Origin of the sequence: Kangiella sp. TOML190 (assembly GCF_023706045.1) — a bacterium.
Classification (GTDB): domain Bacteria; phylum Pseudomonadota; class Gammaproteobacteria; order Enterobacterales; family Kangiellaceae; genus Kangiella.
On record NZ_BQYL01000001.1, the window covers coordinates 518,701 to 749,386 of the forward strand.

The window sequence follows — 230,686 nt, forward strand, 5'->3', positions numbered from 1 at the left end:
ACCGTATCCATGCCTTGATCTTGCAACGAATAAGCACGGATCTTATTGGTTAAGCCAATGCCGCGACCTTCTTGGCGTAAATAAAGCAAAACCCCAACACCCGCTTCGGCAATTTTTTGCAGCGCCGCATTCAGCTGAAAACCACAGTCACAGCGCAAACTAAAAAGCGCATCGCCAGTTAAACACTCCGAATGGATCCGAGTTAAGACCGCCTCGGCTTGTTGCCATTGTCCCAGAGTCAAAGCCACATGCTCTTTACCATCGCCCAGATCGAGCGCGTGGATGGTAAAATCCGCGTAAGGGGTGGGGAGCTTGGCTTGCAAGCGACTATTGTCCGTCATCAATTGGTTAAATCTTTGGTTGCTCAAACTTTAATGGCGTTATTTTACACTAGCGTTAGCAAAGTATCAGTAAAAGTATCCGCCAAAGCTTGGCTAATTCTCAATAAAATCAGCAACATCGCGCCAAAATTGCGGCCAATCGTCTGGAATATCATTGTGCCCGCCCGAATACACCTTATGTTTGGCATCTTTGGCCACTGCTAATAATTTACCCAACGAGGCAAAAGGCACGATTTTGTCCTTATCGCCATGAATGAGATACGACTTGCCATTAAACTTAGCCAGCTGAGTAAGGTTATCGAAAGGATCTTTAATCAAAAAAGGCGGTAGCCAGCGCTCTTTGGCCAAATCCTTAACGCTGGAATAAGTGGACATTAGTACCAGTCGGCGCGGTTGGTTCGATTCACCCGAATCAGTATCAATCGCACCGTCAAATAACGACAGAATGGCGCCACCGCCCATAGAGCGGCCGATCAAAGTGATATTGTTTGGATCAAGTTGCGGCTGCTGAAAAATCCAGCGATAAGCAATCGCCATGCATTCTTTGATCGACTGATAGCTGGGCTTGCCTTGCGAGCGGCCATAACCGGGATATTCCACTAACACCACCGCGAAACCGCGGTTACGCATAAAGTCCATGCTTGGCGCCCAAGAGTCCATAATATTACCATTGCCATGAGCCAACATAATCACCGGCGCTGGCAGCTCCGCGGGCTTTAAGCTCGGCAGGTAAGCAATTTCAAATATCCCTTGGGAAAACTGCAATTCAATCAATTCGCCGCCAGAATCTTTAATTAACTGTTCGTTAGCCGGTGGCAGTTCGTGCAGCGGAAACAGGAGTTTTCTTTGCAATAGATAAAATATGCTGGTGTAGACGGCATAACCAAAAGCCAACAAAGCAACCAGTATTATTAATGACTTCATATTCGCAGAATGTTCCCTAATTGTTATTCGCTATGATTCTTAGAGTGCTCAAACCTACTTACCTAAAGCTACCCACTTAAACAACCACAGCGGTTGCGTCGCAAAGCATTATTGGTAGAATTTAACTCTAATGGCGACTATCGCATATTTAACGCGCATTAGAAAAGCCTTTGTTGGTTGCAAAGAGGAAACCCTATGTCACACATTTGTATGGTCACGGATATTGAAGACGGCCAAGCCAAGGCTTATCCGCACCCCAACCCTAATCAAGAGCGCACCCTAATTGTGGTTCGCCGTGGCTTGGAAGTGTACGGCTATATTAATCGCTGTCCGCATGCCGGAACCGATCTCAATTGGCAAGAAGATCAGTTTATGACCGACGACGAGGCCTATCTGATGTGCTTTACTCATGGCGCCCTATTCGAGCCAGAAACCGGTAATTGTGTCGCAGGGCCTTGCGCTGGGGCGCGTTTGTCTGACGTTAAGTTGGAAGTCGAAAACGGCAAGGTGTTTGTAGCCGAATAGCGCTTTTCATCAATCTCTGCCCTACTCATCCTTTTCACGGAGCGAATTCATGAACAAATTATTACTGGCTAAAATTGCCCTAACCCTAGCCATTATCGCTATCGTTATTAGCTACACCGTTTATAACTTGAGCAAAACGCCCACCAGTTCAGCGCCGCCAGTGGTGGTTAAAGCAAAGGCTGCCACAAAAACTAAAGCGGAAAAACCGGTACTTTCAAGCCAAGCTAAAAACCAACAGCAAACATCAGAAGCTAATGAACCGCAGGAAATTCAGTCGCAAGAAATCAAAAAAGCTAAACCCAATCGCTTTGGGCAAAACAGTGACAAAGTCTTAGCAGATTTCAAGTCTGAGCCAGTACTGGATGCCAGCTGGGCCTATACTCAAGAGCAACTACTGTATAATTTAATTACGCAAGAGATTTACCCAAACGAAGGCATTAAAGTTGCTGATGAATTAACAGTAGAATGTAAATCCGAGACCTGCCTCGTATCCACCAAACTGGAATCCTTTGAGCAAGTGGAGAAGTTTTATGGCGCCCTGATTGGGTATGGACAAAACAAAGGTTATGAATTTGCCCCTGTGAAAATGAGCCCTGAAGAAACGATTTTTTCCGTTTATCCGCCGAAGCCATAAGTTAATAGGCTCCGGCTTTCGCAGGAGTTTCTGATCTCAAAAAATAAATTATGAAATTCTCATCCCCGCTGCTAGCAGCAACTCTAATCAAGCGCTACAAACGTTTTCTAGCGGATGTTCGCCATGCTCAACTGGGCGAATTTACTGTTCATTGTCCTAATACCGGCTCCATGAAAAACTGCTGGTCGGAGGGCGATAGGGTTTATTTGCTCGACTCGCAAAACCCTAAGCGCAAATACCAATACACTTGGATTTCCAGCCATATTAAAGCGACTGACTCTCAAGATCAGCATTGGTTATGTCTCAACACTCATCTAGCCAATCCAATCGTGGTGGAAGGGATTAACAATGGAGTAATCGAAGAGCTACAAAGCTACTCGTCGATCCAACAAGAAATAAAATATGGCGAGGAAAATAGCCGCATAGATTTGTTACTCACCGCTAATAACAAACCCGACTGTTATGTAGAAATTAAAACCGTGACCCTGCTTGAAGCAACGGTTGACGGCAAAGCGCTGGATCAAGGTCATGGTTTTTTCCCCGATGCAGTGTCTACTCGCGGGCAAAAGCATTTACGCGAGCTTACCACCCTGGCTCAAGCAGGCCATCGAGCAGTTTTGTTGTTTTTAGTGCAGCATTCGGGCATCAAATCGGTCAGTCCCGCCGCCCATATCGATCCTCAATATGCCCAATTATTAGGCCAAGCGCTTGATGCTGGGGTTGAAATCCTTTGCTACCGCACCCATATCAGCCCCGCAGAAATAATTCTGCAAGATTCATTGCCATTTATTTTTAAATAAATCAATGATTTAGGACATGAAGCGGTAAATTTGTCGATTTTTTCGAAAATAGCGCTTTTCAATTGTCATTGAGAGGGATAATATCCCTGTTTGCTATTTTAAGTCTTGCCCGCAACAGAGGCGACAATAACTAGCCAGAAGTGACTGTTTTACCATTTTTATGGAGCATTGATTAGATGCCAAGAAAAAAAGCTGCAACTAATGCAACCCTAGAAAAACTAGGAATTAAGCCTTACTCCGAGAAAAAAGGCGAAGATTACATGAACGATGCTCAGTATGAGCACTTTCGTACCATTTTAGACACTTGGAAAAAGCAATTGATGGAAGAAGTGGATCGCACTGTGCATCACATGCAAGATGAAGCGGCCAACTTCCCTGATCCAGTGGATCGCGCTTCCCAAGAAGAAGAATTTTCTTTAGAGCTGCGCACTCGTGATCGCGAACGCAAGTTGCTCAAGAAAATCACCCAATCGATCATCAAAATTGATGATGAAGAATACGGTTTCTGCGAATCTTGCGGTATCGAGATCGGTATTCGCCGTCTAGAAGCGCGTCCAACTGCAGAAATGTGTATCGACTGCAAAACCCTTGACGAAATTAAAGAGCGTCAATACGGTTAATTCCAAAGCGAACCCAAAGGCCAATGACTCCAAGTAAACCCGTTATTGGCCGCTTCGCGCCCTCGCCTTCTGGCCCACTCCATTTTGGCTCGCTCATCGCTGCCGTTGGTTCCTATCTAATTGCTAAAGCCAATGGCGGAAAATGGTTAGTGCGGATTGAAGATATAGATCCGCCGCGCGAAGTTGCTGGCGCTGCCGATCAGATTTTACGCCAGCTAGAAGCCTTTGGCTTTGAATGGGATGGCGAAGTGCTTTACCAAAGCACTCGGCTCGACCGCTATGAAGAAATCCTTAACGATTTAAAACTGCAAGATCTGGTTTATGCCTGTGATTGCACTCGTAAACAAATCTTTGCTCAGCGAGAAGATCGAATCTATACCAATGTTTGCGCTGATAAGAATTTAGCAGCGACTAAAATTGATGATGTGGCATGGCGAATGCGTCATGGAAAAGCTGATTACTCTTTTAATGATGGTATTCAAGGCCATTGCCAATTTGATCAATCCATTTACGACGAAGATTTTATTATCAAACGCAAAGATGGCCTTATAGCCTATCAATTAGCGGTAGTAGTCGATGATATTGACCAAGGGATTAACCAAATCGTCCGTGGTCTAGATATTCTTGATTCAACACCGCGTCAATTAAGGCTATATGAAGCTTTAAAGGCAACACCACCTGACTATTATCATCTGCCATTAGCATTGGATAAAAACGGCGATAAACTTTGCAAACAGCATGGTGCAAAAGCTATAGAAGCTGAAAATGCTAGTGAGCTATTGATTAAGGCGTTAGAGTTTTTGGGGTATGGTGTTGAAGCGTGCTCACAGGATTCTATCCCTCAAGAAATATTACTAAATGCTATACCAAGAGTTTAACTAAAAGTTTGAATATAAGGAGAGTGAGTTGAGTTATTCTTACTACGTTTATGCACTAAAAGATCCTAGAACAAACCCAGCACAGATATTTTATATTGGCAAAGGCACTGGTAGCCGCTCATCTGATCACATTACACAAATAGATAACACTCAAAAAGGAATGTTTATACAAGAAATTTTAAATGAAGGTCATCAAGTTATAATCTCAACATTAGTGAATAACTTAACTGAGAGCCAAGCTCTAAAGATTGAGTCAGAGTTGATAGCAAGTTTTGGCACAGTCAATACAGGTGGTTGCTTATATAATACTGTTATCCCTAAAGGGCTAGACCGTAAAATCCAAAAAAATATAAATGTACCTAACGGCATATTGGAAAAAGCCCAAATAGGACTAAATCTTTTAAAAGACAGTATAGAAGAGCTTTCAAAAACCAACCCTACAGGTATTACCAATTCAGATGCAGCACACTACTTAGGTTTGCAAAGTGATAATGAAGGCAAACAAAAAGATTATTTGACTTATAGTATCCTAGGAATACTATTAAAAGAAAATCGAGTGATTAGTATTAAAAAAGGTAACAAAAGAAAGTATCAGCATATAAGTCATCATAATTAATAATCAAGCAAGGCATTATTTCCATTCCCAAGCATGCTATTATTCGACGCATATCTCAAAATTTACTTTAAATGACTAATCCAAACCAAAGTATTATCCCACGCGATCAGCATAGCGTTTCTCGCGATTTTATTAGCGACAATGCGCTGAAGGTTTTGTATCGCCTGCATAAAGGTGGCTATCAAGCCTTTTTAGTGGGCGGCGGTGTGCGTGATATTTTGTTGGGTTTGCGACCAAAAGATTTCGATATTGCAACCGATGCGACGCCAGAGCAGGTAAAAAAACTATTTCGTAACTGCCGCATTATTGGCCGTCGTTTTCGCTTGGCCCATATTTTGTATGGTCGCGATATTATCGAAGTTGCCACTTTCCGCGCCCATTGTGACGATAATATTGAACAAGGTGCCGATGGCATGATAGTGCGGGATAATGTGTATGGCACTGTTGAAGAAGACGCCATTCGTCGCGACTTCACGGTTAATGCGCTCTACTACAATATTGCCGACTTTAGTATCCACGATTATTGCGGCGGCCTTGCGGATTTGGAAAAGCGGCAATTGAAAATGATTGGCGATCCTGTCGAGCGTTATCGAGAAGATCCGGTGCGCATGCTAAGAGCGGTTCGTTTAGGTTGTAAATTAAACCTGACTATCGAGCAACAAACTGCTAAACCGATTGCCGAATTAGCTCAGCTTTTAGAAGGCGTTCCAGCGGCGCGCTTGTGGGAAGAATATAAAAAAATGTTCCTCTCTGGCAAAGGCCAGCGCACTTTTAACCAGCTTAAGCATTTCGGCTTGCTGCCCTATTTATTTCCGCAAACCAGCAAAGCTATGGCAGAAAACGATGACTTTGCCGAATTGGTCACCATTGCTTTAGAAAATACCGACAGCCGTCTACGCGACGATAAAACCGTCAATCCAGCTTTTTTACAAGCTGTAATGCTATGGCAACCGCTACTCGATAAAACCGAAAAGCTGGTCGCAAAAGGCATGGGCTTTAACGATGCTTTTTACAAAAGTATGAATCCGGTAATTAACCAGCAAAGCCAAACGGTTTCGGTGATGCGCCGCTATGCTGGAGTCATTCAAGATATATGGGCGCTGCAAATTCGCCTGAAAACCAATTATGGTAAGCGAGTTTGGAGCCTTTTGGAACATCCGCGTTTTCGCGCCGCCTATGATTTTTTGTTGTTGCGAGCCGAAATCGACCCAAGCCACCAGCGACTGGCAGATTGGTGGACCGAGTTTCAGGAAGCCAGCCGCGAGCAGCGTCTAAAAATGCTGGCAAAAAGTAAGTCAAAAGGCTCGAAACGCCGTCCGCGCAAACGCAAAAGTCGAGCAAATCATTAATGGCAAGCGACATGCATATCGCTTATATCGGACTTGGCTCTAATCTTGATAACCCCATCCAACAAGTCACAAGGGCTTTATTGGAACTCGATCAACTTAGCAATTCTTATTTGTTGGCTTATTCCAGCTTGTATCAATCTAAAGCCATGACTTTGGATGATCATTCTGCGGACCTTGATGAGCTGCAACTGGATTATATTAATGCAGTCGCTAAATTAGCGACTGCGCTAGAACCCTTGCAATTACTGGATATGCTGCAAGCTATTGAAAATGCACATGAAAGGGTCCGTAAAAAACGTTGGGGCGCACGCACATTAGATTTGGATATCTTGCTCTACGATCATACAATCATCACTAGTGACGAGTCTGACAACCGATTGATAGTGCCACATTATGGGCTGCCAGCACGTGATTTTGTATTGTTACCTTTGGCTGAAATCAGTCCTAATTTGGTATTGCCCGACGGTAGCGAGCTAGCGGCGCTTATACACAATTGTGAGCAGTCGTATTTAAAACAACTCGATTTACAACAATTAGATTAACCGGAGACTATTGGTGAGCGCAGATCATCAAAACTCAAATCAAGCTAACCCAATTCCACACCGCTTTATCGCAGTCGAGGGGCCTATCGGCGTGGGAAAAACCACGCTGGCAAAAAAACTGGCGGAAGTGTTAGGTAGTGAACTGATTTTAGAACAAGCTGAAGAAAATCCTTTTTTAGAACGGTTTTATCAAGATCCCAAAACTGGGGCACTGCCAACTCAGCTGTACTTTTTATTCCAACGAGTGCGCCAGTTGCAAGAGGTGCGCCAGTCGGATATGTTCAGCCCAGTTCGAGTGGCTGATTATCTGATTGAAAAAGATCGCTTGTTCGCCCGCTCGACGCTCGACGCTGACGAGTTGCGATTATACGAGCAGGTGTATGATAATTTAACCATCGATTCGCCGAAACCGGATCTCACTATTTACCTGCAAGCTTCTGTTGATGTTCTCAACAACCGTATTCGCAAACGCGGTCGCACCATTGAATCGCCAATCACTAAAGATTATTTGAAAAAGATCTGCGATGCCTATACTGATTTCTTTTACTATTACGATGAATCGCCATTACTTATCGTCAATGCTTCAGGCTTGGACTTGGTGGAAAATGAAAACGATTTTAGTTTATTGTTAGAGCAGATCGCGAAAACTACTCGTGGTAAAAACTACTTTAATCCGCATCCGGCTTAAAGCACTGCTCAGTTTTTTTTTGGAAACAAATTTATGAAAAAGATCACCATTAGCCATCTTGAAAAACTAAAAAAACAAGGTGAAAAATTTTCTTGTCTCACGGCTTATGACGCTACCTTTTCGGAGGTGATCTCCGAGGCAGGGGTTGAGATGATTCTGGTTGGCGATTCACTAGGCAATGTTATTCAAGGCCAAGAAACTACGGTTCCCGTGACCCTAGAAGATATGGAGTACCATATTGCTTGCGTGGCTAATGCCAGCCCAAATTGCTTGATTATGGGCGATTTGCCTTACATGACCTATTCCACGCCGGAACAGGCTTACGATACCGCTGCGGCGATTATGCAGGCAGGCGCGCAAATGGTAAAACTCGAAGGTGGTGAGTGGCTTTACGCAACCATTGCCGGCCTAACCGAGCGAGGTATCCCAGTCTGTGCTCATTTAGGTTTAACCCCTCAGTCAGTTGATGCCTTAGGCGGTTTTAAGGTGCAAGGGCGCGATGATAAAACCGCCTCGAAAATGTTGCTGGATGCCAAGGCGTTACAAAAAGCTGGCGCTCGCATGTTAGTGCTCGAATGTGTGCCGAGCAAGCTGGCAAAACTAATTAGTGAGTCCTTAAGCATTCCGGTTATGGGGATTGGCGCTGGGGTTGATGTGGACGGTCAGGTGCTGGTGCTACACGATATGCTCGGCATTTCACCTTTTCAGGTGAAATTTGTGCGCAACTTTATGGCCGAAGCTAATGGCTCAATTCAAGATGCCATTGCCTTGTATCATAACGAAGTTAAAGAGCAGAATTTTCCAGCAGAAGAGCATAGTTTCGAGTAAGTTTTTATACCCTCATTGCGAGAAATTTGCGACCAACCAATCAGCTTACTAAGATTGCCGCGCTCATGCTTCGCTCGCAATGACTGAGAAACAATATGATTATTGTAAACACCATCAAAGAGCTACAAACTGAATTAACTAGCCACCGGCAGGATGGCAAGCGAATTGGTTTTGTGCCGACCATGGGAAATCTGCACCAAGGTCATCTCAGCTTGGTGGAAGTGGCAAAAAGGCATTCTGATATTGTAGTAGTCAGTTTATTCGTCAACCCCACCCAGTTTGGCCCAAACGAAGATTTTGACTCTTATCCAAGAACGCTGGATGCCGATTGTGATAAACTTAAAAACCAAGGTACTGATATCGTATTTGCTCCAGCTACCGACGAAGTCTATCCCAAGTGGCCTAACATCACTTCGGTGCATGTAGCCAAACTCGGCAAAAACCATTGTGGGGCTTCGCGTCCAGGGCATTTTGATGGTGTCACCACCGTTGTTTCAAAGCTGTTTAATATGGTCCGTCCTGATTGCGCGGTGTTTGGTGAAAAAGATTTCCAACAAATTAGCATTATTCGGCGCATGGTTTCCGATCTCAACTTCCCGCTTGACATTATCGGTGCGCCAATCGTACGCGAAGCCAATGGTTTAGCCATGAGCTCGCGCAATGGCTATTTATCTACCGAAGAAAAAGATCACGCCAGCAACATCTATAAAACCCTATTATGGGCAAAGTCTGAGATTGAAAACGGTCGCCACGATTTTCGTCAATTAGAAACCGAAGCCAAGCAAAGACTAACCGAGTTAGGCTTTGTACCCGATTATTTTAATATCGCCAACCAAGAAACTTTAGCGCTGGCGCAAGAGCAGGATTCACAGCTGGTTATTTTATTGGCTGCTTTTATGGGAAAAGTGCGTTTGATTGATAATATAAAAATTAAGTAAGGAGAAATATGCCAAGACGGTTAACCACCACCCCAAAAGCAACCCATCAAACTTTAAAAAATGTATCTTATGAAAGTAGAGTCATCAGTTGGCTGATGCATTCCACAAACTGTAACCTTTAAAGATTACTGAAATTCAATTATCCTGACTCAACAGAATTCGTTATGAGGTCTTTAATGTCTGCAAGTAAAACCTATCCAATTCGCACCATTCCAGCACATAAGCCGCACATTGATGAAGAAACTTATCAGCGGATGTATCAACAATCCATCGAGAATCCGGAGCGTTTTTGGACTCGCATGGCGAATGAGTTTGTGGAATGGTTTGAACCTTGGCATACGCTCTCGGATATTGATTATCACAAAGCTAAAATTAAATGGTTCGAAGGCGCCAAGCTTAATGTGAGTTACAACTGTATTGATCGTCATTTAACTGATAAAGCCGAACAAACGGCCATTATTTGGGAAGGCGATGAACCTGATCAGCAAAAATATATTTCCTATCAAGAACTTCACGATGAAGTTTGTCGTTTCGCTAACGCCTTAAAATCTCTTGGGGTTACAAAAGGCGATCGGGTGTGTATATATATGCCGATGATCCCCGAAGTAGCTTATGCCATGTTAGCTTGCGCGCGCATTGGCGCTGTTCATTCGGTGGTCTTTGGCGGTTTTTCGCCTGAAGCTTTAAAAACCCGAATTTTGGACAGTGATTGCCAAGTGATCATCACGGCCGACGAAGGTATTCGCGGTGGCAAGAAAATTCCTTTAAAAGCTAATACCGACCAAGCACTTGAAGACTGCCCCAACGTACATACGGTGATGGTAGTGAAGCACACCAATAAAACTACCAGCTGGTTTGGTAATCGGGATGTGGATTATAACCAGCTTAGACTGGAAATGGAGACTGATTGCCCGCCGGAAATTATGGATGCCGAAGATCCCTTATTTATTCTCTATACTTCTGGCTCTACCGGTAAGCCCAAAGGTGTCTTACACACTTCTGGCGGTTATATTTTATATGCTGCCATGACCCATAAATACGTGTTTGATTATCATGAAGGCGATATTTATTGGTGTACCGCGGATGCCGGTTGGATCACCGGCCACTCCTATATTTTTTATGGCCCACTTGCCAATGGCGCTACAACGCTAATGTTCGAAGGTGTGCCCAATTATCCTAATGCTTCGCGTTTTTGGGATGTCGTGGATAAACATAAGGTTAATATTTTTTATACCGCGCCAACCGCTATTCGCGCTTTAATGGCGCTCGGCGATGAGCCAGTAAAATCGACTTCGCGCCAGTCCTTGCGCGTTTTGGGAACCGTTGGCGAGCCGATTAATCCTGAAGCTTGGGAGTGGTACGATAAAGTGGTAGGCGAGCAGCGTTGTCCGATTGTCGATACTTGGTGGCAAACCGAAACCGGTGGTATTTTAATCTCACCGTTACCGGGCGCAACGCCACTTAAGCCAGGGTCAGCAACCAAACCGTTTTTTGGGGTGCAACCTGCGATCTTGGATAAAGACGGTAAAGAGGTACTTGACGACGAGCATGGCGAAGCCAGCGGTAGTTTAGTGATGAAAGTCTCTTGGCCCGGGCAAATGCGTGGAGTTTATGGTGATCAGCAGCGCTTCTTCGACACCTATTTCTCGCAGTTTGCAGGCTACTATTTTACAGGCGATGGCGCGCGCCGTGATGCCGATGGTTTTTACTGGATCACTGGCCGCATGGATGATGTGCTGAATGTTTCTGGGCATCGCCTCGGCACTGCCGAGATCGAAAGTGCTTTAGTGTTGCATCCGGCAGTGGCCGAAGCCGCCGTTGTCGGTTATCCGCACGAGATCAAAGGCCAAGGGATCTATGCTTATGTCACCCCCATGACGGGCACAACAATGTCTGATGAGCTTATGGCGGAATTAATTGCGTATGTTGCTAAAGAAATTGGCCCTATTGCTAAGCCCGATAAAATTCAATGGGCGCCTGGTTTGCCAAAGACCCGTTCAGGCAAAATTATGCGGCGTATTCTACGCAAGATTGCCGAGAACGAATTGGAGAATCTAGGCGATACCTCGACTCTTGCGGAACCGTCGGTAGTTGAAGAATTAATTACTAATCGACTCTAGTTTAATCTAGGAAACAGCTTGAACGCGAAGCTGGGCTTTGTCTAACCAGTCTTGATTTACCACAAAGCCCCGCATCACTTCTATTCCATCTTTTACGGCTACAATTTTTTGTAAGCTAAAACCCTCAAAATCGAACGCCACTGGCAAGAGTTCATTAAGATCAGCATTGGATACTTCGGCTAACCAATAAAAACGCGGCAATTGATACCAATGGTAATCGGTCGACTCTATTAATTGGGATAAGTCTGTATATTCGATCCAAAAGCCTTTCAGGTGTTGTTCATTTACTTGTTTCGGATAGCAAAAACTTTGCTCGACAAAGCTTGTCCATGGATAAAATAAGCGGCCTCGTGTTAACAGCCGTTTTTCATTCACGATAATACCTTTACCCGACAACCAGGGTTTAACTGCAGGCTGCTCCGACAGTTGCAACTGATGCTGAAACAATCGTTGATATTTATTATCAAAGCGATCTTTTAGATTAGGGCCAACCCAATCTGATAGCGAAGATCCTATGCCAATGTTTAAATAAAACTTTACCGCAAGCTCGCAATGAATAATTTGATTTTGATATTTGATAATAGAATCGAACTCACCAAGGGTTTGTTTATCAATAATAATTTGTAGGTTTTGCTCGAGGCTTTCAATGCTTGAACTGGTCGTTAACAAATTAAACCAGAGTTGTTCAAAATAAATGCCGAGTCGATGGGTCTTTTCAAATTCAAAGTTACGCTTAGCGATTAATAGATCCAGCAAGGGTTGCACGCTGCTAGTCGCATCTAAGGCTAATAATTCAGGGCTATCAAGTAACCATTGTTGATCGGCGTGAAATCGCATTATTAATTTTCTAAGAAAATTTTATCCTAACAAAAAAAGCCACCTTAATCATGGTGGCTATAAAGTTAATTTCACGTGGAAATTAATGGGTAGTATTTTGCTAACTCAGTGGCGCTAGCCAGTTTTATCGCTGTTGCGGTATTCTTTTTTAAGGGCGCGCATTTTTTGGCGTTTTTCCCTCTTATGGGCCTTCATTTCATCAAGCTTTACTCGCTGCTCATCGGTCAAGATGGCACGGAACTCTTTCCCAGCGGCATGTTTTTGCGCTAGCTTATCCGCTTTCAGGTCTGCTTCTTGTTGTAATAGACTTCTTAGACGACCTTGATCTAAAACCTCTTGCTGCATCACTTCACGGATTTGCTTATTTAGATCAGCCATCCGCGCTTTGTTCGCTTGCAGCTGTGCCTTGCGCTGCCCTTTATTGGCAGCAACTTGCGCTTTTTGCTCCTCGGTTAACTCAAGCTTTTTATAAAGATGCTCTTTGTGATGCATCTTTTTATGGTGTTTATGCATAGGACCAGCAACCGCACTCATAGACATAGCACCAGCAGATGCTAATAGTGCTGCTGCAATCGATACTTTTCTAAGTTTATTCATAAGGGACTCCATTAATAACTAGGTATCTTAATAACAAGATATTGTGCACTAAGCGACTTCTAACCTAGTGGACATTATTCCACTCAAAGAAATCACTTATCGTTTGGTATGATTTACTATACCCAGTTCTGTCTTACAGTGGGTAAAGTTTCAGTAAAAGTCCTGTAAATGTCGCTGACTAATCTTTACATTCAGCCGGTGCGTTTATGCTGTAAATTCATGATATTATTGATTTAGTTATGATTATTTTTACGTTATGGAAGTTTTATGGCTCGATTATTGTTAGCCGATGATGACATTGAACTTTGTCAGCTACTTAGCGAATATTTAGGCAACGAAGGCTTCGGCATTGAGCTAGCCCATGATGGCGCCAGCGCTGCTAAATTAATTTTGAATCAAGAATTTGACCTGATGGTACTGGACGTAATGTTACCGAACCTGAACGGTTTTGAAGTGCTTAAAGAAGTACGCAAAGAATCTCAGATCCCGATTTTAATGCTCACCGCCCGTGGCGATGAAATTGACCGGATTGTAGGGTTAGAGCTTGGCGCCGACGATTATATTGGCAAACCCTGCAATCCGCGCGAACTGACAGCCCGAATTCGTTCCATTTTACGGCGCACTGAAAATATTTATCAGGCTAAAAATAAAAAACTTGAATCGATCCATATCGCCGATGTTTATATCAACCCGGCGGCACGCGAAGTGTTACAAGATAATGCCACCGTCAAGCTCACCGCAACTGAGTTTGACATTTTATATCTATTGATGTCGCAAGCTGGACAACTGGTGGATCGCGATCAACTGTCCGAATCTTGCCTTGGCCGTAAGCTAGAGCCTTATGATCGCAGCATTGATATGCACATCAGTAATCTTCGCCGCAAACTGGGAACCGATGACAAAGGTGATGAGCGGATTAAAACAGTTCGAGGAGTTGGCTACCAATATGTTGCCCTCGATTCGTAGGTTAGCGCGCCCCAACCTATTCTGGAAAATCTTTTTGTGGTTTTGGTTAGCCACCTTAATCGTGTTGGCAAGTCTGGTATTTCTGTATAGTTTTACCGAGCAAGACAGTCGTCAAGTTCCCATTGAGCGGAAAGAGCTTATCGAGCTGAGAAAAACCGCCATCATGATCCAACAAAAACGCCTGCTTGATGAATACCAAGACTTGATGCTACTGCAACCTAAAAAAGCGTTAAAACTGCTAGAAAATACCTTCATTCTAGATAAATACGGCAAAGATTTATTCGAGCGAGATGTCCCCGAAGCTATTTACAAACTGCGTGCTTTTAATAAAAGAACTCATAAGATCGCGGCAGTAGTGAATAACAATATTAGTTATTATGGTCCCGAGGTTGTATACAATCGCGGAAAGCACTACCAATTGTATTTGAGCAAAAAAAGCCAACAACATTTTTACAGCGTACTGGCCTATATCTATCACTCCACCTCGATCTGGAACATTCTCGCCACGCTAGTTATTAGCGCCTTGGTCTGTTTTGGCCTTGCTTGGTACCTCACCAAACCAATCCATCAATTACAAAAAGCTACTCGTGATTTTGCTTCTGGAAATTTACGAGCAAGAGCTAAAAACTTTATCGGCAAAAGGCATGATGAGTTTGCTGATTTAGGCGAAGACTTTGATCGAATGGCTGATAAAATTGATCAAATGATACACTCGCAAAAACGCCTGTTAAGCGATGTGTCGCACGAGTTGCGCTCACCGCTAACCCGCATGCAGATCGCTTCTGGATTAGCCTTAAATAAAGCCACCGACGATAATCGTAAACATTTAGAGCGGATCGAACTGGAAATTGAGCGACTGGATGACATGATTGGCGAACTGCTGCAAGTAGCGGCTTTAGAACGTGGTCATTATTATGAAGAAAAATCCAGCTTTGTTCTAAATAATTTGATTTACGTACTTGTTCAAGATGCCCAATTTGAAGCCAACGCTAACGCTAAAGGAGTGATTTTCAATGCCAATGAAGACATTGAATTTTACGGCTATTATGGGCTAATCGCGCGGGCGGTGGAAAATATTTTACGCAATGCCATTCGTCATACGGAAAAAAATACTCAGGTTACGGTAAACCTGAGCCAAAATGGAAATGCGATTGACATTACCATTCAAGATCAAGGTCCTGGTGTTAACGGACTGCATATCGATAAAATTTTCGAACCTTTCTATCGACCAACTGAAGCCCGCGAACGAACTTCTGGTGGTACCGGTTTAGGGTTGGCCATTGCCAAACGAGGGATTGAAGCGAATGGAGGAAAGATCTTAGCCATTAATGGTACCGAGTGCGGCCTGGATAAAGGCTTGAAAGTTACCATTGTTCTTCCCAAATCGAACTAGCAGCCAAGTCTGCCGCTAATCAATTTTGGCAAATAGCAACATAATCGCTAGACCGATTAAGAATGCGCCTAGAATACGATCGATCCAATAGCCGTAATTGGCGAAAAAGCCACGAACTTTTTGCTGGCTTAACAGAAAAGATAAGCTCACAAACCAAGCCGCAGTCGCAAACGCCATCCAGATCCCGTACACCAGCTGAATCTTGATTGGAGTGCTAGTACTGATGATGCTGGTAAATAAAGAAAAGAAAAATAAAGTTGCTTTAGGGTTAAGTACATTGGTCATGAAACCTTGGCGAAATGCTTTAGACAGTGGCATTTGTTGCTGGCTAGGCTTATCATTTTGTTTAGAATTTGGGGACGATTTTTGCGCTCGAATCGCTTGCAAACCGATATAACCTAAATACAAAGCACCAGCGATCTTGATGCTGGTAAACAACCATGGAGTACTTTTGATCAAGGCACCAACGCCAACTAAGGCAATCGCCACGTGTACCAAAATAGCCAAGCCAATCCCTATACTCGTGACTATGGCCGGACGACGACCAAAAATTAAACTTTGCCGCATTACAATTGCAAAATCAGGACCGGGGCTAGCCACTGCCAACAAATGAGCCGAAGCAATCAGCAAAAACTCTTGCCAATAATTATCAAATAGGCTTTGAATTAACTCCACCATTAGCTGATCACCTGCCAGATTTTCTGACTAAGCTCAAGCATCAAGGGGCCATACCGAGTTTGGGTCAAAAAGACAATCACACCCAGCAATAATACCGGCATAAGCGCAAACACCAACTTTCGCCGACTTGCCAATACAGTTGATGCTTGTCTTGCGCGGTAAGCATCAATTAAAAAACGCCCCATTAGCCATATCGCCGAAGCGATGGCAACCACGCAACCAAGCAAAATCCATATTTCTTGCTTCTCAAAAGTCAAAGCGGCTCCAACCACTACTCCAGGCATCAAATAGACCGGCGCCCAAATTAGGGTCGCTAGCACCACCGCGCTAATAAAGCGTTTAAAAACCATATCAAGCAAACCAGCAATCAGCGATATTACTGCACGGATAGGGCCAATAAATTGACCAATAAGGATACTCGCAAAGCCATGACGTTTAACAAAACTTTCGGCATTATCCAGCAACTTTTGATGCCGACCCACCCAAGCACTTTGGTGCAGTCTGTCCTTAAAGTAAAAGCCCACGCCATAGGATACCAGCTGACCCAATACCGCTCCTGAAAAACTTGAAAGCGCCATTAACCAAAAATTTAAGTGGCCATTACCAATAAGAGTGCCTACCCCAACCAATAAAAGCCAGCCAGGAACCGCTAAACCAATAATCGCCAAGGACTCAAGAAAAGCAATAGCAAACACCGCCAAGCCTGCCCAATAAGGGTTAGCGGAAATCCAGTCTAAGAGGTTTGAGACAAATTGTTCCATGGCCGCATCATGAACAAAATTATTGTTAATGTCGAGTATTTCCTAAAGCGGACGATTAAATCATTCTTGCCAAATTTTTAGCAGTCGTTTATCGTGCTAAACATTAGAAAACTCGAGAAAATAGCGATGAGTGACCAATATAAAACCATTATCCAACAGCGCCAACCGCAAGAAGTGGAAATCTTTCAAAATATCCACCCAAACGTTGAGCCGCCAAAGCTTGATGCCAATCAACTTAATGCCAACCAAGCGGTCAACGACTACCGTTCTTCAGGAGAGTTGATTCGTAGTCTCGCCAATACCATACGCCTATGGCGACAAAACACTCCAGCCGATGCACAACCGGCGATTACGGCTATTTTGTCCGGCGGTATGCAAATTAGCGTCACTCGCCTGGCCCAAGAATCTTTTCACGGAATACGCATAGAAGGCCACGTTGGCGGCAATCCTTGCATGCTACTGACCCACCAATCGAATGTGCAATTGCTGTGCTATATTGAAAAAATAGCGGAAGAAGTTCCAGAAAGAACTATTGGCTTTATCGTCGATGGAAAGGAAACCCAAGAATAACCTGCGGTTGAGCCGAATTTAGTTTCCTTAAATGCTTTACTCTAAATGGCTTGCTGTAAATCCAAACTCAGCAAGCTATCGTTTAATTCATCATTCAGCAACATAACGTTAACATCACAGGGCTCGGCCAAATTCTGCAACTGCTGCTCGATCTCCTGCGCGTCTACCGCAAACTCGCTGCAAACTGAAACTTGAGCGGTAAATTGCTCCCTGCCTTTTGCATCACGCTGCGTCTGCTGTTTCAAGGATTCAATGACCAAGCGGTTTTGATTCAACAGCTGTAACATTTTCAACTGAAACTGCGATTGCTGACGCCCCCAAATTTCAAAATCAAACCGCAACCTCTGGCTTTGCCCGTCCGCCTGCGGCTGAATAATATGGTGCACCTGATAATGGCAATAGTCGCTTTCTAAGCTTTTGATACAAGCAATAAAAGGTTGCACATACATTTGCTTGAGAGCGATATGAAATACCCCTGAAAAGTGTTTTCCCACTCGGCTAAAACTTTTACTCAAGAACTCGCCCTTAAAGCGATAAAGAATCTCAGCAAGAGTTAACACAATCGGTTCTTGCTCTTTACCTTGAACGGTGACCACGATCTGCTTGTCTTGCGGCTCTTTTTGCCCATCAGCATTAAGCCCGACTGCCACCTTTTCAGCAGTTTTTGTCAGAGGATCCTTCGCTCGGCGGCCATCATCTTGATTGTCTTGTTTGCCCATCAAGTGCTTTTGTTTCATTATTATTACCACATATTGGGTTATCCACCTGTCAAAACTACAAGACTTATGGTTATTTTTCAACCAATTCTGTTAGCTTTTCTGTAAATTTGCTAACAATTGTCAAACTTTTGCTAACTGATTGTTTCTATTGCTGATTATCGCTAGACTAAAATAATAGCCACAATGACCGGAGTTTGTATGAACCGTTTTTTGTTAGTCGCTTTTATTGCCAGCCTAGTATCGGCCTGCGCTACCTCGCCGACTGGCCGCAGTCAGGTAATTCTGTACCCTGAGTCGCAAATGAACCAAATGGGTTCGGCCGCCTTTACTTCGATGAAGAAAAGCCAAAAAGTCGATACCGATGCTCGAAACAACCAATACGTCAATTGTATCGTTGATGCGCTTATTCCAGTGTTAATTGAAGAAGCACCAGCAACTAAAAATCTTAATTGGGAAACCAATGTGTTTGTGGACGATACGCCTAACGCTTTTGCCTTGCCCGGTGGCAAAGTAGGAGTACATACAGGCGTGTTCAAGGTCGCCACTAATGCCGACCAGTTAGCTTCGGTGATTGGTCATGAAATAGGTCACGTCTGGGCGCGTCACGGTAACGAGCGTGTCTCACAAAACACCTTAGCGCAAACAGGAATGCAGCTGGCTGCTATCGCGGCAGGCGAACCCACCGCCGAAAAGCAACAGCTGTTAGGATTGCTAGGGATGGGAGCACAAGTGGGTGTTTTATTACCTTTTAGTCGCCAACACGAAACCGAAGCCGATCAAATTGGGCAAAAACTTATGGCCAGAGCTGGCTTTGATCCCCGAGCAAGCGTAGTGGTTTGGCAAAACATGTCCAAATTAGGCGGTAAAAAACCTCCAGAATTTTTATCGACTCACCCAGCGAACCAAACCCGCATTAACCAGTTAAATGCGCGGATGCCAGAGTCCCTTAAACTTTATCAACAAGCTAGAGCACAAGGCAAAAGACCTAATTGCAAACGCTAGCCCTATAGTATTAACTTACAAAAAAGCCGAGCAATTGCTCGGCTTTTTTGGGATTCGTCTGCCATAAACTCTATTGAGACAGCGCGACCAAATAACCATCGCGTTCATAAAAAGATTCGATATACAGCTCAGTAAAATCATCCACAACCGACTTGTTCACCTCATCTAAACTCAACATATTGTCGCGCCATTTACACAACTTTTTAAAATCTTCCAAGGAGTCCTCGCCAGTTTCATCAGCTAACATTTGACTGCGCATTAAAAACGGCGCAAAGGCGGAATCGACTAGACTAAACGAGTCGCCTGCAAAAAAACCTTGATCGCCTACTTGATGTTCAAGATGCGCTAGCTTTTTAGCTAGGTCAGCTTGAATTTGGCGGAAAGTTTGCTCACGACGCGCTTGTGTTAACTGATGCTGAGCATTATTTAAACTACTACTAAACTCTATCCAAGCCCGATATTGAGCTTTCAATAAAGGATCTTGTGGTAATAGAGGAGCGCCATTGGTTTCGTCCAAATATTCATTGATTACTGCCGACTCAAACAACACCTCTTCGCCAACCCGCATTAATGGCACCTTACCCAATGGAGAAATTTTCAAAAACCACTCTGGCTTTTTCGCCAAGTCAATATATTCAATGGTGTAATCAATTTTTTTATGCAACAAGGTAATTACTGAGCGTTGTACAAATGGACAAAGCTTAAAACTAACTAGTATGGGTTGATCAATTTTGCTCATAATTTCCTGGGCGATAGCCAATTTTTAACTAATGTAAATCTAATATTGGATAATTGCAACTTAGGCCGTCAGCAAACTTAGAAAATCATTTTAATCGGCTATAAAAAAAAGCGGCTTACGCCGCTTCAGTATTGATTAGTGCTGATGGCCGCCTTCACCATGCACATGACCATGAGCTAACTCTTCATCACTCGCAGCACGAATTTCTTTTACCGTTACATCGAAGACCAATTCAATACCAGCCAATGGATGATTGCCATCAACCGTCACTTGTTCGCCTTCAACTTTAGTTACGGTTATCAGCTGTGGACCATTCGGAGATTCGGCATGAAACTGCATACCAGCTTCAATTTTATCCACACCCTGAAATGCTGATACAGGCACTTCTTTAACGAACTCTTCATTACGTTGGCCGTAGGCATCTTCTGGTGCAACGGTCACTTGCAACTGCTCACCAACGCTTTTACCCAGCAACGCCGACTCTAAACCAGGAATGATATTCTGGAAGCCACATAAAAAAGCCAAAGGTTCGTTACCTTCGGAAGTGTCCACCAACTGGCCTTCCGCGGTAGTCACGGTGTAATCAATTAAAGCCACGTTATTTTTTTCGATCTGCATATTTGCCTCGTTTGGTTAAGTTTAAAAGCTTAATAAAGCGCTTGGTTACTCTTAACTAAACGCACAACAATAAAGCCATCAGTTGTTTTTTATTTTTTAAGAGGCTGTAACCTCTAATCTACCTATAGTCTAGAAAACCGATAAATTTAAACATTAAGATTTTTCCAACTATGGTGCTACTTGGTAGCCAAAATATAAACCGCAAAGAAGGATTTTTATTCGAGTAGGCGACCAAAAATTTTATTAGGCAAGGAGCGTATATAAATACATGACCAACTAATCAAATTTTTAGCAAAACAATGGAATAAAAAGGCCTTTTTAGGATATTTTTTTCCCAGCAGCTTGCTGATCCGCATGGTACGAGGACCGCACCATAGGCCCACTAGCCACATTCGTAAAGCCTAACTCTTCCGCAATTCGGCCTAGCTCATCAAACTCTTTTGGCGGCATAAAACGCATCACCGGATGATGATACTTACTCGGCTGTAAATACTGACCCAATGTCAACATATCCACCCCGTGCGCGCGTAAATCTTTCATCACTTCGATAATTTCTTCATTGGTTTCACCCAAGCCAATCATTAAACCCGATTTGGTTGGAATTCCAGGATAGCGCTCTTTAAATTGCTTAAGTAGATCCAGCGACCATTGATAATCCGCGCCGGGTCGTGCTTGCTTATAGAGTCTCGGCACGGTTTCTAAATTGTGGTTAAACACATCTGGCAGACCATCGACCATCAGATCCAAAGCTTTTTCCATACGCCCCCGAAAATCAGGTACCAACACTTCGATTTTCAGCTCTGGATTTTGCTCACGCGCAACTCGTACGCACTCGGTAATATGAGCCGAACCACCATCACGCAAATCATCACGATCCACAGAGGTGATCACCACATATTTTAAACCCATGGATTTAACCGAATCGGCCAAGTTTTGCGGCTCTTCCGGATCAAGCGGCAAAGGACGACCATGTGCCACGTCACAAAACGGGCAACGGCGAGTACAAATGTCGCCCATAATCATAAAAGTGGCAGTGCCGTGACCAAAACACTCTGGCAGGTTTGGACAAGAGGCTTCTTCGCATACCGTGTGTAACTTATTGTTACGCAACATATCTTTGATTTTGGTAATTTGATTACCGTTTGGCAGCCGCACTCGGATCCAGTCCGGTTTACGCGGCATTTCTTCGGTCGGAACGATTTTAATTGGGATCCGCGCCATCTTATCTTCGGCACGCATTTTCTGACCAGGAATGACTTTACCCGTCACTCGTCCTTTCTTCACTTGTTCGGACATGCAATTCTCTTTAGGCTTGGGCCGCTGCTAATGATGGCAAACCGGCGCTTTCAAGGCGCTTAGTATACCCTAATTTGTCACACAATTGATCGATCAGATCCGGCTTAATCCGCTCAAGATCCTCTGGTCCACCCTTGCTGGCGATCTGGGTCATGACCATATCTTGGTAGCCGCAAGGATTGATTCGGGCAAATGGCTCTAGATCCATATTGACATTAAGCGCTAGGCCGTGAAAGGACTTACCTTTACGAATGCGCAAACCTAGGGAGCAGATTTTCTCACCATCGGTATAAACGCCTGGCGCATCGGCTCTTGGCGCAGCTTCGATACCGTATTTAGCCAACATATCGACAATCGCATTTTCTATTCCTGAAACCAGATCCCTTGGCCCCATATTCTTGCGACGTAAATCAATCATAAAATAAGCCACTTGCTGGCCTGGGCCGTGATACGTCACTTGACCGCCACGATCGACCTGAACCACCGGAATATCGCCCGGAAATAAAACGTGCTCAGCCTTACCAGCTTGACCTTGAGTAAAAACCGGATCATGCTCCACCAGCCAAATTTCATCGCCAGTTTCCGCATCGCGATTATCAGTATAAGCCTGCATGGCCTTCCATACGGGCACATAATCTTGTCGTCCCAATTCACGGATAACAACGGTATTTTCTATCGACATAAGCTTTCTCTTAACGGTTTTACCGACTACTGCAACGCAACTAGAGCGTCATTTTTACCCCATCAACGGTAAAAACGTCTTTATACAAAGCATCTACCTGCTCTTTATTTTCAACTCGAATGTTAAAAGATAAAGAAACGTAGTTACCATTGCGACTAAGTTGCGAGCTAGGCGAATAATCGTTAGGCGCATGACGATTGACCACTTCGGCCACTTCCATATCGATCCCTTCGCGATTCACTGCCATCACTTTAAAGCAAATGTCCGCGGGGAATTGCCATAACTCGTCTCTGTCGTAATTTTGATCCATAAGGGTCACCTAACTTTTATTACTATTACCAATTACTATCAGCAATCACTATCATTTAGTTAACCAGAGTAACTGGCTAGCCGTTATAGGTTACCGATTTTTTGCTAACTCAAAGGATTAAACCCTTGATATAAATCATTTTTTAGCTGCTGGTAAGCCTCAAACAGCTGTTGCCAAACAGGTCCAGCTCGACCAGTCCCAATATTAACATCATTTAACTCAACCACAGGGCGGATTTCCTTATTCGTGCTGGTTAACCAAATTTCATCTGCCGTTGCCAGCTCTGATTCAGAAATTAACCGCTCTTGGGTACTAAAACCCAATTCCTTGGCTAACCATAATACAAACTCGCGGGTTACGCCTGCTAGAATCTCAGCATCTAAGGGTGGCGTGATGATCTGCTGACCTTTCACCATAAACAGATTACTGGCGGTAGCTTCAACCGCATAACCATTTCGCACTAATATGGTGTCATCCTTACCATTTTCAAGCGCTTCTTGCAGCAGCAGACAATTGGCTAACAAGCTGGTGGATTTAATGTCACAACGATGCCAACGAATATCAGTTCGAGTGATAGCGGTTACTGCGACTACGGCCGCCAAATCCTTTATATTGGCTTGTAACTGAATCTCAGGCAGCGGCGTGACCATAGCCAAAATAGTTGGCTTTGGGCTTTGCGTTAATAGGTGTTGTCGCACGGGATCGACGCCACGAGTTACTTGTAAATACAAGGTGGCATTGACTAATTCGTTAGCTTCTAATAATCGCAAGGCGATCTGTTGCCAATTCGCTAAAGATATAGATAAGGGCAAATGGATCGCGGCTAAACTTTGGTTCAACCTACTAATGTGCTGTTCAAAGCGAAAGTACTGTCCGTTATAAGCCGGAATAACTTCATAAACGCCATCGGCAAATAAAAAGCCCCGATCCATTACTGAGATCTGGGCTTGTTTACTATCAAGGTATTCGTCGTTTAGGTAAACTATCGACATATCATGTTATTCACTAATGACGCTTTAGAACCACAGCTTAACCGAGTCCCACATACGACCGAAAAAACCAGCTTCTTGCACCGCTTCGAGCGCGACCATTGGCATTTTCTTAACGACTTTGCCATTGACCTTAAAGGTCACTTCACCAACCTTCTGCCCTTTTGCGATCGGCGCAATCAACTCAGGAGTCAACACATAGTTAGCCTTTAAATTAGCTTTATCACTTTTAAGTAAGCTAATGGTGGCATCTTCGGCTAAACCTGCCGCAAACTCGTTTTCCTCACCTTTCCATACCCGAACTTTTTTTAGCGTTTTACCGCCCTCAAAAGGCGTGACATTGGTGTAAAAACGGAAACCATAATTTAGCAGTTTACGGCTTTCACTGGTTCGTTTGGCATTGGAATCCGTACCCATAACCACTGCAATTAAGCGAGTTTCATCATTAACTGCTGAAGAGACCAAACAGTAGCCCGCCTCTTCGGTGTGGCCAGTTTTCAAACCATCGACTTGCAAACCTTGGTCTTTGAGCAAGTCGTTACGGTTTTGCTGAGTAATACCGTTATAACGGTACTCTCGTTCAGAATACAGCGCATAGTCCGCCGGAAAATCCTCGATTAAGGCGCGTGATAAGACAGCAAGATCCTTAGCCGTAGTCAGGTGTCCCTCATCGGGCAGACCGGTACTGTTTTCATAATGAGTCGATTTCATGCCCAAACGTTTCGCATGAACATTCATCAGTTCAGCAAAAGCATCTTCCGTGCCAGCGATATGCTCAGCCATGGCAATGCTGGCATCATTACCGGATTGAATCACAATCCCTTTCAATAAATCATCGACCAAAACGTATTTGTTAACTTCGACAAACATCAAAGAAGAACCTTTAAGCTTAGGGTTTTGCGCCCAAGCATTTTCGCTAATCAAGACCTTGTCATCGCTCTTTATAGCGCCTTTTTCTAATTCATCGGAGATAATGTAACTGGTCATGATTTTGGTGAGGCTGGCCGGCGGCAAGGGTTCGTCTGCATTGTTTTGCACCAACACCTGCCCCGTTTCATAGTCCATCAACAAAAAAGACTTGGCTTCAATATTCGGTAAGGCGGGAGAGGCCGCCATTAAAGGTGAACTGACTAGTAAAGCACTAAAAATAGCAACACCAGTAACCGCTAAAAAAGAGCCTAGGTTTTCTTTCATAGTACGATTTAATTTGGTACGAATGGACATAAATTTCTCGATTATTCTGTCACTAATTTAGGGGTTGAACCTAAATCGTATTGACGCAATTGTTGTAAAATGGATTCCGCCGTTGAGCCATCGCCCAATGGACCAATTCTCACTCGATTTAGAGTCATTCCCTGCGAATTTTTAAATGGTGTTACTTTGATCGGTTGCTGAAAAAACTCGCGCAATCTCGCTGCTAAGGTATCGGCTCGTAGCGCATCGCTAAAAGCACCCACCTGAACAAACAATCCTGGAGTCGAATTTTGCTCTTTAATCGGCGGGATCACCAATTCGCCACGCTCATAAGTCGCGCCAACGCCAGTCGAGCGCGGTGAAGCTAATACTTGCACTTCCACTCGAGCAGTGCCTTTATCGTCATAACCCAATTTTTTCGCCGCAGCGTAAGACAAATCAATCAAGCGGTTTTTAACAAAAGGCCCACGATCATTGACTTTGACCACCACCGTTTTACCCGTATCAATATTGGTTACTCGCGCATAGCTCGGTAAAGGCAAGGTTTTATGGGCGGCAGTGAACTGATACATGTCATAAATTTCGCCCGACGAGGTACGGCGGCCATGAAACTTTTTACCGTACCAACTGGCGACACCCACATCGATATAACCGTCTGCGGAATCTAACACATGATAAACCTTACCATCTTGCTCATAATAAGGCGGATTACCGTAGCGGCTTTTATTTTCTACCCTTGGTTTAGGCTCTCTTGGCGTTTTATTGCTAAACGAACGATCCGAGTCGCTTGGCGCCGAGTCAGGAATACTTCGATCTAATGGCTCTTGGCTACCTGGACTTTGAATGTCGGTGGTCGCGCAAGCCGATAGCAAACTCACAGCAAAAATTAAGTAGAGCTTTTTCATGATTTAACCTTGGCTGTTTTGTCTTGGTTAGCGGTCTCTAGGCTTTGCTCATAAGCCGCTTTAATTTCTTGGCTTAACTGATGAACCGCCATAGCATACATGGGGCTGCGATTATAACGGGTTATGACATAAAAGTTGTGAAATCCAACCCAATTATCGACTCCATCTTTTTGCTTAAAATGATAAATTCCGGCTTTTTGATCGCGACTAGGTACGCTGGTAAATTCTATTTGAGCAACTTTAAGGGTATCCACATCAAACTTGGGTTTAAGCTGATCATTGTGAAATTGACTCGAAAGGTTTGGTTCTAAGTTCGGCAAAAATTCCGCCACCGGTTCATCCATAAGCCACTTATGTAATTTAAAATAATTAGCAACGCTACCGATAGCATCGACAGGATTTTCGAACAAATTTATCTGCTCGTCGCCATCAAAATCTACCGCATAATGGCGATAAGACGTTGGAATAAATTGTCCCATCCCCATAGCGCCAGCATAAGAGCCTTTATGTTTAGCCAGATCCCAGCCCTGCTCTCTAGCCAACAAGAAATACTGTTCTAATTCACCTGCGAAAAACTTGGCGCGTTTAGGATAATGGAAAGCTAAAGTGCTAATGGCATCAATGACAGGGAAGCTGCCTTGAATACGACCATAGAAAGTTTCTACGCCTATAATCGCTACTATCACTTCAGCGGGCACCTGAAACTCCTGTTCCGCTCTTTGCAGAGTATCTTGGTGCTCTTGCCAGAACTCGACCCCTTTATTAATACGTTTCTGACCCAAAAATATAGGTCGGTATTGATACCAATCTTTTCCTTCGGCTGGACGACTCATGGCATCGAGGATAGCCTGACGTTTTTCTGCTTGCTGCAAGGCTAGCGCCACATAGTCTTCGGTGAAACCGTGTTTTTGTGCCATAAAAGAGGCAAAATCTTTGGCGTTGGTCGGAGCCTTGTCAGCCACAGCCTTATCAGCGGCAACCGCTGAAGCAGTTACTAGACTTGAAATTAAAGCAAAAGAGAAAAGATGTTTTATCACTGTTGTTTCCTTATCGGGAATGTAAACGTCGGTGGGTACGAATAGACATTAAGATACCAAAACCTACCAGCAAGGTCACCATCGAAGTACCGCCATAACTGACTAGCGGTAATGGTAAACCAACCACTGGCAATAAGCCGCTAACCATGCCTATATTGACAAATAAATATACAAAAAACGTTAAAGTAATCGCCGCCCCAAGCAAGCGGCTAAAGGTATCCTGCGCCTGTAGGCTGATCTGCAAACCGCGCACAATAACCAATAAATAAAGCACCAATAACAGTATCACGCCCATCAAACCAAATTCTTCGCCTAACACTGCGAAGATAAAATCGGTATGCCGCTCGGGCAAAAATTCCAATTGGGATTGGGTTCCATTAAGCCAACCTTTGCCAGTAACCCCGCCGGAGCCAATGGCGATTTGCGATTGGATAATATGATAACCAGCGCCGAGCGGATCACGCTCCGGATCTAAAAAGGTCAGCACTCGACCTTTTTGGTACTCTTTCATCCCAAAAAACCACATAAGTGGCGCTATCACCAGCAGCGCAAGCGCCGCAGCGGTTACATAACGCCAACGAATACCTGCAAAAAAGATAACAAACAAACCCGACGAAGCAATTAAAATCGAAGTACCTAAATCCGGTTGTAGCATAATCATAATGGTTGGTATCAAGACCAAAATCAATCCCATCAAAAGCTGCTTAAAACTCGGCGGTAGCGGTTTTTCCGCAAAATACCAGGCAACCATCACCGGCATCGCCAACTTCATAATTTCCGAAGGCTGAAAGCGGATCCCGATATTAATCCAGCGTTGAGCACCTTTGCTTGATTCTCCAAACAATAGTACCGACAACAAAAATGCAAGCCCAACCACAAACAGCAGTGGCGACCAAAATTTTAGGATCCGAGGCGGAATTTGCGCCACCACAAACATCACACCACAGCCAAAACCAAGCCGCACCAACTGGCGCTTGACTAAACCCAAGTCTTCGCCACCCGCACTGTAGATCACCATCAACCCAAAGCTCATCAAAAACAATAAGCTGATTAACAAGGGCGTATCAATATGCAGACGCCACAACAGACTTCGTCCTGCTTTGTGAGTATTGCTAACGCCATGTTGACCTAAGGGCTTAATCATTTAGCTTGCTCCGACTTATCGGCAACAGCCAATTGCGCCCGTTCTTTATTCAGATCCAAATAAAACTCCATAAGCTGCCGCGCAATTGGGGCGGCATTACCACCGCCACCGCCAGCATTTTCCATCACCACTGCGATGGCAATTTGTGGCTGCTCATAAGGCGCATACCCTACAAAAAGCGCATTGTCTCGATACTTATCTTCCACACTCTCCGCATCATAAGTTTCATCTTGAGCGATACTCTTAACCTGTCCAGTACCGGTTTTCCCGGCTGCGGTAAAGTCGGCGCCATCAAATGCTGTCTTAGCAGTACCATAAGGCGGCTTGGTGACCTCATGCATTGCTTCTTTAATAATATCCAACCAATGACCATCGCCCGCCTCGATTTGCTCGTGCGCCATCACCGGCACATTCGCGTCAAGCTTGCTGCCCTCAGCAAAATTTTTGACCAACTGTAAGTTAAACCGAATACCATCGTTGGCTAATACCGCAATTGAATTGGCAAGCTGTAGCGGAGTAGCCGTCCAAAAACCCTGACCAATCCCGATATTGACTGTATCGCCCATATACCAGGGCTCTTTACGCATTTCTTTTTTCCATGCTCGCGACGGCATAATGCCAATTTTTTCTTCCACAATATCAATACCAGTTTTCTCGCCAAAGCCAAACTGTCGCATACCTTCACTAATTTTGTTGATGCCAATTCGGACTGATAAATCATAGAAAAAGGTGTCACAAGATTGCACGATGGAATCAAACACATCCATAGTGGCGGCGTGCCCCCATGGTTTCCAATCGCGGTAACGGTGATCATTATTGGGCAACGAAAACCAACCCGGATCGCGCACTCGAGTTTTCTCCGTAATCACCCCTTGTTGCAAGCCAACCCAAGCCAGATGCGGCTTAATGGTCGAAGCTGGGGCATAAGTCCCCTGCACCGCACGATTGTAAAGTGGTCGATCTTTGGACTGGATCAAAGCCGAATAATCACTCGACGATATCCCCCCCGTGAATAAATTCGGATCATAAGCAGGCTGGCTAACTAGCGCTAAAACTCCGCCCGTAGCGGGATCGACAGCCACCACCGCGCCTCTAACTTTTGACTCTTTTAAGGTTTGATAGGCTTTTTGCTGGAGGCGATAATCCATGTGCAAATATAGGTTCTTGCCCGCCACTGGTTCTGTTCGTTCTAGCACCCGAACAATACGTCCACGCACATCCGTTTCTACTTTTTCTTCACCCACTTGCCCATGCAGTATAGCTTCATAAAAACGCTCCAAGCCTAACTTGCCCATTTTATTTGTAGCAGCGTAATTTTTAACCTGAGAAAAATCTTGGCTCTCTTGTGCTTTTGCTTGCATCTTATCCACATCGTCTTTAGTGATCGCAGCCATTCGGCCAATAGCATGCACCAACTCTTCGCCGTGTGGATAATAGCGCTCTAAACGTGCCTCAATCGAGACCCCTGGAAATTGATGTCGATTAACCGCAAACAATGCCACCTGCTGTTCGGTTAACTTACTCTTAATGGGATAAGACTTATATTTAGAGCGGAACTTGATCTGCTCTTTAAATTCATCCAGCTGTTTTTTATCAATATCCAATAACTGACTCAAGCGCTCTAAAGTCGACTCCATATTTTTTCGACCCACGGTATTGGGAGTCACTTCAAGAGTAAAAATCGAGCGATTCTCAGCAAGTAAAATACCATTACGATCGAAGATTAAACCGCGGATTGGCGCCACAGGCCTGACTTGTATTCGGTTGTTTTCGGATTGAGTTTGATAGGTTTCGTAGTTAATCACTTGCAGTTTAAATTGCCGAAACAACAAGACCAGCAACAAGCCCACTACGATAATTAAAGCGATAACCGAGCGCGCATAAAATACGGAAATTTCACGGCCATAATCTTTTATCGCTTGCTTTTTATACATGCTCTCTTACTAAACGTCTTATTCGCGATGATAGGGATGATTCACGGTAACCGACCAAGCCCGATACAAACTCTCGGCAATCACTACTCTTACCAAAGGATGTGGAAAAGTTAAGGCTGACAATGACCACTTCTGATTAGCCCTTTGCAAACACTCAGATGATAGACCTTCTGGCCCGCCCACCAAAAGAACAATACTGGGATGATGTTGTTGCCAATGTTCGATCTGCTTGGCTAAATCAGGGGTGCTCCAGCTCTTGCCTAAAACGTCTAACGCTACCACCCAGTCACTGCTCGAAATCTTGTCAAGAATGGCTTTGCCTTCTTGCTGTTTAATCTTTTCCAGATCCGAATTCTTGCTTCTTTTGGCAGCAGTAACCTCGACAAGTTCCAATTTAAAATCACGTGGGAATCGTTTGGCGTACTCATGATAACCGGCTTCTACCCAAGCAGGCATTTTCTGACCTACCGTAATTAAACGAAGCTGCATATAACTAGAAGGGATTAGTGGGAGTTACTGGCACTTTGCTCGTGCAAATCATGTCGCTCATGCCACTTGGGATCCCACAATTTTTCCAATTGATAGAAGTCGCGGGTTTGCGGCAACATAATGTGCGCAACCACATCACCGAGATCTACCAAGACCCATTCCGCCACATCATCACCTTCGATACCTAGCGGTTGTAAACCCTGATCTTTTACCGCTCGGATGAGGTTATGAGCGATAGATTTTACATGACGATTGGAGGTTCCGCTGCAGATCACCATTAGATCAGTAATCGAGCTGGTGGCTTTAACATCAAGAATCTTAATATCTTTGGCTTTCAGTTCTTCCAGTTGGTCAATAACCAACTCTTTTAATTGCGCTGTTTGCATTCGTTACTTAACTTAACTCTTTGTTTTCGGTTTCACGGCCTTTCGGTTGGCTTTTGCAACTGACTTTCGCGGTATAAACCATGGGTTTCAATATAAGACAGTATAACATCTGGCACTAAAAAACGTGGTGATTTTCCGCACTTTATTTGCTTTCGAATATAAGTCGATGAAATATCCAATTGTGGCATCTGGTAAAAGCCAATCTTGCCATGGCTAAAGTCGCTAATCTGCTTAAAATCCTTTACAGCGCTGGCCAGATACAGATCGGCAACCGCGCCTTGCGTCGGCAGTTCACTCGAAGGACGCCCAATCACTAAAATATTCGTGAGTTGCAACAATTGCTGCCATTGATACCAGCTATCGAGCTTGGCAAAAGCATCCGTACCCATTAAAAACACCAAGCTGGCATCAGCGCCAATTTCCGTACGGATCTGCTCAAGCGTGACCACGCTGTAGCTCGGCGCTTCTCGTTTAAGCTCGCGGCTATCGATCGCTAGTTCAGGAATAGGCTCCAGCACCAACTGCAGCATTTCAATACGCTGCTGCGGCGTGGCGGCAGGTTCAATCCGATGAGGTGGATAAGCTGCTGGTAATAGACTAATTCGTGCCTGCGGAAATTGATTAAGCATTTCTTGCGCCATTCGCAAATGACCAAAATGCACCGGATCGAAGGTGCCGCCTAAAATGATGTGTAAATCTGATTTCGCCATCTCTATCTAATATCTATAGCCCAAGGGATTTTTTCATATCCGCCATCGACTGGACTTTACCACTGGAAGCCTTATCCGCCGGACGACTCTGCTGGCGACGAGATGCTGCCCGAAAAGGATTGCTTCCCGCGATTAAACTGATCACGTAAGCCAACTCTAACCAAACGTCGCCATCGGCTTGGCCTTTAACCGATTTATCGATAAAGCTTAAGCGTTGCAGTAGGGCATACCATTTCTTCTTGCTACCCTTAGTAAACGCCGCCTGCATAATTTTTTGCCGCTTAGCCCACAGCCGTGCGCCTTGCATGACTTGCTGCATACTAGCGCCAGCTTCAACCTGTTCAGCCCAGCCCGCGAGTAGCTGACACTCACGCGTTAGCTGATTTACCAGAGGTAAAGGATAAACCCCTTCGGCTTGCAAACTATTGAGCATCCGCAAAGCGCGAGGGGCCTGCCCTAGCAAGCAAGCATCGGATAATTCGTAAATGGAAAAACGGGCGTTTTGACCAACAAAAGCTTGGATATTATCACTGGTGACTTGATGTCCATTGGCTAACAAGGCCAACATATTGAGATCCTGGTGCGCCGCTAACAAGTTACCTTCCGAGCGTTCGATCAGTGCCTGAATAGCACTTTGATCGAGTTTGACTCCGGCTTGACGCGCTCGAGCTTGCAGCCAACCAGCCATTCTTTCAGCAGGTATTGGCCAAACCTCAACCACTAAACCGGCTTTTTCAATTGCTTTATACCAGCCAGATCGTTTTTCATTAGCAAGCTTGGGCGCAACCAACAATAAGACATCTTGCGAGCCAGACTCGATAAATTCTTGAATGTATTCACCAAAGGCTTTTTTAATCGACTTTTCAAAACGCCACTCGAGTAGTCGTGATTCGGCAAATAACGACATGGTGCCAGCTTGTTCGGTTAGTGGATTACGATTACCAGATTCTTCAATGATTTGCCGCTCTATGATCCCTTGCGATTTTACAAAATGACGAATTTTATCAGCAGCTTCGATCTTTTGGAAAGGCTCGTCGCCAGCGACCAAATAGACAGGCTTAAGGCCTTTTAAGTTTTGTTCCAGCTGCTCTAAATATATTTTCAAAGGTTACTCATTGCTGCTAATCATCGATACCAAACAAAAACTATTGCGTTTTAGCTATTTGTAGCAGCAAACGACTGATCACTTGTTGCTGCATATCTAGAATCAAACGACGTTTTTCCACTTCCTGCCCCGTTTCCAGGTTTCGGTTAAAAGCATACTCGCGACGACTCGACAAACTTTGTAGGGGCGCTAAATCCGACTCATAGTTCTGATTCTTGGCTGCCAGTCGATAATCCAAGGTAAATATCAACTCCACCTCACTGGCACGTCCTTGACTGTCGCGCGCCACCACTCGTTCATCGACCTGATAGCCCACAACCGCCAGTTGTAGATCGGCCGCTGCAGCATCTTTAACCCACTGACCACCCTGAGTTTCTAGGCGTTGAGTCAAGGCACGTTCAAAGTCTTCATTAGGGGTCTGTGTTAATAGCCAAACTTTGGTCTGGTGCAAATCAAACCCGCTGCCACGCAGATGGAAGCCACAAGCAGCAAGCATGGTGCTTGTAAGCAACAAAAAACTCAAAGCCCATTTCTTTGTCGTCATTTACCCTAAGATCCTTAACATGCCTAGATTGTTAGTTAGCTACAATATTAACCAATTTACCCGGAACTACAATCACCTTACGCACGGTTTGTCCTTCCGTAAAATTTTTAATCTTGTCATCATTTAGCGCTAACTGCTCCACCTCGTCTTTAGTCGCAGAAGCCGCCACCGTTATCTTGGCGCGCACTTTGCCATTGACCTGCACCACGATCAGTTTCTCATCTTGCACCATGGCCGCTTTATCCGGCACAGGCCAAGTCGCGTTGACCACATCCGTAGTATGGCCTAATGCGGTCCATAATTCCGAACAAATATGCGGCGTGATCGGCGACAGTAATAGCACTGCAGCTTCCAGCGCTTCCTGTAATACCGCTCGATCTTGCGCGCTGGACTCTTCAGCTTTAGCCGCCTGATTGAGCAATTCCATCACCGCGGCAATCGCCGTATTAAAAGTATAGCGGCGCTCATAATCGTCAGAAACTTTAGCAATGGTTTCGTGGGTCTTACGGCGCAAAGCTTTTTGCTCGCCATTCAAACTAGCAACCTCTATCGCCGAAACCGCACCTTTTTGGATATGACTATGAACCAGCTTCCACAAACGGCGCAGGAACTTTAACGAACCTTCTACCGCCGAGTCTTGCCATTCCAAGGTTTGATCCGGTGGTGAAGCAAACATGGTGTAAAGACGCATGGTATCAGCACCGTATTTATCCACCATCGATTGGGGATCGATGCCGTTATTTTTCGACTTGGACATTTTGGTCATGCCAGCATGAATCACCTCTCGACCGCTAGCATCGACCGCTTTGCTCACCGCTCCCTTATCGTCACGCTCAAGGATTTCAACCTCAAGTGGCGAAACCCACTGACGAGCACCCTTTGCATCTACATAATAAAAAGCATCGGCCAACACCATACCCTGACATAATAGCTTTTTCGCCGGCTCATCAGAATTAACAAACCCCGCATCGCGCAGCAATTTATGGAAGAAACGGAAATACATCAAATGCATGGTGGCGTGTTCGATCCCGCCAATATACTGATCCACCGGCAGCCAATAATTGGCGCGCTCGGGATCTAAAATACCTTCATCAAAATCAGGGCAGCAATAACGCGCGTAATACCAGCTCGACTCCATAAAGGTATCGAAAGTATCAGTTTCACGAATTCCTTCGAGGCCGTTAACTTGAGTTTTTTGCCATTCTTTATCGGCAATCAAAGGGCTGGTCACACCGTCCATCTTGACATCTTCCGGCAACCTTACTGGTAGCTGGTCGTCTGGCGCCGGCACTACTGAACCATCTTCCAAATTAACCATCGGGATCGGAGCGCCCCAATAGCGTTGGCGCGACACGCCCCAATCTCTAAGCCGGTAATTGACGGTCTTATTGCCCTTATTCTCGACTGATAGTTTTTGTGCAATAGCCTCGAAAGCCTCAGCAAACGCCATACCATCAAACTCGGCAGAGTTAAATAACAACCCTTTTTCCACATAAGCTTGTTGCGAAATATTCAATTCTGAACCATCGGCAGGCTTAATCACCGGCTTAATATCAATCTTATATTTAGTGGCAAATTCATAATCGCGCTGATCGTGCGCTGGCACAGCCATCACGGCGCCAGTGCCGTAATCCATTAACACAAAGTTCGCCACCCACACCGAAACCGGCTCGCCAGTGAGCGGATGGGTTACCGTTAACCCCGTATCCATGCCTTTCTTTTCCATGGTCGCCATTTCCGCTTCGGAAACCTTGCTATTGCGGCACTCGTCAACAAAGTCTTGCAACTTAAGGTTATTTTCAGCAGCCAAAGTTGCTAACGGATGCGCCGCAGCCACCGCCACATAAGTCACTCCAAATAAAGTATCTGGGCGGGTGGTATAGACCCGAAGCTTATCCTCAGCATAACCATCAATAGCAACCGCAAAATCCAGTTCAACCCCTTCGGAGCGGCCAATCCAATTTTTCTGCATGGTTTTAACCATCTCAGGCCAACCATCCAGCGTCTCTAAATCATTTAGCAGCTCTTCGGCATAAGCGGTAATTTTTATAAACCACTGCGGAATTTCTTTTTGTTCCACTGGCGTATCGCAGCGCCAGCAAGCACCATCCACCACCTGCTCATTAGCCAGAACCGTTTCATCGTTAGGACACCAATTAACCGACGAAGTCTTTTTATAAACCAAACCTTTTTCATACAACTTGGTAAAAAACCACTGCTCCCAGCGATAATATTCTGGAGTACAAGTCGCCAGCTCCCGATCCCAATCGTAAGCAAAACCCAGCATTTGCAGCTGACCTTTCATGTATTCGATATTTTCGTAGGTCCAAGGTGCTGGCGATGCATTATTCTTCACCGCCGCATTTTCCGCCGGCAAACCAAAAGCATCCCAACCAATTGGCTGCATCACATTTTTGCCTCGCATACGCTGAAAGCGAGAAATCACATCACCAATGGTGTAGTTACGCACATGCCCCATATGCAAACGGCCACTCGGATAGGGAAACATACTTAAGCAGTAGTATTTTTCCTTATTCGCATCTTCAATCGCTTTAAAGGTTTTATTTTTAGCCCAATTGGCTTGGACTTTGGCTTCAATCTCAGCCGGCTGATAATGTTCTTCTATGTGCATTTGCTTAAAAATCAATGAGTTAACTAGCGCAAAGAATGATAGATCACACCAGTTTAAAGTTCAAAATATAAGCGGCAAGGATACCTTAGCTGGTCGCCCACAACAACCTAAAATCAAGGCACTCGGGGATTTAACGCGGCCTTGATCGCAGGAAAGAGTTAAGGCCTAACGTCAGAACTAAAATCAAACAAATCACGGCCAAAGGCCAGTAACCAAACTGACCAAAAATAGTGTACCTTTGGGTCAAAGGCATTAGCCCTGCTAACTCGGTGGTAACAAAGCGTGGCTCTTGATCGATGACTTGTCCATAATGATTAATCAAAGCCGTGATACCGTTATTGGTGCCGCGAATAACGGGCAAACCATTTTCAATCGCCCGCATTTGTGCCATTTGGAAATGCTGCAAAGGACCCCAAGAAGTACCAAACCAAGTATCGTTGCTGATGGTCAAAATCGCTTTCGGCTTCGCCTTGCCACCAGCAGTTTCAGACTTACTGGAAAGCCGCTGGATCAGGTTAGAAAAGGCAATTTCGTAACAAATCGCTGGTATAAGATAGGCTTTGTCAGTTTCAAAACCGCTTTGCTTAGCGTCACCCGGAGTAAAGCTCGACATGGGCAGGTCGAAAAAATCGATCAGGCCGCGAAATAGCGATTGCATCGGCACATATTCGCCAAAAGGTACCAGCTGTTGCTTACGGTAATCCACCTGCTGTTGACCGAGCATTTTGATCCCCGCGTAATAGATCTGGCTAGCTTCAGGATCGGGCCGTAGCGGAATCCCCGTAATAAAAGTTGAACCAGATTCTTGGGCTTTTGTACTCAAATCGTCAAGCAAGAAATCTACCTGACTGTCCATCGCTGGGATCGCTGCTTCCGGCCAAACGACTAGATCAGCGCCCCAATAATTTTCCGTTTGTTGCAAAAGGCCGTTAACGATTGGAGCAAAATACTCGGGATTCCATTTTTGATGTTGATCGGTATTTGGCTGCACTAGCGCCACAGTTAAAGCGCCTTTTTGCTCAATTTTGCCGCTAATGCCCCACCAAGACAGCCCCAGCCCAATCACTGCGTAAACGATAAAGCCCAACATAGCGGCGGAGTTTATCCGGCGATTGGCGAGCGCTTCGGCTAATAAAATCGCTAAGGGTACTAAATATAGCGTCAGACCGTGCACCCCTAGCAAAGAGCCGATACCAGCAAAGGCTTGTCCAGTCTGGCTATAGCCCACAAATAGCCAAGGAAAAGAAATGAAGCTGTAGCTTTGAAACAGATCCAGCGCTAACCATAACAGGCTGAAAGCGATAAGCTGGCCGCTCAAGGAAAACTTAGCGCCAAAACGCCGATGGGCCCAAGCTAAAAAAGCGAACAGTAGCGATAGAATGGCGATAAATAAGAGGGTTAGAAACACCGCTAATGGCGGCGACGCATTGCCAAAAGTATTGATTGAAACGTACACCCAAGAAATGCCAACCCCAAACAGGCCAAAACCGTAACAAAAACCAATTTTAGCAGCGCAGCGCGAGGCCTGTTGTTTTAGCAGCAGCCAAAAAGCAGCGATCGAAATTAACGCTAAAAACCACCAATTAAGCGGCGCAAAAGCCAATGGATAGAGTGCACCCGCGATTAAGGCACCCAAGTATCGCCACCAGCTGGATTGTGAGCTTTGCTTCATCAAAGGATTAGGTTTTATTCTTGCGGTTCAAGCGCTTTAACTTTGAGTAAGTGGATCCGTCGTTCGTCAGCATTTACCACCGTGAATTGATAATTCCCCATGGTAATACTTTCGCCTCGTTGCGGCATATGACCAAATTGATTCACCACCAAGCCACCGATAGTATCGAACTCTTCATCGGAGAACTTTGCAGCCAACTCTTCGTTAAAATCTTCGATTTCGGTTTGCGCCTTAACCATAAAGTCGCCATTGGTATGCGGTTTAATGTTGCCTTCGTCTTCATCAATATCAAACTCATCTTCAATGTCACCCACGATCTGCTCCAAGACATCCTCAATCGTGACCAAACCTGAGACGCCGCCATATTCATCAACCACGATCGCCATATGATTACGGTTTAAGCGAAACTCTTTTAACAACACGTCCAGTCTTTTACTCTCTGGCACTATCACTGCTGGTCGCAAAATATCTTTAATATCAAATACTTGCTTTTCGGATTCGGATAAATTGACGCTGTTTTCGGCAGCGTACACCAGCAACTCTTTGGCTAACATAATGCCTTCAATATCGTCGCGGTCTTCGCCAAATACCGGATAACGCGAGTGTTTGGTTTCAGCCACCATCGGTAAAATTTCATTCAGCTTGGCATCTTCATGGATCGCGCTCATCTGTGAGCGCGGCACCATAATGTCACGAACCTGCATTTCGGCTACTTGCAACACCCCTTCCATCATGGAAAGCGAATCATCTTTAATGAGTTGGTCTTCTCGAGCGCTGCGTAACACTTCGACCAGATCTTGACGATCTTGCGGTTCGGATTGGAAAATTTGTGTGATTTTGTGAAAAAAGTTTCTCGACGGAGGTTTATCGTCGTTCATGGAAAGTTATTTTTTTGCCTCTATAAATGGTAAATAATTCATGTTTAAACACTAAAAGCGGGATCTATCTAAACCACTTCATAAGGATTTGCGATCCCCAAACTGTCTAGGGTCTCTATTTCCAGAGACTCCATCTGTTGCGCCTCTGTTTCCGTTATATGATCGTAGCCCAATAAATGCAAGCTACCGTGTATCAGCATATGCGCCCAATGCTCAAGAGCCTCTTTATTTTGCGCTTTAGCTTCTTTTTCAACTACTTGCGCGCAAATCACCAGATCACCTAATATCGAAAGCGCCATCGACTCCATACCAGGCATCGGCTCGAAAGGAAAAGACAATACATTAGTCGCTTTATCCTTGCCGCGATAGGCTAAATTGAGCTGCTGACTTTCCGCTTCATCAACAATCCTCACGGTAACTTCCAAAGGATAGTTTTGATTTGCAGATTTATCGACTGATGCCTCTACAGTTTGCATCTGATGTCGCAAAGCCGTGCTCAACCAATGTTCGGCCTGCGCTTGAGAAGGGATCTCGGCAAGATCGGTAGCGACTTGATAATCTATCGCGACTAGCTCGGAGCTGCTCATGATGACTTCTTATCGGTATTAACGCCAGTCTTGGTATCAGTACCATTAGCGCCGCTTTGATGAGCATCGTCAGCATCTTTTTCAAAAGCTTCATAGGCCTGAACAATGCGTTGCACCACGGGATGGCGCACCACATCTTGCGATTGGAAAAAGGTGAAGCTGATAGAATCAACGTCTTTAAGGACATTGATCACATGGCGCAAGCCGGAGGCGCTGACCGCGTGGCAAATCCACTTGGGTAATGTCGCCCGTGATTACAGCTTTAGAATTAAAGCCGATACGCGTTAAAAACATCTTCATCTGCTCAGGAGTGGTGTTCTGACTTTCGTCTAAAATGACAAAAGCATCGTTTAGAGTACGACCGCGCATATAAGCTAGTGGCGCCACTTCGATCACGTTGCGCTCCATCAACTTAGCGACCTTATCAAAACCAAACATTTCGTATAAGGCATCGTACAAGGGGCGCAAATAAGGATCAACTTTTTGCGCTAAATCACCCGGCAGAAAACCCAAACGCTCGCCCGCTTCCACCGCCGGACGAGTTAATAAAATTCGTCTGACCTGCTGTTTTTCCCAAGCATCCACCGCGCTGGCAACCGCCAAATACGTTTTGCCCGTCCCCGCAGGGCCAATACCAAAGGAAATATCATGATGTTTAATCGCCTGAATATAATGCTTTTGGTTAGGGCTTCTGGGCTTGATCAAACCGCGCTTAGTTATCAATTTAACATCATCGCTGGCGGGCGTTGTCGCCAAAGCTTGCTCGGCCATCACCTCTTGAATCGCTAAATGCACATCGGCGCTGTCGAGATCTAAACTTTTCTTGGTTTGCTGATACAAAGATTCCATTGCCTGACGCGCAGCGCCAGCATTTTTGGCTTCACCAATCACCTGCACCTGATTCTCGCGCACATTAATCTCCACCCCGAGGCGACGCTCGAGATGTTTTAGGTGTTCATCCAAATAGCCCAGCAAAGCCGATAAACGGGCGTTATCGGCAGGCAAGAGATCGAATGATTGGGAACTTAATTCCGACATAGATACAATCCTAATTCCGTTTGCTACTAACGATTAGTACCAACACTAACCCCTAATAAATTTTACCATCGGCAATAAATTCACCGCGCAAAGAGTTAGGAAAAGCATCGCTAATATCCACTTCAACGAATTTGCCGATGACCGAATGCGGCGCCACGAAATTCACGATACGGTTATTTTCAGTACGCCCACGCAGCTCCATCGGATCTTTCTTCGAAGGCCCTTCCACCAAAACCGTTTGTCGAGTGCCGACCATATTACGGCTAATGGAAAATGCTTGTTGGTTGATGCGTTGTTGCAACAAACTCAAACGCTGCTTTTTCGTCTCTTCCGGCGTATCGTCGACTAGATCTGATGCTGGCGTACCAGGACGAGCGCTATAAATAAAGCTGAAAGAGTGATCGTAACCAATATCAGCAATCAAGTTCATGGTATCTTCAAAATCACCATCTGTTTCGCCAGGAAAGCCGATAATAAAATCTGAAGACATGGAAATATTGGGGCGAATTTTACGCAATTTGCGGATCTTCGACTTGTATTCCAACGCTGTATGGCCACGCTTCATCATGGCGAGCACTCGATCAGAACCCGATTGTACTGGCAAGTGTAAATGACTGACCAATTCAGGCACTTCGGCGTAAACGTCAATCAAGCGCTCAGAAAATTCCACCGGATGCGAGGTGGTATAACGAATTCGATCAATACCATCAATCGCCGCCACATAAGTGATTAATTCTGCTAAATCGGCTTTATGACCTTCATGCGTAATACCGCGATAGGCATTAACATTTTGGCCCAACAAATTAATTTCGCGAACCCCTTGTGCGGCCAATTGCGCACACTCTGCCAACACATCATCAAACGGACGGCTGACTTCTTCACCGCGGGTATAGGGTACTACGCAGAAAGAACAGTATTTGGAACACCCTTCCATCACCGAAACAAAAGCGGTTGGTCCTTCGGCGCGAGGCTCTGGCAAGCGATCAAATTTCTCGATTTCAGGGAAGCTGATATCCAGCACTACCTTTTTTTGACCTGAAGCTTGCTTGATCATTTCAGGTAAGCGATGCAAGGTTTGTGGCCCAAAAATAACGTCCACATAAGGCGCTCTTTGACGAATAACATTACCTTCTTGCGAAGCCACACAACCGCCAACACCGATAATCAGATCCGGTTTATCATTTTTAAGATTTTTCCACTGACCAAGTTGTGAAAACACTTTTTCTTGGGCTTTTTCACGGATCGAGCAGGTATTGAGCAAAATCACGTCGGCTTCTTCTGCCGACGCAGCCGCTTCAAGGCCATGGGTTTTGTTCAGCAGATCCGACATACGCGAAGAATCGTATTCGTTCATCTGACAACCCCAGGTTTTGATAAATAACTTTTTCGTTGCCGTTTCAGCCTGCGGGCTAACTAGTTGCTCACTCATGGATGGAAAACTAAATTCTTTAAAAAAGGGCGCGAATTATAGCTTAATCTGGCAAGGCTCGCCAGATAATCATGGTTATTTTTTAGCCACATTTTAACCGCCGACAAGCAAGACGCTTAGATTAGCGTTTTTTACGATTCTTCCATTTTTTGCGGATTTTAGCCTTCTGCTCTGGCGACAAAGATTGGAACCATTTATAGCGCTGCATCAAAATTTTTCTTTTAGAATCAGACATTTGTGAGAAACGTGTAAAGTTTTTCTTAATCGCCTGCTTTTTAGTAGGGGACAAATTATTCCAACGCTTAATCAATTTTTGGGTACGCTGGCGCTGCTCGGGCGACATACTGAGCCAATTATTAGCGCCTTTAAGCAACTTTTGTCGACGCTCACTATCCAGTTCACCCCAACGGTTCTCAAAAGGAGCTAATATTTTCTGTTGCTCAGCACTCAGTTGCTGCCAGTTTAGCTCTTCAAGCGCACTCAGCTGGAGACTAAACCCTAACAACAAGCATAAAACCAAACTTTTGATCTTCATCGGTCGTCTCCTTTGTCCGTAGCTTTATTCTCGTCTTGCGGTATCTCTTGTTCCAACCAAAATAACCATTGCTCCACTTTTTCTTGCTGCCTCTGTTGTTGGCTTTGGCTGAGTGGCTTTGGCTTGGTTTGCTTTTGCTTATTAGCTTGGGCATTTACCTTAAGCGGCGACTTGGTTGGCAAATCCATTTCTGATAGGAGTAATAAAAAGTCTTCATCCAACAAGGGCGGATGTTTCTCCTCAGAAGCTTTTGATTTCGGCTCTGATGTTTCTGTTGCTGCTAACATTAAGGGGAAACTCATGATCAATACACCTTTAATGAGTTTCCTGCTCAAGCCATTCATAAAACTCTAGCTCCTGATAAAATTCAATCTCGTCAGTCGCCATAATAATGGGGATCTCCTCAGGATTAAATGCTAAGGAAGTATCTGTAGACATTTTATTCCAATTCACACCGATAAATACCATGACAAAAGTCGCTGCTAAAGCGCTAGGAATGGCCAACTTGCGCCAATCAGAAATCGATTGATTGGCCTCTGCAGTATCCAGTACTTCTTGGCGCATCGACGCTAAACGCTGACGAACCTCGGGCGATACTTGTGCATCGGTCATAGACTCGCTCCGATACTGTTTTTCAACTTCCGATAACCATTTATCTTGTTTATCACTCATAATTTTCACCTAAAGATTTTAACAAAGAACTTTTCATCAAAAACTTGTTCAAGTTAAAACCTTCTCACCTAAAACACCTCTTAATTTTTGCATTGCTCGGGACAAATGAGTTTTCACCGTACCAGTGCTACAGCCCATAATATCCGCCGTTTCTTTCACATCTGCCTGTTCAATCATGCGCAATAAGAATACTTGCTGCTGCTTCAATGGCAGCTCATTCACAGCCAGCTGTAATTGCTGCATGGATTGGTTTATGCTCAATTTATTTTCTGGCTCCCAATCTTGGCGATCCGCACTAGCTTCTAGCAATGAATATTCTTGTTCGTTCGAATTCCGATTAAACACTGAGCCCATGATACTGCGCACTTTTTGCTTGCGATACCAATCGCGGATGCGGCTTTGTAATATCCGATAAAACAAAGGCTTCCATTGCTCACTGGGCTTATTTGCATACTTAGTCACTAGTTTCATCATACTATCTTGCACTATATCCAGAGCTTCTTCACGCTGCGAAGTCGCAGCATAAGCCATGCGATAGGCCGAAGCTTCAACGCTCGCTAAAAACCGGTCCAACTGTGCGCGATTCTTCAGCACGATTTACCTTACCCTATCCTTAACCTAGTGGTTATCTTGGTCATTATCTTTTAGCTTAGATTACTAATAGAACGTTCAAAGTCGCTCTTGGTTGACTTATCATTAACATTGTCCCATCACCACTGCCCAATCTAATTGAATAACACAAAACTTAGGCCAGCATAATAAAAACCATCAAAGCTTTCCGCTTTACTATGACCAACCAGTAACCGTAAATCCAGATATTGGTTTAGCGGAAATTGATAATTAAATTCCAATTGGTCATTGTTAATCCGATCAAAAGCAGATTGGTTTTGCTGATAATCCAAACTCACCGACTGCAAGCCTAAATCAAAACTATAACCAACTCTGACCCCCCTAGATTTATCCAGCACACTGTCGTCGGATGCAAAAATAAAACGGGTATAAAAATCGAAAGCCTCTGTCTCAATTAAGCGTCCTCGATAATCATAATTGTTCGCCTCAAGATTAATAAACCAGCGCTCATTAGGGAAAAAACTGGCAAAAATACCATAGCCAACGCCAGTAATATCTTCCTTAAAAGTCCGACCCGAAAAGTTAAAGTTAGCCACCTTAAACTCCAAATCACGATAAATCGCATTAACACCTAACTCATAACTATCCTGCTTCCAACTGGGACTAATCTTGAGATCGTGCGATTCAATGGTCTTATCGTCCGTCCAGCGGCTTACATCAAAACCCCACTGCCAATCGCCTAACTCCAGTTGATAGCCTGCACCATATTTTAACAAGTCTTCGGAAGTTTCATTGGCAAACGGATTCGGCTGGCTGATATCGATAGAAAGGATTTTGGTTCGGTGAAAATACACATCAAACCACGATTTCTCATCGGCCTGAAAGGTCATGGCAAACGACCAATCTTCAGCATCATCCTCATCTTTTTGATAACCAAACTCTAATAAAATTCCTGCTTTATCTTCTGCCACAAGCTGCACACAGAAAAGGCTAACCGCAAACCCCAACAATAATTTTGTCCAGTCGGACATAATAACTCCTTAATCAATAACACAAGGTGAATAGACTTGAGGCCTATTCACCTATTAATGTTTAATTATCTATCACGATTCTAATCGTTATTGGCGCCCAGTTTCACCACCATTTTTGCAATCTGATATTGGTTAGTATCTTCTTGGTAACCGCCATTGGCAAATAGCGCTTTGACCAAGTGCCCCTGATCCAGGCGCGCTTGCAAATCCGAAACAAAATTTTCGAATGAAGAATGTAGCGTTATATTGTCAGATTCTTTGATAGCGAATAAACCCAGTCCCGATGATTTAGGCAGCATTAACCAACCTTCTGCTAAATCATTCAAATCGGTAATAATACCGCCTCGACGCAAATAATGGCGCTCACCCAACTCTGGATTTAGCAAGTCTATTGCCATAGCGTTTGCATCCAGTTGACTAAAGGCTTGCGCAGAACCATCATCCAACCACGAGACTAACATTTTTGCCCCAGACTCAGTGTAATCGATCACGCTCGCAGCGTTAAAATCCACTGGCGCTGCCGCGAAATCATTAACGAAGCCTGTAACTCTTAGTGGCGCGTTAATCGAAGGGTTAGGCACCAAGTTACCCAGACCAACTTGATAAGCCATCGGATCCGCGTCTAAATCACTCGATTGACCAGTCCCGCTAAAATCAAACCTATCAGGATTGCGACGATCGATCACTTGTAAATCAAGCTCCAGCTCGCTGCCCAAATCTTGATTTAGAGTCCCCGCTATCGAAGTTAAGAGCAAACGCACGCTACCTTGGGTTGCATCCAACACTTGATTAGCATCAGAGTCTTCACTCTCTTCTAGAGCCTCGAATGTTCCTAGGACACTAACTCTTTGCCCGACAGAAACCGAAGCTTTAGTTAATTCTTCACTGTGCAAAAATTGCTTTTTATAATGAGTCTCATCACCAATTTTCACTGTCACTAACTCGTGAAAACCGACCTCGCCATCGGTTCTTACCAAAGTAACACCTTTTAAGGTTAATTCATCCGCCTCGCGCGCCATCACACTACCTAAAGCAGCGTCAAATTCACCACCCGGAACGCTTGAACCAGCATATACCTGCATCGCAGTAAATTTACCTGCGCTGCGGTCATAAGTGCCAAAAGCCACGGTCGCCGTACCTTGAGTTTGCTCAGCAAGCAAAGCTAATCCATCGCTACCCTGAAGCATCTCGCCGTTGATATCAAACAGGGTGTCATCATCCGTATGAATATTCACACCACCGAATTTTATCTCTTGTTGTATACGATGGTAAAAAGGTCTCAAAGCTATGCGATAGTAAGCATCGTCAGTATTGACACGCAGCATAGGTCCGCGAATACGAAAGTCCTTTGTCTCGAGCGGGTTGATTTCAGCGGTTAGCGTTGTCCCTAAAACCGCCTCTACCGGCACCGCTTGCAGATCCACCTCATGCGAGGCTTCCAAATTGAAATCAATCTCTAACATAGCCGGTACGCCCGGTACAATTCTTAATTGATCGCGGTTATCAAGGTTAATGGAAACCTCAACTTGATCGATAGGCTCACCAAGCGCATCCACTACCAGCGCCGTAGCGGCTTCGCCATCTTTTTCCACCTGCACATCTGCATCGCTGTAATCTAAAGTGACTAAAGCTTTGGTATAAATACCTTTGGGGATCGTGACCGCAGAAACCAGCTCGGATAATTCGGTATATTGAGCAAAATCCAACTGACTTGAGGCAGGCATTACATTCACCACAGTGCCATCCTGCTTAGTTAAGGTCATGGCTTTTAACTCAACCTGATAAGTTACAAAATCACCCTCTGCATCGGTCACATCAATTAGCAAGGTTCCACATTCATCATTGGTATTGTCTTCATCCGTAGTTTCACAAGCTTTACTCACTGGTGGCGGCGGCTCCGCCTCTGGGCTCGAGCTGCCTCCGCAAGCAGCCAGCAGTAGCAACATGCTTGCTATTAATAAAGACTTACCTCCGTTATTGGCTAAAGTCACCATAGCTTCCTCCAAGTTATCAATAATAATTAGACTCAAAGTAATAAACGTATTAACTCGCCATTGGTTGACTGGAAAAATGTAAAGCGACATTTTTTGGCCACATTTAGCCGCATTATTTCCAGATTCAAAACATCTAAAAGCCACAAGCCTTTGCTTAAATAACACTCAAGCAAAACAATTAGTCGCAATAAAGCGGCAGATTTATTACTTAAAAACCTTGGAGATTGTTATGAAGCTTTTACATCTATCAAAAAAATCCATTAGCAAAGTAGTCGCTTGTGCCATGCTGCCAGTTAACTTAATCGCTAACGTACAAGCAGCCGAAAAGCTTAAAATTGATGAGCTCGGCCACCTTGCCTATCAACAACAAGGACAAGCTAAAAAGAAAATTCCCGTTGCCACTAGCGTTGTCAGTCGTAGCCTTAATGGAAGAACTCAGGTTGAGGTAAGTCAAATCTTTACCCACTCGGGCGAGACCAATATTCAGGCGGAATACTTTTTCCCGATCCCAGAAGCCAGTCAACTAATCGACTTTCAAATTTCAAATGACTTGGAATTAACAGGCGATATGCCGCCAAAGTCGGTGATTTTAAAAAGCAATGATCAGGTCACCATTATGTACCAATTTATCACTGCTGAAGACAACAGCTATCACGCCAGTTTAATGGGCTTTCCTGCGGCCAGATCTCACGATAAGTCTCAAGATGAATCTCACGAACAGCTTCGCCAGAATCCGCTGGCCAATAAAATGATTGCTAGTCGCTGATTTAATTTTTTACGAGTTCCCCAAAACAAACACCACAAGGAAGTGGCGTTTTTGTTTACTCTCGGCCAGCGCATGACTCCTTAGGCTTTAACACAGTTTCGCTGATCTGGCTGTCTAAAGCTGGCTGGCCTGAGAGACCTATTTAAAACCTATGGCTTTTATTTTTAATCGCCAATTTCCCACCTAGAATTGCCGCCGGAACAATGGTTAATAGATTAACCACCATGAACCAGCCGGGATGCGGGATCATAAATATATTCACAATGGCTCCAAGCAATAAAATAGCACCACAAATAAGCGCCAAAGTCAGTTTATTGGCAGCAGCTATTTTGCTACTTAAAAAGCCTGCAACAAAAGCTCCTGTGATATGCGCGATCAAAACAGTCACTAGAGCACTTATAGGCAAGCCTTTAACGTAAGCCGCGAAGGCTTTTTTATCTTCTACACTCAAATTTTCCGGCCACGGAAAACGCGCCATATTTATCGACTCAATGCCCATAATCACCAAACCAGCAACCACCAAAGCGACAACTACAGCTAAAATTTGTTTACTCATACTTTCCCCCATTAAAAGCCTAACTATTTTTTCTTCACTTTCTTTTTATACAAACCGTGGAAAATAGCACGCCAAGTTTTGCCCCTATCCGTTGAAAGGCTCCAAACCTGCAATACCGCATCATCTTTAGCTGTCCAACTGATTCGATTCAATAAAGGGCCTTGCGGAGTGTAACTTTCCCCTTCTAATACCATAGCGCCATCTTTGAGTCCGCCATCCAGTTGTAGCAAGGTGCCGCTATTATCAACCCAAGTTTGATGCCAACTAGCCGTGGAAGTATCGTAAATATTGTAGCTATGACCGCGATTTTTACTGACGCCCGTCCAATTTTCTTGCAAAGCACAACCAGCTAAAATTTTCACGATACGATTCTCACCCACTTTTTTATTATCAATATCGAACACTTCCCAATCACCTATCCAGAAATCAAACTGGCGATACTCGTCGCTTGAACAAGGAATGGGGGTTGGCTCGGGCGGCGGTGCTTCTGATGCGCTAAGTTTTAACATTAATAGGCTGACAATCAGTACCCACAAAACGCTTATGTTCTTCACCTTCTATCTCCTATCCGTGAGGTTAGATTTAACCAACAAAACGAAGCTGGTTAGCGACTATCATCGCGATTTAAGCTACTTTTTGTCAAATCAAAAAAAGCTGGAAGCCTTTCAACTTCCAGCAAACCACTAGTATAGGAGTTACAACTAGTTAGGGGGTCTCTATTTCTTAATCTTTACGCGCCGCTTAGTTACTCGCTCGCCACGTGCGTTTACATGTTGGCGTTGTTGTTCTCGGTATTGTTTGCCATCAACTCTGTTATAACCACGATCACGTCCACGCCCAATGAGATTGCCATCAGCATCGGTAATCTTCTTACCACGTTGACGCTGAACATTACCTGCCGCATCGGTTCGAGTACGGCGGCGTTTCTCAGTACGATTACCATTATCATCAAACGAGACTCTTTGTTGTGCTCGCGCCTTTCTGCCATCAGCAGAATTGCGTGCCCGATCACGACCTTTTTTCATCAGATTACCATCGGCATCCGTCACTTTAAAAGCACGCCTTTTGCGCACATCGCCTTGCTCGTTGGTTTGTTTTTGCCGCTTGAGATCTAAAGTGTAACCATCGGCATTAGTCATGGATTTGCGCTGAGTTTGCTTAGAAGCAGCTTGAGCCACAGAACTTAAGGTAAGCAAACCTAATGCCATCGAAACTGCTAAAACTACTGTTACTTTTTTCATATTCCAACCTATTGATTAATGAGTTACCTTAAATAACGCATCAAGTTACAAACGGTTGACAGTAAAGTGTGGTTTTATAATTTTTTTGAAAACGAAGGGAAAGTAATAATGACAGAGCACAAAAAAGGGAGCCTAGGCTCCCTTTTTATTAATCATACTTTCTACAAAGAAATGATTATTCAGCAGGTGCTACTGCTGGCGCTTCTTCTTGAACCGGCTGTTCAATTAAAGCTTTCATGCTTAAGCGGATACGACCTTGGCGATCCACTTCTAACACTTTAACTTTAACCATATCGCCTTCTTTCAAATAGTCAGTAACTTTATTCACACGCTCGTGAGCGATTTGTGAAATATGCACCAGACCATCTTTACCCGGAGTCAACTGCACGAAAGCACCAAAGTCTGCTAGGCGAACTACTTTGCCTTCAAACTCCATGCCGGCAGTGATTTCCATGGTGATAAGTTCGATACGTTTAACCGCTTCGGCAGAACCTTCAGCATCGCTCGAAGCAACTTTTACCGTACCATCATCTTCAATTTCGATAGTAGCGCCAGTTTCTTCAGTCAAGGCACGAATGGTTGAACCACCTTTACCAATCACTTCAGAGATTTTATCTACTGGGATCTTAATGGTAGTAATACGCGGCGCGTGCTCAGAAATATCATCGCGCGGCTTATCAATCGCTTGGTTCATCACGCTCAAGATATGCAAACGGCCACCTTTGGCTTGATGCAAGGCTTGCTGCATGATTTCTTGGGTAATGCCGTCGATTTTGATGTCCATTTGCAGTGCAGTGATACCCGCTTCAGTACCAGCTACTTTAAAGTCCATATCGCCTAGGTGGTCTTCGTCACCCAAGATGTCAGAAAGCACGACAAATTTCTCGCCTTCTTTAACCAGCCCCATAGCGATACCCGCTACTGGCGCTTTCATTGGGACGCCCGCATCCATTAAGGCTAGGGAAGTACCGCAAACCGAAGCCATCGAGCTTGAGCCGTTTGATTCAGTAATTTCCGAAACCACACGGATAGTGTATGGGAATTCAGCAATGGTTGGCGCCATCGCCGCAACACCGCGTTTAGCTAACCGGCCATGACCAATTTCACGACGCTTTGGCGAGCCCATAAAGCCCGTTTCACCGACACAGTACGGCGGGAAGTTGTAGTGCAACATAAAGTGATCTTTTGATTCACCCATGATGCTGTCTTTGATCTGCGCGTCACGCTCAGTACCCAAAGTCGCTACCACTAAGGCTTGCGTTTCACCACGGGTAAAGATAGCGCTACCGTGAGTTCTTGGTAGCACACCAGTGCGAATATCAAGCGCTCGCACCATATCTGGCTCACGACCATCGATACGTGGGTTGCCGTTGATAATGCGCGAACGAACCACTTCTTTTTCGATTGAGTGGAACATGTCTTTAACATCATCCGCTGAAGGCTGGCCTTCTTCGTCGCCCGCTAACGCTGCCACTGCTGCGTCTGAGAGCTCATGGATTTTGGCATAACGATCCGCTTTTTCCGCGATTTGGTAGGCTTCTTCGATAGCGGCAAAAGAGTGACCTTTAACCGCTTCATAAAGCGCCATATCTTTTTCTGGAGCTGACCAGTCCCAAGCATCTTTTGCTGATTCAGCAGCAAACTCCTGAATCGCTTTAATGGCGCGCTTTGACTCTTCGTGACCATACATTACCGCGCCTAACATGACGTTTTCTGGTAATTCATCAGCTTCTGACTCAACCATCAAAACTGCATCGTTAGTGCCAGCCACCATTAAGTCCAATTTCGATTCTTTTAATTGGCTTACGGTTGGGTTTAGTACGTATTCGTCGTTGAGGTAGCCGACTTGCGCAGCGCCAACCGGACCAGCAAACGGAATTCCTGAAATCGCTAAAGCAGCAGAAGCACCCAACATCGAAATAACTTCGGTTGGAATGTCTTGGTTGATCGAAACGATAGTAATCACAACCTGAACTTCGTTAACAAATCCTTCAGGGAATAAAGGACGTAACGGACGGTCAATCAAACGCGCAATCAAGGTTTCTTCGTCAGCAGGACGACCTTCTCGCTTCAAGAATCCGCCAGGGATCTTACCCGCAGCGTAAGTTTTTTCTTGATAATTCACCGTTAACGGGAAGAAATCTTGTCCTTCCTTAGCTTCTTTTTTACCGGTGACCGCAACAAAAGCCGTAGTGCCTTCGCAATCGATCATTACCGCGCCACTCGCTTGACGAGCTACACGACCAGTTTCCATAGTGACGGTACGACCGCCGTATTCAAAAGATTTTTTAATATAATCCACAATAGTTACCTATATTATTTACTTCTCTTTCAGAACTCACATCGTCTGAAAGCTTTTACAAAAGCACCAAGATTAAATACATAATAAATGATGCCATAAACAAAAAAGGGGCTAGAAGCCCCTTTTAAGATTTTAGCGACGTAAACCTAACTTTTTAATCAAGTCTGCGTAGCGAGAATTATCTTTACGCTTTAGATAGTCCAACAATTTACGACGTTGGCTTACCATGCGTAACAAACCACGACGTGAGTGGTGGTCATGCTTGTGTGCTTTAAAGTGGCCTTGCAAATGGTTGATTTGCGCCGTCAATAAAGCAACTTGAACTTCCGGAGAACCGGTATCGCCTTCACCGCGACCGTGTTCTTTTACGATTTCAGCTTTCGCTTCTGCACTTAGTGACATATGTCTACTCCAATAGGTTTTTCTTAAAAATAAGAGTCTTGTATTTACTGATTGGCCGATCACTAATTCAGCCCATCAAATGAAGACGCGATTTTACCTGTGTTATGGGGCTATCACAAGCCCTAAACCCTTGAAAATGGCTCGATTAGGTCAATTTTCGATAAATTTATTGATTTACCACCCGCGGCGACTCAGTATTCAGCGAATCTGCAAGTTCTGGCATGATTTCAGGCTTATTTTGCGAGCTGATAAAGCACTCCCGAAGAAACTGTTCAAAACAAGATTCCGTCTCGGATAGCTTGCTGCGCAGGCGATGCCCACCAGCGAAAATGTGCAAGCTGGCCTTAGCCGACTTGGCAAAACTGATCACATTTTGTACCGGTACAATATCATCGTCCCAGCCGTGCACCACCGTGGTAGGGCACGCTAATTTTTCCACTTGTGCTTCAGCATAACCGTCTAAATAGAGCGCTGGCGAGATTAGGAAAATTCCCAGCGGATCGTGTGACAAGGCCGATACAGCCGACACATAACCGCCCATGCTGGTGCCAACCAGCACATAAGGACGCTGTAACTCATCCAAATATTGGTTAAGCTTGTTCACCCTTTCTTGGGTTGGCAGACGGCGATAGTCCAGCGACTCCACCTCATACCCCATACGAATGGCAATCTGTGAAAGCGACTTGATGCGACTGCTGTTAGGGCCAGTTACCTTACCGTGCGAAAAAATCACCAAAGGCTTATCATTGATTGCCAAGTTTACATCTGTAACTTCTTGCATAATCACTACCTAAATTTTATTATCTTTATTAAATTTTTTTATATTTCAATAAGATAACAAATTTGTGTTATCTAAAAATTAAGCTCATGGATTGCCCGCTGACGCTAGCTTTTTGAAACTAGATCTCTTGCTTTAAAAGACGACTGGGGGCAACCAAACCATCGTCATCAATTTTACCTACACCTAAAAACTGCTGCTCAGCTTCCATCAAACACACCATGCCTTCTGCTGGCGCATCAGAGACTTGCACCGCTTGGCCTTGTTTTAGGTAATAAGCTTCATTATCGGTCAATTCTAATATTGGCCAGTCGCTCAGCGCCTCTTCAATTGGCAGTAACAACTGATCCAGTTCTAATTTTAGGTCTTCGGATTTCATTTGGCGTAGCTGCTGCATGGATACCGTCTGTGCCAAGTCAAACCGACCGACCGCTGTTCGTTCCAACTCTAAAACGTGTGCGCCACAACCTAAAACCTCTCCTATATCTTCGACAAGATTCCTGATATAAGTTCCCTTAGAACAATGCACCGCCATTTCAACTTGATCGCCGTTAAAACTTAGTAATTCGCAGGAGTAAATACTTACTTTCCTTGCCTCTCTTTCCACCTCGATGCCTTGCCGCGCCAACTTATGCAAAGGCACACCCTGATGTTTTAAGGCTGAGTACATGGATGGGACCTGTTCGATAGTACCTTTAAATTGCTCCATCACAGTGACAAAGGCTTCCTTAGTAACCTCGACAGCACGAGTTTCAATCACCTCGCCTTCCCGATCAGCTGTAGTGGTTTTTTCACCCAACTTAGCAATCACTCGGTACTTTTTATCCGCATTCAGCAAAAACTGGGAAAACTTGGTGGCCTCACCAAAACAGATCGGCAAAACTCCGGTTGCAATCGGATCGAGCGAACCGGTATGACCCGCTTTAGCCGCAAAATACAAATATTTAACATCTTGCAGCGCCTTGTTCGAGGTTATATCGGTGGGTTTGTCTAATAATAAAATACCACTGATATCGCGACCGCGTTTACGACGTTTTGCCATTATGAAAAACTTCCTAAAACTTAAGAATCGGAATGATTCGCTTGATCAGAGGAAATCGCTTGCTCTATCAGAGAAGACATTTTCTGACCTTCAGAAATGGATTTATCGTAGAAAAAACGTAAAGCCGGAACACTGCGCATCCGGATCGATTTAGCGAGTTGGCTGCGTAAAAATCCAGCGGCATGACTTAACACTTCGATACCATCTTTGATTTCTTGCGCTGCTTCTTTGCCCAAGAAGGTCACAAAAACTTTCGCATTTTGTAGATCGCTGGACACCTCGACCGCCGAAACGGTCACGATGCCCAATCGCGGATCTTTCATTTCACGCTGCAAAAGTACCGCCAGATCACGCTGGATCTGGTCGCCCACTCTTGCCGCACGAGAATTAGTAGCCATCAATAAAATCCAATAATATCAGTTAATTAGCACAAGGCAGTTAGCATCAATTACAGACTACGCTGTACTTCAACCACCTCGAACACCTCGATTTGGTCGCCAACCTTTACGTCATTGTAATTCTTTACGCCGATACCACACTCCATACCATTTCGCACTTCGTTGACATCGTCTTTAAAGCGACGCAATGACTCCAGTTCGCCCTCGTAAATCACCACGCTATCACGCAAAACACGGATTGGATTATTACGCTTAATCACCCCTTCAACCACCATACAACCGGCAATTGCGCCCAGTTTTGGTGACTTAAAGACATCGCGCACTTCCGCCAAACCGATAATATCTTGACGGAATTCCGGCGCTAACATACCGCTCAAGGCCGCTTTAACTTCGTCAATGGCTTCATAAATAATGCTGTAATAGCGAATTTCAACGGCTTCCTGCTCAGCCGTTTTACGCGCCGCGCCATCGGCACGCACGTTAAAGCCGATAATAATCGCGTTTGAGGCCGCAGCCAGCGTCACGTCGGTTTCTTTAATACCGCCCACGCCCGAAGAAATCACCCGAACTTCTACCTCATCGTGCGCCAAATCGGTTAATGACTTGCTTAAGGCTTCGACCGAACCTTGTACGTCCGCTTTGATAATCACGTTAAGCTGCTGTGCTTCTTCGGAGTCGCCCATATTGGCGAACATATTCTCAAGCTTGGCTTTTTGTTGACGGGTCTGACGATCTTCACGCTCTTTTTTGCTCACGCTTAGCAGCAATTTCACGGGCGGTTTTCTCATCAGCAACCACGGTCGCTTCGTCGCCCGCCACTGGCACACCGGATAGACCTAAAATTTCCACCGGAATCGAAGGTCCGGCCACATCAATGGTTTCGCCATTTTCGTCCATCATGGCACGAACGCGACCATAGTGAGTACCAGCTAATAAAATATCGCCTTTTTGCAACTGACCTTTCTGTACCAAAATCGACGAAATAGCACCGCGGCCTTTGTCCAAGCGAGCTTCGATCACAAAGCCTTTCGCTGCGCCTTCATCAACCGCGGTAAGCTCAAGCACTTCTGCTTGCAACAAGATCGAATCCAATAATTCGTCAACACCTTGGCCGGTTTTCGCCGATACTGGCACAAACTGCACATCGCCACCCCAATCTTCTGGGATCACATCGTGTTGCGACAATTCGTTTTTCACGCGATCCGCGTCGGCATCTTCTTTATCGATCTTGTTCACTGCCACAATCATCGGCACACCCGACGCTTTGGCATGTTGAACCGCTTCGATAGTTTGTGGCATAACGCCATCGTCGGCCGCCACGATCAGAATAACAATATCGGTAACTTCCGCACCTCGCGCCCGCATCGCCGTAAAGGCAGCGTGACCTGGGGTATCTAAGAAAGTGACCATGCCCTTGTCCGTTTCAACGTGATATGCACCTATATGCTGGGTAATACCGCCAGCTTCGCCCGAAGCTACGTGACTAGCACGAATATAATCAAGCAACGAGGTTTTACCGTGATCAACGTGGCCCATAATAGTGACCACTGGCGCCCTCGGTTTGCCTTCACCTTCCGCCGAAAGCGCTTCAGATAAGGCTTTTTCCTCTTCCTCGTTCTCATTGATCATGACCGGAGTATGTCCCATTTCTTCCACAATCAAAGACGCCGTTTCTTGATCAATCGATTGATTAACCGTCGCCATAACGCCGACTTTCATCATCGCCTTCATCAATTCTGGCGCTTTCACCGTCATCGCTTTGGCAAGCTCGCCAACGGTAATGGTTTCGGGGATACGCACTTCGTGCACGATATCCGCAGTAGGTTTTTTAAATCCGTGTTGTTTCATAGCTGATGGTGCGTTATAGACTTTCTGTTCAATGACAACACCCTTCTTATTCGCTTCAGAAACGGCATTAGCCACTAAATCTGCATCAGATGTTTTCTTCTTACCTTTCTTCTTACGCTTCTTGCGATGACCGGATTTTTCTTCAAAATCGGCCAAAGACATAGGTTTTACTTTAGCATTCGGATCGGCTTTGACCACCGCTGGCTTGTCACTGGTTGATTTTTTCTTTTCTTCCAGTTGTTGCTCGATCTTCTTCTTGGCTTCTTCAGCGCGTTTAGCTTTCTCTTCATCAGTAAGCTTAGATTCTTCAATCTTTCTTTGCAGCTCTTCTTCCGCCTTTTTCTTGGCTTCTTCCGCTGCTTTTTCTTCGGCTACCTTTTTCGCTTCGACTTCTGCTTTTTTCTTAGCTTTGTCTGCCGCTTTTTGCTTGGCAGCCTCTTCGGCGCGCTGTTTGGCTGCTTCTTCGGCCTTCTTAATCGCTTCAGATTCAGCTTTTTGGCGCTCAGCTTCTTGTTGCTTACGCTCTTCTTCTTCCTGTGCTAGTTTAGCCAGCTCTTCTGCTGAACGCTTAACAAAGGTACGCTTTTTCTTCACCGCAACTTGAACCGATTTCTTCTTACCTTCGGCGCTAGTGACGCTTAATGTACTCTTTTGAGTACGGCGTAGTGTGATTTTTTGTGGCTTATTGGAACCATCTTCGCCGCCATGACTTTTTTGCAAATAAGCCAATAAAGTCTTTTTTTGCTCATCAGAGATAGAAGCACTTTCGTCTTTGACTTTAATGCCAGCCGCCGCCAATTGCTCCATCAACTTATCAACGGGAGTTTTAACGCTTTCTGCTAATTTTTTTACTGTAATATCGGACATTCAATTACCCCGCTTTTATTATTCTTGATCCTCGAACCAAGGCTTACGTGCGGTCATGATTAACTCTGCAGCACGTTCTTCATCTATATCTTCAATATCGACTAAATCGTCAATCGCCAGCTCAGCCAAGTCTTCCATCGTGATAATGCCTTTGCTCGCCAATACGAAAGCCAAATGGCGATCCATCCCTTCCATATTCAGCAAATCATCAGCAGGCTCAGATTTTTCTAACTTTTCTTCACTCGCAATCGCTTTAGTCAACAAAGCATCTTTGGCGCGACTTTTCAGCGCCTCGATCAAGCCTTCGTCGAAACCATCAATTTCTAACATTTCCGATACTGGTACATAAGCGACTTCTTCTAAAGTGGTGAAACCTTCCTGCACCAACATCTCTGCCAATTCTTCATCCACATCCAAATCTTTGACGAACGCTGCTAACACCGCATCCGAATCGGACTGATTTTTCTCGGCAAAATCTTCTTCAGTCATCACATTCAATTCCCAGCCAGTTAGCTCACTAGCTAAACGAATGTTTTGACCACTACGACCAATGGCTTGCGCCAACTGATCTTCTTGTACCGCGATATCCATGGATTGCTTGTCTTCATCAACCACTATCGACATCACTTCCGCTGGCGCCATAGCGTTAATCACAAATTGCGCCGGATTATCATCAAACAACACAATATCGATACGCTCGCCATTAAGCTCGCCGGTTACCGCTTGAACGCGCGCACCGCGCATCCCAACACAAGCACCAACGGGATCGATACGTTTGTCATTGGTTTTCACTGCGACTTTCGCACGCGAACCTGGATCCCGAGCAGCACCTTTAATTTCAATAACTTGCTCACCAATCTCTGGCACTTCGATACGGAATAACTCCACCAACATTTGCGGCTTAGTACGGCTCACAAACAACTGAGGACCACGATGCTCTTCGTTAATTTCATACAACAAACCACGCACTCGGTCTCCGGCTCGAACCGTTTCTCGCGGCATCATTTCTTCGCGCTTAATCACCGCTTCGGCGTTACTGCCTAAATCAAGGAAGATATAATCACGAGTGATTTTCTTTACTACACCAGTAATTAGCTCGCCTACTCGATGACGGAAGGCATCTACCGTTTTGGCGCGCTCAGCTTCACGTACTTTTTGTACAATCACTTGCTTAGCAGTTTGTGCGGCAATACGGCCAAACTCAATCGACTCAATTTGCTCTTCCACAAAATCGCCTAATTCAATTTCAGGCTCATCAAGTTGCGCCGCAGAAATCGTCATCTGCGCTAATGGCTCTTCCATCTCCGCATCATCTTCGACCACCTGCCAACGACGGAAAGTGTCGTACTCGCCGGTTTCACGGTCAATATCTACGCGCACATCAATATCAATGCCATGTTTTTTCTTAGTGGCAGTAGCCAAAGCCGCTTCTAATGCGCCGAAAATCACTTCCGGATTCACCTCTTTTTCGTTAGAAACTGCTTCTACTACTAACAAAATTTCTTTATTGCTCATAGCTATTAACCTTTATGGATTCCTCAATATCAAAATCTTAATTAAAAATTCACAACCAAATGGGCTTTTTCTACTTGCTGGCATAGGATCTGATAAGACTCACCATCCACCAATAAAGAAATCACCCCATTATCCACTTGCTCAATGGTGCCTTTAAATTTGCGGCGACCATTAACTGCAACGGATACTCTTAATTCCGCGCTTTCGCCCTGATAGCGGGCAAACTGCTCTTCAGTAAACAAAGGTCTGTCCATGCCCGGCGAGGAGACTTCTAGGTTGTAGTAACCTTGGATTGGATCTTCAAGATCCAAAACGCCGCTGACCTGATGACTCACCTCGGCACAATTATCCACATCGATACCATTTTCATGATCGATATAGACCCGCAGCACCGAATGTTTGCCTTGCGCCAAATATTCCAAACCCCAAAACTCGAAGCCAGTAGCCTCAACCGCAGGACGAATAATCTTTTCTAATTCAGCATTTCTAGCCATTCGTAAACTCTTTCTACAACCATCTTTTAAAACTAATAAACGCTTGATTTAAAAACAAAAAAAGGCCCTTAAGGCCCATCACAAATAGCGTTATATATGATGGGTCAATGACAATACTTTTAACCAAAGTTATCCACTGTCCCATAAAGATTTATTGCTTAACCCAATAAATCTTTAGTTTTGCTTAGAAAAAACAAAGCCCCTATAATAAGGGGCCTTGTTATTATAATCAGATAGCGTCAAAAAACAATCTTTTGAAACTTATCTTGGTTAATAGCTAAGCAATTCTATTAACCTTATATTTGGTAGCGGGGGCCAGATTTGAACTGACGACCTTCGGGTTATGAGCCCGACGAGCTACCAGGCTGCTCCACCCCGCATCGACGAAGTGCGATTATACGGATTTATTATCTCGTTACAAGTAAATTTTAGTGTATATCGAAAAATTGAGTTCCGTTATTTATCAGTCAGTTTCAAAGAACTTATAATAATTTCCGCCAAATAACTTACATCCTTACTATTTTTATACGAATAGTGCACAAATCTAGGGAACTCTGTACCAAGCTCTATAAAGCACTCATTAATAAAATCTCTAACTTTCAAGCAGCGGTGAGATAATTTGTTAATAATTCTTACCTTTTTGTATTCATCTTCTTTGTAACTTAGCAAAGGATGATTGCCTACATAGAGCGATAAAATATCAGTACCTTCGTTTTTGAAGAACAATAGGGAAAAATCCTCAATAGGATTTTTTATCTCCAAGGCAATATTTTCAGGGTATTTCACTTCTAATTTTGAATGCGGTATTTGATAGGTCACATTTGCCGTGTTCATCAAAAATATTATGAAAAGAGAAGGTCTCATGAGTGCTCCTTCCTAAATATACTGAAAGGCTTTTTGGCAGAAGTCGATTAGTTGTGCGGGGAATAAACCCAAGGCAATCACGGCGATACCAGTTAGGCCGAGGCCGAGACGCAGGCTGCGATCCGCTCGGATTGGGTTTTCCACTTCGGGCTTGTCGAAGAAGATAACTTTGACGACTTTAAGATAATAGAAGAGCCCGACAATTGACATTACTGCAGCGACAATGGCAAGCCATACGAAATTGCCATTATCTGAATTTAAGACCGCTTGAATCACTTCTAACTTTGCCCAAAAACCAATAAACGGCGGCAAGCCGGCCATGGATAAAAACAAGAAACTAATCAACAAGCCAGCCCAAGGGTTACGCGCACCAAGTCCTTTTAGATCATCAATCAATTGAATTTCTTGTTGTCCTTTTGCCATATAAATCAAGCAGCCAAAACCGCCCAGCGCAGTTAGCGCATAGGTCAAAATATAGAAAAGTGAAGCACTGTAACCTTGGCTATTACCAGCGATAAAGCCTAATAAAAAGTAACCAATATGGGCTATGGCAGAATAAGCCAAGAGTCGTTTGATATTAGTTTGCGCTAACGCCACTAAGTTGCCGACCAACATAGAAAGCACCGCTAAAATAATGAGTAAACTCTGCCAGTCCAACAAAGCGCCGGCAAAACCAAAAACCAATACTCGGATGGCTAAACCAAACACTGCAACTTTTGGCGCGGACGCTAGGAATACGGTAGTAGCCGTCGGCGCGCCATGGTAAACATCGGGCACCCACATCTGAAACGGTACTGCGCCAAACTTAAAGGCTATCCCTACAACGATAAAGACCAAGGCAAAGCGTAGGGTCAAGCTGGCTTCGTTTTCGGTCAAATAAGCGGCGATATCGGCGATATGAATATTGCCAGTGACGCCATAAACAAAAGAAATGCCGTAGAGTAAAAATCCGCTGGCAATGGCACCCATAACGAAATATTTTACTGCCGCTTCGGCGCTCATTTTCTCACGGCGGTTCATCGCTACCAGCGCATACAAACACAGCGACATTAACTCCAAACCTAGATATAAGCTTAATAAACTAGCACCGCTGACCAGCAACATCATACCCAGCAAGGCAAATAGGTGTAGCAAATAGTATTCACCTCGTAAAATTCGCCGTTGCAATATATAAGGGCGTGCAAAGACTAGCGAAATACTAGTTAATATCAGCATCGAAATTTTTAAGGTCGCTGATAAAGGATCGTGAATAAAATGGCGATGAAATAAAAAGTCTTGGCTAGTTGGGAACTGGAATAAAATGATGATCCCAGTAGCGATTAAAATTAATTGCGCCAACTTATAGCTTAAACGGCGATCAATGTCAGCCGAATAAACGTCGATTAAAAGCAGCACAGAAGCAGCGGTTAATAAAAATATCTCTGGCAATAAAGGCCAGAAGTTATGGCTAAAACCGATGCTGACATTCGGTAAAGCTTGTGAGACTAGCGCCAGTAGATTGAAATCCATTAGGGCGTTCCTCCTAACTTAGTTTGCGTCAGCGCAAGAAGCTGCTCTAAAGACGGTTGCATCATCTCAATTAACGGTTGCGGATAGATCCCCAATACTAAAATTAGGATCGCCAAGGTTAACAAAATGCCTTTTTCTCGCGAATTAACATCTTCGAGCCGTTCTATCGTATCGTTGAGCGGCTTGCCAAAAATAACTCGCTTATAAAGCCATAAACTGTAGGCAGCGCCTAAAATTAAAGTGGTTGCAGCGATCATGGCAATGCGCCAATCCGCTTGGAATGAGGATAAAATCACAAAGAACTCGCCAATAAAGCCCGAAGTGCCTGGCAAGCCAGCATTGGCCAAAACAAACAGCATCATCAAGGCGCCAAACATCGGCATACTGTTAATCACGCCACCATAATCAGCAATATTACGGCTATGCACTCGATCATATAAAACGCCAATCGAGAAAAACAATGCACCGGAAATTAGACCATGAGAAATCATTTGGATCATGGCGCCCTGAAGTGCCATCGAGCTGATACTCAAATCGGCTAGGCTGAAAATAACAAAGGTACCCAAAGTAACAAAGCCCATATGAGCAATCGATGAATAAGCGATTAGTTTTTTCATATCCTGCTGCGCCAAAGCGACAAAGCCGATATAGGCAATCGCAATTAAGGAGAGTAGGATTAAAACCCAAGCGTATTCATTAGCTGCATCAGGCGTTATTGGCAAAGCAAACCGCAAGAAACCATAACCGCCCATCTTAAGCATAATTGCCGCTAAAATGACCGAGCCACCCGTAGGTGCTTCCACGTGCGCATCGGGTAGCCAAGTATGCACTGGAACCATCGGGATTTTTACGGCAAACGCTGCCACGAAGGCAATAAAAATCCAAACCTGCTCTAACATGGAGAGCGGCATTTTTTGCAAATCAGCAATTTTAAAAGAGCCTGCTTCGGATCCCATATAGATCAGCGCCACTAACATGAAAATCGAGCCAAAGAAGGTAAATAAGAAAAATTTGATGGTGGCGTAAATTCGGTTAGGCCCACCCCAAACACCGATCATCAAAAACATCGGGATCAACATGGCTTCCCAGAACACATAAAACAGGATCGCATCTTGCGCAGCAAACACGCCGTTCATCAAGCCGGTCATCACCAAAGTGGCAGAAAAGTATTGAGCGCGTCTAAATTTAACACTTCCAATGGCGCCAATTACTACCAGCAAATTTATCAAAGCGGTAAGCGCGATTAGAGGCACTGCAATACCATCAACACCTAACGAATAGTGAATACCAAGCGAAGGGATCCAAGCGGTATGTTCGAGTAGTTCTGGCTGACCAGTATCTCCTTGAAATAAATACAGCAACACTAAGGTTAAGGCAATAATGACCACCGATAGCAAGATGCTGATCCGCTGACTCCAAACTAACAATTTATCGCCAGGACCAAACAACACCAAAAAGCCGCCAATCAAGGGCAACCAAATCAGTAAACTTAAAATTGGTATTTGCGTTAGCATTTAATTTTTATCTCAAGTTGTGGTCTATTGTCGTAAAAAAATGTAGCCAATAAAGCCTACCAATCCCACTAGCATCAGCAGGGCGTAATGATATAAATAACCCGTTTGTAGTTTGCGCGCCTTGGCCGCAAGCTTGGCAACCCCTCGCGCGCTACCATTAACTAAACCTTCATCAATCACGGCCTTGTCGCCATAACGCCATAGAAAATTACCTAAACGCAAGGAACCTTGGGCAAAGAATTTTTGGTTAAACTCATCGAAATAATATTTGTTCTGTAGAATTTTGCGGACTGGCAGTAAAACCTTACTGAGTAACTCGGCAATCTGTGGTTTCAACGCAAAGACCAGATAAGCAGTCGCCGCACCAATCAACAGCAGCCAGAAAACGGGGGTCACAAAACCGTGCAAGGCAAAAATCCAAGCATTGCCAAATATCTCGCGTAAGTGCGCCATGCTGTCATGCTCGCTAAGCACCATAATCGCATCGTCAAAATAGTCGCCAACCAGCATCGACTCGGCACTAACCCAACCGATAGTTAATGAAGGGATCGCCAATAAAATCAGCGGATAAGTAATGACCTTTGGCGATTCGTGCAGATGGCTCTGGGTTTCTTGATCCATTCTGGGCTGACCGTGGAATACCAAAATTAACATTCGGATACTGTATAAAGCGGTCACCACCACCCCAGCCATCACCGCAAAATAGGCAAAACCCGACCCCCAACCGTCGGCCTCGGCAACCGCCGAAATAATTGCATCTTTCGAGTAAAAGCCTGCGAAAAAGGGCGTTCCTATCAAGGCTAAAGTACCAATAACCGAAGTCCAATAGGTGATCGGCATGTATTTTTTGATGCCACCCATTTTGCGAATATCCTGCTGATGGTGCATAGCGACAATCACCGAGCCAGCTGCTAAAAAGAGTAACGCCTTAAAGAAAGCATGGGTAAAGAGGTGGAATACTGCCGCCGAATAAGCCGAGACACCTAACGCCACTACCATGTATCCTAACTGCGACAGGGTGGAATAAGCCACGATACGTTTGATGTCGTTTTGTACTATTCCCACTAGCCCCATAAAGAGCGCGGTAATAGCACCAATAATCGTTACCATCGCCAACGCTGTTTCAGAAAACTCAAATAGCGGCGACATTCTAGCAACCATAAATACCCCTGCAGTAACCATAGTTGCCGCATGGATCAGCGCCGAAATAGGCGTTGGACCTTCCATGGAATCGGGTAACCAGACGTGCAAAGGAACCTGTGCTGACTTACCCATAGCACCAATAAATAAACAAATACAAATAAAGCTGATCGCAGACCATTGCACCGAACCCCAAGCAGCAAAGGTTTTCTCCAACCCTACCGCTGCCAAAGCTGAAACTTCGGGCGCAGCAACCGAATCATGAATCGCTTTGGCCTGCTCCATTTTGTCAAAAACTGGCGCATAATCGAGGCTACCAAAAAGATACAAGACGCCGCCAATACCTAATAAAAACCCAAAATCACCCACGCGATTGACCAAGAAGGCTTTCATGTTGGCAAAAATTGCCGTCTCTTTTTTAAACCAAAAACCAATCAATAAATAGGACACAACCCCAACCGCTTCCCAACCAAAAAACAGTTGCAAGAAATTATTCGACAGCACCAACATCAACATCGAAAAAGTGAACAAGGAAATGTAGCTAAAAAACCGCTGATAGCCCTCATCGTCATGCATATAGCCAATGGAATAGACATGCACCATCAAGCTGACAAAGGTTACCACCAGTAGCATCACAGCACTTAAACTGTCGCTGAGGAAACCAATCTGAATGCTCAGTTGGCCAAAACTTGCCCACTCATACAACGTTTGATTAAGCGGCTCGGCATCGCCATAGAAATAGGACAAAAAGACTTTAAGAGATAGGACAAAAGACACCGCGACCAAACCAATGGTCAAGCGATGCGACCAAGTTTTACCAAGCTTTTTGCCAAATAAACCAGCTAAGATAGCGCCAATCAAAGGCGCAAAGGTGATAATCACTAGCTGATTAAAAATAGTCATTAGCCTTTTAGTTCCTCTAAGCTTTCAACGTCAATACTGCGATGGGTTCTAAACAGCACCACTAAAATCGCCAAACCAATGGCCGCTTCGGCCGCTGCTACGGTCAAGATGAAAAAGACAAAAATTTGCCCAGTGGCGTCGTCAAGGTAGCGGGCAAACGCAATAAAATTGGTATTAACCGCCAGCAACATCAATTCAATACACATCAAAAGCGTAATCACATTTTTGCGATTGATAACGATCCCAACCACACTAATGGCGAACAAGATAGCGCTCACAATTAAGTAGTGCGTTAAGCTCATGTTGCATCTCCCGAATCTTTTTCTGGCTCAGCCCTTAGCATTTCCGATTTCATCGCCACAATTTTTAAGCGCTCTTCTTTAAGCACCTTATGCTGCGCCGGAATCGACTGGCCCTTACGCTCGCGACGTCCGCGGAAAGTCAAACTAATCGCCGCGATAATCGCCACCAATAAAATTACGCCTGCAATTTCAAACGGATAAAAATATTCGCCGTAAAGCAATCGGCCAAGCTCTTCAACGTTGGAATAACCTTGCTCATGTTTTGCCGGTTCAGCGATGACTTCACTGCCAAACACTTGCGAGCGAACCACCCAATAAATTCCGCCAAACAATGCCAAACCAACCAACAAGCCCAATGGCAAATGCTTAGCAAAGCCCTGTTTTAGCGCAGCGAAATCCACATCCAACATCATCACCACGAATAGAAACAGCACCGTTACCGCGCCCACATAAACCAAGACGAGAGTAATGGCCAGAAATTCAGCTTCTAATAAAAGCCATAAGGCTGCTGTTGAGAAAAAAGTTAAAACCAAACACAATACTGCTTGCACCGAATTTTTTACCGTAATCACGCCAATTGCCGCAATAATGGTCAGCGCCGAAAAAAGTAAAAAACCATCGCTTCAATATTCAATTCGAATTACCTGCCCTTGCATTAGCGATATGCTGCATCTTCAATTTTATCTTCGGCGATCATAACTTCGTAGCGATCGCCAATGGCTAACAACTGCTCTTTAGTTAAAATATTGTCGCCACGTTTTTCAAAGTGATAATCAAAAATTCGCGTTTCCACAATCGAATCCACCGGACACGACTCTTCACAAAAGCCACAATAAATACACTTGAACATATCAATTTCGTAGCGAGTGGTACGCCGGGTACCATCCGACTCGCGCGGCCCCGCCTCAATGGTAATAGCCGCCGCCGGACACACCGCTTCACACAATTTACAGGCAATACAGCGCTCTTCACCATTGGGATAACGACGCAGGGCATGCAAACCACGAAAGCGCGGTGACTGGGGTGTTCTTTCTTCTGGAAATTGTACCGTTACTTTACGTTTAAACAGGTGTCGCCAAGTAAGCCACAGCCCCGCACGCAACTCGGTCAAAGCATAGGTTTTGAAGAAGTGCTTTATTTTATTCATGCTAGCACTCCGCTTATGAATCGCTGCGCAGCGGTAGTTATTTCGCTAATGTCCGCAGTTAGGTTACTAGTCACGCCCCGACCATCAAACCACCAGCCCCATTCAAACTTAATCCAAAAGGTTAAAACAATTAGCCAAATCACGGTCACCGGAATAAACACTTTCCAGCCGAGGCGCATGATCTGATCATAGCGATAACGCGGGAAAGTCGCCCGCAACCAAATCATCATAAACAAGAACCAAGCAGCTTTTAGCAATAACCACAAGGTTCCAGGCACCCAGTCGGTAGCTGCTTCTAAATAAGGAATACCTTGAAAGGGATTGAGCCAGCCGCCAAAGAAAAACAGCGCCGTTAACACAGAAATTAGAATCATATTGGCGTATTCGGCCAAGAAAAATAGCGCAAAGGCCATGCCGGCATATTCCACATGAAAACCGGCGACAATTTCCGACTCACCCTCAGGCACATCAAAAGGCGCGCGATTGGTTTCTGCTACCCCTGAGATCCAATAGATTGCCAAGATAGGAAACAGCGGGATCCAGAACCAATGCAGCAAACTACCACTTTGCGCTTCGACAATAGCGCCAAGATTCATACTGCCGCCAGCCATCAGCACTGCCACCAGCGCAAAACCCATAGCAATCTCATAGGACACAATTTGTGAAGCCGAACGCAACGAACCCAGCAAAGCGTAACGCGAATTGGAAGCCCAACCGGCGATAATCACCCCATAAACCCCGATTGAAGTCATCGCCAATAAATAAATTAAACCGGCATTGGTATCAGAAAGAACCAACTCCGCATCGAACGGCACCACCGCCCAAGCGGCAAAAGAAGGCGCGATAAATAACACTGGCGCCAATAAAAACAAGGCCTTGTTAGCCCCCGAAGGAACTATCACTTCTTTCATTAACAGCTTGACCACATCGGCGATAGGCTGCAACCAACCTTTAGGACCCACTCGATTTGGTCCCAAACGCATCTGCATATAACCGATCAATTTTCGCTCGGCATAGGTGGTATAAGCCACCGCTAAAATCAAAGGCAGCAAAATCATTAGGATTTTGCCGACAATCCAGAGGGTTTCAATCAACAATTGAGCAAAATCCATCAAGGCCCCCCGATAATGTTATGGAAAGGGCTGAGTGGCGGACGCTTCAGTTCTTCTTTGCCTTGTGCCATGACGGTTTGCTGCAAAGCAGGAGCACGTCGAACATAACAATCCGACTGATAAATATTGGCTGGTTCTGGACTAAAACCTGACTCGGCAAGTGTTTCAGGGCAATTCCAGCGAGACTTGATTTTATCGCCAACCGCTCCCATTCGGCCTTTAACTTCTTGTCGCACATCCGGCGCTGAAACATAGTCAAAATTCTTTAATTTCAATAGGTTGCCAAGCACTCTCAAGACCTTCCAAGCAGGCTTTGCCTGCCCAGGAGCATTAGCGCAAGCATTAAATTCTTGCCATAACCCATTAGCATTAACATAAGATCCGGCCGACTCTAAATAGGTCGCGATTGGCAATACCACGTCGGCATATTTGAAAGCTTCATCATCAGCAAAACTGGTTAAAGAAACCACAAAATCGGCATCTTTTGCCATCGCTACCGCCTGCTCAGCATAAACCGAATCTTTTCCTAATTCCGTTTTTAGCAACATTAGCGCTTTTTTACCGCTAGCAATCATTTGCTTTATGCTTTGGCCACCCTCTGCAACATCCGCGCCAGAAGGTCCGCGATGGGGAATTGCGCCAGCTAGATAAGCACCCGCACTATTGCCGCCGTGGGATAAGAAGCCGTAACTCGAGCCTGATAAAGCGGCGATGGCCTTAGCTAACTGTCGTAGTTGACTGGCTTGACTAAATTCCACCGCAGTCAAGCCGAGAAGCAAACTACTTTTTTCAGCATTTAGTAGCATTTTTGCTATTTTTTCATGCTTTTGACTAATTTTAGCCGATGATACCAGTTCTTGTAGCCCTTCAAACTTGGTCAGTTTGTCTTGGTTATGTTCCAGCTGCGCTAGATATTTGGCAATGGCCGCCAGTTGCATCACCCAATGATCAGGCTCGACTATCAATTCATGGCTCAACTTAAAGTTATTATAAATTTTTCTGGCGCTGATACTGGCAACTTGACCATACCGAGTAGCCTTACGGATCCGCAGCGCGGCCAGCGGCTGATCTTTGCGTAAGTTAGCCCCGATTAGTAAGCAGGCATCCAACTGCTCTAATTCAGAGAGCTCTATGCCCAATTGCGGGTAAAGCGATTCATGTTGTTGGCCGCTAAAATCGGTAACTCTTAACCGATGATCCACATTGTTCGAACCTAGCCCGCGCATAATTTTTTGCAGTAAATACAATTCTTCGGTGGTTGCTATCGGGCTGGCAAGGGCAGCCAACTGTTCAGCCCCTTGCGCTTCCTTGATCATATTCAGTTTACTGGCAGTTCGTTCCAACGCCGTTTCCCAGCCAGCTTCGATCCACTCGCCATTTTGCTTAATCATAGGCGATAGCAAGCGCTCACTTTTATTAGTCGCTTGATAAGCGTATCGATCCCGATCCGATAGCCACACTTCGTTAGTGGCTTCATTTTCTTTGGGTGCTAAACGAATAATCTCATTGCGCCGAGTATGAACGTGTAAGTTAGTGCCAATACAGTCGTGGGGCGCAATCGAATCGTATTGGATCATCTCCCAAGCACGCGCTTGATAGCGCGATGGCTTGGCGGTTAAAGCACCCACAGGGCAAAGATCGATAATGTTGCCGGACACTTCAGAATCCACCGACTTTTCGATAAAGGTGCTGATTTCCGTATGCTCGCCGCGCCCCACCGCACCCATTTCACGAATGCCAGCCACTTCGCGTCCAAAACGCACGCAACGAGTGCAATGAATACAGCGAGTCATTTCAGTTTCGATTAAGGGACCAATATCCTTATCTTCTACCACCCGCTTTCTTTCGGTAAAACGTGATACGTCTTTACCGCACTCCAAAGCCACATCCTGCAACTCGCACTCACCACCTTGATCACAAATCGGGCAGTCCAGAGGATGATTAATAAGCAAAAACTCCATCACCGATTTTTGCGCCTCTTTAGCCACCAGCGATTCGGTTTTAATGATCATGCCATCGGAAACTGGCGTGGCGCAGGCGGGCAACGGCTTTCTTTGGCCTTCCACTTCGACCAAACACATACGGCAATTGGCCGCCACCGAAAGCTTTTTTATGGTAACAAAAGCGTGGGATCTCATAGCCATGAGCGTCTGCCACTTCAATAATCATAGCGCCTTCTTCAGCTTCTACTTTTTGACCATTGATTTCGATGGTTAACATAAACTAACTCGCCTTTTTGATGCTTTTAGCAGTAATTTCGGGGATTTTAGCTTCAAATTCGCTTCTAAAGTGTTTAATAAAACTCTGTACTGGCATCGCCGCCGCATCCCCGAGCGCACAAATGGTACGGCCCATAATGTTGCCGGCGATCTCATCCAGCTTGTCTAAATCATCAAGCCGCCCTTTACCTTCGGCAATCCGATGAATCACCCGCGACATCCAGCCAGTGCCTTCGCGACAAGGCGTGCATTGGCCGCAAGATTCTTCGTAATAAAAATGGGCTATTCGTGCCAAAACCTTCACCATGTCGGTATCTTCATCAAACACCATCACTGCGCCAGAGCCGAGCATCGAGCCGGCTTTGCCGATGGCATCATAGTCCATGGTTAATTTCATCATGGTTTTAGCTGGTAAAATCGGTGCGCTGGAGCCGCCTGGGATCACCGCTTTAAGCTTTTTACCGTCTTTCATTCCGCCCGCCATTTCCAATAGTTCGGCAAACGGCGTGCCTAGGCCAATTTCGTAATTACCGGGTTTGTTCACATGCCCCGAAATCGAGAAAAGTTTAGTGCCGCCATTATTGGGAATACCCAAATCTAAAAACCACTGGCCACCTTTGTCCAAAATCACCGGCACCGAAGTAAAACTTTCCGTATTGTTGACGTTGGTGGGTTTACCAAAAACACCATAATTGGCTGGAAACGGTGGTTTAAATCGTGGCTGCCCTTTTTTACCTTCAAGCGATTCGATAAGCGCGGTTTCTTCGCCGCAAATATAAGCCCCAGCACCAATATGGCTGTAGAGATCAAAATCGACTCCCGAACCTAAAATATCCTTGCCTAACAAACCGGCAGCGTAAGCTTCTTCAAGCGCTTGCTCGAAGCGCTCAATCGGTTCATAAAACTCGCCGCGCATATAGTTATAACCAACGGTTGCGCCCATCACATAGCCGCCAATGGCCATGCCTTCGATTAACTGATGCGGGTTATAGCGCAAAATATCGCGATCTTTAAAAGTCCCTGGCTCGCCTTCGTCAGAATTACAGACTACATACTTTTGGCCATCCAAATGACGCGGCATAAAACTCCACTTTAAACCAGTCGGGAAGCCTGCCCCGCCGCGCCCGCGCAAACAAGACAGTTTTAACTCTTCAATAATTTCTTCGGGCGGCGTTTTTTCTTGTAGGATTTTTTTCCACACTTGATAACCGCCTGCCGACTGGTAAGTATCCAGCGTCCAAGGTTGATTCAAATGTAGCGTTCTAAAACAAACTTCGTTTGCCATTTAAGTTTCTCAATCCTAAGTTAATTCTTTCACCAGATGCGCCAACTTATTCACATCCAAGTTTTCATGGTACTGCTTGCCCACCTCGAGCATTGGTGCGCCACCGCAAGCGGCTAGGCACTCTACTTCTTTGAGCGTAATACGACCATCGGCAGTCGTTTCACCCGGTGCTATGCCCAGCTCATCTTTAAACCACTGTTTCAAATCGTCGCTGCCTGCCAACATACAAGAGATATTAGTACACAGCGATACCACATGCTTGCCTCGCGGCTCAAGCGAAAACATCGAATAAAAAGTCGCCACTTCGTAAGCCGCAATGTGCGGAATTTCCAAATAATCGGCCACCGCATCCATGGTGTCACGCGCCAAATACCCTAACTCATCTTGCGCGATGGAAAGCGCAGGAATGACAGCTGCCCGTTTCCGTTTAGCTGGGTACTTTTCGATCCAACTATTGATCTTGTCAATCGCTGGCGCCGATAAAAGTTGGGGTAAGTTCGCTTTGCTCATTGACGCCCTACCTATCGATCTCGCCAAAGACGATATCTTGCGTACCAATAATCGCCACCACGTCAGCCAGCATATGCCCTTTGACCATTTCATTCATTGCCGATAAATGGGCAAAACCAGGCGCACGAATTTTTAATCGGTAAGGTTTGTTGGCACCATCGGACACCAGGTAAATACCAAACTCACCTTTCGGGTGTTCGGTCGCCTGATAGACTTCGCCTTGCGGCACGCAATAGCCCTCAGTAAACAACTTAAAATGATGGATCAACGCTTCCATATCGTCCTTCATCGCCTCGCGACTCGGTGGCGCGACTTTATGATTATCCAGCATCACAGGGCCCGGATTGTCTCGCAGCCACTCAATACACTGGCGGATAATTCGATTGGACTGACGCATCTCTTCGACCCGCACCAAATAGCGATCGTAGCAATCGCCTTTAGAACCCACCGGAATATCAAATTCCAGTTCAGGATAGACTTCATAGGGCTGCTTTTTACGCAGATCCCATTCAATCCCTGAGCCGCGTAACATGGGCCCAGTTAAGCCCAATTGCAGCGCTCTGTCCGGCGAAACAATACCCACGCCAACGGTTCTTTGTTTCCAAATTCGGTTGTCGGTCAACAGGGTTTCGTATTCGTCCACTCGCTCGGGAAAGCTCTCGGTAAAATCCCACAAAAAATCCAGTAAAGAGCCTTGGCGATTTTGATTGAGCTCATCCACTTTTTTCTGGTTGGAAAACTTGGAAACCTGATACTGCGGCATTTTTTCTGGCAAATCTCGGTAAACTCCGCCAGGTCTAAAATAGGTCGCGTGCATACGCGCACCGGAAACCGCTTCGTAAGCATCCATTAAGCTTTCACGCTCGCGAAAAGCGTATAAAAATACGGTCATAGCGCCAATATCCAAACCGTGCGCTCCCAACCACATTAAATGATTTAAAATACGGGTAATTTCGGCGAACATGACGCGAATATACTGGGCACGCTTGGGCGGCGTGATTCCCATCAGTTTTTCAATCGCCAGCACATAAGCGTGCTCGTTGCACATCATGGAAACGTAGTCGAGCCGGTCCATATAGCCAATGGACTGATTAAAAGGTTTTGACTCGGCTAATTTTTCGGTCGCACGATGGAGTAATCCAATGTGCGGATCGGCGCGCACCACCGTTTCACCATCCATTTCCAAAATCAGGCGCAAGACACCATGCGCCGCTGGATGTTGCGGGCCAAAATTCACCGTATAGTTACGAATTTCAGCCATTGCTACCGTCCTTTTGGGCTTGCTTTAGCGACTCTTTCAAAGATTGGGGATCCGCCACGTAGATGGTCTCATCATTTTCACGAATCACTTTCGGTACTAGCACTCTTGGCTCAATCGAAACTGGTTCATAAACGCAGCGATTTTGTTTAGCATCAAAGCGCATCTCGACTTTGCCAATTAAGGGAAAGTCTTTTCTAAATGGATGTCCAACAAAGCCATAATCCGTTAACAAACGGCGCAGATCCGGATGGCCTTCAAATAAAATCCCAAATAAATCAAAGGCTTCCCGTTCAAACCAATCGACCCCATTCCAGATTTGAATGACTGAATCGATGGTAGGTCGCGACTCATTCACCAAACATTTCAGTCGCAAACGCTGGTTATTAACTAGGGATAATAAGTGGTAAACCACCGCAAAACGCTCGCGCTTCCATTGCGATTCTTGTTGCGACAAATCCTGCCGCCCACGGCTGAAACCCGAACCCGTAGCCTCATCAGTGGCCCACTCATCAAGTCCAAACTGCAAATAGTCCACCACCGTCAGATCGACCAATTGCTCAAACTGTAAACAGTCTTCGTCCCGTAGTTGTAAACACACTGGCAGCAGATCCTGCTTGCCAATTTCGATGGTCACTTCGCCAAAAGCCTGCTCGCAAGCAATTAACTTATCGCCAAAAACTTCACCTAATCGGTCAATCAAAGTTTTAGCCAAGCGCCACCTCACTTTTGTCATCGGTCTTTTTTGGACGACGCGAAATCACCGTGGAGCGCTTAATTTTATTTTGTAATTGGATAATGCCATACAGCAAAGCTTCCGCGGTTGGCGGACAGCCTGGCACATAAATATCCACTGGCACGATGCGATCACAACCGCGCACCACCGAATAGGAGTAATGATAGTAGCCGCCACCATTGGCACAGGAGCCCATAGAAATAACCCACTTTGGATCGGGCATCTGATCGTAAACTCGGCGTAACGCTGGGGCCATTTTATTAGTCAAGGTTCCGGCCACAATCATCACGTCCGATTGCCGCGGGCTAGGACGAAAGACAACCCCGAAGCGATCCAGGTCATAACGTGCCGCGCCAGCATGCATCATTTCCACCGCACAACATGCCAAGCCAAACGTCATCGGCCACATGGAACCGGTACGCGCCCAATCGAATAGCTCTTGCACACTGGTGGTAAAAAATCCGTCTTTATTGAGTTTGTCTTCAATGCCCATAACCGAAAGCGCTCCTACTCCCAATCCAAAGCGCCCTTGCGCCATTCGTAAGCAAAACCGACTAATAACAACAAGATAAAAACACCCATAGCGGCGATACCAAACCAACCGATTTCGTCGAATACCACAGCCCAAGGGAAGAGAAACGTGACTTCCAAATCGAAAATAATGAACAGAATTGCCACCAAATAAAACCGCACGTCAAATTTCATGCGCGAATCTTCGAAGGCATCGAAGCCACATTCAAAAGGCTTTTCTTTATCTTCGGAAGGGTTAGAAGGGCCTGCAAAATAACCAAAGATTAGCAGACCGCCGCCAAACAGCAGTCCTATCAGAACGAAAACCAGTATTGGTGCATATTCTGCAATCATACATCTATGGCCATCTTAAAAATGCGCGACCTAACTCCAAGAATTTATAGAATATTATTTTTAAATAACCTTACCAGCCATCCGGTATTTTGGCTAGTCCTTTTGCGCGGCGGTGATAGAAAGCGTCACTTTGGTCACAGTTTTCTAAGCATTTGATTTTTCTGATTTTATAATTAAGATGAAATGAATAGAGGGTATAATAATGAGTCTCATCGCAAAGTTATTTGCAAGGCAAAAAACAAGGAAAACGCCACTTCAAAAGCAGCGTCAAGGTGTACCAGTACACCAAGAAGTTGTTAAACGCAAAATCTCCAGCCATGAACTGCAGATCGGCATGACGGTTATCGACTTGGATCGCCCTTGGACCGATTTACCCTTTATTTTCCAAGAAGTGACTATTAGTACCGAAAAAGAACTCGATGTTTTTCGCCGCTACTGCCAGCACGTATACATTGATTACACCTCGCTAAAGCTCCATCGCGAACAACAAATCGCCAATTTGCGACAACAAATTCGCTATAAAATGGAAGCCAGCAGTGCCCGAAAAGTACAGAAAAGCCTGAAAAAAGAATTACCCAAAGCAAAAAAAGCTTTTGATAGCTCTAAGCACCACATTCAAGAAGTGATGCAGCAGGTACAAAAAGATGGCCACATAAATGTGGAGCAATCAAAAGTACTCGTATCGCAGTGTGTTAGCAGCATTTTGAGCAATCCCAGCGCCATGTTTTGGATGACCAAAATTAAAGACCAAGACGAATACACTGCCGAACACTGCCTGCGCGTCGGGATTCTAGCCATTACTTTTGGGCGCCATTTGCAGCTTTCTGAAGAAGAATTACACCTCTTAGGATTATGTGGCATGCTCCACGATGTGGGAAAAATGAAGATCCCCAATTCTATTTTAAATAAACAAAGCGCCTTGACCGAGCAAGAGTTTGATATCGTCAAGGAGCATGCGGTATTGGGCTATATATTCCTGAAAGAACACGGCGGTATTGATGAAGTAGTCTGCACCGCAGCTTATAACCACCACGAAAGCCTGGTTGGCGATGGTTATCCCCGTCAGCTAGATGCTGCTTATTTGAGCGTCTACGACAAGATTATTGCGATAGTTGATAGCTACGATGCGATGACGAGCGATCGTTGCTACCGCAAAGGAATGTCGCCGGAAAAAGCTACCGCTATTTTGTATAAAGAAGCCAATCATCGCTACGACAAATATTTGGTGAAAGAATTTATTAAAATGGTTGGCGTCTATCCTGTTGGCTCTTTAATTAAACTTAACAACGGTTTCTACGCGATTGTGTTATCGGTAAATCCGGATAGCAAATTGGCGCCAGTAGTAGAAATCATTGCAGACGAAAACAAAATACCACTCAAACGAAGAATTGCCTTCGATCTATCCAAGCAGAAAAAATATAAAGGACAAGTCTTAAAAATTGCCTCTAGTGTTTCTGACACCGAAATCGATCTTGAGGTCAGTAACTACATCGAGAAAGCTGTCGCTATCTAAAATAGCGTTCCGAGCAACTGTTCCCAGCAAATATGCTGAGCATTTGTTTTTCGAGCTTTATCCAGTATATGATTGAGTTAAAGCAGTCGCAGAATATCAACATTGAACCTTTAGCATGAATCAAGCCATAGCAAAAAAGCAGATAAAAATTCAGCAAGTTGATTTTCAACCGCCTTTTTGGGCAAAAAACTGCCATGTGCAATCACTATTAGGTACCGTTAAATTTCGTCGGCCCTTGTTGATCAAGAAAGCAAAAACCATGCTTGCAGCCAGTCGGGAAATTTTATTGGAAGCAGGCACCGATGAAACCGGAGCTGAAGTAAAGCTACAAAGTTTTTTCTCACCGCAGCCAGATCCTAAAACCACTACCGTGATTTTGATCCATGGTTGGGAAGGCAGCCACGAATCACTCTACTTGTTGTCCTCAGCCAATAGTCTCTATCAAGCTGGTTATCAAGTATTGCGATTAAACTTGCGGGATCATGGCAGCAGCCACCATCTTAATCGCGCACTGTTTCATTCCAATCGACTACACGAAGTGGTTAACGCCGTTCGCTTCGCCCAACAAAACTTGGAGTTTGACAATACTCACCTGATAGGTTTTTCGTTAGGCGGCAATTTTGCTACTCGAATCGCTGAGCAAGCCAATAGTAACCACATTCGGCTTAACAAAACCCTCGCCATTTGCCCAGCCATCAACCCAATGGATATTTTGCACCAACTGGAAAATGGCTTGAGCTTTTATCACGATTATTTTATCAAGAAATGGAAACGCTCTTTGCGCAAAAAGCAGCAACACTTTCCCGATTCTTACAACTTTGAACAGATCTATCCGATGAAATCCATGCGCCAAATGACGGAACATTTGCTACAACTGTTTGGCGACTATCAAAGTGCAGAAGAATACTTCAATGGCTACGCTCTAAGCGGTGAAAAACTGCAAAACTTGGACTCCGACGTGACCATTTTAATGAGTAAAGACGACCCGGTCATTAACTATCAAGACACCTTTAGCCTTACTCAAAATGAGTACCTACAAATTTATTCCAGTCAATATGGCGGTCACTGCGGGTTTATCAAAAATGCCAAACTTGAAAGCTGGGCCGATGATTTTATTTTGCAACAGTTAGCTTAACCATCAATTACAACACCTATCAACGCTAGCGTCCTTTAAGCTAGTGACCGCAGTCTAAAAGTACCGCTACCTAGTAGCCAGCGGGAGATGCTGGGTAATTTCCAGTGACGGTATAAATAATTTGTCCCCCATTGGGGAAAACACTGATGGTTTCGCTAATGGAGCCTGTGCCATTGGCATTTGGGCATAGCGCACCGCCAGAAGCGCTACAGTTCCAGCTAGCTCGGGCCATCGCAGTTGGCAAAGTATCCGTAACAACTAAGCCATCAACCGTATCAGGGCCATTGTTATCGACCCTAATAACATAGCTAAAGGCTGCGCCTGGGGTGTAGGTTGAAGTGCTGTCAGTTTTGGTGACACTCACATCAGCGACTCTCGCATCATTAAGATAAGTGCAGATCACATTGGTATCCGAAGCTGATGGAGTTAAAACTCCATCAGCAACGTCCGTATCGCCCGAACCTGTACAGCTCAAACTGCTATCATAAGTTCTACCATTAGCAGCTCCCAAAGTTTCGCTAATGGTATAGTCCACTCCAGAAATCACTTCGGTAGCGACTCCTGAGTCGATTTCCGCAGCCGCGTTAGCAGTAGAGTCTAAGTCATTAACGGTAATGGTTCCTCCGGAAACACTAACCGTAGCAGTATCATTTACTGCCGCGTCAACCCATTGTTTGCGTAGAGTTAGGTCGGTGGTAAAAATTGAAAAACCATCTAGACCATTGACAATACCTAGGGCGCCCGGTCTGTCGGTATCCGGATCTTCGCACTGCTCGTAAATCATAACGATAGAGCCAACACTATTAGCATTAACGCTAACAATTGCCTCCGGTGTTCCTGGCCCATTGTTAGAAGTCCCCTCGATAACAAAACTATTCGCTGGCGTCCCAGCGGATGGTGGAACTTCAGAAAAGGTAGTAGGGCCAGTGCCAGTGGCCACACTAAAACTACTTGCAGGCACCGGTAGGTTATTAATGTCAAAGGCGCGTATTTCAAGGCGATCACAAAATTCATTGGACGAACCTGCTGGGGTTTCTAAAACTCCGTTAACGTTACTATCGACATCCCTTAGTGTCATCGAAGGATTGTTGACCCCTAAAGGTAAGATGCCAGAACTAAATGTCCAAGTCAGTATCGCCTGCTGAGCATCCTGAGCCGCGATATTGACGTTGATTTCAGGGTCACCGTTGGGATTAGTCGCAAGGTAAGCCACAGCGCCGTTTACCGAGCCAGTAGTGGTATTCACTTGCAGTTGTACTGCTGTTGGCTCGCTAGAAACACTGCTATCAGCGTTTAAAAAGTTAGTAACATTTGTTCCAGTCCAGATATCCGTATCATCGATTGTTACTGTATAAGGCTCTTCGGTTTTAACTTGATTGGCCATCGTCAACAGCAAAGCAAAAGTGCCCAAACGCACAAAGCTCTTAGCTAGAGTACTGTTCATCTAAACCTCCTAGGAAGATCGATTTAAATAAAGGAAATTTATTGTTATAAATTTTGTTTTAGTTGTAGTCAGTGACGACTACTTTATTCAGTAATGTAAATTACAGAAATCAAAAAAATAGCAATACTTTTCGTCCTATAAAAGCTACCATTCATCTGAAAAGCGCTTATTTTAAGCTCTAAATCTAACTCATGGCACTCAGCGCTACGAAAGGACCGGTCTAATAAACGCAGCAAAGCCCATAAAAAAAGCACTATATAATAGTGCTTATTAAATTGGTGCTCGGAGTGGGACTTGAACCCACACGGCCATACAGCCACTACCCCCTCAAGATAGCGTGTCTACCAATTCCACCACCCGAGCGAAAAAGGTTGTTGCTTATTGATCGCCGTCGGCTTTTTCCTTAAGGTCTTTTTTTGCTTCTTCAGCAGCATCTTTGGCTTCGTCAATTTTCTTGTCAGTGTCAGCTTTTAATTCTTTAGCTTTGTCTTCGGCATCTTGAGTCACGTCATTGGCTTTTTCTTTAACTGCATCAGCCGTTTTCGCCGCTTCGTTTTTGACGGTATCTTTGATTTCAGTTGCCGTTGGAATTTCCGTAGCTAGGGTTTCTTTTGCGGCAGTGGGAATTTCAGTTGAAACAGCTTCTTTCTTCTCAGATGGGATTGCATTGAGGCTATCCACATTGTCAGGAGTGACCACTTTTACCTCTTCAGCGGCATCGTCTAAAATATTCGACGCTTCAACACCGCGGTTTTTAATACCGGTAATCGCTAAGGCAATCACAAAAAACAAAATAGCCAGCACTGTAGTGCTTTTAGTTAAGAAGTTACCCGCACCTGGCGCACCGAATAAGGTGTTAGAGCCACCAGCACCGAACGAAGCGCCCATTTCAGCACCTTTACCCTGCTGGATCAAAATGATCCCGATTAACAAAAGGGCGACTACCAATAAACTGATCATTAAAAATAATTGCATTTTTTTATCCTGCTGCTTTACATATTGCAATAAATTGTTCGGCTTTTAGCGAAGCTCCGCCAATTAGACCACCGTCTATATCGGGTTGCGCTAAAAGTTGTTCGGCGTTAGTAGGATTCATACTTCCGCCATATAAAATTCGTGTTTTGTGCGCTATTTGCGCATCAAATTGTGCCAAATGGGCTCGAATGTCCGCATGCACCGCTTGCGCTTGCTCTGGACTAGCCGTTTTTCCCGTACCAATTGCCCAAACGGGCTCATAGGCAATCACGCCCTGACCCAAAGTTTCGATGCCATACTGTTCGATCACGGCATCAATTTGGCCTTTAACTACCGTCATAGTGGTGCCAGCCTCGCGCTCTTCAAGGGTTTCGCCGACACAAAGCACCGGAATTAAACCTTTAGTCAAAGCGGCATTAAATTTTTCCGCCACTAACTTCGAGTTTTCACCGTATAAGCTACGTCGCTCAGAATGTCCGACCAACACATATTGCCCGCCGACATCCGATAGCATGGCCGCGCTGATCTCGCCCGTAAAAGCACCTTGCGCTTGCTGTGAGAGGTTTTGCGCACCCACTTTTATGCCAGAAATTCCAACAAAATCAACTACTAAGGGCAAATAAACGGCTGGCGCACAGACTAATACTTCGCTCTGCCAAGCAGGATCTAACTGCTCTTTGATGCCATCCATTAATTGCTTAATGGAGCGGCTATCACCATTCATTTTCCAATTGCCAGCGATAAGCTTCGTTCTTACCATAACTACTCTTTAAGTTAACCGTTAGCAGCTCAATCGTTAGTGCCTGAGACCGCTTTTACTAGAGTTTACCAATCGCCTAAAAACCGATCCCGCGTTAGAAGCGCAGCCACGGCGAAATTAGGTTGGATTTCGGCTTTTTATAAAAGGGCGCAAATGATATATGAAAGCCTTGCCAAGCACAAGGAATAAAAGCTTATTCAGGACAGCTGCTAATCCATAATAGTGAGACTTTTTCAGCTATTTCCCTATAAAAGTCATGGATTTTGGGGGCTTGATCCAAGTATAATACGCGCCTTAAAAGGCTTTGTTGCATCTTCAATGGAAAACCAGCAAAGGCTTTTGTTTTAACACTTTTGGGTACAGCGAAATAGAATAGAATGATTAGCGCTGGTTGTGGACTTCACAATCCAGTGTTTTGTTATGTTTTCACTATCTCAAAAGTTGTTTTGAGGATTCGACCTCTTCATTCAATTTAAATCATTAACCAAGAAAAGTAGCGACCTATGATTAAGATTAAAAAAGGCTTGGATTTACCCATCGAAGGGCAACCCGAGCAGACGATCTCAGACGGTGCTACGGTAAAAACCGTTGCCATTCTCGGCGAAGATTACGTTGGCATGAAACCGACCATGCAGGTTCAAGTGGGTGACTCGGTGAAAAAAGGCCAAGTAATTTTCGACGATAAGAAAACTCCAGGAGTATCCTATACTGCTCCAGCTGGAGGTACCGTAACCGCCATTAACCGTGGTGCTAAGCGAAAACTGCTATCAGTAGTGGTAGAAATCGCAGCACAAGAAGATGCGGTAACTTTCAATCAATATTCTGCCGAGCAGTTAGCAGTTCTTGAGCGCCAAGCGATCGTCGATCAAATGTTAGCCTCAGGAATGTGGACAGCGCTGCGCACTCGTCCTTATTCCAAAGTTCCGGCGATTGACAGTGAAACCAAAGCGATTTTCGTTTCAGCCATCGATACTAACCCATTAGCGGCTGATCCTGAGGTGATTATTGCAGAAAATGCCGAAGCCTTTAACCAAGGCTTAACTTTGCTAAGCACCTTAAGCAACGGTAAAGTTTTTGTAGCTACTAAGGCTAACAGTAACCTCAATCAATTGGATCACCCTAAAGTTCAATACGAAGCTTTCTCAGGGCCACATCCAGCGGGCAACGTCGGTACTCATATTCATTTCTTGTTCCCTGCTGCGGCGGATAACTTAGTTTGGCATATTGGCTACCAAGACGTAATTGCGCTGGCAAAATTGTTTACCACGGGCGAGCTTTATATGGATCGCGTGGTCGCCATTGGCGGTACTATGGTCACTAAACCGCACTTAGTACGCACTCGCCTAGGCGCTAATATCGATGAATTGTTAGTCGGCGAAGAAACTAAAGCCGATAACCGCCATTTGTCCGGTTCGGTCTTAAACGGTTTCCATGCGATTGACGCGCGTGCTTTCCTCGGTCGCTATCACAATCAAGTCAGCGTAATTAAAGAAGGACGTGAAAAAGAGTTCTTTGGCTGGGTAAGACCTGGCTCGGACAAGTTTTCCGTAACGCGCGCCTTTATTTCTGCATTTTTGCCGAAGAAAAAATTCGCCATGACCACCACCACCGGCGGCTCGGAACGTGCCATCATGCCAATTGGTTTATATGAGCGAGTAATGCCGCTGGACATTTTGCCGACCCAATTGATTCGCGCTTTGGTCACTGGTGATACGGATACCGCTCAGCAGCTTGGCGCGTTGGAGCTGGATGAAGAAGATTTAGCTTTATGTACTTTTGTTTGCCCTGGCAAATATGAGTATGGCCCAATTCTTCGTGAAAACTTAACGAAAATTGAGAAGGAAGGCTAAGCATGGGTTTAAAGAATTTTATTGAAAAAATCGAGCCGCATTTTGAAAAAGGCGGCAAGTGGGAGAAGTGGTATGCGCTTTACGAAGCGGCTGCGACTATCTTCTACACTCCCGGCCATGTGACCACTAACGGTTCGCACGTACGCGATAATATCGATTTAAAACGTATTATGATCATGGTCTGGTTCGCTACTTTCCCGGCCATGTTCTGGGGTATGTGGAACATCGGTTATCAAGCGCAGCTTGGCGTGATGAATGGCTTGAATCTACCGGATATATGGCAAGTGGGCTTTTTCCAGTTCTTTGGTGGCGCTATTACCGCAGACACCAGCTGGTTCGGACTCATGTTCTACGGCTCTTGCTTCTTCCTGCCAATTTACGCCACGACCTTTATCGTCGGCGGCTTCTGGGAAGTGTTGTTCGCCAGTATTCGCGGCCATGAGATCAACGAAGGTTTCTTCGTCACCTCGATTCTATTCGCGCTGATCGTACCGCCGGAAATTCCGCTATGGCAAGTAGCGCTAGGTATTAGCTTCGGTGTGGTGGTTGCAAAAGAAATCTTTGGCGGCACTGGTAAGAACTTCATGAACCCAGCTTTGGCCGGACGTGCCTTCTTATTCTTTGCTTACCCAACGGATATTTCAGGTACTGAGGTTTGGGCAGCGGTCGATGGTTTCTCCAGCGCTACGCCGTTAGCGGCAGCAGCGGCTGGATCCATAACCGACTACAGTATCAATCAAAACTGGTGGGATGCTTTCTTAGGCTATATCCCTGGTTCGATTGGTGAAGTGTCGACCTTAATGATCATGATTGGCGGTTTTATTATCATCGCCGCACGAATTGCCTCGTGGCGTATCGTAACCGGCGTTATGTTAGGCATGGTGGCATCATCTTACTTGTTGAACTTTATCGGAAGCGATACTAACCCCATGTTTGCCATGCCTTGGTATTGGCATCTGGTTACTGGTGGTTTTGCCTTTGGTATGTTTTTTATGGCGACCGACCCTGTCTCGGCCGCGCTGACCAACAAAGGTAAATGGTACTTTGGTGCGCTAATCGGCATCATGGTGGTCTTGATCCGTGTGGTTAACCCAGCCTTCCCTGAAGGGATGATGCTGGCCATTTTATTCGCCAACCTATTTGCGCCATTGATTGACCACTTTGTGGTTCAGGCCAACATTAAACGGAGGGCTCGTCGTCATGTCTAAGAAAGAAAGTCCTACTAAAACTATCGTGGTTGCTTTGCTATTAAGTTTGATTTGTTCGGTGGTGGTTTCAACCGCAGCCATCAAGCTCAAGCCGATTCAGCAAAAAAACCAAGCGCTGGATAAGAAGCGTAATATTCTGGTGGCTGCTGGCATGATCGAATCAGGTTCGTCGGCAAGCGTGGAAGAACTGTTTCAACAAGTCGAGTCAAAGCATGTGGATTTGGCGACGGGTGAATTTGTCAATGTTCCTCCTAATTTCGATCAGCGTAAAGCGGCCAAAAACCCCAACAGTAATGTGGCTTTAACTGCCGAGCAGGATTTGGGCGGGATTGGTTCGCGTGCGCAGGTTGCTAATGTTTATCTGGTCAAAAAAGATGGTCAGCTTGACAGCATTATCTTCCCCATCCATGGCAAAGGCTTGTTCTCCACCCTGTATGGATTTATCGCTTTAGATAAAGATCTAAAGACGGTAAAGGGTATTAAATACTACGAGCACGGCGAAACTCCAGGCTTAGGTGGCGAGGTTGAAAACTCCACTTGGCTAGCTAAATGGCCTGGCAAGCAAGCTTTGGACGCAAATGGTGAACCCGTCTTAACTTTGGTTAAATCAGTACCAAGCAACGACACTCAAGTTGATGCTCTTTCAGGCGCCACTTGGACCACCAATGGCGTTCAAAACATGATCCACTTCTGGCTAGGTGATAACGGTTTCGGCCCTTTCCTAGACAGAGTAAGAGCGGGGGACATTTAACATGGCTTTTGATAAACAAGAAGCTAAATCGGTTTTATTTGCACCGATTTTTAACAACAACCCCATCGCCTTGCAGGTATTGGGGATCTGTTCTGCCTTAGCGGTTACCGTCAAGTTAGAAACAGCATTTGTAATGAGTTTAGCCTTAACCATGGTTGTGGCTTTCTCGAATTTACTGATCAGTTTGATTCGTAATCATATTCCGTCCAGCATTCGTATTATTGTCCAAATGACCATTATCGCCTCGTTGGTAATTCTAGTGGACCAAGTTCTGAAAGCTTACGCCTATGAAGTTTCAAAGCAGCTGTCGGTATTTGTTGGCCTGATTATTACTAACTGTATCGTGATGGGTCGTGCCGAAGCTTATGCCATGAAAAATGGTCCATTCATGAGTTTCTTGGATGGTGTTGGTAACGGTCTTGGTTATTCGATTTTGCTGATCGTGGTTGCTTTCTTCCGTGAACTATTCGGTTCGGGCAAGCTATGGGGCTACACCATCTTCCAAAGCGTTTCCGATGGCGGCTGGTATCAAACGAACGGTTTATTACTGTTACCAGCAAGCTCATTCTTTATTATCGGCTTGTTGATTTGGGCGCTTCGTACCTGGAAAACCGACCAAGTGGAGGCTAAAGAATAATGGAACATTATTTATCATTATTTGTTCGCGCAGTTTTCGTTGAAAACTTAGCCTTATCATTCCTATTGGGAATGTGTACCTTCTTGGCGGTATCCAAGAAGATTCAAACGGCGATTGGCCTTGGTATTGCGGTCGTGGTCGTACAAACTATCACTGTACCGGTTAACAATTTGTTGCTTAACAACTTGTTGGCAGAAGGTGCTTTGAGCTGGGCAGGCTTTCCAGAAGCTGACTTAAGCTTCTTAGGTCTAATCGTTTATATTGGCGTTATCGCGGCGGTGGTTCAGATCTTGGAGATGACTCTAGATAAGTTCTTCCCTGCACTCTACCAATCCTTGGGTATCTTCTTGCCTTTGATTACGGTGAACTGCGCCATTATGGGTGGCTCCTTATTTATGGCCGAGCGCAACTATAACTTCTCAGAGTCGATTATGTTTGGCTTTGGCTCGGGTTTTGGTTGGGCATTAGCAATTGCCGCACTTGCCGGTATTCGTGAAAAAATGAAATATTCTGATGTGCCTGATGGGCTGCGCGGTTTAGGGATCACCTTTATCGTGGTCGGTCTAATGGCGCTTGGATTTATGTCATTTACTGGTATTAAGCTGTAAGGGGAAGGCTAATGAACGAAATTATTTTAGGCGTTACATTATTTACAGCGGTAATTATTGCGTTAGTGCTCGTGATCTTAGTGGCGCGCAAGCAATTAGTCAGTAGTGGTGATGTAACTATCGATATTAATGGCGATGCTGATAAGGCGATCACGGTCGAAGCAGGCGGCAAACTATTAGGCGCGTTGGCCGATTCCGGTATTTTTGTCTCCTCGGCCTGTGGCGGCGGCGGCACTTGCGGTCAGTGCGTGTGCAAAGTAACTGAAGGCGGCGGCTCGATCTTGCCAACTGAAGAAAGCCATATCAACAAACGTGAAGCCGCCGAAGGCTATCGTCTATCTTGTCAGGTTGCAGTAAAACAAGATATGAAAATCGAAGTACCAGAAGAAGTCTTCGGTACTAAGAAATGGGAATGCGAAGTTATCTCTAATGAAAACAAAGCAACCTTCATTAAAGAGTTAAAACTTAAGATCCCGAATGGCGAAAGCGTACCTTTCCGCGCTGGTGGTTATATTCAGATCGAAGCTCCAGCTTACAAGTTAAAGTATTCTGAATTCGACGTTGAAGAAGAATATCATGAAGATTGGAATCGCTTTAAATTGTTTGATATAGAGTCAGAAGTCAAAGACGAAACCATTCGTGCTTACTCGATGGCTAACTATCCGTTAGAGGAAGGCATTATCATGCTTAATGTGCGCATCGCAACGCCACCGCCGCGAGACATGTCCTTGCCTGCCGGTAAAATGTCCTCTTACATTTTTAACTTAAAACCTGGTGATAAGGTCACTATTTCAGGGCCTTACGGTGAGTTTTTTGCTAAAGACACTAAAGCGGAAATGGTTTTCGTTGGTGGCGGTGCTGGTATGGCTCCTATGCGTTCGCACATTTTCGATCAGCTGCGCCGGATTAAAACCGACCGTAAAATTACCTTCTGGTACGGTGCTCGTTCTAAGCGTGAAATGTTCTATGTAGAAGATTTCGATATGCTGGCTGAAGAAAACGAGAACTTTGAATGGCACGTGGCGCTATCGGATCCGCAGCCAGAAGATAATTGGGATGGTTATACTGGTTTTATCCATAACGTGCTTCTAGAGAATTACCTTAAGGATCACCCAGCACCGGAAGATTGTGAGTTCTATATGTGTGGACCACCCATGATGAATGCCGCAGTTATTCAAATGCTAGAAGATCTAGGCGTTGAACATGAGAATATCTTGTTGGATGATTTTGGTGGCTAAACTCCATTAATAGCTATTAGTATTAATGGCTAAATCGGTTAAAATAGGCAGTCTAATCACTGCCTATTTTTTTGCCTTATGCTTTTTCTAAAAACAGTATTCCTTAAATCGTTAGCCATTGTTGGTACTGTTACTTTAATCAGCAGTTGTAGCCAAGAAACTCACTATAAAAAAATCATCGGCTCTACTATGGGCACCAACTACAGCGTTATCGCCAAGATTTCCCACCAAAATATCAATCAGATTCATCAAGAGATTGAGACAGAGCTCAACGACATTAATCAGTTGATGTCGACCTACATTAGTGATTCTGAAATTAATCGTTTTAATCAGCTACAAGATAACACTTGCTTTACGTTTTCCGACAAGACCTGGCAGGTTTTGTTAGCCTCTAAGCAGGTGTATGAAGAAACTAATGGCGCTTTTGATATTACCTTGGGGCCACTAATTTCCCGCTGGGGTTTTAACGTCGAACAATATGCAGAAAAGGTGCCAACTCCACAAGAAATTGCGCAACTGCTCACTCAAGTGGGCACCAATAAATTGTCTTACGATTTAGATCAGCAGTGTATCCAAAAAACACGCCCTGACATCACTATCAATTTATCTGCCATTGCTAAAGGCTATGGTGTGGACAGACTCGCCACGATTGTTGAGCAACACCATATTAGTGATTATTTAGTCGAAATTGGCGGTGAGGTTAAAGCTTCAGGATTGAAAAACTTTAATCAGAATTGGAAAATAGCAGTAGAAAAACCGAGCACTGCAGGACAGCGACAACAGTCTATCATCGTTAATTTATTAGATAGTTCTATAGCGACTTCCGGCGACTATCGTAATTACTTTGTGCATCAAGGTAAACGCTTTTCCCATACTATCGATCCAACCAATGGCTACCCTGTAACTCATCAGCTCACCTCAATTTCGGTGATCCACCCGAGCAATATGATGGCCGACGCTTATGCAACTGCCTTAAACGTTCTGGGTACAAAGCAGGCGTATGAGTTTGCCAAAAAGCATCAATTAGCCATTTATACCATCAGTCAAAATGGAGCAAAGGTTGAAGTTGATTCCAATCGCAGGTTTAAAGACTATATCAGTCAATAGACACTGTGTTAAAATAGCACTGTAATTTGCTAGCAACCCTATTTCGAGTGGCCCATGAGCACCTTTATTTTAGCGTTTTCCCTGTTTCTTGCTGTCATTTTAATTATGGCGGTAGGCTATATTTTCCAGAACAAAAGGATCAGTGGTAGCTGCGGCGGTTTGGATGCACTTGGAATTGAAAAGGCCTGTGATTGTGAAAAACCTTGTGCTAAAAAGCGTGCTCGTCTTAGAAATGAGCGACGCTTAAACGTGCAAATTATTGAAGACTAACTTTAGCTCTTTACCGCTGAGCTGTTGCTAACCGATGCCAACATATTGAAGCGCCTTTAGAATAGACTGACGCGAAATCATTCCAACCAGTTTACTTTTTTCGACCACCGGATACATTCGGCAGTTATCTTGTAAAAAACGCTCAGCAACCACCGCTATGCTATCATCCGGGTGACAAGTTTTAACTTCCTTGGTCATGCGATCCATCACTCTATCGCCAATTTCGCCATGATAAATAGCGCTTAAAACCGTATGCAGGCAATCTTTTTCCGACAAGTAACCCACTAAACGGTTATTTTCATCCAACACCGGGGCGCCAGTTAGCCGATACTCCATCATGGTTTGGGCGGCTTTTACCACATGAATTTCGGGAGCCAAGGTAATCATGGCAGAGGTCATGTAATCTCTTACTGCAACGGATTTGAGCATTTAAGACTCCTATTAAATCGAATGTTATTGTTGTGCATTTAGTGCTTAATTCGATAATAGCCTATTTACAAAAAAAAAGAAGTGACCAAGTTTTTTCAACACAAAAAATAAAACCCGGCAAAAGCCGGGTTTTATCATTCGAGATTAGAATCTAAATTATTTAGATTCTAAGTTCGCTTCAGCACGACGGTTAAGCGCACGGCCTTCTGCTGTAGCATTGTCAGCGATAGGACGCTCTTCACCATAACCAACACCAGTTAAGCGTGCTTTATCAATACCGAAGTTGCTGGCTAAGTAGTCTACTACTGAGTTAGCACGACGCTCTGATAAACCTTGGTTGTAGTTAGAGGAACCAACGCTGTCAGTGTGACCTTGAATTTGTGCTTCAACGTTAGGGAATTGACGTAAGAACTCAGCCACTTTAGCGATTTCTGAAACCATTTCTGGCTTGATCGCATACATGTTAGTGTCGAAGTTTAAACGCATATCAACAACAACTTTCTCCGCTTTAACTTGACAGCCTTTCTCATCAACTTTAGCGCCAGCAGGAGTGTTAGGACAAGCGTCTTGGTAATCATATACGCCATCACCATCCGAATCTACAGGACAGCCATAAGCATCAACTTTAGCGCCAGCAGGAGTACCAGGACAACGATCGTCAGCATCCATCACACCGTCACCATCAGAATCTTTTGGTGCTTGTTTTGGTTGCTCTACCTTAGCAGGCGAATCATAGTGCGTAGAACCAAAGAAATAGCCTACTCCGAAATAGAAGTGTCTGTCATCACCAAGATCTTCATCGCCATCTAAGAAGTCAACACCAGCTCTAATGAAAGCATGCTTTGAGGCAAAATGTTGGATACCTACACCCAACTTAATAAATTCGTCCTCTTCGATTTGCGAAGGAAAAAGCCAAGGGTGATCAGTAGTAACGTTATGTTTACCCATACCAAATTTCAAGAACGGGCTAGTAGTTGTATTACCTAACCAGTGAGTATCATTGTAGATAAAATCTAAACCGTAAGTTTCAATATCCGATACACCTGAACCAGGCTCAAAATTTGAAGGGAACTTATTCACATCATCTAAATAGGTATAAGTTCCTTCAATTGCCCAGTTTTTATTAAGCATCCAACCAATTGACAATCCTGTTGAATCTTGATCTTTTAAATTTCTCGCAAGATCAAACTGAGTTTGAACTAAAGAAATCATACCGTAAGCACCACTACGGTCTTTCACTTCACCTTCTTCTGCAAAACCTAACGTGCTAGCACTTAATAGGCATGCTCCTAAAATTAACTTCTTCATTTGATTTGCCCTCTCTTAATTTAGAAGTTTCCAAAAATATCAGTATTCCAAGGTGCGATTATACATGAAACAATGACTTATGTTCAAAATATGTCGCACTTTTTCAGTATTTTACATTCTAACTTATTGATTTTATGTGACCAAAGCAGCAATTTCTTGAGCTTTTCGCTTCGCAACTGCTTGATCTTGCGCTTCCACCATGACCCTAACTAGCGGCTCAGTACCCGATGCGCGAATCAAGACTCGGCCTTGTCCGGCCAACTGGTGTTCCGCCGACTTGATCGCTTCCGTTAGTTGGCTTGAATTTAACGCCCTTTGCGCGTCAGCAACACGAACATTGACCAAACTTTGCGGGAATAATGGATTTTGTTGCGCCCAAGCGTACAAATCAATCTCTTGCTCGAATAAGGTTCTAAGTACTTGCAATGCAGCAATGATGCCGTCACCAGTGGTATTATGCTCTAAGCAAATTACATGCCCCGATGACTCACCGCCCAAAGTCCAGCCGTTGGTTTTTAACGCTTCCATCACATAACGATCACCGACTTTTGCTCGTACAAACGGAATTTCTAGACTCTTAAGCCTGTTTTCAACAGCCATGTTTGTCATCAAGGTTCCAACCACACCACCTTGTAAGCGGCCTTTGCTCTGAGCTGCTTCAGCAATTAACAGAATCAATTGATCGCCGTTAATCAAATTTCCTTTGTTATCGATCATCATGACTCGATCCGCATCGCCATCCAATGCAATTCCCAGATCAGCCTGCTCAGACAACACTTTAGCTGCCAAAGCTTGGGTATCGGTAGCGCCGCACTCCTGATTAATATTCAGTCCGTTAGGTGAAACTCCCATAGCTATTATTTCCGCACCCAGTTCTTCAAAAACATGGGGTGCTATATGGTAAGCGGCACCATGGGCACAATCTACAACGATTTTTTTACCTTTTAAGGAAAAGTCATTAGGAACACTGGCTTTACAAAATTCTATATAGCGCGCGGCGGCATCGTCAATTCGATAGGCCTTGCCCAAAGATTCAGAAGACAAGGTAACTAGTTCCTGATCGAGCATGGCCTCAATTTCAAGTTCAATCTCATCGGGCAGCTTAGTTCCATCTTCAGAAAAAAACTTAATGCCGTTATCATAAAAAGGATTGTGTGAAGCGCTAATCACTATTGCCGCGTCCGCACGAAAAGTGCGCGTCAAATAAGCAACCGCCGGTGTTGGCATCGGCCCCACTAATAAGCTATTGACGCCAGCTGCCGTTAAGCCTGCTTCTAAAACCGACTCAAACATATAGCCTGAAATTCGAGTATCCTTGCCGATGATTACAGTGCCTCGCTCAGAGCCTTTTTTATTAACTAAAACTTTTCCCGCAGCCCAAGCGAGTTTTAAGACAAATTCAGGTGTGATCGGAAACTGTCCAACCGTACCGCGAATACCGTCAGTACCAAAATATTTTCTCATTATTATTCCTTGCTTAGTTTCTCTAGTAACTGTAACTAATCTTAACTTTCTATGGCTTGATAAATATCAAGCGCCTGCCGCGTTGCCAACACATCATGTACCCGCAAAATTTTTGCACCTTTTGCAACTGCTATCAAACCCGCGGCCACACTTGCCACCATCCGTTGATCAACCTCAACACCTAAAATCTGGCCAAGCATACTTTTGCGCGAAACTCCTACCAATAAAGGTAAGCCGCAACTTGTTAAACTCGGCAACTCTTTTAACAAACGACAATTGTGTTCAAGTGTTTTACCAAAGCCGATACCAGGATCGAGGCAAATCCGACTTTTCTCAATCCCAACATCAGCACAAGCTTGCACTCGCTGCTGCAAAAAGTCCATAACTTCAGTAACCAGGTTATGGTAGGTCGGTTGCTGCTGCATATCTCTTGGCTGACCTTGCATATGCATCAAACAAACCTCAACTTTTGACGCCGCCACCACCTCAAGCGCGCCCTCTGCGGTAAGCGCACGCACATCATTGATCATACTGGCGCCGGCCTCAATTGCTGCCTGCATCACTTGTGGCTTAGAAGTATCGACAGAAATTGGCTTACCAAGTTCCCTAATTGCCTCGAGCAAAGGGATCACTCGCTGCAACTCTTCGTCAACCGATACGGCTTTTGCACCCGGCCGAGTAGACTCACCACCAATATCAATCACATCAGCTCCATCGGCTATCATTTGCTGCGCATGCTGCAGGGCCTGCTCTTGGCGCTGAAACTGGCCGCCATCGGAAAACGAATCCGGCGTGGCATTTAAAATACCCATCACTAAAGGGCCATTTAGCTTAAGAATTGAAAGCATGCAGAAATCCAAAAAATTATTTAGGTCGTGACCCAAATAAAAAAAAGGCCCTGAGGACCTTTTTAGTGTTACTCATCACGCAGCTTAACCACCACCGCGGAGCCATCCTCATTATCCTCTGAAGTTTTATCTTCATGAGCCTTGGTATCCGCAGGACTAGGATCTTTGGGCGGCTCGCTTGGCCCATTGGGTTTATCATCCCAATTTTCAGGTGGCTGCGGCTCATCGCCATTCATAATCTCTTCGATCTGCTTGGCATCAATGGTTTCATATTTCATTAAGGCGGCGGACATGGCATGCAGTTTATCCAAATTATCGTTCAAGATTTTTTCCGCTCGCTTGTAATTGCGATCGATAAAATCACGAATTTCTTCATCAATCGCCCGCGCCGTGTCATCCGCAATATTTTTATGTTGGGTGACCGAACGCCCTAAGAAGACTTCGCCTTCATCTTGGGCATAAGACAGTGGTCCCAGCTTATCTGACAAGCCCCATTTGGTGACCATATTGCGAGCAATCTCAGTAGCACGCTCAATATCATTAGAAGCGCCAGTGGTGACCTGCTGGGGACCATTTAAAATTTCTTCGGCAATTCGGCCACCGAATAATGACGAAAGCTGCGATTCCAATTGTTCTTTGGACATCGAATAGCGATCTTGCTCCGGCAAATACATAGTAACGCCTAGAGCACGACCACGCGGAATGATGGAAACTTTATATACTGGATCGTGACTCGGCACTTTCAAGCCAACAATGGCATGGCCCGCTTCATGGTAAGCGGTATTGAGCTTTTCTTCTTCGGTCATCACCATCGAGCGGCGCTCCGCACCCATCATGATTTTGTCTTTGGCCTTTTCAAAATGGTCCATATTGACCGTACGTTTATTTTCACGCGCAGCAAACAACGCGGCTTCATTAACTAAATTGGCCAAATCAGCGCCAGAAAAACCGGGCGTGCCGCGGGCAATCACACCAGCTTCCACATCATCCGAAGCGGGCACTTTACGCATATGCACCTGTAAGATTTTTTCACGACCTTTAATATCCGGTAGGCCAACTACCACTTGACGGTCAAAACGACCTGGACGCAACAAGGCTGGATCGAGTACATCTGGACGGTTAGTTGCGGCGATCACAATCACCCCTTCACCACCTTCAAAGCCATCCATTTCGACTAACAATTGGTTCAAGGTTTGCTCACGCTCATCATGACCGCCACCCATACCAGCTCCACGATGACGACCCACCGCATCGATCTCATCAATAAAAATAATACACGGTGCGTGTTTTTTCGCTTGGTCGAACATATCTCGAACCCGAGAAGCACCAACGCCCACAAACATTTCCACGAAATCCGAACCGGAGATGGTAAAAAAAGGTACTTTGGCTTCGCCAGCGATGGCGCGCGCCAGTAGCGTTTTACCAGTGCCAGGTGGGCCCACCATCAAAACACCGCGCGGGATAGTACCACCGAGTTTTTGGTATTTACGCGGATCGCGTAAGAAGTCCACTAACTCACCCACTTCTTCTTTGGCTTCTTCCACACCAGCCACATCCGCAAAGGTAGTTTTAACCTGATCTTCAGATAACATCCGCGCTTTTGACTTACCAAACGATAGAGCGCCACCGCCCTTACCGCCGCCTTGCATTTGGCGCATAAAATAAATCCAAACACCAATCAATAATAAAATTGGGCCAAAACTCAGTAGTAAGGTTCCAAGGCCATTGCCTTCAGGCTTAGCCGAGCTGTAGCTAACTTTATTCTCGAGCAGGATATCGTTCAGCTTTTCCCAACCGCCGTGGGGAATTTGCGCATGTACTTTGAGATCCGCATCGCCACCGTCAATCCCAATCGCCAATTGATTATTGGGATTAATTTCAACACTGGAAAACTCTTTATTCTCAATCTTTTGTACAAATTCACTGAAAGGAATTTTACTGTCGTCCATTTGCTTTTGATTGATAGTGTCAATCACAAAAAACAAAATAATGGCCGCAACCGCCCAAAACAGAATATTTTTAACTAAATCGTTCAACTTGAACCTCTACTACTGGCGGCTCTTGGCCACCTAAAATTTAGAACCATACATTATGCCATGCAAAAATCAGAACTAAAGCTTCATTTACAAAAGCTAACAAGTTTCTTGAACCCGTTCCGATACTTTTACCTATTGTTGCTAAGAATCGTGGTCTTTGTTCATCCTTTAAAACCTTGCCCCAGCACATAAACCTCGCGCGAGCGCCCCCTGGACGCATCCGGCTTGCGGATCATGACTCGGCTAAACAGCTGCCGACATTGCCGCACATAGTCATCAAAGCCTTCGCCTTGGAACACTTTAACGACAAAAGCTCCACCTTTAGCGAGGGTGGTCTGGGCTAATTCCAGCGCTAATTCGGTTAAATACATAGCGCGCGGTATATCCACTGCATCCACACCACTCATATTGGGGGCCATATCCGATAAAACAAGGTCCGCTTTTTTATCACCAATTTTCGCAAGCAGCTGATTTAACACTGCTTCTTCACGAAAATCACCTTCAATAAACTCCACATCCGCTAAAGCATCCATGGGTAAAATATCCAGCGCGAACACTTGTCCTTTAGTGCCAATTTTAAAAGCGGCATACTGCGACCAACCACCCGGAGCAGCCCCCAGATCGACCACCGTATGCCCAGGTTTTATCAGGTTATATTTTTTATCCAACTCCTCGAGTTTATAAACGGCTCTCGAGCGATAGCCGTCTTTCTGCGATTGCTTAACGTATTGATCGTCAAAATGCTCACGCATCCAACGTTGGCTGCTTTTACTGCGCGACTTTCCCATAAAGCTTACTATTTACTAAATTACTCTCTATTGTACCTTTTTTCGGGTAAAATAACCGCCAATTCTCTTTAATAACATCTTAGTATGAGCCAACTAAAAGCTTTAACAAAAAATCAAATTAAGTTTCTTCGCGCAGAAGCCCACAGTCTCAAGCCAGTAGTTATGATCGGTAACAATGGCGTTACCGAAGCCGTCATGGAAGAACTCGATCGGGCGCTTGCTCATCATGAACTGGTTAAAGTTAAAATACGTGCCGAAGATCGCGAAGATAAAGCCGAAATCATCGAATACCTTTGTTCCCATAGCAATGCACACAAAATTCACACCATTGGTCATAACCTAGTGCTCTATCGCAAGGCAAAAGAGCCGAAGTTGGTGTTGCCTAAGAAATAAACTGTTGGGAAAGTAAACAAGGGTTATGGCATACAGCGTATTACTGGTTGAAGATCATGCAGAACTGGCCGCCACCACTGGCGAATACTTAGAAAGCTGCGGTTACATCGTAGACTATGCCATGGACGGAAAAACTGGGCTACAACTGGCGTTAGCCAATTCCTACGATGCGCTAGTGCTGGATGTGATGCTGCCAGCGATGGATGGCTTTGCCATTTGCGCTAAAGTTAGAAGTGAGTCCCAATCGGATATTCCTATCTTAATGCTAACCGCGCGCGATCAGCTCGAAGACAAGTTACAGGGCTTTGATGCTGGAGCAGATGACTATCTGGTGAAACCTTTTGACTTTGCAGAATTAGATGCTCGTTTGAACGCTATCATCAGACGCTTTAAGGGCGATCTAGAATCAAGCACGCTGAGCATTCATGATTTGCATTTCGACTTAAAAACTCTAACGGTAACCCGTAATAATCAAACCTTGAAACTTTCTCCAACTGGGCTGCATATCCTCAAACTGCTAATGCGTCGCTCTCCTGAGGTGGTATCTAAACAGGAGCTTGAAAAAGAATTATGGGGAGATTTAGTTCCCAACAGCGATGTGTTGAGAAGCCATTTATACAATTTACGAAAAGTAATCGATAAGCCTTACGAAGACAAATTACTGCAAACCCTACCGGGGTTAGGCTTGAAAATTATAGCGCCGAAAGCCGCTAGTCAAAATTCAGCGTAACCTTGGTTCCCTTGGCTAGTTCACTATCAATGGAAATCGTCCAGCCCATTCGCTCACAAATCGTTTTTACGATCGACATCCCTAAGCCGAACCCCTTAATTGGCTCATTCTCACGGTTAACCCGATAAAAAGGCTCAAAAACTTTTTCGACATTTTCTTGGCTCATACCGCGACCAGTATCCACCACTTCGATCGAACCTTCTTTAACTTTGATTAGCACTTTGCCATTTGGTGTATAGTTAATCGCATTGTTCAAAATATTACCAAAGCAACTGATAAACAACTGCTCAGGAATTTTAATTTGCAGTTTTGCCAGATGCTCAACGGATACTTGAGTGGTGGATGACTCAAACTGCATCCGCGCCTTTTCCAGTTGTTGATCGACCAATTGATTAATATCGATAGCTTCTTTTGGCGTGCTTATCTGCTGGCTGCGCGATAAAAGTAATAAGGCATCCAGCAGATATTCCATATCCAAAATCACTTTATCCATTCGGGATAAAACCAATTGGCTTTGCTCGGAAAGCTGCTGCTTCTCAAGCAAAGCTACTGAGCCTTTCATCACCGCTAACGGCGTCCGTAGCTCATGGCTGGCATATCGAGTGAAATTTTTCTCGCGTGTCACTAATGCTTGCACCTGATCGGCGTAATGATTAAAAGCACCGAGCAATGAGGCTACTTCAGCATCAGCATTCTGTTCAATTTCAGAAAAGTCCAAGCGCAGATCAGCTGAGGCAGAAACCTTAGCTTCGTCCATCTTTCGCGCTAATTTAACCACTGGCGAAATAGCGCGCTTAGATAAGATGTAACTAATCCACGCCGGTAAATAAATAATGAGCAAAACAAATGCTAAAGGCGCGATACCAAAATAAAAGGCTAATCTTGACACCTGACCTTCTTCAAATACTAAATAGAGATACTCATCATCACGTTGCGAAACATGAACCAAGGGTTCTGAATCGCCGATAAGCACACGATGATAACCTACCGTTAGCTCTTTGAAATGGTTAGGAAGTTTGTTTTTGCTATTCGATTTTTTTAGATAGCCGGTTAAATTTAATGTTTTTGGCAAAGAAAAACTTGCATCTTTTTGGTAGTGCTGCCAAAAAAATCAGCCTCACCATCGAGCGCTTGTTTGATCAGTACATTTTCAACCACTTTAGCCGCACCATAAACACTTAGCAAAGTGACTAAGCTAATGAGGAGCAACTGGATCCCCATCACTTTAAATAGTTTATAGTGAATTCCTCTACGCTTAGCTATAGTCAGTTACCTTTTTGTAAATCGATAATGGGCGACCATCCACTCATTACCTTTAGCATAGCCAAATAATTCTGCACATGCCATAAAGAATATGCGCCAGCGCTGAAACCATATATTAGCAAAGTCTTCGCCGTAGGTGCTTTCAAAGATTGGTATAATTCGGTCTTTATTCTGATCCATATTTTCAAGCCAAGCATTCGATGTTTTTTCGTAATGGCTTCCACTTAACAGCCAGCGCTTATCGAGCTGTAATTCGTGCTGAAACAACAAAAAGGTATCTGCCGCTGGCATTTGACCACCACTAAAAAAATAGCGTCCCATCCAATTATCATCGCCCTCTTCTTGGTAGGGATACATAAGATAACGATGGCAAAAAATATGTAAAAACACTTTGCCATCAACGTTTAGCCAACCACTGAGTTTATGAAATAATTCTTGATAGTTCCTAACATGCTCGAACATCTCTATCGATACAATTCGATCATATTTCTTGTCGCTCTCAAAATCATTAATATCTGTGGTTAAAATCTGAATATTTTCCAACTGATTTTCGTCAGCCTGTTGCTGTATAAATTTACGCTGAGAGTGGGAGTTGGAAATTGCGGTGATGCGACTATTAGGATATCTTTCAGCTAAAAACAAGGTCAAAGATCCCCAGCCACAACCCAGCTCCAGTATCTCTTGCCCATCATAAAATTGTCCGCGCTCGCAATACAGGTTGAGCATGGCAAGCTCTGCTTGGGATAAGTCATCACAGCTATGTGACCAGTAAGCACTGCTGTATTTTAGTTTATCTCCCAACGCATACTGGAAGAACTCTGTAGGCAATTCGTAGTGTTGCTGATTGGCTTTATCCGTTTCTATGGCAATTTTACTTTGCTTCAGCTGCTGCCAAAACTCATGATATTGCTCAGATTGCATTTCGCAATCGTTTGCGTATTGTTCTTCGAGTCGTTGGCGGCACAGTTTTTTGATGCCAGAGCGTATTAATTGATCCGGAATAAGCCCTTTCTCAATTAATTTTATTGCTTGCCCAATCATAATCACTCCTCATTTACGGTTTGGTTTGCCAGGGAAAAAAGCATTAGTACGCTCCTGATAGTCTCGATAAGCCTGCCCTTTACTGCGAATATTTTGTTGCTCGTTAAATGGAATCCCGGTCACCTTCCACAAAAATAGAAACATCCATAGCGGGAAGCTAGCTATAAACCACCAACTAGTCGTTGCCAACGCATTCGAGTGCCAAGCTAGTAGAGGATAGCTGCACCAATGTAGCCACTCAAAAAAGTAATTAGGATGTCTAGAATAACGCCATAGGCCATGATCGCATACCTTAGCCTGACGCTTATGATTCTTTTTGAAATTCAACAACTGCTTATCCGCAATGCTCACCCCAACAAAGCTGACTAGAATCAAACCAATAGCCAGTATGTCTAAAAGTGTCAGCGTTTCTTTTTGCTGGCTAATAATCAGTGCGGGCAAACTACAGAACCAAGCGAGTAGAGCTTGCAATAGGAAAAATAATAAAAACTTAACTTGTACGGTTGTTGAAGATGATTGTTGTTGCCAATACTTTCTCAAATAAGCATAGCGACCATCTTCATGATGAGTACTAAACCTGTTGATTAAATGTAATGCTAAACGTGAATACCAGGCAACGGGAGCCAGGCATAAGGCGACAAGTGTAATGTGATCCAGACTTTGATTATTCCACGCTCTAACAATATAGTAGAATCCCAACATTGCTAAGGCTAGCGACCATGCTATATCCACCGGGTCAGCATTTTTATAAACAAGTTGGAATAGCCAAGCGACTAATTGAATTAGCGCAACCACAACCAGCAAGTTCAGACTCGAGACAATCAGTTCAAGCATAGCGACCATGCTTATCTGTTAATTGCCGATCAGCGGCTTTCGGTTTTAACTGCAAGCAGATCAGCAGCGCCAAAAACCATGCAACGACCAGCAATAGTAGCGTAATGGGCTTATTGGTAATAGCTAGAGCACCTATCCGCTCTGCTGCAAGATAAGACAATGGGCCACCAATAGCACCGAAAACCAGTGCTAGTTTAGGCTTACGATAAATCCATGCCATAGAGTGATTAAGGGTAAGAGCAAAAGTAACCCACAAGATAAGAATCCAATTAGGAGCCGTATTGAACCAACTAATGTGACTTTGATACTGTATCAACCCTGTCAGTGACCAAATCGAATCCAAAACAAAGCCCAAAGGTAACAGCACCAATATATTCAGACAGTCCATTTTTACACGGTTGGTTGGCCATAACTGCCAAACTAGCAGTATCAAAAATAATCCATAGGCATAATACAGATTCTGGTTAGTCGCGCCAAAAGCACACGCCAGCCATATAGCTTGGAACAGGACAAAATTAATGGCAGGCTTTACTGCGTCAAACCTAACCATTGCTTTCTCATATTTTTGGGCTTGGCAAACAATAGGTGAGTATCGCTTATGGCCTTTTCAAGAAAACCACCTTCACAATAACACAGATAAAATTCCCACATCCGAATGAAACTTTCGTTAAAACCAAGTTCTCTTACAGCATCAATATTCTGTAAGAATCGAATACGCCAATCACGCAAGGTTTTAGCATAACTTTCGCCAAAATCTTCTAGATTAATTAGACGTAACTGGCTGTTTTTTGCAGCAGAATGGGTAATCGCTGATACACAAGGAATAAAACTACCGGGGAAAATATAGCGCTTAATAAAATCAACCGACTTTAAAGCCTTTTCATAACGAACATCTTCAATGGTGATGGCCTGTATCAGCGCTAGGCCATCCTCTTTTAATAGATCATTGCACTGCGTTATATATGTGTTTAAATAGTGGTGTCCTACCGCCTCAATCATTTCTATAGACACCAGCTTGTCGTATTGCCCCCGCAAATTTCGGTAGTCTTGTTTTAATACCGTAATTTTTTGAGACAAGCCTTCCGCTTTAACTCGCTGCTTGGCATATTGGTACTGTTGCTCTGAAATGGTAGTGGTAGTTATTTTGCAGCCATAATGTTTTGCCGCATAAATAGCAAACCCACCCCAACCAGTACCAATTTCTATTACTTCATCACAAGCTTGCAAATCAAGCTTCTCACAAATGGTTTTTAACTTAAGTTCCGATGCTTGCTGTAAATTTGCACAACTGGGGGTGTATATCGCTGAGGAGTACATCAGATAATCATCTAAAAATAGCTCAAAAAAATCATTGCCTAAATCGTAATGTGCAGCAATATTTTTTCGGCTTCCAGCCACATTGTTTTTATTGAATAGGTGCCACAGTTTTAAGATTTGATTTTTTAGCCAAGCCGTTCCTGATTCCATATCATCTAACAAGTTTCGGTTTCGCACAAACAAACGAATTAAGTCCGTGAGACTATCCACTTTCCATTCTTGCTTCATATAGGATTCAGCAACACCAATGCTACCCTGCAAAGCTACTTGCTGGTAAAAATCTAAAGTATCTACCCGAATATTAACCTGAATATCAGAAGATTGGTTTCCACATTCAATTACTCCAAGAGGATCACTAACAACTAAGCGTCCATCGTTAATCTTAGATAAATGCTGCAGAACTTTTCTACGGATCCATAATTTACTACGACTAGCACCTACGCTGGCTTTCAACTTATTTGATGCGGTAGAAGCATCATCCATCGTTATTCTCCTGATTTTCAAGTTTATGCTTTACATCGCTATATTTTGGATGACTAACAAACGGTACTCTTTTCAACCACAGCTTCGCCGCCTGCCAATATATGCCATAAATCATTTTCAAGGGCTGCAAAGGACTACCGAGTATCACCTTACGAATATTACTCGACGTTAAGGGTAAGAAATTCGCTGTGAAGGTAGCGTCAAAAATTTTATTTTGATTGTTTTGCTGTTTCACCACCATATGGATCCTGAGCTCCTCACCAACAAAGTGAAAACTCCACTGATAATCCATATCCATATTGATAAAAGGCGAAATGTGAAATGCTTTCTGAAAATTGAAACGATGATTTTTAAGGTCTTCCTGACATTCTAGAACGTAAGCATGCCTTTCTCCCCAAGGCGTGTTGGTAATTTCGGCCACGATATACTTCATCTTGTTTTTATCTACACAAAAATAGAAACAGACGGAATTAAAATTAAAACCTAAATACCTTAGGTGTGATAAAAGGAATACTTTACCGAAAAAATCTTTGCCCGTTTCTTTCTTTATGGTTTTGATAATCGATGCTTTGTTACTTAATCCACCCTGTTGGTGAAAATCCTTTTCTCGAAAAGAGACCAGATTCCAACGCTCTAAAGACCAAAGCTTACTGCTATCAAATTGCTCATCCAGCCGATCCAAGTCTAATAACGACCAATACATTCGATAATCAAAACTATGCTCTTTAGGTCGATAGCGGTGATGGCGAATAGTGCCGACATAGAACCCTGACTCAAGCATTAAAAGACTCCGAGTCATAACAATTAATATCTTTTAACAATGCCTTTGCCGCTTCTATCCCACTGAGCGCGCCATCTTCATGAAAACCCCATCCCCAATAAGCACCACAATAATAGCTATGTTGCCCACCTTGTATTAAATGCTTTTGCTTCTGTGCTTCGATAGCTGCTTGATTGTAAATAGGATGATGGTAAATAATTTCTTTTAGTATTTTCCCTTTATTCACTTTATCTTGCATATTTAAGCTAACAATTATCGGAGTCTGAGTGTTAAGCGATTGCAGTAGATTCATATAGTAGCTTACTCGACAGGCTTTACTTGTGCGCTCATCGTTGAGCATGTTCCAACTCGCCCAAGCCTTTTTATTCTTAGGTAAGACCTTAGTATCGGTATGCAGCTGCATGGTATTTTCTTGATAACCGATATTACCCAGTAGCCACTTTTCATCATGAGTTGGATCAGCGATCATTTTCAAAGTCTGATCGCTATGGCTCGCAAAAATAACCTTATCAAAATCATAAGCATCTGAATTAGTAATAATTCTGACCCCAGCATGATGCCTTTCTACTGAGCTAATAGCTGAATTTAATTTCAGCTTGATTGAGATACTCTCAAGAATTGAGTTCAAGTAGGTTTCTGAGCCTCCTTGAATAGTCTTCCACACTGGGCGGTTAAAGGCTTGCAGCATTCTATGGTTATTCATAAAAGCGACCAAATAACTCGCTGGAAACTGCATTATAGCTGAGCTATCGCCAGACCAAAGTGCGCTGGCCATTGGTATTAGGTGTTCATCAATGAAATATTGACTGTAGCGCTTCTTTTTTAGATATTCACCTAAATTTATTTGCATATCAGAGTCTAATAACTCCTTAGCCTCTCGATAAAAACGAAAAATATCCCAAATCATTCGGTAGAACTTGGGGCTAATCAAATTCTTTCTCTGACAAAAAAGTTGATCCAACGAACTTGCATTATATTCAAGTCCATTCATGCGATTAGTTACCGCAAAGCTCATATCGCTATCCTGATAAGCCACTTGATACTTTTTTAGCAAAGTAAAGAAGGTCGGATAGTTTTCCGGATTAAACACAATGAACCCTGTGTCTACCTTCAAAGTTTTATCATCAACGAAAATAGTTTGAGTGTCTGCGTGACCGCCCACCTTTTCGTTCTTTTCAAAAATCGTCACATCGCAGTGTTGATAGAGCTTTTCTGCCGCAGCGATACCGGATATACCGCTGCCAATAATTGCCACCTTCATGAGCTCATGGCCTTATTTATCTGCTCTGCATTAGGAGCTTTTAGATCATGAACTAGCCCGAAAGTTTTTAACAAGTAAAGACCATAATAGCTCAGATCTAATTCCCACCAGTAAACCCCCTGCTTAGCAGAATAAGGAAAGCGATGATGATTATTATGCCAACCCTCTCCTAGGGTCAGGATTGCCAATAGCCAATTGTTGCGACTATTATCATTGGTATCAAAACGCTTAGTTCCCCAGCGATGCGCCACGGAATTTATAGAAAAAGTAATATGTGCCAACACTACAGTGCTAATAAAATAACCCCATATTAGAATTTGCCATTTGCTCGCGCCCAACTGCGGGAAATAGACTTCGACGATAATACCCACCGAAAAAATCAAAGCCGCGAAAAGAATCGGCGGTATTATGTCGTACCGATCAAGCCAGACTAATTCTCTATACCGCGCTAAATCTTTAACCCGCTCAAGATTGGTTGGAAAATTCTTTTTATTTAAAAACCAGAACATATGACTCTTCCAAAAACCTTGTGCAGGACTGTGTAGATCCGCATCTTTGTCTGAGTGAATATGATGATGGCGATGATGCGCAGCCCACCATAAAGGCCCTCGCTGAGTCGCGGTGGTACCAATAAAGGCAAAAATAAATTGAGTTACACGGCCCACTCGAAAAGTTTTATGAGAAAAATACCGGTGATAAAAAGCAGTAATCGCAAACATTCTGATTAAATAACTGATTGCGAAAATGATCACAGCTATACTGCTTACTCCTACCCAAATTACGGACAGGCAAGCTAAATGTAGAAAAATAAAAGGGATTACCCTAGGCCAGTCGATGCCATCCATAGCCTCCTGCCCACCTTTGGTAACGACCAATGAATTGTCAAACCATTTTTTCATACAGCAATTCTTTTGTTTTTTGTTATCTTATTGATATTATTGTGAAAATGCTGTGAATAATTGTTCACAATATTTTGACAAGTTGTGTTTTAGGCTATCTTATTGTCAACTCATTTATACTAGTATGCGTTTTTTCGCCAGCCTATTAATGATGATTGTTGTGGCAGGTTGCACAACAAAAGGGGAGCAAGCTATGTTCAACGATCGTGTCGATGACTTTCTAAGCCAGCTTAAGATGACTGAAGCCACCCAGGATTCTGATGCGATACAATCCAAGTTTGAAATGGTGTTCAAGGATTTTAAAAAGGGCGTCTCGGAATCGAATATTCGAAGCCTCTATGCAGATACATTTTATTTTAATGATACCTTTAAAACCATTACTGACATTGACCAGCTAGTAGCTTATATGACCGAAACTGCTGAGCAGGTTGAAACCACTAAAGTAGAGATTATTGACGTTGCTAAAGGTAAAAGTGACTACTATTTACGCTGGGTAATGCACATGAAATTTAAAGCTAAGGGCAGGCAAGTAGACTCTCGTTCCATAGGCATGACCCAAATTAGACTCAACGCGGAAGGTAAAATAATCTTACATCAAGATTATTGGGATGGAGTAGAAGGCTTTTACCAACACCTACCCTATATCGGTTATTTTGTGCGTAAAGTCAGAGATTCATTATAATGAAATTCATGAAATTACTGCTAATCACATCCTTAAGCCTATCTTCCTTGGCGGTTTTAGCTAAACCAATTAGCGAAGATTTAAACCCTAAGCTGCCGCAAACTGTAGTCAAATCGGAGCAGACCTACCACCGCTGCTCTCAAGTAAGGATAACCAAAGCATTATTCTTCAAAATTGTCGACGTAGCGCTCTACCTAGAAGACTGCAGAAATTTCCAAGGTATCTTTAGCCAGCGAGCCAAGGTTTTGCGTTTTTCTTACCTAAGAAAAGTTACTGGCGAACAATTTTCTGAAGGTGCTAATGAGTACCTGCAAAAGAACTTATCTACTGAGCAATATGAACGCTGCATACCCCACTACAGCAAGCTCAACAACGCTTATCAGGATGTAAAAAAAGGCGATACCTACGAGCTATTGATGGCTCCAGATAAAACCACCGTTACGCTAAACAAAATACCAATAGGCCTTATTACTGATGATAGCTGTGGCGAACTATATTTAAACGTTTGGTTTGGAAAAGAGAGCATGGACTCAGGCTTTCAAGAGCTGCTTGAAAAAGCACACAAGAAAGCAAGCGAGAAACCAAAAGATTATGCCAACACTCTTAACGCTTCTTTGCGCGCCTCTGGGTAATCAATAATTGGTTGAGGATAACCGCAGGACTGCCGTTGCTCCGCATTCGGACAATGAATCTCTTTGGGACTCAGCTCAGCAAGAGAAGGTAGAAACCTCTTAATAAACAACCCTTCTTGGTCAAACTTCTTGGATTGAGTGATCGGATTCATAATCCGAAAGTAAGGCGCGGCATCAGCACCCGTTGAGGCACACCACTGCCAACCACCATTATTGGAAGCAAAGTCACCGTCAATCAGCTGCTGCATAAAGTATTTCTCTCCCCAACGCCAGTCGACTAAGCACAGTTTGGTCAAAAACATGGCACTTAACATTCGCAACCGATTGTGCATCCAGCCTGTTTTCTTGAGTTGCAACATAGCAGCGTCGATAAGAGGAAATCCTGTTTTAGCGTTTTTCCATGCCTCAAACCGCTGCACAGCAATTTCACCATAAATCCAATTTTCAGGTTTGTTTTTGAAAGGCTTATGCTTACTAAGGGTACTACAGTTGTCGATTAATATTTGCCGGTAAAACTCGCGCCATATTAACTCAGAAAGCCAAACATGGCTTAGCATATCGTCTTCTGAAAAATCGCCATGCTGGATATTTTTTTTCATCAGTTTAGCGATGCACTGTTTTACTGAAATGGCACCAACTGCCAAATAAGGAGATAAGCCACTAGTGCCATTTATCGACGGAAAGTCTCGATGATTGCCATAAGATGGGATTTTTTTCTCAAATGAGTCAAGTCGTTCTAAAGCTTCTAAATCACCTGCTGGCCACAAATCATTTCGATGCTTATCCATCAATGCTATGTCGTTTTGCTTGACGCTGCTTAAATCAAATTTTTGAGTCTGCGGCCCTCTAGCAAGGCTTAGCCCTTGCATCAAAAATTGTTTTATCCAAGCTTTCTTGTAGGGAGTGAAAACGCGATAAGACTGTCCTTGTAACGTTTTCAACTGTGAGGGCTCTAGCGCTAAATCACCATCATAGTGCTGAATTGAGACTTTATTCTTGAGTAATTCACAAACTTCATCATCTCGTTGTTTTTCATTCAAAGGATATTCACGATTAAAGTGAAGCGCTGCTATCGAGTGTTGTTCGACTAACTTTTCAATAACCCCAGCAACAGACTTAAAATCATCTGTCTCACGATAGATCAGTGGAATATTAAGCTGATTCAATTGGCTTTTTAACTGCTGTAAGCAGGCTAAGCGAAAGCTTTGCTTTGCCACAGATTCATCATGTGCCTGATGTTGTTTCGCCGTTTCAATATACAAACACACCACAAGCCCCTGTTTCGAAGCTTGCTCTAAAGCAGGATTATCATTAATCCGTAAATCCTGCCGCAACCAGACTAGTTGTAATGGCCTCATCTATAAATAATTCCTTAAGCCTAACTCTATTGGGTGAGGATTCAGGTATGCCTGATTATTAATATAATCACTGCCAAACTGCTTCATATAATGATTTAACAAAGTGATCGGTACTATCAAAGTCACAATGCCTTTACGGTATTGCTCAATAACATTAATCACCTCTTGCTTTGCTTCAGTACTTAGATCTTTTTTCAAATAGCCAAAAATATGATACAAGGTATTGGTATGATTCTTTGATGAAGCCACTTTTTTTAAACTCGTCATCAATAGCATTTCATAATCCGCTATTACTTTAGGCAAACTCTTTGAGCCATCGTTCGCCACCAGCTGTCCTAATTCTTTATAGGCCTTGTAGCTATGCGCCATGATTAGATATTTATAGCGGCTGTGAAAATCAATTAATACTTTAATACTTGGACTTTTTAGAACACTGTTTTGCCATTCATTGTAGGCAAAAACTCGATTAATAAAATTTTCACGAAGTTTAGGATCTTGCAAACGCCCCTCTTCTTCTATCGGCAACTCAGGTCTTAATCTCATTAATTCACCAGTGTAGATCCCGCTTGATGAAATATTCGAAGGATTGCCGTTTTCATGGTACACCTTCACTCGCTCCATGCCACAACTGGGTGAATTTCGTATCACGATATAGCCACTGACATCACGAATTTTAGGTAGTATTGCTTTGGCATAGCCACTTAACTCCTGAGTGAAATCCACACTAGGATCATCTACCATTTTCACCGTTATTTTATCACCTTGATTAACCAGACGTATTGGCGGTCTTGGCGTCGGCATACCAACCCCCATCTCGGGGCAGATAGGCAAGTATTCAAACCAATCACTCATCACATCAAGGCAATATTTTGAACGCTTATGCCCACCGTCATAACGAACCTGATTGCCAGCCAAACAGGAGCTGATTGCTATATTAATCTTTTTCATGATTCCTATTTTGAGAAGTTGGCGTGAAGCTTTCGTGAAAAATTCACGCTTTCGTGACTTATCTTTCACAGTCTAAATGACATTTTATCTTCAGACAATTTAAAGGAGGTCATTATGTCTATTAAAAAACTATTACTCTTATTTACTTCAATGCTCTTATTCGTTGGCTGCGATGACGACGATGATTCTTTCGCGTTGATCCCACCAACTCCGAAAACCACCATACAAGTTGTTCATGCCTCTCAAGATTCGCCATTGGTCAATGTTCAAGTCAATGCTAGCACTGCCATTAGCGAATTAGACTTTGCAAAAGCATCCGAACGCATCGAGCTTGATGCCGCGACTTACAGTATACAGGTTGATGGCTTAACGCCGTCTGGGCCAGTGGCTGTGATTGGTCCGGTTGACTTAGATCTAGCAGCTAATCAGCTATATACCGTAGTAGCGCTCGATGAAACTGCCAACATTGAGCCTATTATCTTAACCCAAAGCGAAGCAGCGCCCGCAGCAGGACAGTTTACGTTACAGGTTCTACATGCCGCTTCGAATGCACCTACCGTAGATATCTACCTTACCGCTCCTGGAGAAGATATTAGTAGCTTGGTACCAACGGTCACTTTAGCTTTTAAAGATTCTTTGTCGCCAACGGATATCGCTGCTGGTGATTACCAAATTCGGATCACAGCAACTGGCGCAAAAGATGTGGTTTATGACAGCGGCGCCTTAACACTTACCGAAGGTGCTTTGTTGAATCTTGTGGCAGTGACCAATACCGGTCCTGGCACTAGCCCAGTTAATTTGCTAGCCCTTTCGGCAGACGGCGCAGCAACTCTGTACGATGCAGCTAAGGCAACGGACTTAAGGGTGTTCCATTTGTCACCGGACGCGCCAGCGGTAGACGTCGTTGCTAACGACGATTTTGCAAACCCATTACTGACAAATGTGGCTTTCCCTGAATTTTCTGACTACTTAACCCTCGCTGCCGACGACTATAACGTCAAAGTTGTGCCCACTGGAGCGAGCACCCCTGCCGTGATTGATGCGGATGTTAGCCTAACAACTGGTATTAGCTATTCAGTCTTGGCCGTCAATACCTTAGCCAATATCGAACCATTAATATTGGAAGATAACCGTAGAAGCATATCAACCGAATCACAGCTCCGTATTATTCACGGTTCTCCGTCTGCTGGATTAGTTGATCTCTACTTGGTTCCGCCTGCCACTGATATCAGTATGGTCGATCCAAATTTTAGTGGCGTTGATTTTAAACAAGATACAGGCTATTTATCGCTGGCAGCAGGTGACTATGATGTGATTGTTACCGCTCAAGGCAGTAAAACACCGGCTATAGGTCCTGCCGCTATCACTCTCGAGAACAATAACATCTACACGGTTATTGCTCGTGATAATGTTGGCGGAGGGGTACCGCTTGGCGTTGTTTTAGCCGATGATTTTGCAAACTAAATTGGAACTGCAAATAAAAAGTCATAACACAAAAAGGCCTCGATTGAGGCCTTTTCGAATCTTAAATAATTTTAAATATAAAGCACTGCGGCTATTTCGTACTCTACCGCACCGCCAGGAGTTTGAATGTTGGCAACTTCTCCTTCTTCTTTGCCAATCAAGCCGCGAGCTATCGGAGAATTCACTGAGATCTTATTACTTTTCAGATCGGCTTCATCATCGCCGACGATTTGATACTGAATTTCATCAGCAGAGTCATCGTCTAAGTTAATTAGCACTACAGTGGCACCAAAAATCACTTTACCGTTGTTGGTCATTTTAGTGATATCGATAATCTGCGCGTTGCCGAGTTTACTTTCAATATCTTGAATGCGACCTTCAGCAAAACCTTGTTGCTCACGTGCCGCATGATATTCGGCATTTTCTTTTAGGTCACCATGTTCACGAGCTTCGGCAATAGCTGCCACAATTCTAGGGCGCACCACTTTTTTTAGCTCTTCTAATTCAGCCTGCAAAGCTTCGGCGCCTTTAGCTGTCATGGGTACTCTATTCATACTTTTTTAACCTGTGTATGCAACTCTTGCACCGAGCTCACCTCGCTGCGCGAATGATCTTTCATGGCGGCACAAGAAGCCACCGCACCCGCTAAAGTTGTGGTATACGGGATCTTGTGTTGCAAAGCGCTACGACGAATCAAATAAGAGTCAGCGATCGCTTGCTTGCCTTCGGTGGTATTGATAATGTAATCCACTTCACCGTTTTTAATGTAATCAACAATGTGCGGACGACCTTCAAACATTTTGTTTATGCGCTGACAAGGAATTCCCGCGGCGCGAATGGTTCTAGCCGTACCGCCAGTAGCTAACAGCTCAAAACCTTGTTCAACCAAAGACTTAGCAACCGCGGGTAAACCTGAGCGATCGGCTTCACGCACACTAATAATCACACGGCCCGACATCGGCACCGCCTGTCCACCACCTAACTTAGCTTTGTAAAAAGCATCGCCAAAGGTTTTGCCAACCCCCATCGCTTCACCAGTAGACTTCATTTCCGGCGTTAAGATTGGATCGGAACCTGGGAATTTATTGAAAGGGAACACCGGCTCTTTAACCGAATAATACTGTGGAATAATTTCTTGGGTGAAGCCGGTTTCTGCCAAAGTTTTTCCAGCCATCACACTCGCTGCCACTTTAGCTAACGGCGTACTGGTGGCTTTCGAAACAAACGGAACGGTACGCGAAGCGCGAGGATTAACCTCTAAAATAAAGATCTTATCGCCTTGAATCGCAAACTGAGCATTCATCAAGCCGCGCACTTGCAATTCTTTAGCCATCACCAACATTTGGCGACGCATCTCGTCTTGCACTTCTTGGCCTAAGCTAAAAGGTGGAATCGAACAGGCTGAATCACCCGAGTGAACACCCGCTTGTTCGATATGCTCCATAACCCCACCAATCAGGATGTTCTCGCCGTCGAAAATAGCATCCACATCCACCTCGATAGCATCGTCTAAGAAACGATCCAACAAGACTGGCGATTCATTAGAAACACTTACCGCTTCGTTCATGTAGCGGCGAAGTTCTTCCTCGTTGTAAACGATTTCCATCGCACGCCCACCCAATACATAAGACGGACGAACCACCAGCGGATAACCAATTTCTTCGGCTAATCTGACGCCCTCAGCAAGGTTACGCGCAGTTCGGTTTGGTGGCTGCAATAAATTCAGGCGCTCAATGGCACGCTGAAAGCGCTCACGATCTTCCGCTCGATCAATCGCGTCCGGTGAAGTACCGATAATCGGCACACCAGCAGCCTCAAGATCACGCGCTAATTTTAATGGTGTTTGACCGCCGTAATGAACAATTACCCCTTTGGGCTTTTCCACTTCCACAATCGACAACACATCTTCCAGCGTTACGGGTTCGAAATACAATCGATCGGAAGTATCATAATCCGTCGAAACCGTTTCTGGGTTACAGTTAACCATGATAGTTTCATAACCATCTTCGCGCATAGCAAAAGCAGCATGCACACAGCAATAATCAAACTCAATACCTTGGCCGATTCGGTTTGGGCCACCGCCTAAGATCATGATTTTATCTTTCTCGCTAGCTTGTGCTTCGCATTCCTCATCATAAGTGGAATACATATAAGCGGTAGAAGTAGCAAATTCCGCAGCACAGGTATCAACTCGTTTATAAACTGGCAAGACGCCTAATGTTTTACGCAATTTACGAATTTCTTTTTCACTGGCTGCGAAAATATCCGCCAAACGTTTATCGGAAAATCCTTTGCGTTTTAGCGTGCGCAAAATAGTAGCGTTGAGTTCCGATAGCGACATTTCTTCTAAGGATTGTTCAATCGCAATCAGCTCTTCGATTTGTACCAAGAACCAGCGATCGATATTGGTATATTCAAAAACGTCTTCTAAACTCCAACCGTTTCTAAAAGCATCCGCAACATACCAAATTCGCTCAGCACCAGGGATCCGTAAACGCTGGCGTAAAGTATCCGTTAAATGTTCATCATCAGCTTCAACTTGCGGTTCAAATCCGGCCGAGCCCACTTCTAAGCCACGTAAGGCTTTTTGCATCGACTCTTGGAAATTACGGCCAATCGCCATCACTTCGCCCACCGACTTCATTTGAGTGGTTAAGGTCGCATCCGAGTTCGGGAACTTTTCAAAGTTAAAGCGTGGAATTTTTGTGACTACATAATCAATGGTGGGCTCAAAGGAAGCAGGAGTAGCACCGCCGGTAATATCATTTTGCAATTCATCCAAGGTGTAACCTACTGCCAACTTGGCCGCGATTTTAGCAATTGGAAAACCCGTCGCTTTCGAGGCTAAGGCAGAAGAGCGCGAAACCCGTGGGTTCATTTCGATAATGGTCATACGACCATTAGCAGGATTAACCGCAAACTGTACGTTAGAACCGCCCGTTTCAACGCCAATCTCGCGCAAAACTGCCAAGGAAGCGTCGCGCATGATTTGGTATTCTTTATCAGTTAAGGTTTGCGCAGGCGCAACCGTGATCGAATCGCCCGTATGTACACCCATGGGGTCAAAGTTTTCAATCGAGCAAATAATGATGCAGTTGTCGTTTTTATCACGAACCACTTCCATCTCATACTCTTTCCAGCCGATTAAGGATTCGTCGATTAACAGTTCGCTGGTAGGAGATAAATCCAAACCGCGCGCACAAATCTCCTCAAATTCTTCTTTGTTATAAGCGATACCGCCGCCAGTGCCGCCCATGGTAAATGAAGGACGAATAATACAAGGAAAGCCAACTTCTTTTTGTACCCGCCAGGCATCATCCATACTGTGAGCAACGTCTTGTTTGGGCTGATCCAAACCAATTTTTGACATCGCCTTGGCAAATAACTCTCTATCTTCGGCTTTATCAATCGCTTCGCGAGTCGCCCCGATCATTTCGACGCCATAAATTTCCAGCACACCGCGAGATGCCAGATCTAAAGCACAGTTCAGAGCCGTCTGCCCGCCCATCGTTGGTAAGATAGCATCAGGTCTTTCTTTTTCAATAATTTTAGCAACCACTTCCCAATGAATTGGCTCGATATAAGTCGCATCGGCCATGTTCGGATCGGTCATAATGGTCGCAGGGTTGGAATTGACCAGAATCACTCGGAAGCCTTCTTCTTTTAAGGCTTTACAGGCCTGCGCACCCGAATAATCAAACTCACAGGCCTGACCGATAATGATCGGGCCAGCACCTAAAATCAAAATACTTTTTATGTCAGTACGTTTTGGCATCTTAATTTTACCTATGCTTTGTGTTCAGTCATTAGCTTGATGAAATGGTCGAATAATGGTGCTGCATCGTGTGGGCCCGGGCTTGCTTCAGGATGACCTTGAAAGCTAAACGCTGGGAAGTCGGTGCGATGAATGCCCTGCAAAGAGCCATCAAATAAAGACCGGTGAGTTGCGCGTAAATTACTTGGCAAGGTATCTTCATCCGCTGCGAAGCCGTGGTTTTGGCTGGTGATTAATACGGTTTTATCATCGAGGTTTTGTACCGGATGGTTAGCACCATGATGGCCAAATTTCATCTTAATAGTTTTGGCGCCACTGGCTAGCGCTAACAGTTGATGGCCTAAACAGATACCAAAAGTTGGGGTACCAGTTTCAACGATCTCGGTGATCGCTTCGATAGCATAATCGCAAGGCTCCGGATCGCCAGGGCCATTGGACAGAAAAACCCCATCAGGCTGCATGGCTAACACTTCGCTCGCTGGCGTTTGCGCTGGAACCACCGTTAACTCGCAACCGCGATCAACAAGCATTCGTAAAATATTACGCTTGACGCCATAATCGTAAGCAACCACTTTGAATTTCTTATCTTCAAGCTTGTCATGGCCTTTGCCCAGTTGCCAAGAAGCCGAATCCCATTGGTAAGTTTCTTTGGTACATACTTCTTTAGCTAAATCCATGCCCTTTAAACCAGGGAACTGCTTGGCTAATTCTAAAGCCTTGTCCTCGCTGAGATCCGCGACATCAGCGCCTGCCATCAAGCAGCCGTTTTGTGCGCCCTTGTCTCTTAGAATTCGAGTCAAACGACGAGTATCAATATCGGCAATTGCGACTTTATTATGGCGCTTTAAGTATTCGCTTAAAGTTTCCTCGGAGCGGAAGTTGCTTTGCAGCAGCGGCAAATCACGAATGATCAAAGCTTCTGCCCAAACCTGGCTTGACTCTTCATCTTCAGTATTGGTACCCACGTTACCAATGTGCGGATAAGTCAAAGTCACCATTTGCTTAGCGTAAGAAGGATCGGTCAGGATTTCTTGATAGCCAGTCATGGCCGTATTAAAAACGACTTCGCCGACGGCGTGACCATCACAACCAATTGAAGTACCACGGAAAATACTACCATCCTCAAGGACTAGAATGGCGGGCTGAAGCTCTTGAAAAGGCTGTGGTGCTGACAAGGAAACCTCCAATACTATGCTTAAGCGACAATAAAAATTGCTAATGCGCCTGTAAAAAAAAGGTGCAAAAAATCCAGACTCATCAACGAATGAGTCCGTAATGCTTACGGTTTACGGATTTTTGGCAAATTCGCGCTATTTTAAGGGATCACCTTAATGAAGTCTATTTAAAACCGTCCGATCCTCTAGGAATTTTTGACTAAATATAAACTAGGAGAAAAAAGAGGTTAGTCAGCTCGAAATGGTCACAAAAGAAAAAGGGCGCTAGTTCGCGCCCATTTTCAGTTGGCCTCATGCCAGATTTGTTGCTCCCTGCGACTTCCGTGTTTCACCATGTCCTTCGGCTTCGTCTTCCTTAGTCGTACCTCCTTGGTACAGTTGATAATTTACGCTTTTTTAGAAGCTTTGCAACTGGAAAATTAAACGACAATATGAAATTCTAACAATTTTAAGTCCTTTATAATCAATAACTTAACCTTTTTACAGATTGAAATTTAAACAAACTCTTGGGGAAAAAAGAATGATCACTGATCAGGTTTTAAGCAAACTCTCACAAGTAGAATGGTCACTTTCCTACAAAATCACTACAAAACGTGATCTAATTATCACTTTTTCAGGTCAGCCAACATGTCTTGTAAGGAAAATAACCCTTTTTCGCCTTGCAGATCTTGCTGAAATAGCCACTTAGCCGCTTGAATGGCGCCCTGAGCAAAGCATTGCCTTGATTGGGCTTGATGTTTAATGCTCATCAACTCACCATCTAACGCAAAAGTTACTTCATGAGTCCCAACAATTTCACCTGCCCGCATTACCGAAAAACCAATCTCTCCCTCGGTTCGTTCACCTGCACGCTGCAAAGTTTTAATCTCGTCTAGTTTTTTACCCTGAGAGCTGGCAATAGCTTCACCGATAGACAAGGCGGTGCCAGAAGGTGCGTCGATTTTATGCTTATGGTGTGCTTCAAAGATCTCAATATCGGCTTGCTTACCTAAGATTCGTGTCGCTTCGACAGCCAGCTGAATCAGCGTATTGACACCCAAGCTGTAATTCGAAGCTTGCATGATCGGGATTTGCTGGGCAGCTGCTTCAATTTCTAATTGTTGCTCAGAGCTGAAACCCGTAGTGCCTATCACCATTGGGGTTTTCGATTTTAAAGCCATTCGAAGGCACGCTAGCGAATAATCGGGCAGGCTAAAATCAATTAATAGCTGCTGACCAGCTAAGTCGCTATCAAGCGCTGCTGACAAGTCATCAGTAATGTGAGTGCCTTGCGGGTTAGCGCCAATCAAATAGCCAATATCGGTACCTTGCAACGGATGGTTAGGCCGCGCTAAAGCACCGGAAACTTTAACATCCGCATCGCTCACCGCGGAAGCCACTAATTCCTTCCCCATACGACCAGTAGCCGCATTTATAATTAAAGCAATGGTCATTAAAGCTCCTGCTTAAGCATTACAACTAGATTTGTCTATTGAGCCTTCAACGCCCTTTGCGATTTGCGATAAACTCATATACTTCACATTGGCATCGCGGCGGCCACCCCACTCCATATCACGAATTTCCGGAAAATTGGTCATAGTCAAAGCAATCAAAGGCTGCTTTAAGTCAACCATAAAGGAATGTTTGAACTTTGCTTGAGTGCTCTTCTCTGTAGCCACCAATAAACAGGCCAGCTTCTGTTTTTTATCCTCAGATAAGATCTTGCCAGTATTGGCTACAGGATACTTGGCCAAATAGGTTGCCGGATTATAATCGGCTTTTGTTGTGTATTCAGGTGGGATCTGAAAATCAGGATAGATCACCAGTTGTGCCGAAGCGGTTTTTGAAATCAACAAAAGTAACAAAATAGATAAAAAGAAAGCTAGTTTTTGCATAAAGCCTCATTAATATTCCGATAAAATCAGCCGACACAATACCGAAAAACTGCCATCAAAATCAAATAAAAGCGCTTAATTTTCATACAGACTGGATAAATGCTTGATCCCAATCACTAAACTGCATTCGAACTTTATCAATTTGCGGAGCGAAACCGTCTTTTATCACCGAAATCGCCTTAAAACCGTACTTTTCATAAAAGCCTTGAACCTGCTGCGAAGTATCTATATAAACCTCGCGCTGTCCCAAAGCGGAATTTACTGCAGCTAATCGATGCGCTAACAACTGCAAGCCTAGCCCTTGCTTGTGCGCCGCTTGGTCGACCATTCCCCAGCGCAAAAATATTTTCTCCTCCAATTCACCAAAACCGCCACAGGCTAGAATCGCTGCGGGATCTTGCGCTAAATACAGCACCAAATAGTGATTATCCTCGACCTGATTCAATAAAAACTCTTGGTAATCTTGAATTTCTTCAGCTCCAAAATAAAGGCCAATATTAGATCGAAAAATAGCTAAACATGCGGCTTGGTCGGAAGCCTTATAAGCCCGACTTAGGATTTGAACTTGTTTACTCACTCAAGCGCACCATTATCTTCAAGAATCTCAGCAATTCGTTGCGCCAACTTTTGGTAACCCAAGCCATTAAAATGAACCGAGTCCGACTTATACTTTTTGTTTTTAATCAGATCTGAAATGATTTCACCATCAAATACCAGATGGTACTGCTCAGCCAACTCTCGGTATAAAGGCGCTGAATCTGAGAAAATATTTTTTTCAGGCACGCCCAATAAGATAAGCTGAATATTGCGCGACTGAATTTCTTCGATCATCTGAGCTAAATTCTGCTTGGTTTGCACAAGGTTGTAATTACGCAGAATATCGTTGCCGCCTTCTAACAAAACCACTAACTGAGGATTATGTTGATCGAGCACTGCTGCCAAGCGGGTTAAACCTTCCTGAGTGGTTTCGCCCGAAATGCCGGCATTGATAACTTTAAAACCAATTAATTTCTCAAGCTGCGCAGGATAAGCCTCATATTCCGCAGCACCTACACCCGCAGTTAAACTATCGCCGAAGGTGAGAATTGATTTATTTAACGACAGCGTTCTAAGGTTATTGTCTGCACAACTAATTAGCAGAAAGACAATAACTACCGGCAACTTTTTTACTAGACTACTGATCAAATTCTTCTGGGTAAGCATAAGACCAACCATACCAAGTTTTAGAATTTTTATAGAGACTCAACCTTTCCTCAAACTTACGATAACGCGGGGTATTCTTTTGTCCCTGAAGCTTATGTAATGCGGTTTCTTGTACTTCAACAGCATTCTTAAAGTCCCCAATTTCAGCGTAAGCAGCTGCTAATGTATCTAAATTACCAGCTGTCTTCTTATAATTTTCTTTTAAAATTGAATTCATTATCTGTAAAGCTTCTCTACCATTTCGTAAAGATTTATCAGGACAAGTTGCTAACATCCACGCTTTGTTACCATAAGAATATTCATATCCATTTTTAATAGCTCGGTCATACCAATAAAGCGCTTCCGCACAACTTTGTTTTAAACCCGCATGTCCTCCAGAGTAAAATAAGCCCATATAGTCCTGAGCAGAACCGACACCTAACTCAGCAGCCTTTCTATACCATTTAACAGCGTTAGTTAGATCTTTTTCTCCACCTAAAGCAAAATGATAGGAACGAGCGATAACTTCGTATATACGTGGCATATCATCATTTGCTACCTTTTTTAACCAAAAAATAGCTATATCTCTATTTATTTGAAACCATAATCACCATAAAGATGTGCTCGTCCCACTGCATACTGTACTGATTGGTCACCTCTCTCGGCGGCCTCCAATAAATGTTGTCGTATAAGCTTATACTTATCCCCATACGCAACATCAGCAAAAAATAAAAAACAAAATACTATAAAAAGAATTCTCATGAATCTCCCATAAAAAAGCCCGCTTGCTGCGGGCTTTTAATTTAGCATTAACTGGTCATATTATCCCAGAATTTTTTAACGCCATCGAACCAGCCGGTTTCTTTCGGGCTATTTTTCCCACCCGACTCTTCAACACTTTGCTGGAACTGTTCGAGCATTTCTTTTTGCTCTTTGCTGAGTTTCACCGGTGTTTCCAAAATCACGCGACACATAAGATCGCCAGTATAATTTTGACGTAAGGCTTTAATCCCTTTGCCCTTTAAACGAAACATTTTGCCAGTTTGCGTTTCGGCTGGAATTTTTAGGCTAACTTTGCCATCCAGCGTTGGTACTTTTAGTTCTCCGCCTAGCGCCGCAGTAACGAAACTTACAGGGACTTCGCAATAAAGATTAGCACCATCGCGCACAAAAATCTCATGTTCTTTTACATTGATCTGAACATACAAGTCACCGGCAGGAGCCCCAGGACCACCCGCTTCGCCTTCGCCAGATAAACGAATCCGATCGCCGGTATCGACGCCTGCTGGAATTTTCACAGAAAGCGTTTTAGTCTTGTGTACACGACCTTGACCAGAGCAATCACCACATGGATCTTTAATGGTTTGCCCTTGCCCCTGACAATCTGGACAAGTTTGCTGCACTGAGAAGAAACCTTGGGTCATGCGTACTTGGCCTTGGCCGTGACAGGTACCACAAGTAACTTTTTCAGAGCCCTCTTTAGCACCAGAGCCATCACACGTTTCACAGTCTACATAGGTCGGAACTTTGATGGTTTTAGTAACACCATTCACCGCTTCTTCAAGAGTCACCTGCATATTGTATTGCAGATCTGAGCCTCGCTGCGGGCCAGCACGACCGCCTCCGCGACGTCCGCCACCAAAAATATCGCCAAACATATCACCGAAGATATCGCCGACATCTGCACCGTGGAAACCACCTTGACCGTCGCCCATGCTTGGATCAACCCCCGCATGACCAAACTGATCATAAGCTTGGCGTTTTTGCGGATCATTCAAGACTTCATAGGCTTCTTTAGCTTCTTTAAAGCGCGCTTCCGCCTCTTTGTCATCAGGATTACGGTCGGGATGGTTCTTCATCGCCAAACGACGGTAGGCTTTTTTCAGCTCCGCCTTATCGGCACTTTTAGCAACACCCAACACTTCGTAATAATCACGTTTCGACATATTTATCTTCTTTCGTTTTTAAATTAGAAACGCAGGAACTTAATCCTGCGTCTATTTTGCACCTGTCTAAGTCAGGAATTTTCTTTGATAACGAGGCGCGATACGTAACGAGAAGCGTAATGCACAATAGTGCTTGAGCATCGGAGCTAGTATCGCAACAAAGTTAGCGATGAAAATTACGAGCTAGACTTGTCGTCCTTTACTTCTTCGAATTCAGCATCAACCACATCATCGGCTGTATTCGAAGCTTGCTCAGAACCTGGCTGAGCGCCAGCTTCTGCTTGCTGCTGTGCTTGAGCATACATGCGCTCGGCTAACTTGGCAGATGCTTGACTTAGGGCTTCCGTCTTAGCTTTGATTTCTTCTAAGTCGTCAGTCTTGATCGCTTCTTCTAAATCATTAGCAGCAGCTTCAATCGCTTCTTTCTCACCATCTTCAAAAGTAACGTTTTCATCATTCAAAGATTTACGGCTAGCATGAACCAAACCGTCCGCCTGGTTACGAGCTTCCACCAGCTCTTGGAACTTCTTATCTTCTTCAGCATGAGCTTCGGCATCTTGTACCATTTGCTCGATCTCTTCATCACTTAGACCAGAAGAGGCTTTGATCTGAATCGACTGCTCTTTACCAGTAGCTTTATCTTTGGCAGAAACGTGCATGATACCGTTAGCGTCAATATCGAACGTAACTTCGATTTGTGGCATACCGCGTGGCGCAGGTGGAATATCCGCTAAGTCAAAACGACCTAGCGATTTGTTCTGCTGGGCCATTTTACGCTCACCTTGTAATACGTGAACGGTAACCGCAGTTTGGTTATCTTCTGCTGTCGAGAATACTTGCGAAGCCTTAGTCGGAATCGTAGTGTTCTTGTCAATAAGGTTAGTCATAACACCACCCATGGTCTCGATACCCAGAGATAGCGGAGTTACGTCTAACAACAATACGTCTTTAACGTCACCAGCCAATACCGCGCCTTGGATCGCCGCACCCATAGCTACTGCTTCATCAGGGTTAACGTCTTTGCGTGGCTCTTTGCCGAAGAAGCCAGTTACCGCTTCTTGTACTTTCGGCATACGGGTTTGACCACCAACTAGAATCACATCGTCGATTTCAGAGGTTGATAAACCAGCGTCTTGCAGCGCTTGTTTAACTGGCGCCATTGAACGCTCGATCAGGTCTTCTACCAATGCTTCTAGTTTGGCACGTGTTAACTTGATGTTTAAGTGCTTAGGACCGGTTGCGTCAGCCGTGATGTAAGGTAAGTTCACATCCGTTTGTGAGCTAGAAGACAATTCGATCTTCGCTTTCTCGCCCGCTTCTTTCAAACGTTGCATCGCTAATGCGTCGCCTTTAAGGTCGATACCTTGTTCTTTCTTAAATTCTTCTGCTAGATACTCAATAACGCGGTTATCAAAATCTTCACCGCCCAAGAAAGTATCACCGTTAGTCGCCAATACTTCAAAAGTATGCTCACCATCAACTTCCGCGATTTCGATAACAGAAATATCGAAAGTACCACCACCTAAGTCATAAACCGCGATAGTGCGATCGCCACGCTCTTTATCCATACCATAAGCTAAAGCCGCAGCAGTTGGCTCATTGATGATTCTTTTCACATCAAGACCAGCAATTTTACCCGCATCTTTAGTCGCTTGACGTTGTGAGTCGTTGAAGTAGGCAGGAACGGTAATTACCGCCGCAGTTACTTCTTCACCTAGGAAATCTTCAGCAGTTTTCTTCATCTTCTTTAAAACTTCTGCTGACACCTGAGGTGGCGCCATGTTTTTGCCATTTACTGAAACCCATGCATCGCCATTGTCCGCTTCAACGATCTTGTATGGGACCATTTCGATGTCTTTTTGCACCACGTCACTTTTGAACTTACGCCCGATCAAACGCTTGATCGCGTATAAGGTGTTCTCAGGATTAGTGACTGCCTGACGCTTAGCCGATTGGCCTACCAAGGTCTCGCCATCGGTAAAAGCGATAATCGAAGGAGTCGTACGACCGCCCTCAGAGTTCTCGATAACGCGTGCTTTGTCGCCGTCTAAGACTGCAACACATGAATTGGTTGTACCTAAATCGATACCGATAATTTTGCCCATTTTTCTACTCCGAAAAATACTGTTAAAACTTGCTTGCAGTCTATATAAGGGCAGGGCTTAGGAGATCAAGGGGAAAAAATAAGAAAACTTAATTTTTTTGGGGTTATTTGCCTACAGCAAAAAAAGCCCCTCAACCAGTCTCAGTTGAGGGGCAAGGGGTTATGAGCGAGTACGGAACTAGATACTAATGGGGAAATCCGCATCAATTTGCGATTGCACGCCACTACAAGCGGTGTTAATCGCGCTAGTGCCGTGATCGGTATAACTACCTTGATCCGGGAAGTTTGGCAGATCGGTGATTTCAAGGCCCGTTCTATGGTGCACACTTCGTTGAGTACCAGGGTTCATAATGCAACCGGATGCTATAGCCGGTGAGTTATGATTGGTGAAGGTGCCATTCGGGTTCTTAATCTTACCCACTAGGCTATGGATCACCTCATGTGCCAAAGTCTCGCCAATTAAGCGTCCAATCAGGTTAATATTTAAACTGGTTAAGCGCGCATCGGTCGATGCTAAACCACTGATCTCACTGACTAACTGACTAACCGCATCATCAATGCTGTCATTAGGGCTTGTAGTCACCAACGGATCGTCGTATTCACCGGTGAAGATCTTGATCGGCTCGTTAAAGACGCTTGGTCCAAAGGCACCGCCCACAAATAGCGTGCGCCCATAATCGGTATCGGTCGGATCTTCATCCTCCAGCTTGGCTATCGAAATATTCCCCGAAGCCACTCCCGCGCCGCTAAACTGCGCTGGCAGGGTTTCATTAAGGCTACCCACTTGCCAAACAAGACGCACATTGGCGGTACTTAACAACTGCTCCGCGGTCGCCTTAATAACGTTAACTACGCTGTCTTTAACCGTATCCAAACCATAATTGGATAAAGCACTATCAAACTTAGCGGCATCTTCTTGCACTAACACAAACTGCGGAATAGCAACCGGAATATCCATAGTTGAACCCACTTGATTATTGGCGCTGTCGAATACTTTGAACTGAATCAAATGCTTGCCGGGCATCAATGCCGTCACCTTAGTTGCGGTAGCACTGTTATCACTAAAGCTGACCGCGCCTGGATTCGCGCAAGACCACTGAACGCTACCTCCAGTAGGCATATTGTTTACCGTAACCTCAAGATCGAGTTCGCCCGTTTTGCTGCCAGCGACGGCACCAAAAGTTAGCCCATCGCGCGACGCCGGAACGGTTAACACTGAGGTTACCGCATTAGGATCATCGGCGGTGGAACTGGTTGCATTACCCATCAGGGCATTGGCTGCCGTGTTCCCTTGCTGTTCGGTAAGGACGCCCGACTGAACTGCCCTTTGAATGGTTTGCAAATGGTCGCTCAATTGTGCTGGATTAGTCGAGCGCACCATTTCGCTGACCAAAGCTTGGGTTGGATCGGGCGAGGAGCCAGCAGAAGTTTTAGCGCCCGCGCCGCCTGATCCCGATGGCGAAGATTGTATTCCCGTCGTACCTGAAGCAGCGCCACCTTTCTTACCACCGCTACTGGGGATCGGAACGCCGGTATAGGCTGAAACCAAGCCACGCACTACGTCACCGGCAATGGCGTCCATCGCCGCGCGGTGCTGACGAGTACTGGTGAAGGCTTCTTTGGTTGCATTATTGATAAATTGCAACAATTCTGCGCCACGTGATAGATCCCTGAAAATATCCGGTGTACTCAAGGTGTTCATGGCCGCGGTCATGCCAGTAGGATCCGGCAAGCCAGGTACGTTTTGTAAGTTCACCATAGGCGCTGCCAATGGCGTCGGAGTAGTATTGCCACGAGAAGCTCTTGAGCCAGGAGTAACGCCGGTAATATCCGGTGCGTTTCTGCCACAAGCTTGCTCTGGATCGATAAAGCGTTCCACATCGCGCTTTTCTGTAGCGTTGCAGCAAGACAGATACACTTCGCCAAAAATACCGCGAGTAGGCATGGTCACAATGCGACTGGAAACCACAAAATCCGGCGGATCCAGTTGCACATAGCGATGCCCTTCTAGCAAGGCAAAAGCAACGTAATTACCTAAAACGCCTAATGGACGATTAACGATTTTATCCAATAAAGAATCACCATTCATTTCATACTGATCGAAACGAATCGCTCGTCGATCCGGATCTTCGCGCAACCACAAGGCCCGCATATAGCGCATCGGATGTGACTGGATATGAGCGATCAACTCTTGCAGGCGACAATAGTCTTGGTGCTCTCGGCCACGGTAATCTTCGAAGTTCGGCTCCACATCGGCCACCGACACCATCACCACCGGATTATCTTTGGATAAAGTGGCATTGACCCCGCCAACCGTTAAACGGAAGGATTGTGGGCTAGGCATAAATCTGGAAACGTCAGTACGAGCGGTAATTTCGATACGCTCTAACTTATGAGTTTGCGTATTGCCCAATAAGTCATCAATAAACTGCTCGCCAACGATATTGCCGAAAATGCCTAAATTGATGTTATTAATCGCCTCATCAGCATCAAAGGACACTCTTAGCTGATCCAGATCGGTGGTTTTTACTGGCAGCGAGCGATAATCCACTGGGCCTTTCTGCCCGCTGACACCGCGCGGTTCTAATGGAATACTTTGCCCCGAAGCCGTTTCGATACTCAAGGAAATACCTTTGCGCCATGAACGATCCAAATCAATTTTCCAGCGCGAAAAGGTCGCATAAGGCTTTTCGATATCGTACACATCGCCACAATGTAACAAGCGGCCTAGTGAATTAAACGCTCGACGGTATTTTCGCGGCACTAGTCGTCTTAAGATCCGTGAATTACGGTCTAAAAAGCGGGTGATCGGTCGCGATGGGGCTTTGACAAACTTATCGAAGCTAGGAATTTTATCGAAAATATCATCATCAATATCATAAGGAACCAACACCACGGGCTTTTCTTCCACCAATTCGGTTTTTACCGCATAGTGCGAAACCACCGCCGAATACATCAGGTTCATGACGTGATTTTTATTATGGTTATGGATATTGCGGGTATTGATCCGCTCCGACTCTCTTTGCGTCGAAGTAGTGACCACGGTACTGCGTTGTGAACGATAAGCAGAGGCTTTCTGCGTTACCGTATCAGAGATATCTTGAACTGTAGAACTATGAACATCGCGCCGACCTGAGGTACTACTGCTAGTGCCGCCGCCACCGCCGCCAATACTAAAAAACCCCAAATCTAAACTGGCACCGCCACCGCCAGAAGCAGAAGATCCAGACTGTTTTTCTTTTAGAACCGCATCCACCACTTCGTCAATCGAACGATCGTGATTCATTTGATGCGCCATTTTTTCGCGTGACGTAGTTTGCTCGACCCGAGTATCGCGTTCGCTGCGACGCCAATCAATCACGGTAATATTAATGTCTTCGCACGGCGCTAACGACGTCGAATACAATAACTTACCTAACCCTTGACCTACCGGATACCAACCTTGCTTATAAAGGTTGGCCAAACCTAATACCAAGTTGCCACCAGTAACTGAATAGGTACTTTCTTTTTCATCCCCAAAAGGAATTGGCCCAGTGACTTTATTTCTATCCACCGAACGCTTGTTATCAAACACTAAATCCGCGTCTGTAATGCGCACGATTTGTCGGAAATGATACTCTCTTGAGGCAAATTCAGTTCGAGGCCGCAAGCAACAATTACCATCCACGTGCTCCTCATTTAAACCAAAAGAATCCGGCGATACCGAAATGTCTATGTCATCGGGATCTTCGATCGTTCCAGGCCTTCCTTCGTTATCATTACCAGTAAAAATTTCTGGAATATCCAATTGTTTAGGGATCACAAAAATATGAGCTGAACCCAGCTCATTTTGTAAACGGATTTCCGGAATCAATAAACGATGGCTAGAGGTTACGCCACCCGCTGAAGAACCAATTTCGACTTGTAATTCCTCAAACGAATCGCGTGGAATTCGACTCATATTTACCGAAGCATAGCCTTGACCATCGGTTAGTCCTTGCTTGAGTAAAACCATCTCGCCTGATTGCGGATCCTTACCAGAAATACTAAAAGTCGCATTCTTGGCTAATTTGCTTTCTTCATTAGTAACTTTCAGGCGAATTTTGCCAATATTTTCTACTGGCTTTAGAACATCTCCCTCAAGTACGCTGACATTTCGAGGACCTAATCCATTAAAATTACTCGAACCTAAATATTGAGCTGGCTGGATTTGAAGCTGGTCGTTAAAATCAAAACGTTTTTCACCCACCAGATCCGCAGCTTCTAGGCGAATAACGTCTTCTTGCTCATCAATGCCAAAAAACTGAGCTGCCTGCGGAATATCTTTAGCCAACGCTAAAATCTGCTCCATTTCTTTAGCTAACAATTCGCTCTTTCGCCGCACATTATCGGCCAACTTATCGTCACCATTTAGGTACAGCTTTTCCGCTTCCTTATCCAGCTTCTGCATTTGCGCTTGAATACGGTGAACCTTGTGCTTGAAGCCATCCAAGACTTCCCTTGACTTTATCGCTTCAGCACGAATTCTTTCACCCTGACTTGGGTTTGATAGTCGTGAACTGGATTCTGCTACCTGAGAGCTTTTTTTAGGCGCAGAACCGCCACTGGCCTTTTCCTGAGAAGGTTTTTTAGCCATGATATTCTCCTTACAATATGATCTTTGCGGCCAAACTTCATGTTCAGCAGGCTCTATTTTATCGAAGAAAATTGTGAAAAATAGATGTCGATAAAGTTAACAATGCAGCTATGCTTTGCTTTATAAGCACAGCGAGCAATTAATGCAGACTTGCATTAAAATTCTGCAAGTGGATTCACAAAATATTTAATCTTTTGTGAACTAGCGACAATTTTTGCTTTAACTTTTTTGTCGGTATTTTTTACTGAACATCAAAATTTGAAATTGCTTGATACCTCTATAAAAGCAGGGTTTTGGAGATCAAGGGAAAAAATAAGAAAACTTACCTTTTTTAAGGTTATTGGCTGATCCGTCATTCCATTAAGCATGTCATGCCCTTTAAAACGTCATTCCCACGAAAGCGGGAATCTTGGTGGGATTTTCCTGAAATGCCTGAGTTAATCGGCACTTTGTACTATTTAATAGCTTATTTACCGTTTTACTTGTTCATTTTCTTTACTTGTCTAAAGAAAACGAACCAAAAGAAATGACACCCCAGTCGCTAGGTGCTGCGCACTCCCCTCGTTCATCAAAGTTACTTACGCGCCGCAAAACGAAACATCCCTGTTTCGTCTTTGCTAAATTGGGCTGTCCCTGCCCAATTTACACTATAACTTTGCTTCCCTCGGCTAGCTCAAGGGGATTAATTACAGACTTGTCCCGTATGGCTCATATTAAATACATCATCTTTTACTTTAAAAGTGACACAATTATTACTTTTAGATAACACTCCTGTTTTTATACTTCTCCAGTTAGGACTGTCTAACTCAATAGACTTACCATTAATATCACAACTGTAGCCATAACCTTTATCACTTTGTATGTTAAATCCACTTGAAGATTGATCTATTTTCGAATAATTAAATGCAGAGTTAGCATTTAACTTAGCAAGTGCAGCTTTACACAGCCTTATTTTTGTATTTTCACTGAGTCCTAAATCATCTTCTTTAAACACTGAAAATAGAAAAATCACAAGAAAAATCAAACCGATGATGCTTAAAATAGATATTTTTTCAACGTGTTTAAACTCCTTGTGATCTCCCAAGGAATTTTTGATTCTTAAAATCTCATCTAAATCCTTCTTTTCTGCCTCAAGTTTCGCTTCATGAGCTTCATCAAAAAAAATGCTTAATATTAATTTCTTATTGCCTTCTTCTAGAATAGCCAGCTCTTTAATCATAGACTTTTCTACATAACTATCTTTAAATAGTTTAATTGAAGAAATTTTAGAGTTATTTTCTTTTAAGTCCCAAATTGCTCCTTCTTTAAAAAAATCAGGTGCACTGTCCCCTTTTCCTGAAACCACTGTTAATTGCATATTAAAATTCCTTTACCATCCATACCAGCTAACTTTAACATAATTGTTTCTGATGCCAACATTAATAATATAATTCTGAAATCAAGTGACCATAAAAAAGCCTGAGATTAACTCAGGCTTTAGTAACGTCTTTATGAGATCCCAAATCAAGTTTGGGATGACAAAGTCAATTACAACTCTGCATTATGATATACATTCTGCACATCATCTTGATCTTCTAGCATTTCCATAAATTTTTCGAACATTTCCATATCCTCGGCTGGTACTTGTGCCATGACTTTTGGGATAAATTGAATCTCGTCCACTTCAAACTCAATCTCGCCGAAGTTTTCGGTTAGCGCTTGTTTGGCTTTGGCGTATTCGGTGTTTGGTGCGAATACTGTGATCATGCCCTCTTCATGTTCAATATCCGAAACATCCACATCCGCCATCATTAAAGCTTCCAGTACCGCTTCTTCGTCATCATGCGGGAATACGAAAATAGCGCTATGGTCGAACATATGGCTGACGCTACCTTCGGTGCCAATTTTGCATTTGGTTTTAGTGAAACAAAGACGAACCTCGCCGAAAGTACGGTTAGGGTTATCAGTTAGGCAATCCACAATCACCATGGTATTACCTGGGCCATAACCTTCATAACGCGCTACCGCAAAGTCTTCACCAGCGCCCGAGGTCGCTTTATCAATGGCGTTTTTAATCACGTGCGCGGGCACTTGGGCGCGTTTAGCACTATCAATTAAGCTACGAAGCGCTAAGTTCCCTTCTGGATCGGCGCCGCCTTGTTTTGCCACCACATAAATCTGGCGACTGAACTTGCTGTAAATTCTTGAATTTTGATTCGAGGTTTTGGCCATCGAATCTTTACGGTTTTGATATGCGCGACCCATATTGCGTTCCTAAATGTCTCTTAAGTCGCGATTTTACCGACTGTTTGGCGGCTTTTAAACCTCTTATCCGCAAATTGCCCAGAAAAACTTGCAAAAAAAAGCTGACCAGTGGTCAGCTTTCAAATCATCGTTTTGATAGGGGTTATTGAATTTTAAAACTTAACTACCAATCGATGCATCTTCTGCTTTGCAGGTTTTTAGGGTTTCTTCCATATGTTGTTTAGCTACCGAGTCATCGCCACTCTTCTTAGCTTCCAAAATCAACTCATAGTTAGTATTTTCCGCGACGCACTGACACACAGCTAGTGCCTCTGCTTTTTCTCCTTCAGGTAAAACCGAAGCTTTACTTTCGCACATAGCCAAGCTTTTTTCTTTCAATACTTCTGCTGTGAGTGCTTCGTCTGCCGCTGCGCTTGCCGTAAAAAATAAAGATGCCAATGTTAAGATTATTAATTGTTTCATACCTGTACTCCTCGTGTTTAGGAAGGCTTTTTGTAGCGCACTCACCACCACAAAAATGTGCACAAGTTGGCAGAGTTAAGTTCAAAAGGCAGGATTTGTTGCGACTGTGAACGACTCACGATCTTAATCAACAACTGGTGTGCTTTTTGCTCGTTAAAAGGTTCGAGGTACGAATGAGGCGCGGTAGAGATTTACAGTTTTGGGGATAAGTTCCGCCAATTTTCAAGCAGTGTGATGCCAGTCAAAACTTGCTAATTTACAATTAAAAAACCGCGAACTTGTCGCGGTTTAATAAAAAAATGCTTTTACTGACAAGGCATTATTGAGCGACCACCACACGAGCTGGACGAATCAAACGACCATTAAGACTATAGCCTTTTTGGAATACGTCAATCACCGTATTGGATTCATGATCAGGGCTTGGCACCATGGTCATAGCTTCGTGCAATTGCGGATCAAAAATTTCTTCCAGCGGATTGAGCTGCTCGATGCCAAATTTTTCCAAAGTTGCCAAAGTCATCTTTAACGTTAGCTCCATCCCTTCTTTCATGGCAATCGATTCTTCATGCTCCGCCTTCTGCGCCAAGCCTTGCTCTAAGCTATCGACCACCGCCAACATTTCATTGGCAAACTTCTCAATCGCAAATTTACGCGCACTGGCAACCTCATTTTCGCTACGACGACGAATATTCTCGGCTTCCGCTTTGGTACGCAGTGCCAGATCCATATTGTCAGCAGCTTTAGCTTCGGCTTCTTCTAAGGCTTTTTCTAACTCATCAATGCGAGCTGCATCACCAGTTAATTCTTCTACCAGCTCGCCTTCTATTTCAGCAGCGATCTCTTCTGCCTGTTCAACAGCCTCTTCCGCTGCTTTAATAGCTTCTTGATTTTTAACGTCTTTTTCAGACATTTCTATTCTCCAAATGGAATAAGATTAGTTCAATAATTTGAAATCGTCGCGAGCGACGCAAGTAGGCGGCAAATGACAATGAAAATACCGGAGATTACCTAATGGGTAATTGAGGATTTTGAATTGGCATTTAACAAACTAGTTGCTAGTGCAGCAGATTTCCTTGCTGGGAATAATAAGGCTTATTACTCAGATTTCAAGGCAGAACTGAGGATTTTTGCAGTAATATCGACAATCGGGATCACCTTGTCATAAGCCATCCGAGTAGGCCCGACTACCGCCAATACTCCAACCGCTTGGCCGTCGACCGAATAAGGCGCGCCAACCACTGAACACTGGTTTAAGACATCATAACCCGACTCTTCGCCAATAAAGAGTTGCACTCCATCGGCAGACAAACATTTGTCGAGCAAACCCAGCATTTGCGTTTTTTCGGAAAAAGCCGTAAACACCGACTGTAAGTCAGAAATATCGCCGGTATTAACCCAGTTTAACAATTGCGACTTGCCGGAAATTTGCACTTCCTCGTCTTGCCCATCGTCATTGGCAAACCCTTTTTCCGCGACCGCCATCATCGAAGCCATCATTTCGTCCATCTGCGCCTTGTCGGACTTTAATTCTTCAAACAGCTCCTTGCGCACCGTATCCAGCTCTTTTCCCGCATAATGTTGGTTCACATAATTAGCGGCTTGTTGCAACTCTTCGCGACTAATCTCCATATCAAGCTGAATCACGCGATTTTGCACTTCACCATTATCCAGTACTAAAATCACCAAGACTTTTTTCTGCGACAAAGGCACAAACTCCACCTGACTGACCCGTGTCACGTCCCGTCTTGGTACTCGAATCAGCCCCGCCATATTGGTTATTTGCGAAAGCATGCTGGTTACGCTATTGAGCATTTGCCCAGTTTCAGTGGCTTTTTCTAATTGGCGTTTGAGTTGTTGTTGATAATTCTGTTCGACGTCTTTAACTGTCAGCAGTTGATCGACAAAAATTCGCACTCCTTGGGCAGTGGGGATCCGCCCAGCAGAAGTGTGCGGCGCCATCAATAAACCCATTTCTTCCAAATCGTGCATCACATTACGCACAGTGGCTGGACTAACGCTTAATTGCGAGCGCTCCAACAGCGACTTGGAACCCACAGGCTGACCACTGGCGATATAGGTTTCTACCAGCGTTTTCATCAGGGTTTGGGCGCGTTCGTCGAATTTACTCATGGCATTGATTATAGGGAAGCCTTTTCCATCTGTCTCTAGCTTCTTGTGTTAATTCAAAGGTTTATTTATCGGCCTATATATTGTTAAATATGGCTCAATACTAGAATTACAAGTGCAGAAGAGTTTGGATCCTAGCAATCAGCTAACATTTTCAACCATAGGCATTATGGGCAAGCCGAAACATAACGAAGTCGGTGAAACCATTATGACCTTGTTTAATTTTCTGGAACAAGAAAAATATCAGCTATTGGTTGAAGACTCTGTGGCTAAAGATTTGGCCATTGATAAAGAGCAACAAGTCAGTTGGCAGACGCTTGGCGAGCAGTGCGATTTGGTGATTGTGGTTGGTGGCGATGGTTCTATGCTGTATGCCGCGCGTTTGATGAGCGACTACAATATTCCGTTGCTTGGCGTGAACCGCGGCTATTTAGGCTTTCTAACCGATATTCAGCCGCAACAGGTTTGCGAAAAAGTCGCCGAAGTCTTAGCGGGCGACTACAAAGAAGAGAAGCGCTTCTTGCTCGAAGCAGAAATCGACGGCGATAAAAACTCCAACAATCCGCGTTTTAGCGACGCGGTGAATGATATTGTGCTCTACCCAGGTGAAATTTCACGCATGATTGAGTTTGAGGTCTATATCAATGACTCTTTTGTGTATAGCGTGCGCGGCGATGGATTGATTATCGCCACACCAACTGGCTCAACGGCTTATTCACTCTCCGCTGGCGGCCCAATTATGTCACCAGCAATTAATGCCATTTCCTTGGTGCCGATGTTTCCGCACACCCTTTCCAGCCGACCCATTTCGATTGATGCCGAATCTAAAGTAGATATAGTCTTTAGCAAAGGCAATCGCAACGAAGCGCGCTTAAGTTGTGACGGTCAGGTGCGCTTTCCGGTACGCCAAGGGGAAACGATCTGCATTCGCAAGCGTAAGCAAGAAATGTGGCTATTACACCCCAAGGACTACGACTATTTCCGCCTGCTAAGAACAAAATTGGGCTGGGGCTCGAAATTATAAGAATATGAAAAAAATATTATTAGCGCTATTTCTGCTAGTTACACTGCTTCCCTTATTTAACTTTTTTTACGCTACCTCAGTTGCGACAGAAATTTTTAACGATCATTCTAATTTTGATCATTATGAAAATTTAATATTTTTACAGATGGGTTTTGTATTTACATTAGTCATTGTTTATTTATTTCTAAACTATAAGTTAGATAATATAGCTAAAAATAAGAAAGGTTTATGGAGCCTAGCTATACTCTTCTTTAATATTTTTTCGATGCCAGTATTTTGGTATTTATTTCTTTGGAAAGAAGATTCCTCAAACAATGTTAACTAGCATCCATATTAAAGATTTTGCCATTATTGCGCAGCTCGATTTAGACCTGAGCGCTGGCATGACCGTGATCACTGGTGAAACTGGCGCTGGCAAATCTATTGTGGTGGATGCGCTTGGGTTTGCTTTGGGTAATCGAGCCGATTCTGGCGTGGTTCGTCATGGCGCCAAACGTGCAGAAATTAGCGCGATTTTTGATATTGAACAATTGCCCAAAGTGCAAAACTGGCTCGAAGAGCAAATGCTGGATGAGGAGCAAGACTGTATTTTGCGCAGAGTGATTAATCATGATGGCCGCTCCAAGGCGTTTGTTAATGGCCAGCCAGTAAATTTAGCCCAGCTTTCTGAGCTTGGCGATTTTTTAGTGGATATTCATGGGCAACATGAGCACCAATCGCTGTTCAAACCACAGACTCATTTGCAACTGCTCGATCGCTACGCAGGGCTATCCGATAAGGCTGTAAAATTGGCAGAGCTTGCTAAAAATATTCAGCATACTCAAGGCCAACTGAACCAGTTCCAAGCTGCGCTAAAAGATAAAAATGATCGAAAAGATCTACTCAACTATCAACTAGAAGAACTGTCACAAGCACCCATCGATCGCGCTCAACAAATAGAAAATGAACATAAAAGAGCGGCGAATGCTAGTCAGCTGTTAACCAAAGGCCAAGCTAGCCTCGCCGCCCTGAATGACGACGAGCAAAGCATAGCATCCACTCTCAATTCAGTGGCTGCGCAAATTAGCGAGCTGTATGGTGTTGATGACAATTTAAAAAACACGCACGATTTATTGCAATCCGCTCTAGTGGAAATTGACGAAGCCAGCGCCGAGTTGAGAAATTATTTAGAATCGGTTGATATGGATCCCGAGCAACTGCAACAGCTGGATAGTGAGTTGTCACAATTACATGATTTATCTCGTAAACATCAAACCAGTATCCAAGCCTTACCGGAAGTTTTAGCATCGCTCGAAGACGAATTAACTCAACTGGCAGGTGATGAAGCCAGCTTCGGTGAATTGGAACAAGAACTGGCGAAGTTGCAAACCCAATACCAAAAATTGGCGCAAACCATCAGTAAAAAACGCCAAACAGCGGCGAAAAAACTGAATACAGAAATCGTTGCTTTAATGCAACAGCTGGGATTAGGCAATGGCGTATTTGAAGTTGCTTTTAAAGTGCACGATGCGCAAAGCTTTAAATCAATAGGATTAGAAAGGGCCGAGTTTATGGTCTCCACCAATCCAGGGCAACAGCCCATGCCTTTGCGCAAAGTGGCATCAGGTGGCGAGCTTTCTCGCATAAGCCTAGCACTGCAGGTGATTAACGCCCAAACCACTCAACTGCCCACTTTAATTTTCGACGAGGTGGACGTAGGTATTGGCGGCAGCACCGCCGAAACTGTCGGCAAACTGTTAAAATCTTTAGGCGCAAAAGCGCAGATCCTTTGCGTTACACACCAAGCGCAAGTTGCCGCCCAAGGTCATCAACATCTACTGGTCGCCAAATCGCAAAGCAAAACCAGCACCAGCAATCAAATGCTCGAAATCTCATGCGATGAGCGCGTCGAAGAAATCGCCCGTATGATAGGCGGTGTAGAAATTACTGAAACGATTAGAAGCCATGCAAAGGAATTGTTAGCCCAATAGAGTTATGAAAGTCGAAGATTTCGAGAAAGAAGCTCTTAGATTACTCTGCTCAGATGCGCTATCAAAAGATGTGCTTCGCAAAGCAATTTTAAGCCCTGATAGTATTCGCTGTGAATTTACAGGCGCGGGATATTTCCTTGATATAGAGCATAAAGATATTGTTTCCAACAAAAAAATAGTATGCAGCACGCCGATTGTTTCAGGTAAGTTTAAAGACCAAGAAGTCGGTTTTATCGCCTTTATTGAAAACGGTTCTATTTGCCTTGAATGTTATAACTGCAGTGATAAAGATATGTCTAATGATATTAGAGCAGGTAGTTTTGAAATACACACCTCTACATCATTACCCTCTAACTAAGAACTAGAATATTTTGTCATTCCCGCGAACTTTCGCCATCCCTGGCGATCGTTCACGGGGATGACGGCTTTATTAAAGACTAGATTTTCTTTTGAAGTCAAAGCAAAAGCCAATTTTGAAGCGGCGATTCCCTAAATGGTAATTGAGCAAGCAAAATTGACTTTTAACGACCTACAAGGAAGTAGGGAGTGCTGGAAATGCAGGAGCAATTTCCAGCCTAAAAGATAGAACGAATCATCGAAAGAAAAGATGTTTTTCAAACTACTTATCCATCTTTGAAGATAAATCCCCTCTATGCGTAAAGATGGCGTAGCTTGTTCCCTTAAAATTACTGGAAAAACGATCAAACACCGCTTCGGCCTTTTCTTTAGAACCTAGGTGTTTTGCTGCTTTTTCGGCAAAACTTGGTGAAGAAGGGCTCATATCTGCAAAGTTTTCAAATGGGAATACTAAGCGGACGCTACTTGGCCCCGAAGCAGAGAAAGACCAAGCCCAAGACTTATCCCAACCCATATCTTTGGCCAACTTGCTGATTTCCTTGACCGATTCGTTGGCATTAGAACCCGGTTTGATTTTGTAAGTGGTGACCCCGACCATTGCATAGGACTTACCATCGTTTGGCCAATTGCTATTTTCATGGTCAACCCACGAATAGTGATGGCTATAACTTTTAGCATATTTCCCAGGGCCACTATTCCAGTCTTTGCCGATCTCGCTGTCTTGGGACCATTTAGCATAAGCATCTCTATCGGCCCATTTGAAACAACAATGTCGAATTAAGTAGCGATCCATTTCATCGCCCGTGTGCGGGGTATATACCTGCCAAGCTCGAGGGTCGCCCTTTTTAGCGCGAACTTTCATATGATCTTTAAAAGCTTTTTCAAAAGCTTCCGTATCCTTAGCAGCAACTTCCACTTCCCACATTTCGGACATTCCCGGAGCTTCCTCCTCTTCAACCGCCGATACACTCAAAGGTAGTAGGAAAATAGCCAACAATGGCCAGTGGTTCAGTTTTTTGAAGCTGAATTTTGAGGTGTTGCTTTTATTGGTAGTGCGTTTGTTCATAGTGTTCTCCATTTAACAAAGTTAACTCACTATGCACAAGCCAAAAAAATAGAAGTCAAAAATAACGCGAGGGCGACTCCAAAGTGATGATTATTCTACACATTTTGCCAATTCTTGCAAATTGGCCTTGGAGTCGTTAGGCTTCTCGGACGATTCTTTAATCGTCCAATAGACACGGTCTTAAAATAAGTTGATTAGAAAGCCATAAGGAAAATGGCGGATTATTTTTTCTGTTTAACGTACAAAACTAGGCTATGGTCGACAATTTCGACACCATGTTTCTCAGCAATCTTATGCTGCAACTCTTCAATTTCTTCGCTAAAAAACTCAATCACAGTGCCATCGTCCACATCCACCATATGGTCGTGGTGTTCGCCGTCGTCCATTTCAAATACCGAATGACCGCCTTCAAAATTATGGCGTGTGACTAATCCCGCCTGCTCAAACTGAGTCAAGACTCGATAAACTGTCGCTAAGCCCACATCGTCCCCAGCCTCAAGCAGTTTTTTATATACATCTTCAGCGCTTAAGTGACGTTCCTCGGAACTTTCCAGAATTTGCATTATCTTAACTCTGGGTAAAGTAACCTTGAGTCCGGCTTTTTTTAGTTGTTTATTTTCCAAAATTTAAACTCCGATAGCTTTAAGCGACGAATCGATTATACTATGCCCGAAATTAATGAAAAGCCATTATCCACCATTTACATCAGTTTGGTGGAAGTTGGCATGAGTTAGCAGAAATAAAAGATAAAATAAGGTTTATGATGAAATATTTGAAACTAACCCTGTTACTATTGAGCCTTTGCACCATTTCAGCGTGCCTCTATAAGCCCAATATCCAGCAAGGCAATGTGCTGGATCAAAAAGAAGTCAATAAGCTGCGCCCTGGCATGACTAAAGAGCAAGTGCGCTTTGTTTTGGGCAATCCGGTGCTAAATACTAATTTAGAAAACGATACTTGGTACTATTTGTATTATTTGATTCCGGCGCGTGGAGACAAGGTGGAAAAGCGCCTAACCCTAACCTTCGTTAACGACCAACTGACCACCATGGAAGGCACTATTAAGCCCGAAGCTAGCGAAGAGTAATTCACTCATTAGTATTCTAAGAATCAAGCAAAAGCCCTTTATATTAAGGGCTTTTTGTTCTTTTGAACCTAGCTTTTACTTTTATATCTACTGAGAAACATTGTTATTGCCGCGAAATCGAGAATAACGGTTAGATCAGTTTTGGCTTAGAAGCTTGCTTTGAGTAATTTTTGCGTCAAGGTTCAGCCCATCGAGTCACTAGTCACTCGATTTCATCGCCTCGGCATATTCTTTTTCCAGCGCTTGAGTTAGCTCTGCTGGGGGCTGTTGTTTCGGCGCCAGCCCAATCATGGCAATGGTTTGCTGTAACTGTTTTAAGTAGCGCTTGCAACGGACACAGATAAGGGTGTGCATTTTAAAGTTAAAACGCTGCCAAGCGTTCATCTCACCTTCAAGATAATCGCTACTATTCTCAATGTGTTTTTTACAATTTAACATTGCCCTGTCCTCTGAAAATGCGCCACCATCTGCTGCATCTTGTCTCGCGCTCGATGTAATAATACGCGGGCATTGGATGAAGTAACGCCCAGAATGTTACAGATTTCATCCATATCCAAACCGCCCACATCGCGCAGGTTTAGTACCTGTTTTTGATTATCGGGCAATAACTCCAGATGTTTATCGAAGCAATCTTGCAGCTCGCCCGCAGATAGCAACTCCTCTGGGGAAGCCGAGTCCCATTCGGGGCTAGTGTCGTTCCAATGACCCTTGCTATCAAAGCGCGGATCAGTCGCCCAAGTTTCATTAACGGCTTCGAGGCTGACCGAGCGCGACTCTTTTCTTAAGCGCGTTTTCGCTTCATTGGCAACAATCCGTATCAACCAGCTTTTCAACTTGGCGCGACCTTCAAACTTCGGCAGGGCACGAATTCCAGACACCCAAGCTTCCTGCACCACCTCGTCAGCAATCACCCCGCCCGCAATCGCATAGGCGACCGAATACATGGAGGGATAATAGGCTTTGACCACCTTGCCAAATAATTCCTGATCGTTATTCAGCAAGCCTGCAATCAATTCTTTTTCTTCAGGTAACTCTTTTTCACTCATGATTTTTCGTCGTGATTTCGTTTACTGAAATCGGTTGTTTTGCCAAAATGCTGTTAAAGCATTGGAATCTTTGCCAAAGTATAGGCATATTTTAACGATTAGCAACCTAACTCGATCGAAAGGAAACTTAGCATGGGTATGCAAATGAACTTCATCGGCATTATGTCATTCGTCAAAACGTCGCTCGATTGGATCGGCGCTATTATCGTCTTTGCGATATTGCTGTTGATGATCGCAGTCCTGATACTCTATTTCATTGATAAAACCCAGCGCAAACAAACCATTCGCCGCAACTACCCAGTTATTGGCCGTTTTCGTTATTTTTTCGAGCATTTGGGTGAATTTTTCCGGCAGTATTTTTTTGCCCTCGACCGTGAAGAAATGCCCTTTAATCGCGCTGAGCGCAGCTGGGCTTACCGAGCCGCTAAAAATGTCAGCCGTACGCTAGCCTTTGGCTCGACCCGCAACTTAAACCCCACTGGAACCGTGTTGTTCTTAAACGATCAATTCCCCACTCTTGAGCAAAATGCGCTAGAATCTAAGCCGGTGCTGATTGGTCCTTATTGCCAGCAACCCTATAGCGCTCGCAGTTTTTTTAACATTTCCGGTATGAGCTACGGCTCGCTATCAAAAGTGGCGGTGGAAGCCCTTTCGCGCGGCGCGGCCAAGGCTGGTTGCTGGATCAATACTGGCGAAGGTGGCTTATCGCCCTACCATTTAGCGGGCGGTGGCGATGTGGTGTTCCAAATCGGTACGGCCAAGTATGGCGTGCGTAATACCCAAGGCGGTTTAGACGATAACAAGCTTAAAGACATTGCCACCCATCCTCAGGTCAAAATGATTGAGCTAAAAATGAGTCAGGGCGCAAAACCGGGCAAAGGCGGTATTTTACCCGGACGAAAAGTCACTAGTGAGATCTCACAGATCCGTGGCATTCCTGCTGGGGAAGATTCCATCAGTCCCAACGGACATCCAGAAATTAAGTCGGTAGCCGATCTTTTGGATATGCTCAATCATATTCGCCAAGTGACCGGCAAGCCAGTGGGTTTTAAAACGGTGATTGGTAGCCATCAATTTCTACAGGATCTTTGCCATGAGATTCACGCGCGCGGTATAGAATCGGCACCCGATTTTATTACCATTGATAGCGCTGATGGCGGTACTGGCGCTGCTCCGCAGCCGCTTTTCGATTATGTTGGACTACCGTTAAAAGAAAGCCTACCGCTGGTTTTAGATACCCTTATCCAACAAAACCTACGCGATCGGATCCGCGTGGTTTGCTCCGGTAAAATGATCACTCCTTCTGGCGTAGCTTGGGCCTTAGCTATGGGCGCTGACTTTGCCCTTTCAGCACGTGGCTTTATGTTTGCTTTGGGCTGTATTCAAGCACTGCAATGCAATAAAAATACTTGTCCAACTGGCATCACCACCCACGATAAAGATTTACAAAAAGGCTTAGATATTAGTGATAAATCCGAGCGCGTCGCTTATTACCATAAGAACATGGTGAAGGCAGTGGGTATGATCGCGCACTCGTGCGGTGTGGCCGAGCCAAGAGGCTTGAAGCGACAACACGTTAGAGTTGTAACAGAAAGCGGATTATCGACTCCATTAGATAAGTTACACCCGTATCAAGAAGATGAAATTGAGACTGAGCAAGTCTAAATTCACAGGCAAACTTATTTTGACAGGAGAACCGTATGAGCGCCCTTAAAGACCAGTATTATCAATTCCACGATTGGCTATTTCGAAAGTTAAAACACCTTTCAGGGATCCCACCCTTATTATTCCGGATCCTGCTGTTTTTCCCGCTGTATGAAGCAGGAACCCGTAAGTTTGCCAACTTTGAGAGCACTGCTGAGTGGTTTGGTAATTCCGAATGGGGTTTAGGACTGCCTTTCCCAGAAGTCATGACCTTTTTAGCAGCCAGCGCCGAAACCGTAGGCGCTGTTTTGATTCTGGTGGGCTTTGCCACTCGTTGGGCAGCTATTCCCTTAATGATTACTATGCTGGTCGCTGCATTCACGGTTCATTGGGATAATGGCTGGTTTGCGATAGCTCAATCCGCCGATCCGGAAGTCGCCAATCGACTCGAAAAAGGGCGTGAAATTCTGCAACAACACGGTAACTATGATTGGCTGACGGGCAAAGGCAGTTTTGTGATCTTACAAAATGGTATCGAATTTGCTGCCAGCTACTTCATTATGCTGCTATCGCTATTTTTTAGTGGTGGCGGTAGATATTTCTCTATCGACTATTGGCTTAATCGAGCCTTTGCCAATCACAAAACCGAATTGAGCTATTAAATATCAGCAATAATCCATCAAGGGTGGCATTGGCCGCCCTTTTTTACAGCTTAACTTTAACTCCTTGCGAACATAAATATGCAAATCCGACCACAATAGGATTAAAATAAGCGTATGATCGCCAGTCACTGCACAACAAGTGTTCTCCAAATCGGTTAAAGCAGCTTATGAGTAAGTTTTTTCAACAATCTTTAGACATTCATCGCTATTTACGCGGCAAATGGGCCATCAAATCCAAGGTACCTTTGCAGAACCGTGACGATTTATCGGTTGCCTACACTCCTGGAGTAGCGGCAGTTTCCAATAAAATCGCGGAAGAACCCAACTCAAGCTATTCACTAACCATGAAAGGCAACTCGGTTGCTATCGTTTCTGACGGTTCGGCAGTGCTTGGCTTAGGCGATATTGGGCCGCAAGCAGCTTTGCCAGTGATGGAAGGTAAGGCCATTTTGTTTAAAGAGTTTGCCGATATTGACGGCGTTCCCTTAGTGATTAATGCCGGTAGTGTGGAAGAAATCGTCACCACCGTGAAAACGGTAGCGCCTACTTTTGGTGGTATCAATCTTGAAGATATTGCCGCGCCTAAGTGTTTTGAGATTGAAGAGCGTCTACAAGATATCGGTATTCCCGTTTTTCATGACGACCAGCATGGCACCGCTATCGTCTTGTTAGCAGCCTTGATCAATGCTTGCAAAGTCACGGGTAAAAGCATGCAGTCTTTAAAAGTAGTGATTAATGGCGCAGGCGCAGCGGGTACTGCAATTGCCCGCTTGTTGCGCTGCGTGGGGCATGATGAAAATGCCTGTAATCCGGTCGAGGATGTTCTGGTTTGTGATTCCAAAGGGATCATTTCCAAAGATCGCGAGAACCTTAATGAAGAAAAACTGAAACTGCTGACCTACACCAATCGCTTCAATCGCAACGGCAAACTGAAGGCCGCGTTAGAAGGCGCGGATGTGTTTATTGGTGTCTCTAAAGGCAACCTGCTCACCGGCGACGATATTAAGCTAATGCATAAAGAGCCGATCATTTTGGCTATGGCCAATCCGATCCCAGAAATCATGCCAGACGAAGCTTTAGCCGCGGGTGCATCAGTGGTGGGAACCGGACGTAGCGACTTTCCAAATCAAGTGAATAACGTTTTAGCTTTCCCGGGAATTTTCCGCGGCGCACTGGATGCGCGCGCTACTCGTATTAGCGAAGGCATGAAAATTGCCGCTGCCTATGCACTGGCTAATGCGGTCAATAATATTTCGGCGGATCATGTTCTACCCGATCCCTTAAACCGTAACGTGGCGCAAAAAGTCGCCGAAGCGGTTAAGCAAAAAGCGATTGAAGAAAAGCTACAGCGTCCGTTGTAAGTTTTCGCTAGCCCCCTAATCTAACAATTAATAAGCCGCCGAACCGCGGCTTCAATTAATTGGGGATGAGTAAACATTAGTAAGTGTTCTTGCGTATCCACAGGCCAATAGGCGCTACACTTATGGCCTTGCGCCATAGCAAAAAACTGTTGTTTACCTTCGTCGCGCCACTGGCTAATCGACTGCTTAAATTTATCGTCCTGGATCTTCTCCAGATAGCCGGTTTCAAAATCAGAATCTAAAATAACCACTGGTATCGATTTAGGAATTGGCGATAACTTGGCGTTTTCTAAATCCGACTTGTAAGCAGTAATTTCTTTAAATTTACGAATCTGGTAACTCGACTTTTCACGCAGCAGCTCATAGTCATGATACTGCTGCCAGTCCATAAACTCTGCTAAATCGTCACTGATAATAGTATCCAAGTCCGCTTTTTCTGCAGCAATTTTATCTTGTATTCTTTCCTGATATTTTCCCGAGGCAATAAAAGCTTCGAGCTTATCCCAGTTTTTTCTAAAGTTTTCACTCTCACCTGTATAGTGCTCGATCGAGTGTACGGTTAGCACATCGGGGTCTAACAGCACTACACCTCTAACCTTGTTAGCCGCAATAGGATCTCGCAAGGCCAAACGCACACTTAAATTTGAGCTAGCAAACGCCACGATAATCACCGGAGTCTTTTGCAGTGTTAAGATTTTCCTAAGGCGTTGCCCAAAATCTGTATAAGAAGGATTTTTTATGGGCTCGGAAAAACCTTGTCCGGCACGCTCAATTGCCAAAGTAGAATAGTCTTGTGCTAGATAGTTTTGCCCTAAAATCCACCAAGCTAAATCTGAATGCCAGTTATCGGTTGGGCCCGACAAGAGAAGCAGAGTTGGAGCCTGAGAGTTGTGGCCTTTTTTCACTTGATATAATTTCACCTCAGTTTTGTCCAAACCGATTGATACTACTGGTGTAAGCTGCAGTAATAACATTAAAATTATTAAGCTAGCATTTTTCATAGGGTACTAACATGCCTGATTCAACACTCTCGATAGCTCTATCTTGGCTAGCTGACCGATATTTGTTAAGTGCAAAGATGTAACCAATTATGAGCTAGCAAGGTCAAAAGTTAGTAATCTTGTATATTTTTTAGTCTATCACTGTATTTTTCTTCAAAACGCCATAAAATCAATGGATCAAGTTGCTATAGGTATATCCATGACACTCATAATGGTAAGAAGATCCGTTAACGTTTGCGCAGCCTTGCTCATCGCCGCTATTAGCCTGCCTGTATTTTCCCACGGCGGTGGCCATCCGATCCGCTATATCGCCAGCGATGGCGTCGATAAAGGCGATTGTTCCAGCCCAACAAAGCCCTGCAAAACTATTGCTTATGCAGTTAACAAGTCCAGTAAGGGCGACAAGATCCAGATGGCGGCTGGTAACTATCATGCCAAGAATATGGATATTTTCTATTTGCTCAACGACATGGTGGCGATTTCGGGCGGCTATTCGCGCTTGGATGGATACCAAAATAAATCTGCAGAAAATATCACTACGATTGTGGGTTTACCTGCAAAATACCGCGACCAACTTGCGGCTAAGGGTTTTAAGCTCTTATCGGATACTAAGGGCAACGATCAATATCGGATCAAGCCTGACTACTTAAAGTTGTTGGCAAAATATCAAAAAATTAACTCCAGTTTTGAAAAGAATATCGATTGTAGTAGCGGTATGGCTGATAATTATCCTTGTAATAATATCAACTTGTTATCCCACTTACCCTTATCCCAGATGAGTTCAACACCCTCCAGTGGCAACGATATTTGGGGTTATCGCGATCTAAATACTGGTCGTGAATATGCGGTGATGGGCTTATTTAATGGCACTATCTTAGTCGATGTCAGCGATCCCAGCGCACCCCAAGAAGTCGGCACCATTTCAGGGGTTAGCAGCACTTGGCGCGACGTTAAGGTTTATCAATTTTTTGATCCGCTGGCGAAAAAATACCAAGCCTATGCTTACGTCACCACCGAGGGCAATGGCGGCTTTCAAGTTATCGATTTGACCAAAGCACCCGATAGCATTTCTCTGGCTAATACTATCAACGTATTTCAAACCGCGCATAACGTCTACCTTGGCAATATTGATTACGCCACCGGTTTGCCGCTCGATAATCAAGAAGCCTACCTCTATATCGCGGGCTCCAATAATGGAAACGGTTCTTATCGTATTTTTGATCTGAAAAATCCCGCTAATCCTAATTTAGTCACAACCCCACCCAACACCGGCTACGTGCACGATGCGACCAACTTAAGCATCAGCGATTCGCGTACCAGCCAATGTGCCAATGGGCATAACCCTTGCGAGTTGTTTATCGACTTTAATGAAAACACCATGGACATTTGGGACACCACCGATAAAGCCAATCCAGTCAAGTTAAGCGCCACTGGCTATAGCGGCGCTCAATACACTCATTCCGGTTGGTACTCGCAGGATAAAAATTATATCTTTATTCAGGACGAACTCGATGAACAACGCGATGGCCTCAATACAACCCTTTACGTGATGGACATTCGCGATCTGACCAGCCCAAAAATTGTTGGCTCTTATGTGGGCCCGACACGCGCCATTGATCACAACGGTTTCACCTTGGGCGATAAATACTATATGTCCAATTACAAACGTGGCTTAACTATCTTGGACGTAAGCAATCCGGCCACCCCCGCAGAAATTGGCTTTTTCGATACCTTTCCCGTACCTGCGGCCAACGATCCGCAGTTTGATGGTGCTTGGGGAGCTTACCCTTACCTACCCAGCGGGAATATTTTGGTAAGTGATATTTCCAATGGTTTGTATGTGTTAGAAGACAATTCGGGCACTCAAGCAAACCAAGTCGGCTCTATCGAGTTGTTATTAAGCTCCGCTAGCTATGATGAAGCTAACGCGACCATAGCCGTCGCCGTATCCCGAGCGGCAGGCTCTAACGGCAGCGTAAGTCTGGATTATGAATTACAAGCGCAATCCGCCACTGCTGGCGAAGACTTTGCTCCAGCAAGTGGTAGCTTAAGCTGGGCCGATGGGCAGTCAGGAGTTCAATATATAGATATTCAATTGCTCGACGATACTAGCGAAGAAGCGGCTGAAAATTTCAGTCTGATCTTATCCAACGTGCAAGGCGGCGCCACCTTAAATAGCGATACTTTTACCGTCAACATTAAAGCCAGCGACGGCCCGTTACGGGGCACAGTAGGCTTAACCAGCACGGCCAGTAGCATCGAAGAAGCGGCGACGAGTCTTGATATTCTGGTTGCTCGAACCGGCGGTTCCGACGGCGAAGTCACGGTTAATTACGCTACTCAAGATAACTCAGCTACTGCTGGTCAGGATTATACAGCGGCTAACGGTAGCCTTAGTTGGGCTGATGGCGACGCTAGTGACAAGACCATTTCGATTTCGATTTTAGATGACTCAGCGCAAGAAAATGATGAAAACTTTAGTCTCTTGTTATCCGATCCTCAAGGTGGCGCGGCATTAGGCACAAGTAGTTACAGCATAACTATCCGGCAAAATGATCAGCCGACGCCACCACCACCGCCGCCGTCTTCTGGCGGCGGTGGTGGGCCAATAGCACCTTTAATGCTGTTGACCCTGTTAAGTATCTTGCTTTATCGGGTAAGGCTAGTTCGATCATTTTAAAACTCTTTGACACCTTTTTTAGGATCTTTCGGCGCCATTTCTTTTTGGCAGAAAAACAACCAAAAAGCTGTTATCTTAAAATGATTGGTCATGACTAGCTATTACTCTAATAACAGAGTCTAACTCAAAGAATATAATGAAGAATCCAGTGAGAAGATCCCATGGGCAAACTTAGACTGCATATTTATGTCGCCTTACTCGCGCTGGCCAGTGTTCTGGCTTTTACCCAAGCGCTGGATAAATACGGCTACCAATATACCGACGAAGCGCTCAAGCGATCGCTGGTAGCTTTTGGTATTGCGCGCGGTTTAAATGGTTTAATTTCGGTAGCACAAGAAGCCGAGATTGCGATGCAACCTGCGGGCGTGGGCTTAACCCTATCGCCCGGCGAAATATTAGATCCAGTCAATGATCTGATAGAACGCTTTTCCAATATCATGCTGATTAGTGCTTCCGCTTTAGGGGTGCAAAAATTACTGCTTAGCATTAGTGCTTGGCACTACTTTAATTATTTAGCGATTGTTTTTTGGCTGGCTATAGCGATCTTTTTAGTCCTTAACCGTCATCATAATCCAAAGTTGCAATCGCGACTGATAACCATCGGACTATTTCTAGTGTTGGTGCGTTTTATTACGCCGGTGATGGCACTGTCCAGTCAAGGTTTGTACCAAATCTTTTTAAAACAGGATTACATTGAGGCCAGCCAAGGTTTAGAGCATTTATCTCAAGATCTAGAGGCCGAGTCAGAAACCACCCATAGCGAGGCTAATGCGGATGCCTCGGTATTAGAGAAAGCGCAAGCTTGGTTTAGCGATACGGTCTCTGAGTTTGATATCCAAAAGCAAATCGAATCCTATAAACAAGCCGCCGAATCGGCCAGTCAAGATGTGATCAAATTAATCACACTGTTTGTGGTGCAAACCCTAATATTTCCATTGCTATTTTTATGGCTGCTTATTGCATTAGGAAAAAAAGGATTAAGCTCTATCAGCTCGAATCGACCAACCCTTTAGCTTAATTGCTTCAAACCATCATTAGTGACTGTAAACTGGTGCTTGGTTACTTGGTTTAAAAAATCTTGTGGTTGCTGGTAGTAGGATTGATAGAGCGACTCCTCTGGAACCAGATAAAGCTCAGCGATAATATTGTCCGCATTGACTTGTAAAACCGTTAAACCATGTCGCGCCATCTCCGCAAATTTTAACTGCGGATTGGCTTCTTTTAGCGATTGGTTAGCGCTTTTTAGCATTTGATCCACGTTCGGGATCGCGCTTAGCTTTTGGTGCTTTGCAGCCATATCAGAAATCATTTTGCGCTGAGTACTGGAGGATACCGATGGTGTAGTAAATTCCACCGCACCAGTAGTATGTTGACCAATTAAAGCAGCATGAATATCGCCGGATAATAAGACTAGGTTTTCTGCTTGGCTTAACTCTGCCAACAAAGCATGACGTTTCTGTGGAAAGGCATCCCAATGGTCGACGTTTAAGTAAAACCTTTGATTAAAGGGTTTAGGAATTTTCAGTTCTTTTTTACTTAAATCTAACACCAACGAGTTCATGGACACTGAATTAGCCACCAACTTCCACTTGGCTTTAGAGCGAGCTACTGCTTTTTTTAACCAGCGCTCCTGCTCTTCGCCCAGCGGGTTATGCAGCTGCGAATTTAGTCCATAACTGATTGCAGATACTAAATCATAAGAATCTTTTACCACAAAGTAGCGAGCGCCAATGGCCCCAAACAAATTTATTTTACCCAATAATGCATAACAAAATCCTAGTGGTAATTTTTGATTCCATTCTGCGCTAAATGTAACTGTCGAGCCTTCACCAGCTTTAACTTGCTGATATTGCTCAAGCCACTGATTAATAATAGGCACGGCTAAATTACCGCTAATTTTTGCCAATGCTTTTTGTTTGGCTGCAGCTTGCGCTAAACCTTGCTCTTGATAAGCTTCGGTCAACTGCGCGATCAAGATATTTTTTTGCTGATCATATTGTGGCTCATCAATATCAAGGTATGGCATTAGAAAAGGTTTTATTTTTTCAAAACTAATACCTTTGGCAGCCATTAATAACTCAAGCGTTGTTTGATTAAAGATGATGCTGGCTGGGAATGCATCTTCAGGAATTAAGTGATCTGGTCTATGGGTTCTAAAATCCGTGACCATCAGATCTAAGTTTTTACCAAAATTAAACTGACGATAAATTTTAGTATTGGGATAAAGCCTCTCCGTATCCAGTAATGTCTTATCGCTTGCGAACTGTTCAAGATCGAGTGGCATATATTCGTAATAAGCCATTTCCGAATTCAGCTTGCGCTCAAGGTTGGATTCATTCTGCCGCCCACCGCTGTGGGTCGCGTTAGTACCGAAGCTATCGTCAGCAAATTCATGGTCATCCCAAGTGGCGATGATGGGAAACTGTTCGTGTAGCTTTTGCAATATCGAATCGGAGCGGTAGATTTGATACAGCTGACGATAATTATCCAAGCTATTGGCCGCGTAAAAAGGCGCTTGTTCCGCGCCCAACTTAATAGCATTTGCTAAATCCCGAAACTCCACCGAGCGACCATTATCTCTTTGAAAACGTGGATCACGCGTAGTTTCATAAATGTAGTCGCCTAAAAATAAGACAAAATCCAGATCCTCGATCTCGAGTAACTGCAGGTAAGTGTTATAAAATTTGCCAACATAATCTTGGCAACTGACTTGGGCAATTTTGATCGAACGCTGCTCATCAGCTCTTGGCGCAGTTTTGGTGCGGCCAATTTTTGATGAAAAATACTGTTCTGATTTTCGATAAAGAAACCGGTAGAAGTAATAATTCGAAGCTTCGAGTTCACTAACTTTGACTTTTACGCAACCGTCGCGCAGAGGATCGGTTTTTATTTTTTGGCTGAGGATAATGTTAGAAAAGCGCTTATCCGCTGCTACTTGTAAGACTAATTCCAGTGGCTCTCGCGGCATCAATTGCGCATCCTCCACTCTGGTCCATAAGATCACACTATCGGCTTTAGGATCGCCCGATGCTAGCGATTGTGGAAAGTAGTCGCTCGCTTTGGTGTTGTCTATCTTAGCTTTTGACAGATCCAAAGAGTCACCAAGCTCTTGGCAGCCAGAAAGTCCCAGCAAACCAATGCCGCTAGTTGCGAAAGCCATAGATTGGAGAAATTGTCGTCGTTGCACTTGAAATTCTAATCATCAAAAACAACTCATCTTACCAGCATTTTATGCCGTTGCTACTAATTCTTTTACCGTTCTTATCGCCCTTTTCTTTGCTTTTCTGTTAGCTTTTTTCATAGGTTTCTCCTTAGTTCTGACATTAGTTTTAGATTCTCGTATAATGCCCCCAAACATTATTCCATCAGAATTATCCAAGGATCCGAAAATGAGACCCAGTGGCCGTACTAGCAACCAACTTAGACCCGTCACCATTAGCCGTAACTTCACCAAACACGCCGAAGGTTCGGTGTTAATCGAATTTGGTGAAACCAAGGTTTTGTGCAACGCCTCGGTTGAAGAAGGAGTACCTCGTTTCTTAAAAGGAAAAGGACAGGGCTGGATCACCGCTGAATACGGCATGCTACCGCGCTCTACCCACAGTCGCATGGGACGTGAAGCCGCTCGCGGTAAACAAGGCGGTCGTACTTTGGAGATTCAACGCTTGATTGGTCGCTCGCTCCGCGCCGCGGTTGACTTAACTCAGCTCGGTGAAAATACTATCTATTTAGATTGCGATGTAATTCAAGCTGATGGTGGCACCCGCACCGCTTCCATCAGCGGCGCTTGCATTGCATTGCACGATGCGCTGTTTTATATGCGACAAAAAGGATTGATTAAAACTAATCCGATGAAGCATTGGATTGGCGCTATATCCGTCGGAATTTATCAAGGTACGCCGGTATTGGATCTGGATTATCCGGAAGATTCAGACGCGGAAACCGATATGAATATTGTGATGGATGAAAACGGTGGCTTTATCGAAATCCAAGGCACTGCCGAAGGCCAGCCTTTTTCAGGTAATGAGCTAATGGCCTTATTGGATTTGGGTAAGCAAGGAATTCGTGAGATTTTTGACTTGCAGAAGCAGGCCGTATCAAAATAATTTCAAGCATAACTAGGGTAGCTTATACCACATTAATCTGCCCTAGCTTGCTAATAAAACTGTTCGTTGCTAATAATTAACAACTAGCTTTGGCCAGTTTTCTAACCAAGCTTTATCTCTTACCCTAGCTCCAAAAGCTTTTGGTTTTCTGCGTTTGTCATTAATTGTAATAGAATAGTTAAACAGTGCTTCGCAACCAAAAGGAGCAATGACTTCTAGCGTTTGATCGCGATGCAAGCGTACCCCTATCGCAGTTTCTATCTCTACCCAGTAGCTCATTGCATCAGATGTAGACGAATAAGGTGAATCATTATTTCTAAGATGCATTCTCGCCTGATTCTTCACTGACCAAGGTTGAAGATATTTAGTTTTTAAAGTCTTCTCGATTTTTTTATCTACAGAGGTATCATTATTTTTGTCAAAGTAGATCAGATCAATATCATTTAACGGCGTACCATGCTGATTCTCATGAAGTTTATCCCATACCAGATTACGAACAAAACCTGCGGCTAAGCACCAATCCTTTAATTCAAGGCTAGCAGCAGCTTTCAATGCATTAAATCTTACTTCATCGCTCTGTAACCATTGCTTTATTTGCCGTTCATAATTCATCTTATTATCGATTCAGTTTGTTGTACTTTTTCTAAAGACGGTTTCGTTAAGCTACCTTCTCCAAAAATAAGGCGTAAAGAGAACTAATAAAGTAAAGATCTCCAGGCGCCCTAATAACATGGCAAAACTTAAAACGTATTTAGAGAGATCCGAAATACTATTATAGTTAAGCGCCACTTCGCCAAGCCCGGGCCCAAGATTATTCATGCAAGCCGCAACCGCAGAAAAAGCAGTAACCTGATCGAGTCCGTCGGCAATTAAGATCAGTAGTAAGATGACAAACAAGGCAACATAGGTGGCAAAGAAACCCCACACCGATTGCACTACCCGATCGGACACCGAGTCTTTACCCAACTTGATTAAGAAGACACCATTAGGATGAATAAGTCGCTTGACTTCTCTTAGTCCTTGTTTGAAAAGTAGTAATACTCGTATCACTTTCATCCCACCAGCAGTTGAGCCCGCGCAACCACCAGCAAAACTGGCGAAGATCAATAAAGCAGGCAAGAAAATTGGCCAAGTATGAAATTCTGAGGTGGCAAAGCCGGTGGTGGTAGCGATAGAAACCGTATGGAAGATCCCTTGCACAACCGCATCGCCAAAATTAAAGAGCCCGTAAGCAAACAGCACCGCTATGCAACAAACGGCAACTAAAGTAAGCATCAATAGGTAACTTTTAAATTCCGGATCTCTTAGGTAAGGCCGAATGCTAAGACGCCTGACTGCGCCAAAATGCAGAGCAAAATTAACGCCCGCGAAAAACATAAAAAAGCTGCAAATTAGCTCAATGGCCCGAGAATCAAAATAGCCGATACTGGCATCGTGTGGTGAAAAACCTCCGATAGCAATGGTCGAGAAGCTATGTGCTATAGCATCAAAAACATCCATTCCCGCTAGCCAATAAGCCAGCCCACAAGAAATGGTTAGACCTAAATAGATGTACCAAAGTGCTTTAGCCGTTCCTGCAATTCTTGGTGTTAATTTATTGTCCTTCATTGGCCCTGGCGTTTCCGCTCGATAGAGCTGCATACCACCAATACCTAACATCGGCAAAATCGCCACCGCTAATACGATGATACCCATGCCACCAAGCCATTGCAGTTGCTGACGATAATATAAAATAGCGTGAGGTAGCTGATCCAAACCACTCAGTACAGTCGCGCCAGTGGTGGTTAATCCTGAGAAGGATTCAAAAATGGCATTGGCTAACGATACATTAAGACCATCGGTGAGCAAGAAAGGAAGCGAACCGAATAGACTCAAAACCGTCCAGAATAACACCACGATCAAGAATCCATCGCGAATTTTCAGTTCGGCTCGCGCTTGGCGGTTAGGAAAATACAGGATTAAGCCGGTAATCAAGGAAATGATAAAGGTAGCAAAAAAGGCTGTTCCGCCCCCATCTTTATAAATAAAAGAAACCGCCACTGGCGGCATCATGGTCAAGCTGAACAGCATCAGCAATAAACCAAGAAAGCGGGTAATGGTGGAAACTTGCATCTTTTAGTCCACTAAAAGTAAGTCACGTTGACTTGGAACAGACGCTCAACATCGTGAATATACGCCTTGTCCACCATAAACAAAATCACGTGATCGTGATCGCGGATAATCACATTATCATGAGCGATCAACACCCGCCCATCGCGCACTAAAGCACCAATGGTGGTGCCTGGTGGCAGCGGCACTTCGCTAACCGAGCGTCCGATCACCAAGGAACTTTGTTCATTGCCACGAGCAACCGCTTCAATCGCTTCGGCGGCTCCACGGCGTAGCGAGTAGACGTTAGACACCAAACCGCGGCGAATATGTTTTAACAGGCTGCCGATGGTGACTTGCTGAGGTGAAATCGCAATATCAATTTCTTGTCCTTGGATGAGATCGACATAAGCCGGACGGTTAATCAAAACCATCGTTTTGCGCACGCCCATTCTTTTTGCCAACATCGCTGACATAATATTGGCTTCGTCGTCATTGGTAACCGCGACAAATAAATCGAAATCTTTGATATTCTCATCATCAAGTAAATCTTGATCAGAAATATCACCATGCAGCACTAAACTGTCTTGCAAGGTATCGGCAAGATGTTGCACCCTGTCAGCATTCCGCTCGATAATTTTAACCTGCGCTTCTTTTTCAAGTGTTAAGGCAAGACCTTTACCGATATTACCGCCACCAGCGATCATAACTCTTTGGTAGTCTTTCTCCAGCCGTTGTAATTCACTCATCACCGCTCGAATGTGCTTTTTATCGGCCAAGAAGAACACTTCATCATCGGCTTCGATAATAGTATGCCCCGTTGGCACAATCGGATTACCTCGGCGAAAAATTGCCGCTACACGAGTATCAACATTAGGCAGATGGTGGCGCAACTCTGACAAAGCATTGCCGACCAAAGGACCACCATAATAAGCTCGCACCGCCACTAGGCGCACTGCTCCATCGGCAAAATCCAGAACCTGAAAGGCACCAGGGTTCTCAATCAAACGAGTCACATAATTAGTAACCAATTGCTCAGGACTAATGACAACATCGACAGGAATATGATTATCTTCAAAAAGGTTAGGAAAGGATTGGTAGTTTTGCGAACGAATACGAGCAATTTTTTTCGGCGTTTGGAATAAGGTATGCGCGATTTGGCAGGCCATCATATTAACTTCGTCGCTATTGGTCACAGCCACCAACATATCCGCATCATCAATTCCAGCTTTGTAGAGTACATTAGGGTGAGCGCCATGACCGACAATGGTCTTTAAGTCCAAATGATCCTGAATATCACGCAAGCGCCTCGAATCCGTATCGATCAGCGTAATATCATTGTCTTCGCCTTCTAAATTTAGTGCCAAGCTCATACCCACTTGCCCAGCACCCAAAATAATTATTTTCATATGCTTATTCTATGGCTTAACGATTGGCTCTTTTTAGCGCCACACTGAGGCTCTCGCCATGATTTTGCCATTTAACATCAGCTACTTTTTAGGCCTATCCCTATATGCTAACTCCATAAGCCCCTGATCTAAAGGATTTTTTAGTAAAATTGATTAGTTTTCAAGCGCTTGTTTCTCTAACAAGCAATAATAAAAACCGTCCATTTGACTTTGGCCTGGCAGAATTTGAAGGCCAATCTTGCTACTGGAAAGCCTCTGCAAAGACTCGGTAAAGGCTACTAACTTGGCGCTGGTTTCTTGTGCTAAAAAGCGCTCTATTTGGTGTATATTTTCTTGCGGTAATATGGAACAGGTGGCGTACAGCAATTGCCCGCCAGGTTTTAAGGCTGGCCAAGCTTGTTGCAAAATCATTGCTTGAATATTAACTAACTCGTTAATATCGCTTTCTCGCCTTAACAGCTTTATATCGGGATGGCGACGAATAACGCCAGTTGCGCTACACGGAACGTCCAATAAAATTTGATCAAACTGCTGCGGCGCTTCTTGCAAATATTCTAGCAAGTCGTGACAAATCACTTTGGCATCCAGCTCGAGCCGCTCAAGGTTTTCTTCGATCCGCTGACAGCGGCCATCGTCAATATCGACCGCACTGAGATCCAACTGATTGTTGGAATATTCAAGCAAATGGGCTGTTTTGCCACCCGGCGCAGCGCAACCGTCAAGCAGCTTCATACCCGCTTTCGGTTTTAAGATCCAAGCCGCCAGTTGCGCAGCAGCATCTTGAACCGACACCCAACCCTCGGCAAACTTAGGAAGCGCCGTCACTTTAACCGGCTCGGCTAAAACAATAGCACTCTCTACTAACTCGTGTGCCTTGCCATCAATAGCGCTCTGGCTGAGTAATGATAAGTAATCCTCGCGGCTGGTTTTGGATAGATTCACTCTCAGGGTCAAAGGCGCTTGCTGATTAGAGTTTGCTAGAATCTGGTCAACTTGTCCTTTATAGCTGGGCTTAATTTTATTGATAAGCCAATCGGGCATAGCAAATTTAGTATCCCAGTTTTTATCCAGCGCTTGGTTAATGGCTTCTTTTTGTCGTAGGTAATTTCGTAGGACTGCATTAAGCAGTTTTTTTACCCACGGTTTTTTCAATTGCTCACAAGCTTCGACGGTTTCGGCAATCGCGGCATGATCGGGAATACGACTGTATTGCAGCTGATAAAGGCCCACGATAATCAAACACAATATATCCGAATCTTTATTACGCAGCGGCTTTTGCAATAATTGATTGGCCATCGCTTCTAAGCGAATATAGTAGCGACAACTGTTTAACACCAATGACTTAAACAAAGACACATCGGCTGAATTGTCAAATTCAATGCTCGCCAAAAGATCCGTCGCCGAGCGGCCGTGAAAAGCAATCTCAACCAATGATTTAGCCGCTTGCGAACGGATATGAGAACTCTCAAAAATCATGAGCTGATCAGCTCAAATTGTTTACCTTCAGCAAACAAGGCTTGTCTAGCCGGAGCGTTAAGTAAATCCTTAACCGCCATCATTTTCGAGCCCGCCATCTGCAGATGAGTCAAGCGCAACAAAGCTTCATTACAAGCAACTAGAATACCCTCTTTATCAGCACGTAGAATAGTACCTGCCGCTTCATCGGTAATGCTATCCACCACTTCTGCCTGCCAAACCCGAATGATCTGCCCTTCAATCTGCGCAGTACAAATAGGCCATGAATTAAAAGCACGAATTTTTCGTTCGATGTGGGTAGCCGAATCTTGCCAGTCGATTTGCGCTTCTTGCTTGCTGAGTTTATGCGCATAGGTTGCTAACTGGTCGTCTTGAATTTCAGCGCTTATCTGCTCATTGGCAAGCTTATCAATCGCTTTTACCAATAAATTCGCGCCTTGCGCTGCCAGTTTATCGTGCAAACTAGAACCCGTTTCAGAATCAGCTATTGGAATTACGGCTTTGAGCAGCATAGGTCCCGTATCCAGCCCCGCGTCCATTTGCATAATGGTGATGCCAGATTGGGTATCGCCAACTTCGATAGCTCTTTGAATCGGCGCCGCGCCGCGCCAACGGGGCAGCAAAGAGCCATGTACATTGATACAGCCCAATTTTGGCGTATCCAACACCGCTTGTGGCAATAGCAGGCCATAAGCCACCACCACCATCAGATCCGCATGGTACTGCGCTAAATTTTCACGGTCATTCTGATCTTTAAAGTTAACCGGCTGCTCAACCGCAATATCATGTGCTAAAGCCAATGCTTTAACCGGACTCATGCTCGTTTTCTTGCCGCGACCCGCCTTACGATCCGGCTGAGTATAAACCGCAACCACTTGATGCTCGGTATTATGGCAATGCGTAATCAAGGCTTGCAAGCTGCTAGCGGCAAAGTCGGGAGTTCCGGCAAAAATTATCTTCAAGCTGGCGTCCTTTTAATTTTTTTACAGTGTTATTATCAAGATAATGGAAACGGCGAGATTAAAATCAGCTGAAACTAACCCGCTTTAAGTTTTTTCTTTTGCTGCTTTTCCAGCATGGCGCGAATACGGCGCTGTTTTAGCGGCGACAAATAATCCACAAACACCTTACCGTTAATATGATCCAACTCGTGTTGAATACATACCGCCAAGAGATCGCCCGTATCCAATTCAAAGGCTTCGCCATTTCTATCCAGCGCCTTAACCACAATTTCATTGGCGCGCTCAACTTTGGCATAAACTCCAGGAAAAGAGAGGCAGCCCTCTTCCATCACTTCTTGGCCGCGTTTTTCAACAATTTCAGGATTAATAAACACCAAAGGCTCCGATTTATCTTCGGAAACATCAATTACAAACAAACGCTTGTGAAAATCCACTTGAGTAGCCGCCAAGCCAATACCTGGCGCCTCATACATGGTTTCAAACATATTGTCGATCTGGGTTTGTAAGGCAGGGGTAAAATCAGCCTCGGTAATTTCCTTGGCTTTAGTGCGCAAACGCGGATCGGGGTACTCTAAAATTTCTAAAATGGCCATGGATTTGGTTTAATTAGCACAAATAGTGGTTTAATAAGCAACTATGATAATAAAATGTGGGTCCAATGACTAATGATTTCAATGGTTTTGGCCATTAAGCAAACCGTCGTCGCTTCCACAAAGATCAGCAGCAAGGCAGCCAGTAGCAGAGCATAACAAGAATGAAGAATCTATTAATCGGACTTACTTTAATCCTTATCGCAGCAGTATTTTTTTATTTCACCAAACCCAATCATGAGCCAGCGGTTGAAACCAATAGCAGTAGCAACAACCAACCGCTTCAAGCCAGCCAGCAGACTGAATCAGCTCTTGAGCCGGAGGAGCAACAAGCAGCAGCGGTAAGCTGTAACAGTCAAGAGCTTAACGAACAACTTAATCAGCTTAAAGAAGAGCGCAATGAGCAATTTTTAAGCTTTGTTGATAAAGGTGCCGACAAGGCTTTGTTAGAGCGTCTTGCGCGTGAAAGGCTACAAGATTACTCGTTGGTACAGCAACTCCAGCCTCCACAAGCAGCAGCAAACCATGAAAACCCTTTTTCCGATCTATTTAATTCCGAAGAAGGGCGGAAATTGTCAGAAGACTTGATGCTGGCTGCTATGGCCGGACAAGCGGATGAATACGCCGCTAAGTTTCGCCGTGGCGAGCTGTACCCTTTGGATCCGGACAAAGCAGAACATCGTGACTTATTATTATCGACCTTTTCCATGGGCGGCGAGCAAGCAACCTTAACCATGATCGAGCAACTTTATCCTGAAAAGACCAGCCTTTCAGCCAACGTATTGCCCGCAATATTTGCCACCATTAAAGATGAAACCACTTTGCGTAATATCATCAAACGAGTGGCTAATGTGAATTTACCCATCGAACAAAAGGTCGGTATCTTCGGCTCCCATGGCAATGGCAATCGCCCGCTCGATTCAGCGCTACAAAACCAAAACTTCACCGCAGCACAAATTCTGCTCGATTTTGGCGCTAAACCGCGGCCCGAAGCCAACCGTGAAAGAGCCAGTCTTGATCTAATCTACCAAGCCGATGAAGCTCCACCTAAGCTATTAACCGATATGCTCAATCGCGGCTTTACCACTTCGGACACCCAACGCGCCGAGCGTTTGGCACAAGAGTTGGCGAGCAGCAATCCGCAACTATCAACCAAGTTCGAACTCATGGCACAACAACTGGCGCAAAAAGAGCAGCTGTATTTTGAACAGGCTCCGCCAGCGCTGCAAAACCTGATCACCGACTACCAGCAACAACAGCAACAGCTCAATCAAGAGTATATGGACTGTTTAGCCGAGGAAAACCAAGCAAAGCCAACCATTCCACCCTACCAACCTATCAATAAGGCTAAAATCGAGGCTGATATTGATCGGATGGTGTCACAAAAGGTCAAATTTGAACAAATTATTGCCCAATTAGCAGCTTTTAATAAAGAAACGGTGCAGCATGCTTACCAATATTTGCGCCGTTTAAGGCTCAATAAAGTCAACCGTTTCAATAACTTCCAGAACTTACCGCCAGAACTTCGCCAGCTTATCCTGCTCTACAAAGACAAAAAATGGAATCAGATGGTAAAGCTGATGGAGACCACTAAGTTCCCGCCCGAATTAGAAATATCGCCCGCTACCATGCTGCCAGAAATGATCCAGCAAGAAGCACCTGAATCAGCGATTGCCGCTATGGTCAAAATTAGCGATAAGAACGACATTAAACTGATCCGGCAGGCTCAGTTTCAACCTAAATTGTTGGAGCGGATCGCGGGTTATGGTTTTAACCTAGATGCTAAGGACAATTCCAATAAAAACCTTTTTTATCAAGTGGTTACACGCGGACAAGTAGAGAAAGTCGATACCCTCTTAGGCTATGGCGTTTCCATGGTTTCAGATCCTTTTGGCTACGATCCGCTCGACGCACTACTGAGAAACCCCAATGCTAATGAAAAGATGCTGGCAAAATTGCAAGATATCGGTTTCCCCATAACAGCCCATCACCAAGATTACGCCCTCTACCTGAAGGAACATTATCCCAAGCGATACCAAAAGCTGATCGAGGCGATTCCGGATCTGGAAGTAACCGGCAAATGGCAGCCAAAAAGCCCATAGACTGTGATTAAGTTGTAGTAATTTCGTAAGATTTGTTGATAAGATGATGATCCTTAACGACTTTATAACGATATTATTGGGCGAATAATCCTGTTATTAGCGTTTCCTTACAGTGTTTTTTTGGGGTATAGTAAGCGCTAGGAACTGTAAACTTCTGTTTTTTGGACAGGATGAACCAATTATAAAAGGAAAACCATGAAAAAATTATTAGTTTCCGTGGTTGCTTCAGCCACGCTTATTTTGGGGGCCATCGCTAATACAGCGACTGCGGCTGAACTTCGCGCTGATCATCCAGATACCTATGTCGTCAAAAAAGGGGATACGCTTTGGGATATTTCTGGCCGCTTTTTACAAAAGCCTTGGAAATGGCCTGAAATTTGGCACGTTAATCCAGAAATTGCTAACCCACACCTCATTTATCCTGGCGACATCCTAAAACTTGTCTACATCGACGGTAAACCTTATTTAGTTAAAGCCTCTGATGGCACCATCAAGTTGCGCCCGAAAGCGCGTGTCTTGTCAGAAGGCGATGCCATTACCACCATTCCGCTGGATTTGATTAAGCCCTATTTAACTGACGAATTGGTGATGGACGAGTCAGCTTTTGCTAACACTCCTTATGTGGTGGCACACGACGAAGAACGCGCCATGTCAGGTGGTATGGACGATCGGATGTACGTGCGCGGCCTGAACACTGAACGCGGTGCATCGTATGGCGTTTATCGTAAAGGTAAAGTCTACCAAAGCCCTGGCTCGGAAGAGATTTTAGGAGTTGAAGCTCGTTACCTTGCCAATGGCGTCATTAGCCGTGCTGGCGATCCGGCTTCTTTAGACATCAAAAAATCTAAACTCGAAGTGTTAAAAGGCGACTTAGTCTTACCGCGTAATGAAGATCCACTGCCACCAGTCTATGCGCCGCGAGGCCCTGACTTCGACATCAACGCTAACATTATCTCGGTTTATGACGGCGTAACTCAGATTGGCCAATACAATGTAGTGGTGTTGGATAAAGGTGCTCGCGATGGTATGCAAGAAGGACACGTGCTGTCGGTTTACAAAAAGGGCAAACTGATCCATGACAAAATTGCCGAAGAGCGCGGCGCTGAGAAAGTTAACGTAGTATTACCCGAAGAAAGAGCCGGTGAACTGATGGTTTTCCGTACTTTCGACAAGGTTAGCTTGGCGTTAATTATGGGGGCAACCCGTCCTATCCACATATTGGACGTGGCTAAAAACCCTTATTAATGACTATCAAAGCTTGTAAGCTGATTTCAGAAAAAGCTTACAAAATAAAGAGTTAACAAAGCGGAGCCACAGGGCTCCGTTTTTGTATAATGGCTCCATACTACTTCATACATTAGGCTTTAAACCAAAATATGTCGCACTCTTTGCCCGCTCTAAAGCATTGGTTAGCGCTTTCCCAGCTCAATATCAGCGGCAATAAATTGCTGCAATTTTTGCACCAACATGCTGATATAAAACGGCTATTCGGCATGAGCGATACCCAATTACAAAGCTATGGCTTTCGGGCAGGCCTTGCGAACAAGCTTGACGCCACTGATTGGCAAAAAGTTGAGCAGGATTTGCAATGGTTTGACCAAGACAATAAGCACCTAATACCCGTTGGTTCTAACGATTACCCTACGCTGTTAAAACAAACTCAAGGCGCTCCGGCACTACTTTTCTGTTATGGCAACAAATCCGTTTTAAACCAACATCAGATCGCCATTGTCGGCAGCCGAAACCCTAGTCCTCAGGGTAAAAATAACGCCGAACAATTCGCTCTATCTTTGGCTCAAGCAGGTGCAGTTATCACCAGTGGCTTGGCTTTGGGAATTGATGGCTACGCCCATCAAGCGGTAGTAAACGCCAACCTAGCCACCATTGCAGTGACTGGCACTGGGCTAGATCGAGTCTACCCTGCTCGACATAAAGAGCTGGCAGAGCAAATTATCCAACAAGGCGCACTGGTCAGTGATTTTGCTCTTGGCACTGGCGTTCGCGCGAGCAACTTTCCCTCCCGCAACCGCATTATTACTGGCATGAGTCTTGGCACTTTGGTGGTCGAAGCCGCCATTAAGAGCGGCTCTTTGATCAGCGCTCGACTGGCTGGCGAGCAAGGACGCGAAGTCTTTGCCATTCCAGGTTCGATCCATAATCCACTCGCTAAAGGTTGCCACCAACTAATAAAGCAAGGCGCAAAGCTGGTAGAAACCGCCGAAGAAATTATTGAAGAGTTGCAAGCGTTAGCGCTTTGGCAGCTTGAATCTCAAGAAACATCCTCCGCGCAGGCCAGTTTCGAGTTGGATAAAGATTATCAGCAACTGTTACAACAAATAGACTATGACACGACCAGCATCGAACAAATTTTAGACCGTTCAGGACTTGAAATAGGGGTAGTCAGCCACATGTTATTGCTGTTAGAATTAAATAACCACATTGCTAATGTGGCTGGTGGCTACCAACGAAAATAAATGACTTAAAACTCATCATTTTCAGCCTACAGTCAGCTTCAGTGTGGTATATCTAGCTTAATATTGTTATTCCTAATAACCAAAGAGAGCTGAATGAAAGAAGACGTACTCGACGTACTACTTTATATCTTTGAAAACTTTCAAGACGAAGAAAGCAACCACATTTTCGCTAACGATAACCTAGTTGAAGCCCTTGAAGACGTTGGATTCTCTGACGGCGAGATCAAAGGTGCTATCGACTGGTTAGACGGACTAGTAATCGCTACTTCAGACACTTTCAAGCCAAACCGCGCGACCCAAGGCGCTCTTCGGGTATTTTCACCCAAAGAGCAACTGCATTTATCTACGCGGACTCAAGGTGCCATCATGTTCTTCGAACAAATAGGCGTTTTGGACATGCACGCGCGTGAAATGGTCATTGACCGGATGTTAGCGCTTGGCCCACAAGAAGATGAAGAGATCGAACTTGATCGACTACGCTGGGTGGTGATGATGGTATTGTTTAATATGCCAGATCGTGATGCTGAATTTGCTTGGGTGGAAAACTTAGATATGGGACTCGCTGCTCACTAGTTCAGCTAGTTTGAGTCTCAACATCGGCAATAAGCCGTAACAGTTTTATATCCATGGATAGCTTCCATGGAAACGCAACTTTCTACAAAAAAAGTAAATTTACTTGACCTGGATAGAATCGTATAAGGGAGCATTTTCTATTAATTCCGTTCCTTTAGCACGAGCCCAAGAAACGATAACATAACGATGACCTTGAGTCGTCAGCTCAGCTTTATGTAGGTAACGATGATCAGAGGGGAAGCAAAGTAACATTCCTTTTCTTGGTTTTAGCCGCATTTGGAAATTAGGAAAAGTTAGCTCCCCTCCATCGAAATCATCATTTAGATAAATGAGCAAACTGTAATCGCGATTGGCGCTTTTCACCCATTGTTTTTGGTGCTTATCCCAGTTTTCTGAATCCGCATGATAATCATAAAAGCCGCCTTTTGAATAAATAAGTGCTTGCGGCTTTTCAAAGCTTGAGATGTTTTTTTTATAATAATTAATAAATTCATCTTTAAAGAAATTATTAACGAGCGTTTCGAGGTCATCACTGAGCGAACCTAAACTTGAAATTTCATTGTTTCTAGTTTTAGATTCAATATTTCTTTCTACATCCTTAACATCTTGAATAGTTGCTTTGAATTTTTGTTCCGCGTTTATTTTACTTATTAATTCGTCACAAAAAGCATCGCTCAAGAATGGCTGGATCATCAACACTCCTGGAGGTAAAGTTCCTTTGACTACTGTCAACCCAGGCTCTTGATCACTACATACAGATTGCATAGATGGAGCCATCAAATTGCCCCGATAAATGCCTTCATCACTTAATAATGAGGTTTGACTAAATTCCTGCGACTTATCAGCATCCAAGCTACCATGGCAGTGCTTATATTTCTTCCCACTACCGCAAGGGCACTTTGAATTTCTTGAGATTGAGTTCATGGAATGTATTAATTTCTAAACAATGACCTTTAATTATATCATCAATCAAACCAAAAATTTAACGCATTTAATTCACTCTTATTTGCTAGAATAGCAGAACAAGCTTCAATTAAACTGTATTTTGACAAACGCCTCTGTTAATAACTTTTTTATCGATAATCTACCTGCCGATACAGAAACGGAAAATTTCACACGGCAAGTTGCTAACGCTTGCTACTCTTTTTGCACGCCGGTCAAACCCAGCTCGCCTCAATTGTTGAGCCACTCTTGGGAAGTCGCAGAACTGGTAGGCATCGACACTAAGCATGGCGTCTCGCAAGAGTGGCAGGCCATTTTATCGGGTTCGAAACTTGCCGATGATTCTAAAACTTTTGCCATGCGTTATGCAGGACACCAGTTTGGCCATTGGGCGGGACAGTTGGGCGATGGCCGCGCCATTAACCTTGGTAACATAGTTCATAATGACCAATCGTTAGAGCTGCAACTTAAAGGCGCTGGACCTACCCCCTATTCCCGTGCTGGTGATGGTTTTGCGGTATTACGCTCTTCTATTCGAGAATATTTATGCAGCGAGGCGATGCATCACTTGAAGATCCCCACTACTCGCGCTTTGGCCTTAATGACCACCGGCGACTGGGTTGATCGCGATATGTTTTACGATGGAAATGTGCAACCAGAAGCAGGTGCCATTGTCTGCCGTGTTGCGCCCTCTTTTATCCGCTTTGGCAATTTCCAAGTGCATGCAGCGTTTCAAGAATTGGAGATCCTTAAGCAGCTTGCAGATTTCACCATTGGTCATTATTTCCCGCAGTTAGTGGAAAAACATATTGATAAAGCAACCTATTTGGCCTGGTTTAAAATCGTCTGTGAGCTAACTGCCAAGATGATTGTCCACTGGCAGCGCGTTGGTTTTGTGCATGGCGTAATGAATACGGATAATATGTCGATCCATGGCCTCACCATTGATTATGGTCCTTACGGTTTTCTCGATAATTTTGATCCGAACTGGACGCCTAACACCACGGATGCCCAAGGCAAACGTTACCGTTATGCCAACCAGCCTTATATTGCTCATTGGAATTTAGTCAAATTAGCGGAAGCGCTTTATCCCTTAATCGAAGATGCTAAGCCTTTAGAGGCTATTTTGAATGAATTCCCTGTTTACTACGAACAACAGTCGCAACGCATGATGGCTAACAAATTGGGGCTTGATAAAGTCTTGGCCACTGATAAGGAACTGTTTGAAGACCTAGAAAAATTGTTAGCAGCTACTGAAACCGATATGACGATTTTTTACCGCGAGCTTGCTCAGTTCGACGGCCAGCTAACATCCATCAATAACTTATTCACTGATGCTTATTACCAAGAAACATTAACCGATGATTATATTCAAGCTCGTCACCAATGGTTTTTGGCTTATAGCGAGCGCCTACAGCAAAATACCATTAGTCATTCCGAAAAAACTGAGTTAATGAATCGCACTAACCCTAAATATATTTTGCGTAATTATTTAGTCCAAATTGCTATTGATAAAGCCAATCAAGGTGACTATTCAGAAATAAATAAACTGCTTGAAATTATGCGTAAACCTTACAGCGAGCAGCCAGAGTTTGAGGACTATTACCAAAAGCGCCCAGAATGGGCACGGAATAAAGCCGGCTGCTCAATGCTAAGTTGTAGTTCTTGAGCTTCTAAAACTAAACCTTAATCTGAACTGGCCACTAATCCTTGCTCATAATATTAGTTCTACCGCCTTGGGTTATGGCCAATTGATTTTTTTCTGCATCAAATTTGATGATTATTCCCGCCAAATCGAATTTAAACTCGCTATCCGAGACTGGGGTTAAAGGAAAAGCCGATTGCCCCGTTGCTTGGGCAAATAGATCGCCGTCTTTTAACATCACTTCAATGTCCAATGGGAAGTCATCTGCTTTGTATAGCCCTACATAAGAAGCTAATATTGATGCTTCAACTACAAGCTTCGGTGTTTTCGGTTTTGCTGATTTTTCGATAAAAATATCGGCACGACCGCCTTGTTTGATAACCAATTGTTGATTGGCAGGATCAAACTTCATTTCGATTGCCGCCGAAGCAAACTCAAAGGTGTCTTTTTCAATTGGGGTTAAAACAAAAGCATTTTGTCCTGTAGCTTGAGCAAATAGTTTATCGTCCTTGATCATGACGCTAATATCTAATGGATGGGTATCGCTAGTATAATCGCCTGCATAAACTTTCAACTCTTCAATACTAAGCTTTAGCGTTTTAAAGTCAGGAATCTCGACCTCTCTACCGAAGGCAGCTTTGATTAGTGCGCGATTAATTTTTCCAACGTCGTAACTACTACCATTTGATAGGTAAGCAATCCCCAACTTTTCTTCAGGAAAATAAATCATATTCGACAAATAGTTTTCAATTTTACCGTTGTGCCAATAACCAATCAGTTTTCTATCACCTACCTGAACTTCTCGTTTAAAAATACCGTGGGCAAACCCGTCTTGCTCACTTAGCATGATATCTAAAGACTCTCTCGAAATGAGATTGCCAGCAAATAGAGCGCTAAAAAACTTGTTTAAATCTTTTGTCGTAGAAACCAATGCTCCAGCAGCGTCAACAGAAGACATATCCCATTGCGGAATTGATTGCCAGCCTTGGTTTTGGACATAAGACAGCACCTCACCTTTTTCTGCTTCAGAGACTTCTTCTAAATAAGTCGCTTCTAAGCCTAAGGGTTTAGCAATTTTCTGGTCAATTAAATCTCCATAATCTTTGCCACTGATCATCTCTAAAATATAGCCCAGCAATAAATAATTACTGTTGCTATATTCTCCTTTCGAGCCAGGTTCAAAAATAGCATCAAACTGTTCGATTCGTTGTACCATTTGTTGCGGAGTCTGAGGCTTTTGAAAGTAACTGATGAATTCCGGACTATCGGTATAATTAAAAATTCCTGAGTGGTGATTCAGCAACATTTGAATGGTTATTTGTTCAGCCTTATCAATCTCTGGGAAAAATTTTGATAACTTTGTTGCTAAATCCAGCTTGCCGCTTTCTATCATCTGCAAAACTAGCGTCGCGGTAAAAGTCTTCGAAATAGAGCCTATTTTATAACGATAATTATTGCTTGATTCGACTATCTTGTCGGCTTCTAGGATAAAAGCTTTTTCATAGTCCTGATCACCTTCGCGATAGATACCTATCGAACCTAATATCCGCTGCTTTTCTACTAGTGCATTAAAATACTCATCTAACTGCTGATAATGATTGCCATGATTTATTTTATCGGCTGTAGCTTCTTGCTGCTGATAAGTTTCCGTTATATTGGATTTTCCTTCGGAGCGCGTTGCTTTGTCATCACAACTAACAATACAAAGAAGGCTGAGTGGCACAAGGTATTTAATAAACATAGCTATTGATTTCATTCAAGATTAATAGGGACTGTTGCTAATCATAACGGATCCATTCTAGAAATATTCCCTATTTACTACGGAAAATTGTTTCAGAATAATTCTTTTCCAAGCGTTAAGGATTCATCTAATCAATAACAGATTAAATAAGATGGATACGATAGGAAGTCTGAAACGATAATGACAGCACAAGAGCTGCGCGCTATCTATACACTGCAATTACCGTTTATCTATTGAGTGTTAAGTGAGTGAATACCGAGCATTAATACAGTGATTGGCGCAATCACGGCATCATTCTTTCGCCCAAATTACCCATTACCCACAAGCTACCAAAGATCATCACAATCACCATAAAAGATGCTAAAAATAAGGCGATCCTGGCTTCGATAGGCACTCTATCGGTGGTGTAGTGAAGGAAAAACCTTAACTGCACCACTACTTGGATAATCGCCATAACGGTGATTACGGTGACCGTTGCAAAATAACCCACATCGTCTCCATGAGACGCTACGGTAAAAGGAATAACGGTTAAAATCACCGCCAAAATAAAGCCATAAATATAATCTGTTAAATGCGGTTTTCTTAGGTGTACTGGTTTCATCATAAAATTCCTGGCAAGTAGACAATAGAAAAGATCCCGATCCAAATAAGATCAAGGAAGTGCCAAAATAAACCGACTCGATACAGTCGCGACAATACTGGTTCAGTTAGCCCTTTGCTCAACATCTGCGCTGCAATTACGGCTAACATAATAAGACCGAACAAGACATGCAAACCGTGGGTTGCTACTAGCGCAAAGAAAGAGGACAGGAAGCCACTGCGCTGCGGGCCATGGCCATCATCAATTAACTCTTTAAACTCAAGTAGCTCGAGCACAATAAAGCCCGCGCCTAAAATAAAGGTTACCACCAACCAAATCAGCGCTAGATTTCGTTTTCCCGATAAAGCGCTTATGGTAATCATGCCAAAAGTGAAACTTGAGAGTAGTAATAACGCGGTTTCTTGCGCGGCGCGGCCAATTTCAAAAATTTCATTTGCTCTTGGCCCGTCGGCGACACCATTAATCAAAACTTCATAATTGGCAAACAAGAGAGCGAAAATAATGGAGTCACTCATCAAGTAAAACCAAAAACCCAGTGCGCGCTCGCCATGCTTGGCATTACTAGCAGGAGTACCCAAATTACCCATTGGGTGCTCTTTATCTTCTATCTCCTGAGCGTTGCTTGCGGTAATTTCTGTCATGACGATACTCCTTGATGGCTTTCCATAATTTCTTTGACTTCCTCAGCCGTGATTTCATATTCATCATGATCGTTATAACTGCGCACAATGGTCGCCGCTAAAATGGCTACTAAACTGACGAAGAATAACCACCAAATTTGCCATACGGCTGCAAAACCGGCTACAAACGATATGACTCCGATAATAAAGGCAATAGGCGTTGATTTAGGCATTTCAATATCTTCATAAGGACCTAACTTTAACGATTCTCCCTTTCGTTTAGCTTCGGCATAGCCATCTATTTCGTCAATATAAGGAACTCGAGCAAAGTTAAATTCCGGTGGTGGCGATGGAATAGTCCACTCCAGTGTTCGCCCATCCCAAGGATCGCCAGTAGTATCACGCAGCTTATCGCGATTTTTAATACTGACGTAAAGCTGGATCAGCATGCCAATAATGGCAAATAACACCAGACAAGCGCCGATAAAGGCAACTACTAGCAATGGCATAAAGCTGGGATCATAGATCTCGGCGGTACGTCTTGGCAGCCCCATCAAACCCAATGCATACAGCGGCATAAAGGCACAAATAAATCCAAGGAACCAACCCCAGAAGATCCGTTTACCCCACTTTTCATCCAACTGGAATCCAAAGGCTTTAGGGAACCAATAGTTGTAGCCCGCTAAATAACCAAACAGCACTCCTGGGATAATCATATTGTGGAAATGCGCCACCAAGAAGGTCGTGTTATGCAGGTTGTAATCCACCGGCACAATCGCATGCATCACACCCGTCGCTCCACCAATTACAAACAAGACAATAAAGCCTAGCAGCCAATAAATGGTTGAATGGAAGCGTACCTTGCCGCGGTACATGGTGAACATCCAATTAAAGATTTTTAAACCGGTCGGGATCCCGATGATCATAGTGGCAATACCAAATACCGCATTAACGTATGCGCTAGAACCCATGGTAAAGAAGTGGTGTAGCCAGACCAGCATTGAGAAAATGGTGATCACCGCGGTAGCTGATACCATATGCTTATAGCCATACAGTTTTTTGCTGGAGAAGGTTGCACTGACTTCAGAAAAAATACCAAACGCCGGTAACACCAAGATATAGACTTCAGGATGGCCCCACATCCAGAATATGTTGGCAAAGTTCATAATGTTACCACCGGCTTCGTTGGTAAAATTATGCATCTCAAAAATACGATCCAGACCCAATAAGGCAGTCGCCACCGTGAGCGCGGGGAAGCACAATAAGATGATGATGCTGGCACACAATACTGTCCAAGTAAAAATCGGCATATGCATTAATTTCATGCCGGGAGCTCGCCGCCTGATAATGGTGACAATGAAATTAATTGCTGACATGGTCGTCCCCCAGCCGGATATAAAAATTGACCAAATCCAATAATCCACGCCAACTCCGGGACTTCGTAAAATTCCCGAATAGGGTGGATAGCCAGTCCAGCCCGCGGTTGAGAACTTTCCAACCACTAACGAGATCAGAACTAAACCCGCGCCAGCAGCGGTTAACCAAAAACTCAAGGCATTCATGTAGGGATAAGCAACGTCTCGAGCACCAACTTGCAACGGCAACAGGTAATTGATCAAGCCGCTCATAAAGGGCATAGCCATAAAGAAAATCATGATGGTGCCATGAGCCGAAAAAATCTGCTGGAAATGATCGCCTTCTAAATACCCCTCGCCAGCCACCGACATAACTTGCTGGCTTCTCATCATGATAGCGTCAAAAAACCCACGCAGTAGCATAATCAAAGCCAGCACTATGTACATGATGCCAATCTTTTTATGATCGACCGTGGTTAAATAATTACGCCATAACCAACCCCAAGCTTTGAAATAGGTCAAGACGGCAACTGCCACCAAGGCACCTAAAACCGTTACCGCCGCCCCACTTAGCGCTACTGGGCTGTAAAGGGGTAATGCATCCATTGATAAACGACCAAACATATCAAAGCTCCTTGTCATATTCTTCTGTGGTTTTTAGCGGCTTCATACTGTAATGAGGCATATATTTCTGCACAATCCGACTAAAAAGCTCTGGCTCGGTCGAACTAAAATAGGTGATTGGATAACCTTCCGTACGTTCAACCAGTTGCTCGTAACGCTCAAAGTTCAACCGCGATTCTTGAGTCACTTCCGCATCGCCAATGACGTTATTTGCGCTACCAACATTATCCGCCCAAGCCTGAAATTCATCCGGCGTTAGCAAATGCATCAAAAATCGTTGCTTTGAAAAACCAGGGCCAGAATACATAGCATTGGCTCCTTCCAACACGGTCGGTTCCGGCGCTAAGAAGTTGGCTCGGGTTTCCATTCCAGGCATGGCATAAATCTGGCTGATAATCGCCGGAATGAAAATCGAAGTCATCATGGGATCAGAAGTGATGCGAATGGTCACTGGGCGCCCGGTGGGCGCTACCAATTGATTAACGGTTGCTACTCCTTCCTCGGGATAAATAAACAGCCACTTATAATCAAGACTAACCGCCTGAATTTCATACGGTCTTTCATCGCCGCCTAACGGTCGATAAGGATCGAGTCGATGAGTATAGATCCAGGTCACAGTGCCTAGCGCTAAAATGGTTAGCATCGGCACAAACAATGTCACCATATTGATAGGCTTAGAATCTTCAAATTCCGGATCGTATTTGGCCTTATCGTTAGACGCTCGATAGCGCCAAGCAATCCACAAGGTAGCAATGATCACTGGCACGATAATGCACGCCATGATGAGGGTGGAGATGACTAAGAGCTCATACTCAGATTCTGCCACTTGCCCCACTGGGTTGAGCATTGGCATATTGGCTTTCGAGCAGCTCGAAAGTAAGAACGGAAACGCAAGCAAATAGCTAAGGTTACGAAATTGTCCGAAACCTTTTCCGCTGGAAGTTTTTTCCTCTGCCATAATAAACATCCTTGACCGTTAGTTTTAACTGTCGGCAAATTTACAGTTTGGTTAGCAAAAACAGTCTTAATTGACTAAAGCTCATTGACCTAAACTTAATTAACACACAATGGTTAGTGGATGAATTACGACTGCTTTTTTAGTTAGAATATTCCTATAAAGTTTAATTTACCTACCTTCAAGTCTATAAGAGGGTTTTGAAAAGCACAAGTTGGATAGCTTGAACTAGCTCACAACCTCTATAAATCACTGATCTCAATATGGTTTTTCACTTTTGTTTTTATTTTACTGACCTATTCTGGATAAAGACCGCGCTAGCGGGGTCAAAAATCATATGGAATTGAGGCGAATAGCCAGATTTAACGCTAGCCAAACTCAGCCAATTTCAAAGCAAGTTCAAGGGAGCCAGCTTGCTAAAATGGCGACTCCAGTTCAAGATTAAATGGATCATTTCAAGCATTTTCAGTATCTTAGAAGCACAACTGTCTTTTGTTATCCACAAAGCCACAATTTCTGTGGATAAGTCTGTGATAAAAAAGCCGATAACTAAGTTAAAAGTGACACCTTAAAACAGGATGAATTAGAGCAAGTCATATTTGCATTGGATAAAATTTAATAAAAACAAATGTTTATAAATATAACTGAAAGTTGTCTCTCATCTGAAAAAAAGTATAGACTTTATCCTCAACTGTGGAAAAGTTAGATTGATTAATTCCTAAACAAGCAAAAATTAGAATGATAACGCCTATTTTTACACGCTTAATTCGTATCTTGGATGCCTTGATTGAATGGTCGGGAAGGGTCATCGCTTGGCTAACGCTGTTTATGGTGCTGGCGGTGGTTTTGGTGCTGATTTTACGGCATGGTTTCAGCTTAAGCGCCATCCCTCTCAAAGAGTCAGTGACCTATATGCACGCTTTGGTCTTTATGCTTGGCGCTGCCTATACCTTGAAGCACAATGGGCACGTGCGAGTGGACGTCTTTTATCAGAAATTCACGCCGCGCCGAAAAGCTTGGGTCGAAATTTTTGGCTTTGTCTTTTTGCTGGTTCCTGTGTGCTGGTTTATTTACCACTATTCGGTCAATACAGTAGCTTTGAATTGGGCTCTTAAGACAGGCTCCAACGATCCTGGCGGTATTCCTTATCTGTATCTGTTAATGGGCTTGTTACTGCTTCTGCCAATCAGCTTGTTTTTGCAAGGCCTCTCCAACAGCTTGAAAAATCTACTGTTTTTACTGGGCAAAGCCCCAGATCCGAACCTTAGCAGTCATCTGAGCGACGATCAAAAGTTGGAGCAACCGCATGCTTGAGCTGCTTATCGATCTATTGCCCCTATTGCTATTCGCTTGCGTCTGCTTAGTGTTGCTATTGGGCTATCCGGTTGCCATTAGTCTAGCGGGGGTCTCCTTATTGTTCGCCGCCATTGGCATTTGGCTGGGTATTATCGAACCCACGCGCTTTAATTTTCTCGGCGGTCGTCTGTTTAAAATTATGGAGCGCGGCACCTTAGTCGCAGTTCCTCTATTTATCTTTATGGGCTTGATGCTCGAGAGAGCCAAGATCGCCGAAGATCTCTTGGACTCGATGGCTACCTTATTTGGTAAGTTGCGCGGCGGCATGGGAATTGCAGTAACACTGGTTGGCATGCTATTGGCAGCCAGTACGGGCATCGTCGGCGCTACCGTGGTCACTATGGGGCTGCTGTCCTTACCCGCCATGTTAAAGCGAGGTTATCAACCCGAATTATCCACTGGCGTTATTTGTGCTTCGGGGACTTTAGGACAAATTATCCCGCCTTCAATTGTTTTGGTGTTACTCGGAGACGTGCTGGCTAATGCGATGACCGAAGCTAAGGGACAGGGCTTAAAAACCGATCAGGTGGCGTCCATTGGCGATTTGTTTATGGGCGCGGTGATCCCAGGTTTAATTTTGGTGATGAGCTATATGGCCTATGTCGCCTTTATCGCTTGGCGTCATCCCGAGCGAGCACCGGCAATTGAGTCGAGCTCCGAAATCAGCCGACGCCAGCTGTATTTTGCTGCATTCAAAAACTTAAGCATGCCGCTAATTTTAATCGTGGCGGTTTTAGGCTCAATCTTAACAGGACTCGCCACCCCCACCGAAGCTGCGGCCATTGGAGCTCTAGGCGCAATCTTATTGGCTATCGTTCGCCAACAGTTCAGTCTAGCGCGGCTAAAAGAGGTCATGCGCGCGACGGTCAAAACCACCAGCATGGTCTTTTTAATTTTAATTGGCGCTTCAATTTTCTCACTAGTATTCCGCCTGTTGGGCGGTGATGAGATGATCCATCAGTTCTTTAGTCAGTTGCCCGGCGGCTTGTTTACAGCCTTGTTGATCGTCATGATCGTGATGTTCTTGCTCGGCTTTATTCTCGATTTTATCGAGATCACTTTTGTCATAGTGCCGATTATAGGCCCCGTATTATTGTTAATGGGCGCCGATCCAATTTGGTTAGGTATTTTAATCGCGATTAATCTCCAAACCTCGTTCCTAACGCCGCCGTTTGGTTTCGCGCTCTTTTATTTGCGCGGAGTAGCACCGCCGGAAATTAAAACTCAGCATATCTACAAAGGGGTCATACCTTTTATTATAATTCAAATGCTGGTATTGATTATGATTGCGCTATGGCCATCGCTGGCGACTTGGCTTCCCGCAACGCTAAACTAATCCGATGGTTTAACCACACACTTATGGTAGGAAAATAAACACCCTATGTCCGAGCGCCCAATTGGTATTTTTGATTCCGGAGTTGGCGGCCTTTCTATTTTAAAGGCGGTGCAAAAACAGCTGCCGAATGAAAACTTGCTCTATTTCGCTGATTCGAAATACGCACCTTATGGCAACTTGGATCAAACTTTGTTAAAACAGCGCTGTTTGTTTATCGCTGATTTTTTTGCCAAAAACAATGCCAAAGCCATGGTGATTGCCTGCAATACCGCAACCGCGCTTATGGCCGAATGGTTAAGGGCTGAATACGATATTCCAATTATTGCCATCGAGCCCGCCATTAAACCGGCAGCGGCTTTAACCAACACGGGGAAAATTGGCGTTTTCGCCACCGAACATACCCTTAATAGCGAGCGCTACCTGTTATTAAAACAGCGCTTCGCCAAAGATATCACAGTCTATGAATCGGCATGCCATGGGTTTGTTGAACAGGTCGAACAAGGCGCATTGGATGCGCCTGAAACCTTAGCGTTAGTTGGGCGCTATTTAAACCCCATGTTAGAAAATGGTATTGATACTCTAGTGCTTGGCTGTACCCACTATCCGTTTTTAAGTCCTAGCATTACAACCGTCGCTGGCGATGCCCCATTAACCATTGTAGATAACGCTGAGGCGGTTTCTATACAATTGAACAAGGTGATTGCAGAAAAGCAGCTACTGAACCTCGCATCTGGCGATAACTCATCAAGCAACAACTCCGGCTTCTACAATAGCGGCGATACCGTAACCAGTTCAGCGGTTATGAGCAAATTACTGGGCAAGCCGCTTAACTTCTTGCATCATAATAACTCTGCTCAGAAACCTTATGCCATTGACGCGCCTGATCGCGAAAACTGATAAAAGACTCCAGTATCCGTCGATCCAGATCGCTGCTTGCTTGTTCGGTTAACATCTCATCAGAAATTTTAGCCAGCTCCGTTAACACCTCTTGCGGTAACTCTTTTAGCACGACTCCATGTTTTTCCACTAAGGTTTGCAAGGCTTGGTTATTACGCGCGGTAAAATCCGCCAACATATCCGCATTAGCCGCGCGGCAAGCTTGAGTGACCACTTGCTGCAGATCTTCTGGCAAAGCTTGATAAGCATCTTTATTGATCAAGGCTTCTAGCGTAGTGCCAGGCTCGTGCCAGCCAGGATAATAATAATATTTAGCCGCTTTAAACAAACCAAAAGCCAAATCGTTATAAGGGCCGACCCATTCAGCAGCATCAATCACCCCAGTTTCCAGCGAGGTAAAAACTTCCGAGCCAGGCATCAGCACTGGAATACCGCCAGCCCGTTTCCAGACTTCGCCGCCAAGCCCTGGAATACGCATTTTAAGCCCTTGCACATCCTGCATGGAGTGGATTTCTTTATTAAACCAACCCGCCATCTGCACCCCAGTGTTGCCTGCGGGTTCAGGCATTAAACCCACCGGATCATACAGCTCCTGCCAAAGCTCCAAGCCGCCACCGTGCAACAACCAGCCGTTCATTTCTTGTGCATTCAGGCCAAAAGGAACCGAGGCAAAAAACGGCGCCATCGCTAATTTACCGCGCCAATAATAAGCTGCTCCATGACCCATTTGCGCAGCGCCGATCGCCACCGACTCAAACACTTGCAAGGCCGGCACTAATTCGCCAGCGCCATAAACCTTCACTCGCATCCGGCCGCCGCTCATCTGATTAATCAGTTGTGCTAAATATTCCGCTCCTTCACCCAATCCAGCAAAGTTTTTCGGCCAAGTCGTGACCATGGTCCACTCAATCACCTTACCGCTAAAGCTATTGCCACTAGCGGATGCGGATTGGTTTTTCTCTGGCGGTTTATTCGGTTTGCTACAAGCGCTAAGTCCCACCGCCGTCGCACCCAAGCCGCCAATAAATTTTCTACGTTTCATCTTATTTTAAGCTCTAAAAAACTACTGGCATCAATGTACCGACTATAATAGGCTATGGCAAATTTGTTCAACTTTTCACCCCAGAATGGAGTTCGCATGTCCAGTTTTATTAATATCTATGAAAACGCGCTTAGCCCTGAGTTTTGTCAGCGCTGTATTGATAAATTCGAGCAAAGCCCAAACAAACGCCAAGGAGAAACTGGTCATGGGGTGGATAAAATTAAAAAGAACAGTATCGATATTACCATCACTAATTTTGCAGATGAATGGCAAGACGAAATGACCCATCTGCAAAATATTGTCTTACAAGGTCTGATTCAATACGTTCGCCAACACCCCTTTATGCTTGCCGGTGCGATTTCCCTCACCTATCAAAACCAAGATGGTGAAATGGAGCCATTATCCTACGTTGATGTGGAAAAGATGGACGACGCTTCGCTGGCGAATTTTTTACGCGCGGTGTATCGCCTTGGCTCAGTTAATTTACAAAAGTATGAAAAAGGCAAAGGCGGCTATTTCCATTGGCATTCGGAACATTATCCGCACCCGCAAGATCCCCATCAGGACTCGTTACACCGCACTTTGCTTTGGATGTTTTACTTAAACGATGTCGAGGAAGGCGGCGAAACCGAATTTTACTTTCAAAAAATTCGCTCCAAACCCAAACAAGGCTCGCTACTGATCGCGCCCGCTGGCTTTACCCACACCCACCGCGGACAAAAGCCAATTTCCGACGATAAATATATTTTCACCAGCTGGGTCTTGTATCAAAGAGCGCAAGATATGTACCAACAAGCACCGCAAGGATAAATTTTTCTCTAGCTCAAAAAAAGCCCAGCAATTGCTGGGCTTTTTCCCTTAGGTACTCACTACATACTTAGATAAGCATTAAGGCGTTACACTTTCCTCATCCGAACAAACGGTAGTCGAGTTACGTTCGCAAATTTGATAAGTATAAGTTACGCCAGCAGTAACATTCTTATCGTTCCACTTACCATCGTTACGAGTAGTTTTGATCTTAGTGCCATCGCGATAAATATCGACACGCGAGCCATTTGCTCCAGACCAACGAACTTTTAAGAAGCCTTTGCGAGTAAAGCCGTCGAAGTATAAATCGATTGGCGCTGGGCCGGTTCCGCCATCAGTTACTGTGACTTGCTGAGTAGCATTATCTGTCGCACCGTCATTATCGGTTAGGGTTAGCGTGACCGCATAGGTACCGGCGCTACCAAAGGTATGATTAGTGGTTGCACCAGAGCCACCGAATGACCAAGCATAGCTTGCAATGGAACCGTCCGGATCATTGGAACCAGAGCCGTCGAAACTACAGCTTAAATCGGCACAGCTAAAGGTAAAGCTCGCGTTAGGCGCTTGGTTGGTGGGTGGCGTGCCGCCATCGATTTCAGCGATTGCTGCAGCCGCATCCACAATACCATCACCACAGTTAGAGGTATTACAGCTAGAGCCAGATGGGAAGGCTCGTGCAGAATCTTTTAACGCCTGCTCGATTTCATCCGGTGTCGCATTTGGGTTCGCCTCAAACATCAAAGCCGCAACACCCGCCACATGCGGCGCTGCCATCGAAGTTCCTTGGTAATACACATAAATATCACTACCCGGACCTTGAGCACCATCATTCAAGGTTGAAGCAATGCCATCATTGCCATTGCCGCCTGGCGCTGCAACATCAATATTGGAGCCGTAGTTTGAGTAAGAAGCGCGCTCGCCTTGACGACCGGTTGCCGCCACGTTAATAACGCCTGGACAGTTGCCTGGGCTGTAATTTGAAGAATTGGCATTGCTATTACCCGCAGCAACCACCACCACAGCACCATTGGCTTTAGCGGTATTAATCGCATCGATTTCCGACTGCGAACAAGCGCCAGAGCCGCCAAGACTCATATTGATAACTTTGGCAGGATTAGGATTTCCCGGCACGCCCGAAACGCTACCGCCAGATGCCCACACGATGCCATCCACAATATCCGAAGTATAGCCACCACACTTACCTAAGACGCGTACCGGTACTACCTTAGAATTATAAGCAACGCCAGCAACCCCAATATTATTGTTGGTTACCGCAGCAACCGTACCGGCAACGTGGGTACCGTGCCAGCTTGAGTCTTGCGCTGAGTTAAAGCCACCACACTCATTAAAAGTAACCCAATCACCTGGATCGAGCGCGTCTGAATCACGACCGTTGCCATCATTAGCAACAAAGGTATCGTTGATCATGTCATAGCCACCAATAATATTGGCCGCTAAGTCAACGTGGGGACGATAACCCGTATCCAAGACCGCTACATTCACCCCAGCACCCGTAGCTTGATCCCAAGCGTCTTCAAGGTTAATACCGCCAGTAGCTTCATGATAGTGCCACTGCAGATTATAAAATTCGTCATTAGCCGTTGCGAAAGGCTTTTTAATCGCATCAATTTCTACGAAAGCCACATCCGGATCGGCGGCAATTTGTGCCATCAAACGTGCTAATTGCTTGCGATTTTGCTTACGATTAAGCTTTACTACTTGTGCACCATTGTGCATAAAACGGCGATGCTGCATCGACTCTGCGGTGCGCGCAGCCATACTGTTCATGGCATTAAAACCAGATTTATTTTTTAGATTAACGTGTTGTTTATATTTAATGATCAAACGATCAGAAACGTCTTCAGCTTGGACGGATAAACTTAAACCCATAGCCACAGCAACAGCCGCAGGCACTAGGCCGCTTTTCATAGATAACTTCATGGAACTACCCCGTGATTGGTTATAATTTAGGCTTTATAGCCTCTCCTTCTTAACACTCAAAACTAACCAGTGTTGTTGTTCCGTTAACCGGACTTTGCAAGTTATAGCAGTTCAGAAAGTCGCCATCAATCATTATTTAAACTAATTTTATGAGGCAATTAACATTACTTAAATTAATGTCAATATTTTTTACATTTTAGGTAACGGCTTCCAATTTGGCATAAGCTACCATCAGCTTTTTTAGCCCTTCGGTTTCAAAATTAATTTGTACCGAAGCTTGCGGGCCATCGCCTTCATAGTTAATGATGATGCCTTTGCCGAACTTGGGGTGTTTAACCAATTGGCCTAGATAGAAACCTTCGGGACTTTTTTTGCGGATGGGTGATGATTTGGTGAAAACAGGTCTTTGCACTTGGGTGTTTAAACGCACTTCGCTTAATAATTCCGAAGGGATCTCGCGAATAAAGCGCGACATTTGCGGATAGGTTTCGCGCCCAAATAAACGCCGCTTTTCCGCATAGGTCAGATACAGCTGCTGCATCGCTCGGGTGATGCCGACGTAAGCCAAACGCCGCTCTTCTTCGAGTCCGCCTGGCTCATCAAGCGACATTTGATGGGGAAATAGTTTTTCCTCGACTCCGGTGATAAAGACTAGCGGAAACTCTAAACCCTTAGCCGAGTGTAGCGTCATCATCTGCACCGCTTCTTGGTATTCTTCAGCTTGAGTATCGCCAGCTTCCAATGAAGCGTGGGATAAAAAGGCGGTCAAAGGCTCCATATCAGGCAGTTCTTCTGGCACTACTTCGTCCGGATCAAACTCACGTGCAGCGCTCACCAATTCTTGCAAGTTTTCTTTGCGTGCTTGGCCTTTTTCGCCTTTTTCCTTACCGTACATTTCTAACAAGCCAGAATGCTCAATAACAATCTGAGTTTGCTCAGCCAGCTCCAACTCGGCTGTATCTTGATCAAGCTCATTGATCAAATTTACAAAGCCAGCCAAGGCATTCTTGGCTCGCGGAGTTAATAAATTCTCCGCTACCATTTTTTCCGCAGCCTGCCACAAAGACACTTGCTGACTTCGCGCCAATTCGCGGATCGCATCAACCGATTTTTGTCCTAGACCGCGCGCTGGCTGATTCACCACCCGCTCAAAAGAGGCATCGTCATTACGGTTCGTCATTAACCGCAAATAGGCCAGAGTATCCTTAACCTCGGCGCGCTCGAAAAAGCGCAAGCCGCCATAAATCCGATAAGGGATCCCTTTATACAGCATCGATTCTTCCAAGATCCGCGACTGGGCGTTGGAGCGATACAGGATTGCTATGTCGTTATAACTGTTGCCTTGGCCGATCCAATCTTCAATCCGCGCCGCAATAAAGCGCGCCTCTTCTTGTTCATTAAAAGCCGCATAAACCGCAATCGGCTCCCCTTGGTTACCATCGGTCCAAAGGTTTTTGCCTAAACGGTCATTGTTATTGGCGATCACGGCGTTGGCCGCCTTTAAAATCGTCGAGGTGGAACGGTAATTCTGTTCCAAACGGGACACTTTACAATCGGGGAAATCTTGTTCGAACTGGCGGATGTTTTCGATTTTCGCGCCGCGCCAGCCGTAAATCGACTGGTCGTCATCGCCGACTATGGTGATACGATTGTTAGCGCTACACAGCATCCGGATCCAAGCATATTGGATATGGTTGGTATCTTGAAACTCGTCCACCAAAATATGCGCAAAACGTTCTTGGTAGTGCTGTAACAAGCGCGGATTTTTGCTCCATAGCTCATAAGCACGCAGCAACAGCTCATTAAAATCTACCAGGCCGGCGGTTTTACAGGCTTCTTCGTAGGCGTAATACACCTTGATCATGGTGCTAACAAAAAAATCACCATGATGATGAATATCACCCGGTCTTAGCGCCTCATCTTTTTTCGCATTGATATACCACTGGGCTTGTTTTGGCGGCCATTCGTTATCGTCTAGGTTAAGCTCTTTCATCACCCGCTTGATCACTCTGAGCTGATCCTGCGAATCGAGGATCTGAAAACCTTCGGGTAAACCAGCATCTTTATAGTGGGCGCGTAATAAGCGATGCGCAATCGAGTGGAAAGTCCCAATCCACATACCGCGCGCCGGCATTGCCAGCATATCCTCAACCCGCCCACGCATCTCGTGCGCCGCTTTATTGGTAAAGGTCACCGCCAAAATTCCATTCGGTGAGACGCCCTCGACCTTAACCAACCAAGCAATCCGGTGTACTAATACACGGGTTTTGCCCGAGCCAGCACCGGCTAACACCAGCAAGGCTTTGTTGGGCGCGGTTACTGCTTCAGTTTGTGGCTCGTTTAGCGACTCGAGTATGCTTGAGGCATCCATTTAGGGTATGCTTATTAAAATTTTGATTGATGACCATTGTATGAAAAAAGCGGCTGTATTTTTACTCTTTTTCAGTTTTATTTCGCTAGTTAGCTGCCAATCACCCTATACAGCCACACCGCCACTTGATCCGGTAGCTAAAGCTTATCAAAAACAGCAGTTGCGAGTACAAAATCAGCATAAAACTATCGTTGGCTATAAAGCAGGGCTCACCAGTCAGGTAGGTCAAGCCAAGTTTGGGGTTACGCAACCCATAGCCGGCGTCTTATTTAAAGAAGGGCTGTCTTATGAGCGTCAAGTCTATCTATTGAACGACTACCAGCGCTTGATGTTGGAAACGGAAATTGGCTTTATCCTCAAAACCGATCTGCCTCAATTTGTGATTTTTCCACCGGATATTCGCGGCTTTTTCGACCAGGCCGTTGCAGTGATTGAACTACCAAACCTAGATTTCCCCAATCTGAGCAAGGTCACTGGGATCGATTTGATAACCACCAATGTTGCATCTAATCACTTCTTGATTGGCAAGCCCAAACCTTTAAACCCAAGCACCATCAATTCCATCACCACGGAACTGACTCGTAATGGGCAAACGGTAATAAAAGGTAAGGCGACCGATGCTATGGGCGATCAATTGGTAGCGCTTCGCTGGTTAATGATGAGACTACAAAGTGCTGGCTACTCGCTCAAAAAAGGCGATATTTTAATTACCGGCGTTTTAGGCAAGATGATCCCTGCCGAACGCGGTCAATACGATGCGGACTTTAGCGAACTGGGTCAGTTAAGTTTTTCTATTCAATAGTGTTAGTCGACAGTTTAGGAGCAAATATGAAAGCGGTTTTACTCGATGCCGATACGCTTGGCGATTGGCAAGATCCAGCCAGCAGCGGCGGCGTTGATTTATCACCAGTGAGTCAGCTGTTCGACCAATTTGAAATTTATGGTCAAACCGAGCCGAGCCAAGTCTTGGCGCGTTGTGCTGATTGTGAGGTGATTATCACCAATAAAGTCGTACTCGATCGGGCTCTGCTTGAGCAGCTACCGAACCTACAGGTGATTCAATTAACTGCTACTGGCATGAATAATTTGGATCTAAACGCCTGCCAAGATCTAAATATCCAAGCCTTAAACGTCGAAGACTATTCAACCTATACGGTGGCGCAACTGACCCTACAATTTATGCTGAATTTTGCCACCCGTACCATTGAGCATGATCGGCTGACCAAGTCAGGCGCTTGGCAAGCTAGCCGAATTTTTACCCTAACCAATTACCCCACCATCGAGTTAGCGAATAAAAACCTAGTGATTATTGGGCAGGGTAATATTGGTAAAAAAGTGGCACAACTGGCGCAAGCCTTTGGTATGAAGGTAAGTTTTGCGCAGCTGCCTAATCGCCCCGTTAGGACTAATCAGGAACCACTGATGGACGCAGTACAAAAAGCCGATTTTATTAGCCTACACTGCCCTTTATCGCCAGAGACTCAACAGCTCGTCGATAGTGAGTTTTTGCAACAGATGAAACTCAGCGCCTACTTAATCAATACCGCCCGCGGGCCCATTATTAATGAAACGGATCTGGCCAAAGCTTTGCAAAATAAGATGATTGCAGGGGCAGCGCTGGATGTCTTATCGCAAGAACCACCGACCGCTGACAATCCGTTGCTGAACAAGCCACTGAACAATCTAGTGCTCACTCCACATATCGCTTGGGCGAGTCAGGAAGCCAAAGTGCGCTTAATTGATAAAATGGCTACGAACTTAACTGACTATTTATCCAATAACAACTTGCCTAATCGCCGCTAGGTAAAATCAAATCGAGTGTAAGACGCCGATTTGCTCAAAGTTAAGTTCCAAATGCGGCACCTTAGCCGCTTTGGCGCTTAAAATATCTGTTTCAAAACTATCGCCAATATGCACTAACTGATTGGTATTAATTTGGTAATGAGCGACTAGATAATTGAGCATTTCTGGCGAAGGTTTAGCCTGCCCATGAATTCCGGCGATCAAATGTTGATCAAAATATTTCGCTAGACCGACTTGATGCAAATTTGAATTACCGTTTGAAGTTGCCACTAGGGTGTATTTTTTTGTCAGTGTTTGCAAAACCTGCCGGCTAATTTTCGGTACTTGAATTTGATTGCGCCAATGATAAAAAATTGCAAAAGCCGGATTAATTAAGGCCAAATCACCGTCAGTGTCTATTAGCATTTGTTTGATCACTGCTTTACGCAATAAGGTCATATTATCGAAGTTTTGGTTCGATAGTTGCAGTTGCTGCGCGATAGATTCCATCGCATCAATAGAAAAGCGCTCTTTAATTGGTGGGTGCTGCTCAGATAAATAATCGAACAAAGCCTGTTGGCAGGTTTCTATAACGCCGCGATTGTCCCAAAGCGTATCGTCCAGATCAAAACTGATGATTTTAATTTGATCCCAAGCTATGGACTTGATGTCGGTCACTTTTTGTTTTTCTCTTTAGTAGCTTTTAAGGATTCAGGATTCTGCTTCTTGGCAGTTGCTTTCTTATGGGCTCGCGGGTGCGCCGCATCGTAAGTTTTAGCTAAATGTTGAAAGTCTAAATGGGTGTACACTTGGGTGGTGGCGATACTGACATGGCCTAATAATTCTTGTACCGCACGCAAATCACTGGAAGACTCTAGAACATGAGTCGCGCAAGAATGGCGTAGCTTGTGTGGATGCAGCTTGTCATTCAGACCTAATACTTTACCCCAGTGGGTTAAGCGCATTTGTATTCCGCGTTGCGATAGGCGCTTGCCATTTTTATTTAAAAATAAGGCCAATTCTTGCGGATCTTTGAGCAACAAGCTGCGTGCCTTGAGCCAAACCTTAATCGCCTCAATAGCAGCAGTTCCAATCGGCACTTGCCGCTGCTTATTACCTTTACCCAATACTCGCAGTTCTTGGTTGGCCAGATCCATATCCGGCAGATCGATCCCCACTAACTCACTCAACCGAATGCCCGAACTGTAAAACAACTCCATGATCGCTTTATCCCGCTGTTGTAACGGCTCGTCTGTGGGTATTCGATCTAAAAACTGAGTTAAGGAGTCAACGTCAATATTTTTGGGCAACCGTTTCGGCTTTTTTGGCGCACGAATACCCTTAGCAGGGTTCGACTTAGCCAATTTGTGCGCGACCAAGTAATCAAAAAATTGACGCACTGCACTTAATGACTGGGCAATACTGGTGGCGGATTTTCCTTGACGATTTTGCTCGGCAACAAACATTCGGATCTGCTGCCCTAATATCATCGAATAATTGTCCAGCTGATAGCGCTGACAGTAGTCTTGAAATCTATTTAAACAGCGTTGATAGCTGCTAACGGTATGCTCTGAATACAACTTTTGATGACTTAGGTAATCGAGATAAGCCTTTATGTGTTGTTGCATACTGTCATCGCTTATTAATACCCATTAACTGTAATATTTACCCAAACAGGATTGGGTTACATCACCAATCAAGCGTAAAAATAAAGTCCCCATGTCGGCAGTAAATAAATTAGCATCCTTACTACCCAATACCAGCACGCCCAGCTCTGCTCCTTCACCTAGCGGAATAAGCGCGTAAGACTGAATATTTCTATCGCCATCAAAAAGTTGCGCGGTACTATCTGTAACGCGACCACACACTGGCTCTTCAGTAATAAATTTTTGTTCCGTTAATTGCTGAATGGTGTAAAGATCACCATAGTTAACATGATTTAAAGTACCACTGGGATCAAACAACCAAATACGACTAGTATCAATAGCGAATTTATCGTTAAGTTGCGCTAATAAATTATCCACCAATTCTTGCTCCGAGCGAGCTTCAATTAAAGCCACCGTTAAGCCAGTGGCTTTTAATAACAATTGGCTATTTTCAGTCGCGGTTTTAAGCATGACTTCTAGCTGCGCGTTTAATTTTTGTTGGCGCTCTCGCAAGTTCAAAATTTGCTTTTCAACCAATGATACAGAACCATAAACATTATGATGCAAACGCATACTGTGCAGCAATTCATCATGGTCATGAAAAAAATCAGGATTTTGTTTTAAATATTCAACGATCTTTTCTTCAATGATGCCGTTACGCGGCTGTCGTAGTTTTGAATTCATAGTTCTATTTGCCCTTCATATACCCATTTGGCTGAACCGGTCATAGACACATTATTTTGATCTTGGTTGCTTTGACCATGCCATTCAATCCACAAATTACCACCTGGCAGGGTAACTTTCACTTTCTTTTCGGTTAATTGATTTAGTCGACTCACCACCATCGCAGCACAAGCTCCAGTGCCACAAGCCAGCGTTTCGCCTACCCCCCTCTCATAAACCCGCAATTTAATATGTTCACGATCCACGATCTGCATAAAGCCTACATTGGCTTGCTGCGGAAAATAACTGTGCTCACTCATCGCCTGCCCAACTTTTTCGACATTAAAGGTTTCTAAATTGTCCACCTTAATAACGCAGTGCGGATTGCCCATCGACAAAGCGCCCACTTGGTATCGAATGCCTGCAGCTTCTAACCCATAATTAGTCGACTTTTGTGCATAACGCAAAGGGATCTGCTCAGGCTCAAAGCGCGGCGCTCCCATATTGATGGTGATCAAACCGCTATCTTCTAGCAGCGCCTGCATCATCGCCGTATTAGTCGATAAAGATAGTTCTTTTTTCCAACTTAAGCCCCGCTGCCTAACGTATTTAGCCACACAGCGAGCGCCATTACCGCAATGACCCGCTTCGCTTCCATCAGCATTGAAAATCCTGAAATGGAAATCTGCTGCGGGATGTTGCGGCGGCTCGATCAACAATAGCTGATCAAAACCAATCCCAAAATTGCGATGACTCAAGCGAGCGATCTGAGCCTTGTTTAGGTAAACAGGCTGATTGATGCCATCAACCACCATAAAATCATTGCCCAGCCCATGCATCTTACTAAAGTGCAGCAGCATCAAAGCCCCCTTCGGTTGGGGCTAACAAAGGCACAGCTGCCGATTTAGAGACAGCTACCGACAAACCACTTTGCTCTGGCTCTGGAGCCGGATGACGCAAAGGGCCCTTCTGGCCGCAACCACTAACTAGGATGGCCAACAAAACTAAAGTTCCGAAGACTCTAACGGATGATTTTTTCATGATGTTCGAACACAATCTTTATTGCCGTTATCTTGCATGAGCTTGGCTTTATCTGCAAGATAAGTTTACAATTCACCCCTAGTAGCGCCTTCAAGTTACAACCTTTAGCCCCAGAATTATAGACTGAGCCAATGAACAGCCACGAATACCACCAAAAAATTGAAGCCACCTTATTAGCCATTGAAGAAGCGATGGAAACCATGATCCAAGAAACCGATATGGATATCGATTACGAAACTGGTGGTGGGATCCTAACCATCAGCCTTGGTGCTGGTGGTAAATTGATCTTAAATCAACAAGCGCCACTCCAACAGCTTTGGCTGGCGGCAAAAAGTGGTGGCTATCATTTAGATTGGAACCCAGCGATCAACCAATGGCAAACCGATCGCGATGGCGAACCGCTCGATATCCTATTTAATCGGGTTTTTACCGAGCAAACGGGGGTCGAAGCGCATATTGTTATCGAAATATAGGTTGCCGATACCCAAAACAAAATCCTCTAACCCTAATTATTGCTATGACTGATACCAGCGAACTACTACCCTGCGAGATTATCGCACCACAAAGCACCCACCAAGCCAGTGTTATTTGGCTGCACGGCCTTGGAGCTGATGGCAATGACTTTAAGCCGATAGTGCCAGAGCTGAAATTACCCACCGAGCTCGGGATCAAGTTTATCTTTCCTCATGCACCAGTAATGCCCGTAACTATTAACAATGGCTATCCGATGCGTGCTTGGTACGATATCCGCAATGCCGATCTATCCCAGCGCGAAGATGGCGATGGGGTGCAAAAATCTGCTGGACAAGTGATGGCTTTGCTACAAGCAGAGTTAGACGCGGGCATTGCGCCTGAAAAGATAATCTTGGCTGGTTTTTCTCAAGGCGGCGCTGTAGCTTTGCATTTAGCCACTCGACTAACTTTCAAAATTGGTGGCATTATTGCTCTCTCCACCTACCTGACTCAAGCCGATAAACTCGCTCAAGAGATGACCAGCGCCAATCTTGAAACTGCTATTTTTATGGCACACGGTTCGCAAGATCCGGTGGTACCGATACAAAGAGCCCAAATAAGCGCTAAAACCTTGGCCGATAACGGCTACCAGATCCTATGGCAGGACTACCCGATGCCGCATGCGGTCTGTGCTGAAGAAATCCAAGCCATTAGCCAATATCTGCAACAACAGCTGGCTTAAATTATTGTAACTTAGTAGCCAATGGTTTGATTTTATTGGCATTTTTTGTTGATTTAAGCCACTATTAGCTTATGAAGCATGAAATGCCACAAATGGCTGAGCTGCCAGACTTTTGTCGAGCCAGTATTCTTTATTTAACCATAATAGCCAGCCTGCTGCTTGCCGCACTGATGGCCTTTTTAGGTACAAACTGGCGCAGCAATTATTGGCTCAGCTTTTCGTCCTTTGCCCTGTTTAACCTCTGGACGGCCGTGTCTAGTGTTGGCATCCTGTGCTTTATCAAGCGCTATTTTGGGCAAATGACGCTGCGACGCTTTTCTAACTTAGCAGTGCTTATCACCACCAGCATTAGCATTATCTTTAGTCTTTTGCTGCAATGGTACTTGGATCAAACCATCACATTGGATTTTTTGCTGCGCAATGGCGCTATTGCCTTGATTGTCAGCGGCGTTTTCTTTCGCTATTACTTTTTACAGCAACAATCGTTACTGCAAATCCAATCAGAAGCTGAGGCTCGAGTGCAAGCGCTGCAGTCGCGCATTCGCCCCCACTTTCTGTTTAATAGCTTAAATACGCTAGCCAATATGGCGACTATCGATCCTGATAAGACCGAAGAATCCATTCTCGATCTGGCGGATATTTTCCGCGCCAGTATGCAAAGGGCCGACAAACTGATCCCTTTTGCCGAAGAACAGCAACTGTGCGAGCAATACCTTAAGCTGGAAAAACAGCGTCTAGGCGACAAGCTGCAATACCAATGGCAAACTGACACCATTGCGCCAGAATTGCCTTTCCCACCTTTATTACTCCAGCCGATAATCGAAAATGCGGTCTATCATGGCGTCCAACATCGACAAGCTGGCGGCGAGATCCTCATTACCGGTGTCAGCGCCAAAAACCATGTGCAACTGGAAGTGACCAATCCGCTACCGACCACGCAAGCCAGTTTACACAAAGGCAATTCGTTGGCACTGCGCAATATTCGCCAACGGCTTGAGGTGCTCTATCAAGGACGCGCCCACTTGAGCTATCATAGCTCCAATGATAGCTTTTATTGTCGAATCAAAATTCCAAAGCGGCAGGCTTTGGAGTTTGAGTAATCACTCTCAAAGGGAGTCTTGATGACAAAAATCAGCGCGCTTATAGTTGACGATGAACAGCCAGCCAGAGAGCGACTGACTCGTCTGATCAATCCGATCCAAGCGATTGATCTGATTGGTGAAGCCGATAGCGCCGATGCAGCTTTAGCAATGATTGCAAAACATCAGCCGCAACTTATTTTTCTTGATATTTCCATGCCCAGCATGAGCGGAATTCAACTAGCGGAAACGCTGCGGCAACAAGCTAACACTGCTAAAATTATCTTCACCACCGCTTTTGACGAATACGCACTGGATGCTTTTGACGTTAGCGCTAGCGATTATCTGCTCAAACCGATCCGCCGTGAGCGGCTACTTGAAGCCATAAAAAAGGTATTGCCGGAACCCAAAGAAGACGCATTTATTGTGATTAAGGATGCCAAAACTACCCGAAAGATTGCCCTAAATGACATTATCTTCTTGCACGCTGACCAGAAATATACCGAGGTATACCTTAGTCATACTAGCTATCTCACTTCCGACAGCCTCAAGGAGTTTGAGCAGAATTTTTCCGGCTATTTTTTAAGAATCCATCGCTCGACTTTGGTTAACCGAAACTTTCTCAAAGGCTTTGAGCAGCACAAAAGTGGTATGTTTGTAACCCTGAATGATACCGACAAAACTCCCGAAGTCAGTCGCCGTCATCAAGCTGAAGTACGCAAATTTTTTAGTCGTTAATCGCATTAGACTCTTCCATCAAACCTCGGTATCAAACCTTAGTGTCAAGCTCGGTTGAAACTGTGCTAAAATCCGCTTAACTTTACTACTAAAAATCAGTCCAACAAGCTTCATGCCAATCAAGCAACTACGAATCGCCACTCGCCAGAGCCCGCTCGCACTATGGCAAGCAGGATATGTACAATCGCGTCTACAACAACTTTATCCAGACTTATCGGTGGTGCTGGTTCCCATGACCACTCAAGGCGATAAAATTTTAGGCACGCCCTTAACTAAAATTGGCGGTAAAGGTTTATTCGTAAAAGAATTAGAGCAAGCAATGCTCGACGATAAGGCAGACATAGCAGTTCATTCCATGAAAGATGTTCCCTATCGCTTTCCACAAGGTTTAGAGCTTAAAGTTATTTGTGAGCGCGAAGATCCGACCGACGCTTTCGTCTCTAATCGCTATCAAGATTTAGCAGAATTACCCGTCGGAGCGGTGGTTGGCACTTCCAGTATGCGCCGCAAAGTTCAACTACTTCGGTTTAGACCCGATCTTGAAATCAAGGATTTGCGCGGCAATGTCGGAACTCGCTTATCGAAACTGGATAATGAAGAATACGACGCTATCATTTTAGCTAGCGCTGGCCTTAAACGCTTAGGCCTAAGCGAGCGGATCAGTAGCGCTATCTCGCCAGAGCAAATGTTGCCAGCGCCAGGGCAAGGAGCCGTTGGTATTGAAGCTCGTACCAATGAACCTGAGCTGGATGACTTATTAGCACCATTAATCGATAAGGATACTCAGCTCAGAGTAGCAGCCGAGCGGTGCATTACGGAAACCTTGCAAGCTAGCTGCCAAGTACCAGTCGCCGCCTTTGCGACTATTGATAAAACGCAAGAAGAGCGACTTTCGCTCAAGGCTTTAGTGGGTGGTCGCGATCAAATTATCATTACCGCCGCAGCGAATGGCGATAAAAAAGATGCGCTAAAGATAGGCAATCAAGTAGCGCACCAATTGCTCGAACAAGGCGCCAAAAACTTAATGCAGTCTTATCTCGCAACTACTGAGCAAACAACTACTGACAGTAGTCATGAGTAACCGCAATTTCTCCATTCTTATTACTCGGCCCGAGCCCTACGCTTCGCAGGCGGAACAGCTTTTTAGCGCGAATGACTTTAGCGCCTATGCTACCCCCCTAATCGATTTTGCCCCCAAAGAATTTGATTCTGACTTGGCTAGCGAGGCCGATCTGGTGATTTTTATCAGCCAACAAGCGGTTAACTTTTTTCTTGATGCTGCTTCCCATGATCCTCAAGAAACCATAGCTCTACTGAAACAAAAGCCCATTATTGCCGTTGGCCAAGCCACCCAGCAAGCACTAGCAACAGCAGGCATTGAAGCACAGATACCCGCAACCGCGAATAGCGAAGGTATTTTAGCGCTGGTTGCAAAACTGGCCGAGCCAGAGCAGAAAATTGCTTTAGTTCGCGGTAATCAGGGGCGCAAGCTACTCGAGCAAAAATTGCCTGAGAACTATTCTTTAGCCGTATTAGAAGTCTATCAACGACTGGTAGTCGCCCAAGAGTTCCCTAAATTGGCTGCGCCCAAAGCTATACTTATCACCAGCGAGCAAGTTTTAAGTTTGGTCACAGAGCAGCTGGCAAGAAAAGAAACTGCTCAGCTGCAAAATTCTGCAAAATCTTCAAAACATGACTTTGCATACCTCTGTGCAAGCGACAGAATAAGGGATAAAGCACAACAATTGGGGCTCACAAATTGTTATACTGCGGCTAGTGCCAGTAACCAAGACTTGCTAGAAGCAGCATTTGCATGGCGCCAGCAACAACTTAAACAACAAGAGCGTGAGCGACACGCAGATCAACCACTAGAATTACAGAGAGCGACTATGAGCGAATCCGAAAACCAAGCCGACGAATTGATCGAAGCTTTAGAGATTGAAGAGCAAGAAGTTGCTTCCGAACCTCCTCAGAAAAAGTCCTCACCTTTAAAGTGGCTACTAGCGCTTATTGTCATTGCTGCGCTTGCTTACGGCGGCTTTTGGCTGTGGCAACAATGGCAAGCCATGCAGGCAGTACAACAAGACAATTCTCGACTAGTAGAACTTGAAAAATCACAACAATCGCAAAGCCAGCAGCTTAGTCAGTTGCGCAACAGCCTTAGTCAACAACACACTCAGGCCGCACAACAAAGAACTGAATTAGAGCAACAAATAGAGCTATTGCAACAACAGCTGATCGCCAGCCAACGAAAATTTCAATCATTAACTGCCGATATAGAAACTCAATCCACCAACTGGCAAATCGCTGAAGCAGAGTACTTAATTCGCCAAGCAGCACAAAAACTGCATTATTCCGACGACACTGATTCAATTGTTGCTTTATTAGAAGCTGCCGACCAGCAACTATTATCCGTAGGCGACTCCAACTTATTAAGTCTAAGACGCGCCATCAGCAAGGATATTGCACAGATCAAAAGTGTTGCCCCATTGGATATCGATACCATTTTAGTGAAACTCGATGCTGTAGAACTGCTACTGCCCCAATTAACTTTAGCCAGCGTGCAATTGGGTAGCTTCTCTGAACAAACTGAACCGGAAGTAGCGGCGACCGCTCCTAGCGCTTGGCAAACCTTTAAAACCAATGTGCGCAATACTTTTAGCGATTACTACAAAATTCATCACTATGATCAATCGGTCAAACCTTTTATTAATCCGCAGCAAGCCGATCTACTGGAGCAAAATCTGCGTCTTAATATACAGATGGCGCAACTAGCCGCGCTCAGACACCAACAAACGGCATACGATAAAGCGCTCAAAGAGTTATCCATATGGGTCAACGAATACTATCGCAGCGATTCAACTTCAAAAACTCTGTTAGAAAATTTAAAACAATTATCTCAGGCCAAAGTAGCAATAAGCTTACCCAATAAGATCGAATCTTTAAGTTTTATTAAACAAAGTCAGCAGCGCCAACTTAATCAATGGCTACAATCCGAACAAGTTGAAACTGCTAATAACAGCAACAAGCTTGCCGCAGCCGCAGATGAGTCAGAAGAAGAGGATGTATTGGCTAACGATAACCATACTGGTGATATCGATCAAAAAATCCAAGATTCCATTAAACGACTCGAAGATAAGAAACCCGAAACAAACGACGGAGATCAAGAATGAAGCTACGTTGGTATGTCATCATCGGGCTTTTTATTGGCCTACTCTCAGTACCCTTTATTCGTAATATTAAAGGCTCAACCTATATTTTATTCGATAAAACCGCGATTGAATTTCAAAATTATTTCGCAGTGACTGTGTTAATGGTCGCTTTCCTATTAATTTGGTTTGGTTGGCTTCTGATCCGTTATTTACTCAAAGGCACCGATAAAACTTTAGGCTGGTTCGGCGGCCGAAAAGGCAGCAAAGCGCGCCAACAAACTATTGATGGCATGATTGCCTTATCCGAAGGCCACTGGCAAACGGCGGAAAACCTTTTAGCAAAAAGTGCTGTGACCAATGACACCAAGCTGATTAACTATTTAGGCGCGGCGCGCGCGGCGCAAAAACAAAGCGATGTGAATAAACGTGATCACTTTTTAAAACTTGCCGTCCAGTCCGAACCAGATGCGCAAATGGCGGTTGGCTTAACCCAAGTTGAATTGCAAATCGAAAATTCAGAATATGAAAGTGCGCTAGCTGGTTTAAGCCACCTTCGCAGCATTAATCCAAACCATCCCTTTGTATTGACCCTGCTAAAAACCGTCTATACCAAGGTTGCAGACTGGAAATCCTTAATCGAATTGTTGCCCAAACTAAAAAAGCATCGGGTTTTAGACGAGCCAGAATTTGCCGAATTTGAACATGATGTTTGGCAACAGCGCTTGCTCCGGGCCGCCGATAAAGGCTTGGATAAAATCGAATCTCTATGGCAACAAATGCCAAAGTCGCTCACGAAAGACAGCCAGCTCAACAGTATCTATTGCCGTAGTCTACACCGATATCAACAAGACGAGTTGTCTGAATCACAAATCCGGCAGACTTTAAAACGCGACTGGAATAATGAATTAGTAGCCTTGTACGGACAACTAGAAAATCAAGATACCGGCAAGCAACTGGCAACTGCAGAGCAATGGCTCAAATCCCATCCGAACGATACGGTTCTACTAAATACCTTAGGCAAGCTGTCACTGAATCACCAAATTTGGGGCAAAGCAAAAAACTATCTTGAGCAAAGCTTAGCGATCAAACCTAGTTCCGAAGCCTACTTCTACTTGGCTAAAGCTTTTGAACACTTAGGGCATCCTATCAATGCGCAAGAAGCCTATCAAAAAGGATTAGCGTTACAGGTGTTAACACCACCTTAATTGACTTAAGGCTAAAGCTGTTTGATTTTTATGTTAAGGGTAGCTTTTGGCTGCCCTTTTTTTACTTGCTTATCGGCGACAGTTTCATCGTCCGTCAAGCGCTCCTTAAAACCACAATCCACACATTCACGCACCGGAATATGGCGCACACTATTTCCTTTTACATCTTCTTCCCGATAAAACACCAACGAATCCATCGCACTGCATTTAGGGCAACGCGCTCCTGCGATAAATTGTTTTCTTAAGGACATAGTTTCCTGCTTCAGGCTGATTGTATTTCCAATGGCTTTGCTTTAAGGTTTACGGACGATTAACTTACGATAATTTTAGGTCCAGTAGCCCACATGTCTGAACTTAGCAGTACTTGGCTCACCATATTACCGCCCATTTTAGCAATTATCCTTGCTATCTGGAAACGCCAAGTTATTTTGGCATTGGTTGCCGCTATTTTTTGCGCCGAGTTAATCTTAGTTTCCGGCAACCCAGTCAGCGCCTTTAGTCAAATGGTAGAGCGTGTGGTTGGCGTTTTCCAAAGCAGCTATTCAACCCGAGTGCTAATGTTCAGTTTGTTAATTGGCGCCTTAATCCAACTGATTAAAATTTCCGGTGGCGTCAGCGCTTTTGTAGAATGGTTAACTCGAAAACGCTATGTAGACAATCAACGCAAAGCAGGTTTATTGCCCGCCATTTTGGGCTCCTCAATTTTTATCGATACTAACATGAGCGTTTTAACCGCGGGCGTGTCTTCACAAAGCTTGTTCGACAAATTTAAAATGAGCCGCGCTCGTCTTGCTTATATTATCGACTCTACTTGCGCGCCGATTAGTGTTTTAATTTTGCTCAACGGCTGGGGCGCAGCGATTTTAGCCGAGGTTATGAAAAGCGACGTGGCCAACGCCAACTCGGTTGTCATTGGCAGTATTCCCTTAAATTTTTATGCCCTTATTACTTTAGTGATTGTGTTCTATACGGTACTGTCGACTAAAGTTTATGGCCCCATGAAACACTCTGAAAGCATTGCCGTGGAGCAGCCACCGCTTAAGATGGAAGCCGCCACCAAAAAACGCTATATGGTGGTGCCGCTACTGTTTATGGTCGCCAGCATTATCATCTTCATGTATTTCACTGGCGATGGCGATATTCGCAATGGCTCAGGTTCGCAAGCGGTCTTATGGTCGGTGATCCTATCCATCGCACTGTGTTTTATCATGTTAAGGTTCGATGGCAAACGCAACACCAACGAACTGATCGAAGAATCCTTCAAAGGCATGGGCAATCTATTGCCACTAGTGTCTTTAGTGCTACTCGCCTTTGCCCTTTCTTCATCCATGAAAGCGCTTGGCACAGGCGAATTTGTTGCTAGTGCCATTGGCGAATGGCTACCCAACTGGTCGATTCCAGCACTGATTTTTGTCTTAGCGGGCTTTATCGCCTTCACCACCGGAACCTCGTGGGGAACTTTCGGCATCTTAATTCCAATTGCCATGCCCATCGCCCTTAATTTAGGCATCGACCCTAGCCTATTGCTCGGAGCTGTGCTCGGTGGCGCCGTGTTTGGCGATCATGCTTCCCCCATCTCCGATACCACAGTAATTTCTTCGTTGGCCGCAGGTTGTGATCTGCTGGAACACGTTAAAACCCAGTTACCTTACGCCTTGTTTGGTGGCACCATTACCATTGTGCTTTACCTGATCGCAGGATTTTTAGGGTAATTTATGAAAGCTTTACGATACGGCGTTATTGGTAATCCCATCTCGCACAGCTTATCGCCGCAACTGCACCAGCAATTTGCCCAGCAATTTAAGCTTGATATTAGCTACGGCAAAATTTGTGCCACGCAAAAAGGCTTTAATCGCGTCCTAAACGATTTTTTTGAGTCCGGTGGCAAAGGCTTAAACGTCACTGCACCTTTTAAACTCGCCGCGCTCGACTATGCCGATATCATTACCCAACGCGCCGAAGATGCCAATAGCGTAAATACTCTCGTTATGACCAAAGAAGGCATTTTAGGCGATAGCACCGACGGTATGGGATTCTTAAAAGATCTCTATAACAAGCAACTGGAATTTAATAACAAAAGAGCCGTCTTGCTCGGCGCCGGCGGTGTCGCTCGTTGTATTGCTTCGGCATTATTATTGGATGCCTTTGAAGTCTATTTGATTAATAGAACCGAATCTAAAGCCCAGCAACTAGCCGACGATTTATCACATCTTGGTCATATTAAAGTTTATGATAAAGAAAATTATATCGATCTAGTGGTTAACTCGGTTAGCAAGAATGGCGAACAGTATCTTAACGATATTTACTTTGACTTAAACGCTAAGGCCTACGATCTAAACTATGGCGACAAAGCCGAAAAATTCTTAGCTCACGCCAAACAATTCACCACCCAACAAATCAATGGTCTTGGAATGCTGATCGAGCAAGGCGCCGAATCTTTTGGCCTTTGGACGGGAAAACATCCTGATGCGTCAATAATTCGCCAAGAAAGGCTACTTGATCGCAGCCCACAATAGAATGGCATGCCTCGAAAGCTAGATTTTACTCAGAATAGAAGTAGTATTCCATACCTCTATTTTGAAAATCATTTGTAACAACCTCTTTCTTACCTTTAAGTAATTCCATGGTGCCAAGTTGTGCTCCTATTAACTGCATTTTTGGTATGCGACTTTCTATATTTCCATTTTCTTCATCGACTCTAAAGCTTAATTTGCATATTTTATCTCGGCACTCAACATTCGAGAAAAAAACATTCTTTTCTAATAAAACATCATATATCCCTTTTTCATATATGTGGTTATTAATCTCTGCTGTATGTTGGATACTTTTGGTGGTTGTATTTGCTTTATTAAAGTTGTCTACAACACTACCAACCGATGAGCTCACTTCTTCGTCCGTGTATAAATCAGAAAGCAGTGCTTCGGCCACATGCTCAACATCTTTCGGATTAAGAGAAGCCCCCTTACTTTTCTCTAATTCTTTATTTTCTAGATTAGAGGCGAGCACATCACTATTTTTCCATGAGTTTTCATAATCGAAGTTTGTTCTAGTTTCTACTACATCATCATGTTCAACCCTTACAGGTAATTGTGTCGTTTCATTCTTATTTATTAGAAGAAATACCGTTACTATGATTAATAAAGAAATGCCAGTAATTGCTTTGATTTTCATTTTCCTTCCTTAATTGTTATGTTATTGAGTTGACGGGATTGTCCCCGTCAACTTCATTATTAAGCTATTTTTCTTTCCATTTACCTTCATGTTTTTTACAATTCTCTCCATTGTCATCACAAACCCAACATTCATATGTACCATCCTCATAGAAAATACAGGTTCCTGCAAAAGCAGTTGATGCCATAATACCTAGAGCTATAGTGGCAGTTATTAATAGTTTCTTCAGCTTCATACCTTTCTCCTAGATTTTTATTGATTAGTCACTTAACTGTGACAATAGCATATTTGATTATTTAAGCTAGTTCACAATTTTTATTGGTGGATGGTGAATCATCTGCACTCGATTTCCGTCTGGGTCACTACAATAAAAACTAGTCGCCCCATCACGATGCAGTCTTGGCTTAGTAAAAATTTTCACTGCATTGGTTTTTAAAAATTCATACCACTCATACACTTCTTCGGCGGTGTTCATAATAAAACCGAGATGATCGAGTTTTTGTCCTCCTGAAGTATCCAGTTCTGGCTGCTTACGATGCAGTGCTAGATTGTCATGGCCTTTTGAGGTTAAATAGACATTATCTTCGTCGGGACGCCATTCGACTTGCATGCCCAAAAGCTCTACATAAAAATGCTCGGTTGCTTCAAACTTTTCTACAAATAACGCCAGATGGCGCATGCCTAAATGATTAGCTGGTCTTTTCAATTTCTTACCTTTTTTAACTTACTACTTTTGTCTTATTGTTTATCAAACGTCATTGCGAGCATAGCGACACAATCCCTTAAACTTTATATTAAAACGAGATTACCGCGTCGTTTCACTCCTCGTAATGACTAGAGCAATCAAACGGGAACAATTTCAAAGCTGGTAGTCACTGGCATTTCTTTATCCAAAGAATGCATTACTGAGCAATATTTCTCCACTGACAAATCAATTGCTTTAGTGACATGTTTAATCGACAAGTCGCTTCCCGCTATGACAAAGTGTAAGTTCAAGCTGGTAAAACGTCTTGGCGGTTCGTCAGCTCTAGCACCTTCGAGTTTACAGCGACAAGCCGTTACTTTCTGGCGCGCTTTTTCCAAAATCATTACCACGTCAATCGAGGCACAAGAACCTACCGACATCAGCAAATTTTCCATTGCTGAGACATAATCGCCTTCACCGCCAAACTTCACTCGCTGGCCTTTGCTATTTGCGCCAACAAAATTCAAGCCTTCTAACCAATCCACCGTTACTTTCATCTTATTCACCACCAATTCGTTGTTTTGTGATGCAGTTATTATATCTAAGCTTATAGTGTAATCGGAAATTTGCTTTTGGTCAGGTAGAAGATTAGTATCTAAGGCAGAAATCTAATTTAAGGAACACTAGATGCCATTACCTTTTCATTTGGCGCAAGATGAGACTATTCTCAGCTTTTTAGATAATTGTCAGAGAAGGCGCTTTCCGGCAAAAAGCACCTTGATCTATGCTGGTGATTCGTCCAACACCTTATATTTCTTGCTCGAAGGCTCGGTTTCAGTCCTCATAGAAGACGATGAAGGACGCGAATTAGTCTTGGCTTACCTTAACCCAGGCGACTTTTTTGGCGAAATGGGACTCTTTTCCGACGAACATGACCGCACCGCTTGGGTGCGCACCAAAACTGAATGTGAAGTGGCTGAAATCAGTTATGAACGTTTCCGTCAGGTATTTAAAGAAAACCCTGATATTTTATTTAAATTATCTACCCAATTGGCGACACGTTTGCGTAAAACCAGTCGCAAGGTTGGAGACTTAGCATTCCTTGATGTTACTGGACGCGTAGCCCACGCCTTATTGGAATTGGCCAAAGAGCCTGATGCTATGACTCACCCGGATGGCATGCAAATCAAAATTACCCGCCAAGAACTCAGCCGCATTGTCGGTTGTTCACGGGAAATGGTTGGACGGGTGTTGAAAGCACTGGAAGAACAAGGTCATATTCATGTTAAGGGTAAGACTATGGTGATTTTTGGAGCTAGATGACCTTGAAACCATCCCAAACTAGACTTGGGATCTCATGATAATTGCTATCAACTCTAGCCCCCCGCTTTCGCGATAATGATTAAAGAAAAAGCCTGAGTTAATCTCAGGCTTTTTTTATTTCCCTTTTGCTAAAGAGCTGCCCATAAGTGCTGCAATCTATCATCAATTACACGATCTTAACCAAAGTAACAAATGTTTTACCTCTCGGCGAGTTACTTTTGATGTGCTAAGCTAAATAGAAAAAGATTTTTGGTACTCTGCATAGAAGATCCCTCTCTACATCATTACTTTACATAAAAAGCTAATTTTACCCGTTTAAGAAATTTCGCAAGATTTGGTGTCCATACTCAGAAAGAATCGATTCGGGATGGAATTGAACGCCTTGCATCGCTAATTGCTTATGCCGAATACCCATAATGTACTCTAATTCACCCGTATCATCTTGCGTCCAAGCAGTCACTTCAAATTCACTTGGTAAAGTATCAGCTTTGACAATCAGGGAATGATAGCGGGTGGCTTTGAACGGATTAGGCAGCCCGGTAAAGACGCCTTTGCCAGTATGGTAAATATCGGAAGCTTTTCCATGCATGACCTTTTCAGCTTTGCGCACCTCGCCGCCATAAGCCTGCGCCATGGCTTGGTGCCCTAAACAAACTCCAAAGATTGGCTTTTTAGACCCGAAGTGAGCTATCACTTCTAGCGAAAGCCCCGATTCATAAGGAGTGCACGGACCGGGTGAAATAACAATATAGTCAGGATCTAAAGCCTCGATTTGTTCAATAGTCACTTCATCATTGCGCTTAACAATAATCTCTAAAGCCGTTTGTTGGTATGATCCTTGTGCCATTTCAAGACCAACTTCACCAAAATACTGCACCAAGTTATAGGTAAAAGAGTCATAATTATCGATCATCAAGAGGCGCTTTTTTACTTTAGAATCCGCTTTCTCGTCGGGCATAGCCAATTTTCTTTTTAGGCTTTGCTCAAACTCTACTGGGGTTTTCACAATTCCCAAGACCAAGCTACCAATTGCCGCCACTGCACTAAACAACCAGAGCAAAAATAAAGGAATATGATTAGCGACAAAACTTTGCGAATCTTGATAATTTTCCTTAAAAGAGCAAAAGTCCGTTTGATAATTAAAGCTGCCGCCTTGGTCAAGGCACTGATCAATGGCCGATTGGTCATTGAAATAATGAGCTGCCAGGCCAAAGCTCATTACCACCGCTAGCAACCATACGACCTTTCTCATAACTTAATACTGGCTGCTAAGGCTAACAGCGGGCCTTAGCGTTTTGCTTCATCTGGCTAATGGTCGCTTGATAATCGTCGGTATTGAAAATCGCGGAACCCGCAACAAAAGTATCAACACCACAAGCGGCAATCTCGCCAATATTGTCGATTTTTACCCCGCCATCAATCTCCAAGCGAATGTCATAGCCCGACTCATCGATCAATTGGCGTACTTGCTTGGCCTTTTCCAAAGTCGAAGGGATAAACTTCTGACCACCGAAACCTGGGTTGACCGACATGAGCAAAATCAGATCCAATTTATCCATCACATAATCCAAGCAATCCAAGGAAGTCGCGGGATTGAGCACAATTCCGGCCTTACAGCCTAATTCGCGGATCATGCTTAACGAACGATCCAAGTGGTCGCTCGCCTCTGGATGAAACGAAATATAGGTGGCACCTGCTTTAGCAAAGTCAGGAATGATTCGATCTACCGGCTTGACCATTAAATGCACATCAATTGGCGCTGTAATGCCATAGTCGCGCAACGCCTGACAGACCATAGGGCCAATGGTTAAATTTGGTACATAATGATTATCCATCACATCAAAATGCACCCAATCGGCGCCGGCTTGCAACACATTTTCGACTTCTTGACCCAAACGCGCAAAGTCTGCAGATAAAATCGACGGAGCTATGACCAAATCTTTCATAAGAATTCCAAAGCTGAATTTTTAGGCATTGTACCCAATGGCGCTGTCAGATAATAGCCTGAAGCGGCTAGCAACATACTTTTAGCCACGCCGCATTCGGTCAATGGTTTCAAGCAAAATACCGATAATCACCACCATAATAATATTCGTCACATCAGGCATCTTATTGGCGATAAATAGCTGTAAACCACTGATTAATATAATAATTATTAAAGTTATTAGAGAGGCTTTTTTAAAACTATTGGCGCCTTTGGCAATGGCATAAGCCAAACAAGCAATCAGTAGCGAGAACTCTAAGAGGTTGGTTAAATGATACCAAGTGCTGCCGCCCAAAAAACCTTTAAAAGGGATCCACTGAATCGCATTGATACCATCGCCGCTCCAGTACCACGGCAATAATAACTGCCCAACTAAGATGGCCAGACTAGCAAGACTCATGATCATCAACTGGCCATTAGAAGCCACTAGGCGATACAACATCAAAGCAACTGGAACTGCGCTTATTTCGCTCCAGCCCAACTGGCTGCGGAACATACTAAGCTTAATGGTGAGAATGAAAATGGCGATCGCCACTAACACTCCTAAGTGATATTGGCGCTGCATAACACGACTAAAGCTGTAAAAAAATGCTAACCAAAAGAGTGAGAACTTGAACCATAAGAACCAATGCCATTGGCTTTGGTAGATATTAACGATCCCTTTACCTAATTGGGCGCTGTCAAAAACTGGACTGTAGGGGAAAAAGGCCCAGCCCAACCATAAGGCTAAAATTACCAAAGCCGGCGTTAATTGAAAGTGTAATCTTCTGGGAATAACCCGGCGCAAACGGTGACTGTTGGTGTAAGCTGCCATCGAAATTCCTAGCAGAATGCCTAAGCTATTGATAACCGCATCAGCGGCATGGGGCACCCGAGAAGGCAGATAGAACTGCAAGAACTGCAACAGCAAAGCATAGACAACTCCTGCAAAAATCAGCCAAAATACGGATAAAATAGGGTAACGTCGATTATCTTGCTGAACTGTAAGTGCGCCAAAAAAGCCAAAAGGAATAAACAGCAAAATATTAGCGATTAAATCGCTACGGATGGTTCTTTGCTCCCAATTGCCAAGCCAGGCGAGCAAATCTTGAGGTAATTCACGCGAAAAATCGAAATTAAACGGAAATAGCGAACCGTAGCCGATTAAGATAATAACAATAATCCAAATTAGACGCATGGCGCTGGCGTATTCCCTGTAAATGTTAAGTTTTTGATGATAAAGCTGACGCAAATGCTTGAAAAAGCTACAATATCACCACCTTTCAATATAACGCCATCATAAAGATTCATGCATGTTTTGCCAGCTTGATCAGATCCTAACGCAAACTGCTTCGCAGTTTCCCGACAAAATTGGGTTGGATGACAATAAAAAGTCCTTCTCATATCAGCAACTTGAACAAGAAGTGTCCAAGTTGGCTACTTATTTTTTAACTCTAGGACTACAAAAAGGTAGCCGCATCGGGATCTATTTGCCAAAACAAGTGGAAGCGGTTATCGCTACATTCGCGGCCAGTCGCGCAGCCTTGGTGTTTGTCCCTATCAACCCTTTATTAAAACCGCACCAAGTCAGCTATATTGTGCAAGACTGCGACATCGAGCTGCTGATCACTTCGGGCCCACGCGCTAATCAGCTGAACGGGATCTATAAAGAGACTACTAGTCTTAAAAGGCTGTTGCTGGTCGATGATCGGGTTAAAGATCCATTGGATATTCAGCATGAGCTTTGGCCACAACAAGCCCCAGAACAAAGTTCGTATGCTCCAGAGATCATCGATCAAGATCTGGCAGCAATTCTCTATACCTCAGGCTCGACTGGCAACCCCAAAGGGGTGTGTCTTTCTCACCGTAATTTAATCGCGGGCGCGCAAAGTGTCAGCCATTATTTAGAAAACACTCACCAGGATATTGTACTGGCAGTTTTGCCGCTAAGCTTTGATTACGGATTAAGCCAAGTCACCACAGCAATCTTAAGCGGGGCAAAAGTGGTGCTGATGGAGTATTTACTCCCTCGCGACGTGATACGACAGGTAGAAAAGCATCAAGTGACGGGATTGGCGGCAGTCCCCCCTTTATGGTTCCAATTAGCGCAGTTGGAGTGGCCGCAAAGTGCTAAGCAATCTTTGCGTTACATTACTAACAGCGGTGGTGCCATGCCAAAAGCAACCTTGCAAAACCTGCGTCAGCAGCTACCTAAGACCAAACCGTTTCTGATGTACGGTTTAACCGAAGCTTTTCGCTCGACTTATCTCGATCCATCGGAAATTGACAGGCGCCCTGATTCGATTGGCAAAGCCATTCCCAACGCACAGATTTTGATTTGCCGCCCCGATGGCAGCGAGTGCGAAGCTGATGAGGTTGGCGAATTAGTTCATCGCGGAGTCCACGTTAGTTTAGGCTATTGGAACGCGCCACAAAAAACCGCTAGCCGCTTTAAACCGATTGGCCAACATTCGAAATACCTAGCCGAACTGGCGGTCTGGTCAGGCGATCAAGCGAAAAAAGATGCTCAGGGTTTTATCTATTTTATTGGCCGCGCCGACGATATGATAAAATCATCAGGTTATCGCATTAGCCCCAGTGAAGTAGAAGACACAGTATTTTTGCTCAACGGGATCAAAGAAGTGGCTGCTTTGGGGGTTAATGACGAGCAGCTTGGTCAAGCAGTAGCTTTAATTGTAAAAGCTGATGACGCGCTAACCAACGAACAGATTAAAAAATATTGCCTGAAACAGCTACCCAATTTTATGCAACCGAAATATATTGAACGAGTCGAACAGTTACCGCGCAACCCTAATGGTAAAATTGATCGATCACAACTTAAAAGCTTGTATCAAAGCTTGGCGAATCAGCCGTAAGCTTAAACAACCGTGACCCATAACGATTATGACTAAAAAGAAAGCCATTGTTCACACTGCCATGGATCAGTTTTCCAGCCTTGATGGAGAATTAGCTGTAGAGGGTAAAACCTTAAGCCAGATTGCGCAAATGGCTGGACAGACACCTTTTTATCTTTATAGCAAAAGCGTTGTTCGGGCTAATATTGAGCGGCTGAGAAAGCACTTTCCGAAGCTAAGCTTACATTACGCCATCAAAGCCAATCCGATGCCACAACTGGTGTCTTATGTGGCTGAGTTAGTGGATGGTTTGGATGTGGCCTCTGGTAAAGAGTTGCTCCTAGCGCTGGCAACCGAAACCAGCAATGACAATATCAGTTTCGCAGGCCCCGGCAAAAATCTTACCGAATTGCAGATGGCGATTGCCAGTGGTATCACTATCAACATTGAGTCGCTAACGGAGCTTGAGCGGATTGTGACGCTTGCTCAAGAACAAAATACCCATGCCAATATCGCTATTCGGATTAATCCTGATTTTGAGTTAAAGTCCTCGGGCATGAAAATGGGCGGCGGCTCACAACAGTTTGGCATTGACGTGGAGCAACTTGATCCCCTATTCGCACTACTGCAAAATCCAAGCCTTCGACTCACTGGTTTGCATATTTTCACCGGCTCGCAAAATCTTAATCCGAACGCAATCATCAGTGCTCACAATAATATTTTTGCGCTAGTAGAGCGCCTACAAAAACAATACCAATTCTCATTAGAGCATTTAAATATTGGTGGTGGCTTTGGCATACCTTACTTTCCTGGCGACGAGCATTTAGCGCTCGCGTCGATTGCCGATAATCTTGACCAGTTGTTCGAACAATACGCAAAGCTAGTGAAAAACTGCGAAATTATTTTAGAACTGGGGCGTTATATTGTTGGCAATGCTGGCTTGTATGTTGCCGAAGTTACCGATATTAAAGTGTCTCGCGGTAAAAAATATCTGATCACTAATGGTGGTTTGCACCATCATTTAGCAGCCTCTGGTAACTTTGGTCAGGTTATTCGTAAAAACTATCCCGTAGCCATTGGCAATAAAATACCTTCACAAAACCAAAACAGCGATAGTGAAGAAGTTACCATCGTCGGGCCTTTATGCACTCCTCTGGATTTGCTGGGGCATAAGATGTTGCTACCCACTGCTGAAATTGGCGACTTGGTAGTTATTTATCAATCTGGCGCATACGGTTTTAGCGCTAGTCCGCGGGACTTTTTGTCGCATCAAGAACCCGTAGAATTACTTTTATAGAGTCTAATATATGTCGATTATCGATTCCATCAGCCGCTTTGCTTTAACGTTATTCCGCAAACCTTTTCATTGGTTGGTTAAAGCCCATCATGTGCCGAAAGATCCGCGCCAAGAATTTGAGCTCGACAAAAATGACAAGCTGGTTTATGTACTGCGCACCAAATCTCTGTCTTCGATTGAAATTTTAAAGCGCCAAACCAAAATGCTGGAGATGGTCGAAGCACGCCATTTTGAATCGGGCCTACCAAAATCTGGAACCTGTATTTTTATTAATAATCGTCCTAAATGGTTTAGCAACAAACGCAAATTGACTGGCCATAAGAAATCATTTGCCGCCATGCTCGAGGCGCAAAAAAATAATCCTGATGTTAATTATAAAATCATTCCCGTAAGCGTTTTTTGGGGTAGAAACCCCGGTAAAGAAAAATCTTTTTTGCGCTATGCCATGTCTAACTTGGAAGAAACGGGACGCTTGGGAAAATTATTAATCATTTTGTTTTTGGGTCGCCAATGTTTTATTCAGTATGGGAAGCCGATAGATTTAAACTCCGAACAAATTAACTTAGGGCAAGAGTCTGATAAAACCGCACATAAGCTTTCGCGGATTTTGCGGATTTACTTCAATCGCCACTGGGTAGCAGTGATGGGGCCACGTAAAGAAAATCGTCGTGATTTAATCAGTGGTATTATCGCTTCCGATCCTGTGCAGAAAGTAATCATTGAAGAAGCCAGTCGTAAAAATAAAACCATGGCAAAAGTGCGTAGCGATGCTGAGAAATACATTAAAGAAATTGCTGCAAATTATAATCCGCGCACGGTACGTTTTTTATCAACTTCCTTCACTCGGTTGTGGAATAAAATTTACTCGGGCATTGAAGTTAATAACATTAAACAAGTCCGCGAATTGGCCCAAAATCATGAGCTTATTTATGTGCCATGCCACCGAAGCCATACCGACTATTTGCTACTTTCCTACCAGCTTTATCATGAAGGTTTAGTGCCGCCACATATCGCAGCAGGGATCAATTTAAATTTCTGGCCCGTAGGCAATATTCTGCGCAAAGGCGGTGCTTTTTTCCTGCGCAGAACCTTTAAAGGCAACAAACTCTATACCGCGGTTTTTAATGAATACCTCTATCGCTTACTCAATAAAGGCGCCCCCGTCGAATACTTCCAAGAAGGCGGTCGCAGTCGCACCGGACGCTTATTAACGCCTAAAACGGGCATGCTCGGCATGACGGTTCAAGGTATGTTGCGTGGCATTCGCAAACCGATCGTATTTATCCCAGTTTACATCGGTTATGAAAAAATGTTTGAAGGAAAAAGCTATGTAGGCGAGTTGCGCGGTCAAGCCAAAAAGCAAGAGTCTTTTGGTCAACTGCTTGGCGTTCGTAAAGCATTAAAGCGCTTCTACGGCAAAGTCTATTTGAATTTTGGTGAGCCGCTTAAGTTGACGGACTATCTTGATCAACAGCTACCTCATTGGAAAGAAAGCCTTAATATCGAGCAAAAACCTGACTGGCTTAATCAGCAAATGATACATTTGGGAGATGAAATTAACCGCCGCATTAATGCCGCCGTCAGCATCAATAGCGTTTGCCTGGTTAGCATGGCGCTGCTCGGCACGCCGCGCCAAGCGATGGATAAAGCCGAACTGATTGCACAACTCGACACCTTATTAGCCTTTGCCAAGGATGCGCCCTACAGCCCATACACCAATGTGAGTCAGCAAAGCGGTAGCGAATTGGTAGCAACGGCTATCAAGCTCGGTATGGCTTATGAAACCAATGATCCTGCGGGTAATGTTATTTCAATTGAGGGTGACGAGCGGGTTTTATCCACCTATTACAGTAACAATATTTTGCATCTATTTGCTTTACCGTCACTGATTGCTTCCTTGTTTCAACGCCACAATCATGTGCCAAAAGCTAAAATCATGGACTATATTCATGCCTTCTATCCTTTCCTTAAAAAAGAACTTTATATCCACTGGACCGAGGCACAGCTTGCCGAACGCGTAGATACTTTATTAGCAACCATGTTGGAACATGGGCTCTTGAATATGGGCGCCAAGAATTATTGTGTGCCGCATTCTGACACTCCAGAATGGTCGCGCTTAATGTTATTGGCTGAAGCGATTCAACCTGCTCTGCAACGCTATGCCATTAGTTTGACTTTACTCAACAGTCTTGATGCTACAACTTCGATAAAGCGCGTTGAACTGGAACAAGAAAGCCAAAAGCTCGCGCAGCGAATTTCTGCACTGTATGGAATCAATGCACCGGAGTTTTTTGATAAAAACTTATTTAAAAACCAAGTCAAGGTACTCAAAGAAGAAGGTTATATCAATCACCAAGAAGGCTCTGGAATCAGAACCACAGATAAAGCGCAGGAGCTTTACCGTAAAATTTTGAATATTCTAAGCATTCCCGTTCAGCAGGGTTTACAACTGGCGGCACGAAGTTTAAAGGTGACTAAGCCGCTTGAGTCCAAGCTTTCGGAACCTAAGTCAGAAAATCCAAAAGCTCCAGAGCAAGATCAAGAAGGAAACCCCAACTCTTAATCTAAAGTTCTTGAACTGAGGTTCTTGAGCTAAGATCCTTAACCTAAACAGCCTAAAGCTAGGCTAGCGCATAGTGGGCGGCAATGCCAACAAATAGCACCATGCCCACATAATTGTTATTTAAAAACGCCTTAAAGTAAGCTTCTGGTTGGCGGCTACGGCAAGCATATAGCTGAAGGGTTACTAACAAAGCCGCCAATGCTACTCCAGCATAATAGTAAAGACTAAGCTCTAAACGCTGTCCTACCAATACCATACCACCCAAAAACAACGCTTGGATTAACGCAACTAAAACTAAATCCGCTTCGCCAAATAAAATGGCGGTAGATTTCAATCCCAGTTGGATATCGTCTTCGCGATCCACCATGCCATAAAGCGTGTCGTAAGCCAGAACCCATAATAAAGTTGCGGCATACAACACCCAGCTGACACTGGGTACTTGATTGGTCACTGCCGCAAACGCCATTGGAATAGCCCAAGCAAATGCGGCACCAAGGATCATTTGTGGGAAGTAGGTATAACGTTTCATAAACGGGTAAAAAGACGCCAACAAAACCGCTATGAAACTCAACTGAATGGTCAACTTGTTCAGGGTTAACACCAAACCAAAGGCCATCAACACTAGTATGAAGAATAGGGCTAAAGCACCTTTGGTACTAATCTTGTTTTGTGCTAAGGGTCGCTGCTTGGTTCGTTTAACGTGTGCATCGAAGTCTCTGTCCGCATAGTCGTTAATGATACAGCCTGCTGAGCGCATAATAAAAACGCCTAAAACAAACACACATAAAATCCAATAGTCAGGGATCCCTTCCGCTGCGATCCACAAAGCCCACAGCGCTGGCCATAGCAATAAAAAAATGCCAATCGGCTTGTCGAGCCGCATAAGTTGCGCGTAATCTTTTAGCTTATTCATTTTTGTCGTTTTAGGGCTATTTTAATAAAGTGGTGAAGCTGGCAAAAATACTTCGTTGACCAATAAAGCATAGCGCTTCTCCTGATGCTGATTATTCCATAAGGAGCGCCGCGCCCAAAGAAATTCTTGTGAGCAATGATCTAAGTGTTGTACTGCCTTTTGATACAACTCGTCTTCGGGGAAGGTTTTTTTTATCTGTAAGAATTGTCGTCTTAGATGCTCATTGTTAAATAATATCGAACCTAAAGGTTGTTGTCCTAGCTGCTCGATTAACTGTTGTGATTCTTCGCTAACAATGGTTCGGGCAAAAATCCATGGCTTATCATTGGCGTATAAAACCACTTCTCTTTGCGGTAATTGGTTAGCGTCTGTCGCCATTGCTTGTTGTTCACTGCTAGCAATAGTGCCCGGAGCTTGCAGCAACAAGTCCAACTTTACTGGGTTTTTACTGTGCCGATTAAGCTTTTCGGTCAACGAGCCAAACTCCAACAACCAATCCGCTACTTGATAAGGCAGTTCTTTAACACAGTCGTCGCTTAAGCTTTGCCATTGGTTCCAATTCATAGTTTAATCAGTTTAAATTTTGATACTTAGTTTATAGAAAATCATGCCCTTAAATGGCTTAATGGGTAACCAAAAATTTGGATCATCATTATGAGCCTAGCTACCGTCGCCACTTTTCCCAATACCATGCTTGCCCATATCGCCAAAGGTCAGCTTAACAACTATGGTATAGAAGCCGTAATTCTGCACGAGCATTTCCACTCTACCTATTCTTTTGCTTTAGGCGAAATTCCAGTGATGGTACCAGAAGAACAGCTAGAACAAGCGCAGCAAATTTTAGCAGAGAATTTCGAAGAAGATTCTTAGACCATACTTCGAACAAAGACCCTCTCAACATTTATCCACTTTAACGCCTAAGATTCCACCGCTTGGCTTAGCTTCCAAACTTCAAAACCGCCATCCATACTGTAAACCTCGGCAAAGCCCTGTGCGGCAAAATATTGTGCGGCTGGTTGACTGCTATGACCGTGATAACAAACCACGATTAAAGGTTGCGTCTTATCGCTACTCTCGATCACATCCGCAACATTCTGGTTATTGACATTAATCGCTCGGGGCATTCGACCAACGGCAAAAGACTGAGGATCACGAATATCGAAAATAAGCACCGGCTTTTGCGCCACAAGCTGTAGCGTATCCTCGATTGAAATGCGTTTGAAATTCATCAAAAACTCTTCATTTTCGAAGTAATAAAACCTAACACAGCGCCTATTACCAAGCCTGACAAATGCGCCATATTGGCAACGCTGCCGATAATTCCGGTAAAGCCTAACACCAACCAAATCAGCATAAATTGCAAAATTGCTGGATTTAATTGGATTGGAAAAAAAGGATCGAAACGGCGGCGCATAAAGATAAAGCCCAAGAGCCCGTAAACGACGCCTGACATACCGCCGAAAATACTGGCGTAAGCATAGGCCTCGCCTTTAAACATAATATTGCCGTAAAATTGTGCTAAATTCGAACCGACGCCAATGATTAACACCAAACCCAATAAATAACCGGAAGACTTGGCTTTTTCAATCGAGCCACCTAAATCCCATAACCACATCATGTTAAAAAGTAGATGGATCGGCAAGCCAGCAATCATAAAATGCAGAAAAATTGGCGTTATCAACCGCCAAACTTGACCAGCATAAATCGCTGGTTCAAAGAAAATAAACCAGCCCGTGTATTGGTTGGTTCCCCACCAAGTAAGCAAACTGATAATGGTGCTTAGCGCTACCAGCGCGATAGTCGCCCTGCCCGCGCGACTTAAGAAATGTTGCCAATTTGGATTCATAATAATTTTGCTGTTCTTTTCATTCTAATGTGTTCAATGCCATCTTCTAAATAAATTTCCGAAGCCACTTCAAAGCCAAAATTATAGTAGAAATCTCGCAGGTAAGCCTGAGCGGAAATTACAATATCTTTACCGAACTGCTGATCACAATAGCGTAGCGCCTCCTGCATCAACTCTTGCCCAAAACCGGTGCCGCGCATCGCGTCATTACAACAGACTCGCCCAATCGAAGCCTGCCCTTGGTATTTTTCCAGCGACTCAAATACCCGTAAATAACCGGCAAGTTGGGTGTCTTGATAAGCCAACAAATGCACCGCCGATTGATCCAAATCATCGCAATCTTGATAAGGACAATCTTGTTCGACTGCAAATACCGACAAGCGTAACTGCAGCAGATCATAAAGCTCTTGCTTCGATAATTCCTGCCAATTGCGCCAATACATATATCCTAAATTCCTTTTAACTCTAAACTAGTCCCAACTTAATACCACTTTGCCCGACTGTCCACTGGCCATCGTTTCGAAACCTTGTTCGAATTCATTAACATCGAAACGGTGAGTAATAATTGGTGAAATATCCAAGCCCGACTGCAGCATGGCAATCATTTTATACCAAGTTTCGTACATTTCACGGCCATAAATACCTTTTAAAATCAACCCTTTAAAGATGATTTGATTCCAATCAATCGCCATGTCGCTAGATGGAATACCCAGCATCGCCACTTTGCCACCATGATTCATAGTGCTTAGCATGGATTGAAAAGCCACTGGCACACCGGACATTTCCAAGCCCACATCAAAGCCTTCCTTCATGCCAATTTCCGCCATCACATCTTCCAGCTTTTCGTTAGCCACATTGACAGTACGGGTCGCGCCCATTTTTGCCGCTAACTCCAAGCGGTAATCGTTAATATCGGTAATCACCACATGCCGTGCACCCACATGCTTGGCAATCGCTGCGGCCATAATACCAATCGGGCCTGCGCCAGTAATCAAGACATCTTCACCCACTAAATCAAACGATAAGGCAGTATGCGCCGCATTGCCAAAAGGATCTAAAATCGAGGCTAGCTCATCGGAAATATCGTCAGGAATTTTATAGGCGTTTTCTGCAGGGATCACCAAGTAGTCACCAAAAGCACCCGGACGGTCCACTCCAACCCCTGTGGTATTACGGCACAAATGACGACGCCCAGCGCGGCAATTACGACAAAAACCGCAGGTGATATGGCCTTCTCCGGAAACTCGATCACCAACCTTAAAACTGTTCACTTCTTGTCCCACCGCTTCGATAACCCCAACGTATTCGTGGCCAACGGTCATGGGTACCGGAATGGTATTTTGCGCCCACTCGTCCCAATGGTAAATGTGCATATCGGTGCCACAAATGGCAGTTTTCTTAATTTTGATCAACACATCATTATGACCCAACTCCGGTTTTGGCTGATCAACCATCCAAATGCCTTTTTCAGCTTTGGCTTTACTTAAAGTTTTCATAATTTTCGACCCTTTAAGAAATAACGCCCAGTTCACGGCCCACTTTCTCGAAAGCCGCTATTGCGCGATCGATATGTTCAATTTCGTGCGCCGCCGACATTTGAGTACGGATCCGCGCCTGACCTTTTGGCACCACTGGGAAAGAAAATCCTACGACATAGATCCCTTCTTCTAGCATCTTGTCCGCAAACTTGGAAGCTAGAGACGCATCACCAAGCATCACGGGAATAATTGGATGTTCGCCTGGTACTAATTCAAAACCCAAAGCAGTCATTTTTTCTCGGAAATATTCGCTATTTTTACGTAACTTTTGACGTAAATCATCACTCGCTTCGAGCATATCCAAAACCTTTAAGCTAGCCGATGCTATCACTGGCGCCAAAGTGTTCGAGAACAAATAGGGACGCGAACGCTGGCGTAACCATTCAACAATTTCTTTGCTTGCTGAAGTATAGCCACCCGATGCGCCACCCAGCGCTTTGCCCAAGGTTCCCGTGATAATATCCACGCGCCCCATGACCTCGCAAAACTCGTGCGAGCCTTTACCTTTTTCACCAATAAAACCCACTGCATGCGAATCATCGACCATTACTAAGGCATGGTATTTATCCGCTAAATCACACACCGCTTTTAAGTTAGCGATAATCCCATCCATTGAAAAGACGCCGTCAGTTACGATCAACTTATACCGCGCACCATCGGCATCAGCTTGCTGTAACTGTTTTTCCAGCTCCGCCATATCATTATTGGCATAGCGATAGCGCATGGCTTTACACAAACGCACCCCATCAATAATCGAAGCATGGTTCAGCGCATCGGAAATAATCGCATCTTCCTTAGTTAAAAGCGTCTCAAACAAGCCCGTATTGGCATCGAAACATGAAGAATACAAAATGGTGTCTTGCATCCCTAAAAAACGGCTAATGCGGCTTTCCAATTCTTTATGCACCGTTTGAGTGCCACAAATAAAACGAACCGAAGCCATACCATAACCGAATTCATCCAAAGCTTTTTGCCCGGCATCGATTAGTTCAGGCGCATTGGCTAAACCGAGGTAGTTGTTGGCACAAAAGTTAAGAACATCCTGACCAGTAGTCACGGAAATATCGGCGGCCTGTTGCGAGTTAATCACTCGCTCAGACTTGTATAAGCCAGCTTCTTTGACTTCATCAATTTGTGATTGGATGTGTTTGGAAAATTCAGGTTTCATAAGTGCAATTTGTCCACTTTGGGATCCGCTGTAAAAAATTGCACCTATTCTAGCATTGATTGAGCTTTAAGCGGTATAACCAGTGCTTAAATCTTGTTACAACTGGCTACTTGCTACCAGTACTTTTCCCACTAGAATTAAGACAAGAATAAAAACAAAGGAGAAACACATGGAATTTTCAATTAAATACACTACTAGAGACTATTCAGCAGTTTCAAAATATAAAATCAGAGAAATACTGCTTGATGAGAACAAAAATCCCGATAGTTTTTGGTATAAGGTTTTCTCGAATGTTATTAATGTCTTAATTTGCACCTATAACAAGTTTGGTAAATTAAGACATACCTACCACTTTTCAATTAATGAAGAATCGCTCACTCGAGCGCATAAAAAACAAAGTGGTACTGTTGGCTGGGATAGAATCTTTAACTTCCTTGATCATCCTAAGTTTTTCCTACTTAACCTTGAAGACGGTAGCTTGGTAATACCCAAAAGGGTTCTTAAAGCGGAATGGATAACTAGGATAACTAATCTTCTTAAAGCTAATGAAATAGAAGAAAAGGTTCTTATTGATCTGCCATCAGATACTGAGAAACCAAAACTGCCAAAATAGCGCCAGCAATAGTGGCAACAATATAAAGCCATAAATGCTCAAGATTGCCTGAGACTACTGCTGGGGCGATGGAGCGCGCTGGGTTCATGGAAGCTTTAGTCACTGGGCCTGCGAACATGGCTGCTAACCCAACGGTAGTGCCAATAGCAGCACCTGCCATTAAACCTTTTTCTTTAGCGCCAAAGGCTACCTGCATAATCACAAACATCAAAATAAAGGTCAGGATTAACTCGATGACTAAGGCTTTTTCACTGGCTACGCTAGGAATAGTAGCACCAAGAGTCTCATGGGTGGGGAAAAGCCAAGCGAGCAGTAATGATGCGCTAAAAGCCCCGGCGAGTTGCGCCACAATATAGGGTGCCATTTGATTAACGGGGAATCGTTTAGCAACTACAAAGCCAATCGTTACTGCAGGATTTAAATGTGCTCCCGAAATATCACCAATCGAATAGATCACCGCCGCTACTATCATGCCCCAAGTCAAAGCCACACCAACATGAGTAATAGCTCCGCCTGAAATGTCGTTAATGATCATGGCGCCAGTACCCGCGAAAATTAACATAAATGTGCCTAGATATTCGGCGGTAAAATTGCGCATAACAACTGCTAAAAAGGCTACTAAATTAGGTGGCTGCTAGTGTGCCAAAATTTTTCTTAAAGCTCTAGTTGTTAATGGATAAATTACCACTCAAATTCGATATTACGAATACGGCGCGAAACCCTGTGATAGATTCTTTCGGCTGCTGGGTAGTCCAAATACGGAATATCAATATGGTGGGCACCAACTTGTGCACCTGCCGTGTCCAGCTCTACTCTGGCCATTTGATGCCGACGATCAAAATAGCTTTCTTTTATCCGCACCGTCTGTACTTTTGGTAAACGTACATAGGTTTCTTTTCGGAACACTACGCCACTTTTAAAAGCCACCAGTTCGTCACTAAGGTAATAACCCATGTTATCAATATACGCCTTGGCATAGAAAAATGACCAAATCGCAGCAACTGCCAGCGCAGATCCAAACACCCAAGGCGAATAAAAGTTTAAGGCCGCTAACAGCAGGGTCCAAATAATAAGCGAAACCTTGAACACTCGCTTCCAAGCTCTCGTCTCTATCGACGACCACTGAATCTTGTCCCAAGCTTGATCCGGCTGCACCTTTTTTAGGTAAAGCATTTTTTGCTCCACAGGTAAAACTGGAGCTAACTGCTTCATGGTCACCCCTTGCTGTTCGCTATTGACCCCTCCGGCAGTTTCAATAGAAACTCCTATCCGCTTAAAGAATTGGTGCAACCAAGAGTTATGAATCGTTAAGGTTTGAATTCGCGACATCGGAATGGTCGCTTGTAATCTTGTGAGCAAGCCCATGGTCGCGGCTAACTTGCCCTGACGCTTTCTTAAATTAAAATCATGAAACTTAAACAGCGCCATACCAATGGATAAGAGCCAAAGCACTAAGATGGCACTAATCACAAAAATAATCCCATACAGTATATTGGTATAGATGCTTGCTTCAGGCACTATAGACTGGACACCTTCGGTCACATAATTAATGCTTTGCTTTAGAAAAGGGCGGATATTTCTGGGGTTATCATCATCCAAAAACTGGCCAATAAAGCCAAAAAACAAGGCTACTACCACCAGTCCCTTGTTAGAAATAATTCCATAGCGGACAATTTCTGCAAAATTTAAACTTAAGATAGCATTTGTTTTATCAACTTCTTCACTATCGGGATCTTCGATTGCTAGCTCTTGTTTTTCTGCTAAAACGCGGCTTTGCAATTCTTTCACTGCGTCTAAATCAATAACGTTGATCACCGCTTCTGGCTTACCGCCGGAAGCCGATTCCAACTGCACTTTGACCACACCGAAAATTCGATGCAACGGACCCTGGATCAGATTAAGGTTTTGGATCTTGTCGTATCTTACTTGACGCAAATTACGAAAAATCACCCCTTCTTTAACTCGGATTTGCTGATCTTCTAGCCAGTAGCGGTAAAAACGAAATTGGATAATGGAAATAATGCTAACCAGCGAAGCCCCCGCTAAGGCATACAACTCCCACGAGCTGCTACCACCTGTACCAAGCAAGGCAATCAAGGCTGGGAAAATTAATTTCTTAATATTTTCCCATAAGATAAATAATGGAGAGACTTTATGGAGCTTGTGTTCTTGCATAAATTAGATCCTACCGCTACGGCCAATATCACACTGCATCGGTTTGTTCCGAATCAATAAGTCTATCGCGAAGTTCATTAGCCACTTCCAACTCAACTCCAGATAGAGTAACCGAAGCATCTCTGGTGCCAGCAGTATGCACCACCAATTTACCAAGATGATACTTTCTATCTAGAGGCCCTTGAGCAACGTCCGTATGCTGAACACGGTTTTGCGGTACTAAAATTCTTTTGCGCCAAAAAACACCCCGCTGGAGGTATAAACCCTCTTCGCTAAACCACCAACGGCTATAATCGTATCGCTTCTTTGACCAGAAAAAGCCGAATAACCACAGTAGAATTGCTGCGACTAAACCGTAGCCGAAGCGTGTCCACTCACCACTAACCACAGCAATAAAAACCGCAAGGGCGAGAACACCGATACTAAAAATTGAAAAAATAATCCGTGTGATGGTAATGGACTTTGGACTTAAAGATTGTGCATCTTCAGGAATCTGTTCGAACAATGACATGCCAAGAATTTAATTAACTTTGTTAAGATTTTATTATACTGAAAATGTCTCTAACCACTAGTCTTAGCTTGTAACCAATTATTTTAATCTAATGAGTTATCTTACTGACTCAATTCCACCCTTAAGGCTATAAACGCTGGTAAAATCAGCCTGAATTAACAAAGTCGCGGCGTTAAAACTTTTTTGCCCTACCTGGCAGTATAAAACTATCGGCTCATCAGGATCGAGCTGATTAATATGACTAGAAAATTCCAAAATCGAAATATTGTCGCCACCGAGGTTATTGGCGAGATGTTTATCTTCTTCTCTAACATCGATTAGCGCTGGGGCGTTATTTTGAGCTAACCAGATTTCTAGCTCTTGCCAGTTGATCCATTGCACTTGATCCGATTCTTGCGGAATAAACTCAGCCATCTTGCTAGTACTCTTGGATAATTTTCATCATTTGCAACGTCACCGCCTCTGGATCTTCCGCTTGGGTTATCGCTGAAATCATGGCAATCCCTGAAGTTTTGGTTGCAGCCACTTCAGGCATTCTTTGCAAGTTAATGCCGCCAATCGCCACCCACGGATATTCATTCATGGTATTAACCCAATAGGACAAATTTTCCACCCCATGCGGGATCCACGGCATTTGCTTCGACTCGGTATGATACACAGGGCCACAAGCTAAATAACTGGGTTTGATCGCATGCGCCCGCGCCACTTCATAATAACAATGAGTACTGATCCCAAGTCGCAAGCCCGCTTTGCTAATCGCTAGCAAGTCAGCGCCATCCAGATCTTCTTGACCTAAATGCACGCCATAAGCATTGTGCTTAATCGCCAGCGACCAATAGTCATTAATAAATAAACGCGCTTGATATTTTTTAGCAATGGCTATTGCTGCCTTAATTTCTTGCTCTAACTGCTCGCCACTTAAGTCTTTAACTCGCAGTTGAACAGTGCTGATCCCTAAAGGTAATAAACGCTCTAACCATTGCGCCCGATCCACCACCGGGTATAAACCCAACGGTTTTTCATCGGCACAAGGTGGAAAAGCATAATCTTGTTCTATAAAAGATTTTGCCAGTTGCGGCATATACTCTTGTTTGGCTGGCCACTGTAAAGGCTTTAACGGCCCCTTACCCATACCGACTCGATAGCCATGCTCAATCGCCTGATTGATTTGCATTTTACCAATCACAATCGCATCTTTTAGCGAATGATTGAGCGCCCAAGCGGTAGCAATAGACGCCGCCAGAACACAACCAGTGCCACGGGTATTATCCCGATGCTGGCGTGCGCTACTTAGCCAAAAAGATTCACTTTCTTGTTCAAGCGAATCACTGCAAAAATAATCGGCACAAAAATCCTCGTCCGCATGACCGCCTTTAACTAACACCGCTTTAACTCCAGCGGATAAAATATCATCCACCGCAAATTCAATATCCTCTAACTTTTCGATTTTACGAGCAGTTAATAATTCCAATTCGGGAATATTGGGCGTTAATAGATCAATCTGGTGAAATAAGGTTTTAAAAGCAACTTGTGCCGCCTCATCCATCAATTGTTTGCCTGAGGAGCTCACCATAACCGGATCAACAATTAACTTACCTTGATACTCTTTTAAAAATTCTTTTAAAGCGTTAATCGCATCAACCGTGGGTAATAATCCCACCTTGATCGCATCCGCTGGCAAATCATCTTTAAGCGCATTAAATTGTGCCGTTATTTGCTCTTCCGATAACGGATTAATCGCCAGTACTTTTTTTGAATTTTGCGCAGTAACTGCTGTAGTTACCATACACGGATGCGCACCAAAAGCTTCTATTGCTCGAATATCGGCAACTTGTCCAGCCAAACCCGAGCAGTCCGATCCGGCAACAGACCAGACGATTGGTTTTCTTTTCTGAGAGTGTTGATTCATGAATTGTTTTTAATCGTTATGCCAGAAAGGGGTGCCAACCACTGGGGTGCTCGGCTTAGCCAAATCGCGCTCTGGTATCGCCCCAGCTTCAAAAGCCTGGCGTCCTGCGTTAACCGCATTTTTAAATGCTGAAGCCATCATTACCGGATCTTCCGCTTGCGCAATTGCAGTATTTAGCAGCACAGCATCGTAGCCCATTTCCATAGCCTTTGCTGCGTGCGATGGCAAACCTAAACCAGCATCAATCACCATGGGTACGTCCGGTAAACGCTCGCGTAAAGTTTGCAAAGCATAGGGATCGGTTAAACCTCGGCCTGTACCGATCGGAGCGCCCCAAGGCATTAAAATATTACAACCCACATCCAGCAGTTTTTGGCATAAAACCAGATCATCGGTGCAATAGGGAAAGACCTCGAAACCGCGCTGGGTTAATGCTTTAGCCGCTTCGACTAGCTGAAACGGATCTGGCTGTAAGTTATAATCATCGCCTATAACTTCGAGTTTAATCCAATTGGTTTGAAAAATTTCACGCGCCATTTCGGCCGTTGTGATCGCTTCTTTGGTTGAATGACAGCCGGCGGTGTTCGGCAGCCAATGGCAGTCCAGTTGATTAATCTGACTCCAAAAATTTTCGCCACCTTTTCCTTGACGGCGCACTGAAACCGTAATCACCTGCGATTCTGAAGCTTTTAACGCATCCAGCATAACCTGTGGCGACGGGTAGAGCGCCGTACCGACAAATAATCTGCTTGAAATGTCTTTACCACCAATTGTTAACATACGCTGTTGCTCGTTACTTAAACTCTATTTTTTATTTACTGTTCTAGGTTAGCGCGATACGCGGTAACTGGAATTTTTAACCGCCTTGCATAGGCAAAACGATCTCTACCTTATCATTTTCGTTTAATGCGGTTTCTGCATAAATTGATCTTGGAATAAACTCCATATTCACTGCCACAGCGAAGTTGCTTTGTTCCAATTGGTTATTAGCTTGTAACCAATCAATAAATTGACTAATCGTCATCGGCGTTTCGATTTCTATCGTCCGATCATTAAGCATTAACTGCATAGACTTCCTCTTTACTATCAATAGATTCTAATAATTGCTCTATCGCTTTTTCAATCAAAGCTGGTGCCAATAAGATCCCATGCCGATAAAGACCATTAATTTTGCCAATGCCATCTTCCAGCTCCATCAAGGGCAAATTATCCGCTAAGGCCGGCCGACAATTAACTACTGACTTGATAATACGCGCCTCACCAAAACCTTTATGCACACTGTAAGCGGCTGACAATAACTCCAAGCTGGAACGAACCGAAACTGGCGAATAATCTTCCGACTCAATTTCAGTCGCACCCACCAAATAGATGTTATTCGGTCTTGGCACTATATAAATTCGATAACGCGGATGCATTAACCGGGTTAAATTTTTGATGTTAACGTCTGGAGCTTCGAGCCACAGCAATTCACCACGCACAGCCCGTAATGGTAAACTTTCTTTTGCTCCTAAGCCGCGACAATCAAATACCCAATCAAAAGCATGGGTATCATGCTCCGTTTTAAGCAAGCCTTTTTCGATGGATACTACCCGCGTATTGTCATACCACACAATAGTATCCAGCTCTCTATCCAGTGCTTGCAATAATTCTATGGGATCCAATTGACCTTCTGTTGGTAAAAAGAGTCCCTCGCCCAAAGAAGCCAATTCTTGATCTTTAATCGCAAGGTCAACTTTTTGTGCATAGTCAGCAACATTATCTAGCTTACGATGTATTAATCGATAAAAATGCTCTAACTCAACCTTGTCTTGGCCATGTGCGGCGACAATAGAACCTTGTTGCTTGAAAAACACCTGCGATGAAAGCTGGCTTAACCACTGCGGATAAATTTCCAGCGAGCGACAGCCCAGTTCAAAAACTTTAGGCTCGGCCATTTCTAATTCGGCTAATGGTGATAAAATTCCAGCGGCCGCATAAGAGCAAGCCGCTTGGCTATGCCGCGCAGCTTTATCGAAAATCGAGATTTCAAATCCAAGCTCAGCTCCTAACTTGGACAATCGCCAGGCAAGCATTCGCCCAGCAATTCCAGCGCCGACTACCGCAATTCGCATGAGCTAGTCTTGCAGCTCCACATAAATTTCGCTACCTTGTTTTTTAAACTCAGCTGACTTTTCTGCCATACCTTTTTCTATTTCTTGGCTAGAAAGTTTCTGCTGTTCATCAGCCCCTAGACTCTCAGAATAGTCGCGAACGTCTTGGCTAATTTTCATGGAACAGAACTTTGGCCCACACATAGAGCAAAAGTGCGCAACTTTGGCAGAATCTTTTGGCAAGGTTTCATCATGAAATTCGCGAGCGGTATCAGGATCTAGCCCTAAATTAAATTGATCTTCCCAACGGAACTCAAATCGCGCCATCGACAATTGATCATCTCGATAGCGAGCACCGGGATGACCTTTGGCAACATCCGCCGCATGCGCCGCTAACTTGTAAGTAATAATGCCCGTTTTCACATCATCGCGATTGGGCAGCCCCAAATGCTCTTTGGGCGTGACATAACACAGCATGGCGCAGCCGTACCAACCGATCATAGCCGCGCCAATCCCAGAAGTAATGTGATCATAACCTGGCGCAATGTCAGTGGTTAAAGGGCCAAGGGTATAAAAAGGCGCTTCATCGCAAACTTCCAGTTGTTTATCCATATTCTCTTTGATCAGATGCATCGGCACATGACCTGGGCCTTCGATCATTACTTGTACATCGTGTTTCCAAGCAATTTTCGTTAATTCGCCAAGCGTTTCCAACTCACCAAATTGTGCTTCATCGTTAGCATCGGCTAATGAGCCTGGACGTAAACCATCGCCTAATGAAAAGCTAACGTCATAGGCTTTCATGATTTCACAAATCTCTTCAAAGTGGGTGTAAAGAAAGTTTTCTTTGTGGTGAGCGATACACCATTTGGCCATAATCGAACCGCCACGCGACACAATACCAGTGACTCGTTTAGCAGTCAGCGGCACATAGCGCAATAAGACGCCGGCATGGATGGTGAAGTAATCCACGCCCTGTTCGGCTTGTTCAATTAGCGTATCGCGGAATACATCCCAAGTCAGATCTTCGGCAACGCCATTGACTTTTTCCAGAGCTTGATAAATCGGCACAGTGCCAATCGGTACTGGCGAATTCCGCAAAATATAATCGCGGGTAGCATGAATATTTTTACCGGTGGAAAGATCCATCACCGTATCGCCCCCCCAACGCGTTGACCAAACCAACTTTTCCACTTCTTCTTCGATGCTTGAAGTGACTGCCGAATTACCAATGTTGGCGTTGATCTTGACCAAGAAATTACGCCCAATGATCATCGGCTCTAATTCGGTATGGTTGATATTGGCTGGAATAATGGCGCGACCTGCAGCAATTTCGTCACGCACAAACTCCGGAGTGATCTGCTTGGGGGTATTGGCGCCAAAAGATTGGCCTTTTAAGCGAGCTTCGCGTTCATCATTGGAAAATTCTTGTTGCAAGGCAGCGCGCTGTTGATTCTCACGAATAGCAATATATTCCATCTCTGGAGTAATGATCCCTTGGCGCGCATAATGCAGCTGGGTTACATTTTGTCCCGCTTTGGCACGCAAGGGTTTGCGCTGCAGATCGGGATTATGCGTCGCGAAGGCTTTGGCATCGTCATCATAGCCATTATCGATCGCCTTAACTTCACGCCCTTGATACTCTTCCACATCGTCACGCGCGAGCACCCAGTCGCGACGCACTTCGGTTAATCCCTTGCGCACATTGATTTCAACATTGGGATCAGTATAGGCACCCGAAGTATCGTAAACCGTTACCGCCTCACCATTGGTCAGACTAATTTCACGCATCGGTACTCGTATTTCAGGATGAATGTCTCCGTTTACATAAATCTTTTTAGATTTAGGTAAAGGATCACGAGTAATGGTATGGCTTGTTTTGCCCTCAACGGACAACTCAATCGGATCATTTTTCGCCATGGCGTTATCTCCAGCAAGCGTTGGCGATCACGGCTGGCATGACGGAACCTAGGAAAGTGTAATGATTACAAAGACTTAGCGTTAAAGCTTTGATTAAGAATTACTCTTCCCTCCGCCGATGCTAATCGGATCAGGTTATACGGGTTTGCGTAGTGCATCTCAGCCTTAGTTGTTAATCCTTACTTATCGCATAACGCGCAAACTAGGAACAGAAGGCACCCCGAGAGTTGCAATCTATTATACCGGTTTTTAGCAACTTTTCACCTCATCCGATGGCAGTTACGAGTCCTATTTGCACTTTTTGCCAATTAGTTGCATCATAATTTTATCGCCCAGCAAATGATCCATTATTTGAGATTGAAAACAAAGCTGTTAACTTGTGTTTGTTTATTCTTTTCGATTATCGGCTGCCAAACGTTTCATTACGATCCCAGCCAAAGAACCGACAGTTATTTGATGCCCATGGTTAAAGAAGGATCAATTTATCAAGCTATAACACCTCTACTGGAGGATAAGGCTCCCGATCAGTCAGCTTTTCACTTGCTGGATGATGGGCTCTCAGCGTTTGTTGCCCGCGCCGTGCTAATTGATCAAGCACAACACTCACTGGATCTGCAATACTACATATTCCGCCAAGACGTTTCGGGAAAAATTCTTATCGCCAAATTGATCCAAGCCGCTGAGCGCGGAGTTCGAGTACGGATCTTGCTGGACGATATTGGCAGCGCCTTGGATAACCGCTGGCTAGCCACCTTTAACCACCACCCGAATATCGAACTTCGAGTTTTTAATCCGGTTCGAGGGCGCAGCGGCCTGTCCCGAGCTCTGCAGCAAGCAGGCACTTTTTCTCAAACTAATCGCAGAATGCACAACAAGTTATTAGTCGCCGACAGTATGATTGCTATCACTGGAGGTCGTAATATTGGCGATCAATATTTCTCCAATACCCATGTTGATTTTCAAGATCTTGATGTGTTGGCGATTGGCGAGATCGTCAAACCCAGTCATCAATACTTCGATGACTATTGGAATCATGTCTTGTCCGTACCGATTGATTTACTGATTGAACTGGATAGCGAAAAAAGCTTCAGCCAACTGAGCAGCCTTACTAACCAATATTTGCAAGACGCTAAAAATTCAGAATTTATTAATGCGCTAAAGCAATCTAACTTTCTGACCCAGCTGCGGCAAGGTCGATTGGATCTCTCTTGGGGTAATGCCTATGTGTATGCGGATCCGCCAGACAAAGCGCTAACAGAAGTTGAAATCGGTTTTGAGGAAATGTTAGGCAGTAAAATTGGCCAAGTTCTTGCTAACGGTCAACAACGACTACTAATTACTTCGGCTTATTTTGTGCCCACCAGTGCCGGAATGGAGTTTTTACAAAAACAACTTAAACAAGGTGTTGAGATTTCGATCTTAACCAACGCCCTTAGCACCACCGACGTTAGCGCCGTTCACAGTAAATACCGTTATTACCGAGAACCGCTTATCAAGGCTGGCGCCAAACTTTGGGAGTTACGATCTTCGGCCAAACAAACCAAGCGCCAGAAATGGTTTCGCTCACGCTCGCAAGCCAGCTTACACGCCAAAACCTTTGTTATCGATCAAGATAAAAGCATTGTCGGCTCTGCCAATTTCGATCCGCGCTCCATCAAAATCAACACGGAAATGGCAATACTGATCGTCAGTGCATCGCTTAATCAAAAACTAGCAAGAATTTTCGAAAACTTAACGACTCCAGAATCTGCATGGAAATTGGAGTTAGATGAGGATGAAGATTTAAGCTGGCACGCGATCGATAAAGAGCAACAACCCCTAGTATACGACAAAGAACCCGAAACCAGTTGGTGGATGCGCTTTAAGGTTTGGTTGGTGTCTATTTTGCCGATTGAGGATCAAATTTAATTTTCACCAGCCTAACCTTCAACCAGATGCAGCTGTTCTACATAAATTAACTCACAAGCGCCATCGCCAGTATCCTCTCTGGTTAAAGAACTTTTCCAGCGCCAGTTGGATTCTTTATTCCTAACCTTAACTAATTTGCCCTGGAGCTCCACGATTTGTCCCGCTTTAATCTTTTTGATCTGCTTGGCAATATAACTACTACTGGGGATCAGATGCATATTGGCGCTATGTGTTTGAATTTCTTGTTGCGGAATTGGCGCTTTATCGTATCGATAGCGATACCAACGACCGGTTTGCCAAAACTCAATCTGTTGCAACACCGACTCATCTGACATTCGCCCCCAGCCTAACGCCAGATCCGTTGGCGAAATCTCAGCACCTTTATCGTAACGATAATCTTCTTTTAAAATTACCTTAGCTTTAATATTAAAATCCGCCAAAGGCGTTACTTCGAAGTTAGCATGTTCGAAACTAATCGGATCGTTAATGGGCTTCTGATAGGGAACATCAGCGGCCATTACTCCATCACCCAGCGTTACGGGTTGCTTTGCTTTATAGATAATGAGCAAGACTAAAACGCCGACAATGGCCGTAGCGATTTGCTTTGTACCCATGGCTTTTCCAATGATTACTTTTAGATAGTATAAAAAAAAGGGCGACTAATGTCGCCGGGGGTATGTAGAGAGTAGCTTTTATAATTATTGTTATGTTTCTTAGGAGTTTTACTAACTAACAACTATTGAACTAATTTTAGTGAAAAAGGATATTTATAAACGCCCCCTTCACTTGCTTTAATTGCTGCCAAAATGGTTACGATAAAGTGGAAAATTATCAGTCCAAACAGCAACGGAATTCCAATTAAGATAAAGCAAAGGATTAGTGCTACACAATAAGCAATAAACATACTGATATTAAAATTCAGCGCTTCTTTACCATTTTCCGCCACTAAAGGCATCGACTCCTTCTTCAATAACCAGACTACCAATGGGCCCAGCACCATTCCGATAACAGGAATCAAAGGCACCATTGCGACAAAGGCAGCTAAATGGGCGAACATTGACCAGCTTTTTTCATCGCCGCTGGCGCTTTCTGTATCTAAGACTTCCGCTTCGCCCTCAATCACTCTTTCTTGCTGCGCATGCTCGTTAGCTTGTTCACTCTCTGCGCTAGCACTGTCGACCGCTTCCACGTTTTCAGTAGCATTTTCGGTAGCCGCTGGTTTTTTATCTTTATCTGACATTCGCTTTATTTCTCCGCGTTTCATAATTTACGGTTTTAGATTAGCAAAGAAACTTATTTCAAAATGTAACCAAGAGTGATAGGAATTGACGATAAAATGCTGCTGCCAATTGCATTAGCCAGTATTAACTAACACATTGATTTGTATAAGTTTTTTGTGAAACCTTCTTGTTTGCTAAAAAATAAAAGCAAGCAGCTCAATTAGTAAAACCTAGATAAACCTTTGATTTATATGGAAATATTAAACAGGAAAATAATTGGCGAGATCCAAAATGACGCCGCAATGCGATAAGCTATTGTTTTTGCTGGTTATTTTTGGAGTATTTCTACTTCCGCGCCAACTGCGACAGGTAATTGCCCCGAGATACTAAGTAGCGCAGTGAAAATCATTAATATAACTATTAACTTTGGTAGTCCGCTAAACTGAAACATGAACCATACTGCCGGAGCGATTGGCGGCCTTGCAAAAATGCCAATTCGATTACAAAGGCAAAGCCCGCGATTTCTCCGCCTAATTGCTGCACCAATTGCGCACTTGCAATTGCAGTACCTCCCGTTGCTAACAAGTCATCATGAATCAGCACTCTATCACCAGCTTTTATCGCATCTTTATGTATCTCTAAACAAGCCGTTCCATACTCTAAATCATAGTCTACTTGAATAGTATCGGCGGGTAGCTTACCTTTTTTGCGGATCAAGACGAAGGGAAGCCCTAAGGCGCGCGCCAAAGAAGGTCCGAATAAAAATCCGCGCGAATCAATACCGACTATGGCACTTAAGTTTAATGGTCTAGCATGTTCAATTAGCGCTGTAAGAATTTGTTGGGATACTTTTGCATCCAACAGTAGCGGCGTTATATCTTTAAAAGAAATTCCAGCTTTTGGAAAATCTGCGACTTCACGGACATTAGCTTTTACAAGCGTTTCGATATCAATGGACTGGCTGCTCATAATACAATTTTTTACATAACAACTTCAGTTATAATGCGCACATAATACCGCAAGCTCAGTCTTAAAGTGAAAAGTTAATCATGAAAAACATTCTAATTTATGTCGCCATGCAGTCCGAAGCGCAACCGATCATTGAGGCCTTAGATTTAACCATCACTTCTTTACTACCTAAGGCTTTACCCATGCAAACTTTTGCGGGCAAGAAGGATAAACATCACTATTTACTTGTGACCTCTGGTAAAAGCACACTGTATGGCGTTGATAATGTAGGCACCGAGCCTGCGGCTGTCGGTTTGCAAGCGGCTTTGCAATTGTTCGATGCTGACCTAGTGATTAACGCTGGAACCGCAGGCGGCTGGCAAACCAAAGGAGCAAAAATTGCTCAAGTTTATCTTGGTAAAAGTCCTATTCGTTATCACGACCATCGAATTCCGATCCCTACTTTCGAAGCCTATGGTCGCGGTTCTTATCCTTGCATGGACACATCGGAGTTAGCTCGCAAACTCAATTTAACACAAGGCTTTATTAGCACCAGCAATTCGCTCGATTTTAACCAAGATTGTGATCGGTTAATGCAGGAAAATAACGCTGACTGTAAAGAAATGGAATGCGCCGCTCTGGCTTGGGTTTGCCATTTGTACCAGAAGCCGTTTTTGCCAGTAAAAGCAATTACGGATTTTGTTGATGGCAAACACCCGACCGCAGAGCAGTTTCAACAAAACTTAAACCGCACCTGTGAAGCGCTAAAAAATGCAGTGATCAAACTACTAGCCATAATTTAAGCTAGAATAATGGCTGAAAACCCGCGTACAACATTCGTTCAGCATCAAAGATCCGTCTCTTTGTATTAACTAACGGTTTGATCAGATCCGCCATTCTAGGATCAGCTGCAACTTTTTTATTCACCAAATCACGCGCCTGACGAGACTCAAATGTCACCCAACCAAAAATAATTACCTCATCTTCAGCTGCTTTTACCGCTTTAAAAAATGAGCCAACGCCCTCTAAGCTAAAATCGTCGCCAACATTTTCCGTATAATCAAGTGCGCCATGCTCTTTCCAAATTTTAGCGACTTGTTTAACCACTGTTTGATAGGTTTCTAACCCATCGCGTGGTATCGGCAATATAAAACCATCGATATAGTGTGCCACTCTTGACCTCTTTTTTATTGAATTTTTTGCAGCAAAAAGCTACCGCTAAGGCATGAAAAGGCACTCACCAGAATAACGCGTACCATAACGTTCATTCCAATGAGTACCTTTAAGCAGTTAAACAATGATTAAATCAAGCGCTATTTTCTGCTAAAGCAAACGCTATTAGTCTGTGGCTATCGATACCAAGACGCTTATAACCATTGGTAGCTTTACCCCAAACATCCAGATCAGCGGCAAAAGCAGCATTGATACAGCTACCCACTAAGTCGGATGCACTAAAGTCATTCTGATAAGTTGAACCCACTTTAGTGTATGGCGGTGCCGCTACGGCAGCGGTTTCAACATAAGGCGAACTGGTTGAAGCCAGCCCAAGCACGTTGGAACCACGAATAATGGTAAAGTCAAACACCGCATGGTTATTAGGATGCTCAGCTTGATACTCAATATGTACCGCAGTCGATGGGCTATCATAGCGTAAGAAGCCACAATCATCGCTAGCCGAAACACCACCAATACTGGGTTGCGGCAACGCTGAACTAACCAAATTGTTATCAACATGCACCTTAAACACTAAGCCGCCAGCCACCACTTCCGCAGCCTCAGCCCGTCGCGACAGAGTCGGGTCGGTACTGTCTCGCATTAAGAACTCAAAAGTATCAGCGCCTGGCATGATCTTTTGCCCGACAGCATTGAACACCTCAATCTGAACTTCAAAAGTTCCAGCATCATCCGTCAAATTGGTACTGCTCATCGGCGGTGCCACTCCTCTGGTATCCCAACTCGCTGCAACATCGTTCAAATTGCCCGTTAACCACTCACGAACCACCACCGTAGCCGGATCAGTTGCTCTTGGCGGCGGCGTACGCGGTTTAAACTCAAACAAATTGGACTCGGAACCAACCGTCTGTGGCGGTATCGGGTACGTTTCATAAGTGGGTAGACTGCCATCGTCATACTCCATTCGATATCTACGATTCTGGGGCGCGGTCATGGCGGTCCAACCGCTAGTACCCACGCGGCGATAAGAATAACGATAATACTTAATGCTATTGTCATCAGATCCCGGATCCGTATCTCCTTTAGGGATAAAATACGAATCATCATGAAAGAAGTGCAACACATGCGCAAAAGGTGCGTTATAAAGCGTACCTAAGGCGCTGTTATTATAGTCCAAGAAACCGTCCGGCTTGAGCCAACCAATCGGAGGTGTAACACCAGAAGGATTGCCAAAAATTGGAGTATGACCAATTTTGTACGGTAGCACGAACAAGGTAACGCCATCGGGTATATCGTATTCTGGAGTTTCACAAGGCTCCGCATTGGGCGCATTGATCACCACCTCGCTGCCGCACTCATAATTCCAATAGGTGTTACAAGCAACGTTCGGTTTATACACCGTTTGCCAGACTCCATCTTGCAACTGCTCAACCCAGAAATACAAATCCGGGTGGTCATTACAATTATAAAAGATGGTAGTAGAAAAGTGACCTTGATGATCAACTTCAACCGTTTTGATGCAATCTTTTCTATAGAGTGGCCATAAATACCTAAACCAACACCAATAGGGGTATAAATAGCGATTCAAGTTTAGCAACTGTCTTCTTATAGCCATCGCATCATTAGCATTAGCTAAAGCTTCAAAAGCAAACTGATCATTACTGATCGCCATTCTAGCTTCGCTTAATCCCCTAGCGCTATTATCAAAAGTACGATTAGCAACACCAGATACCGCAGCCGAATCGAGACTTAAGTCTCTTCTCAATTCAAACTCTGGCGGAATCGGATCAGGGCGAGGATCAGGAATCGGATCAGGGAAGGGATCAGGAATTTTCGGTCTTCTAACGGGGTAGAGCTTCTCGAGTAAATCCTCTTTTAGTCTAAAAATATCGCGATCAGGAATTTTCGGTAGAATTAAATACCAGGGATCAACCTCGCAAATATGCACTCTGGCGTTACACACAGGCGCATCTTGAACCGTCCCATCAGGCAGGCTAACGCGATTGATAACCTTGCCTTTAACGTTGCAAAAACACAACAAGGGCAAAATAAAATCGCGCGGGATTTTCAGTTCAATTTCAGGTCGCTCGGCAATAAAACGAGAATCAGCACCATAAGCGCCAAAACGCTGCAACTGCTTTAAACTCGGTGTTGCTTGATCCTTCTCCAAAGCTGGAGCAATTACCAATTTTAGGTTTCGACCATCAACATTTTTAGCAAGCTTAATATTTGCTTCGCAATTGTCAGAAACCTTAGCATTACCTAGCGGCTTTCCTCCTGTACTAAACACAAAGGCTTGCAGTTCTTTTTCAGCTAATTCGGGGGGAAGAGATAACTTTAGTTTTAAAGCATCTCCTTTACTATTTTCCATTTTTACATCTCCTTGCTATATGAATATCCAAATACTCTAAGATCTAGAGCACAGGCTAGCATGACATAAAAATATCAATTACCCGATTGCGAAATATACATTCTCGCTGTGACTATACTCACAACCGCTAAAACTCGTTATAAGAAGTGTAAAGCCAGCTTTACGGAATGAGCTTAAAAGGACTTCTCTAGAGTTATATAAGACCAAAAATCAGCAAGCAAGCTAAGCTCACTCTTCGACTATTATCTCGATTTTATTGGAAATCACTGGCCTTTTGTGCGGCACGTGCAAATAGTTGCCAAGCAATAATTGCAAGCTGTGCTTACCCGCTGGTAAGGTAATTTCAGTTTCGGTTTGACCGCCGCCAAAATGGCGAACTTGATCCGTTGAGGGCAAAGGCAGGGTTAGATTTGGCAATTGTTCCAGATCGATTAATAAATGATGATGGCCAGTATTTTCTTTGTCCACACCGGCTGGCGCCACCCCCATGTTCTTTAGACCAAAGACCACCTTAAAAGGCGACTTGAGGGTTTGTCCATCTTGCGGCGTAATAAAATAGACTTCAGCATTTTCTGGGGCGTCACTAACCAACTCGTTAGCAGCAGTTTCCGAGGTTAGGTTTAACCACAGCAACCCGACAAAAAGCAAAACTTTCGGCAAAGTAATTTTCAGCATAACTCATATCCTATTTTCACCAGAGCCAAACTGCAGCACATTTAATCCTAGCGACGATAATAGCTAACAACTCAACTCACTCAAAACTATCAGGTTTTACTATAACATCTTTTAGTATTGAGGAACTTGACCCATTACCCTAGAGCCTAAATTTAGGTTACTCAAAACCTTGCCTTTAGCAACAAAACCAAGGTTCAATTTATGCCAATTGAGCGCCTAAATGGAAGCCTTTCCGTAACAAAATAACTGTAATCGATTTCACCTACATACCGCCAAGATACAGCGCTATTCTTGCCAGCCAATTCCCAACTCTGCTTAAACTCAGAAGCTTCTCTAACCTCATTTACAGAACATGAGCTCAACATTATGATGAAGAGAGTGACTAAATACTTTAGCAATCTCAGCTCCCCTTGAGTTATAACGCCTACCGCAGCGGCGCAGAAACCGCGCAGCGGTTTTTGCGTCCGGCCCCGTAGGGGCGCACTGCCGGTTCTTGTTATGTGTATTACTGCTCGATGCCAGCTGCATTAGTAAACACCACCCATTTATTTGCTAGAACTTCGCCGGCCTGACCCGAAACGAATGACCAGCCATGTGCGCGAATTTCAGAGTGCACTAGGTCGTGGATGGAAGCAACGTTGCCTGACTCATGCAGTAACGCATACATCTCGGCGGCCACAGCTAGACGCCCTATGATAAAAGGACGTTCACTGGCCTCGCTCGTGGATTCGAGACCCTCTCTAAGCGCCAGCGTGTAATCCGTCAACTTGTTGAATATTTCTACCATGCTCGATTACACATAACGCCGCGATAAGGGGCAAACTCCTTGTTCCAGATTGCTACGAACTCTAACAGTGACGTAAAGCTGAACGCTCAGCGGTTAACTTTGCTCAAAACTCCACCCGTCGTTAGCGCGCGATTTCTGTCCGCACCCAGTGAGCGAATTACGCGAGGGCTTTACAGCGCCGCCACCCATGAGCGTGATAGTACGCAACCTTTGCGCTTTACGCTACCGCATATTTTACTATTTGCATGGACTACAAAACGGCAGTTTAACTTGGCCCTCTTTGGCAGGGCAGTGAACTCTAAATGGCGGCAACACGATGCTTTTTTTTAATCTTGCGGAGGACTTGCCGAGCCGCCAACGATGAACTTGAGAGAATTGGTAGGGTGGCGGTCGAAGCCCAATGCGTTGATGATTTAGGCGGGTTAGAAAAAGCGAAGTTGTTGGGTTAAGCTTGGTTGAAACAGTACTCTCTGCGGGCGGCGACACCAAGGGGTTTGCCTCATAACGCCGCGATAACTGGCGATTTTACCGTTAGCTGTTTTGCGCATAAAATTGGGCGCAGCCCATGCGCAAAACGGCTAACGGTAAATTTGTCCAGTTCATTGCCTTGTTACACAGCATGAGCCCACTCAGCTGGAAGTGGCAGTTCCGGCGGGCCGTAAACAATGTGTAGTACCCTTCTAACTCCGAATTCGAGCTTTGATGAAGCGTGAAGCAGCAAAGGCCGCATGATTAACGCACCGCCTTCCCGTACTTCACAGGTTACTCGTTCATGCGAGTTTACTCCGTTATGTGAGTATGGGACTACCTGTAACGCTCCATTTTGAGAAGTAGTGTGATCAATATGCACACGAACTGCTACCAAAGATTGCAATACGTGCTCTGGCGGTTGAACAAAGTATGTGCCTTCTTTTTTCGACCAGCCAGACCAGCCCAACGTTTCGAACTTTTCACGAACAGGAATGCTCTTATCTCGGTGCAATGCTACAAGCCAGTTTTTACTTTCACTTTTATGGAAGTAGGTGCATTGGACCGCGACATTTGGTTTCGGAAGTAGGCCGTAATTTTCCAATTTTTCGGCGACGCGCTTTGATAGCTCTTTGACTATGGAATGTTGCAGTAAATTTCGGGTTCCAGCTTTCGATGATACTTCAGATTCACAAAGCTTCAATATCGCTTTAAGATCTGTAACTGCTACAACGTTATTTACGATTACAAAACCTTGTTGGTCGAACTTGGCACATAGTTCAGTCATGATGTGTAACAGTTGAATATGCGACATTGCGCATAATTAATTGATTTATAAGACATTTATTTTTTAGATCCCTTTTGCTCTTAATTACCCCTGTTAAGAGGACATTTTGGTTCCCGTAGTATTTTCAGCATTTTGTACCATTTTTTTAGGAATTAGCTTACAGGCCTTGCAGTTCTTATCTCTTAACCCTCTAGTGGCCATCCTTTATTATCTATTCAAAATAGCAAAGAGGACATGGAATGTCTAAATCGCCTTTTATTAATTCTATAAGAAATATAATGAGGGTCAACCAGTACAGTTTCCAAACTGAGAAAACGTATCTGTATTGGATTAAAGACTATATTCGCTTTCATGCTTATGACCATCCTCAAAATTTATCTGAAAAAGATGTTAGTAACTATCTTTCATATTTGGCGGTCACTAGAAATGTCAGTATTAGCACCCAAAAAATTGCTCTCAATGCCATAGTATTTCTTTATAAAAGAATCTTAAAAAATCCCCTCGGTCAATTAACAGATATTCAGCGATCAAAAAAACCTGTAAAACTACCCACCGTTTTTACCCGTGATGAAATCGGCGTTATTTTTACTCATTTATCCGGTGAATACGAGGTTATTGCTTCTTTACTCTATGGCTCTGGCCTTCGTGTTTCCGAAGCACTACGGTTAAGAATTAAAGATATTAACCTTCAAAATCAAACTTTAATGGTGCGACAAAGCAAAGGCAATAAAGACAGAGTTACCATTCTTTCGAATCACTCTATTAGCCTTTTAGAATCACAATTACAAAAATGCCTAACGAAATACCAAGCGTTACGAGCCAAACGCCAATGGCATGGCGTCCATTTACCAAAAGCATTAGGCAAAAAGGTGCCAAGCGCGCATTTTGCCTATGCGTGGCAGTTTGTATTCGCTTCTGATAGCTTACCCCCGGATCCAGTCACTGGTATCCGTCGGAGCTTCCATCGCCACCCTAGAACGATTGGAAGAGTTATTAATAAAGCTTTTCGAGCCGCCAACATTTATAAACACGCCACTTGCCACACTTTTAGGCACTCTTTTGCCACTCACTTATTAGAAAATGGCTATGACATACGCACTGTGCAAGAACTGCTTGGCCATAGAAATGTTGAAACCACACAAATTTACACTCATGTAATGGATAAAGGGGCGAACGCCGTTAGAAGCCCCTTGGATAACTTGTAATTATAATTAACAAAAGGGACACGGAATGTCATTAGCCATTGTTTACTCTCGCGCAGGAATTGGAATCGAGGCACCTTTAGTTACGGTGGAAGTTCATTTGTCCAACGGGCTTCCAAGCCTATCGATAGTTGGCTTGCCTGAAGCAGCGGTCAAGGAATCTAAAGATCGAGTGCGCTCAGCGATTATAAATTCTAATTTCGATTTTCCCATGCGGC

Annotated in this window: 224 protein-coding genes, 2 tRNA genes, 5 pseudogenes and 1 riboswitch (2 of these 232 running past the window's edge); of the genes and pseudogenes, 73 read left to right on the forward strand and 158 right to left on the reverse strand. The window is 44.3% G+C overall.

The annotated features are described in order from the left end of the window. On the reverse strand, window positions 1–341 hold the 5' portion of the coding sequence (ribA, locus tag NFS34_RS02450) for a GTP cyclohydrolase II (RefSeq protein ID WP_376707952.1). The gene continues 247 nt to the left of window position 1, outside the view; only the first 341 of its 588 coding nucleotides appear in the window; it begins with the start codon at window positions 339–341; its stop codon lies beyond the left edge, outside the window. Between the two features lie 93 nt (window positions 342–434). Beyond that, a complete protein-coding gene (locus tag NFS34_RS02455; RefSeq protein ID WP_251358284.1) occupies window positions 435–1,265 on the reverse strand; it encodes an alpha/beta hydrolase in 831 nt (276 codons plus the stop codon). 195 nt (window positions 1,266–1,460) lie between these two features. Here NFS34_RS02455 and NFS34_RS02460 point away from each other — a divergent pair, with 195 nt between their 5' ends. The 12 genes from NFS34_RS02460 to acs all read left to right on the forward strand — a co-directional run bounded on the left by NFS34_RS02460 (window position 1,461) and on the right by acs (window position 11,803). Next, window positions 1,461–1,790 (forward strand): Rieske (2Fe-2S) protein, encoded by a 330-nt coding sequence (locus tag NFS34_RS02460; RefSeq protein ID WP_251358286.1) that lies wholly within the window; start codon window positions 1,461–1,463, stop codon window positions 1,788–1,790. Window positions 1,791–1,839: 49 nt separating this feature from the next. Next, window positions 1,840–2,424, forward strand: coding sequence for a hypothetical protein (locus NFS34_RS02465; protein WP_251358287.1), 585 nt, complete (start codon window positions 1,840–1,842; stop codon window positions 2,422–2,424). Between the two features lie 50 nt (window positions 2,425–2,474). Next, a complete protein-coding gene (sfsA, locus tag NFS34_RS02470) occupies window positions 2,475–3,224 on the forward strand; it encodes a DNA/RNA nuclease SfsA (RefSeq protein WP_251358289.1) in 750 nt (249 codons plus the stop codon). A 176-nt stretch (window positions 3,225–3,400) separates the two neighbouring features. Beyond that, window positions 3,401–3,844, forward strand: coding sequence for an RNA polymerase-binding protein DksA (dksA, locus tag NFS34_RS02475; RefSeq protein ID WP_251358291.1), 444 nt, complete (start codon window positions 3,401–3,403; stop codon window positions 3,842–3,844). Window positions 3,845–3,867: 23 nt separating this feature from the next. After that, the gene (gene gluQRS, locus NFS34_RS02480; RefSeq protein ID WP_251358293.1) at window positions 3,868–4,722 is read left to right on the forward strand and encodes a tRNA glutamyl-Q(34) synthetase GluQRS; all 855 of its coding nucleotides are present in this window, start codon (window positions 3,868–3,870) and stop codon (window positions 4,720–4,722) included. Between the two features lie 28 nt (window positions 4,723–4,750). After that, window positions 4,751–5,338, forward strand: coding sequence for a GIY-YIG nuclease family protein (locus tag NFS34_RS02485; protein ID WP_251358295.1), 588 nt, complete (start codon window positions 4,751–4,753; stop codon window positions 5,336–5,338). Window positions 5,339–5,409: 71 nt separating this feature from the next. After that, a complete protein-coding gene (gene pcnB / locus NFS34_RS02490; RefSeq protein WP_251358297.1) occupies window positions 5,410–6,687 on the forward strand; it encodes a polynucleotide adenylyltransferase PcnB in 1,278 nt (425 codons plus the stop codon). Then, window positions 6,687–7,229 (forward strand): 2-amino-4-hydroxy-6-hydroxymethyldihydropteridine diphosphokinase, encoded by a 543-nt coding sequence (gene folK / locus NFS34_RS02495; RefSeq protein ID WP_251358304.1) that lies wholly within the window; start codon window positions 6,687–6,689, stop codon window positions 7,227–7,229. Before pcnB ends, folK begins: the two co-directional genes overlap by 1 nt. Window positions 7,230–7,242: 13 nt before the next feature. Continuing rightward, window positions 7,243–7,917, forward strand: coding sequence for a deoxynucleoside kinase (locus tag NFS34_RS02500; protein ID WP_251358306.1), 675 nt, complete (start codon window positions 7,243–7,245; stop codon window positions 7,915–7,917). 33 nt (window positions 7,918–7,950) lie between these two features. After that, on the forward strand, window positions 7,951–8,745 hold the full coding sequence (panB, locus tag NFS34_RS02505; RefSeq protein ID WP_251358307.1) for a 3-methyl-2-oxobutanoate hydroxymethyltransferase: 795 nt from the start codon (window positions 7,951–7,953) through the stop codon (window positions 8,743–8,745). Window positions 8,746–8,840: 95 nt separating this feature from the next. Further along, window positions 8,841–9,683: a pantoate--beta-alanine ligase gene (gene panC, locus NFS34_RS02510; protein ID WP_251358309.1), complete on the forward strand. Its 843-nt coding sequence runs from the start codon at window positions 8,841–8,843 to the stop codon at window positions 9,681–9,683. A 176-nt stretch (window positions 9,684–9,859) separates the two neighbouring features. Further along, window positions 9,860–11,803: an acetate--CoA ligase gene (gene acs / locus NFS34_RS02515; protein ID WP_251358310.1), complete on the forward strand. Its 1,944-nt coding sequence runs from the start codon at window positions 9,860–9,862 to the stop codon at window positions 11,801–11,803. A gap of 6 nt (window positions 11,804–11,809) precedes the next feature. Here the strand turns inward: acs and NFS34_RS02520 are convergent, their stop codons facing one another. Both NFS34_RS02520 and NFS34_RS02525 read right to left on the reverse strand, forming a co-directional pair. After that, on the reverse strand, window positions 11,810–12,640 hold the full coding sequence (locus tag NFS34_RS02520; protein ID WP_251358311.1) for a DUF1853 family protein: 831 nt from the start codon (window positions 12,638–12,640) through the stop codon (window positions 11,810–11,812). A gap of 114 nt (window positions 12,641–12,754) precedes the next feature. Further along, window positions 12,755–13,237, reverse strand: a complete 483-nt coding sequence (locus tag NFS34_RS02525) for a Spy/CpxP family protein refolding chaperone (protein ID WP_251358312.1) — start codon at window positions 13,235–13,237, stop codon at window positions 12,755–12,757. A gap of 267 nt (window positions 13,238–13,504) precedes the next feature. Between NFS34_RS02525 and NFS34_RS02530 the strand changes: the two genes are divergently transcribed. Continuing rightward, complete coding sequence (locus NFS34_RS02530; protein WP_251358313.1) at window positions 13,505–14,203, forward strand: response regulator transcription factor; 699 nt, start codon at window positions 13,505–13,507, stop codon at window positions 14,201–14,203. Window positions 14,204–14,237: 34 nt separating this feature from the next. Next, entirely contained in the window at window positions 14,238–15,596 is a 1,359-nt protein-coding gene (locus NFS34_RS02535) for an ATP-binding protein (RefSeq protein ID WP_251358314.1), read from the forward strand. A 15-nt stretch (window positions 15,597–15,611) separates the two neighbouring features. On the opposite strand, the gene NFS34_RS02540 is transcribed toward NFS34_RS02535, so the two are convergent. Both NFS34_RS02540 and NFS34_RS02545 read right to left on the reverse strand, forming a co-directional pair. Next, window positions 15,612–16,274, reverse strand: coding sequence for a LysE family translocator (locus tag NFS34_RS02540; protein WP_251358315.1), 663 nt, complete (start codon window positions 16,272–16,274; stop codon window positions 15,612–15,614). Further along, entirely contained in the window at window positions 16,274–17,035 is a 762-nt protein-coding gene (locus NFS34_RS02545) for a DedA family protein (RefSeq protein ID WP_251358316.1), read from the reverse strand. Before NFS34_RS02545 ends, NFS34_RS02540 begins: the two co-directional genes overlap by 1 nt. A 126-nt stretch (window positions 17,036–17,161) precedes the next feature. Between NFS34_RS02545 and NFS34_RS02550 the strand changes: the two genes are divergently transcribed. Further along, window positions 17,162–17,605 carry a hypothetical protein gene (locus NFS34_RS02550; RefSeq protein WP_251358317.1) on the forward strand — a complete coding sequence of 148 codons (444 nt, stop codon included), beginning with the start codon at window positions 17,162–17,164 and terminating at the stop codon, window positions 17,603–17,605. 41 nt (window positions 17,606–17,646) lie between these two features. On the opposite strand, the gene NFS34_RS02555 is transcribed toward NFS34_RS02550, so the two are convergent. Then, complete coding sequence (locus tag NFS34_RS02555; RefSeq protein WP_251358318.1) at window positions 17,647–18,342, reverse strand: hypothetical protein; 696 nt, start codon at window positions 18,340–18,342, stop codon at window positions 17,647–17,649. Between the two features lie 180 nt (window positions 18,343–18,522). Here NFS34_RS02555 and NFS34_RS02560 point away from each other — a divergent pair, with 180 nt between their 5' ends. Beyond that, the gene (locus tag NFS34_RS02560) at window positions 18,523–19,326 is read left to right on the forward strand and encodes a M48 family metallopeptidase (RefSeq protein ID WP_251358319.1); all 804 of its coding nucleotides are present in this window, start codon (window positions 18,523–18,525) and stop codon (window positions 19,324–19,326) included. A 70-nt stretch (window positions 19,327–19,396) separates the two neighbouring features. Here the strand turns inward: NFS34_RS02560 and NFS34_RS02565 are convergent, their stop codons facing one another. The 28 genes and pseudogenes from NFS34_RS02565 to NFS34_RS02705 all read right to left on the reverse strand — a co-directional run bounded on the left by NFS34_RS02565 (window position 19,397) and on the right by NFS34_RS02705 (window position 46,482). Beyond that, window positions 19,397–20,065, reverse strand: a complete 669-nt coding sequence (locus tag NFS34_RS02565) for a glutathione S-transferase family protein (RefSeq protein ID WP_251358320.1) — start codon at window positions 20,063–20,065, stop codon at window positions 19,397–19,399. A 135-nt stretch (window positions 20,066–20,200) separates the two neighbouring features. Continuing rightward, window positions 20,201–20,683, reverse strand: a complete 483-nt coding sequence (locus NFS34_RS02570) for a peptidylprolyl isomerase (protein WP_251358321.1) — start codon at window positions 20,681–20,683, stop codon at window positions 20,201–20,203. Window positions 20,684–21,001: 318 nt separating this feature from the next. Continuing rightward, window positions 21,002–21,979, reverse strand: coding sequence for a lipoyl synthase (gene lipA, locus NFS34_RS02575; protein ID WP_376707928.1), 978 nt, complete (start codon window positions 21,977–21,979; stop codon window positions 21,002–21,004). A gap of 10 nt (window positions 21,980–21,989) precedes the next feature. Beyond that, window positions 21,990–22,655: a lipoyl(octanoyl) transferase LipB gene (lipB, locus tag NFS34_RS02580; RefSeq protein ID WP_376707953.1), complete on the reverse strand. Its 666-nt coding sequence runs from the start codon at window positions 22,653–22,655 to the stop codon at window positions 21,990–21,992. A gap of 46 nt (window positions 22,656–22,701) precedes the next feature. Further along, entirely contained in the window at window positions 22,702–22,971 is a 270-nt protein-coding gene (locus tag NFS34_RS02585; RefSeq protein ID WP_251358323.1) for a YbeD family protein, read from the reverse strand. Window positions 22,972–23,075: 104 nt separating this feature from the next. Continuing rightward, entirely contained in the window at window positions 23,076–23,963 is an 888-nt protein-coding gene (locus NFS34_RS02590) for an aminotransferase class IV (RefSeq protein WP_251358324.1), read from the reverse strand. Window positions 23,964–23,987: 24 nt separating this feature from the next. After that, complete coding sequence (locus tag NFS34_RS02595) at window positions 23,988–25,154, reverse strand: D-alanyl-D-alanine carboxypeptidase family protein (RefSeq protein ID WP_376707954.1); 1,167 nt, start codon at window positions 25,152–25,154, stop codon at window positions 23,988–23,990. Between the two features lie 41 nt (window positions 25,155–25,195). After that, window positions 25,196–26,059, reverse strand: coding sequence for a septal ring lytic transglycosylase RlpA family protein (locus NFS34_RS02600; RefSeq protein ID WP_251358326.1), 864 nt, complete (start codon window positions 26,057–26,059; stop codon window positions 25,196–25,198). Next, on the reverse strand, window positions 26,056–27,093 hold the full coding sequence (gene mltB / locus NFS34_RS02605; protein ID WP_376707955.1) for a lytic murein transglycosylase B: 1,038 nt from the start codon (window positions 27,091–27,093) through the stop codon (window positions 26,056–26,058). The genes NFS34_RS02600 and mltB overlap by 4 nt, the downstream gene beginning before the upstream one ends. Before the next feature lie 13 nt (window positions 27,094–27,106). Then, a complete protein-coding gene (rodA, locus tag NFS34_RS02610; protein ID WP_251358328.1) occupies window positions 27,107–28,240 on the reverse strand; it encodes a rod shape-determining protein RodA in 1,134 nt (377 codons plus the stop codon). Next, window positions 28,237–30,174 (reverse strand): penicillin-binding protein 2, encoded by a 1,938-nt coding sequence (mrdA, locus tag NFS34_RS02615; RefSeq protein ID WP_251358329.1) that lies wholly within the window; start codon window positions 30,172–30,174, stop codon window positions 28,237–28,239. The genes rodA and mrdA overlap by 4 nt, the downstream gene beginning before the upstream one ends. An 18-nt stretch (window positions 30,175–30,192) precedes the next feature. Beyond that, the gene (gene rlmH, locus NFS34_RS02620) at window positions 30,193–30,663 is read right to left on the reverse strand and encodes a 23S rRNA (pseudouridine(1915)-N(3))-methyltransferase RlmH (RefSeq protein ID WP_251358330.1); all 471 of its coding nucleotides are present in this window, start codon (window positions 30,661–30,663) and stop codon (window positions 30,193–30,195) included. Window positions 30,664–30,677: 14 nt separating this feature from the next. After that, window positions 30,678–31,049 (reverse strand): ribosome silencing factor, encoded by a 372-nt coding sequence (rsfS, locus tag NFS34_RS02625; protein ID WP_251358331.1) that lies wholly within the window; start codon window positions 31,047–31,049, stop codon window positions 30,678–30,680. Between the two features lie 32 nt (window positions 31,050–31,081). Continuing rightward, window positions 31,082–31,759 carry a nicotinate-nucleotide adenylyltransferase gene (gene nadD / locus NFS34_RS02630; RefSeq protein ID WP_251358332.1) on the reverse strand — a complete coding sequence of 226 codons (678 nt, stop codon included), beginning with the start codon at window positions 31,757–31,759 and terminating at the stop codon, window positions 31,082–31,084. Window positions 31,760–31,772: 13 nt separating this feature from the next. Beyond that, complete coding sequence (gene holA / locus NFS34_RS02635; protein ID WP_251358333.1) at window positions 31,773–32,864, reverse strand: DNA polymerase III subunit delta; 1,092 nt, start codon at window positions 32,862–32,864, stop codon at window positions 31,773–31,775. Between the two features lie 40 nt (window positions 32,865–32,904). Next, window positions 32,905–33,408: an LPS assembly lipoprotein LptE gene (gene lptE / locus NFS34_RS02640; RefSeq protein ID WP_251358334.1), complete on the reverse strand. Its 504-nt coding sequence runs from the start codon at window positions 33,406–33,408 to the stop codon at window positions 32,905–32,907. 31 nt (window positions 33,409–33,439) lie between these two features. After that, complete coding sequence (leuS, locus tag NFS34_RS02645) at window positions 33,440–36,034, reverse strand: leucine--tRNA ligase (RefSeq protein ID WP_376707956.1); 2,595 nt, start codon at window positions 36,032–36,034, stop codon at window positions 33,440–33,442. Window positions 36,035–36,170: 136 nt separating this feature from the next. After that, a complete protein-coding gene (gene lnt / locus NFS34_RS02650; RefSeq protein ID WP_251358335.1) occupies window positions 36,171–37,712 on the reverse strand; it encodes an apolipoprotein N-acyltransferase in 1,542 nt (513 codons plus the stop codon). Window positions 37,713–37,726: 14 nt separating this feature from the next. Beyond that, on the reverse strand, window positions 37,727–38,590 hold the full coding sequence (locus NFS34_RS02655; protein WP_251358336.1) for an HlyC/CorC family transporter: 864 nt from the start codon (window positions 38,588–38,590) through the stop codon (window positions 37,727–37,729). A gap of 68 nt (window positions 38,591–38,658) precedes the next feature. Continuing rightward, window positions 38,659–39,177 carry an rRNA maturation RNase YbeY gene (gene ybeY / locus NFS34_RS02660; RefSeq protein WP_251358337.1) on the reverse strand — a complete coding sequence of 173 codons (519 nt, stop codon included), beginning with the start codon at window positions 39,175–39,177 and terminating at the stop codon, window positions 38,659–38,661. Beyond that, a pseudogene (locus NFS34_RS02670) lies at window positions 39,174–40,215 on the reverse strand (PhoH family protein). Before NFS34_RS02670 ends, ybeY begins: the two are co-directional and overlap by 4 nt. 52 nt (window positions 40,216–40,267) lie before the next feature. Beyond that, window positions 40,268–41,644, reverse strand: a complete 1,377-nt coding sequence (gene miaB / locus NFS34_RS02675; RefSeq protein WP_251358340.1) for a tRNA (N6-isopentenyl adenosine(37)-C2)-methylthiotransferase MiaB — start codon at window positions 41,642–41,644, stop codon at window positions 40,268–40,270. Window positions 41,645–41,765: 121 nt separating this feature from the next. Beyond that, entirely contained in the window at window positions 41,766–42,179 is a 414-nt protein-coding gene (locus NFS34_RS02680; protein WP_251358341.1) for a DUF3106 domain-containing protein, read from the reverse strand. Beyond that, on the reverse strand, window positions 42,176–42,481 hold the full coding sequence (locus NFS34_RS02685; protein WP_251358342.1) for a hypothetical protein: 306 nt from the start codon (window positions 42,479–42,481) through the stop codon (window positions 42,176–42,178). Before NFS34_RS02685 ends, NFS34_RS02680 begins: the two co-directional genes overlap by 4 nt. Window positions 42,482–42,494: 13 nt before the next feature. Further along, window positions 42,495–42,851: a hypothetical protein gene (locus NFS34_RS02690; RefSeq protein ID WP_251358343.1), complete on the reverse strand. Its 357-nt coding sequence runs from the start codon at window positions 42,849–42,851 to the stop codon at window positions 42,495–42,497. A gap of 48 nt (window positions 42,852–42,899) precedes the next feature. After that, complete coding sequence (locus tag NFS34_RS02695) at window positions 42,900–43,445, reverse strand: RNA polymerase sigma factor (RefSeq protein WP_251358344.1); 546 nt, start codon at window positions 43,443–43,445, stop codon at window positions 42,900–42,902. 131 nt (window positions 43,446–43,576) lie between these two features. Further along, the gene (locus NFS34_RS02700; protein WP_251358345.1) at window positions 43,577–44,452 is read right to left on the reverse strand and encodes a hypothetical protein; all 876 of its coding nucleotides are present in this window, start codon (window positions 44,450–44,452) and stop codon (window positions 43,577–43,579) included. A gap of 80 nt (window positions 44,453–44,532) precedes the next feature. Beyond that, window positions 44,533–46,482, reverse strand: coding sequence for a hypothetical protein (locus NFS34_RS02705; protein ID WP_251358346.1), 1,950 nt, complete (start codon window positions 46,480–46,482; stop codon window positions 44,533–44,535). Window positions 46,483–46,675: 193 nt separating this feature from the next. On the opposite strand from NFS34_RS02705, the gene NFS34_RS02710 reads away from it, so the two are divergent. Further along, the gene (locus NFS34_RS02710) at window positions 46,676–47,212 is read left to right on the forward strand and encodes a hypothetical protein (protein WP_251358347.1); all 537 of its coding nucleotides are present in this window, start codon (window positions 46,676–46,678) and stop codon (window positions 47,210–47,212) included. Window positions 47,213–47,354: 142 nt separating this feature from the next. On the opposite strand, the gene NFS34_RS02715 is transcribed toward NFS34_RS02710, so the two are convergent. The 28 genes and pseudogenes from NFS34_RS02715 to ndhC form a co-directional block, all read right to left on the reverse strand. Further along, complete coding sequence (locus NFS34_RS02715) at window positions 47,355–47,768, reverse strand: hypothetical protein (RefSeq protein WP_251358348.1); 414 nt, start codon at window positions 47,766–47,768, stop codon at window positions 47,355–47,357. Window positions 47,769–47,791: 23 nt separating this feature from the next. Continuing rightward, the gene (locus tag NFS34_RS02720; protein WP_251358349.1) at window positions 47,792–48,322 is read right to left on the reverse strand and encodes a hypothetical protein; all 531 of its coding nucleotides are present in this window, start codon (window positions 48,320–48,322) and stop codon (window positions 47,792–47,794) included. 162 nt (window positions 48,323–48,484) lie between these two features. Beyond that, window positions 48,485–49,009 carry a hypothetical protein gene (locus tag NFS34_RS02725; protein ID WP_251358350.1) on the reverse strand — a complete coding sequence of 175 codons (525 nt, stop codon included), beginning with the start codon at window positions 49,007–49,009 and terminating at the stop codon, window positions 48,485–48,487. A gap of 175 nt (window positions 49,010–49,184) precedes the next feature. Next, on the reverse strand, window positions 49,185–51,263 hold the full coding sequence (gene pnp, locus NFS34_RS02730; protein WP_251360280.1) for a polyribonucleotide nucleotidyltransferase: 2,079 nt from the start codon (window positions 51,261–51,263) through the stop codon (window positions 49,185–49,187). Between the two features lie 180 nt (window positions 51,264–51,443). Next, window positions 51,444–51,713 (reverse strand): 30S ribosomal protein S15, encoded by a 270-nt coding sequence (gene rpsO, locus NFS34_RS02735; protein ID WP_251358351.1) that lies wholly within the window; start codon window positions 51,711–51,713, stop codon window positions 51,444–51,446. A gap of 166 nt (window positions 51,714–51,879) precedes the next feature. Beyond that, a complete protein-coding gene (locus NFS34_RS02740; RefSeq protein WP_251358352.1) occupies window positions 51,880–52,494 on the reverse strand; it encodes an alpha/beta hydrolase in 615 nt (204 codons plus the stop codon). A 118-nt stretch (window positions 52,495–52,612) separates the two neighbouring features. Next, window positions 52,613–53,533 carry a tRNA pseudouridine(55) synthase TruB gene (gene truB, locus NFS34_RS02745; protein ID WP_251358353.1) on the reverse strand — a complete coding sequence of 307 codons (921 nt, stop codon included), beginning with the start codon at window positions 53,531–53,533 and terminating at the stop codon, window positions 52,613–52,615. Window positions 53,534–53,553: 20 nt separating this feature from the next. Further along, window positions 53,554–53,931, reverse strand: a complete 378-nt coding sequence (rbfA, locus tag NFS34_RS02750; protein WP_251358354.1) for a 30S ribosome-binding factor RbfA — start codon at window positions 53,929–53,931, stop codon at window positions 53,554–53,556. Between the two features lie 50 nt (window positions 53,932–53,981). Next, window positions 53,982–56,646: pseudogene (gene infB, locus NFS34_RS02760) on the reverse strand (translation initiation factor IF-2). Window positions 56,647–56,664: 18 nt separating this feature from the next. Beyond that, complete coding sequence (gene nusA, locus NFS34_RS02765; protein WP_251358357.1) at window positions 56,665–58,161, reverse strand: transcription termination factor NusA; 1,497 nt, start codon at window positions 58,159–58,161, stop codon at window positions 56,665–56,667. Window positions 58,162–58,202: 41 nt separating this feature from the next. Further along, window positions 58,203–58,655: a ribosome maturation factor RimP gene (gene rimP / locus NFS34_RS02770; protein ID WP_251358358.1), complete on the reverse strand. Its 453-nt coding sequence runs from the start codon at window positions 58,653–58,655 to the stop codon at window positions 58,203–58,205. 303 nt (window positions 58,656–58,958) lie between these two features. Beyond that, window positions 58,959–59,035 (reverse strand) — tRNA-Met (locus NFS34_RS02775). Window positions 59,036–59,111: 76 nt separating this feature from the next. Continuing rightward, complete coding sequence (locus NFS34_RS02780; RefSeq protein ID WP_251358359.1) at window positions 59,112–59,519, reverse strand: hypothetical protein; 408 nt, start codon at window positions 59,517–59,519, stop codon at window positions 59,112–59,114. A 12-nt stretch (window positions 59,520–59,531) separates the two neighbouring features. Then, window positions 59,532–61,028, reverse strand: a complete 1,497-nt coding sequence (gene nuoN / locus NFS34_RS02785) for an NADH-quinone oxidoreductase subunit NuoN (protein ID WP_251358360.1) — start codon at window positions 61,026–61,028, stop codon at window positions 59,532–59,534. Beyond that, on the reverse strand, window positions 61,028–62,542 hold the full coding sequence (locus NFS34_RS02790) for a NuoM family protein (protein WP_251358361.1): 1,515 nt from the start codon (window positions 62,540–62,542) through the stop codon (window positions 61,028–61,030). The genes nuoN and NFS34_RS02790 overlap by 1 nt, the downstream gene beginning before the upstream one ends. 24 nt (window positions 62,543–62,566) lie before the next feature. Further along, complete coding sequence (gene nuoL, locus NFS34_RS02795; protein WP_251358362.1) at window positions 62,567–64,585, reverse strand: NADH-quinone oxidoreductase subunit L; 2,019 nt, start codon at window positions 64,583–64,585, stop codon at window positions 62,567–62,569. Then, the gene (nuoK, locus tag NFS34_RS02800) at window positions 64,585–64,887 is read right to left on the reverse strand and encodes an NADH-quinone oxidoreductase subunit NuoK (protein WP_251358363.1); all 303 of its coding nucleotides are present in this window, start codon (window positions 64,885–64,887) and stop codon (window positions 64,585–64,587) included. Before nuoK ends, nuoL begins: the two co-directional genes overlap by 1 nt. Beyond that, window positions 64,884–65,459 (reverse strand): NADH-quinone oxidoreductase subunit J, encoded by a 576-nt coding sequence (locus NFS34_RS02805; RefSeq protein WP_251358364.1) that lies wholly within the window; start codon window positions 65,457–65,459, stop codon window positions 64,884–64,886. The genes nuoK and NFS34_RS02805 overlap by 4 nt, the downstream gene beginning before the upstream one ends. Window positions 65,460–65,542: 83 nt before the next feature. Further along, window positions 65,543–66,034: an NADH-quinone oxidoreductase subunit NuoI gene (gene nuoI, locus NFS34_RS02810; protein WP_251358365.1), complete on the reverse strand. Its 492-nt coding sequence runs from the start codon at window positions 66,032–66,034 to the stop codon at window positions 65,543–65,545. Next, window positions 66,031–67,146: an NADH-quinone oxidoreductase subunit NuoH gene (nuoH, locus tag NFS34_RS02815; protein WP_251358366.1), complete on the reverse strand. Its 1,116-nt coding sequence runs from the start codon at window positions 67,144–67,146 to the stop codon at window positions 66,031–66,033. The genes nuoI and nuoH overlap by 4 nt, the downstream gene beginning before the upstream one ends. Then, window positions 67,146–69,227, reverse strand: coding sequence for an NADH-quinone oxidoreductase subunit NuoG (gene nuoG, locus NFS34_RS02820; RefSeq protein ID WP_251358367.1), 2,082 nt, complete (start codon window positions 69,225–69,227; stop codon window positions 67,146–67,148). The genes nuoH and nuoG overlap by 1 nt, the downstream gene beginning before the upstream one ends. Further along, window positions 69,201–69,366 (reverse strand): annotated as a pseudogene (locus NFS34_RS02825) (2Fe-2S iron-sulfur cluster-binding protein); the annotation flags it as partial. The pseudogene NFS34_RS02825 and the gene nuoG, both read right to left, overlap by 27 nt. 3 nt (window positions 69,367–69,369) lie before the next feature. Next, window positions 69,370–70,650 (reverse strand): NADH-quinone oxidoreductase subunit NuoF, encoded by a 1,281-nt coding sequence (gene nuoF / locus NFS34_RS02830; RefSeq protein ID WP_251358369.1) that lies wholly within the window; start codon window positions 70,648–70,650, stop codon window positions 69,370–69,372. A 15-nt stretch (window positions 70,651–70,665) separates the two neighbouring features. Continuing rightward, complete coding sequence (gene nuoE / locus NFS34_RS02835; protein WP_251358370.1) at window positions 70,666–71,160, reverse strand: NAD(P)H-dependent oxidoreductase subunit E; 495 nt, start codon at window positions 71,158–71,160, stop codon at window positions 70,666–70,668. Window positions 71,161–71,167: 7 nt separating this feature from the next. After that, a complete protein-coding gene (locus NFS34_RS02840; RefSeq protein ID WP_251358371.1) occupies window positions 71,168–72,421 on the reverse strand; it encodes an NADH-quinone oxidoreductase subunit D in 1,254 nt (417 codons plus the stop codon). Next, a complete protein-coding gene (locus NFS34_RS02845) occupies window positions 72,414–73,133 on the reverse strand; it encodes an NADH-quinone oxidoreductase subunit C (protein WP_251358372.1) in 720 nt (239 codons plus the stop codon). Before NFS34_RS02845 ends, NFS34_RS02840 begins: the two co-directional genes overlap by 8 nt. Then, window positions 73,126–73,647, reverse strand: a complete 522-nt coding sequence (locus NFS34_RS02850) for an NADH-quinone oxidoreductase subunit B family protein (protein WP_251358373.1) — start codon at window positions 73,645–73,647, stop codon at window positions 73,126–73,128. The genes NFS34_RS02845 and NFS34_RS02850 overlap by 8 nt, the downstream gene beginning before the upstream one ends. A 14-nt stretch (window positions 73,648–73,661) precedes the next feature. Continuing rightward, a complete protein-coding gene (gene ndhC, locus NFS34_RS02855; RefSeq protein WP_251358374.1) occupies window positions 73,662–74,018 on the reverse strand; it encodes an NADH-quinone oxidoreductase subunit A in 357 nt (118 codons plus the stop codon). A gap of 202 nt (window positions 74,019–74,220) precedes the next feature. Between ndhC and NFS34_RS02860 the strand changes: the two genes are divergently transcribed. Then, window positions 74,221–75,531 (forward strand): HD-GYP domain-containing protein, encoded by a 1,311-nt coding sequence (locus tag NFS34_RS02860; protein ID WP_251358375.1) that lies wholly within the window; start codon window positions 74,221–74,223, stop codon window positions 75,529–75,531. A 115-nt stretch (window positions 75,532–75,646) separates the two neighbouring features. After that, a complete protein-coding gene (locus tag NFS34_RS02865) occupies window positions 75,647–76,666 on the forward strand; it encodes a YheT family hydrolase (RefSeq protein ID WP_251358376.1) in 1,020 nt (339 codons plus the stop codon). Between the two features lie 70 nt (window positions 76,667–76,736). Here the strand turns inward: NFS34_RS02865 and NFS34_RS02870 are convergent, their stop codons facing one another. The 4 genes and pseudogenes from NFS34_RS02870 to tpiA all read right to left on the reverse strand — a co-directional run bounded on the left by NFS34_RS02870 (window position 76,737) and on the right by tpiA (window position 79,845). Then, window positions 76,737–78,110: a DUF11 domain-containing protein gene (locus NFS34_RS02870; protein ID WP_251358377.1), complete on the reverse strand. Its 1,374-nt coding sequence runs from the start codon at window positions 78,108–78,110 to the stop codon at window positions 76,737–76,739. 276 nt (window positions 78,111–78,386) lie between these two features. Then, window positions 78,387–78,473, reverse strand: a tRNA-Leu gene (locus NFS34_RS02875). A 407-nt stretch (window positions 78,474–78,880) separates the two neighbouring features. Beyond that, window positions 78,881–79,085: pseudogene (gene secG / locus NFS34_RS11620) on the reverse strand (preprotein translocase subunit SecG); the annotation flags it as partial. A gap of 4 nt (window positions 79,086–79,089) precedes the next feature. Next, window positions 79,090–79,845, reverse strand: coding sequence for a triose-phosphate isomerase (gene tpiA / locus NFS34_RS02885; RefSeq protein ID WP_251358379.1), 756 nt, complete (start codon window positions 79,843–79,845; stop codon window positions 79,090–79,092). Window positions 79,846–80,348: 503 nt separating this feature from the next. Here tpiA and NFS34_RS02890 point away from each other — a divergent pair. The 8 genes from NFS34_RS02890 (at window position 80,349) to nqrM (ending at window position 87,514) form a co-directional block, all read left to right on the forward strand. Beyond that, window positions 80,349–81,695 carry a Na(+)-translocating NADH-quinone reductase subunit A gene (locus NFS34_RS02890; RefSeq protein ID WP_251358380.1) on the forward strand — a complete coding sequence of 449 codons (1,347 nt, stop codon included), beginning with the start codon at window positions 80,349–80,351 and terminating at the stop codon, window positions 81,693–81,695. A gap of 2 nt (window positions 81,696–81,697) precedes the next feature. After that, a complete protein-coding gene (locus NFS34_RS02895) occupies window positions 81,698–82,903 on the forward strand; it encodes an NADH:ubiquinone reductase (Na(+)-transporting) subunit B (protein ID WP_251358381.1) in 1,206 nt (401 codons plus the stop codon). After that, window positions 82,896–83,654: a Na(+)-translocating NADH-quinone reductase subunit C gene (locus tag NFS34_RS02900; protein WP_251358382.1), complete on the forward strand. Its 759-nt coding sequence runs from the start codon at window positions 82,896–82,898 to the stop codon at window positions 83,652–83,654. The genes NFS34_RS02895 and NFS34_RS02900 overlap by 8 nt, the downstream gene beginning before the upstream one ends. Window position 83,655: 1 nt before the next feature. Further along, a complete protein-coding gene (locus NFS34_RS02905) occupies window positions 83,656–84,291 on the forward strand; it encodes an NADH:ubiquinone reductase (Na(+)-transporting) subunit D (protein ID WP_251358383.1) in 636 nt (211 codons plus the stop codon). Then, window positions 84,291–84,899 (forward strand): NADH:ubiquinone reductase (Na(+)-transporting) subunit E, encoded by a 609-nt coding sequence (gene nqrE, locus NFS34_RS02910; RefSeq protein ID WP_251358384.1) that lies wholly within the window; start codon window positions 84,291–84,293, stop codon window positions 84,897–84,899. The genes NFS34_RS02905 and nqrE overlap by 1 nt, the downstream gene beginning before the upstream one ends. 11 nt (window positions 84,900–84,910) lie before the next feature. Further along, entirely contained in the window at window positions 84,911–86,137 is a 1,227-nt protein-coding gene (gene nqrF, locus NFS34_RS02915) for an NADH:ubiquinone reductase (Na(+)-transporting) subunit F (RefSeq protein WP_251358385.1), read from the forward strand. A 78-nt stretch (window positions 86,138–86,215) separates the two neighbouring features. Further along, window positions 86,216–87,244, forward strand: a complete 1,029-nt coding sequence (locus NFS34_RS02920) for an FAD:protein FMN transferase (RefSeq protein ID WP_251358386.1) — start codon at window positions 86,216–86,218, stop codon at window positions 87,242–87,244. 54 nt (window positions 87,245–87,298) lie between these two features. Beyond that, window positions 87,299–87,514: a (Na+)-NQR maturation NqrM gene (nqrM, locus tag NFS34_RS02925; RefSeq protein WP_251358387.1), complete on the forward strand. Its 216-nt coding sequence runs from the start codon at window positions 87,299–87,301 to the stop codon at window positions 87,512–87,514. 27 nt (window positions 87,515–87,541) lie between these two features. Here nqrM and NFS34_RS02930 read toward each other — a convergent pair whose 3' ends face one another. The 6 genes from NFS34_RS02930 to rlmE form a co-directional block, all read right to left on the reverse strand. Beyond that, the gene (locus tag NFS34_RS02930) at window positions 87,542–87,943 is read right to left on the reverse strand and encodes a CBS domain-containing protein (RefSeq protein WP_251358388.1); all 402 of its coding nucleotides are present in this window, start codon (window positions 87,941–87,943) and stop codon (window positions 87,542–87,544) included. 156 nt (window positions 87,944–88,099) lie between these two features. After that, window positions 88,100–89,251, reverse strand: coding sequence for an OmpA family protein (locus NFS34_RS02935; RefSeq protein ID WP_251358389.1), 1,152 nt, complete (start codon window positions 89,249–89,251; stop codon window positions 88,100–88,102). A gap of 132 nt (window positions 89,252–89,383) precedes the next feature. Then, on the reverse strand, window positions 89,384–90,718 hold the full coding sequence (gene glmM / locus NFS34_RS02940; RefSeq protein ID WP_376707957.1) for a phosphoglucosamine mutase: 1,335 nt from the start codon (window positions 90,716–90,718) through the stop codon (window positions 89,384–89,386). A 38-nt stretch (window positions 90,719–90,756) separates the two neighbouring features. Further along, on the reverse strand, window positions 90,757–91,563 hold the full coding sequence (gene folP / locus NFS34_RS02945; protein ID WP_251358391.1) for a dihydropteroate synthase: 807 nt from the start codon (window positions 91,561–91,563) through the stop codon (window positions 90,757–90,759). A 68-nt stretch (window positions 91,564–91,631) separates the two neighbouring features. Then, window positions 91,632–93,599, reverse strand: coding sequence for an ATP-dependent zinc metalloprotease FtsH (ftsH, locus tag NFS34_RS02950; protein WP_251358392.1), 1,968 nt, complete (start codon window positions 93,597–93,599; stop codon window positions 91,632–91,634). A 161-nt stretch (window positions 93,600–93,760) separates the two neighbouring features. Continuing rightward, complete coding sequence (rlmE, locus tag NFS34_RS02955; RefSeq protein WP_251358393.1) at window positions 93,761–94,387, reverse strand: 23S rRNA (uridine(2552)-2'-O)-methyltransferase RlmE; 627 nt, start codon at window positions 94,385–94,387, stop codon at window positions 93,761–93,763. A gap of 84 nt (window positions 94,388–94,471) precedes the next feature. Between rlmE and yhbY the strand changes: the two genes are divergently transcribed. Further along, window positions 94,472–94,780 carry a ribosome assembly RNA-binding protein YhbY gene (yhbY, locus tag NFS34_RS02960; protein ID WP_251358394.1) on the forward strand — a complete coding sequence of 103 codons (309 nt, stop codon included), beginning with the start codon at window positions 94,472–94,474 and terminating at the stop codon, window positions 94,778–94,780. A gap of 25 nt (window positions 94,781–94,805) precedes the next feature. Then, on the forward strand, window positions 94,806–95,510 hold the full coding sequence (locus NFS34_RS02965; RefSeq protein WP_251358395.1) for a response regulator transcription factor: 705 nt from the start codon (window positions 94,806–94,808) through the stop codon (window positions 95,508–95,510). Here NFS34_RS02965 and NFS34_RS02970 read toward each other — a convergent pair. The 8 genes from NFS34_RS02970 to NFS34_RS03005 form a co-directional block, all read right to left on the reverse strand. Next, window positions 95,491–96,582 carry a HAMP domain-containing sensor histidine kinase gene (locus NFS34_RS02970; protein WP_251358396.1) on the reverse strand — a complete coding sequence of 364 codons (1,092 nt, stop codon included), beginning with the start codon at window positions 96,580–96,582 and terminating at the stop codon, window positions 95,491–95,493. The two genes, NFS34_RS02965 and NFS34_RS02970, sit on opposite strands and share 20 nt — an antisense overlap. A 197-nt stretch (window positions 96,583–96,779) precedes the next feature. Further along, window positions 96,780–97,814: a cyclopropane-fatty-acyl-phospholipid synthase family protein gene (locus NFS34_RS02975; RefSeq protein ID WP_251358397.1), complete on the reverse strand. Its 1,035-nt coding sequence runs from the start codon at window positions 97,812–97,814 to the stop codon at window positions 96,780–96,782. 9 nt (window positions 97,815–97,823) lie between these two features. Next, the gene (locus NFS34_RS02980; RefSeq protein ID WP_251358398.1) at window positions 97,824–98,648 is read right to left on the reverse strand and encodes a DUF1295 domain-containing protein; all 825 of its coding nucleotides are present in this window, start codon (window positions 98,646–98,648) and stop codon (window positions 97,824–97,826) included. Next, window positions 98,641–99,198 (reverse strand): DUF2878 domain-containing protein, encoded by a 558-nt coding sequence (locus NFS34_RS02985; RefSeq protein ID WP_251358399.1) that lies wholly within the window; start codon window positions 99,196–99,198, stop codon window positions 98,641–98,643. Before NFS34_RS02985 ends, NFS34_RS02980 begins: the two co-directional genes overlap by 8 nt. Continuing rightward, a complete protein-coding gene (locus NFS34_RS02990) occupies window positions 99,177–100,448 on the reverse strand; it encodes a cyclopropane-fatty-acyl-phospholipid synthase family protein (protein ID WP_251358400.1) in 1,272 nt (423 codons plus the stop codon). The genes NFS34_RS02985 and NFS34_RS02990 overlap by 22 nt, the downstream gene beginning before the upstream one ends. Further along, window positions 100,441–101,229: a DUF1365 domain-containing protein gene (locus tag NFS34_RS02995; RefSeq protein ID WP_251358401.1), complete on the reverse strand. Its 789-nt coding sequence runs from the start codon at window positions 101,227–101,229 to the stop codon at window positions 100,441–100,443. Before NFS34_RS02995 ends, NFS34_RS02990 begins: the two co-directional genes overlap by 8 nt. Further along, window positions 101,222–102,490 carry an NAD(P)/FAD-dependent oxidoreductase gene (locus NFS34_RS03000; protein ID WP_251358402.1) on the reverse strand — a complete coding sequence of 423 codons (1,269 nt, stop codon included), beginning with the start codon at window positions 102,488–102,490 and terminating at the stop codon, window positions 101,222–101,224. Before NFS34_RS03000 ends, NFS34_RS02995 begins: the two co-directional genes overlap by 8 nt. Then, window positions 102,487–103,389 (reverse strand): acyl-CoA desaturase, encoded by a 903-nt coding sequence (locus tag NFS34_RS03005; RefSeq protein ID WP_251358403.1) that lies wholly within the window; start codon window positions 103,387–103,389, stop codon window positions 102,487–102,489. Before NFS34_RS03005 ends, NFS34_RS03000 begins: the two co-directional genes overlap by 4 nt. A 193-nt stretch (window positions 103,390–103,582) precedes the next feature. On the opposite strand from NFS34_RS03005, the gene NFS34_RS03010 reads away from it, so the two are divergent. Together NFS34_RS03010 and NFS34_RS03015 are read left to right on the forward strand one after the other, a co-directional pair. Beyond that, window positions 103,583–104,071, forward strand: a complete 489-nt coding sequence (locus NFS34_RS03010; protein ID WP_251358404.1) for a nuclear transport factor 2 family protein — start codon at window positions 103,583–103,585, stop codon at window positions 104,069–104,071. Beyond that, on the forward strand, window positions 104,071–104,703 hold the full coding sequence (locus NFS34_RS03015; RefSeq protein WP_251358405.1) for a chalcone isomerase family protein: 633 nt from the start codon (window positions 104,071–104,073) through the stop codon (window positions 104,701–104,703). The genes NFS34_RS03010 and NFS34_RS03015 overlap by 1 nt, the downstream gene beginning before the upstream one ends. Here NFS34_RS03015 and NFS34_RS03020 read toward each other — a convergent pair. Together NFS34_RS03020 and NFS34_RS03025 are read right to left on the reverse strand one after the other, a co-directional pair. Further along, window positions 104,661–106,061 (reverse strand): deoxyribodipyrimidine photo-lyase, encoded by a 1,401-nt coding sequence (locus NFS34_RS03020; RefSeq protein WP_251358406.1) that lies wholly within the window; start codon window positions 106,059–106,061, stop codon window positions 104,661–104,663. The two genes, NFS34_RS03015 and NFS34_RS03020, sit on opposite strands and share 43 nt — an antisense overlap. Beyond that, window positions 106,062–107,009, reverse strand: coding sequence for a DUF1722 domain-containing protein (locus NFS34_RS03025; protein ID WP_251358407.1), 948 nt, complete (start codon window positions 107,007–107,009; stop codon window positions 106,062–106,064). A gap of 114 nt (window positions 107,010–107,123) precedes the next feature. Here NFS34_RS03025 and NFS34_RS03030 point away from each other — a divergent pair, with 114 nt between their 5' ends. Next, the gene (locus tag NFS34_RS03030) at window positions 107,124–108,473 is read left to right on the forward strand and encodes a DUF4397 domain-containing protein (RefSeq protein WP_251358408.1); all 1,350 of its coding nucleotides are present in this window, start codon (window positions 107,124–107,126) and stop codon (window positions 108,471–108,473) included. Window positions 108,474–108,544: 71 nt separating this feature from the next. Here NFS34_RS03030 and greA read toward each other — a convergent pair whose 3' ends face one another. The 16 genes from greA to hrcA all read right to left on the reverse strand — a co-directional run bounded on the left by greA (window position 108,545) and on the right by hrcA (window position 129,980). Further along, the gene (gene greA / locus NFS34_RS03035; RefSeq protein WP_251358409.1) at window positions 108,545–109,027 is read right to left on the reverse strand and encodes a transcription elongation factor GreA; all 483 of its coding nucleotides are present in this window, start codon (window positions 109,025–109,027) and stop codon (window positions 108,545–108,547) included. Further along, window positions 109,024–112,248 (reverse strand): carbamoyl-phosphate synthase large subunit, encoded by a 3,225-nt coding sequence (gene carB / locus NFS34_RS03040; protein ID WP_251358410.1) that lies wholly within the window; start codon window positions 112,246–112,248, stop codon window positions 109,024–109,026. Before carB ends, greA begins: the two co-directional genes overlap by 4 nt. Before the next feature lie 11 nt (window positions 112,249–112,259). Next, window positions 112,260–113,423 (reverse strand): glutamine-hydrolyzing carbamoyl-phosphate synthase small subunit, encoded by a 1,164-nt coding sequence (gene carA, locus NFS34_RS03045; protein ID WP_251358411.1) that lies wholly within the window; start codon window positions 113,421–113,423, stop codon window positions 112,260–112,262. Window positions 113,424–114,028: 605 nt separating this feature from the next. Beyond that, window positions 114,029–114,856, reverse strand: coding sequence for a 4-hydroxy-tetrahydrodipicolinate reductase (gene dapB / locus NFS34_RS03050; RefSeq protein WP_251358412.1), 828 nt, complete (start codon window positions 114,854–114,856; stop codon window positions 114,029–114,031). A 12-nt stretch (window positions 114,857–114,868) separates the two neighbouring features. After that, the gene (locus tag NFS34_RS03055; protein ID WP_251358413.1) at window positions 114,869–115,297 is read right to left on the reverse strand and encodes a hypothetical protein; all 429 of its coding nucleotides are present in this window, start codon (window positions 115,295–115,297) and stop codon (window positions 114,869–114,871) included. An 82-nt stretch (window positions 115,298–115,379) separates the two neighbouring features. Further along, the gene (locus NFS34_RS03060) at window positions 115,380–115,874 is read right to left on the reverse strand and encodes a GNAT family N-acetyltransferase (protein ID WP_251358414.1); all 495 of its coding nucleotides are present in this window, start codon (window positions 115,872–115,874) and stop codon (window positions 115,380–115,382) included. Beyond that, window positions 115,871–116,482 carry an arylesterase gene (locus NFS34_RS03065; RefSeq protein WP_251358415.1) on the reverse strand — a complete coding sequence of 204 codons (612 nt, stop codon included), beginning with the start codon at window positions 116,480–116,482 and terminating at the stop codon, window positions 115,871–115,873. Before NFS34_RS03065 ends, NFS34_RS03060 begins: the two co-directional genes overlap by 4 nt. Continuing rightward, window positions 116,472–117,023 carry an SEL1-like repeat protein gene (locus tag NFS34_RS03070; protein ID WP_251358416.1) on the reverse strand — a complete coding sequence of 184 codons (552 nt, stop codon included), beginning with the start codon at window positions 117,021–117,023 and terminating at the stop codon, window positions 116,472–116,474. Before NFS34_RS03070 ends, NFS34_RS03065 begins: the two co-directional genes overlap by 11 nt. 265 nt (window positions 117,024–117,288) lie before the next feature. After that, entirely contained in the window at window positions 117,289–118,425 is a 1,137-nt protein-coding gene (gene dnaJ, locus NFS34_RS03075; RefSeq protein WP_251358417.1) for a molecular chaperone DnaJ, read from the reverse strand. Window positions 118,426–118,601: 176 nt separating this feature from the next. After that, on the reverse strand, window positions 118,602–120,530 hold the full coding sequence (gene dnaK / locus NFS34_RS03080; protein ID WP_251358418.1) for a molecular chaperone DnaK: 1,929 nt from the start codon (window positions 120,528–120,530) through the stop codon (window positions 118,602–118,604). Window positions 120,531–120,707: 177 nt separating this feature from the next. Then, window positions 120,708–125,144, reverse strand: coding sequence for a hypothetical protein (locus tag NFS34_RS03085; protein ID WP_251358419.1), 4,437 nt, complete (start codon window positions 125,142–125,144; stop codon window positions 120,708–120,710). 682 nt (window positions 125,145–125,826) lie between these two features. Then, window positions 125,827–126,501, reverse strand: a complete 675-nt coding sequence (locus NFS34_RS03090) for a hypothetical protein (RefSeq protein WP_251358420.1) — start codon at window positions 126,499–126,501, stop codon at window positions 125,827–125,829. Window positions 126,502–126,671: 170 nt separating this feature from the next. Continuing rightward, the gene (locus tag NFS34_RS03095; protein WP_251358421.1) at window positions 126,672–127,388 is read right to left on the reverse strand and encodes a YebC/PmpR family DNA-binding transcriptional regulator; all 717 of its coding nucleotides are present in this window, start codon (window positions 127,386–127,388) and stop codon (window positions 126,672–126,674) included. 159 nt (window positions 127,389–127,547) lie between these two features. After that, window positions 127,548–127,850, reverse strand: coding sequence for a hypothetical protein (locus NFS34_RS03100; protein ID WP_251358422.1), 303 nt, complete (start codon window positions 127,848–127,850; stop codon window positions 127,548–127,550). A 319-nt stretch (window positions 127,851–128,169) separates the two neighbouring features. Further along, window positions 128,170–128,760 (reverse strand): nucleotide exchange factor GrpE, encoded by a 591-nt coding sequence (gene grpE / locus NFS34_RS03105; RefSeq protein ID WP_251358423.1) that lies wholly within the window; start codon window positions 128,758–128,760, stop codon window positions 128,170–128,172. Window positions 128,761–128,945: 185 nt separating this feature from the next. After that, complete coding sequence (hrcA, locus tag NFS34_RS03110) at window positions 128,946–129,980, reverse strand: heat-inducible transcriptional repressor HrcA (RefSeq protein ID WP_251358424.1); 1,035 nt, start codon at window positions 129,978–129,980, stop codon at window positions 128,946–128,948. A 124-nt stretch (window positions 129,981–130,104) separates the two neighbouring features. On the opposite strand from hrcA, the gene nadK reads away from it, so the two are divergent. Genes nadK through NFS34_RS03130 form a run of 4 tightly spaced genes read left to right on the forward strand, consistent with a single transcriptional unit; the run spans window position 130,105 to window position 133,329 of the window. Next, on the forward strand, window positions 130,105–131,001 hold the full coding sequence (gene nadK, locus NFS34_RS03115; RefSeq protein ID WP_376707958.1) for an NAD(+) kinase: 897 nt from the start codon (window positions 130,105–130,107) through the stop codon (window positions 130,999–131,001). 4 nt (window positions 131,002–131,005) lie between these two features. Then, window positions 131,006–131,326, forward strand: coding sequence for a hypothetical protein (locus NFS34_RS03120; protein WP_251358426.1), 321 nt, complete (start codon window positions 131,006–131,008; stop codon window positions 131,324–131,326). Further along, window positions 131,316–132,971, forward strand: coding sequence for a DNA repair protein RecN (gene recN / locus NFS34_RS03125; RefSeq protein WP_251358427.1), 1,656 nt, complete (start codon window positions 131,316–131,318; stop codon window positions 132,969–132,971). Before NFS34_RS03120 ends, recN begins: the two co-directional genes overlap by 11 nt. A gap of 4 nt (window positions 132,972–132,975) precedes the next feature. Then, the gene (locus NFS34_RS03130; RefSeq protein ID WP_251358428.1) at window positions 132,976–133,329 is read left to right on the forward strand and encodes a hypothetical protein; all 354 of its coding nucleotides are present in this window, start codon (window positions 132,976–132,978) and stop codon (window positions 133,327–133,329) included. Between the two features lie 261 nt (window positions 133,330–133,590). Here the strand turns inward: NFS34_RS03130 and NFS34_RS03135 are convergent, their stop codons facing one another. Continuing rightward, window positions 133,591–134,394 (reverse strand): hypothetical protein, encoded by an 804-nt coding sequence (locus NFS34_RS03135; protein WP_251358429.1) that lies wholly within the window; start codon window positions 134,392–134,394, stop codon window positions 133,591–133,593. 221 nt (window positions 134,395–134,615) lie between these two features. Continuing rightward, window positions 134,616–135,020, reverse strand: a complete 405-nt coding sequence (gene fur / locus NFS34_RS03140) for a ferric iron uptake transcriptional regulator (RefSeq protein ID WP_251360283.1) — start codon at window positions 135,018–135,020, stop codon at window positions 134,616–134,618. Between the two features lie 137 nt (window positions 135,021–135,157). Here fur and NFS34_RS03145 point away from each other — a divergent pair, with 137 nt between their 5' ends. Continuing rightward, window positions 135,158–135,481 carry an outer membrane protein assembly factor BamE gene (locus NFS34_RS03145; protein ID WP_251358430.1) on the forward strand — a complete coding sequence of 108 codons (324 nt, stop codon included), beginning with the start codon at window positions 135,158–135,160 and terminating at the stop codon, window positions 135,479–135,481. 198 nt (window positions 135,482–135,679) lie between these two features. On the opposite strand, the gene NFS34_RS03150 is transcribed toward NFS34_RS03145, so the two are convergent. Together NFS34_RS03150 and NFS34_RS03155 are read right to left on the reverse strand one after the other, a co-directional pair. Next, the gene (locus tag NFS34_RS03150; RefSeq protein WP_251358431.1) at window positions 135,680–135,919 is read right to left on the reverse strand and encodes an anti-sigma factor; all 240 of its coding nucleotides are present in this window, start codon (window positions 135,917–135,919) and stop codon (window positions 135,680–135,682) included. Beyond that, window positions 135,913–136,527 (reverse strand): RNA polymerase sigma factor, encoded by a 615-nt coding sequence (locus NFS34_RS03155; protein ID WP_251358432.1) that lies wholly within the window; start codon window positions 136,525–136,527, stop codon window positions 135,913–135,915. The genes NFS34_RS03150 and NFS34_RS03155 overlap by 7 nt, the downstream gene beginning before the upstream one ends. Before the next feature lie 138 nt (window positions 136,528–136,665). Between NFS34_RS03155 and NFS34_RS03160 the strand changes: the two genes are divergently transcribed. The 3 genes from NFS34_RS03160 to NFS34_RS03170 all read left to right on the forward strand — a co-directional run bounded on the left by NFS34_RS03160 (window position 136,666) and on the right by NFS34_RS03170 (window position 140,194). Next, window positions 136,666–138,192, forward strand: coding sequence for an FMN-binding glutamate synthase family protein (locus NFS34_RS03160; RefSeq protein WP_376707959.1), 1,527 nt, complete (start codon window positions 136,666–136,668; stop codon window positions 138,190–138,192). A 35-nt stretch (window positions 138,193–138,227) separates the two neighbouring features. Continuing rightward, window positions 138,228–138,833 (forward strand): DoxX family protein, encoded by a 606-nt coding sequence (locus NFS34_RS03165; RefSeq protein ID WP_251358434.1) that lies wholly within the window; start codon window positions 138,228–138,230, stop codon window positions 138,831–138,833. 167 nt (window positions 138,834–139,000) lie between these two features. Beyond that, window positions 139,001–140,194, forward strand: coding sequence for an NADP-dependent malic enzyme (locus NFS34_RS03170; RefSeq protein ID WP_251358435.1), 1,194 nt, complete (start codon window positions 139,001–139,003; stop codon window positions 140,192–140,194). 20 nt (window positions 140,195–140,214) lie between these two features. Here NFS34_RS03170 and NFS34_RS03175 read toward each other — a convergent pair whose 3' ends face one another. Continuing rightward, window positions 140,215–141,057: an alpha/beta fold hydrolase gene (locus tag NFS34_RS03175; protein ID WP_251358436.1), complete on the reverse strand. Its 843-nt coding sequence runs from the start codon at window positions 141,055–141,057 to the stop codon at window positions 140,215–140,217. A gap of 337 nt (window positions 141,058–141,394) precedes the next feature. On the opposite strand from NFS34_RS03175, the gene NFS34_RS03180 reads away from it, so the two are divergent. Both NFS34_RS03180 and NFS34_RS03185 read left to right on the forward strand, forming a co-directional pair. Next, complete coding sequence (locus tag NFS34_RS03180; protein WP_251358437.1) at window positions 141,395–143,875, forward strand: choice-of-anchor B family protein; 2,481 nt, start codon at window positions 141,395–141,397, stop codon at window positions 143,873–143,875. Window positions 143,876–144,036: 161 nt separating this feature from the next. Further along, window positions 144,037–144,888 carry a hypothetical protein gene (locus NFS34_RS03185; protein ID WP_251358438.1) on the forward strand — a complete coding sequence of 284 codons (852 nt, stop codon included), beginning with the start codon at window positions 144,037–144,039 and terminating at the stop codon, window positions 144,886–144,888. Here NFS34_RS03185 and NFS34_RS03190 read toward each other — a convergent pair. Next, the gene (locus NFS34_RS03190; RefSeq protein ID WP_251358439.1) at window positions 144,885–147,035 is read right to left on the reverse strand and encodes an alkaline phosphatase; all 2,151 of its coding nucleotides are present in this window, start codon (window positions 147,033–147,035) and stop codon (window positions 144,885–144,887) included. The two genes, NFS34_RS03185 and NFS34_RS03190, sit on opposite strands and share 4 nt — an antisense overlap. A 229-nt stretch (window positions 147,036–147,264) precedes the next feature. Here NFS34_RS03190 and rph point away from each other — a divergent pair, with 229 nt between their 5' ends. Further along, a complete protein-coding gene (rph, locus tag NFS34_RS03195; protein ID WP_251358440.1) occupies window positions 147,265–147,981 on the forward strand; it encodes a ribonuclease PH in 717 nt (238 codons plus the stop codon). Window positions 147,982–148,050: 69 nt separating this feature from the next. On the opposite strand, the gene NFS34_RS03200 is transcribed toward rph, so the two are convergent. The 6 genes from NFS34_RS03200 to def all read right to left on the reverse strand — a co-directional run bounded on the left by NFS34_RS03200 (window position 148,051) and on the right by def (window position 154,509). Further along, window positions 148,051–148,593, reverse strand: coding sequence for a nucleotidyltransferase family protein (locus tag NFS34_RS03200; protein WP_251358441.1), 543 nt, complete (start codon window positions 148,591–148,593; stop codon window positions 148,051–148,053). Between the two features lie 51 nt (window positions 148,594–148,644). Beyond that, window positions 148,645–150,093, reverse strand: a complete 1,449-nt coding sequence (locus NFS34_RS03205) for a TrkH family potassium uptake protein (RefSeq protein WP_251358442.1) — start codon at window positions 150,091–150,093, stop codon at window positions 148,645–148,647. A gap of 11 nt (window positions 150,094–150,104) precedes the next feature. Further along, entirely contained in the window at window positions 150,105–151,478 is a 1,374-nt protein-coding gene (gene trkA / locus NFS34_RS03210) for a Trk system potassium transporter TrkA (RefSeq protein WP_251358443.1), read from the reverse strand. Window positions 151,479–151,631: 153 nt separating this feature from the next. Further along, entirely contained in the window at window positions 151,632–152,954 is a 1,323-nt protein-coding gene (rsmB, locus tag NFS34_RS03215) for a 16S rRNA (cytosine(967)-C(5))-methyltransferase RsmB (protein ID WP_251358444.1), read from the reverse strand. Continuing rightward, complete coding sequence (fmt, locus tag NFS34_RS03220; RefSeq protein WP_251358445.1) at window positions 152,951–153,916, reverse strand: methionyl-tRNA formyltransferase; 966 nt, start codon at window positions 153,914–153,916, stop codon at window positions 152,951–152,953. Before fmt ends, rsmB begins: the two co-directional genes overlap by 4 nt. Window positions 153,917–153,990: 74 nt before the next feature. After that, on the reverse strand, window positions 153,991–154,509 hold the full coding sequence (gene def / locus NFS34_RS03225; protein ID WP_251358446.1) for a peptide deformylase: 519 nt from the start codon (window positions 154,507–154,509) through the stop codon (window positions 153,991–153,993). A 161-nt stretch (window positions 154,510–154,670) separates the two neighbouring features. Between def and NFS34_RS03230 the strand changes: the two genes are divergently transcribed. The 4 genes from NFS34_RS03230 (at window position 154,671) to NFS34_RS03245 (ending at window position 159,655) form a co-directional block, all read left to right on the forward strand. Next, on the forward strand, window positions 154,671–156,608 hold the full coding sequence (locus NFS34_RS03230) for a hypothetical protein (RefSeq protein WP_251358447.1): 1,938 nt from the start codon (window positions 154,671–154,673) through the stop codon (window positions 156,606–156,608). 195 nt (window positions 156,609–156,803) lie between these two features. Then, entirely contained in the window at window positions 156,804–157,853 is a 1,050-nt protein-coding gene (locus NFS34_RS03235) for a LysM peptidoglycan-binding domain-containing protein (protein ID WP_251358448.1), read from the forward strand. Window positions 157,854–157,984: 131 nt separating this feature from the next. Further along, on the forward strand, window positions 157,985–159,082 hold the full coding sequence (dprA, locus tag NFS34_RS03240; RefSeq protein ID WP_251358449.1) for a DNA-processing protein DprA: 1,098 nt from the start codon (window positions 157,985–157,987) through the stop codon (window positions 159,080–159,082). Between the two features lie 93 nt (window positions 159,083–159,175). Continuing rightward, window positions 159,176–159,655: a DUF494 family protein gene (locus NFS34_RS03245; RefSeq protein WP_251358450.1), complete on the forward strand. Its 480-nt coding sequence runs from the start codon at window positions 159,176–159,178 to the stop codon at window positions 159,653–159,655. Between the two features lie 99 nt (window positions 159,656–159,754). Here NFS34_RS03245 and NFS34_RS03250 read toward each other — a convergent pair whose 3' ends face one another. Both NFS34_RS03250 and NFS34_RS11625 read right to left on the reverse strand, forming a co-directional pair. After that, complete coding sequence (locus NFS34_RS03250) at window positions 159,755–160,507, reverse strand: 2OG-Fe(II) oxygenase (protein ID WP_251358451.1); 753 nt, start codon at window positions 160,505–160,507, stop codon at window positions 159,755–159,757. Between the two features lie 3 nt (window positions 160,508–160,510). Continuing rightward, window positions 160,511–160,579: pseudogene (locus NFS34_RS11625) on the reverse strand (SEC-C metal-binding domain-containing protein); the annotation flags it as partial. A 121-nt stretch (window positions 160,580–160,700) separates the two neighbouring features. Between NFS34_RS11625 and NFS34_RS03255 the strand changes: the two are divergent. Continuing rightward, on the forward strand, window positions 160,701–162,266 hold the full coding sequence (locus NFS34_RS03255) for a YdiU family protein (protein ID WP_251358452.1): 1,566 nt from the start codon (window positions 160,701–160,703) through the stop codon (window positions 162,264–162,266). A gap of 34 nt (window positions 162,267–162,300) precedes the next feature. Here the strand turns inward: NFS34_RS03255 and NFS34_RS03260 are convergent, their stop codons facing one another. From NFS34_RS03260 to NFS34_RS03280, 5 genes are all read right to left on the reverse strand, one after another. After that, the gene (locus tag NFS34_RS03260) at window positions 162,301–163,983 is read right to left on the reverse strand and encodes a serine hydrolase (RefSeq protein ID WP_251358453.1); all 1,683 of its coding nucleotides are present in this window, start codon (window positions 163,981–163,983) and stop codon (window positions 162,301–162,303) included. 283 nt (window positions 163,984–164,266) lie between these two features. Next, window positions 164,267–164,587, reverse strand: coding sequence for a cytochrome o ubiquinol/quinol oxidase subunit IV (locus NFS34_RS03265; protein WP_251358454.1), 321 nt, complete (start codon window positions 164,585–164,587; stop codon window positions 164,267–164,269). Continuing rightward, complete coding sequence (gene cyoC / locus NFS34_RS03270) at window positions 164,584–165,225, reverse strand: cytochrome o ubiquinol oxidase subunit III (protein WP_251358455.1); 642 nt, start codon at window positions 165,223–165,225, stop codon at window positions 164,584–164,586. The genes NFS34_RS03265 and cyoC overlap by 4 nt, the downstream gene beginning before the upstream one ends. After that, window positions 165,222–167,183: a cbb3-type cytochrome c oxidase subunit I gene (locus tag NFS34_RS03275; protein ID WP_376707929.1), complete on the reverse strand. Its 1,962-nt coding sequence runs from the start codon at window positions 167,181–167,183 to the stop codon at window positions 165,222–165,224. The genes cyoC and NFS34_RS03275 overlap by 4 nt, the downstream gene beginning before the upstream one ends. Window position 167,184: 1 nt before the next feature. Continuing rightward, complete coding sequence (locus NFS34_RS03280; protein ID WP_251358457.1) at window positions 167,185–168,141, reverse strand: ubiquinol oxidase subunit II; 957 nt, start codon at window positions 168,139–168,141, stop codon at window positions 167,185–167,187. A 735-nt stretch (window positions 168,142–168,876) separates the two neighbouring features. Between NFS34_RS03280 and NFS34_RS03285 the strand changes: the two genes are divergently transcribed. Genes NFS34_RS03285 through murI form a run of 3 tightly spaced genes read left to right on the forward strand, consistent with a single transcriptional unit; the run spans window position 168,877 to window position 171,727 of the window. Then, window positions 168,877–169,452, forward strand: a complete 576-nt coding sequence (locus NFS34_RS03285) for a TRAP transporter small permease subunit (protein WP_251358458.1) — start codon at window positions 168,877–168,879, stop codon at window positions 169,450–169,452. Beyond that, window positions 169,445–170,830, forward strand: a complete 1,386-nt coding sequence (locus NFS34_RS03290) for a TRAP transporter large permease subunit (protein ID WP_251358459.1) — start codon at window positions 169,445–169,447, stop codon at window positions 170,828–170,830. The genes NFS34_RS03285 and NFS34_RS03290 overlap by 8 nt, the downstream gene beginning before the upstream one ends. 45 nt (window positions 170,831–170,875) lie before the next feature. Next, window positions 170,876–171,727, forward strand: a complete 852-nt coding sequence (gene murI / locus NFS34_RS03295) for a glutamate racemase (RefSeq protein ID WP_251358460.1) — start codon at window positions 170,876–170,878, stop codon at window positions 171,725–171,727. Here murI and NFS34_RS03300 read toward each other — a convergent pair. After that, the gene (locus tag NFS34_RS03300) at window positions 171,657–172,769 is read right to left on the reverse strand and encodes a TRAP transporter substrate-binding protein (RefSeq protein WP_251358461.1); all 1,113 of its coding nucleotides are present in this window, start codon (window positions 172,767–172,769) and stop codon (window positions 171,657–171,659) included. The genes murI and NFS34_RS03300 overlap by 71 nt on opposite strands. 96 nt (window positions 172,770–172,865) lie before the next feature. Here NFS34_RS03300 and NFS34_RS03305 point away from each other — a divergent pair, with 96 nt between their 5' ends. Continuing rightward, a complete protein-coding gene (locus NFS34_RS03305) occupies window positions 172,866–173,579 on the forward strand; it encodes a 2OG-Fe(II) oxygenase (RefSeq protein ID WP_251358462.1) in 714 nt (237 codons plus the stop codon). Between the two features lie 78 nt (window positions 173,580–173,657). Here the strand turns inward: NFS34_RS03305 and NFS34_RS03310 are convergent, their stop codons facing one another. Both NFS34_RS03310 and uvrD read right to left on the reverse strand, forming a co-directional pair. Continuing rightward, window positions 173,658–175,517, reverse strand: coding sequence for a S8 family serine peptidase (locus tag NFS34_RS03310; protein WP_251358463.1), 1,860 nt, complete (start codon window positions 175,515–175,517; stop codon window positions 173,658–173,660). Window positions 175,518–175,713: 196 nt separating this feature from the next. Beyond that, window positions 175,714–177,888, reverse strand: a complete 2,175-nt coding sequence (uvrD, locus tag NFS34_RS03315; RefSeq protein WP_251358464.1) for a DNA helicase II — start codon at window positions 177,886–177,888, stop codon at window positions 175,714–175,716. 7 nt (window positions 177,889–177,895) lie between these two features. Here uvrD and NFS34_RS03320 point away from each other — a divergent pair, with 7 nt between their 5' ends. Both NFS34_RS03320 and NFS34_RS03325 read left to right on the forward strand, forming a co-directional pair. Continuing rightward, on the forward strand, window positions 177,896–178,690 hold the full coding sequence (locus NFS34_RS03320; RefSeq protein ID WP_251358465.1) for a 2-keto-4-pentenoate hydratase: 795 nt from the start codon (window positions 177,896–177,898) through the stop codon (window positions 178,688–178,690). A gap of 26 nt (window positions 178,691–178,716) precedes the next feature. Further along, entirely contained in the window at window positions 178,717–179,691 is a 975-nt protein-coding gene (locus NFS34_RS03325; RefSeq protein ID WP_251358466.1) for a D-2-hydroxyacid dehydrogenase, read from the forward strand. 6 nt (window positions 179,692–179,697) lie between these two features. Here the strand turns inward: NFS34_RS03325 and NFS34_RS03330 are convergent, their stop codons facing one another. Genes NFS34_RS03330 through NFS34_RS03350 form a run of 5 tightly spaced genes read right to left on the reverse strand, consistent with a single transcriptional unit; the run spans window position 179,698 to window position 183,020 of the window. Then, window positions 179,698–180,348 carry an HAD-IA family hydrolase gene (locus NFS34_RS03330; protein ID WP_251358467.1) on the reverse strand — a complete coding sequence of 217 codons (651 nt, stop codon included), beginning with the start codon at window positions 180,346–180,348 and terminating at the stop codon, window positions 179,698–179,700. Beyond that, window positions 180,345–181,298 carry a tyrosine recombinase XerC gene (gene xerC, locus NFS34_RS03335; RefSeq protein WP_251358468.1) on the reverse strand — a complete coding sequence of 318 codons (954 nt, stop codon included), beginning with the start codon at window positions 181,296–181,298 and terminating at the stop codon, window positions 180,345–180,347. Before xerC ends, NFS34_RS03330 begins: the two co-directional genes overlap by 4 nt. A 24-nt stretch (window positions 181,299–181,322) precedes the next feature. Then, window positions 181,323–182,000, reverse strand: a complete 678-nt coding sequence (locus NFS34_RS03340) for a DUF484 family protein (protein WP_251358469.1) — start codon at window positions 181,998–182,000, stop codon at window positions 181,323–181,325. Further along, a complete protein-coding gene (dapF, locus tag NFS34_RS03345) occupies window positions 181,997–182,839 on the reverse strand; it encodes a diaminopimelate epimerase (protein WP_376707930.1) in 843 nt (280 codons plus the stop codon). Before dapF ends, NFS34_RS03340 begins: the two co-directional genes overlap by 4 nt. Next, a complete protein-coding gene (locus NFS34_RS03350) occupies window positions 182,823–183,020 on the reverse strand; it encodes a lipoprotein (protein WP_251358470.1) in 198 nt (65 codons plus the stop codon). Before NFS34_RS03350 ends, dapF begins: the two co-directional genes overlap by 17 nt. A gap of 131 nt (window positions 183,021–183,151) precedes the next feature. Here NFS34_RS03350 and cyaY point away from each other — a divergent pair, with 131 nt between their 5' ends. The 7 genes from cyaY (at window position 183,152) to NFS34_RS03385 (ending at window position 190,389) form a co-directional block, all read left to right on the forward strand. Continuing rightward, window positions 183,152–183,493: an iron donor protein CyaY gene (gene cyaY / locus NFS34_RS03355; RefSeq protein WP_251358471.1), complete on the forward strand. Its 342-nt coding sequence runs from the start codon at window positions 183,152–183,154 to the stop codon at window positions 183,491–183,493. A gap of 44 nt (window positions 183,494–183,537) precedes the next feature. Then, on the forward strand, window positions 183,538–184,215 hold the full coding sequence (locus tag NFS34_RS03360; RefSeq protein ID WP_251358472.1) for an alpha/beta hydrolase: 678 nt from the start codon (window positions 183,538–183,540) through the stop codon (window positions 184,213–184,215). Window positions 184,216–184,286: 71 nt separating this feature from the next. Then, window positions 184,287–185,315: a sensor histidine kinase gene (locus tag NFS34_RS03365; protein WP_251358473.1), complete on the forward strand. Its 1,029-nt coding sequence runs from the start codon at window positions 184,287–184,289 to the stop codon at window positions 185,313–185,315. A gap of 21 nt (window positions 185,316–185,336) precedes the next feature. Then, entirely contained in the window at window positions 185,337–186,032 is a 696-nt protein-coding gene (locus NFS34_RS03370) for a LytTR family DNA-binding domain-containing protein (protein ID WP_251358474.1), read from the forward strand. Window positions 186,033–186,144: 112 nt separating this feature from the next. Next, entirely contained in the window at window positions 186,145–187,113 is a 969-nt protein-coding gene (gene hemC, locus NFS34_RS03375) for a hydroxymethylbilane synthase (RefSeq protein WP_251358475.1), read from the forward strand. Further along, window positions 187,106–189,205: a uroporphyrinogen-III C-methyltransferase gene (locus NFS34_RS03380; protein ID WP_251358476.1), complete on the forward strand. Its 2,100-nt coding sequence runs from the start codon at window positions 187,106–187,108 to the stop codon at window positions 189,203–189,205. The genes hemC and NFS34_RS03380 overlap by 8 nt, the downstream gene beginning before the upstream one ends. Further along, complete coding sequence (locus NFS34_RS03385) at window positions 189,202–190,389, forward strand: heme biosynthesis HemY N-terminal domain-containing protein (protein ID WP_251358477.1); 1,188 nt, start codon at window positions 189,202–189,204, stop codon at window positions 190,387–190,389. The genes NFS34_RS03380 and NFS34_RS03385 overlap by 4 nt, the downstream gene beginning before the upstream one ends. 11 nt (window positions 190,390–190,400) lie before the next feature. On the opposite strand, the gene NFS34_RS03390 is transcribed toward NFS34_RS03385, so the two are convergent. Then, a complete protein-coding gene (locus NFS34_RS03390) occupies window positions 190,401–190,640 on the reverse strand; it encodes a YheV family putative zinc ribbon protein (RefSeq protein WP_251358478.1) in 240 nt (79 codons plus the stop codon). A gap of 93 nt (window positions 190,641–190,733) precedes the next feature. Between NFS34_RS03390 and NFS34_RS03395 the strand changes: the two genes are divergently transcribed. Next, window positions 190,734–192,101, forward strand: coding sequence for a Na+/H+ antiporter NhaC family protein (locus tag NFS34_RS03395; protein WP_251358479.1), 1,368 nt, complete (start codon window positions 190,734–190,736; stop codon window positions 192,099–192,101). 3 nt (window positions 192,102–192,104) lie between these two features. Then, window positions 192,105–192,905 carry a shikimate dehydrogenase gene (aroE, locus tag NFS34_RS03400; RefSeq protein ID WP_251358480.1) on the forward strand — a complete coding sequence of 267 codons (801 nt, stop codon included), beginning with the start codon at window positions 192,105–192,107 and terminating at the stop codon, window positions 192,903–192,905. A 25-nt stretch (window positions 192,906–192,930) separates the two neighbouring features. Here aroE and NFS34_RS03405 read toward each other — a convergent pair whose 3' ends face one another. The 4 genes from NFS34_RS03405 to NFS34_RS03420 all read right to left on the reverse strand — a co-directional run bounded on the left by NFS34_RS03405 (window position 192,931) and on the right by NFS34_RS03420 (window position 194,802). Beyond that, window positions 192,931–193,560: a hypothetical protein gene (locus NFS34_RS03405; protein WP_251358481.1), complete on the reverse strand. Its 630-nt coding sequence runs from the start codon at window positions 193,558–193,560 to the stop codon at window positions 192,931–192,933. 64 nt (window positions 193,561–193,624) lie between these two features. Further along, window positions 193,625–193,795 carry a hypothetical protein gene (locus NFS34_RS03410; RefSeq protein ID WP_251358482.1) on the reverse strand — a complete coding sequence of 57 codons (171 nt, stop codon included), beginning with the start codon at window positions 193,793–193,795 and terminating at the stop codon, window positions 193,625–193,627. 66 nt (window positions 193,796–193,861) lie between these two features. Next, window positions 193,862–194,266, reverse strand: a complete 405-nt coding sequence (locus NFS34_RS03415) for a VOC family protein (RefSeq protein ID WP_251358483.1) — start codon at window positions 194,264–194,266, stop codon at window positions 193,862–193,864. Between the two features lie 137 nt (window positions 194,267–194,403). After that, window positions 194,404–194,802: an OsmC family protein gene (locus NFS34_RS03420; protein ID WP_251360289.1), complete on the reverse strand. Its 399-nt coding sequence runs from the start codon at window positions 194,800–194,802 to the stop codon at window positions 194,404–194,406. Between the two features lie 130 nt (window positions 194,803–194,932). On the opposite strand from NFS34_RS03420, the gene crp reads away from it, so the two are divergent. After that, window positions 194,933–195,568 (forward strand): cAMP-activated global transcriptional regulator CRP, encoded by a 636-nt coding sequence (gene crp / locus NFS34_RS03425; RefSeq protein ID WP_251358484.1) that lies wholly within the window; start codon window positions 194,933–194,935, stop codon window positions 195,566–195,568. Window positions 195,569–195,875: 307 nt separating this feature from the next. On the opposite strand, the gene NFS34_RS03430 is transcribed toward crp, so the two are convergent. The 3 genes from NFS34_RS03430 to NFS34_RS03440 form a co-directional block, all read right to left on the reverse strand. Further along, a complete protein-coding gene (locus tag NFS34_RS03430; RefSeq protein WP_251358485.1) occupies window positions 195,876–196,820 on the reverse strand; it encodes an aminodeoxychorismate/anthranilate synthase component II in 945 nt (314 codons plus the stop codon). 22 nt (window positions 196,821–196,842) lie between these two features. Beyond that, window positions 196,843–197,514, reverse strand: a complete 672-nt coding sequence (rpe, locus tag NFS34_RS03435) for a ribulose-phosphate 3-epimerase (protein WP_251358486.1) — start codon at window positions 197,512–197,514, stop codon at window positions 196,843–196,845. 81 nt (window positions 197,515–197,595) lie between these two features. Then, on the reverse strand, window positions 197,596–198,729 hold the full coding sequence (locus tag NFS34_RS03440) for a VanZ family protein (protein ID WP_251358487.1): 1,134 nt from the start codon (window positions 198,727–198,729) through the stop codon (window positions 197,596–197,598). Between the two features lie 115 nt (window positions 198,730–198,844). On the opposite strand from NFS34_RS03440, the gene NFS34_RS03445 reads away from it, so the two are divergent. From NFS34_RS03445 to plsB, 3 genes are read left to right on the forward strand one after another with little or no spacing between them, the layout of a single operon-like run. Continuing rightward, complete coding sequence (locus NFS34_RS03445; RefSeq protein ID WP_251358488.1) at window positions 198,845–200,407, forward strand: acyl-CoA ligase (AMP-forming), exosortase A system-associated; 1,563 nt, start codon at window positions 198,845–198,847, stop codon at window positions 200,405–200,407. A 28-nt stretch (window positions 200,408–200,435) separates the two neighbouring features. Next, the gene (locus NFS34_RS03450; RefSeq protein WP_251358489.1) at window positions 200,436–201,683 is read left to right on the forward strand and encodes a pyridoxal-dependent decarboxylase, exosortase A system-associated; all 1,248 of its coding nucleotides are present in this window, start codon (window positions 200,436–200,438) and stop codon (window positions 201,681–201,683) included. Between the two features lie 10 nt (window positions 201,684–201,693). Continuing rightward, window positions 201,694–204,246: a glycerol-3-phosphate 1-O-acyltransferase PlsB gene (gene plsB, locus NFS34_RS03455; protein WP_251358490.1), complete on the forward strand. Its 2,553-nt coding sequence runs from the start codon at window positions 201,694–201,696 to the stop codon at window positions 204,244–204,246. Window positions 204,247–204,304: 58 nt separating this feature from the next. Here the strand turns inward: plsB and ubiA are convergent, their stop codons facing one another. Together ubiA and NFS34_RS03465 are read right to left on the reverse strand one after the other, a co-directional pair. Then, the gene (gene ubiA / locus NFS34_RS03460; protein WP_251358491.1) at window positions 204,305–205,159 is read right to left on the reverse strand and encodes a 4-hydroxybenzoate octaprenyltransferase; all 855 of its coding nucleotides are present in this window, start codon (window positions 205,157–205,159) and stop codon (window positions 204,305–204,307) included. 21 nt (window positions 205,160–205,180) lie between these two features. Next, a complete protein-coding gene (locus NFS34_RS03465) occupies window positions 205,181–205,723 on the reverse strand; it encodes a chorismate lyase (RefSeq protein WP_251358492.1) in 543 nt (180 codons plus the stop codon). Between the two features lie 90 nt (window positions 205,724–205,813). Here NFS34_RS03465 and NFS34_RS03470 point away from each other — a divergent pair, with 90 nt between their 5' ends. After that, complete coding sequence (locus tag NFS34_RS03470; protein ID WP_251358493.1) at window positions 205,814–206,029, forward strand: DUF2007 domain-containing protein; 216 nt, start codon at window positions 205,814–205,816, stop codon at window positions 206,027–206,029. A gap of 47 nt (window positions 206,030–206,076) precedes the next feature. Here NFS34_RS03470 and glpE read toward each other — a convergent pair whose 3' ends face one another. The 5 genes from glpE to NFS34_RS03495 are packed head-to-tail and all read right to left on the reverse strand — an operon-like array spanning window position 206,077 to window position 209,711. Then, window positions 206,077–206,388, reverse strand: a complete 312-nt coding sequence (glpE, locus tag NFS34_RS03475) for a thiosulfate sulfurtransferase GlpE (RefSeq protein ID WP_251358494.1) — start codon at window positions 206,386–206,388, stop codon at window positions 206,077–206,079. After that, window positions 206,388–207,005: a rhomboid family intramembrane serine protease gene (locus tag NFS34_RS03480; protein ID WP_251358495.1), complete on the reverse strand. Its 618-nt coding sequence runs from the start codon at window positions 207,003–207,005 to the stop codon at window positions 206,388–206,390. Before NFS34_RS03480 ends, glpE begins: the two co-directional genes overlap by 1 nt. Next, entirely contained in the window at window positions 207,002–207,448 is a 447-nt protein-coding gene (locus NFS34_RS03485; protein WP_251358496.1) for a GNAT family N-acetyltransferase, read from the reverse strand. The genes NFS34_RS03480 and NFS34_RS03485 overlap by 4 nt, the downstream gene beginning before the upstream one ends. 27 nt (window positions 207,449–207,475) lie before the next feature. Then, on the reverse strand, window positions 207,476–208,501 hold the full coding sequence (gene tdh, locus NFS34_RS03490) for an L-threonine 3-dehydrogenase (RefSeq protein ID WP_251358497.1): 1,026 nt from the start codon (window positions 208,499–208,501) through the stop codon (window positions 207,476–207,478). A gap of 13 nt (window positions 208,502–208,514) precedes the next feature. After that, window positions 208,515–209,711, reverse strand: coding sequence for a glycine C-acetyltransferase (locus NFS34_RS03495; RefSeq protein ID WP_251358498.1), 1,197 nt, complete (start codon window positions 209,709–209,711; stop codon window positions 208,515–208,517). A 169-nt stretch (window positions 209,712–209,880) separates the two neighbouring features. Between NFS34_RS03495 and NFS34_RS03500 the strand changes: the two genes are divergently transcribed. Further along, window positions 209,881–210,324, forward strand: a complete 444-nt coding sequence (locus NFS34_RS03500; protein ID WP_251358499.1) for a YcxB family protein — start codon at window positions 209,881–209,883, stop codon at window positions 210,322–210,324. Here the strand turns inward: NFS34_RS03500 and NFS34_RS03505 are convergent. The 9 genes from NFS34_RS03505 to thiC form a co-directional block, all read right to left on the reverse strand. After that, window positions 210,278–210,922 (reverse strand): aquaporin, encoded by a 645-nt coding sequence (locus NFS34_RS03505; RefSeq protein ID WP_251358500.1) that lies wholly within the window; start codon window positions 210,920–210,922, stop codon window positions 210,278–210,280. The genes NFS34_RS03500 and NFS34_RS03505 overlap by 47 nt on opposite strands. Before the next feature lie 83 nt (window positions 210,923–211,005). Further along, complete coding sequence (locus tag NFS34_RS03510) at window positions 211,006–212,499, reverse strand: PH domain-containing protein (RefSeq protein ID WP_251358501.1); 1,494 nt, start codon at window positions 212,497–212,499, stop codon at window positions 211,006–211,008. A 28-nt stretch (window positions 212,500–212,527) separates the two neighbouring features. Continuing rightward, window positions 212,528–213,010, reverse strand: a complete 483-nt coding sequence (locus NFS34_RS03515; protein WP_251358502.1) for a PH domain-containing protein — start codon at window positions 213,008–213,010, stop codon at window positions 212,528–212,530. A 96-nt stretch (window positions 213,011–213,106) separates the two neighbouring features. Beyond that, the gene (locus NFS34_RS03520; RefSeq protein WP_251358503.1) at window positions 213,107–213,424 is read right to left on the reverse strand and encodes a rhodanese-like domain-containing protein; all 318 of its coding nucleotides are present in this window, start codon (window positions 213,422–213,424) and stop codon (window positions 213,107–213,109) included. Between the two features lie 4 nt (window positions 213,425–213,428). After that, window positions 213,429–214,919, reverse strand: a complete 1,491-nt coding sequence (gene thiE / locus NFS34_RS03525) for a thiamine phosphate synthase (RefSeq protein ID WP_251358504.1) — start codon at window positions 214,917–214,919, stop codon at window positions 213,429–213,431. Window positions 214,920–214,928: 9 nt separating this feature from the next. Beyond that, the gene (locus tag NFS34_RS03530; RefSeq protein ID WP_251358505.1) at window positions 214,929–215,699 is read right to left on the reverse strand and encodes a thiazole synthase; all 771 of its coding nucleotides are present in this window, start codon (window positions 215,697–215,699) and stop codon (window positions 214,929–214,931) included. Between the two features lie 76 nt (window positions 215,700–215,775). Further along, window positions 215,776–215,988 (reverse strand): sulfur carrier protein ThiS, encoded by a 213-nt coding sequence (gene thiS / locus NFS34_RS03535; protein WP_251358506.1) that lies wholly within the window; start codon window positions 215,986–215,988, stop codon window positions 215,776–215,778. Further along, on the reverse strand, window positions 215,972–217,030 hold the full coding sequence (locus NFS34_RS03540; RefSeq protein ID WP_251358507.1) for an FAD-dependent oxidoreductase: 1,059 nt from the start codon (window positions 217,028–217,030) through the stop codon (window positions 215,972–215,974). Before NFS34_RS03540 ends, thiS begins: the two co-directional genes overlap by 17 nt. Window positions 217,031–217,033: 3 nt before the next feature. Further along, window positions 217,034–218,929 carry a phosphomethylpyrimidine synthase ThiC gene (gene thiC / locus NFS34_RS03545; protein WP_251358508.1) on the reverse strand — a complete coding sequence of 632 codons (1,896 nt, stop codon included), beginning with the start codon at window positions 218,927–218,929 and terminating at the stop codon, window positions 217,034–217,036. A 90-nt stretch (window positions 218,930–219,019) separates the two neighbouring features. Continuing rightward, window positions 219,020–219,162, reverse strand: a riboswitch (TPP riboswitch). A gap of 118 nt (window positions 219,163–219,280) precedes the next feature. Here thiC and NFS34_RS03550 point away from each other — a divergent pair. Continuing rightward, window positions 219,281–220,837 carry a phospholipase D family protein gene (locus NFS34_RS03550; RefSeq protein WP_251358509.1) on the forward strand — a complete coding sequence of 519 codons (1,557 nt, stop codon included), beginning with the start codon at window positions 219,281–219,283 and terminating at the stop codon, window positions 220,835–220,837. Between the two features lie 11 nt (window positions 220,838–220,848). Here the strand turns inward: NFS34_RS03550 and NFS34_RS03555 are convergent, their stop codons facing one another. From NFS34_RS03555 to NFS34_RS03565, 3 genes are all read right to left on the reverse strand, one after another. Then, entirely contained in the window at window positions 220,849–221,451 is a 603-nt protein-coding gene (locus NFS34_RS03555) for a hypothetical protein (protein ID WP_251358510.1), read from the reverse strand. 122 nt (window positions 221,452–221,573) lie between these two features. Continuing rightward, a complete protein-coding gene (locus NFS34_RS03560; RefSeq protein WP_251358511.1) occupies window positions 221,574–222,077 on the reverse strand; it encodes a DUF4870 domain-containing protein in 504 nt (167 codons plus the stop codon). A gap of 400 nt (window positions 222,078–222,477) precedes the next feature. Then, entirely contained in the window at window positions 222,478–223,026 is a 549-nt protein-coding gene (locus NFS34_RS03565) for an adenine phosphoribosyltransferase (protein ID WP_251358512.1), read from the reverse strand. 80 nt (window positions 223,027–223,106) lie between these two features. Here NFS34_RS03565 and NFS34_RS03570 point away from each other — a divergent pair, with 80 nt between their 5' ends. Next, window positions 223,107–223,808, forward strand: coding sequence for a hypothetical protein (locus NFS34_RS03570; protein WP_251358513.1), 702 nt, complete (start codon window positions 223,107–223,109; stop codon window positions 223,806–223,808). A 1-nt stretch (window position 223,809) separates the two neighbouring features. On the opposite strand, the gene NFS34_RS03575 is transcribed toward NFS34_RS03570, so the two are convergent. From NFS34_RS03575 to NFS34_RS03595, 5 genes are all read right to left on the reverse strand, one after another. Further along, window positions 223,810–224,178 (reverse strand): DUF1428 domain-containing protein, encoded by a 369-nt coding sequence (locus tag NFS34_RS03575; protein WP_251358514.1) that lies wholly within the window; start codon window positions 224,176–224,178, stop codon window positions 223,810–223,812. Between the two features lie 133 nt (window positions 224,179–224,311). Then, complete coding sequence (locus tag NFS34_RS03580; RefSeq protein WP_251358515.1) at window positions 224,312–226,549, reverse strand: hypothetical protein; 2,238 nt, start codon at window positions 226,547–226,549, stop codon at window positions 224,312–224,314. 228 nt (window positions 226,550–226,777) lie between these two features. After that, the gene (locus NFS34_RS03585) at window positions 226,778–227,221 is read right to left on the reverse strand and encodes a DUF4399 domain-containing protein (protein ID WP_376707960.1); all 444 of its coding nucleotides are present in this window, start codon (window positions 227,219–227,221) and stop codon (window positions 226,778–226,780) included. A gap of 508 nt (window positions 227,222–227,729) precedes the next feature. Then, window positions 227,730–227,903: a hypothetical protein gene (locus NFS34_RS03590; protein ID WP_251358517.1), complete on the reverse strand. Its 174-nt coding sequence runs from the start codon at window positions 227,901–227,903 to the stop codon at window positions 227,730–227,732. 718 nt (window positions 227,904–228,621) lie between these two features. Further along, window positions 228,622–229,293 (reverse strand): phytanoyl-CoA dioxygenase family protein, encoded by a 672-nt coding sequence (locus tag NFS34_RS03595; protein WP_251358518.1) that lies wholly within the window; start codon window positions 229,291–229,293, stop codon window positions 228,622–228,624. A 212-nt stretch (window positions 229,294–229,505) separates the two neighbouring features. Between NFS34_RS03595 and NFS34_RS03600 the strand changes: the two genes are divergently transcribed. Both NFS34_RS03600 and NFS34_RS03605 read left to right on the forward strand, forming a co-directional pair. After that, window positions 229,506–230,471, forward strand: coding sequence for an integron integrase (locus tag NFS34_RS03600; protein ID WP_285834444.1), 966 nt, complete (start codon window positions 229,506–229,508; stop codon window positions 230,469–230,471). 25 nt (window positions 230,472–230,496) lie between these two features. Next, a protein-coding gene (locus tag NFS34_RS03605; RefSeq protein ID WP_251358519.1) for a YifB family Mg chelatase-like AAA ATPase crosses the window boundary here: on the forward strand, window positions 230,497–230,686 show its start. 1,331 nt of this gene lie beyond the right edge of the window; only the first 190 of its 1,521 coding nucleotides appear in the window; it begins with the start codon at window positions 230,497–230,499; its stop codon lies off the right edge, out of view.

Bases quoted from the DNA above. Each gene is read 5' to 3' on its own strand.
- NFS34_RS02455 (WP_251358284.1), bottom strand. From the start codon at position 1,265: ATGAAGTCATTAATAATACTGGTTGCTTTGTTGGCTTTTGGTTATGCC.
- NFS34_RS02460 (WP_251358286.1), top strand. From the start codon at position 1,461: ATGTCACACATTTGTATGGTCACGGATATTGAAGACGGCCAAGCCAAG.
- NFS34_RS02465 (WP_251358287.1), top strand. From the start codon at position 1,840: ATGAACAAATTATTACTGGCTAAAATTGCCCTAACCCTAGCCATTATC.
- sfsA (WP_251358289.1), top strand. From the start codon at position 2,475: ATGAAATTCTCATCCCCGCTGCTAGCAGCAACTCTAATCAAGCGCTAC.
- dksA (WP_251358291.1), top strand. From the start codon at position 3,401: ATGCCAAGAAAAAAAGCTGCAACTAATGCAACCCTAGAAAAACTAGGA.
- gluQRS (WP_251358293.1), top strand. From the start codon at position 3,868: ATGACTCCAAGTAAACCCGTTATTGGCCGCTTCGCGCCCTCGCCTTCT.
- pcnB (WP_251358297.1), top strand. From the start codon at position 5,410: ATGACTAATCCAAACCAAAGTATTATCCCACGCGATCAGCATAGCGTT.
- folK (WP_251358304.1), top strand. From the start codon at position 6,687: ATGGCAAGCGACATGCATATCGCTTATATCGGACTTGGCTCTAATCTT.
- panB (WP_251358307.1), top strand. From the start codon at position 7,951: ATGAAAAAGATCACCATTAGCCATCTTGAAAAACTAAAAAAACAAGGT.
- panC (WP_251358309.1), top strand. From the start codon at position 8,841: ATGATTATTGTAAACACCATCAAAGAGCTACAAACTGAATTAACTAGC.
- acs (WP_251358310.1), top strand. From the start codon at position 9,860: ATGTCTGCAAGTAAAACCTATCCAATTCGCACCATTCCAGCACATAAG.
- NFS34_RS02520 (WP_251358311.1), bottom strand. From the start codon at position 12,640: ATGCGATTTCACGCCGATCAACAATGGTTACTTGATAGCCCTGAATTA.
- NFS34_RS02525 (WP_251358312.1), bottom strand. From the start codon at position 13,237: ATGAATAAACTTAGAAAAGTATCGATTGCAGCAGCACTATTAGCATCT.
- NFS34_RS02530 (WP_251358313.1), top strand. From the start codon at position 13,505: ATGGCTCGATTATTGTTAGCCGATGATGACATTGAACTTTGTCAGCTA.
- NFS34_RS02540 (WP_251358315.1), bottom strand. From the start codon at position 16,274: ATGGTGGAGTTAATTCAAAGCCTATTTGATAATTATTGGCAAGAGTTT.
- NFS34_RS02545 (WP_251358316.1), bottom strand. From the start codon at position 17,035: ATGGAACAATTTGTCTCAAACCTCTTAGACTGGATTTCCGCTAACCCT.
- NFS34_RS02550 (WP_251358317.1), top strand. From the start codon at position 17,162: ATGAGTGACCAATATAAAACCATTATCCAACAGCGCCAACCGCAAGAA.
- NFS34_RS02555 (WP_251358318.1), bottom strand. From the start codon at position 18,342: ATGAAACAAAAGCACTTGATGGGCAAACAAGACAATCAAGATGATGGC.
- NFS34_RS02560 (WP_251358319.1), top strand. From the start codon at position 18,523: ATGAACCGTTTTTTGTTAGTCGCTTTTATTGCCAGCCTAGTATCGGCC.
- NFS34_RS02565 (WP_251358320.1), bottom strand. From the start codon at position 20,065: ATGAGCAAAATTGATCAACCCATACTAGTTAGTTTTAAGCTTTGTCCA.
- NFS34_RS02570 (WP_251358321.1), bottom strand. From the start codon at position 20,683: ATGCAGATCGAAAAAAATAACGTGGCTTTAATTGATTACACCGTGACT.
- lipA (WP_376707928.1), bottom strand. From the start codon at position 21,979: ATGTCCGAACAAGTGAAGAAAGGACGAGTGACGGGTAAAGTCATTCCT.
- NFS34_RS02585 (WP_251358323.1), bottom strand. From the start codon at position 22,971: ATGGATCAAAATTACGACAGAGACGAGTTATGGCAATTCCCCGCGGAC.
- NFS34_RS02590 (WP_251358324.1), bottom strand. From the start codon at position 23,963: ATGTCGATAGTTTACCTAAACGACGAATACCTTGATAGTAAACAAGCC.
- NFS34_RS02595 (WP_376707954.1), bottom strand. From the start codon at position 25,154: ATGAAAGAAAACCTAGGCTCTTTTTTAGCGGTTACTGGTGTTGCTATT.
- NFS34_RS02600 (WP_251358326.1), bottom strand. From the start codon at position 26,059: ATGAAAAAGCTCTACTTAATTTTTGCTGTGAGTTTGCTATCGGCTTGC.
- rodA (WP_251358328.1), bottom strand. From the start codon at position 28,240: ATGATTAAGCCCTTAGGTCAACATGGCGTTAGCAATACTCACAAAGCA.
- mrdA (WP_251358329.1), bottom strand. From the start codon at position 30,174: ATGTATAAAAAGCAAGCGATAAAAGATTATGGCCGTGAAATTTCCGTA.
- rlmH (WP_251358330.1), bottom strand. From the start codon at position 30,663: ATGCAGCTTCGTTTAATTACGGTAGGTCAGAAAATGCCTGCTTGGGTA.
- rsfS (WP_251358331.1), bottom strand. From the start codon at position 31,049: ATGCAAACAGCGCAATTAAAAGAGTTGGTTATTGACCAACTGGAAGAA.
- nadD (WP_251358332.1), bottom strand. From the start codon at position 31,759: ATGGCGAAATCAGATTTACACATCATTTTAGGCGGCACCTTCGATCCG.
- lptE (WP_251358334.1), bottom strand. From the start codon at position 33,408: ATGACGACAAAGAAATGGGCTTTGAGTTTTTTGTTGCTTACAAGCACC.
- lnt (WP_251358335.1), bottom strand. From the start codon at position 37,712: ATGAAGCAAAGCTCACAATCCAGCTGGTGGCGATACTTGGGTGCCTTA.
- NFS34_RS02655 (WP_251358336.1), bottom strand. From the start codon at position 38,590: ATGAACGACGATAAACCTCCGTCGAGAAACTTTTTTCACAAAATCACA.
- ybeY (WP_251358337.1), bottom strand. From the start codon at position 39,177: ATGAGCAGCTCCGAGCTAGTCGCGATAGATTATCAAGTCGCTACCGAT.
- miaB (WP_251358340.1), bottom strand. From the start codon at position 41,644: ATGAGTGAGCAACTAGTTAGCCCGCAGGCTGAAACGGCAACGAAAAAG.
- NFS34_RS02680 (WP_251358341.1), bottom strand. From the start codon at position 42,179: ATGAAGATCAAAAGTTTGGTTTTATGCTTGTTGTTAGGGTTTAGTCTC.
- NFS34_RS02685 (WP_251358342.1), bottom strand. From the start codon at position 42,481: ATGAGTTTCCCCTTAATGTTAGCAGCAACAGAAACATCAGAGCCGAAA.
- NFS34_RS02690 (WP_251358343.1), bottom strand. From the start codon at position 42,851: ATGAGTGATAAACAAGATAAATGGTTATCGGAAGTTGAAAAACAGTAT.
- NFS34_RS02700 (WP_251358345.1), bottom strand. From the start codon at position 44,452: ATGTCCGACTGGACAAAATTATTGTTGGGGTTTGCGGTTAGCCTTTTC.
- NFS34_RS02710 (WP_251358347.1), top strand. From the start codon at position 46,676: ATGAAGCTTTTACATCTATCAAAAAAATCCATTAGCAAAGTAGTCGCT.
- NFS34_RS02715 (WP_251358348.1), bottom strand. From the start codon at position 47,768: ATGAGTAAACAAATTTTAGCTGTAGTTGTCGCTTTGGTGGTTGCTGGT.
- NFS34_RS02725 (WP_251358350.1), bottom strand. From the start codon at position 49,009: ATGAAAAAAGTAACAGTAGTTTTAGCAGTTTCGATGGCATTAGGTTTG.
- pnp (WP_251360280.1), bottom strand. From the start codon at position 51,263: ATGGAAACTGGTCGTGTAGCTCGTCAAGCGAGTGGCGCGGTAATGATC.
- rpsO (WP_251358351.1), bottom strand. From the start codon at position 51,713: ATGTCACTAAGTGCAGAAGCGAAAGCTGAAATCGTAAAAGAACACGGT.
- NFS34_RS02740 (WP_251358352.1), bottom strand. From the start codon at position 52,494: ATGCAAGAAGTTACAGATGTAAACTTGGCAATCAATGATAAGCCTTTG.
- truB (WP_251358353.1), bottom strand. From the start codon at position 53,533: ATGGCAAAACGTCGTAAACGCGGTCGCGATATCAGTGGTATTTTATTA.
- rbfA (WP_251358354.1), bottom strand. From the start codon at position 53,931: ATGGCTACTAATTCTCGTGCGGCAAGAGTGGGCGACCAGATCCAGCGT.
- nusA (WP_251358357.1), bottom strand. From the start codon at position 58,161: ATGAGCAATAAAGAAATTTTGTTAGTAGTAGAAGCAGTTTCTAACGAA.
- rimP (WP_251358358.1), bottom strand. From the start codon at position 58,655: ATGGCTAGAAATGCTGAATTAGAAAAGATTATTCGTCCTGCGGTTGAG.
- NFS34_RS02780 (WP_251358359.1), bottom strand. From the start codon at position 59,519: ATGAGACCTTCTCTTTTCATAATATTTTTGATGAACACGGCAAATGTG.
- nuoN (WP_251358360.1), bottom strand. From the start codon at position 61,028: ATGGATTTCAATCTACTGGCGCTAGTCTCACAAGCTTTACCGAATGTC.
- NFS34_RS02790 (WP_251358361.1), bottom strand. From the start codon at position 62,542: ATGCTAACGCAAATACCAATTTTAAGTTTACTGATTTGGTTGCCCTTG.
- nuoL (WP_251358362.1), bottom strand. From the start codon at position 64,585: ATGACTATTTTTAATCAGCTAGTGATTATCACCTTTGCGCCTTTGATT.
- nuoK (WP_251358363.1), bottom strand. From the start codon at position 64,887: ATGAGCTTAACGCACTACTTAATTGTGAGCGCTATCTTGTTCGCCATT.
- nuoI (WP_251358365.1), bottom strand. From the start codon at position 66,034: ATGAATAAAATAAAGCACTTCTTCAAAACCTATGCTTTGACCGAGTTG.
- nuoH (WP_251358366.1), bottom strand. From the start codon at position 67,146: ATGGATTTTGCTCAATTGTTGATTGAAACCCTCTGGATTGTCGGCAAA.
- nuoG (WP_251358367.1), bottom strand. From the start codon at position 69,227: ATGTGTTTGGTCGAAGTGGAAGGCCAAAGAAAGCCGTTGCCCGCCTGC.
- nuoF (WP_251358369.1), bottom strand. From the start codon at position 70,650: ATGGCAAACGAAGTTTGTTTTAGAACGCTACATTTGAATCAACCTTGG.
- nuoE (WP_251358370.1), bottom strand. From the start codon at position 71,160: ATGAGCAAAGCGAACTTACCCCAACTTTTATCGGCGCCAGCGATTGAC.
- NFS34_RS02840 (WP_251358371.1), bottom strand. From the start codon at position 72,421: ATGGCTGAAATTCGTAACTATACGGTGAATTTTGGCCCGCAACATCCA.
- NFS34_RS02850 (WP_251358373.1), bottom strand. From the start codon at position 73,647: ATGGGCATTGAAGACAAACTCAATAAAGACGGATTTTTTACCACCAGT.
- ndhC (WP_251358374.1), bottom strand. From the start codon at position 74,018: ATGATTGCAGAATATGCACCAATACTGGTTTTCGTTCTGATAGGACTG.
- NFS34_RS02860 (WP_251358375.1), top strand. From the start codon at position 74,221: ATGAGTCTCATCGCAAAGTTATTTGCAAGGCAAAAAACAAGGAAAACG.
- NFS34_RS02865 (WP_251358376.1), top strand. From the start codon at position 75,647: ATGAATCAAGCCATAGCAAAAAAGCAGATAAAAATTCAGCAAGTTGAT.
- NFS34_RS02870 (WP_251358377.1), bottom strand. From the start codon at position 78,110: ATGAACAGTACTCTAGCTAAGAGCTTTGTGCGTTTGGGCACTTTTGCT.
- tpiA (WP_251358379.1), bottom strand. From the start codon at position 79,845: ATGGTAAGAACGAAGCTTATCGCTGGCAATTGGAAAATGAATGGTGAT.
- NFS34_RS02890 (WP_251358380.1), top strand. From the start codon at position 80,349: ATGATTAAGATTAAAAAAGGCTTGGATTTACCCATCGAAGGGCAACCC.
- NFS34_RS02895 (WP_251358381.1), top strand. From the start codon at position 81,698: ATGGGTTTAAAGAATTTTATTGAAAAAATCGAGCCGCATTTTGAAAAA.
- NFS34_RS02900 (WP_251358382.1), top strand. From the start codon at position 82,896: ATGTCTAAGAAAGAAAGTCCTACTAAAACTATCGTGGTTGCTTTGCTA.
- NFS34_RS02905 (WP_251358383.1), top strand. From the start codon at position 83,656: ATGGCTTTTGATAAACAAGAAGCTAAATCGGTTTTATTTGCACCGATT.
- nqrE (WP_251358384.1), top strand. From the start codon at position 84,291: ATGGAACATTATTTATCATTATTTGTTCGCGCAGTTTTCGTTGAAAAC.
- nqrF (WP_251358385.1), top strand. From the start codon at position 84,911: ATGAACGAAATTATTTTAGGCGTTACATTATTTACAGCGGTAATTATT.
- NFS34_RS02920 (WP_251358386.1), top strand. From the start codon at position 86,216: ATGCTTTTTCTAAAAACAGTATTCCTTAAATCGTTAGCCATTGTTGGT.
- nqrM (WP_251358387.1), top strand. From the start codon at position 87,299: ATGAGCACCTTTATTTTAGCGTTTTCCCTGTTTCTTGCTGTCATTTTA.
- NFS34_RS02930 (WP_251358388.1), bottom strand. From the start codon at position 87,943: ATGCTCAAATCCGTTGCAGTAAGAGATTACATGACCTCTGCCATGATT.
- NFS34_RS02935 (WP_251358389.1), bottom strand. From the start codon at position 89,251: ATGAAGAAGTTAATTTTAGGAGCATGCCTATTAAGTGCTAGCACGTTA.
- folP (WP_251358391.1), bottom strand. From the start codon at position 91,563: ATGCTTTCAATTCTTAAGCTAAATGGCCCTTTAGTGATGGGTATTTTA.
- rlmE (WP_251358393.1), bottom strand. From the start codon at position 94,387: ATGGGAAAGTCGCGCAGTAAAAGCAGCCAACGTTGGATGCGTGAGCAT.
- yhbY (WP_251358394.1), top strand. From the start codon at position 94,472: ATGAGCCAACTAAAAGCTTTAACAAAAAATCAAATTAAGTTTCTTCGC.
- NFS34_RS02965 (WP_251358395.1), top strand. From the start codon at position 94,806: ATGGCATACAGCGTATTACTGGTTGAAGATCATGCAGAACTGGCCGCC.
- NFS34_RS02975 (WP_251358397.1), bottom strand. From the start codon at position 97,814: ATGATTGGGCAAGCAATAAAATTAATTGAGAAAGGGCTTATTCCGGAT.
- NFS34_RS02980 (WP_251358398.1), bottom strand. From the start codon at position 98,648: ATGCTTGAACTGATTGTCTCGAGTCTGAACTTGCTGGTTGTGGTTGCG.
- NFS34_RS02985 (WP_251358399.1), bottom strand. From the start codon at position 99,198: ATGGTTAGGTTTGACGCAGTAAAGCCTGCCATTAATTTTGTCCTGTTC.
- NFS34_RS02990 (WP_251358400.1), bottom strand. From the start codon at position 100,448: ATGGATGATGCTTCTACCGCATCAAATAAGTTGAAAGCCAGCGTAGGT.
- NFS34_RS02995 (WP_251358401.1), bottom strand. From the start codon at position 101,229: ATGCTTGAGTCAGGGTTCTATGTCGGCACTATTCGCCATCACCGCTAT.
- NFS34_RS03000 (WP_251358402.1), bottom strand. From the start codon at position 102,490: ATGAAGGTGGCAATTATTGGCAGCGGTATATCCGGTATCGCTGCGGCA.
- NFS34_RS03005 (WP_251358403.1), bottom strand. From the start codon at position 103,389: ATGAAAAAATGGTTTGACAATTCATTGGTCGTTACCAAAGGTGGGCAG.
- NFS34_RS03010 (WP_251358404.1), top strand. From the start codon at position 103,583: ATGTTCAACGATCGTGTCGATGACTTTCTAAGCCAGCTTAAGATGACT.
- NFS34_RS03015 (WP_251358405.1), top strand. From the start codon at position 104,071: ATGAAATTCATGAAATTACTGCTAATCACATCCTTAAGCCTATCTTCC.
- NFS34_RS03020 (WP_251358406.1), bottom strand. From the start codon at position 106,061: ATGAGGCCATTACAACTAGTCTGGTTGCGGCAGGATTTACGGATTAAT.
- NFS34_RS03025 (WP_251358407.1), bottom strand. From the start codon at position 107,009: ATGAAAAAGATTAATATAGCAATCAGCTCCTGTTTGGCTGGCAATCAG.
- NFS34_RS03030 (WP_251358408.1), top strand. From the start codon at position 107,124: ATGTCTATTAAAAAACTATTACTCTTATTTACTTCAATGCTCTTATTC.
- greA (WP_251358409.1), bottom strand. From the start codon at position 109,027: ATGAATAGAGTACCCATGACAGCTAAAGGCGCCGAAGCTTTGCAGGCT.
- carB (WP_251358410.1), bottom strand. From the start codon at position 112,248: ATGCCAAAACGTACTGACATAAAAAGTATTTTGATTTTAGGTGCTGGC.
- dapB (WP_251358412.1), bottom strand. From the start codon at position 114,856: ATGACCATTGCTTTAATTATAAATGCGGCTACTGGTCGTATGGGGAAG.
- NFS34_RS03055 (WP_251358413.1), bottom strand. From the start codon at position 115,297: ATGCAAAAACTAGCTTTCTTTTTATCTATTTTGTTACTTTTGTTGATT.
- NFS34_RS03070 (WP_251358416.1), bottom strand. From the start codon at position 117,023: ATGCCACGTATATACGAAGTTATCGCTCGTTCCTATCATTTTGCTTTA.
- dnaJ (WP_251358417.1), bottom strand. From the start codon at position 118,425: ATGTCGAAACGTGATTATTACGAAGTGTTGGGTGTTGCTAAAAGTGCC.
- dnaK (WP_251358418.1), bottom strand. From the start codon at position 120,530: ATGGGCAAAATTATCGGTATCGATTTAGGTACAACCAATTCATGTGTT.
- NFS34_RS03085 (WP_251358419.1), bottom strand. From the start codon at position 125,144: ATGGCTAAAAAACCTTCTCAGGAAAAGGCCAGTGGCGGTTCTGCGCCT.
- NFS34_RS03090 (WP_251358420.1), bottom strand. From the start codon at position 126,501: ATGCAATTAACAGTGGTTTCAGGAAAAGGGGACAGTGCACCTGATTTT.
- NFS34_RS03095 (WP_251358421.1), bottom strand. From the start codon at position 127,388: ATGGGTCGCGCATATCAAAACCGTAAAGATTCGATGGCCAAAACCTCG.
- NFS34_RS03100 (WP_251358422.1), bottom strand. From the start codon at position 127,850: ATGAAACAATTAATAATCTTAACATTGGCATCTTTATTTTTTACGGCA.
- grpE (WP_251358423.1), bottom strand. From the start codon at position 128,760: ATGTCTGAAAAAGACGTTAAAAATCAAGAAGCTATTAAAGCAGCGGAA.
- hrcA (WP_251358424.1), bottom strand. From the start codon at position 129,980: ATGAGTAAATTCGACGAACGCGCCCAAACCCTGATGAAAACGCTGGTA.
- NFS34_RS03120 (WP_251358426.1), top strand. From the start codon at position 131,006: ATGAAAAAAATATTATTAGCGCTATTTCTGCTAGTTACACTGCTTCCC.
- recN (WP_251358427.1), top strand. From the start codon at position 131,316: ATGTTAACTAGCATCCATATTAAAGATTTTGCCATTATTGCGCAGCTC.
- NFS34_RS03130 (WP_251358428.1), top strand. From the start codon at position 132,976: ATGAAAGTCGAAGATTTCGAGAAAGAAGCTCTTAGATTACTCTGCTCA.
- NFS34_RS03135 (WP_251358429.1), bottom strand. From the start codon at position 134,394: ATGAACAAACGCACTACCAATAAAAGCAACACCTCAAAATTCAGCTTC.
- NFS34_RS03145 (WP_251358430.1), top strand. From the start codon at position 135,158: ATGAAATATTTGAAACTAACCCTGTTACTATTGAGCCTTTGCACCATT.
- NFS34_RS03150 (WP_251358431.1), bottom strand. From the start codon at position 135,919: ATGTTAAATTGTAAAAAACACATTGAGAATAGTAGCGATTATCTTGAA.
- NFS34_RS03155 (WP_251358432.1), bottom strand. From the start codon at position 136,527: ATGAGTGAAAAAGAGTTACCTGAAGAAAAAGAATTGATTGCAGGCTTG.
- NFS34_RS03160 (WP_376707959.1), top strand. From the start codon at position 136,666: ATGCAAATGAACTTCATCGGCATTATGTCATTCGTCAAAACGTCGCTC.
- NFS34_RS03165 (WP_251358434.1), top strand. From the start codon at position 138,228: ATGAGCGCCCTTAAAGACCAGTATTATCAATTCCACGATTGGCTATTT.
- NFS34_RS03170 (WP_251358435.1), top strand. From the start codon at position 139,001: ATGAGTAAGTTTTTTCAACAATCTTTAGACATTCATCGCTATTTACGC.
- NFS34_RS03180 (WP_251358437.1), top strand. From the start codon at position 141,395: ATGACACTCATAATGGTAAGAAGATCCGTTAACGTTTGCGCAGCCTTG.
- NFS34_RS03185 (WP_251358438.1), top strand. From the start codon at position 144,037: ATGGGCAAACTTAGACTGCATATTTATGTCGCCTTACTCGCGCTGGCC.
- NFS34_RS03190 (WP_251358439.1), bottom strand. From the start codon at position 147,035: ATGGCTTTCGCAACTAGCGGCATTGGTTTGCTGGGACTTTCTGGCTGC.
- rph (WP_251358440.1), top strand. From the start codon at position 147,265: ATGAGACCCAGTGGCCGTACTAGCAACCAACTTAGACCCGTCACCATT.
- NFS34_RS03200 (WP_251358441.1), bottom strand. From the start codon at position 148,593: ATGAATTATGAACGGCAAATAAAGCAATGGTTACAGAGCGATGAAGTA.
- NFS34_RS03205 (WP_251358442.1), bottom strand. From the start codon at position 150,093: ATGCAAGTTTCCACCATTACCCGCTTTCTTGGTTTATTGCTGATGCTG.
- trkA (WP_251358443.1), bottom strand. From the start codon at position 151,478: ATGAAAATAATTATTTTGGGTGCTGGGCAAGTGGGTATGAGCTTGGCA.
- rsmB (WP_251358444.1), bottom strand. From the start codon at position 152,954: ATGATTTTTGAGAGTTCTCATATCCGTTCGCAAGCGGCTAAATCATTG.
- def (WP_251358446.1), bottom strand. From the start codon at position 154,509: ATGGCCATTTTAGAAATTTTAGAGTACCCCGATCCGCGTTTGCGCACT.
- NFS34_RS03230 (WP_251358447.1), top strand. From the start codon at position 154,671: ATGAAGAATCTATTAATCGGACTTACTTTAATCCTTATCGCAGCAGTA.
- NFS34_RS03235 (WP_251358448.1), top strand. From the start codon at position 156,804: ATGAAAAAATTATTAGTTTCCGTGGTTGCTTCAGCCACGCTTATTTTG.
- dprA (WP_251358449.1), top strand. From the start codon at position 157,985: ATGTCGCACTCTTTGCCCGCTCTAAAGCATTGGTTAGCGCTTTCCCAG.
- NFS34_RS03245 (WP_251358450.1), top strand. From the start codon at position 159,176: ATGAAAGAAGACGTACTCGACGTACTACTTTATATCTTTGAAAACTTT.
- NFS34_RS03260 (WP_251358453.1), bottom strand. From the start codon at position 163,983: ATGTTTATTAAATACCTTGTGCCACTCAGCCTTCTTTGTATTGTTAGT.
- NFS34_RS03265 (WP_251358454.1), bottom strand. From the start codon at position 164,587: ATGATGAAACCAGTACACCTAAGAAAACCGCATTTAACAGATTATATT.
- cyoC (WP_251358455.1), bottom strand. From the start codon at position 165,225: ATGACAGAAATTACCGCAAGCAACGCTCAGGAGATAGAAGATAAAGAG.
- NFS34_RS03275 (WP_376707929.1), bottom strand. From the start codon at position 167,183: ATGTTTGGTCGTTTATCAATGGATGCATTACCCCTTTACAGCCCAGTA.
- NFS34_RS03280 (WP_251358457.1), bottom strand. From the start codon at position 168,141: ATGGCAGAGGAAAAAACTTCCAGCGGAAAAGGTTTCGGACAATTTCGT.
- NFS34_RS03285 (WP_251358458.1), top strand. From the start codon at position 168,877: ATGATAACGCCTATTTTTACACGCTTAATTCGTATCTTGGATGCCTTG.
- NFS34_RS03290 (WP_251358459.1), top strand. From the start codon at position 169,445: ATGCTTGAGCTGCTTATCGATCTATTGCCCCTATTGCTATTCGCTTGC.
- murI (WP_251358460.1), top strand. From the start codon at position 170,876: ATGTCCGAGCGCCCAATTGGTATTTTTGATTCCGGAGTTGGCGGCCTT.
- NFS34_RS03300 (WP_251358461.1), bottom strand. From the start codon at position 172,769: ATGAAACGTAGAAAATTTATTGGCGGCTTGGGTGCGACGGCGGTGGGA.
- NFS34_RS03305 (WP_251358462.1), top strand. From the start codon at position 172,866: ATGTCCAGTTTTATTAATATCTATGAAAACGCGCTTAGCCCTGAGTTT.
- NFS34_RS03310 (WP_251358463.1), bottom strand. From the start codon at position 175,517: ATGAAGTTATCTATGAAAAGCGGCCTAGTGCCTGCGGCTGTTGCTGTG.
- uvrD (WP_251358464.1), bottom strand. From the start codon at position 177,888: ATGGATGCCTCAAGCATACTCGAGTCGCTAAACGAGCCACAAACTGAA.
- NFS34_RS03320 (WP_251358465.1), top strand. From the start codon at position 177,896: ATGCTTATTAAAATTTTGATTGATGACCATTGTATGAAAAAAGCGGCT.
- NFS34_RS03325 (WP_251358466.1), top strand. From the start codon at position 178,717: ATGAAAGCGGTTTTACTCGATGCCGATACGCTTGGCGATTGGCAAGAT.
- xerC (WP_251358468.1), bottom strand. From the start codon at position 181,298: ATGCAACAACACATAAAGGCTTATCTCGATTACCTAAGTCATCAAAAG.
- NFS34_RS03340 (WP_251358469.1), bottom strand. From the start codon at position 182,000: ATGAATTCAAAACTACGACAGCCGCGTAACGGCATCATTGAAGAAAAG.
- dapF (WP_376707930.1), bottom strand. From the start codon at position 182,839: ATGCTGCTGCACTTTAGTAAGATGCATGGGCTGGGCAATGATTTTATG.
- NFS34_RS03350 (WP_251358470.1), bottom strand. From the start codon at position 183,020: ATGAAAAAATCATCCGTTAGAGTCTTCGGAACTTTAGTTTTGTTGGCC.
- cyaY (WP_251358471.1), top strand. From the start codon at position 183,152: ATGAACAGCCACGAATACCACCAAAAAATTGAAGCCACCTTATTAGCC.
- NFS34_RS03360 (WP_251358472.1), top strand. From the start codon at position 183,538: ATGACTGATACCAGCGAACTACTACCCTGCGAGATTATCGCACCACAA.
- NFS34_RS03365 (WP_251358473.1), top strand. From the start codon at position 184,287: ATGAAGCATGAAATGCCACAAATGGCTGAGCTGCCAGACTTTTGTCGA.
- NFS34_RS03370 (WP_251358474.1), top strand. From the start codon at position 185,337: ATGACAAAAATCAGCGCGCTTATAGTTGACGATGAACAGCCAGCCAGA.
- hemC (WP_251358475.1), top strand. From the start codon at position 186,145: ATGCCAATCAAGCAACTACGAATCGCCACTCGCCAGAGCCCGCTCGCA.
- NFS34_RS03380 (WP_251358476.1), top strand. From the start codon at position 187,106: ATGAGTAACCGCAATTTCTCCATTCTTATTACTCGGCCCGAGCCCTAC.
- NFS34_RS03385 (WP_251358477.1), top strand. From the start codon at position 189,202: ATGAAGCTACGTTGGTATGTCATCATCGGGCTTTTTATTGGCCTACTC.
- NFS34_RS03390 (WP_251358478.1), bottom strand. From the start codon at position 190,640: ATGTCCTTAAGAAAACAATTTATCGCAGGAGCGCGTTGCCCTAAATGC.
- NFS34_RS03395 (WP_251358479.1), top strand. From the start codon at position 190,734: ATGTCTGAACTTAGCAGTACTTGGCTCACCATATTACCGCCCATTTTA.
- aroE (WP_251358480.1), top strand. From the start codon at position 192,105: ATGAAAGCTTTACGATACGGCGTTATTGGTAATCCCATCTCGCACAGC.
- NFS34_RS03405 (WP_251358481.1), bottom strand. From the start codon at position 193,560: ATGAAAATCAAAGCAATTACTGGCATTTCTTTATTAATCATAGTAACG.
- NFS34_RS03410 (WP_251358482.1), bottom strand. From the start codon at position 193,795: ATGAAGCTGAAGAAACTATTAATAACTGCCACTATAGCTCTAGGTATT.
- NFS34_RS03420 (WP_251360289.1), bottom strand. From the start codon at position 194,802: ATGAAAGTAACGGTGGATTGGTTAGAAGGCTTGAATTTTGTTGGCGCA.
- crp (WP_251358484.1), top strand. From the start codon at position 194,933: ATGCCATTACCTTTTCATTTGGCGCAAGATGAGACTATTCTCAGCTTT.
- NFS34_RS03430 (WP_251358485.1), bottom strand. From the start codon at position 196,820: ATGAGAAAGGTCGTATGGTTGCTAGCGGTGGTAATGAGCTTTGGCCTG.
- rpe (WP_251358486.1), bottom strand. From the start codon at position 197,514: ATGAAAGATTTGGTCATAGCTCCGTCGATTTTATCTGCAGACTTTGCG.
- NFS34_RS03440 (WP_251358487.1), bottom strand. From the start codon at position 198,729: ATGCGTCTAATTTGGATTATTGTTATTATCTTAATCGGCTACGGTTCG.
- NFS34_RS03445 (WP_251358488.1), top strand. From the start codon at position 198,845: ATGTTTTGCCAGCTTGATCAGATCCTAACGCAAACTGCTTCGCAGTTT.
- NFS34_RS03450 (WP_251358489.1), top strand. From the start codon at position 200,436: ATGACTAAAAAGAAAGCCATTGTTCACACTGCCATGGATCAGTTTTCC.
- plsB (WP_251358490.1), top strand. From the start codon at position 201,694: ATGTCGATTATCGATTCCATCAGCCGCTTTGCTTTAACGTTATTCCGC.
- ubiA (WP_251358491.1), bottom strand. From the start codon at position 205,159: ATGAATAAGCTAAAAGATTACGCGCAACTTATGCGGCTCGACAAGCCG.
- NFS34_RS03465 (WP_251358492.1), bottom strand. From the start codon at position 205,723: ATGAATTGGAACCAATGGCAAAGCTTAAGCGACGACTGTGTTAAAGAA.
- NFS34_RS03470 (WP_251358493.1), top strand. From the start codon at position 205,814: ATGAGCCTAGCTACCGTCGCCACTTTTCCCAATACCATGCTTGCCCAT.
- glpE (WP_251358494.1), bottom strand. From the start codon at position 206,388: ATGAATTTCAAACGCATTTCAATCGAGGATACGCTACAGCTTGTGGCG.
- NFS34_RS03480 (WP_251358495.1), bottom strand. From the start codon at position 207,005: ATGAATCCAAATTGGCAACATTTCTTAAGTCGCGCGGGCAGGGCGACT.
- NFS34_RS03485 (WP_251358496.1), bottom strand. From the start codon at position 207,448: ATGTATTGGCGCAATTGGCAGGAATTATCGAAGCAAGAGCTTTATGAT.
- tdh (WP_251358497.1), bottom strand. From the start codon at position 208,501: ATGAAAACTTTAAGTAAAGCCAAAGCTGAAAAAGGCATTTGGATGGTT.
- NFS34_RS03495 (WP_251358498.1), bottom strand. From the start codon at position 209,711: ATGAAACCTGAATTTTCCAAACACATCCAATCACAAATTGATGAAGTC.
- NFS34_RS03500 (WP_251358499.1), top strand. From the start codon at position 209,881: ATGGAATTTTCAATTAAATACACTACTAGAGACTATTCAGCAGTTTCA.
- NFS34_RS03505 (WP_251358500.1), bottom strand. From the start codon at position 210,922: ATGCGCAATTTTACCGCCGAATATCTAGGCACATTTATGTTAATTTTC.
- NFS34_RS03510 (WP_251358501.1), bottom strand. From the start codon at position 212,499: ATGCAAGAACACAAGCTCCATAAAGTCTCTCCATTATTTATCTTATGG.
- NFS34_RS03515 (WP_251358502.1), bottom strand. From the start codon at position 213,010: ATGTCATTGTTCGAACAGATTCCTGAAGATGCACAATCTTTAAGTCCA.
- NFS34_RS03520 (WP_251358503.1), bottom strand. From the start codon at position 213,424: ATGGCTGAGTTTATTCCGCAAGAATCGGATCAAGTGCAATGGATCAAC.
- thiE (WP_251358504.1), bottom strand. From the start codon at position 214,919: ATGAATCAACACTCTCAGAAAAGAAAACCAATCGTCTGGTCTGTTGCC.
- NFS34_RS03530 (WP_251358505.1), bottom strand. From the start codon at position 215,699: ATGTTAACAATTGGTGGTAAAGACATTTCAAGCAGATTATTTGTCGGT.
- thiS (WP_251358506.1), bottom strand. From the start codon at position 215,988: ATGCAGTTAATGCTTAATGATCGGACGATAGAAATCGAAACGCCGATG.
- NFS34_RS03540 (WP_251358507.1), bottom strand. From the start codon at position 217,030: ATGCGAATTGCGGTAGTCGGCGCTGGAATTGCTGGGCGAATGCTTGCC.
- thiC (WP_251358508.1), bottom strand. From the start codon at position 218,929: ATGGCGAAAAATGATCCGATTGAGTTGTCCGTTGAGGGCAAAACAAGC.
- NFS34_RS03555 (WP_251358510.1), bottom strand. From the start codon at position 221,451: ATGGGTACAAAGCAAATCGCTACGGCCATTGTCGGCGTTTTAGTCTTG.
- NFS34_RS03560 (WP_251358511.1), bottom strand. From the start codon at position 222,077: ATGTCAGATAAAGATAAAAAACCAGCGGCTACCGAAAATGCTACTGAA.
- NFS34_RS03565 (WP_251358512.1), bottom strand. From the start codon at position 223,026: ATGAGCAGCCAGTCCATTGATATCGAAACGCTTGTAAAAGCTAATGTC.
- NFS34_RS03570 (WP_251358513.1), top strand. From the start codon at position 223,107: ATGAAAAACATTCTAATTTATGTCGCCATGCAGTCCGAAGCGCAACCG.
- NFS34_RS03580 (WP_251358515.1), bottom strand. From the start codon at position 226,549: ATGGAAAATAGTAAAGGAGATGCTTTAAAACTAAAGTTATCTCTTCCC.
- NFS34_RS03595 (WP_251358518.1), bottom strand. From the start codon at position 229,293: ATGTCGCATATTCAACTGTTACACATCATGACTGAACTATGTGCCAAG.
- NFS34_RS03600 (WP_285834444.1), top strand. From the start codon at position 229,506: ATGTCTAAATCGCCTTTTATTAATTCTATAAGAAATATAATGAGGGTC.